The sequence below is a fragment of the Janthinobacterium sp. GMG1 genome (assembly GCF_034427795.1).
Lineage (GTDB): Bacteria > Pseudomonadota > Gammaproteobacteria > Burkholderiales > Burkholderiaceae_D > Janthinobacterium.
Map to the genome: position 1 here is coordinate 1 of NZ_JAXQNT010000005.1, position 229,095 is coordinate 229,095.

Genomic DNA, 229,095 nt, shown 5'->3' on the forward strand with positions numbered 1-229,095 from the left:
TGTGGAGTGCCCATTTTAATCGACTCTCGGTGACATACGGCAATTTCATGTCCTGCAGGCATGGCGCCCGCTCCGGTATCATGGCGCCTTTGCCCGCGAGATCTTCATGCTCAGTCCCGACCAGTTCCTGGCCTTCCTGGCCGCCGCCGTCCTCATTACCGCCAGTCCCGGCCCCGACAACCTGATGGTGCTGGGCGTGGGCATGTCGCGCGGGCGCCGCCAGGGCATGGCGTTCGGCCTGGGCTGCGCCCTTGGCTGCCTCACGCACACCGTGCTGGCGACCATCGGCGTGTCCGCCCTGCTGGCCGCCTCGCCCACCGCATTTACCGCGCTGAAAGTGGCTGGCGGGCTATATCTGGTGTGGCTGGGCATCGGCGCCTTGCGCAGCCGTGGCGGCGCCAGAGTCGATGGCGCGGCCGCCTTGCCGGACGAGTCCTTGCTGCGCCTGTTCGGCAAGGGCTTGTTTGCCAACAGTATCAATCCGAAAGTCGTGCTGTTTTTTCTCTCGTTCCTGCCGCAGTTCATCGTCGCGGGCCAGGGCAATGCCAGCTGGCAGACGGCGCAACTGGGCCTGGTCTTCACGGCGCAGGCTTGCGTGCTGTTCGGCCTGCTCGGCTATTTTTCCGGCGCCGTCGGCCTGTGGCTCAACCGCCGCCCGCGCGCCGGCCTGTGGCTGGACCGGGTGGCCGGCACCATTTTCATCGGCCTGGGCTTGCGCCTGATCCTGGCGCGCTGACCTCCTGCCGGGCGGTGATGCGAAATGCCAGTTCCATCTGATCCTGCACGGCCATGGCGCCGCCCAGGACGGCAAACGGCACGATGCCGAAGTCGCTCTGTTTCAGCAGCAGGCTGCCGCTGGCCTGCAGGCGGCGTCCATCGGCCGCTTGCTCGATCCGCACCGGCAGCTGCACCGTGCGCGTCACGCCATGCAGGGTGATGTCGGCGTCAAACACCTCCTTGTCGCCCGTGCGGCGCGCGTCGATGCTCACCCACGGATAGCGTTCCGCCTCGAGCACGCGCACCAGCATGTTGTGGCGCGTGCCAGCGATGGCGTCGGCCGACGGCGTCGTCGTCAGGCCTGCCGCCTGGCGCAGGCTTGCTTCATCCACACGCAGCTCGTCGAGCCGGAAGCGGAACTGCGCGCGTCCCAGCGCGGGCGCCACCACGCCTTGCAGGCTGCGGCTGGCCACCACGTGGTCATGCCCGAGCCGCGCCAGCGCGCCGCCGCGGCGCACGGTGATGGTCAGCAGGGATTCTTCGGGCGCGATGTGCAGCAGGTGCACGCCTTGCCGCTGCCACGCTGGCGCGGGGATGGTGGCAGGAGCGGCCGGTGCAGGGGTTGGTGTCTGCGGCAAGGGCGTGCAAGCGGCCAGCACGGCGCAGGCAAGCAGAAAAACGGTGCGAAGGTTCTGGCTGAACATGGGGCAGACGGGGCAAGGGCGATGGGGGAATAGTACGCGATCCGCACGGCGGCGCGCGTGCAATGTTAGAGCTGCGTCATAAGGCGGTCATATGGCGCTGTTATGATGCTTTTGTTGGCACACAGCATGCGGTGCGCAAATCACTACGTTCCGGGAGCGATAGGATGCAGGCATGACTCAACAGCTTAGCCGGTGAGCTCAACCATCGGCACCAGACAGGCTGGCGCGGCAGGAAATATTGCCACGCGGGCAAGCAAAGCGGGGAAAAACAGGAAACGGCCAGCGATTTAATGAAGTCCTAAGCCTGCCCGAGGGAAGGACTGGCATAGTGGATACATGGCGCACGGAAACCCCGGGCGCAAGGTTGCCGGACACCTCAATGACCGGCACGATTTCCACTTTTTCATGTGTTTTCCGTTTTATCCCTGCGCTCTGATACAGCGTTTCAACCGGCTACCGCACTTTGCGAAGCCGGTTTTTTTTGCCTGTGCTTTCTTCCTCCCGGCGCCAGGCGCCGGGAGGTTGGTTTGCTCCTCTCTTAGCCCGTTTGCTTGGCCAGCCACGCATCGACGGCCGGCAGGCGCTCGGCGCGCACCTTGATGCGGTACTTGATGCCGGCCACGGAACTGTCGGCGTCGCCGCGCGCGCTGGCCGGCAGGTTGGCCTGCGCATATGCTTCCAGCTTGGCGATCATGTCCGGCTGCGCCGAACCGGCCGCCAGGCGCGGGAAGTAGCGGCTGCGCGAACTGGCGTCGACGCGCGCATTGACTTGCTCCAGGTGCGCCAGCGCGAAGTCGAAGGCCAGTTCCGGATGCCTGCGCGATACGCGCGAGATCATGGCCGGGCTGTTGGTCACGCCTGGTTCATCCGTCAGCGCCAGCGCCAGTGCGCGCTGCGCCAGGGCCGCATCGTCGGTCGACGCCAGCAGGTCGTACAGCTGGTTCTTGACCAGCGGCGTCTTTTCCTGCTGCGCCTTGGCGTGCAGCTGCTCCCAGGTGGCGGCATCCGCATGCTGGGCCACGACGCCCAGGATGGTGCGGCGCAGCGGCGCGGGCATGGCGGAGGGATCCTGTTCGCTGGCCGCGTAGCGGCGGCGCGCTTCCGCGATCACGCCCGGTTCGCCCATGTCGCCAAGGATGGCAATCAGGCGCCCGCGCAGGGTCGCCACGCTGGACGCTTCGCCGGCACGCGCTTCCCAGCCCGTCTGCGCCATCATCGGTGCCAGGCGGGCCATGGCGAAGCGGCCAAAAGCCTGCTGGCGCGCAGGGTCGCCCGCGTACTGCTCATACAGGCCGTTCAGCGATGCGGCCACCCGGCCCAGCACTTGCGGGTCGGCCGACAGCGGCGTGGCCTTCACCAGTTCCAGGAAGCCGGCCGGGTCCTGCAAGCCCGCCATGCCCAGCGACTGGCTGTCCGCCAGCAAGCCCAGTTGGTCGATCGGCGCCAGGCGTGCGAAGCTGCCCGCCAGCGCGCGTGTGCCGGTGGGCGCATACAGGGTGCGGTAGTAGCCGCTCTGGCCCGCGTTCACCAGCAAGGCGCCGCAACCGGGCACGTTCAGGGTCGCCTTGCCATCCTTGAGCACCACCTTGGCCAGCTTGCCGTTGCCGACCGTCGAGGCGATCACCGGCACTTTCCACGACAGCGGCTTCTTGTCTGGCTGGTCCTTGGAAAACTCCGTCTGCGTCAAGGTCACGCGCGTACTGCCCTTGCTGCACACGGCGTCGCTCACGGTGACCATCGGCACGCCCGGCTGCAGGGTGAAATCATGGGCGATGGCGCTGACGGGCTTGCCGGCGGCCGCATCGACTTCGCGCCACAGGTCGTCCGACACCGTATTGCCATACGCATGCTTGCGCATGTAGCTGCGCACGGCCGTGCGCCACGTGTCGGCGCCCACATACGCTTCGAGCATGCGGATCACCGCTTCGCCCTTCTGGTAGGTGATGCCGTCGAAGGCCTGGCTAGCCTGTTCCACGGTGGCGATGCGCTGCACCACCGGGTGCGTGGTGCGCAGCGCATCCTGGCTCATGGCCGATTCGCGCCCGCCCACGTTGGACAGGGCCGTGTTCCATTCGGGGTGCAAACGCTCCGTCGTGCGGCTTTCCATCCACGACGCAAAGCCTTCGTTGAGCCACAGGTCGTCCCACCAGCGCATGGTGACCAGGTCGCCGAACCACTGGTGCGCCATTTCATGCGACAGGGTGGTGTAGATGTTTTCCTTGTCGGTCTGCGTCGAGATGGTCGGGTCGAGCAGCAGGCCGTATTCGAAGGTGAACACGGCGCCCCAGTTTTCCATGGCACCGAAGAACTGGCTGCGGCCCGGTGCGGCGATGTTGTCAAGCTTGGGCAGCGGATAGCGCACGCCGAAGTAATCGTTGTACTCGCGCAGCAGGGCTGCCGATTCGTCGAGCGCGAAGCGGCTTTGCGCCAGCGCACCCTTCTTCGTGATGACGCCCACTTCCGTGCCGTCGCTCATGGCCGTGGCGCGCTCGAAGTCGCCCAGGCCGAAGAACAGCAGATACGTCGACATGCGCGGCGTGGTGGCGAAGTACACGTGCTTCATGCCATTGCCCAGCTCTTCGCTGCTGGCGATCGGCATGTTACCGACGGCCATCTGGTTGCTCGGTACGATCACGTCCAGCGCGAAGGTCGCCTTGTAGTCCGGTTCATCCCACGACGGCAGCATGCTGCGCGCGTCCGAATTCTCGAACTGCGTGTACAGCGCGCGCTGGCGCCCTTGCGGCGTATCATAGTCGAGCGAAAACAGGCCCGTGGCCTGCGTGCCGATCTTGCCGGTGTAGTCGATGCGCAACAGGTATTCGCCCTTGGCCAGGGGCTCGGCAAAATGCACGGTGGCCGTCTGCTTGTCCGCATCGATATCGATCTTGCGCGTCACCTGCTTGCTGCCGCCTGCGCCTTCGATGGCGGCGGCGGCAAACGCCAGGTTCAAGGCATTGAAAGTGATGCTGCTGGTCGGCGCGTCGACGGCCACCTTGATGGCGGCTGCGCCCTTGAAGGTCGAGGCGGCAGCGTCCGGCGTGATCGACAGGATATAGTGCAAGGGCGTGACGCCGCGCGGCAACTGCGTGGTGGTGCCAAGGGCGTGGCTGGCCGACGCGTATTTGGCGGCGGGGGCGGCGTGGCCCGGGATGACGGCGGTGATGGCGGTCAGTGCCAGGACGGCGGCGGCCAGTTGGCTGCGGCGGAAACGCGGAGTCGGTGTGCGATGCATGGTATGCCCTTCGTTCATGGATAAAACGCCCGCCAGCCGGATAGGCTGCGGGCGTGGATGGCGGTAGCGGGACATCGCTGAACTGACAGCCAGCGTTCCCGTACATCAATCTAAGTGGAAACGGGGCCAAAGTCAACGCGCCAGGGATGCCGCACCATGGCGGTGCGCTGGTATGATGGGCGCCTGGCTGCATTGCCACAGGCTGGTGCCGCAGCCGATAGTCCAACACCATAACGAGACGAGACCCAAGCACATGAAACTGACCATCAGCCCCCGCACGCCCAATCCGCGCCGCGTTACCATGTTCATTGCCGAAAAAGGCATCACCGGCATCGAGGAAGTGGCGCTCGACCTGATGGCGGGCCAGCACCGCGATCCCGCCTTCCTGGCGAAAAACCCGCTGGGTCGCGTGCCCGTGCTGGAATTGGCGGACGGTCGCGTGCTGACCGAAACGCGCGCCATCTGTACTTACCTGGAAGGCTTGCAGCCGCAGCCGAACCTGATGGGCGAAGGATTCGAGGAACGCGCGTTCATTGAAATGGCAGACCGCCGCGTGGAACTGCATTTGTTCAGCGCCGCCGCCAACTGGGTGCGCCACGGCCATCCGGCCCTGGTGGCGCTGGAAAACCCGCAGTTTCCCGATTTCGCCACGGCGCAGGCGGGCAAGCTGCGCGAGACGGCGCAGTGGCTGGACCAGGTGCTGGCCCAGCAGCCGTACATCGCCGGCGAGCGTTTCACGATTGCCGACATCACGGCCTTCTGTGCGCTGGAATTCGCGCGTGGCCTGATGAAGTACCGTCCCGGCGCGGAAGGCTTGCTCAACCTGCAGGCTTACCGCGACCGCATTGCCGAACGCCCCAGCGCGCAGGCGAAGTAACCGGGTAGGTCGGATTGGCGGGATGCGTAATCCGACACCACCCCATTACTTCAGCTGCTCCAGCAGGAAGGTGTAGGTCAGCGCCCACATCAGCGCCTGCTGGTCGTTGTTGGCCGCGCCCGCGTGGCCGCCTTCCGTGTTTTCCCAGTACAGCACGTCGTGACCTTGCTCTTCCATCTTGGCCACCATCTTGCGCGCATGGCCAGGGTGGACCCGGTCGTCGCGCGTCGAAGTGGTAAACAGCACGCGCGGATATTTCTTGTCCCTGAAGACGTTCTGGTACGGCGAGTACTTGCTGATGTACGCCCATTGTTCCGGCACGTCCGGGTCGCCGTATTCTCCCATCCACGAGGCGCCCGCCAGCATCTTGTTATAGCGGCGCATGTCGAGCAGCGGTACCTGGCTGACGACGGCGTTGAACAGGTCGGGACGCTGCACCAGCACGGCACCCGTCAGCAGGCCGCCATTGCTGCCGCCCATGATGCCCAGGTGGCGCGGACTGGTGAGCTTGCGCTTGATCAAATCCTGTGCCACGGAGATGAAATCGTCATACGCACGCTGGCGGTTTTCCTTCAATGCCGCCTGGTGCCAGCGGGGGCCGAATTCGCCGCCGCCGCGGATATTCGCCAGCACGTACACGCCGCCCTTTTCCAGCCACGCCACGCCCGTGGTGCCGCTGTAGCTCGGTTTCAGCGACACTTCGAAGCCGCCGTAGCCATACAGCACGGTGGGATTGCTGCCGTCGAACTTGGTCTTCGTGCCCATGATGGCGAAATACGGCACCTTGGTACCATCCTTCGACGTCGATTCGAACTGCTCCACCTTGTATGGCGCCGCGTTATAGTAGGCCGGCAGCGACTTGATTTTCGTGCGCTTGTCGCTCTGCGCCGTGGCCAGGTACAGGGCGGTCGGGTTGAGGAAGTCGGTCACCTTCAGGAAGTACTGGTCCGAGTCGACGGGATCGAGCGCGCTGACGACCAGGGTGCCCAGCTTCGGCGCATCGACGGCGCGGCGCTGCCACTTGCCGTTCACGTGGCGCAGCTCCGTCAGGCGGTTCTTGACCTTGTCCAGGGTCGTCACGAGGATGGCCGATTTCGTCGCCGTGACATTGTCCAGCGAAGACGTGGCCGTGGGTGCGTACAGCACTTCCAGTTCCTGCTTGCCTTGCATGAAGGCCTTGAAATCCGTGGCCAGCAAGGAGCCTTGCGCATAGGTCTTGCCGTTGACTTTCCAGTCCGAGCGCAGGGTGATGACCAGCTGGTCGCGCACGGTGAAGGCCGTAGAGTCGTCCGGTTTCGGCACCTTTTTCAACTCGGCGCCGTCGCGCAGGAACATTTCGCCGCTGTAGAAATCGATTTGCCGCTCGATGAACTGGTGTTCGTGGCCGGGCGTGAAGTCCTTGTAGGCGCCGGCGCTCAAGTCGTCGGGTTTGGCTTCGTACAAGGTTTGCGCCTGTGCCAGCGGCGTGCCGCGCTGCCACTGCTTGATGATGCGCGGGTAGCCGGAGCTGGTCATCGAGCCAGGGCCGAAATCGGTGGAAACGAACAGGGTATCCTGGTCGATCCAGCTGGCGCTGCCCTTCGCTTCGGGCAGGGTGAAGCCGCCTTCGACAAAGGCGCGCTTGGCCACGTCGTATTCGCGTACCACCTTGGCGTCGCCGCCGCCGCGCGACAGGGAAATGAGGCACCGTTCGCCCTTCGGATACAGGCAGGAGGCGCCGCCCCAGACCCAGTTTTCACTCTCGCCGGCGGCCAGTTGGTCGAGGTCGATCACGGTTTCCCAAGTTGGCTCGGCCAGCTGGTATTGCGCCAGCGTGGTGCGTCGCCAGATGCCGCGCACGTGCTGGGCATCGCGCCAGAAGTTGTAGTAATACTCGCCTTCCTTGCTGACATCGGGAATGCGTTCCTTGGAATTGAGGATGGTTTTCAGGCGCGCCTGCAGGGCGGGGAAGCCGGGCTGGCCTTCCAGTTCCTTGGTGGCGACGGCATTGTGCTGCTTGACCCAGGCCAGCGGCTTGTCGCCGAGGACGTCTTCCAGCCACAGGTGGGGATCGGTGTTGGCGGCGGCGGGCGCGGGTGCTTGTGCATGGGCGATGCCCGCTGCGGCCAGGCCGAGCAGCATGCTGCCGGCGAGAGTGCGATATGACGACATAGTGGGTTCCTGGTTGGTCCGAGGGAGGCCGCGTTGCAGGCAAAACGGCGCAGCCATGGTGCCATGGATTGCTGTGAGGAACCAGTGTCTACGGATGACTATTTAAAAAATAACATGTTTTTCCAATATTGTTTGCTGGAAAAGAGCGAGACCGCAGAATCTGCGGCGTGTGGCGCGCTTCAGGATGCGTCAGATCCGCTCAGGGCGCTCACGGTAAGCCTCGTTTTTTCGACATCGCCGCCGTCGCAGTGATAAATCCACAATGCTTCGTTGTCGCGGCTGTCGATGAACAGGATGCGCGTGTTTTCCTCGCCGATGGACAGGCAATCCGCCAGCTCGGCAAGACTGAACGGTGCTGCCTGCTTCGAACCTGTTCCCGCCGCTTGCGCCAGGGTCTGCGCAAAGCCTGCCAGTTGCCGGACTGCCAGATACCGTATGCCATCGACCTCGACGTCTTGACACAGCGCGTCCAGGCTGTACAGCGTGAAGGGGTCTTCATCCGTGAAAATCGCCACGTCGGGACGCGACTTTCCGCTGCGGAGGTGAGCGAGATAGGCCTGGGGCAGGGCTACTTCTTTACTTGCCAGCAATTTCTCCAGCTGCTTGCCGCTTTTCTTCGCGACCTTGGGGGTGACGGCTTCGCAAGCCTGCGCTGTCCAGGCGACTGGATTGAACTGGAATATCCTTGAGCATGCGGGGCAGTGCAGGAACATGAAGGTCATGTTCTTGCCGATGGCCGATTTCAGAAAATCGCCATCGGCCGCATCGAGTGCGCTGCTGTCAAAATGATGGCCGCAGGCGTCGTGGTAGGGGCAAGTGATCTTTGTCATGGTTCAGATTGGTGTGGCATTGAAGTAGCGTTCCATACGCAAAGCGATCTCCTCTTTTTCTTGCGGATAAGATGCCTTGGGGTTTCTTTCCCAGTAGGCAATGCCTTCGTTCAAGGCCCACAAGGCTTTTTCCTGCTTGCCGGCCATCAGATAAAAATCGCAGGCCCTGGCATGCGAGTCGTGCGCTTCAACCAGGGCCAGGGCCGCATTTTCCCAGTTGGACCGGTGGTCGAGCCAGGGAATGGCCAACTCCAGCAGATTGTCCCGCAGGCAGACCATGACTGTTGCCCGATGGAGCGGATCGACCAGCTGGTGTTCTTTGTCCTCCTTGACATCGATGACAGGGAATTGCCAATTCGGGATATTCCAGTCCGCCACGCCGCCAACGATATTGTTGACAGGTTCACGGCCGTAGCGTGCCTTGTGCCATGTTGTATAGGATCTGGACGAGACCTGATAGTGGCTCCAGAATGCCACGCAGACATCCTCTTCATTATGGCGGTTGGCCTGGAAATGGATGGCCTGGACGAATTCGTCCTTTGCTCGCTTGAAGGTCAGCTGGCTTGGCGAGAACTTGAAGCCCGCTGCGGTCAGCGGCTGCAGCAAGAACGCTTCAATATTGGTGATGATCAGCTCTTTTGGTTTCATGCTGTTCCCTGGCATTGACGGTTGCGCCGCCTTGCTGTCAAAACGGCGCTGCCATGTTGCCATAGATCAGTGCGAACGCATCTTGCGGCGGGCAATCGTGCGAGGGAAAACCGGCTTTTTTACTATTGGCGGGGTGGCCGATCACGGCAACTGATTGACCCACACGGGTGCCGACCAGACGATGTTGCCATCGTCCTGCGTCAGCCGCGCGTAATAGAAATGGGGGCCGGGCGCGGGCGTGACGGTGAACTCGGCCTGGTCCGACACTGGCGTAACGGAACCATTGTTGCCCGGTACGCCGTGGAAAATGGCGACGGCGGCCGCTTGCCGCCCCGCGCTGTTGCTGAAATGGGTGGCCAGGTGCAAGGGGCCGTGGTTGTCGAAACGCTCGCCCATCAGCTTGCCATTGGCCGTAAACAGCAGTTGCGCGTGCTTGTCCATGGTGGCAAACACGCGGCGCGCGCGCAGCGCTTCGAGGAAGCCGTCGCGTGAAACGGGCGTGCCGGCGGCAGGGCTGGTTACCAGCACGGCCGTGCGGTTGCCATACGACGCCCCCCAGTTGGCGCAGTGATTGTCCTGGTTGCTGCTGAACGCAACGTGGTAGCCGGCCGCCAGCGCCCGGTTGCAAGCCGCTTCGTAATTGCTGCGCCGCGTCTCCGTTTCCTGGTCGTTGATGGAAAACGCGGAGGTGTTCATGACTTCGCACAGCACCATGGCCGCGTCGCCGTCCGGCGTGTAGCCCAGCGCCTGGTCGCCGACGAGGAACTGGCCCGTTTGGGCCGGGTGGTTGAACTGGCCGACCCAGCCCCGCTCGCGCATCAGCGTGTACAGGCCCGCGTAATCGCCCTTCGGCGTTTCCACGTCGGCCAGCAACTCGCCCAGGGCATTCCTTTCCCATCCCAGCAACTGTTCGCTATTGAAAATGTTCAGGTGGCCGCCCTTGTTGATGACGCCCCATTCCATGCCGTACAGGGCCAGGAAACCGGGGTGGGCGGCGGTATACGCGGCCGCTTCGGCCAGGCCCGTCTGGTACAGGGTTGTCGCTTCGGCAGCGGTGGCAGCTGGGTTGGTGCCGTCGGAACCGTCATACATATGGTTGTGCTCGGACGTCAGCAGGGCGTCGAGGCCGTGTTCTTGCGCATACTTGTAGGCATCGATGGGGCCGAAGGGCGCCGTTCGCGGGTCTTGCGCGCCATGGCAGGCATCGAGTGCCGCGCCGCCGTCGCTGTGGCGCGTCTGGCTGTGCAGGTTGGCGTAGACGAGGCGATAGTCGGACTGGCCTTCCAGACTGGGCAGTTGTTGCAGGCCGGTCTGGAAGGCGGGCACCCTGGGCGCCGTGCTGGCGCCCCGTTGCACCTGGACGTGCCATTGCTGTTCCATCTGCATCTCTTGAGGCGTGCCAGGATCGGCCTCGGCAAGCAGGCGCAACTGGTACAAGCCGTCCGGCGCCAGCACCCTCCGTTCGCGCGCATCGGCGTCGGCGCGGCCATCCCAGGGCACGGTAACGCTCTTGCCACCAGCCCCCACCTGCTCCGTGCCCGACCAGCGCCGCAGTACAGCGCCTTGCGGGCCGGGTCCGGACAAGGTCAAGCTCCAGCGCACCGCATGGGTGCGGCCTGCGTCGGGATAGGCGAGGCGAACAATAAATGTGCGTGACTGCGAGGTACGCGCCTGCGTCGTCCGTGCACCGGCCGTGGCGCGGAAGGGAGCGACGACGGTGGCATCGAGTTCGCTGTGTTCCTTCGGCTCTTGGGTGGCGGCAGTGTTGCTCCATGTAATGAGCAGCAACCCGGCCCACGCGCAAACCAGCCACGGCGGCCGCCAGCGGCGCAATGTCTTGACCATCGTGCTCTCCCGCGTCTGCTTCGAATGGTATTTAGACAAGGGTTGCCACTTGCTGGTTCCCGCATGCACCAGCAAGTGGCGCGTTTGCACCGTGATTGGCCATGATCTGGCGCAAACCTCGTATCGATAAGGGCGTCTGCCCGTGCGGCAAGCTGGCACGGCGCTTGCTAGACAAGAGATACGGATCAACGGCGATCCCCTGAATAAACGCACAACGGTCCAACGACGGACCACATGGACAACGGCGTCCGCCCAGGCTGATTTTTTTCATCGGCGGGGGCGGGCGCCGTTTTGTTTTATCAACGGGATACTTCGGGAACCTATATGGCCAGCCAAAAAGCAACGCGCATCGCGCTCTTCTCCCTCGCCACGCCGCCCATGCGCGCATTCCATCTGACGTGGATGGCATTTTTCGTGTGTTTCTTCGCCTGGTTCGCCTGCGCTCCCCTGATGCCTGTCATCAAGGGCGAGTTCGGCCTTTCCTTGGCGCAAGTGGCGAACATCAATATCGCGGCCGTCGCCATCACCATCCTCGTGCGCCTGATCGTGGGACCCTTGTGCGACCGCTACGGCCCGCGCAAGACGTACACGGGCTTGCTCTTGCTGGGCGCCATCCCCGTGCTGGGCGTGGCCGCTTCGCAAAGCTATGAAAGCTTTCTGTTCTTCCGCCTGGGCATCGGCGCCGTCGGCGCCAGCTTTGTCATCACGCAATATCACACCTCCGTGATGTTCGCCCCGCGTGTTGTCGGCACGGCCAACGCGGCCGCCGCCGGCTGGGGCAATGCGGGCGGCGGTGCGGCGCAGGCGTTGATGCCGCTGCTGCTGGGTGCCGTGGTGATGCTGGGCGTGTCCGAATCGCTGGGCTGGCGCGTGGCCCTGCTGGTGCCGGGCGTGCTGATGCTGGTGATGGCGGCCCTGTACTGGCGCTATACGCAAGATTGCCCTGAAGGTAATTACTCGGACTTGCGCGCCGCCGGTACGGCCATCGAGGGTGGTAAAAAGGGGGGCTGGGACAGCTTCAAGGCGGCCAGTTCCAACTACCGCGTCTGGCTGCTGTTCGTCACCTACGGCGCCTGCTTCGGCATCGAAATCTTCATCCACAACATCGCCGCCGTGTATTACGTCGACCATTTCGGCCTGTCCTTGAAATCGGCCGGCCTGGCCGCCGGCAGCTTCGGCTTGCTGGCCCTGTTTGCCCGCGCCTTGGGCGGCTGGATGTCGGACAAGCTGGCCCTGCGCGGCAACCTGAACAGCCGCGTCACCCTGCTGTTCATGCTGATGATCGGCGAAGGCGTGGGCCTGCTGTGGTTTGCGAAAGTCGACAGCGTCACCTATGCCGTCATCGCCATGCTGGTCTTCGGCCTGTTCACCCATATGGCGTGCGGCGCGACCTATGCACTGGTGCCCTTCATCGACAGCAAGGCGCTGGGCGGCGTGGCCGGCATCATCGGCGCCGGCGGCAACGTGGGCGCCGTGGCGGCCGGTTTCCTGATGAAGGGCACGGGCGACATCCGCCAGACCCTGATCATCCTCAGCGCGCTGGTGGTGATCTCGGCCCTGTGCGCCATCGCCGTGCGCTTTACCCGCGAAGCGGCCGAGCCGAACATGGCTGCGGCCTGAGGAGATAGCAATGAACCACCCCCTGAACATCGTCGTCCTTGGCCATGGCATGGTCGGACATAAATTTCTCGAACGGCTGGCGCTGGAGAACAACACGCGCCTGTCCGTGACGGTCTTGTGCGAAGAGCCGCGCCCCGCCTACGACAGGGTGCACCTGTCCGAATTTTTCAGCGGCAAATCTGCCGAGGACCTTTCCCTGGTGGCGCCCGGCTTTTTCGACAAGGACAACGTCGTGTTGAAACTCAATGCGCGCGCCGTGTCCATCGACCGCGTGGTGAAAACCGTCACCGTCAGCACGGGCGAAGTCTTGAGCTACGACAAACTGGTGTTCGCCACAGGCTCGACGCCGTTCGTGCCGCCGCTGCCGGGCAAGGAGAGGGATGGCTGCTTCGTCTACCGCACCATCGAAGACCTGGAAGCCATGCTGGCCTGGGGTGGAAAGTCAACAACTGGCGTGGTGATCGGCGGGGGATTGCTGGGCCTTGAATGCGCGAAAGCCTTGCGCGATTTGAAGCTGGACACTCACGTGGTGGAATTCGCGCCGCGCCTGATGGCCGTGCAGGTGGACGAGGGCGGTGCGCGCGTCCTGCGCCGCAAGATCGAGGAACTGGGCGTGACCGTGCACACGCAAAAGAACACCCTGGCCATCGTCGATGGCGAGGCGGCCACGCACCGCATGCAGTTTGCCGATGGCAGCCACCTGGAAGCGGACATGATCGTCTTTTCGGCCGGCATCCGCCCGCGCGACGAACTGGCGCGCGCCTGTGGCCTGGAGGTGGGGCCACGCGGCGGCATCGCCATCGACGACAGCTGCGTCACGTCCGATCCCGATATCTATGCGATCGGCGAATGCGCGCTGTGGGGCGGCCTGGTCTTCGGCCTGGTGGCGCCCGGCTACGAAATGGCCCGCATCGCAGCGCGCCATGTGTTGCAGGAAGAGGGCGAAGCCTCGTTCAAGGGCGCCGACATGAGCACCAAGCTCAAACTGATGGGCGTGGACGTGGCCAGCCTGGGCGACCCGCACGGCAATGCGCCGGGCAGCCGCTCCTACCAGTTCATGGACGAGCGCAAGCAGATCTACAAGAAAATCGTCGTTTCCGATTGCGGCAAATACCTGCTGGGCGGCGTGATGGTGGGCGACGCCAGCGAATACGGCACCTTGCTGCAAATGATGCTCAATAAAATCGAGCTGCCGGAATTCCCCGAGTTCCTGATCCTGCCGCAGGCGGATGGCCAGCAAAAGGTGGGACTGGGCGTGGACGCCTTGCCCGAGTCGGCGCAAATCTGTTCGTGCAACGACGTGTCAAAGGGCGCGCTGTGCGCGGCCGTCGCCGAGGGCGCCACGACCATCGGCTCCCTGAAAAGCTGTACGAAAGCGGGCACCGCGTGCGGCGGCTGCGTGCCGCTGGTGACGCAGATCATGAAGGCGGAAATGCAGAAGCAGGGCCTGGCCGTCAACAACCACGTCTGCGAACACTTTGCGTACTCGCGCCAGGAATTGCACCACCTGGTCCGCGTGGGCAAAATCCGCAGCTTCGGCGAACTCCTGGGCGCGCACGGCCAGGGCCTTGGTTGCGACGTGTGCAAGCCCGTGGCGGCGAATATCCTCGCCTCGTGCTGGAACGATTTCGTGCTGTCGCCCGTACACGCCAGCCTGCAGGACAGTAACGATTACTTCCTCGGCAATATCCAGAAGGATGGCACGTATTCCGTCGTGCCCCGCATGCCGGGCGGCGAAGTGACGGCCGACGGCTTGATCGCCGTGGGCATGGTGGCGAAAAAATACGGTCTGTACACAAAAATCACGGGCGGCCAGCGGGTCGACCTGTTCGGCGCAAGAGTCGACCAGTTGCCGGCCATCTGGGAAGAACTGATCGCGGCCGGTTTCGAGTCGGGCCACGCTTACGGCAAGTCGCTGCGCACGGTGAAATCGTGCGTCGGCTCCACCTGGTGCCGCTATGGCGTGGCCGACAGCGTGGGCTTTGCGATCCAGCTGGAAAACCGCTACAAGGGCTTGCGCACGCCGCACAAGATCAAGTTCGGCGTCTCCGGCTGCACGCGCGAATGCGCCGAGGCGCAGGGCAAGGACGTCGGCCTGATCGCCACGGAAAAGGGCTGGAACTTGTACGTGTGCGGCAATGGCGGCATGAAGCCGCGCCATGCGGAACTGATCGCCTCTGACCTCGATGAAGCCACCCTGGTGCGCTATGTCGACCGCTTCCTGATGTTTTACGTGCGCACGGCCGACCGCCTGCAGCGCACCAGCGTATGGCGTGACAACCTGGAAGGGGGCCTCGATTACCTGAAAGCCGTCGTCGTCGCCGACCGCCTGGGCATCGCCCACGAGCTGGAAGCGGACATGCAGCACGTGGTCGACACCTACGCCTGCGAGTGGAAGGAAGCCGTGTCCAACCCCGCCGTGCGCCAGCGCTTCCGCCATTTCGTCAACAGCGAGAAGAACGATGAAAACGTGGTGTTCGTCGAAGAGCGGGGCCAGATCCGGCCTGCCACCGAGATGGAACGCCGCAGCACCGTGATCCCCATCCATGCCGTGGAGGCTTGAGCCATGAATGCGATGAATGAACTTTCCGGCGCCACCGCCGACAACTGGGTCGCCATCTGCCCCTTGGCCGACATCGTGCCCGACACGGGCGTGTGCGCGCTGCTGAATGGCCGCCACGTGGCCGTCTTCCGCGTCGGCGATGCCGCGCCGCGCGTGTACGCCATCGATAATGTCGACCCGAACGCGGGCGCTTCCGTGCTCTCGCGCGGCCTCGTGGGCAGCATCGGCGAGCGCGTCGTGGTGGCGTCGCCCATCTACAAGCAGCACTTCGACCTGGCCAGCGGCGAGTGCATCGAAGCGCCTGAACACTCGGTTGCCGCCTGGCCCGCGCGCGTGTTTGCCGACATGGTGTGGGTGGCCATATGAACACCGCCGCGCGGCCGTCTTTAGTCGTGGTTGGCAACGGCATGGCCGGCATGCGCACGGTCGAGGAACTGTTGAAACTCGCGCCGGACCTGTACGACATCACCGTATTCGGCGCCGAACCGCACGGCAATTACAACCGCATCCTGCTGTCGCCCGTGCTGGCCGGCGAAAAGTCGGTGGACGACATCATGCTGCACACGCGCGACTGGTATGCGCACAACGGCATCACCCTGCACGCGGGCGACCCCGTGGTGCGCATCGACCGCAAGGCGCGCACCGTGCAAGCGCTGTCCGGCATCACGGTCGCCTATGACCGCCTGCTGCTGGCCACCGGCTCCACGCCCTTCATCGTGCCCGTGCCGGGCCATGCGCTGCCAGGCGTGATCGGTTTTCGCGATATCAGCGACGTCGACACCATGCTGCAGGCGGCGCGCACGCACCGCCACGCGGTGGTCATCGGCGGCGGTTTGCTGGGACTGGAAGCGGCCAACGGCTTGCAGCGCCAGGGCATGGACGTCACCGTCGTACACATGAGCGGCGCCCTGATGAACCAGCAGCTGGACGCACCCGCATCGATGCTGCTGAAATCGGCGCTGGAAGCGCGCGGCCTGCGATTTTTGATGCAGGCGCAAACGGCGGAAATCCTCGGCACCGACCGCGTGCAGGGCGTGCGCTTTGCCGATGGCACGTCGATCCCCGCCGACCTGGTGGTGATGACGGCCGGCGTGCGCCCCAACATCGCCTTGGCGCAAGCGGCCGGCTTGCACTGCGAACGGGCCATCGTCGTCGACGACTGCCTGCAAAGCTATGACCCGCGCGTGTACGCCGTGGGCGAATGCGTGCAGCACCGGCGCGCCACTTTCGGTCTGGTGGCACCCATCTGGGAGCAGGCGCGCGTGTGCGGCGCGCACCTGGCCGGCGCGGGGCACCGCCGCTACGTGCAGCAAGCCAGCGCCACCAAATTGAAAGTGACGGGCATCGACCTGTATTCGGCCGGCGACATCATCGGCGGCGAGGGCAGCGAAGACCTGGTGCTGCGCGATCCGCGCCGCGGCGTCTACAAGCGCCTGGTGGTGCAGGGCAACCGCCTGGCCGGCGCCGTGTTGTATGGCGACGTGCAGGACGGTCCCTGGTATTTCGACCTGATCCAGCAGCGCCGCGACATCAGCAAGCTGCGCGCCCATTTATTGTTTGGCCAGGCGCTGTGCGCCCAGGCCGCCTGACAGCGACCAACAGGATACTTTCATGACTAGCTGCACGCCCGTGAAAACCACTTGCCCGTATTGCGGCGTCGGCTGCGGCGTGGAAGCAATGCGCCTGCCCGACGGCGCCATCCGCATCGCCGGCGACGCCGCGCACCCGGCCAACCAGGGCCGCCTGTGCGTGAAAGGCTCGGCCCTGGGCGACACCCTGGACTTGGACAAGCGCCTGCTGCAGCCGCAGGTGCGCGTCGATGGCGTCCTGCGGCGCGCTTCCTGGGATGTCGCGCTGGACCAGGTGGCCGGCGGCTTGCGCGCCATCATCGCCGAACACGGCCCCGACGCCGTGGCCCTGTATGTCTCGGGCCAGTTGCTGACGGAAGATTATTACGTCGCCAACAAATTCATGAAGGGCTATGTCGGCAGCGCGAATATCGACACCAATTCGCGCCTGTGCATGTCGTCGGCCGTGGCGGGCCACAAGCGCGCGTTCGGCGAGGATATCGTGCCGGGCTGCTATGACGACCTGGAACTGGCGGACATGGTGGTGCTGGTGGGCTCGAACACGGCCTGGTGCCACCCGATCATGTTCCAGCGCATCACGCGTATCAAGGAAAGCCGGCCGCACATGAAACTGGTGGTGATCGACCCGCGCCGCACGGCCACCTGTGAGCTGGCCGACCTGCACCTGCCCGTGAAACCGGGCACCGACGTGTGGCTGTTCAACGGTTTGCTGTGCTATCTGGCGAAGGAGGGCGTGATCGCCGACGATTTCGTCACGCAGCACAGTTCGGGTCTCGACGAGACATTGGCAGCCGCCCACGTGGACTGCGGCGATCCCTTGCAGGTGGCGGCCATCTGCAAGGTCGATCCGCTTGCCTTGCTGGCGTTTTACCAGGCATTTGCTGCCACGCGCAAGGTGGTAACTGCTTTTTCGCAGGGTGTCAACCAGTCGTCCTCCGGCACGGACAAGGTCAACAGCATCATCAACTGCCATCTGGCGACGGGACGCATCGGCCAGCCCGGCATGGGACCGTTTTCCCTCACGGGCCAGCCGAACGCCATGGGCGGGCGTGAAGTGGGCGGCCTGGCCAATATGCTGGCGGCGCACCTCGATCTCGACAAGCCGGCGCATCGCGAGGCCGTGCAAACCTTCTGGGACTCGCCGCGTATCGCCGACAAGCCTGGCCTGAAGGCGGTGGACCTGTTCCAGGCCATCGAGGCGGGTAAAGTCAAGGCCGTGTGGATCATCGCCACCAATCCGCTGGTCAGCATGCCAGACGCCGACCAGGTGCGCCGCGCGCTCGATAAATGCGAGCTGGTGGTGGTGTCGGACATCAGCGCCGGGTCGGACACGAACGCGCATGCCGATGTGCTGCTGCCGGCCCTGGGCTGGGGCGAAAAGGATGGCACGGTGACCAATTCCGAGCGGCGCATCTCGCGCCAGCGGGCGTTTCTGCCGGCGCCCGGCGCAGCGCGCGCCGACTGGGACGTGCTGTGCGATGTGGCGCGGCGCATGGGCTTTGGCGGTTTTGACTTCACGTCGCCGCAGGCCATCTTCGATGAACATGCGCGCCTGTCCGCTTTCCGCAACGAGGCGGAAACGGCGCGCCTGTTCAACCTGGGCCACCTGGCCGGCCTGGATGCGGCGCGCTATGACGCTCTGGCGCCGCAGCAGTGGCCGCAGGGCCAGGCGAGGCTGTTCGGCGACGGCCGTTTCGCGCATGCGGACGGGCGCGCGCGCTTCATTCCCACGGCGCCGCGCGCGCCGCGTAACATGCCCGACGAAGACTATCCACTCATCCTGAATACGGGCCGGGTGCGCGACCAGTGGCATACGATGACGCGCACGGGCAAGGCGGCCAGGCTGTCGGGCCATATCGCCGAAGCCTTCATCGACCTCCACCCGCAGGATGCGCTGCTGTACAGCGTGCGCGAAGGCGAGCTGGCGCGCATTTCCAGCGCCTGGGGCGCGATGGTGGCGCGCGTCGTGCATGGCGGCGGCATCGCGCGCGGCCAGGTCTTCGTGCCGATCCACTGGAGCGACGCGAATGCGTCCGATGCGCGCGTGGGCGCCGTCGTCAACCCGGTCGTCGACCCTGTCTCGGGCGAACCGGAATTCAAGCATACCCCCGTGCGCATCGAGCAGTTCCGCGTGCACTGGCATGCGTTTGTCCTGAGCCGCACGCCCTTGGACCTGGACGGCGTGGCGCACTGGACGCGCATTCAGGGCGAGCAATTCCTGCGCTACGAACTGGCCGGCCGCCAGCGCATCGAAGACCTGGGCGCCTGGGCGCGCGCGCTGCTCGGCGTCACGGACGACAACGCCGACTGGCTCGATTATGCGGACGCCAGCGCCGGCGTGTACCGCGCCGTGCACCTGGACGAGGGGCGCATCGCGCAATGCGTGTATGTTTCGCCCCGTCCCGACCTGCCGTCGCGCAGCTGGCTGGCGGGCCTGTTCGCGCACGAGCAGCTCGATGCTGCCGACCGCGCAGGCGTGCTGCTGGGCCAGCCCATCGGCAAGGGCATGGATGCCGGCCCCACCGTGTGTTCGTGCTTTGGCGTGGGGCGCAACACCATTTGCGCGGCCATCGTGGAACAAAAGCTGACGACGACGGCGCAGGTGACGGCCTGCGTCAAGGCCGGCGGCAATTGCGGCTCCTGCGTGCCCGAGATACGACAATTGCTGCTGGAGGCGCGCAGCGCAGCCTGATAATCTGTCCTTTCCCGCGCGGCTTTGTTATATTGCCAGCTCTACAAGAGAGAGGCAGTGTAATGACAGCAGGACAACACGACACGGTCTGGCTGACGGGCTTGAGCGGCGCCGGCAAGACCAGTATCGCCCTGTCGCTGGCGCAGGCGCTCAAGGCGCAGGGCCGCGCCGTGACGGTGCTCGACGGCGACCAGCTGCGCCATGGCTTGAACCGCGACCTGGGTTTTACGCCCGGAGACCGGCATGAAAATATCCGCCGCACAGCCGAAGTGGCGCGCCTGATGAACGGGGCAGGCCTGACCGTCATCGCCGCCTTCATCTCCCCCTCCCGCGCCGACCGGGCCATGGCCGCCGCCATCATCGGTACGGCGCATTTCATCGAAGTCCACGTCAGCACGCCGCTGGCCGTGTGCGAGGAACGCGATGTCAAGGGCCTGTACGCGAAGGCGCGCGCGGGGCAGATCGCCGAATTCACGGGCGTGTCGGCCCCCTACGAAGCGCCGCTGGCGGCCGCGCTGACCCTGGATACGGGCACCCTGGCGCTGGAAGAGTCGGTCGAGCGTCTGTGCCGCCATTTGCAGCTGCGGCCGTGACGACCTGGCGCAAATGGCTGCGCCGGCACTTGCCCGCCAGTCTGAAGGCGCGCATGAGCGTCGTCGTCTTCCTGCTCGTGCTGGGCGCGGTCGCGTCGCTGGCGCTGGCCACCCTGGCCGTGGCCGAGCGCGGCATGCGCGACGTGACGGGGCGCCAGCAGTACGTCTCGCTGTCCAGCGCCGCCGTCTTCATCGATGAAGAACTTGACGCGAAGCGCAATGTGCTGCGCGCGATGGCAGACAGCCTGGCGGCCGGCGGCGCGCACGACGGCGCCAGCCTGCAGCGTTTCCTGGCCGCGCAAACGGTGCTGGGCAAGGAGTTTTATTCGGCCGGTGTGGTCGGCATCGACGGCGTCGTCCTGGCCAGCGTGAGTCCCTTCAAGCCGCAGGCGGGGCTGAACGTGAAGGGTCGTCCTTACTTTGAACAGACGCTGGCGACGCGGCGCTCGGTGATTTCCGCACCGCTCAACGGCAGCATTTCCGGCATGCCCATCGTCGTGGTGACGCAGCCCGTGTTCGACGCGCAGGGCGGCGTGCGCTATGTGCTGGCGGCCAGCGTGAACCTGCGCCAGCCCGATTTCCTGGGCCGTCTCGGCGCGCTCAAGCCGGGTCCGGGCGGCTATCTGTACATCATGACCAGCACAGGCGTGATCGTCGAGCATCCCGACAAGTCGCGCATCATGCAGCATATCGAAGCACATGGCCCCATCAGCGTACCCACGCGGCGCGCCATGCAGGGCTTCGAGGGCTGGCTGACGGGCACCACCACGCAAGGCGTCGATGCGCTGTTTGCCTACCACCGCATCGCCTCGACGGGCTGGATACTGGCGTCCGTCTATCCCATGAGCGACGCGTTCGCGCCGCTGCATGCCATCCGCAGCAAGATCCTGCTGGCCGCCGTGCTGCTGGCGGCGCTGGCGGGCCTGGCCGGCTGGCGCGTGGTGCTGCGCCTGTTGCAGCCTTTGGCGCGCTTGCGCCACCAGGTGCATGAGATTCGCCGTCATCGCCTGGGTATCGATGTGCTGCAAATCGAGCGGCGCGACGAGATCGGCGACTTGAGCCGCGACTTTTATTCGCTGGTGGCCGAGCGCGAAATCGCCGAGGCGCAGACGCGCGACGGCGAGCGGCGTTTGAAACTGCTGACGGACCATGTGCCCGTGGTGATCGTCTATATCGACCGCGAGCACCGCTACCAGTTCATCAACGCCACGTTCGAGAAATGGTTCGGCCGGTCGCAGCAGGAAAGCCTGATGCAGTCGATCCGCGAGGTGCTGGGCGAGGAAGCGTATCAAATGCGCGAAGCCTACCTGCGGCGCGCCTTTGCGGGCGAGGAGGTCGAATATGAATTCACCCTCGGCGGCGAGGGAGACACTGGCATGCGCGCCTTCCAGACCAGCTACGTGCCCGACGTGGGCGAGAGCGGCGCGGTGGAAGGCGTGTATGGCCTGATCCACGAAATCACCAAGACCAGGGCGGTGCACACGGCGCTGCAGTTTGCCGCCGCCACCGATACCCTGACGGGCATCGCCAACCGGCGCCGCTTCGACGAGCAGCTGGCGCAAAGCATGCAGCGCACGCGGACCGCGCGCGCGCCGATGGCGCTGGCCTATCTCGATATCGACCGTTTCAAGGCCATCAACGACAGCCTGGGACACAAGGCGGGCGACGAGGTGCTGAAGGAATTCGCCGCACGCATGGTGCGCAGCGTGCGCGCCAGCGATCTGGTGGCGCGCCTGGCCGGCGATGAATTCGTGATTATTCTGGAAGGCGTGAACAGCGCGGCCGAAGTGCGCCAGATCGGCGCCAAGATCATCGATGCCATCCGCCAGCCCTTCGACCTGGCCAGCGGCCCGCTGCCGGTGACGACCAGCATCGGCATCGCCATCTTCCGTGAAGGCGCGCTGACGCCGGCGCAGTTGCTGGACCTGGCCGACCAGGCCCTGTATGCCGCCAAGGGGCAGGGCCGCGACGGCGTGGCGCTGCTCGAGGCGGCGCCTTAGCTACGACAGGGTGGTGCTCCAGTGGTCGAGCTGCTGCGTGGTGGCGGTCACGCCGCCGCAGACGATGACGAGCACCTTGCGGTAGGACGCCAGTTCCGGCACCTTGCCGTAGACGGCCGCCAGCGCCGCGCCGCAGGCCGGCTCCACCACCAGGCGCTGGTCGGTGATAAAGCGCTGGCAGGCGACGACGGCGGCCCGGTCCGACACTACCACGCTGTGCAGCAGGCGCGTCTGGCTGATGGCAAACGCCTGCGCGCAGACCTGGCGCGCGGCCAGTGAGGTGGCGATGCTGCTCACGGCTGGCAGGGCCACGTGCTCGCGCGCGGCCACTGCGGCCGCCAGCGAGGCCGCGCCTTGCGTTTCCACGGCCACCAGCGCCACGTCATCCCAGCCATTGCGTTGCAAGCCTTCGGCCACGCCGGCCAGCAGGCCGCCGCCACCCACCGACAGCACCACGGCGTCCGGTTTCAGGCCCGCGCGCGCCACTTCATCGATCATGCCGGCGTGGCCCTGCCACAGCAGCGGGTCGTCGAACGGGTGCAAAAAGGCGTCTTGCGGCGTGAGCATGGACTGCGCCAGCGCGTTCGCTTCCTGCCACGCTGCGCCGTGCACGATGACTTCGGCGCCTTCCTGCGCGATCAGGGCCTTGGCCCGTTCGCTGGTGGTTTCCGGCACGACGACGATGACGGGAATGCCCAGCTGGCGGCCCGCATAGGCGACGGCGATGCCGGCATTGCCGCCGGAAGACGAGATGAAACGGCTGGCGCCGCGCCGCGCGTATTCTTCGCAGGCGAGGCCGATGCCGCGGATCTTGAAGGAGCCGGGCGGCTGCAAGGCTTCGAGCTTGAGCCAGATGGCGCGTTCGCTGTGCAGGCTCAGGGCGCGCGAGTTGAGCAAGGGAGTTTCGATGTGCAGTGCCATGCATGTTCCTGGTAAACAGTCAGGCCAACATCATAGCCGAAGCGCCCGTGGCTAGGCCCCACGCTTGCCGGCGTGGCGCTTAATCGAGGCGGTTGTCGGCTACGCGGTAGTGTGGGTCTTCCCGGTCGTTGACTTCCACCATGGGGCGTGCCTTGCCCAGGATCGCCAGGCAGTCGGGGCTCAGGTGGCGCAGGTGCAGCGTCTTGCCCGCCTGCTGGTAGCGCTGCGCCAGCGCGTCGATCGCCTCGATGGCGGAATGGTCGACCACGCGCGCTCCCGCGAAATCGATCACCACGTGCTGCGGATCTTCTCTTGGCGTGAACAGGGCCGTGAAACTGGCCGTCGAGGCGAAGAACAGCGAGCCTTCCAGCAGATACACCTTCCAGCCACGTTCATCGGTGCCGGTGCGCACGGCGATCTGCCTGGCATGCTGCCACGCGAAGACGAGGGCGGCAAACACCACGCCGGCCAGCACGGCCACCGCCAGGTCCGTCAGCACGGTGATGACGGTCACGCCGACCACGGTGATGGCGTCGGCGCGGGGGATCTTGCGCAGGGTTTGCAGGCTGCCCCAGGCGAAGGTCTTGGCGCAGACGACAAACATCAGGCCCACCAGCGCGGCCAGCGGAATTTTCTCTATCCATGGCGACAGGAACAGGATAAAGCCCAGCAGCAGTACGCCGGCCACGATGCCCGACAGGCGCGAACGGGCGCCGTTGCCGATGTTGATCATGCTCTGGCCTATCATGGCGCAGCCGCCCATCGAGGCGAAGAAGCCGCTGACGATGTTGGCGAGTCCTTGCGCCAGGCTTTCGCGGTTCGGCTTGCCGCGCGTGTCGGTGATGCTGTCGATCAGGTTGAGGGTCAGCAGTGTCTCCAGCAAACCGATGGTGGCGAGGATCAGCGCATACGGGCCGATGATGGTCAGCGTCTCCAGCGTCAGCGGCACTTGTGGGAGGTGAAAGCGCGGCAGGCCGCCCGCGATCGATCCCATGTCGCCCACGGTCTTCGTTTTCAATCCACAGGCCCAGACCAGGCCGGCCACCAGCAGGATGGCTGCCAGCGAGGACGGGATGACGGTGGTCAGGCGCGGCAGCAGATAGATGACCAGCATGGTCACGGCCACCAGGCCCAGCATCAGGTAGAGGGGTGCGCCGCTGAGCCAGCTGAGCGCGCCGCTGGCGTCCAGCGTCTTGAAGTGGCCGAACTGTGCCATGAAGACGACGATGGCCAGGCCGTTGACGAAGCCCAGCATGACGGGGTGGGGCACCATGCGTATCAGCTTGCCAAGGCGGCAGGCCGCAAACAGTATTTGTAGCAGCCCCATCAGCACGACGGTGGCAAAAAGGTATTCGGCGCCATGGCTGACGACGAGACTGACCATCACCACGGCCAGCGCGCCGGTGGCGCCGGAAATCATGCCGGGTCTGCCGCCCAGCGCGGCCGTGATCAGGCACATGAAAAAGGCCGCATACAGGCCGGTGAGGGCACTGACATGGGCCAGCAGGGCGAAAGCGATCGCTTCCGGTACGAGGGCGAGGGCGACAGTGGCGCCGCTCAGGACATTGACCTTGATGTCGGCCGGGCTGAGTGTGGACATGGACTTCCAATGACAAATGCGGCGCAGCGCGTGCGCGCAGGGATACGGGCGCTGGCCGAAGGCGGCGCCGGGAACGGAGTGTGACAGGCTGGACGAGGGAAACTACATCGGTATGGGCTGTGCGAGTGAGCGGCAAGCCCTATTATTGCACAGGCAAGCGGGGCCGGTCACGGGGCCCGGGCTCGCCTGTGGCGCACGGTGGCGCAGTTAATTCAGGGGCGCGCTCTTGAGCTGATGCGTGCGCGCCACTTCCTTCATTGCTTCGAGCAGGTCGTCGCGCAGCTGGCGCGGCAGCTTGCCGAAGAATTCCTCATCGTTCTGGTCTGCCATCCCGGCCAGCACGGGCACCAGCGCTTCGCCTTCCGTGGTCAGCTCGATCGAATGCTGGCGGCGGTCGGCCAGCAGGATCGACTTGCTGACCATGCCCTTGCTTTCCAGGCGGTCGATCAATTTCGAGACGGCGCCCTTGCTCATGCCGGACACTTGCGCCAGCACCGTGGGCGAGGTGCAGCCCAGGCGGAACATTTCGCGCAGCACCACCCATTCGGACACCGTCACGCCATTGGCTTCGGCTTTTTTCTGGAAGCTGTGGGAAACGTGGTTGGAAACGAATCGCAGCCAGTAACCGAGGTGGGCTTCCAGCTCGCTGACGGGGAGGCTGTTGGGGTGGGCGGCTTGCGGCATGGCGGCCGTTTCAAAATTATGGCTCATTTCTTTTCCTTCACTGGGCGGCGTTGCCGGCATGGTTAAGGCCTTCACGCTTGCTGTCGAGTGGTTTGTTTGGGAACAATCATCGTGCTTGAGGTAGTTTTAACACTGTTTTCACAGGAAATCACTTGCCGGCAAAGAGTTTTTCCTTTTTTCTTGCTCTGAATAGATAAAAAGCAATAACAAGCCAATAATCGTATTGCCGGAGAGGAAGATTAAAAAAATAACTCTTGTTGCATCAATGGTAACATCATTTTTGCCGAATTGATAAATATTTCATATCATTTCTGTGTGCTTGCCCACACATGACGTATTGCCCGCGCGACAGTGCGAGGTTTTCTTGCAGAAATGTGGCCCGCTCAGCCCAGCACCACCTTCACGCCCGCTTCGCGCAATACTTCGGCAAAGCGGGGCGGCGGCGGCGCATCCGTAAACAAGATGTCGACTTGCGCCAGGTCGGCCAGCCGCACCAGCGCCTTGCGGCCGAATTTATGCTGGTCGGCCACCAGCCACACTTCGCGCGACTGCTCGATGATGGCTTGCGCCACCTTCACTTCGCGCGCATCGAAGTCGCGCAGGCTGCCGTCTTCGTCGATGCTGGAAATGCCGATGATGCCGATGTCGACCTTGAACTGGCGGATGAAGTCGATGGTGGCTTCGCCGACGATGCCGCGGTCGCGCCCGCGCACCACGCCGCCGGCCACGATGACTTCGCAGGCGGCGTTGTCGGCCAGGATGGCGGCCACGTTCAGGTTGTTCGTCACTACGTGCAAGCCCGTGTGCCGGCCCAGCGCGCGCGCCACTTCCTCGGTCGTCGTGCCGATATTGATCAGCAGTGAACAGCCGTGCGGCACTTGCGCGGCGACGGCGGCGGCGATGCGCCGCTTGGCGTCGCTGTTGAACACTTGCCGCTGGCTGTAATCGATGTTTTCCACGGACGAAGGCAAGCCGACGCCGCCGTGGTAGCGGGCCAGCAGGCGCGCTTCTTCCATCTGCTTGACATCGCGGCGCACGGTTTGCGGCGTCACGTCCAGCTGCTGGGCCAGCTCTTCGACGGACATGGTGACCTTCTGGCGCACCACTTCGAGCAGGCGGCGCTGGCGGGGATTCAAAATCATGGGCTTGTCTCTTTAAAAATCACAAACGAACAAAAACGAACAAATAGTGATAAAAATATGTTGCTATCGATTCGCAATCTGGCGTATCTTATCCATATTGCATTCGAATTACATCTGTATTGATCTTAACGACAGTCGCCGGCGATGCCTAGTCTTTCCTCGCCAGCCTTTCCCCCGACAGACACGGAGTCCCGATGGCCGCAGCACAGCAAGGTGTGGAGACAGCGATGGCATGCGATGTGCTGGTGGTCGGTGGCGGCATCAATGGCGCCGGCATCGCGCGCGACGCGGCGGGCCGGGGCCTGTCCGTGCTGCTGTGCGAAAAGGATGACCTTGCCGCGCATACCTCGTCGGCCTCCACCAAGCTGATACACGGCGGCCTGCGCTACCTCGAATACTATGAATTCGGCCTCGTGCGCAAGGCGCTGATCGAGCGCGAAGTGCTGCTGCGCTCGGCGCCGCACATCATGTGGCCGCTGCGCTTCGTCATGCCGCACGCCAAGGGCCAGCGCCCGGCCTGGCTGATACGCGCCGGCCTGTTTCTCTATGACATGCTGGCGAAGCGGGAAATCCTGCCGGCCTCCAGCGGCATCGACCTGACCCGCCACGCGGCCGGACAACCGTTAAAACCCGAGTTCAAGCGCGGCTTCGTGTATTCCGACGGCTGGGTCGACGATGCGCGCCTGGTGGTGCTCAACGCCATCGACGCGGCGGACAAGGGCGCACACGTGCTGACGCAGACGCGCTGCACGATGCTGGCGCGCGAAGGTGACGCTTGGCTGGCGACCTTGCAGCACGCCAACGGCAGGCAGACGACCGTGCGGGCGCGCAGCGTCGTCAATGCGGCCGGGCCGTGGACGGCCGAGTTTCTGCAGCAGGCGGCGCCCGGTGGACAGGGCCGCCATTTGCGCCTGATCAAGGGCAGCCATATCGTCGTCAAGCGCCTGTTCGCGCATGATCACGCCTACATCTTCCAGCATCCGGACGGGCGCATCGTGTTTGCCATTCCGTATGAGCATGATTTCACCCTGATCGGCACCACCGACCTCGACTACCAAGGCGACCGTGGCAAGGTGGAAATCGACGACGAGGAAATTCGTTACTTGTGCGAGCTTTCCAGTTACTATTTCAGCAAGCCAATCTTGCCGGCCGACGTGGTGTGGACGTATGCGGGCGTGCGTCCGCTGGTGGAAGACGCGGCGGCCGACGCCAAGGCCGTCACGCGCGATTACCGCTTCGAACTGGACCAGGAAGGTGCGCCGCTGCTCAGTGTTTTCGGCGGCAAGATTACCACGTTTCGCAAGCTGGCCGAGGAAGCGATGGACATGCTGGCGCCCTTGCTGGGCAATACGCTGCCGGCCTGGACCGCCAGCGCCTGCCTGCCCGGCGGCGATGTGTACGGCAGCACGCCGCAGAACCGCTCCGTGCGCGAGTTCGGCCAGTTCGTGCAAGGCTTGCAGCGCGAATATGCGTGGCTGCCGGCAGCGCTGGTGGCGCGCTATGCACGCGCCTACGGCACGCGCATCCACGTGCTGCTCGCCGGGCGGACGGAGGTGGCGGCCATGGGCGAGGAAATCGCCGCCGGCCTGTACGCGGCGGAAGTCGATTATGTGCGGCGCCATGAATGGGCCGTCAGCGCGGCCGACATCCTGTGGCGGCGCTCCAAGCTGGGCCTGCACCTGCCGCGCGAGACGGCGGGCACGCTCGACGCCTGGCTGTTGCAGCACCCTTTGCCGTAAGCAGTACCCATTGCTGTAAGCACAAAACGTTGGCGACCGCGCCCCGCAGAGGGTGCGGCGAAGAATAAGAAACCATCACTGGAGGAGAAGCGCGTGCAACTGGTACTGGACAAGATCAGCAGGAAGCAGGGGGCTGACGACTTTTTATATCCGATGTCGCTGGCACTGGTGCCGGGCGCCATCAACGTCTTGCTGGGCACCACGCGTGCCGGCAAGACGACCCTGATGCGCGTGATGGCGGGCCTGGACAAGCCCAGCGGGGGCACGGTGACGGCCGATGGCGTCGATGTGACGGGCGTGCCCGTCAGCAAACGCAACCTGGCCATGGTGTACCAGCAATTCATCAACTATCCGGCCTTCACCGTCTACGACAATATCGCTTCGCCCTTGCGCTTGCGCAAGGAACCCGAGGAACAGATACGCACCAAGGTGCTGGCGCTGGCCGAGCGCCTGCACATCACGCCCTACCTGCAGCGCACTCCCGGAGAATTGTCCGGCGGACAGCAGCAGCGCACGGCGCTGGGGCGCGCGCTGATCAAGGATGCGTCCCTGCTGCTGCTCGACGAACCTTTGGTGAACCTCGACTATAAGCTGCGCGAGGAATTGCGCCGCGAATTGACGGAACTGTTTTCCAGCGGCAGCACGACGGTCGTGTATGCGACCACGGAACCGCTGGAAGCGCTGCAGCTGGGCGGCCACGTGGCCGTGCTGCACGAGGGACGATTGCTGCAGCAGGGGCCGACCCTGGACGTCTTCAACGCCCCCAACTCCATCGACGTGGCGCGCACCTTCAGCGACCCGCCCATCAACCTGATCCCCGCGCGCGTGGATGCGCACGGTGTGGCGCAGGCGGCCGACGGCCTGTCGATACACCTGAGCGGCGCGCAGCGCGCCCGCCTGGGCGACAGCACGGAGGTGATCCTCGGCGTGCGCGCACACAGCCTGCATCTGTCGCCGCAGTCCGATGGCGACGTGCCCATCGCGGCACAGGTGGACCTGGCGGAAATCAGCGGTTCGGAAACCTATGTGCATGCGCGCCGTGGCGACCTGGCGCTGGTGGCGCAGCTCGGTGGCGTGCACAACCTGGAAATCGGCAGCGCCTGCACCGTGTATTGCCAGCCGCACGCCTTGCTGATCTTCGCGCAAGACGGCGGGCTGCTGTTTGCTCCTGCGCAAGGAGGGGTGTGACATGGCGCGCATCGAACTGGTCGACCTGGCCCACGCCTACAAACCGAATCCCACGGCGCCAAGCGACTATGCGCTGCGGCCCATGAGCATGGAGTGGCATGACGGCGGCGCGTATGCCTTGCTGGGGCCGTCCGGCTGCGGCAAGACGACCTTGCTCAACATTATCTCCGGCCTGGTGAAACCGTCGCATGGCAAGGTGCTGTTCGACGGCAAGGATGTGACGCAGCTGCCCACGGAAGCACGCAATATCGCGCAAGTGTTCCAGTTTCCCGTCATTTACGACACCATGACCGTGCATGACAATCTGGCGTTTCCGCTGCGCAATCGCGGCTGGAAAGAGATCGAGGTGAAAAAGCGCGTGCAGCAGGTGGCGCAGATGCTGGAATTGACGGGCGACCTGAAACTGCGCGCCAGCGGTTTGTCCGTGGACGCCAAGCAAAAGATTTCGCTGGGCCGCGGCCTCGTGCGCCCGGACGTGGCGGCCGTGCTGTTCGACGAACCGCTGACGGTGATCGACCCGCATTTGAAATGGTTGCTACGCAGAAAATTGAAGGAAATCCACCACGAACTGAAATTGTCCTTGATCTACGTCACGCACGACCAGGTGGAAGCGCTGACCTTTGCCGACCAGGTGGTCGTCATGACCCAAGGCGAAGTGGTGCAGACGGGTAGTGCGCAAGCGCTGTTCGAGGAACCGGAACACACCTTTGTCGGCTATTTCATCGGCAATCCGGGCATGAACTTGCTCGATTGCACCCTGGACGATGGCGGCGTGCGTCTGGCGGGGCAGCTGCTCGCCGTGTCCGCTGCCGCCCGCGCGGCGCTGTCTGGCGCGCAAGGGAAAATCACGGTGGGCGTGCGGCCGGAATTCGTCGAATGCGTGCGGGCGGGCGAGGGTGGCGACCATGGCGACCATTGCCTGGACGCCACGGTCACGGCCGTGCGCAACATGGGCACGCATTACCTGGCGGAATTCCAGCTGGGTGGCGCGACGGTGGCGGCCAAGCTGCGCGCCGTCGATGCCGTCGCGGGAGATGCCGTGCGGCTGCGCTTTCCGCCGCAACGCACCTTGTTCTATGTCAACGATAAGCGGGTGGCCTGATGATACATAACGGTAAAACCGATAACAACCGCCGCGCCTGGCTATTGATCCTGCCCGTGCTGCTGTGCGTGGCCTTTTCCGCCATCCTGCCCCTGATGACGGTGGTGAACTATTCCGTGCAGGATATTCTGAGCCCCACGCAAAAGGTGTTCGTGGGTACCGAGTGGTTCCGCATGGTCATGCTGGACGGCGACTTGCACAGCGCCTTGCTGCGCCAGTTGCTGTTTTCCGGTTCCGTGCTGGCGATCCAGATTCCGCTGGGCATTTTGATTGCTCTGTGCATGCCGGCCGATGGCTGGAAGGCGTCCCTCGCCTTGGTGCTGATCGCGCTGCCCCTCTTGATTCCCTGGAACGTCGTGGGCACCATCTGGCAAATCTTTGGCCGCGGCGACATCGGCCTGATGGGCTACACCTTGAACCAGCTGGGCTTTGACTACAATTACAACGGCAATTCGCTCGATGCGTGGCTGACGGTGATGGTGATGGATATCTGGCACTGGACGCCCCTGGTTGTGCTGCTGTGCTATGCGGGCTTGCGCGCCATTCCCGACGCGTATTACCAGGCGGCCCGCATCGACGGCGCCTCGCGCCTGGCCGTGTTCCGCTACATCCAGCTGCCAAAACTGCGCAATGTGCTGATGATCGCGGTGTTGCTGCGCTTCATGGACAGTTTCATGATCTACACGGAACCGTTCGTGCTGACGGGCGGCGGGCCGGGCAATGCCACCACGTTCCTGTCGCAATACCTGACGCAAAAGGCCGTGGGCCAGTTCGACCTGGGGCCGGCGTCCGCGTTTTCCCTGATCTATTTCCTCATCATCCTGCTGTTCTGCTTTGTGCTGTACACGTGGATGCAGCGCGTCGGCACGGGAGACCAGAAATGATGCACAAGAAAATGAGCAGCGCCATCCTCGTCGTCTTCCTGCTGGGCTCGCTGTTGCCCATCTACTGGATGCTCAACATGTCGCTCAAGACCAACGAGGAAATCGTGGGCGTGCTGAGCCTGTGGCCCCAGCAATTGACGTTCGCCAACTATCACACGATTTTTACCGACCGGTCCTGGTACAGCGGCTACATCAATTCCATGATTTACGTGGCCTTGAATATGGTCATGTCGGTCACGGTCGCCTTGCCGGCCGCGTATGCTTTCTCGCGGTACAACTTTGTCGGCGATAAACACCTGTTCTTCTGGCTCTTGACCAACCGCATGACGCCGCCCGCCGTCTTCCTCGTGCCGTTCTTCCAGCTGTATTCCACCGTTGGTCTGATGGATACGCACCTGGCCGTGGCGCTGGCGCACATGGTCTTCAACGTGCCGCTGGCCGTGTGGATACTGGAAGGCTTCATGTCCGGCGTGCCGAAGGAAATCGACGAGACGGCGTATATCGACGGCTACAGTTTCCCCCGCTTCTTCATCCGCATTTTCTTGCCGATGATCAAGTCGGGCGTGGGCGTGACGGCGTTTTTCTGCTTCATGTTCAGCTGGGTGGAACTGTTATTGGCGCGCACCTTGACTTCCGTCAATGCCAAGCCGATTGCCGCCACCATGACGCGCACGGTGTCGGCGGCCGGCATGGACTGGGGCGTGCTGGCGGCAGCCGGGGTGCTGACCATTGTGCCCGGTGCGCTGGTGATCTGGTTCGTGCGGCATTACATTGCCAAAGGTTTCGCGATGGGGAGGGTGTGACATGGAAAATACCGATAGCACAGCCAGCCTGTTCGGCTGGATGGCCTGGACGCCGGAAGTGGCCATCTTCTTCATTTGCATCGGCTTGATGCTGGCCGGCATGACGGTGTGGCAAATCCGTTCGCCCAGCATTGAGCGCAAGGGCTTCCTGCCCATGCCGACTACGCGCGGCGACCGCCTGTTCATCGGCTTGCTGACGGCCGCGTATGTGAATCTGGCGTGGGCGGGGTTCACGGAAATGCAGCAGGCGATTGGTGCCGGCATCAGTTTTGTAGTGTTGTTAGTGGTAATGCGTTGGGGATAAGTCGTAGATGAGAACACTGGCCCGCTATCGCAGGCCAGATGACAACTAAAAAGGAGATTCACGATGAAATTGAAGTTCACGGTCTTCGCGGCTGCGGCCATGCTCGTGTCGAATGCGGCCCTGGCCGACGCCAAGCAGGCGCAAACCTGGATCGACAAGGAATTCCAGCCATCCAGCCTGAGCAAGCAGCAACAGCTTGCTGAAATGAAGTGGTTCATCGATGCGGCGGCCAAGCTGAAAGCCAAGGGCATCAAGGAAATTTCCGTGGTCTCGGAAACCATCGACACCCACGTCTACGAATCGAAGACGCTGGCCAAGGCCTTCGAGGAAATCACGGGCATCAAGGTGCGCCACGACATCATCCAGGAAGGCGACGTGGTGGAAAAGCTGCAGACCTCGATGCAGTCCGGCAAGAGCATCTATGACGGCTGGATTTCCGATTCCGATTTGATCGGCACGCATTACCGCTATGGCGCCGTCGAGCCGCTGTCCGACTACATGGCCGCCAAGGGCAAGGAATTCACCAATCCCGGCCTGGACCTGAAGGATTTCATCGGCATCAGCTTTACCACGGCGCCCGATGGCAAGGTGTACCAGCTGCCCGACCAGCAATTCGCCAACCTGTACTGGTTCCGCGCCGACTGGTTCGCGCGCAAGGATTTGCAAGCCAAGTTCAAGGCCAAGTATGGCTACGAGCTGGGCGTGCCGCAGAACTGGTCCGCCTATGAAGACATCGCCGACTTTTTTACCAATGACGTGAAGGAGCTGGACGGCAAGAAAGTCTATGGCCACATGGATTACGGCAAGAAAGATCCATCCTTGGGCTGGCGCTTCACGGATGCGTGGCTGTCGATGGCTGGCGCGGCCGACAAGGGCATTCCAAACGGCATGCCTGTCGACGAATGGGGCATCAAGGTGGCGGCCGACAAGTGCACGCCCGTGGGCGCCTCGATGTCGCGCGGCGGCGCCACCAATTCGCCGGCGGCCGTGTTTGCGCTGACGAAATACATCGACTGGATGAAGAAATACGCGCCGCCGCAGGCGAACGGCATGAATTTCTCGGAATCGGGCCCCGTGCCGGCGCAGGGTGAAATTGCCCAGCAAATCTTCTGGTACACGGCATTTACGGCCGGCATGACGAAACCGGGCTTGCCAGTGGTCAACAAGGACGGCACGCCGAAATGGCGCATGGCGCCGTCGCCGCACGGCCCGTACTGGAAAGAGGGCATGCAGAACGGCTACCAGGACGTCGGTTCCTGGTTCCTGTTCAAGTCCACGCCGGACGACCGCAAGGCCGCCGCCTGGCTGTACGCGCAATTCGTCACGTCGAAAACCGTGTCGCTGAAGAAATCGATCGTGGGCCTGACGTTTATCCGCGATTCGGACATCCGCCATGATTACTTCACGAAACACGCGAACGAATACGGCGGCTTGATCGAGTTCTACCGCAGCCCCGCCCGCGTGGCGTGGACGCCGACCGGCAACAACGTGCCCGACTATCCGAAGCTGGCGCAGCTGTGGTGGAAAAACGTGGCCACGGCGATTACGGCGGAAAAAACGCCGCAGGCCGCCATGGATAACCTGGCCGAGGAAATGGACCAGGTCATGGCGCGCTTGCAGCGGGCCGGCATGAAGGCGTGCGCACCCAAGCTCAATCCCAAGGTTGATCCGAACCAGTATCTGTCGGACCAGCACGCCCCATGGAAAAAGCTGGCGAATGAAAAACCGAAGGGTGAAACGATTGCCTACGATAAATTATTGCAGGCTTGGAAAGAAGGCAAGGTAAGGTAAACTGCCGCCGCTGTCCCGAGGCACGGAGCTTGATGGTTCCGTGCCTGTTTTTACCCGATGCTTGCATTACCAGACCATGACCAAATACATACTTGCTTTAGATCAGGGCACCACCAGTTCGCGCGCCATCCTGTTCGACCATGCGGGGCGGCCGCACGCCAGCGCGCAGCGCGAATTCCGCCAGATTTTCCCCCAGCCGGGCTGGGTCGAGCATGACGCGAACGAAATCTGGGCCTCGCAAGAGGGCGTGCTGCAGCAGGTGCTGCGCGACAGCGGCGTGGCCGCATCCGACGTGGCCGCTATCGGCGTGACCAACCAGCGCGAAACGACGGTCCTGTGGGACCGTGCCACGGGCAAACCCGTCGCTAACGCCATCGTCTGGCAAGACCGCAGAAACGCGGCTTATTGCGAGCAACTGGTCGAGCAGGGCAAGGCGGACTTGATCCAGCAAAAGACGGGCCTCGTGCTGGACGCCTATTTTTCCGCCACCAAATTGAAATGGCTGCTCGACAATGTTCCCGGCGCCCGCGCGCGCGCCGAGCGGAGCGAGCTGGCCTTCGGCACCGTCGACAGCTGGCTGATCTACAAGATGAGCGGCGCCCACTTGACGGACACGAGCAACGCGGCGCGCACCATGCTGTTCAATATCCACACCCTGCAATGGGACACGGATCTGCTGGCGCTGCTGGATATTCCCGCCTCCCTGCTGCCCGACGTCGTGCCATCGAGCGGCGTGGCCACGCACACGCACGCTGACCTGCTGGGCGTCTCCGTGCCGATCGCCGGCATCGCGGGCGACCAGCAGGCGGCCACGTTCGGCCAGGCATGCCTGAAGCCGGGCATGGCCAAGAATACCTACGGCACGGGCTGCTTCATGCTGATGAACGTGGGCAAGCGCCCATTGCCCTCGAAAAACCGGCTGTTGACGACGGTGGGCTGGAGCCTGGGTCCTGATGCAAATCAAACCGACTATTTGCTCGAAGGCAGCGCCTTTATCGCGGGCGCGGCCGTGCAATGGATGCGCGACGGCATCGGCATCATCCGCGACTCGTCCGAAGTGGAAGCGCTGGCCACCAGCGTGCCCGATTCGGGCGGCCTCGTCTTCGTGCCCGCGTTCGCGGGTCTGGGCGCGCCGTACTGGGACCCGTATGCACGGGGCACCCTGATCGGCATCACGCGCGGCACGGGCAAGGCGCATATCGCGCGCGCGGCACTGGAAGGCGTGGCGTATCAGAACGTCGATGTGTTGTCGGCCATGCAGGACGACGCGGGCATCGCGTTATCCGAACTACGCGTCGACGGCGGCGCGGCCCGCAACGACATGCTGATGCAGTTCCAGGCAGACATCTTGAATGTGCCCGTGGTGCGCCCCGTGGTGACGGAAACGACAGCCCTGGGCGCCGCCTACCTGGCGGGTCTGGCCGTGGGATTCTGGAAATCGCAGGAAGAAATCGCCGCCCAATGGCAGGTGGGACGCCGCTTCGAGCCGGCCATGGCGGCCGATGAACGCTTGACGCGGCTGCACAAGTGGCAGCGGGCCGTGGAGCGCTCGCGCGACTGGAGCGAGTGAACTGGTATCAATGGCGTATGAAATACACGGCGTAACCTACCGTTTCGCGCGGTACCGAGTACAGGTCGCGCAGCTCGAAGTAGGGCGCGTGCACCTGGCCGCTGACGGTGATGCCGGCCCGCTCCAAAGCCAGGCGGAAGCGCGGTACATGAAAATATTGCGTGGCGACCATGGCTGTCTTCCAGCCGTGCTGGTGCATGAGAAGTGCCGCGTTGCGGGCCGTGGCGTCCGTGGTCCAGCCTTGATTATCCTCAAGGATGGCGCTGGCGGGCACGCCGCGCGACTGCAGGTAGCGGGCCATGGACGCGGCCTCGTCAAAACCTTCCTTGCCCGTCGCCCCGCTGACGAGGATGCGCGGCGCCCTGCGCTCCTGAAACTGTTTCAGCGCCGCGTCGAGCCGCGCCTGCAGGCGGGGGCTGGGCGTGCCGTCAGGCAGGATCGTATTGCCGGGCACGACGATCACGTCGGCGGGAGCCGGTTTGTCGTTGAGTCCCGCCAGCACCAGGGCGGCGGTGGCCAGCAGGAACACGCCAACAGCGCTTGAACCGACCAGTGTTATTTTTCGCATCGTGCATCATCAAGTTGGGAATGGATGCATGATACCCGTCCATTCCCGCCGGCGTCAGTTCGCCTGCGCCTTGCGCGCGCGCTGGTTCGACAGATAAATATTGTCTATTTCCAGCGGCTTGCCCTCGCGCACGGCATCGAGCCAGTCCTGCGTGCTGGCGACGGCGGCGAAATTCGAATGGAAGACGGCGCTGAACACGCGGTGGATTTCCTCGGCGCTGGCCGTGCCGCCCGCGTTGGCGTAGGGCAGGGTGCCGGTGGCGTCTTGCAGGAACTCGACTTGCAAGCCGTCGTGCGCGGCGTGGTAGATGGTGGCCGCGTCGCAGTTGTGCGTCATGTAGCCGATCACCGTCAGGGTGTCGATGCCGTGGCTATCCAGCCAGGCGCGCAGATCCGTGTCCGCAAAGGCGCTGCCCATGCTCTTGTTGATGCGGTGGTCGGCGGCAAACGCTGCCACTTGCGGATGCAGCTGCCAGCCGTCGCTGCCCTTGGCGAAGATGGGCGAGGCTTCCGGCGCATCGTGCTGGACGACGATCACGGGCACGCCGGCGGCGCGGGCGGCAGCCATGGCGGTGACGATATTCGGCAGCGAGATGTCGACGGACGGATATTCGATGGGCATGTCGCCCGTAAAGTATTCATTTTGTACATCGATGACGAGCAGGGCGCGGCGTGGTGCGGTAGTGTTGGACATGCGTGACTCCTGAATGGTTGAAAGAGGAAGGACTTCCCCGATACAGCCATTGTCAAGCCGCGCGTTGCAAATAAAAAGTGGCCCGAAGGCCTGTATGCGATAAAATCGGGCCATGCCTGCTATTCCTGCCACCACCCTGATAATTGCCGTGATCGCCTTCGACGGCATGACGCCATTTCACTTGTCCGTGCCTTGCCTCGTGTTTGGCGCCCAGACGGACGAGGCCGATCTGCCGCCTTTCCACGTGCGCGTCTGCGCCGCCGACCCCGCGCCCTTGCGCACGGCGGCCGGCTTCGGCATCACGCCCGAGTTCGGCCTGGAAGGATTGGACGGGGCCGATATCGTCATCATGCCGGCCTGGCACGACGATTGTCGCGCTGCGGCGGCTGCCCTGGTCGCTGCGCTGCAGGCGGCCAGCCGGCGCGGGGCGCGCATGGTGGGGCTGTGCCTGGGCGCATTTCCCCTGGCACAGGCGGGCTTGTTGGATGGCAAGAGCGCAGCCACGCACTGGGGCATGGCGGAGAGGCTGGCGGCCCGCTATCCCAAGGTCAGGGTGGACCGCGAAGTGCTGTACGTGGACGATGGCGGAGTACTCACGTCGGCCGGCGTGGCGGCCGGCCTCGATTGCTGCCTGTACCTGCTGCGCCAGCTGGCGGGCGCCGAAGTGGCGAACCGGGTGGCGCGCCGCCTGCTGGTGGCGCCGCACCGCCAGGGCGGGCAGGCGCAATTCATCGCGCGTCCGTTGCCTGTGTCCGGCAGCGAAGGGCGCTTTGCCGACGTGCTGGCCAGCGTGACAGCCAGCCTGGGCCAGGCGCACAGCATCGACGCGCTGGCCGAACGGGCCGCCATGAGCCGGCGCAATTTTACGCGCCACTTTCGCCAGGCGACGGGTACGTCGTTCAAGCAATGGCTGCTGAACCAGCGCCTTGCGCATGCGCAAGGCATGCTGGAAAAAAGCGCGGCCTCGATCGATGTCGTGGCGCAAGAGGCCGGCTTCGGCACGGCATTGTCGCTGCGTCAGCATTTCCGGGCGAATCTGCAGACGTCGCCCTCGGCGTATCGCAAGCTGTTCCGGCAGCAGCTAGGCCAGGTCGTTGGACCATAGCGTGGCAGGGTCGCGGCTGCCCTGGGGCAGCATTGCGCTGACGGCGATTTGCCGCCCGATGAAAGCAGTGGCATCGAAGCCGTAGCGTTCCTGGAAGGACACGGTTTCTGCGCTCATCAATTCGGCATACGTTTGCATCAGGGTCGAGGCGCCAACATGGTTGTCTTGCGCCAGGTAGGTGGCGATGGCGGCCATTAGCACGGGGTAATCGGCATTGTCCTTGCTGCCGCCAAAGTGGAACGACAATTGCCCGCAGGCGCGCCAGATGGGGTCAATTTCCTCGTCCGGCACCGGCTGCGCGCGCAGCCATTGCAAGGCTTTCAGGGGCGGGCCGCCAAAGGACGGCGGCGAGATGATGGCCTGGATGGCCACCTTGACGGCGGCATCGATTCTTCCCGCGCGCACATACTGGCCATGCAGCAGCACCAGCGCGTCCGTATATTCGGGCACGATGGCCAGCGCCGCTTCCAGCAGGGCGATGGCCGCGTCCGGGTTGCGCTGGGCGATCTGTTCCTTGGCTGCCAGAAACGCGGCGCGCGGCGAGGCGGGGTCGTCGGCCAGCGATGGCGTGCCCACATACTCATCTTCCGCTGCCGCGTAGGCTTGCAGGAACGCCGCCAGGCTGGAAAAGTGCGGCTGGATACGCCACTCGTCGTGCCACGTCTCGACGACGATCGGCTCGGACGCTTCGCGGCCGATGGGCCAGTACAGGCCGAAAGTGTCACCATTACCCAGCGCGCCTTCGGAAAACGGGGTGAAGCCTAGCGGTGGATATGCTGTCGCGTGTTGCCAGTCTTGTTCCGCGGAAATATGGATGAGGTTTGCAGGTCGTTGCATGGAGGTAAGGGAGGATAAAACGCCAGTGTAGGGCAAGCGGGCGGCGCCGCGCGCACGTATCGCGCGGCCTGCAAGCAATGAGCGAACTGATAAAATAGGGGATTCTTCGCCCAGGCGGTCTCGCCATGTCCAGCACACCCCACTCTGCCATCGACCTCAGCTTTCGCAGCTATGCGGAAATCGGTGCGCCGAACCGGCATGATTTCGTGCAACTCGTGCTGCCCGTGCACGGCCAGCTGTTGCTGGAAATCGACGGCAGGGAGGGAAAAGTCGATACGCAGCTGGGCGTGGTGATCCCGGCGCACACTTGGCATGCCCAGCATAGCCGGGTGGCCAACCATTCCATCATCGTCGACGTGGACGCGGCCGCCGTGGCCACGGGCAGCTGGCAGCGCCTGCTGGAGCGTCCCTATACGGTGATCGGGCTGGGCGCCCGCAAGCTGATTGACTACCTGGGCGTCATGGCGCAGCAGCAGGCGCTGACGCCGGCCATCGTCACGGGCTGGACGCCGCTGCTGCTCGATACCTTGCTGCTGGGCGAGCCGCAAGCGCGTTCGCGCCTGGGTGCGTTGATTGCCCGCGTGCAAGCCGAACCGGGATTGCCGTGGTCGACGGCGTCGATGGCGCGCTTTGCCAGCCTCAGCGTCAGCCGCCTGCACGCGCTGTTCCGCGAGGAAATGGATATCAGTCCGCATGCCTGGCTGTTGCAGCAGCGCCTCGGACGCGCCTGCGACTTGCTTGCCGCCAGCGATGCCGGCCTTGCCGAAATCGCGCTGGCGGCCGGCTTTTCCGAGCAGAGCGCATTGACGCGCGCCATGCGCGACAGCATGGATGTCACGCCAGCGGTCTACCGGCGCGCATGTCGCGATAAATGGGAGAAATGGTCAACAAGGCAGTAGCTGGCGCCAAGATCGGACGCGGCAGACTTGCCACAATCTCCTTTTCAGGAGATTGACCATGCATCAAGAGAACAAGAGCTGGCTGGGCATGCTGGCCGGCATAGCCGCAGGCGCACTGTGGGGGCTGGTATTCCTGGCGCCGGCGCTGATCCCCGCCTTCCAGCCACTGGAACTGTCCGTGGGGCGCTACCTGGCGTACGGCCTGATCGCGGCCGTGCTGGTCGCGCCGTCGTGGCGGCGTCTGCTGCGCACCCTGACGTGGCGCGAATGGCGCGGGCTGATCTGGCTCAGCCTGGCAGGCAATATCGTGTATTACGTGCTGCTGGCCAGCGCCGTGCAGACGGGCGGCGTGGCCATGACGTCGATGGTGATCGGCTTGCTGCCGCTGGTCGTCACGCTGGTGGGCAGCCGCGACCGCCATGCCGTGCCCTTGCGCAAACTGATCCCTTCGCTGTTGCTGAGCGCGGGCGGGCTGGCCTGCATCAGCTGGCAGTCGCTGGCGCATCCGGGACACGCTTCCCTGCTGGGGCTGTTGTGCGCGCTGGCGGCGCTGCTGTCGTGGACGGTGTATGCGGTGGGCAACAGCCGCTGGCTGGGGCGGCTGCGCTTGGTCTCGGCGCAGGAGTGGAATTTGCTGACGGGCGTGGTCACGGGCGCTGCTGCGCTGCTGCTGGCCATTCCCGTCGCGCTTGCCGCACCGGCCCAGCATGGCGCCACGGCCTGGCTGCAGTTTGCCGGCGTCGTCACGGGTGTCGCGCTGCTGTGTTCCGTCGTCGGCAATGGCTTGTGGAACCACGCCAGCCGCGTCTTGCCATTGACCCTGATGGGGCAGATGATCGTCTTTGAATTCCTGTTTGCCTTGCTGTACGGCTACTTGTGGGAGCAGCGCTGGCCCACGCTGGCCGAGGCGGCTGCCACCCTGCTGTTGTTGGCAGGCGTGGCGGCATGCGCCGCGGCGCACCGGCCGCAGCGTGCAGCCAATGCGGCGACGGCTTGATCGGCAGGGGCAGGGGTTTTCAGTCGCGTTCCGGCACCGGCACGTTGAAGCCGTTCAAGGTGGTCGAGACCAGCGCGTACAGGCCCACCAGGTAGATCAGCTCGTTGGTGCCGTGCTGGCCAAAGGTGGTCAGCGCCAGCCGGTACAGCGGCTCCGGCAAGGTGCCGCCACCGCTGAGCGCGTAGGCCAGGTCGTAGGCGATGCTTTCGTGTTTGTCCAGGTCGACAGGCTTGACGTCGGCCACCAGCGTGGCCAGGCGCTCGGCCGGCATGCCTTCGCGCTCCGCGACGGCGATGTGGGCGTAGATTTCATAGGCGGCGTTGTAGCGCGCGCCGACCACCAGGATGGCAATCTGGCGCACGTTGTCGGGCAAGGTGGCGTTGGCTGTCATGGCCAGGGTCAGGTCCCAGATGGCCTTGCCGATGGCCGGTTCGTGCAGCCACGGATTCCATGGCCCCATCAGGGCGCCGTCTTCGCGCACGGCGATGAAATCGTTGAAATTGCTGCTGATGCCTTTGCGCATATCGTCATACAGCGGCTTCTGTTCTTGTGTCAGGTCTTGCGGAGCGATCAGGGGCAGGCGCATGCAAACTCCTTGCTGGGTGGCGGGTGGCGGGCGGCGGGACGCCGCAGCCAGCAGCCAGTATAGCCAGCATGGACGCTATTTGCGCGGCTCGTGTATCCGGAATTTCCGCACGATGCCTGCCTGGTCGAACATGACGGCCACCTCGCGCGTGCCTTTTTCTCCCAGCAGGGGGATCAGGCGCGTCATCTTGGGTGCTTGCAGCTGGTTCTTGTAGACCCAGACCTCATAGCCGGGATCGAAGCTGACGACGGTGGCGTTGCCCAGGGCCGCGTCGAGGTCGAGGCGGGTGGTCTTGCCCACCTTGATGTTTTGATAGATGGCGCCATTGTCCGGCGCGCGGTTGACCTTGTATTCACTGGCGGTGCACATGGCCACGGCCAGGCCCGCGAGGCAGGAAGCTGCCAGTTTTATCAATGTGTTCATACGGACTCCCAGTGTGCATCACTGCTTCCAATCTCAGAGGGGACGGGCGTGATGTCAGGACAGGAGTGTGCTTGCGTGGCCCCGAATGTGCTACAAGATTATACAAAGGCGCACAAGACGATGCCTTTGGTGCCGGCAGGCGGTACTTTTATCGGCTCTGCAATACGTCGGTCGACAGCGCCAGGGTTTCCTTGATTTCTTCCATCACCACATAGCTTTTCGATTGCGCGGCGCCGGGCAGCTGCAGCAGCATGTCGCCCAGCAGCTTGCGGTACTCGGCCATCTCATGGATGCGCGCCTTGATCAGGTAATCGAAGTCGCCCGATACCAGGTGGCATTCCTGCACTTCGGGAATTTGCAGCACTTCGCGGCGGAATTGCTCGAAGGCGGACGCGGATTTTTGATTCAGCGTAATCTCCACAAAGACGAGCAGTTTGGCGCCCAGCGCGGCCGGGTTCACCTTGGCGTGGTAGCCCGTGATGACGCCGTCGCGCTCCATGCGCTTGACCCGCTCGATGCAGGGAGTGATGGACAGTCCCACCTGTTCGCCCAGGTCTTTCATCGAGATGCGGCCATCCTGTTGCAGGATGCGCAGGATGTGGCGATCCAGCTTGTCGAGGCCACGTGCCGATTCTTTAAGGATTCTCATGATTTATTGCTGAATATCTCGATTTATACGTGAACAAATACTGGCTCTTTCCCAATATGATAGCGGTTAATCTGGCGTCAGCCTAAAAAAATATAATGAGGAAACTATGCGTATTGTGATTCTGGGTAGCGGCGTCATCGGCGTCACCAGTGCTTACTATCTGGCCAAGGCAGGACATGAGGTGACCGTCATCGACCGCCAGCCGGGCCCGGCACTGGAAACCAGCTTCGCGAATGCGGGGCAAATCTCGCCCGGCTACGCTTCGCCATGGGCTGCGCCCGGCATTCCCCTGAAAGCCGTGAAGTGGATGATGCAGCGCCACGCGCCTCTGGCCATCTCGCTCGACGGCAGCGCCGCCCAGCTCAAATGGATGTGGCAGATGTTGCGTAATTGCACACCGGAAGCGTATGCCGTGAACAAGGAACGCATGGTGCGCCTGGCCGAATACAGCCGCGACTGCTTCAAGGTGCTGCGCGCCGAGGCGGGCATCACGTATGAAGGCCGCCAGCAAGGCACGATGCAATTGTTCCGCACGGAAAAGCAATACAACGATGCCGCCAAGGATATCGAAGTATTGAAAGACGCGGGCGTACCGTATGAAGTGTTGCAGCGCGACGAGCTGTCGCGCGCCGAGCCGGCCCTCGAAGCGGTCAAGGATAAGCTGTTCGGCGGCTTGCGCCTGCCCAACGATGAAACGGGCGATTGCCAGCTGTTTACCACCCGCCTGTCCGAGATGGCCGAGGCGCTGGGCGTGAAGTTCCGCTACGGCGTGTCCATCGATGCCTTGCTGACCCAGGGCGACGAAATTGCCGCCGTGCAATGCGGCGCGGAAATCGTCAAGGCTGATTCCTATGTCGTGGCGCTCGGTTCCTATTCGACGGGCTTCATGAAGCCGCTGCTCGACATTCCAGTGTATCCGCTGAAGGGATACTCGATCACCGTGCCTATCGTCAACGCGGCCAAGGCGCCCGTGTCGACCATCCTCGATGAAACTTATAAAATTGCCGTGACGCGTTTTGACGACCGCATCCGCGTGGGCGGCATGGCGGAAATCGCCGGCTACAACCTGAACCTGAACCCGCGCCGCCGCGAAACCCTGGAAATGGTCGTCAACGACCTGTTCCCCGGCGGCGGCAACACGGCCGAAGCGACTTTCTGGACGGGTTTGCGCCCGATGACGCCGGACGGCACGCCGATCGTCGGCCGTACGCCGCTGCGCAACCTGTTCCTCAACACGGGCCACGGCACCCTGGGCTGGACCATGTCCTGCGGCTCGGCGCAATTGCTGGCCGACCTGATGTCGTCGAAACAGCCGGCGATTCTGGCCGACGACCTGTCCGTCAGCCGCTACAGCGGCGCGCAGGGCCAGGGCAAACTGCAACACGCGGTGGCTTGAGATGGGGGCCAGCATGCCTCCCAAGGAACGTAGCGGCGCCATCCTGACGGTGGACCTGGACGCCGTGCGCGCCAACTACTGCTTGCTGCGTGACAAGGCGCATCCGGCTGCCTGTTCGGCCGTCGTCAAATCCGACGCATATGGCCTGGGCGCCGCGCAAGTGGGCGCTGCCCTGTATGAAGAGGGGTGCCGCCATTTCTTCGTCGCCCACCTGGAAGAGGGCATCAGCCTGCGCCCGCACGTGGCGCCCGACGCGGCCATCTTCGTGCTGCACGGCCCGCCCGTCGGCACGGAAGGCGAGTTCACGGCCCACGACCTGATACCCGTGCTCAACAGCGAGCCGCAGGTGGCGGGCTGGCGCCTGCACGCCAAGGCGCTGGGCACCACCCTGGACGCCATCGTGCAGGTCGACACGGGCATGTCGCGCATGGGCTTGTCGCCGCAGGAAATCGACGCCTGGCTGCTGGACCCGCACTTTCTCGACGGCATCAAGGTGCGCTACCTGATGAGCCACCTGGCCTGCGCCGACGAGCGCAGCAACCCCATGAATGGCGAGCAGCTGGCCCGTTTCATCGCCATCCGCGCCCGCCTGCCGCAATACCGCGCCAGCCTGGCCAATTCCTCGGGCACTTTCCTGTCTCCCGACTACCACTTTGACCTGGTGCGCCCGGGCGCTGCCCTGTACGGCATCGGGCCGCAGGGCGGCGAGCCGAATCCCCTGCGCTCCGTGGTGCGCCTGCAAGGCAAGGTCATGCAGACGCGCACGATTGCTGCCGGTGACCATGTGGGCTACAGCCGCCGCTACACGGCCAGCGAGCCGCGCCAGGTGGCGACGGTGTCCGTCGGCTACGCCGATGGCTGGCTGCGCAGCATGAGCAACCAGGGCCTGGCCATCGTCGACGGCGTGAAAGTGCCGCAGATCGGCGCCATCTCGATGGATTCCATCACCCTCGACGTGAGCGCCATCGCCGGCGACCGCGTCGTGCCAGGCAGTCTGGTCGACCTGATCTGCGCCGACCACCCGGTCGACGCCGTGGCGGCCATGGCCAATACCATCGGCTATGAGGTGCTGACGAACCTGGGCGGACGCTATTACCGCGAGTATCAGGGTCTTGCCCAAGCCGCACGCTAAACAGCGCAAATCCGATGATTGTGTGGCAAGATAGCCCTGGTGTGAGCTTCACTCCAGGGCTTTCTTTTAACCGTTATCGGGGATTTATATGAGCCAATATCAAGTCGCAATCATCGTCGGCAGCCTGCGCAAGGATTCCTTCAACCGCAAGCTGGCCGACGCCATCATCAAGCTGGCGCCGCCCGAGTTTTCCTTCAAGCATATCGAGATTGGCGATTTGCCGCTGTACAACCAGGATGACGATGGCGCGCAGTCCGAGCAGGTGCTGCGTCTCAAATCCGACATTTCTGCATCGCAAGCCTTGCTGTTTCTCACCCCCGAATACAACCGCTCGATTCCCGGCGTGCTGAAAAACGCCCTCGACCACGGCTCGCGCCCGTATGGCCAGAGCGTGTGGGGCGGCAAGCCGGGCGCCGTGCTCGGCGTTTCCGTCGGCGCCACGGGCACGGCCCTGGCGCAGCAGCATTTGCGCAATATCCTGGCTTACCTGGACGTGCCGCTGCTGGGACAGCCTGAAATGTTTATCCAGGCCAAGGAAGGCCTGTTTGACGAGCATGGCGGCATCGGCCCGGCCAGCCTCGGTTTCTTCCAGGGCTGGATGCAGCGTTACACGGACTGGGTCCGCAAGCACGCCATCCACGCTTGAGGCAAATCAAGGCGGCAGCGCTCTGCGTTGCCGCTTGTACACATTCTTTGACCATTGATGCCAAGATTTCAATATTGGCATGGGTGTCTCGGTATAATGCGCTCTTTCTTTAGCGCAATACTTTTTCTTGTCGACCCCATGCGGACTAAACCTGTTCTGCGCATGAATTTGCGCCGCTTGATCGTGCTCGTGGCCTTTGCCAGCGCCCTGGTGTCCCTGGTCAATACGTTTTATGCCAGCTACAGCGTGCAGCGCCAGCTGTTGATCGACACCACGCTGGAAGCGAACCACGCGTATGCCAGCAAGCTGGCCAGCACGGCCGAGGACTTCCTGCAGTCGGCGCGCCAGCAGCTGGCCTACAGCGCCGGCAGCCTGGCCTCGCGCCTGGGCGACGAGCAATGGCTGACGGATGAGGCGCAGCGCCTGCGCCTGCAAACGAACAGCTTCAATTCCGTGCTCATCGTCGATGCCTGGGGCAAGGTGCTGGGCGTGTCGCCGGAAACGCTGGCCCTGAAAAACCGCACGCTCGATTCCGTCGGCGCCATCCAGGCGCTGCGCGAGCGGCGCCCGCTGGTGACGCAGCCGTACGTGTCGTCGGCCGGCAACCTGGTGGTCTTCATTTCGCATCCCATCCTGGGCAAGGATGGCCGCTACCTAGGCTACGTGGGCGGCAGCATTTACCTGAAACAGAAAAACATCCTGTACACCATGCTGGGCCAGCATTACTACCGCGACGGCTCCTACCTGTACGTGGTCGATCAGAACCGGCGCCTGTTGTACCACCCGGACCCCGAGCGCCTGGGCGACGTGGCCGGCAGCAATCACGTCATCGACGCCATCATCGCGCAGCAGGGGGGCGGCAACCGGCGCATGCACAACAGCCTGGGCGTGGACATGCTGGCCGGCTACGCCATCATGCCATCGACGGGCTGGGGCATCGTGGCGCAGCGCCCGACGGCCATGACCCTGGCCCCGCTGAACCAGCTGATGGCCAATACGGTATGGCATTCGCTGCCGATCGCCTTGCTGAGCCTGCCATTCATCTGGTGGCTGGCCAGCCTGATTTCGCGGCCCCTGGTACAACTGGCCGAGGGCGCGCGGCGCATGGATGCGCCAGGCACGGCCGAGCATATCGCCGCCATCCGCTCGTGGTATGTGGAGGCGGCGCAGATCAAGAAAGCCCTGCTGAAGGGCTTGGCATTGTTGCAGAACAAGATCGGCAAGCTGAAGACCGACGTGCAGACGGACCCGCTGACGGGCCTGTCGAACCGGCGCGGCATGGCGGCGGCGCTGGATGCGTGGCAGGCACAGGCGCGGCCGTTTTCCGTCATCGCCATCGACATCGACCATTTCAAGCAAGTCAACGACCGCTGGGGCCATGCCGTGGGCGATGAAGTCATCCTGCGCCTGGCCCAGCTGATGCGCGCCTGTTCGCGCGATGCCGACGTGCTGTGCCGCAATGGCGGCGATGAATTCATCATGCTGCTGCCCGATGCCGACCTGGACGTGGCCATGCAGGTGGCCGAGCGCTTGCGCGCCAAGGTGGCCGCCGCCGTGATTCCCGGTGCGGGCTTTGTCACGGTATCGCTGGGCGTCGTGTCGTCGGAACAGGAAGCGGGCAACACGGACGCCGTGCTGCGCGCCGCCGATGCGGCCCTGTACGTGGCCAAGGAAAACGGACGCAATTGCGTGGGCATCACGGAGCCTGCCTGATAAACTGATCCGTTGTTTTCTGTCGCATCTGAGCCTGTCCGGGGTGCCCGCCAGCGCTTACCATGTGGCACTGAAACGCATAACGAGGATAACAGGCATGGCAGGATTGGATATTGATGACGTTTGAGCAATCACCGGGCATCCGCTGCGAAGTCGATGGACAGCGGCACCCGCTGGCCTATCTGGGCTGCCGCGGACTCAACTATGGCCAGCACAGTGTGCTGCCGCTGCACCCGTTTCGCCTGAGCGTGCCGGAAACGGCGCTGGCGGGCCTGCTCGACGAGCCGTTCAACAGTTTTATCCAGACTTGCCGCGAGGATGACCTGCAGGACGAGGAAAGCGACTTGCCCGAACTGATGCAGGCCGGCTATCCCGACATCACGGCCATGCTGGCGGACCACCGGCCGCTGCTGGCCGACATGCTGTACGACTTCATGATCAGCGATTTGATGGACGCGATCGGGCGAGCCAGCGGCTACCGGAGCCAGGTTCCACGCTACTGGGGCGACGTGGAGGCGGCGGACAACCGCGCGTATTTCATCGTCAATAAAGTGGAGACAGTTTCCTTTGCCGACGGCCAGGTCATATTCGAAGGGCAGGGCTACTACGGCGTCTACGTCATCTGGCTGACGCACGGCTGCCGGCGCAAATAGGGGCTTGACCTTCCTCATGTGGGAAGGTTTATAGTTGTGTCATGAACCGTGCCTTTTCCCGCTTTCTCGCCCGCTCGCTGCTCTGGCTGCTGGCCGTCACGCTGCCCTTGCAGGGCTTTGCGTCGGCCATGCGCAGCTGCTGCGTGGACGAGCTGGCGGTGACGGTCACCGTGGTGGCAGCGCAGGCACCCCAGTGCCACGATATGGGCGACATGGCCGATATGCAGATGGCGGACCAGCCGATGAAAATGGCCATGGACGATGCCGGCGCCACGCATCACGGCCACGATTGCAGCAACCATGGCGCGTGTACCGTGGGCGCCACGGCGCCGCCCGGCATACCCGCCTTGCACGCCTTGACCCTGCGCGCGCCGCCTCCGGCGCTGGCGCCCGATTCCCTGTTCGCCGGGCATATCCCGCCTGGTCCCGAACGTCCCCCAAGAAGCACGCGCTCCGCCTGACCGCCCGTTGAACCTGGCGGTGCCCCCGTCGCACGTCCCCGCACGTTGCCGCGGCCGCGCCAGCGTTCCAGTCGCGCGCCCGCCGCGCCATACCCTGTTATTCAAGGAATACCATGAAATATCTGTTCAGCCTCGCGCTGGCTGTACTGCCGCTGGCCGCCGCAGCGCAGTCCCCGTCCGCCCCGCAAGAGGCGCAAGCATCCGTGCCGGCCACCACTTACCGTTCCGCCTTTGCCGGCTACCGTCCTGCCGCCGAGGAAGATGCCACGCCCGACCAGACCTGGCGCGCCGTCAACGACAAGGTTGGCAAGGCCGGCGGCCACATGGGCATGATGAAGATGGACGGCCACAAGATGCCGATGCAGCATGGCATGCCCAAGCCGGATGCGCAGCCGGCCGCCCAGCCCACCCCGCAACACCAGCAACATCAGCATGAAGGACACTGACATGGCCCGCTTCACAACATCAACTTGCCTGACGCCGCTGGCGCTGGCGGCCGCCTTGCTGCTCAGCGGCTGCGCCAGCTTCAGCCCCGATGGTGGCATGCAGGCGGTGTCCGCGCTGGCCGACGCCCGCACGGGCGCTCCCGCAGCGTTGGCCGACAAGGGCGGCGAGGAAAAACTGGCTGCCTTGCTGGCCCAGCCGCTGGACGCCGACAGCGCCGTGCGCATCGCCCTGATGAACAACCACGGCATGAAGGTGGCGCTGGCCGAACTGGGCGCGTCCGAAGCGGATTTGGTACAGGCGGGGCGCTTGCGCAATCCTGGCCTGTCATTCGGCCGCTCGCATGGCAGCCATGGCAATGAAATCGACCGGGGCGTCAGTTTCGACCTGGCCGGCTTGCTGACCATGCCGATGCGCGTCAATATCGAGCGGGGCCGTTTCGAGCAAGCCAAGCTGCAAGCCGCCAGCAGCGCCGTGCAGCTGGCGTCGGACACGCGCCGCGCCTATTTCAATGCCGTGGCCGCCGTGCAGACGGAAGCTTTCATGCAGCGCGCGCTGCTGTCGGCCGAGGCGGGCGCCGAACTGGCCACGCGCTTGCAACAGGCGGGCAACTGGAGCCGTCTCGACCAGGCGCGCCAGCAAGTGTTTTACGCGGACGCCGTCGGCGACCTGGCCCGTGCGCGCCACCAGGCCACTGCCACGCGCGAGCACCTGACGCGCCTGCTTGGCCTGTGGGGCAAGCAGACCAGCTTTACTTTGCCGTCGAGCTTGCCCGATTTGCCGGCCCAGGCGGCTGAGGCAGGCAATATCGAGGCGCAGGCGATGGAACAGCGGCTCGACGTGCAAAAAGCGAAACTCGACGCGCACGCCACGGCCAGCGCGCTGGGCTTGTCGAAGGTGACGGGTTTCATCAACGTGCTCGACGTGGGCTATAGCAACAAGAGCAGCAGCGAGGCGCCGCGCGAAAATGGCTATGAAGTGTCGCTGGAATTGCCCCTGTTCGACTGGGGTTCGGCGCGCAACGCCAAGGCGCAAGCGATGTACGAGCAGTCGCTGCAGCGCACGGCGGGCACGGCCGTGCGAGCCCGCTCGGAGGTGCGCGAGGCGTATTCGAGCTACCGCACAGCCTACGACCTGGCGCGCCACTACCGCGATGAAGTCGTGCCGCTGCGCAAGATGATCTCGCATGAAGTATTGCTGCGCTACAACGGCATGCTGGCCAGCGTGTTCGAACTGCTGGCCGATGCGCGCGAGCAAGTTGCCAGCGTGAACAGCGCCATCGAGACCCAGCGCGATTTCTGGATCGCCCAAACAACATTGCAGTCGGCCATCAATGGCAGCGGCCCAGCCGAGAAGGAATAATGATGATTACACGTAGAAACTTTTTCATGAATGCGGGCGCTGTGGCCCTGAGTGCGGCAGCCGTGAGTCGCGTGGGGGCGGCCTCGTTGCCGGAAGCCGCCAGCATGGCCGGTGCGGAGACGAAAGCGCCGCCACCGCCGCCGAACGGCCGTCCCTACAACCCCGTCGTCACCCTGAATGGCTGGTCCTTGCCCTGGCGCATGAACAACAACGTCAAGGAATTTCATCTGGTGGCCGAGCCCGTCGTGCGCGAACTGGCACCCGGCATGATGGCCAATCTGTGGGGCTACAACGGCCAGTCTCCGGGCCCGACCATCGAAGTGGTGGAGGGCGACCGCGTGCGCATCTTCGTCACGAACAAATTGCCGGAACACACGAGCGTGCACTGGCATGGCCAGCGCTTGCCCAACGGCATGGATGGCGTCACGGGCCTGACCCAGCCGGGCATTCCTCCCGGCAAGACTTTCGTCTATGAATTCGTCGCCAAGCGGCCCGGCACCTTCATGTATCACCCGCATGCGGATGAAATGACGCAAATGGCCATGGGCATGATGGGTTTCTGGGTGACGCACCCGAAAGACCCGAACTTCATGAAGGTGGACCGCGATTTCGTCTTCTTGCTGAGCAACTATGACATCGATCCCGGCAGCTACACGCCGAAGATCATGACCATGACGGATTTCAATCTGTTCACCTTCAACAGCCGCGTCTTCCCCGGCATCGACCCCATGGTCGTGCGCCAGGGCGACAAGGTGCGCGTGCGCGTGGGCAATCTGACGATGACGAACCACCCGATCCACATGCATGGCCATGAATTCGAGGTGACGGGCACGGATGGCGGCTGGACGCGCCCCGAATCGCGCTGGCCCGAAGTGACGACGGACGTGGCCGTGGGCCAGATGCGCGCCGTGGAATTCACGGCCACGGACCTGGGCGACTGGGCCTTCCACTGCCACAAGTCGCACCATACGATGAATGCCATGGGACATGACGTGCCGACCATGATCGGCGTCGACCACCAGGGCGTGGCGGCGAAGATCAACCAGCTCGTGCCCGGCTATATGGTGATGGGCGAGCGGGGCATGGCCGACATGGGCGACATGCAGATGCCGATTCCCGACAATACCTTGCCGATGATGGCCGGCGACGGCCCCTTCGGCGCCATCGGCATGGGTGGCATGTTTACCACGGTCAAGGTGCGCAAGGAGCAGAAGCCGGGCGACTACCGCGATCCGGGCTGGTACAAGCACCCGGCCGGCAGCGTGGCCTACGAATGGACGGGCGCCTTGCCGGAACCCGTGCGCGGCCAGGGTGCGGGCAAGCAAGTGGTGAAAGGTGGCGTCGAGATGACGGTGCGTAAACCTGGGGCTCACACGGGCCACTAATACACGCTGTCAAGCATGCTCCCGAACGGCTTGCCTAGCATGGCAAGCCGTTTTGCATGTTGCCATAAATCAAGGAATTGTTATTTGGTGACAATCCGAGCATTTTTTTCCGTGATTTTTCTTTATATTCAAGCCAGTACGCTCCAGTTACATCGAGTATCGGCCAGTCTTATGGGAGAAATCATGTTGAACCGGATGAAGGTGGGAACGCGCTTGCTGGCGGCTTTTTTTTGCGTGGCGCTGATGGGGGCCATCGTGGCCGGCATCGGCATCTTCAACATGGGCAAGATCGATACCATGGCGGGGCAGATGTACAACCACGAATTGCTGGGCTTGTCATACATCAAGGAAGCCAATATCGCCCTGATCAAGGTGGGCCGCGCGCGCAGCAATTTCCTGCTGGCCACGACCGCCGAAGAGCGCGCCACGCGCCAGGCCGACATCGCCAAATTCCTCGAGTTGAATAAAAGCTACCTGGCCAAGGCGGAACCGCTGTTCGTCACGTCAGCGGCCAAGGAACTGTTTGCCCGCTTCGCCGCCGTCGAAGCGGAGTACATTGCCACCATGCAGCAGGCGCTGACCCTGGCGGCGGCCGAACCGCTGGCCCAGCGCAGCGCGCAACTGGTCGAATTACTCAACAAGACGCGCCAGCATGCCGACGAACTCGATGGCGTGCTCGACAAATTGTCGCTGCAGAAGGAAGAGCGCGCCAAGGCGGCTTCCGAGCAGGCCTCGGGCGTGTACCAGGCCAGCCGCAGTTTCATGATCGCGCTGGTGCTGGGCAGCATGGCGGCCGGCCTGGCGCTGGGGGCGCTGATCACGCGCGGACTGACGCGCCAGCTCGGTGGCGAACCGTCGTATGCCGTCAGGATCGCCGGCGCCATCGCCGAGGGCGACCTCACCGTCGATATCCGCACGGCCAGCCACGACAGCGCCAGCTTGCTGTTTGCCATGAAAAGCATGCGTGACAAACTGGTGGGCATCGTCAGCCAGGTGCGTTCGGGCACGGACACCATCAACACGGCCTCGGGCGAAATCGCCCAGGGCAACCTCGACTTGTCGTCCCGCACGGAAGAGCAGGCCAGTTCGCTGGAAGAAACGGCGTCGTCGATGGAGCAGCTGACGTCGGCCGTGCGGCAGAATGCAGACAATGCGCGCCAGGCCAATGCGCTGGCCGGCGCCGCGTCCGACGTGGCCGGCAAGGGCGGCGCCGTGGTGGGGCAGGTGGTGCAGACGATGGAATCGATCAATGCCTCGTCGCGCAAGATCGTCGACATCATCAGCGTCATCGACAGCATCGCCTTCCAGACGAATATCCTCGCCTTGAACGCGGCCGTGGAAGCGGCCAGGGCGGGCGAGGAGGGGCGCGGTTTTGCCGTCGTGGCCTCCGAAGTGCGCAACCTGGCGCAACGCTCGGCCAGTGCCGCCAAGGAAATCAAGACCCTGATCGGCGACTCCGTCGAACAGGTGGAAATCGGTTCCAAGCTCGTGCATGACGCGGGCAAGACGATGGATGAAGTGGTCGCCAGCGTGCGCCAGGTGGCCGACATCATGCAGGAAATCACGGCTGCCAGCGCCGAGCAAAGCGCCGGCATCGAGCAAGTTAACCAGGCCGTGCTGCAGATGGACCAGGTGACGCAGCAAAACGCGGCCTTGGTGGAAGAGGCGGCCGCGGCGGCCGAATCGCTGCAGGACCAGGCGCAGACCCTGACGGAACTGGTGGGCGTGTTCCGCCTGCATGCCCAGGCGCAACAGATGGTCGTGCCGGCGTCCAGCAATGTCACGCCGCTGCGCCGGCCGGTGCCGGCCGCCAGACAGGGCGTGCGGCGCCTGGCCTGAAACGGGGCAGGCTCGGGCGCAATCGGCGCGGCGGTGGTAGGCTGTCGCTATTGCGCGTTTGCCACTTCCGGGTCTTTCATGTTATTTCCCCGCTTGCTTTGCTTATCCCTGCTGCTGTCCCTGGCGCCCCTGGCGCAAGCACAGCAGGGCGATCCCGTACTGCCTTACCGTCCTTCCGTGGCAAGCCCGGCCCAGTTGCCCGTGCCGGGCCAGCTGGAATTCGAGGCGGGCGGCCTGCTGTCGAAAACGGATGACACGCGCCGCGCCAGTCTGCCGTACACGTTCAAACTGGCGTTTACGCCCGAATGGGGCGTGTTGCTTGAAGGCGAGGGTTTTGTGCGCGCACGCGACGACACGGGCCGGCGCGACACGGGCGTGGGCGATACGACGGTCGTGCTCAAGCGCGCCTTTTTGCTCGACAGCGCCACCGCGCTGGGACTGGAACTGGGCTGGAAGTTGCCCACGGCCAAGGACAGCATCGGCAGCGGCAAGAGCGACGTGTCGCTGAACGGCATTTTCAGCCGCGACCTGGGCGCCGTGCACATGGACGCCAACCTGAACGCCACGCGCCTGGGGGCATCCGACCCGGTGACGGGCCGGCTGCAAACGGGCTGGGCGACCTCCTTTTCCACGCCCGTCAGCGACCGCTGGGGCGCCACGGCGGAGGTGTCGGGCACGCGCCTGCGCGGCGCGCCGGCCACGGCGCAATTGCTGCTGGCCGCCAGCTACAGCCCCACGCCGCGGCTGACCATCGATATCGGCATGGCGCGCGGCTTGACGGCGGCGTCGCCGGACTGGTCGCTGTTCAGCGGCCTGGTCGTGCCTTTGGGCAAGCTGTGGTGAGATTGCGACGGCCATCCTTATGTGTCCTTGCGAACAAACAGTTGGTTGCACAAGGTCTACAATGACGGCATAACTGATAAAAGGAGTGTCCCCATGAAAACCCTGATTCTTGCCGCCGTCTTGCTGTCGGCCGCTACCGCTGCCGTCGCCCAGGTTGGCGTCTCTGTTACCGTCGGCCAGCCAGGCTTTTACGGACGCATCGACATAGGCGACTATCCCGCGCCGCAATTGATTTATGCCCAGCCTGTCATCGTGCAGCGCCCGCAATATTATTCGGCCCGTCCCATCTATTTGCGCGTGCCGCCCGGCCATGCGAAAAACTGGTCCAAGCACTGCCGCAAGTATAATGCCTGTAACCAAGAGGTATATTTCGTCCAGGATAGTTGGTATAACAACCAATATGTGCCCCGTTACCGCCAGCAGCATGGCGACCATGCCCGTCCCGATTACGGTGACCGCGGCCGTCATGACAACAAGCATGACAAGCACTTTGACAAGCATGATGACAAGCGCGACAAGCATGACAACAAGCCGGGCAAGGGTCATGGCAATGGCCACGGCAACGGCAACGGGCACAGGGACTAAAAATTTAAGCAGGAGGATCTTTGCACAGTAAAATCGTTATCGTAGGGGGAGGAGCAGGCGGCCTGGAGCTGGCTTGCAAACTCAGCCGCAAGCTCGGCGCCGGCCAGGTCACCCTGGTCGACAGTCGCCTGTACCATATCTGGAAGCCGTCGCTGCATGAAGTGGCGGCCGGCACCCTGGATATTCATCAAGAGGGCCTGTCGTACCAGATGCTGGCGCATGACAATGGTTTTACCTATGTCTATGGTCCCCTGATCGCACTCGACGCCGCGTCGAACAGCCTCACCGTGGGCGCCATCGCCACGGACAAGGATGAGCAACTCTTGCCGCAGCGCACCGTCAGCTACGACCAGCTGGTGCTGGCCGTGGGCAGCACCTCGAATTACTTCGGCGTGCCCGGCGCCAAGGAAAACACGATTTCCCTGAATGCCACGGAAGACGCCGAACGTTTCCGTCTGACCTTGCTGAAACTGCTGGCCATGGCCGAGCAGCGCCAGGGCGACGCGGGCCATCCCGGTGTCGACATCGTCATCATCGGCGGCGGCGCCACGGGCGTGGAACTGGCGGCCGAATTGCGCGAAGCGAGCGGCGTGTATGCCGCGTATGGTTTCCAGAATCTCAACGCTATCAAGGATGTGCGCATCACCCTGCTCGAAGGGGCGCCGCGCATCCTGGCGCCGTTGCCCGAGCGCGTGTCGATTGCCGCCTCGAAATTGCTGCACCAGCATGGCATCAGCGTGGTGACCGATACGCGCGTCACCACGATCGAAGCCGACAAGGTGACGGTGGCCAGCGGCACCAGCTATGCGGCCGACATCTGCGTGTGGGCTGCCGGCATCCGCGCGCCGGAATTCCTGGCCACTTTGGGCTTGCCGACCAACCGCGCCGGCCAGCTGGAAGTGACGGGCATGCTCAATGTGCAGGGCCATGCGAATATCTTCGCGCTCGGCGATTGCGCCGCCTGCACGGGTCCCGACGGCAAGCTGGTGCCACCGCGCGCCCAGGCCGCCCACCAGCAAGCCGATTACCTGCTGAAAACATTCCTGCTGCAAGCCAAGGGCAAGCCGCCGCAAACGAAACCGTACGAATACCTGGACTACGGTTCGCTCGTGTCGTTCGGCCGCACCACTTCGGTGGGCACCCTGATGGGGTCGCTGAAGGGCCTGAGCTGGTTCGTCGAAGGCTTTGTCGCGCGCATGATGTATGTCAGCCTGCACCTGATGCACCACAATGCCGTGCTGGGCAGCGTGCGCACGGCTGTCATGGCCATGGGCCGTTTCCTGATCAAGCGCAGCACGCCGCAGGTCAAGCTGCACTAAGCCGTTGCTATTCCATCAAAAAGGGGCCGCGAGGCCCCTTTTCATTTGCTGCGCGTGACGGGTGTCGCTTCGCAGCGGCCCCGCGTCATGGGGAAATCGATGGTGGTGAGCTTGCCCTTCAAGGTGCCCGTAATGCTGGCATGCAAGATGCGCTCGCTGTCGTGGCGGTAAATGATGCGGCTGGGGAAGTCATTGTCCAGGTTGGCGAAGATGAATTCATTCGGCTTGTCCTGGCGCAACAGGTTGAAGATTACGGGCGGCTGGCCCGACGGCTGCACGATGTAGGCCAGCTGGCCCGGCTCGGTGAGGCGGATCTGCACGAATTCAAAGGCTGTCGTCTTGCCGCCCTTGACGGTGCGGCTGGTGCCGAGGAGGGTGCCGCCGGCAGCCGTGCTCCATTGTTCGCCGGAGCCGGGCTCGGCGCCGTCGACGTTCCAGCAGCCGGCCAGCCAGGCCAGCTTGTCCACGGTTTCCGGCGGCGGCACGGTCTTGTCGGCGGCCTGGACGCTGCCCAGGGTCAGCAGTGCAGCCAGCAGGGTGGGGATCAGTCGTTGCATGCGGTCTCCTTTCGTCGAATCGTGCTGCGGTTCGGGGTGCCCCGGCAGTGTTCTGGCCCGATGCAGCCTGGCAAGGACTATTCTTTCGGGCTAATACGCGGCAGGACGACGGTCAGGGCCGTGCCGCCTTGCGGATTGGCCGTCAGGCTCAGGCTGCCGCCCAGGTAGTGCACGCGCTCGCGCACGGAGCGCAGGCCGTGCTTGCTCATCTCGACGGGCTCGTTGGCTGGCAAGCCGCTGCCGTTATCCTTGACCGTCATCATCAGCGCCTCTTCATTGTCGTCGATGATGATGTCCACCTCTGTGGCGTGGGCGTGCGCGGCGATGTTGCCGAGCGCTTCTTCCAGGGTGCGCAGCAGGGCCACGCCCACGTTGCGCGGGCAAATCAGTTCATCTTCGGGCAGGCTGCAGCGCACGGTGATCTTGTGCTGTTCGGCAAATTGCGCGGCCAGCTCGCCCAGCGCCACATTCACGCCGAGAAACTCAAGCTTGTCGTTCCACAGCTTCATCTGCATCTGGCGGTTGGTTTCAATCACATTCAGCAGCAGTTGCTTCATGGTCGCCGCGCGGTCGAGCAGAGCCGCTTCCTGCGGCATCTTTTGCGTCAGCAGCGACAGGTGCATGGTCAGCGCCGTCAGCGAGGAGCCGAGGCTGTCGTGCAGCTGGCGCGACAGGGCGCGCCGTTCATTGTCCCAGCTGGTGTTGACATGGCCGAGCAACTCGCTGAGATCGGCGGCGCGTTCCGCATCGGCCTGGGCCGCTTCCTTGTTCGGATCTGTTTGTGCGGACATAGCGCCCCGTGAATGGTGAAAGGTGAGGACCAAATTCAAGTTGTGGATCATACATGAGGATTTCATCGCGGGGCGCATGGATGGAAAATTTCTGTCTTTTCGGCAATTTTAATCTCCTTCCATCATTTTTATATGATAGACAATATTATCGTTTGCGCCAGCAGGCATCGTTCCTGTCGTTACGTACGGCTGCGCACATACCGGGGCGCCCTACGCTGCCATAGTGGGGCTGTGCCTCCCCCATGCAGCACTGGCCCGCTTACCGAAACGAAAGGACATGCCATGAATATCGATACCATCGTCGACAAGGAATACCTCGACAAAAGCTTCCGCGACATCGTCAATGCGCCCATCAGCGCCCTGCGCGGCGTCAGCGCAAAAGACGCCAAGGCCTTGCAGCAAGCGTTTGGCGTGACCACCGTGCGCGAATTGTCCAACCTCAATTTCGTCAAATGGGCCAGCGCGCTGGCCATCCTGGCTGATGAAGAAGGCATGAGCGGCGAAGAGCGGGCCAAGGAAGAATTGCTCGACGACGCCGTGGAAATGACGTTCCCCGCCAGCGACCCGATCTCCGTCGATGCCGGCATCACGCGCATCGAAGTGCCGCCGGAAACCGTCAATGCGCAAACGGACCACCAGCATGCGGGCCAGCATGAAGTGACGGCTGGCAAGAAATAAAGTGTCTCTGCAATAAAAAAACCGGCTGGCCGCGAGGCTCGCCGGTTTTTTTACGTGCCGCGCGACGTCAACGTCAGGCGATCGACGGAATGCTGCTTTTCTGCATGTTGACCTGCGACGCGATCACTTCATGCGGCGTGCAGCAAAAGCGGTTCTTGCCGGCACGCTTGGCTTCATACAGGGCCGTGTCGGCCGCGCCCAGCAGGGATTCGACGGTGCTGGCGTCGTCCGGGTAGATGGCGATGCCGATGCTGGTCGACAGGCGCAGGGTCAGGTCGTTGATGAAATACGGTTCGGAAATGACTTCAATCAGCTTGGCGGCCGGTTCGCGCGCGTCGCCCTTGCCGGCCAGGTTGCCCAGCACGATGACGAATTCATCGCCGCCGATGCGCGCCACCGTGTCTTCCTTGCGCGAGGCGCCCACCAGGCGGGCCGCCACCATTTTCAGGATCTCATCGCCATAGCCGTGGCCGTAACTGTCGTTGATGGCCTTGAATCCATCCAGGTCGAGATACAGGATGGCCGACTTGCCGCGGCTGCGGGCCGATTGCTGCAGGGTATGCTCGATGCGGTCTTCCAGCAGGCGCCGGTTCGGCAAGCCCGTCAGCGGATCGTGCAGCGCCAGTTCCTGCTGCTGCTTGCTGTATTGCGCCAGTTCCTTGTACAGCAGGCGCACTTCCAGCATGTTGTGGATGCGCTTGTGCACTTCCATCAGGTCGAAGGGCTTGCTGATGAAGTCGCGCGCGCCCGCTTCCAAGGCGGCGATCTTGAAACTCGGTTGCGCCGTCAGGGCCAGCACGGGCAGGTAGCCGCCATGTTCGATTTCTTTCAAGCCTTTCATGACCTGGAAACCATTGAGTTCCGGCATTTGCAGATCCAGCAAGATCAAGTCGTAGCAATGCTCCTGATGCAAGGGGCAGACCTGTGCCGGACGCATGGTGGCCGTGACATTGGTGTAGCCGGCATCGCGCAGGATTTCCAGCATCAGGTCGACATTGTCGGGTGAATCGTCAACGACCAAAATTTTGGCTTTCAAAATCTCATCTTGGCTGGGCATGTAGGGTCTCGGTTATACGGTCTATGCAACACTGGCTTCTACCGCGGCCAAGGGCTGGCAGTGCGGCTGACGGTGGTCGGAATGATAGTAGCGCCTTGCAACAAGATAGGGCGCACAACAGCGCATGAACTCGCTTCTGCCATTCTCTCCGGCCAGGGTCGCCATTTCCAGCCTGCCGTGCAGGTGTGCTTCTGCATTTCAGTGTAGCAAACTTCAGCTTAGTTGCTTGTAGGACAGTGCCGCGTCTGAAAGTAGGAAGGCCAACCCATGGAAATAGACATTTTGTACTGCACTATGTATTTCTTTGCATCATCTTTTTAGGGCAGTGGTTTGCGCTCCGGTCCAGGGCGCGCAGCGGCCAGTTGCGCCACGGCCGCCACCAGTTCGGCCGGGTCGAGCGGCTTCGAGACCCAGGCCTGGAAGCCGCTGTCCAGCGCCCGCTGGCGATCCTGCGGTTGTGCAAACGCCGTCAGCGCCAGCGCGGGCAGGCGGGCCACATCAGGGGCGGCGTGTGCGCGCACCTGCGCCAGCAAGTCGAAGCCGTCGGCATCGGGCATGCCGATGTCGCTGACCAGCACATCCGGCTGCACCTGATCCAGCAGTTGCAGCGCTTGCGCCACGCTGCCGGCGCCGTGCACTTCGGCGTTGTTGTCGCGCAGGATGCGTTCCGTCAGTTCGCGCGCATCGGCTTCGTCATCGACCAGCAGCACCGTGACGCCGCGCAAGTCATGGCTGGCGGACGGGGCGGTGCCTGCCTGGCGCGCGGCGGCCGGCGTCCCCAGGGGCAGGCGCACGGTAAAGCTGGCGCCCTGCATGTCGCCGGCGCTGCTGACCGTGACCGTGCCGCCATGCTGTTCCACCAGGTGCTTGACGATCGCCAGTCCCAGCCCCAGGCCGCCATGCCGGCGCGTGGTGGAGGCGTCGGCCTGGCGGAAGCGGTCGAACACGTGGGGCAGGAAATCCTTCCGGATGCCGACGCCGTTGTCGGCTACCGTGATGGCCAGGCGGGTCGCCTCGCGGCGCACGCCGATATCGACCCGTCCCCCTTGTGGCGTGAACTTCAGGGCATTCGACAGCAGGTTCCAGATCACTTGCTGGATACGGCTGGGGTCGCCCGTGATGCGGCCCGCATCGCTGGCGATGTTGCAGTGGATGGCGATGTGCTTGGCGTCGGCCGCCGGGCGCAGGGTTTCGATGGCCGAGGCGATGACGCTGGCGGGCGCGAGGGTTTGCAGGTCGAGCAGCACCTTGTCGGAGGTGATGCGGCTCATGTCGAGCAAGTCCTCGATCAGCTGCGCCTGCGCGCGCGCATTGCGTTCGATGCTTTGCAGGCCGCGGTGCAGGTCGGCCTGGTCGCGCGTGCCGCGCCGCAGCACCTGCGCCCAGCCGAGGATGGCCGACAGCGGCGTGCGCAGTTCATGCGACAGGGTGGCAAGAAAATCGTCTTTCAGCTGGTTCGTGCGCTCGGCTTCGGCGCGCGCCTCGCGTTCGCTGTCGAGCAGTACCTTGCGCTCTTCGGCGGCGCGCGTGGCGGCCGCGTACAGGCGCGTATTGTCGAGCGCGACGGCGGCCTGGGCCGCGATGGCCGAAACGATGCGCTCGCTGCGCGCGCTGAACATGCCTGCTTGCGGATGGCCGAGCAGCAAGCGCCCCAGCGGCAAGCCGGCGCGCGAATTGACGGGCAGACTCAGGCAGCTGCGCAGCTGCGGCCCGTCGGCACCTCCGTCTGGCGCCGCCAGCAGGTCATTCTGGCGCGTGGCCGGGCCGAGGCGCAGCTCGGCGGCGATGGCGTCGGCTTGTTGCAGACTGATGCCGCTCACGGCGCGCGCCGCCGGCAGCGCGTCCGCATCGGGCACGGCCGCATCGTCATGGTAGAAGAAGGCGCCGAAACGCGCGCCGCTGATGCGCGTGGCCGCATCGACGGTTTCCTGCAGCAGCGCCGGCAAGTCCAGGGTGCCGGCCAGGGCCGCGCCCGTATTGTTGAGCAACTCGAGCACGCGCGTTTCATCACGCAAGGCTTCCTGCGCGCGCTTGACCTGGTCGACGTCGGTGCTCGTGCCAAACCAGCGCAGCAGCTGGCCGCCCCGGTCGCGCACGGGATTGGCGCGCGTCAGGAACCAGCGGTACTGGCCGTCGGCGCCGCGGATGGGGAACTCCATTTCAAAGGGCGTGCCATCACGCAAGGCAGCCTTCCACGCTTGCAGCATGGGTGGCAAATGCTGCGCGTCATAGGCGATGCTCCAGCCATCGCCCGCCATCTGCCCGGCGCTGGTGCCCGTGTAGTCGTGCCAGCGCTGGTTGTACCAGGCGATGGTGCCGTCGAAGCTGGCGATCCAGGCCAGTTGCGGGATGGAGTTGGCCAGCGCGCGCAAGTCTTCCTCGCTGTGGCGCAAGCTTTCCTCGGCCGCCTTGCGCTGGCTGATGTCCTGGATGTACGTGGTCAAGCCGTCGCTGGAAGGGAAAATGCGCACTTCCAGCCAGCGCCCCAGCGGCGGATACAGCAGTTCGAAACTGCAGCTGTGCTGCTGCGCCATGGCGCGCCGGTACTGCGTTTCCAGTTCCGTGCCCTGCAAATCGGGACAGGCTTGCCACAGATTGTTGCCTGCCAGGCTGGCGCCAGGCGGACGCTGCGGTACAAGCATGTCGGCGCCGCGCGTATTGATATAGCGGATGGTCCAGTCGCGGTCGAGCAGGCAGAAACCATCGGTGATGCTTTCCAGTAAGTTGGCCAGGCGCTCGTCGGAGAGGCTCAGCGGCGCTGATGGAGGCAGCAGATCTTGCGTGCGGTCAGGCTTGGCCATCGGAAATCCTGCAACAGTGAGTCTGCCGCACGGACTCTTGCCCCACCGGGCCGCCGCCGCTCAGCTCAGTTAAATGGGTCATGTTGGTCAATGCCCGCCGTGATGAATGAGGGGAGGCACAAGCGCCCCTGTCTGGCTGGTATTGTAGCCCCAAGCGGCGCAGCGCCTCCGCACGCTTGCGCGCCACTTGCAGATAGCACTGGACAGGCTGGAAAGCAGTCCCTATAATCCCGCTTCTTTCGAGACAGCAACTTCTCGATTCGCTGGAGGCTCCTGTGAAAGCAGAAGTGTCCATCGATAAAAAGGCGTGAGCTTTTTAGCAGTGAAAAGGTAGTCGATCATGCGGGGCGGTATTCTGCAAAATCAGCTAAGCGATTGAAAAATCGAACTTTTCAAAGCGAAATGAATACGCTATAATGTTTGCCTGCGCGGCTGTAGCTCAGCTGGATAGAGTACTTGGCTACGAACCAAGGGGTCGTGGGTTCAATTCCTGCCAGCCGCACCAGAATACTGAAAATCAGACTTTGCCTGGTTTTGTCGTACCAAGTTTCACCTCCATGTTGTTGATGGAATGTTGTAGAAGTTTTGCGGCTGTAGCTCAGCTGGATAGAGTACTTGGCTACGAACCAAGGGGTCGTGGGTTCAATTCCTGCCAGCCGCACCAGTATTGCCAAGATGGAGTTCGCTTCGTTTTGATGAAAGTTTCAAGCTTCGCGCCGTCCGGCGAAGTGTGTCAGAGTTTGCGGCTGTAGCTCAGCTGGATAGAGTACTTGGCTACGAACCAAGGGGTCGTGGGTTCAATTCCTGCCAGCCGCACCAGTATCAGCAGTAGTGAAAAAACCCGGAAAGTTCGCTTTCCGGGTTTTTTTTCGTCATCACGGCGGGAAGGCAGGGCCCATGTTGGCAGCCTGGGCAATTGTGAAATATCCGCACGGCGCCCTTTGCCATTCTGCAAAGCCCTGCTATAATCTTGTCTTAGGCGGCTGTAGCTCAGCTGGATAGAGTACTTGGCTACGAACCAAGGGGTCGTGGGTTCAATTCCTGCCAGCCGCACCAGAATATTGGGGGTCAGATTGTAAAATCTGATCCCCTTTTTCGTTTCCGAATGGATTTACGCTGCGCCTGTGGCGCCGCGCCGGTATTGCAGGCGAAACGCGCGCGGCGTGACATGCCTGGCGGCGCGGAACTGGCGGTTGAAATGCGCGAGATTGCGGTAGCCCGCCTCTTGCGCGATGACGGCGATGGCCAGATTGCTCTCGATCAGCTGTTGGCAGGCGCGGCCGATGCGCAGCCGCGCCAGGTACTCGCCCGGCGTGCAATGCGCGTGGCGCTTGAAGCAGCGGTGAAACGCGCCCAGCGACAGCGCCGCCCGCTGCGCCAGGGTTTCCAGTGCGATCTCTTCCCGGAAATGCGCGTGCATGTAGTCAAACACGATAGCCATGCGTTTTTGCTGCCCATCGGCATGCATCGGCGCCTGCGCTTCCGACGCCAGCGGCTGCGCACTGCCATCGCCCGCCAGGTCCAGCAGCACGTCGACCAGCAGCGGCAGGCGCTGCGGCACGGGCAGTTCATTGAGTTGCAGCAACCTGGCCGCGCTGCGCGCGCTCGTTGCCGGCGAAAAATGCAGGGCAGGGCCGGCGCGGCGCGCCAGTTGCCGCACGCTGTGCAATTCCGGAAAACAGGCCGCCAGCTGCTCCACCCATTCCAGCGAAAACCACACGACGACGGCCAGCATGGGCTGCGTGCTGTCGATGCGCTCGCTGGCCGACCACGTGTGCGGCAAATTCGGTCCCAGCAGCACCAGGTCGCCCGGTTCGAAGTCGCCCAGATGGTCGCCGATATAGCGTTGCCCCCGCGCATTGACCGTCAGGGTCAGCTCGAATTGCGGGTGGTAGTGCCAGAGGAAGGGAATCGCATCGAGTTCGCGCCACAACAAGCCCCAGGAGTGGCCCGTCGGAATCGTGACTTGTTCGAATAAAGGCGTCATCGTGACGTTTTGAGGTGGCGGATAGTCAGAATAGTATCAGTTTTGGTTGCTGCGCACGCATTTTACGCGGCACTGCCGAAGCACAATCTGTCTCACACCAACACAGGAGACAGCGATGCAAGAAGACCGATATCAGTACGGCGAAGACCGTCCCGGCAACCCGTCCGTGGCCTACACGGAACAGACCCAGTTGCGCGACATCCAGAAACAGCTGCCCCTGCGCGTGCTGTCCGACAGCGACTTTTTGCACTGGCAAACCTACGGTTACGTCATCGTCAAGGATGCCGTGTCGCCGGAACAGGTGCGCCGCACAACCGATTTCTTGTGGGAATTCCAGGGACTCGACCAGAACGACCCCGCCACCTGGAACCAGGACCAGTTGCGCGACCATGCGATGAAAGAACTCAACGGTTCCGGCATGGTCGAGGCCTATCACAACCAGGCCCTGTGGGATAACCGCCAGACTCAACGCGTGTACGATGCCTTTGTCGACATCTGGGACCGTCAGGATTTGTGGGTGACCATCGACCGGGCCAACCTGAACACGCCGAACAATGGCAAGCGCAAGTTTGGCGGCTTCATCCACTGGGATGCCGACACCACGCTCGACCCGCTGCCCGTCAACGTGCAGGGGGTGCTGGCCCTATCCGACACCTCGCCCGAGAGTGGCGGCTTTCAATGCTATCCGGAATTGTTCAACAACTTGCTGGCGTGGCGCAAGACCGTGCCGCTTGATCGCAACCCGTGGCAGCCGGACCTGGCGACGGTGCCGTACCCGATGGAATTCATCGCCATGAAGAAAGGGGAGTTATTGATCTTCAACAGCCTGCTGGCGCACGGCATCCGTCCGAACACGTCCACCGACCAGGTGCGTTTGGCGCAATACATTTCCTTTACGCCGGCCCAGGAAGACAATCAAACGCTGCGCGACTGGCGCGTGCAAAGCTGGCGCGAGCGCACCGCACCGCAGGGCTATGCGTTTCCCGGCGACCCCGAGGAAAAGGAAAAGCTGCGCTATCCGCAGGCGCAGTTGAGTGAACTGGGCGAGAAGATCCTCGGCGCGCGCAGTTGGTAAGTGTGGCGGCATTGCCTGCCGGATAGACAATTTCCGGTAAATGCACGATCATGGTTCGACTTGCCATCGACCGAGGAAACGCATGAGTATCATCACCTGCATCGAAGACTTGCGCGTGCTGGCCCAGAAACGGGTGCCGCGCATGTTTTACGACTACGCCGATTCCGGCTCCTGGACGGAATCGACATACCGCGCCAACAACAGCGATTTCGCCAGGATCAAATTCCGCCAGCGCGTGGCCGTCAACTTGGAAAACCGCAGCCTGGCGTCGACCATGGTGGGCCAGCACGTGTCGATGCCGGTGGCCCTGTCGCCCACGGGCTTGACGGGCATGCAGCATGCGGATGGCGAAATCCTCGCGGCCCAGGCGGCCGAGCGCTTCGGCGTGCCGTTCACCCTGTCGACCATGAGCATTTGCTCGATCGAGGACGTGGCGGCGAACACGACGAAACCGTTCTGGTTCCAGCTGTATGTGATGAAAGACCGTGAATTCATCAACCGCCTGATCGACCGCGCCAAGGCGGCCAAGTGCGGCGCGCTGGTATTGACGCTCGACTTGCAGGTGCTGGGCCAGCGCCACAAGGACTTGCGTAACGGCCTGTCGGCGCCGCCGAAACTGACGATTCCAAATATCCTCAACATGGCCACCAAGCCGCGCTGGGTGGCGGGCATGCTGGGCACGAAACGGCGCGGTTTCGGCAACATCGTCGGGCACGCCACGTCCGTGTCGGACATGTCGTCGCTGTCGGCCTGGACGCAGCAGCAGTTCGACCTGAGCCTGTCGTGGGCGGACGTGGAATGGATCAAGCAGCGCTGGGGCGGAAAACTCATCATCAAGGGCATCATGGACCCGGAAGACGCGCGCCTGGCCGTGGAAAGCGGCGCCGACGCGCTGATCGTCTCGAACCACGGCGGGCGCCAGCTCGATGGCGCGCAATCGTCGATCGAAGCCTTGCCGGCCATCGTCGACGCTGTCGGCAGCCAGATCGAAGTGCACATGGACGGCGGCATCCGCTCGGGCCAGGACGTGATCAAGGCCGTGGCGCTGGGCGCGAAAGGCGTGTACATCGGCCGCCCGTTTTTATACGGCCTGGGCGCCATGGGCGGGCCGGGCGTGACCAAATGCCTGGATATCATCCGCAACGAGCTGGACCTGACGATGGCCTTTTGCGGCTTGCGCGACTTGCAGCAGGTGGATAAAAAGATCCTGCTGCCGGGCACGTTTTAAGCGGAGGCTGGCGCCAGCTTTTCCCACGGCTCGCGGAATGTGGCCGCATCGAGCGGCCGCGCATGCGGGTCGTCGGGCTGGAACAGGCCGCCGATCAGCATATCCTGGATGGCGCCCGTGAAGCCGCCATACGCGGCGCGGCCCCACTGACGTTGGGTGCGGGCGAAGACGACGGCGTCTTGTTGCACGGCCAGTTGCGCCAGGGATAGGCGCAAGGCGGCGGCCGCATCGGGCCCCATGTCCGTGGCGATCGCGCACACCAGGCGCTGGCTGAATTGCAAGGTTTTGCCCGCCCGTCCCAGCAGCGATTCATTGGCCAGGGCGAGGAACAGATCGGGCGCCTGGTCGTCTTTTTCGCAGGTCGTCCACGATGGCGCCCAGGCTTCCAGGCTCATGAAGCGCGCTTCCGTCGTGGCCGCCGTATGCGTCCACTTGGCGTGCGATTTGCCGTTCCAGCCCAGGCGGCCAAAGGGAACCGGCTTGCCCTTGGGATTGTATTGATGGCTGCGCACGCCGGCCTTGCCCCGCGCGCTGGCTTGCGCCATGAGGCCATCGAGGCTGGCGGCAAACGGCGTCCATTGTTCCGCATCCCAGAGCGGCGCTGCATCGGGCGCGGCCAGCAGCAGGAATACCTCGTAATCACGTGAAAAAAACGCCATGCAGATTCCTTATGGTTGCAACAAGGCCGCCCGCTGGCTGGGGCGCAGCAGGTAGACGCCGTACAGGCACAAGGGCAGCACGGCCAGCAGGGCGATAGTCGGCAGGATCGATGCGCCGTCTTCGGCCGGGTTGGGCAAGGTGGCTGTCACCAGTGCGTAATCCCACAGTCCATGCACGAGCACCATGGGCCAGATGGAGCGGGTGCGCAGGCGGATGGCCGCGTAGCCGACGCCCTGCAGGGTGGCGGCCACGGCTTGCCACAAGGCGCCGCTGACGTCGCCCGTGGCCAGGCCGTTGGCGGTGTGGGCCAGGCCGAACAGCGCCGAGGACATCAGGACGGCTGGCCAGACGGCGTAGCGGTCCAGCATGCCCTGCAGCAAGATAGCGCGGAACATCAGCTCTTCCGAGATGGCCACCAGCGCCGCATTGCCAGCGACGATCAGCAGCACGCGCGGCTGCGGCCAGCCGCCGGCCCAGGCCAGCAGCAGCATCAGCAGCACATACAGCAGGGGCGGCGAGACGAGCCACACTGTTTTCCATGGCTGCGGCGCGCACAGGCCCGCTTCGCGGGGCCGGCTTGACGCCAGCAGCAGCGCCAGCGCGAACAGGGCGGCCAGCGCCCATGACAGGCCGATACGGCCGGTGACGGCTGTGCCTGGTAAGGCGTAGCCGGCGGCTTCCAGCCAGCGGCCGCCCATGCTCAAGCCCAGCCAGACGGCCAGTGCACTGAGGGTGACCGGCAAGGTGAGGGCGATTCTTTTCCTGGACATGGTCGGCCTCATGCTGCTGGCACGCTGCTGCTGACGCGGTTGCGGCCCGTGTTTTTCGACTGGTACAGCAAGGCGTCGGATTCGCGTATCAGCTCGCTGCTCTCCGTGCGCCGCTCCTGGCCCGGCTGCAGCGTGGCCGCGCCGAGGCTGACGGTCACGACGCCATTTGCGCTGGCCGCATGGGGAATCTGCAAGGCTTCCACCGCCGAGCGGATGGCTTCTGCGACTTCCAGCGCGCCTGCGGCATTGGTGCCAGGCATGATCACGGCGAACTCTTCGCCGCCGTAGCGGGCCGCCAGGTCTTCGGCCCGGCCGACGCTGCGCGCCACGGCGCCAGCAACGGCCTGCAGGCATGCGTCGCCCGCCACGTGGCCATACTGGTCGTTGAATTTCTTGAAGAAATCCACGTCGAGCATGATCAGCGATACCGCGTGCCCGCTGCGCTGGGCGCGCTTCAGTTCATGCGCCAGGGTCTCGTCGAAACAGCGGCGGTTGGCCAGTCCCGTCAAGCCGTCTTGCGACGCCCGCGCCGCGAGATCCGCGTTCGCGTGTCGTAGTTCCGTCGTGGCCTGGCGCAGGCTGGCCTCGATACGGTCGCGTACGGCAATCTGCCGCATCAGCCTGCGGAACAGGTAGAGCAGCGCCGCCCCCGCCGCCAGCGACGCCAGCACGATTTGCATGCTCAGCCGTTGCCATTCGGCAAAGATGTCTTGCTTCGACAAGCCTGCCGCCACGATGACGGGAAAGCGTTCCAGGTGGCGATAGCTGTACAGCCGCTCGATTTCGTCCACTTTGGCCGTCATCATGGCCGTGCCGACCGGCCCTTTTTCGCGGTAGGCGCGCAAGAGTGCGCCCGATGAAATATCCATGCCGATGACATCGGGCTGGAACGGCCGCCGGTAGATCAAGGTGCCGTCGTCGAGGGCAAAGAATGCCGTGCCCGTCTTGCCAAGGCTGAGGCTATCGTAGATGCGTTCGAACGAGGCGAGCCCCAGGGTGACCAGCACCACGCCGGCAAAGGAACCGTCCGCCGATTCCACCCGGCGCGACACGGGCAAGACCCATTGCCCCGTCGATTTGCTGCGCACGGGCGCGCTGATGCGGCTGCCCAGCTGCGCATGCGTCTTGTGATAGATAAAGTAGTCGCGCTCCGCGTTGTTGCCGTCCTGCCTGGTGCCGGACGAGGTGGCGAGCCAATCGCCCTCGCTGTCAAAAATGAAGACGCCGGCAATTTCCACGATATTCCTGGACAGTTGCACCAGATGGGATTCCAGCCGCTCGCCGGTCGCGTCATTATTGCCTTCGTTGCGGACGTGTTCGGCAATATCTTCCAGCATCGCATCGGCGATTTCCAGTTCCATGTAGGCTTGCGTCGCCAGGGCGCGCGCCATGTTTTCCGTCGCCGCGCTCGCTTCGCGCAGGCGGACCGCATGCGAAGACCAGACGATCCAGATGGTCATGCCAAGCAGCATGGCGCACATGCAGAAGAAGCCGATGCTGGCCCAGACGATCACTGGCCGCTTGTGCTTGCTCAAGACCTCGGGCTGCGCCGTGGCATCGATAACTGGTGCGTCCTTTACTGCGTGCATAGGCGAATCATGAAGTTGTATCAATGATATGGTGAAAAATATTGCCATAGTACATTAAAAGCAGCGCCACAAAATTGCCACATCGTTATAGTTGCATGGAATAATAAGTATCGTTCTTGAACCATCGATTGGAGTTGCATGGCTTATACCAAAACCATCACCACTGAGCGGCTGATCCTGCGCAAGCCGCAAGCATCGGATGAGGCGGCGCAATTCGCCATGCACTCCGATCCCGAAGTGATGCGCTATTTCAGCGAACCGCCCTGGGAGGATGCCAGCCGCGCCGCGCGCCAGATTGCCGAGGATATCGCCGCTTTCGAGAAAGAGGAATTCTTCCGCTTCGCCGTCGAGCTGAAGGCGACGGGCGAATACCTGGGCAGCTGCAGCCTGTTTTCCGAGCACCGCCAGAACCGCCGGGCCGAGATCGGCTACGCGCTGGGCCGTCCGTACTGGGGCAAGGGCTATATGCACGAAGCGCTGTCGGCACTGCTGGAATACGCGTTCATCGAGCGCGACCTGAACCGCCTGGAAGCCGATATCGACCCGCTCAACGCCGGTTCGGCCAGCGCGCTCGAACGCCAGGGTTTCAACAAGGAAGGTTTTCTGCCAGAGCGCTGGATCGTCGGCGGCCACGTCAGCGACTCGGCCCTGTACGGCTTGCTGCGCCGCGAGTGGGAAGCGCGGCGCAAGGGCGCTGCGTGAGTCAGCAGGAAGTCGAAGCGTTCGAGCGCTGGCTGGGCCACGCCTTGCCGGCGCACTACCTGCGCTTTCTCCAGGACGGGCAAGCAGGCATGCGCGGTGAGCAGGTAGTGCTGTATGGCGTGGAAAGCTTGCGGGAACGCAATGAAACGTATGAGACGCAGCAATTTTGCCCCGGCTACATGACCATTGGCGATGACAGCGGCGGCCGTGCCGTCATGCTGGCGCTCGATGGCGCTGAGCGCGCTGTCTACCTGGTGGGGCATGGCTCGATGCAGCGCGACGATTTCGAGCTGGCCGCCGATGATTTCGCCACCTGGCTGGCCGCCGATTGCCCGCTCGCCTGAGGAAGATGCAAAGCAATGAACGTTGTTGATTTACCCGCTTCTGACCATCCACTGGTGACCTTGCGCCACCTGGAGCGTAGCGACGCGCCCGCCTGGTATGCCTACCTGGCCGACCCTGCTGTCGTGGAACACACGAGCTGGAACTTGCGTTGCGTCGACGACCTGCAGGCCAATTTCGATGACTATGCGTCGTCTCATCCATCGTCGTCCATCCGCCTGGCCGTCGTGCTGCGCGAGGGTGGCCAACTGGTGGGCACGATCGGTTTCAATGCGATTTCCCCGCAGCATCGCACGGCGGAAATCGCCTATGACCTGGCGCCCGCCGTCTGGGGGCAGGGCGTGGCCACGTCCCTCGCCGCGTCGGTCGTGGACTGGGGCTTCCAGCACCTTGGCTTTCTGCGCATTCAGGCGACCGTGCTGGAAAGCAATGAACGTTCGATGCGCGTGCTGGAACGCTGCGCTTTCGAGCGGGAAGGCTATCTGCGCTGCTATCGGCAAATTCGCGGAAAATCCGGCAATTTCTGGCTATACGCACGCATCGCCGGCGTGTCATGAGCAAGCTTGCCTTGAGCATCCTGCTGGTGGAAGACCACCTGGCCATCGCGCGCCAGGTGCTCGACTTCCTCGACGGCCTGGGCTGGCAGACGGACCATGCGGGCACGGGCGCGCTGGCAGTGCAGCTGGCCACGCGCAACAGCTATGACGTGGTGCTGCTGGACCTGAACCTGCCTGACATGGATGGCTTGCAAGTGTGCCGCGCCATCAAGGCGGCTGCGCCCAGCAATGTGCCGATTTTGATGCTGACGGCGCGCGATGCGTATGAAGACAAGGCACGCGGTTTTCGCGACGGCGCCGACGACTATTTGACCAAGCCGTTCGACTTGCGCGAAGTGGCCTTGCGCTGCGAAGCGCTGGCGCGCCGGCAGCAGTTGCACGTGCACCAGGAAATGCGCGTGGGTCCCTTTACCTTGCAGACGCGCGAAGGGCGCGCGCTGGTCGGCGACGTGCCGCTGCAACTGACGCAGACGGGTTTTAAAATCTTGCTGCTGCTGTGCCGCGAGCATCCGCACGCCGTCTCGCGCTCGGCCTTGCTGCAACAGTTATGGGGCAGCCAGCCGCCCGACAGCGACGCCCTGAAATCGCATATCTACACGCTGCGCAAGCAACTGGAGTTGGTTGGCGGGGCTGGCGCGGCGGGTGTGCTGGTGACCATACCGCAGCTGGGCTACCGTCTTGTCTTCGATGCGGCGGCCAGCGATGGTTAAGTCGATCCGGCAGCGTCTGTTCGCCGCCCTGGCCGGCTTCGCTGTATTGCTGTGCCTGTGCTACACGGGCCTGGCGCTGGTGATCGCCTACGTGACGGAAGACATGCTGGTGCAGCGCCTGCTCGAGCGCGAAGCGGCGGCCGTCGGCATGCGCTGGCAGCAGCACGGCAAGCTTACGCCGTCTGGCAGCGACCTCATCACGGTTTATGGCAGCTACCTTGACTTGCCTCAAACGGTGCGAGACCACGTGCCACCGTCGGCCCCGCGCGGCGAAGTGTTTACCACGACGGGCCAGCATTATCATGTGCTGGCGCTCGAAATGGTTGCCGGCGGCAAGCCCCAGCGCAGCTATCTGCTGGCCGACGTGGCGTCCGTGCTGGTCGTCTCGCGCCTGACGCGGGAAGTGGGCAGTGTCGTCGCTGGCGTTGCCTTGGCGCTGATCGCCCTGGCCTTGCTGCTCGCGTACTGGCTGGCACGGCGCCTCGTGCTGCCCTTGCAGCGCCTGGCGCAGGAAGCGCGCCAGCTGGCACCCGGCAGCGCCGTGCATTTCAGCGAGCGCGACCGCCCAGACGAAATCGGTTTCCTGGCGCGCCGCCTGGAGACCACCTTTGCCGAACTGCAGGCGGTGTTGCAGCGCGAACAGGCATTCACCCGCGACGTCAGCCATGAATTGCGCACGCCGCTGACCTTGATGCACAACACCCTGGCACTGGCCCATGCGCAGCCCCTGGGCGGGCGCGAACAGGCCCAGCTGCAGCAATCCACGGACGAAATGCGCGCCACCATCGACGTGCTGTTCGCGTTGGCACGGGCCGAGCAACTGCCCGGCGAAATGGTGGAATTGCGCGGCTGCATCGAGCAATGCCTGTTGCGCCTGCTCGACGACCATCCCTGGGATACCAGCCTGCTGAGCCTGGACTTGCCCGAGCGGCTGGAAGTGGTTGGTAACCCGCAACTGGTCATGTTGCTCATTAATAATTGCCTGGCGAATGTGCTGTTCCATGGCGGCCCCGATTGCCGCATCAGCATTGCGTTTGTGCAAGGTTGCCTGAGCATCGACAATACCGTGCAGCCGGGACAGCCTCGGCGCGTCCACGGCTTCGCGCATGGCCAGAACCTGCTGCTGCGCCTGGCACAAGCGATGCACTGGGACATCGTTTTCCAGTCCGGCGTGACGCGCTACCGTGTCGCCATCGTTCCTGCTCCGGCGCAATAAAGTCAGCGGATTTCACCGCGATTTCACCTGCCCCTGCTTATGCTGGCTGCTCTTTTACTTGAAGGGAAGCCCATGAAAATCGCCATCAGCCTGTTGCTCCTGTCCTGCCTGTCCGCGCCCGTGCTGGCCCAGGTGCAATCGTTGCAGCACAAGGAAGACAAGCGCCGCTACATCGTCTACACGCCGCCGTCTTACCAAAGCCAGCCGCAGCAAGCCTTTCCCGTCGTCTTCAATTTCCATGGCGGCGGCATGAGCATGGCGGAACAAATGCTGTACACGCAGATGAACAGGACGGCCGAGCGGCACCAGTTCATCGTTGTGTATCCGCAAGGCATCAAGCAGGACTGGAACGTGGGCTTCGGCATGGATTACCTGGCGGGCACGGACGACGTCGGTTTTACGCAAGCGATATTGAGTAAACTCAAGCAGGATTACCGCATCGATGACAAGCGCGTGTATGCGACGGGCTTGTCGCGCGGCGGTTTCTTTGCCCTGCGCCTGGCGGCCGAGCTGCCGCAGCAATTCGCCGCCGTCGCCTCGGTGGGCGCGCCCATGCCGGAACCCGTGGTGCAGCATCACCAGAAAACGGACAAGGTCGGCATGCTGTTAATACAGGGCACGGCCGACAAGGTCGTGCTGCATGAAGGCAAGGCCGCCAGCTACCTGTCGGCCCAAGGCACCTTCGATTACTGGCGCAAGCACAACGGCATCGAAGGCGCCACGCCGCAGCCGCGCCTGATGCCTGGTCCTGCTGGCGACACTACGCAAGTGAACTGGCTGGAGCAGGGGAGTGGTGCTGGCAGCGCCAGCGTGGCCTTGATCAGTGTCAAGGACGGCGGCCACACGTGGCCGGGCGCCGATGCCTTCAATATCGGCCTGCCCATCGGCAAGACCACGCGCGCCATCGATGCGAATGAGGTGATGTGGGCGTTTTTCAGCCGCCATCGGCGTTGACGCCATGCTAGGATGGCGGCGCATGGCGTAACCATCAGGCAACAGGAAAGGCAGGCACAGTGGGATTATCAACAGCAGGTATCGCGGCCATGGCCGAGGCAATCTTCGCCAAGCCCGGCGCGGCCGTGGCAGAAGTGTATTCGGAGGCGGAACGGGAAACGCTGCATTTCCACTCGCCTGCCGAGCTGTGCGCGTATGCGGCCAGGCTGGAAGCGGAAGGGGCCAGCGACGTGCTCCTGGCCGTGCATTACCCGGACATGGCCGGGCACTTTGCCCCGCGCCGTATCGCCCTCGACCTGGCCCAGTGCGGTGGCCTCACGTATCGTTACGTCTGCGAAGGCTGGGGCGTCATCCGCGTGTACCTGCGTTTGTCCAGCGGCAAGGGGCTGGACTCGCATGTGAGCGTCAATTCGCAGAAGCGCGCGGAAAAATGGCAGCGCCATTACCCGGAATTCGGCCCGACCGACGCCTGGGATTGGGCCGCCGTGGGCCGCCATGAACGCCGGCTGATCCGTGTGCTGAAGAAGGTTGCCGCACAGGAGGGTTTGTCATGACGGACGCGATGCACATCAACCCCGCCGCCATCTTTTGCCGTTCCCTGGCGCAGCTTTCCGCCATGCTCGACAAGACGGGCACAGCGCCGCAACTGCTGGCGGCGCGTTTGCATCCGGACATGCTGCCATTCGCCCAGCAAGTGCGCGCGGCCGTGAGCTTTTCCCTGCGCGGCTGCTGCCCGCTGGCGGGGCTGGACGTGGCCGATTTCAGCGCTGCCGCCAGCTTGCAGGAGCAGATCGCGCACACCATGCGCTACCTCAAGGACATTCCCGTGGAGCGTTTTGACGGGCCGCCCGGGCGCATCTGCCGCGACCGGGCCGGTTTTGCCGACATTGCGCTGCCGGCCGATGAATACTTGAATTTGTATATTTTGCCGAATTTCTATTTTCACTTCAGCATGGCGTATGCGATTGCCCGCAGCCAGGGAGCCGCCATCGGCAAGGGCGATTTCGACGGCTATCACGCTTATGCGCCGGGATTTAGCTTTGAGCGGTCTGCCGCGCCGTAGTTCCTACAAGCCCGCTTCTTTCCATGAGGACAAACCGAGCCGCTTCAACAGCCGGCCCGACAGCCCGCAGCTCCAGCAGCTGATCTGGATTTGCTGCTGCCGCGCCTGGTCCGCATGCCAGGCTTGCCCGGCATAATCGAGCAGGGCGTCGCTGAGCGGGGAGGCGTCGGCTGTCGCAGGCAAGCGCGACATCAGTTCGAACACGCCGTAGTTGGCCTCCTTGATTTCCAGCAAACCGGCCAGCAGGGCGCGCAGCACGGCGCCGTCGATGGAACTGCACGCTTGTGTGTAGCGCTGCTGCCAGCTCAGGCCGCGCTGCTGCCACAGTTGCAGCAGCGCCGGCACGTCGGCTGTCCGTAGCTGCCCGATCAGCTCGTCCGCCTCGTGAAACAGGTCGAGGCGGTCGTATTCATCGTCGTCGCTGCACAGCAGTTCATCGAGTTCGTGCAATACGCTCATGCCACCACGTTCGTGGGCGCGCCCCGCTCGAATGCTTCCACGTTGCCGATCAGGATGTCCGCCAGTTTTTGCATGGCTTCGCCGCTGGCCCAGGCCGTGTGCGGCGTGAGGATGAAGTTGGGCAGGCGCAAATTCAACAGCGGGTTGTCGGGCAGCGGCGGCTCCTTCGATAGCACGTCGAAACCGGCGCCGGCGATCACGCCACGCGTCAATGCATCGGCCAGCGCCGCTTCATCGACGAGGCCGCCCCGCGCCGTGTTGATCAACAGCGATGTCGGCTGCATGCGCGCCAGTTCCTTTGCTCCGATGATGTTGCGCGTGGTGTCCGTCAAGGGCAGGTGCAGGCTGAGCACGTCGGAAGTGGCCAGCAAGTCCTCGAAGCTCACTTGCGTCACGCCGTCCTCATCGATAGGTGAACGGTTATGGACTTGCACCTGCATGCCGAAGGCGCGCCCCAGCTGGGCCACGGACTTGCCTAGCGCGCCGTAGCCGAGCAGGCCCAAACGGCTGCCGGCCAGGTCACGGATCGGGTGGCCGAACAGGCAGAAGCGTTCCGACGCCTGCCACAGGCCCGCTTCCACGTCTGCGCGGTAAGCCACCAGCTGGCGGCGCAGGGCCAGCATCAGGGCCAGCGTGTGTTCGGGCACGGTGGCGCGCGCATAGTCGCGGATATTCGCCACGACGATGCCCCGTTCGCGGCAGGCGGCCAGGTCGACAATATCCGTGCCGGTGGCGGCCACGGCGATCATTTTCAGGTCCGGCAATTGCGCCAGCTCGGCCGCGCGCAGCGGCACCTTGTTCGTGATGGCGATGCTGGCGCCTTGCAGGCGAGCCACTGTCTGTTCGCTGCCCCTGGTGTGCGCAAACTCTTCCCATCTGTGCTCGAAGGCGGGCGGGCGCACGCTGGCGATCAGGCTGTCGCGGTCGAGAAAGACGATGCGGTGCGGGTGCGGCGATGTGCTTGCTGCTGTCATGGCTGGGCCTCGGTCAGTGTGGCGCGCGCGCTCGCGGGACTGCTCTTGCCCTTGAGCTGCGTGGCCGGGTGGTTGGTAAACATGTCGGCGACCCATTCCACAAACACGCGCACCTTGGCGGACAGATGGCGGTTGGGCGGATAGATCACGTGGATGGGCAGCGGGTCGGATTCCCATTCGCCAAGCAATTCCACCATTTTGCCCTGTTCTATCAGCGGCGCAAGCATGAAATGCGTCATTTGCACGATGCCCAGGCCCGCCAGGCCAGCGGCCGTGTAGGCATTCGAGTCGTTCAGGGCGATATGGCTGGGCATGGCAACCTGGATGCGTTCGCCGGCGCGCGTGAAATCCCAGTCAAACGTTTTGCCGGTCTTGGCGGAGAAAAAATTCACGCCGCGGTGGCGCGGCAGGTCGTCCGGGTGCAGCGGCGTGCCGTGGTGCGCCAGGTAGCCGGGCGACGCGCACGTCATGAAGTGCAGCACGCCGACCCGGCGCGCGATCAGGTTCAGGTCGCCCAATTCGCCGCCGCGCACGGCGCAGTCGACGCCTTCCTCGATCAGGTCGACGGGGCGGTCGCTGCAACCGAGTTCCAGCGAGATATCGGGGTAGCGGGTAAAGAAGTCGGGCAGGGCAGGGATGATCAGTTCGCTGGCCAGGGCCGTGGGCGCATCCACGCGCAGGCGTCCGCTGGGGCTCAGGCGCGTGCGCGACAGCGATTCCTCGGCCTCGCGCACGTCAGACAGGATGCGCACGCAGCGTTCGTAATAGGCGGCGCCATCGGACGTGATGCTGACATGGCGCGTGGTGCGATTGAGCAATTTAACCGACAGGCTCGCTTCCAGCGACTGGATCAGGGTCGACACGGTGGCTTTCGGCAGCTGCATGTTTTCCGCCGCGCGCGTAAAGCCGCCCGCATCGACGACTTGGATGAAAACTTCCATGGCTTGCAGCTTGTTCACTTGAATTCCTATCACTTTATTCATGATTATTCAGAATCCTGAACAATCAATTCGTCATTGCACTCTTTATCAGATTGTAGATCAAGTCTATAGTTGTTGTACTGCAGCATAAATGTGATTGCCGCAGGAAGTTCACAGGAGAAATATCATGGGTCATCGGAATGGAAACTTTGCAGTATTCGCCCTCGTGGCGAGTGTACTGGCTTTGGCCGCGATGGTATCGACGGATGCGTATTCACTGGCGGCGCAAAGCGAAGCCAGCGGGTATAGCGCCCTGACCCATGAAGTCGGCGGCGTCGCCTTGTTGTGCCTGAACGACACGGTGCTCGATGTTGCGGTGCAGCCGGTGGTGGCGCAATGAGCTTTGCCGACACCGCGGCCGAGCTGGCTCCTGGCCAGGCGCTGAAGATACGCGACATCGAGGTGCAGGGCGCGCAGGATGCGCTCGCCGCGCGCGTCTACACGGCGGGCGTGCCCGGTGCCAGGCAATCGAGCCTGATCGTCTTCTTCCATGGCGGCGGCTTTGTCGACGGCGACCTGGACGATGCGGACGACTTCCTGCGCTGCCTCGTGCTGAGCAACCCCGACCATGTGGTGCTGGCCGCGAACTACACCTTGGCGAAGGTGCGTCCATTCCCCGCCGCCGTGGAAGACGCGCATGCCGTGCTGTTGTGGGCGAAAAAGAACAAGTCCAAGCTGGGCTGGACGGGCAAGCAGATGGTGGTGTCGGGCATCGAAGCGGGCGCCAACCTGGCCGCCGTGTGCGCCATGATGTCGCGCGACCGGGGCGGACCGCCCCTCGCGGGCCAGGTGCTGATCATGCCCATGCTCGATCCCGGCCTGTCGACCTGCTCGATGCGCCACTTGCCGAGCTGTCCCGACCTGGCGGAAGTGGCGGACCAGTGCGCCGCCGCCTACCGTGGTTACCTGCCGAATGCCGCTGACCGTACCCATCCGTACGCGTCGCCATTGCAGTCGAGCCGCCTGAAGAATCTGCCGCCAGCCTTGATATTGTCCAGCGAAGACGACCCATTGCGCGACGAGGCTGAACAATACGGCAGCAAACTGATCGCCTGCGGCATCAAGACCACTGTGCGGCGCATGGCCGCCGCGCCGCTGCAAGACGCGACCGCCCGTAATGAGTGCGCCTGCAAGGTGCAGGTATTGAGCGAAATCGCCAGCTTTGTCGCTGGACTGGGGCAGGAGCCCGAGTCATAAAGCCGCCGTGCGCGGCGCAGCAAATAAATTACACTAATCAGTTTACTTTTTGAGTTTCGGTTGCTACACTATGCAGTGTAGTTCCCATCTTGCCTGAGTTGTGCGTTCGCACAGCCAGCTTTGTCGTCCCCGTCCGCTTTTAAGCAGCTGGCGGCCTGTTTACCTTTGATCGAGCGCCGTCGGGCGCCATGGCACCACCATTCACTTTTTCAGTTGGGTTGCTTCCTGCCGCCCATACCATTAGAAATTTTCATAAAACAGGGAAATAAAATGAAAAACGTTCAACAATTTTCCACTCTGCTGAAGCCCCTGGCTGCCTCGCTCGCGCTGGCAGGACTGGTGGCCGTGAGCCTGGCCGGCTGCGATTCGGCCAACAGCAAGGTGCCCGACGCGCCAGCAGCCGGCGGCCCGCCCATCTCGGCCGCCGCCGTCATTGAAAAACAGATCACGGAAACGCAGGAATTTTCGGGCCGCCTGGAAGCGATCGAGCGCGTGGAAATCCGCTCGCGTGTGGGTGGCTTCATCACCGCCGTCAACTTCAAGCCGGGCAGCGAAGTGAAGAAGGGCGATGTGCTGTTCGTCATCGATCCGCGCCCATTCCAGGCTGAAGTGTCGCGCGCCGAAGGCACGGCTGCCTCGGCCCGCGCCAAGGCGGAACTGGCCAAGCTGGAACTGTCGCGCGCTGAAAAGCTGCTGGCCGAAAAAGCCATCGCCCAGCGCGAATTCGACGAAAAAGCGTCGGGCTTGAAAGAGCTGGACGCGAATGCACGCTCGGCGCAAGCCGCGTATGAAGCGGCCAAACTGAACCTGTCGTACACGCAGGTGCAGGCGCCGATCAGCGGCCGTGTCAGCAAGGCGGAAATCACCGTCGGCAATCTGATCGACGCTTCCGCCATCCTGACCTCGGTGGTGTCGACGGACCGCATCTACGCCAGCTTCGACGGCGATGAAGATACCTATCTGCGCGTGGCCGGCACGGCGCAAAAGGGCACGCCCGTCACCGTCAAGGTCGGCCTGGCCAACGAAACCGGCTTCCCGCACGAAGGCAAGCTGGAATTCGTCGACAACCAGCTCGATCCGGCCACGGGCAGCGTGCGCATGCGCGCCACCTTCGCCAACGCCGAGCGCCAGCTGGTGCCGGGCCTGTTCGCGCGCATCCAGCTCGACGGCGGCAATGGCCCGCAGGCGCAAAGCACGGCGCTGTTGATCAGCGACCGCGCCGTCGGCACGGATCAGAGCCGCAAATACGTCTACGTGGTGGGCGCTGACAACAAGGCCGAATACCGCGCCGTCAAGCTGGGCCCGACCTCGGACGGCTTGCGCGTGGTGCGCGAAGGCTTGAAGGCGGGCGAGAAGATCGTCGTCAACGGCTTGCAGCGCGTGCGCCCCGGCGCGCCCGTGACGCCGCAGATGGTGGCCATGGATTTCGATCCGACCGCGCCTGTCGCCCCCGCGAAACCTGAAGTAAAAGACGCCAAGATCGCCGCGAAAGCAGCATCGACTTCCAAGGAATAAACATGAACTTTTCCCGCTTTTTCATCGACAAGCCGATTTTCGCGGCGGTGCTGTCGATCGTCATATTCGTGGCCGGGCTGCTGTCGATTTTCGGCCTGCCCATCTCCGAATATCCCGACGTCGTGCCGCCATCCGTGGTGGTGCGCGCGCAGTACCCGGGCGCCAACCCGAAAGTGATCGCCGAAACCGTGGCCGCGCCGCTCGAAGAGCAGATCAACGGCGTCGAGAACATGCTCTACATGTCCTCGCAAAACACGTCCGATGGCGCGATGATGCTGACCGTGACCTTCAAGATCGGCACCAACGTCGAGCAGGCTGAAACGCAGGTGCAGAACCGCGTGCAGCGCGCCTTGCCGCGCCTGCCCGAGGAAGTGCGCCAGATCGGCGTGACGACCGTCAAGTCCTCGCCCAACCTGACCATGGTGGTGCACCTGGTTTCGCCAAACAAGCGCTATGACGATATGTACCTGCGTAACTACGCGGTGCTGAACGTCAAGGATCAACTGGCCCGCTTGCCTGGCATGGGCGACATCCAGATATTCGGCGCCGGCGACTACGCCATGCGCATCTGGCTCGATCCGCAAAAGGTAGCGGCGCGCGGCATGACGGCCAATGATGTCGTCGACGCGATCCGCGAGCAGAACGTGCAGGTGGCCGCCGGCGTGATCGGCGCCTCGCCAGCGAAGAACTCGGACTTCCAGCTGACCGTCAACACCCAGGGTCGTCTGCAGACGCCCGAGGAGTTTGGCGCCATCATCGTGCGCACGAATGCCGACGGCGCCGTGACGCACCTGAAGGACGTGGCGCGCGTGGAAATGGGCGCCAACAGCTACTCGCTGCGTTCGCTGCTGAACAATAATCCTGCCGTCGGCATGGGTATTTTCGAAGCGCCGAATGCCAACGCGCTGCAACTGTCTTCCGACGTGCGCTCCAAGATGGACGAACTGAAAAAAGACTTCCCGCAAGGCGTGGAATACCGCATCGAGTACGACCCCACGCAGTTCGTGCGTTCGTCCATCGAAGCCGTGATCCATACCCTGCTCGAAGCCATCGCCCTGGTGGTGCTGGTGGTGATCATCTTCCTGCAAACCTGGCGCGCCTCGATCATTCCGCTGCTGGCCGTTCCCGTCTCCATCGTCGGCACCTTTGCAGTGATGCTGGGCTTTGGCTTTTCGATCAACACCTTGTCGCTGTTCGGCCTCGTGCTGGCCATCGGTATCGTCGTCGATGACGCCATCGTGGTGGTGGAAAACGTCGAGCGCAATATCGAGGAAGGCTTGTCGCCGCGCGACGCCACCATCCAGGCCATGAAAGAGGTCAGCGGTCCTATCGTCGCCATCGCCCTGGTGCTGTGCGCCGTGTTCGTGCCGATCGCCTTCGTGCCCGGCCTGTCGGGCGAGTTCTATCGCCAGTTCGCACTGACCATCGCCATTTCGACCGTGATCTCCGCTTTCAGCTCGCTGACCCTGGCGCCAGCCCTGTCGGCCGCGCTGTTGAAACCGCACGATGCGCCGAAAGACGCGCTGACGCGCGGCATGGACATGGTCTTCGGCCGCTTCTTCGCCTGGTTCAACCGTTTCTTCGGCCGCGCTTCGCACCGCTATGAAGCTGGCGTAAAAGGCGTGCTGGGCCGCAAGAGCGCCTCGCTGGGCGTGTATGCGCTGCTGGTCGTTGCCGCCATCTTCACCTTCAAGTCCGTGCCGGCCGGTTTCGTGCCAGCGCAGGACAAGCAATACCTGGTGGGCTTTGCGCAATTGCCTGACGCCGCCTCGCTGGACCGCACGGAAGATGTCGTGCGCCGCATGTCCGACGTCATCAAGTCGGTGCCCGGCGTCGAATCGACCATCGCCTTCCCCGGCCTGTCGATCAACGATTTCACCAATGCGCCGAATGCCGGTATCGTGTTCGCCACGCTGAAGCCGTTCGACGAGCGCACCACCAAGGAATTGTCGGGCGGCGCCATCGCGGCCGAGATCAACAAGCGCCTGGGCGGTATCCAGGACGCCTTCATCATGGTCTTCCCGCCACCGCCGGTCAACGGCCTCGGTACCATCGGCGGCTTCAAGATGATGATCGAAGACCGTGGCAACCTCGGTTACGACGCGCTGTACAACGCCACCCAGGCACTGGCCGCGAAAGCGTACCAGACGCCGGAACTGGCAGGCGTGTTCTCGGGCTACCAGATCAACGTGCCGCAGCTCTTCGCCGACGTCGACCGCGTGAAAGCCAAGCAGATGGGCGTGCAGCTGCAAACGATTTACCAGACCTTGCAGATCAACCTCGGTTCGCTGTACGTGAATGACTTCAATCAGTTTGGCCGCACCTACCAGGTGCGCGTGCAAGCCGATGCGGCTTTCCGTTCGCATGCCCAGGATATCGCGCAGCTGAAGGTGCGCAATGACAAGGGCGAGATGATTCCGCTGTCGTCGTTGATGCGCGTCAAGGACAGCTATGGTCCTGACCGCGTGCAGCGCTACAACGCGTATGCCGCAGCCGACTTCAATGGCGGCGCCGCACCTGGCGTCTCGAGCGGCCAGGCGCAAGCCGCGCTGGAACGCATCGCCAAGGAAGTGCTGCCGCAGGGGATTGCGTATGAATGGACGGAGCTGACCTACCAGGACATTTTGTCTGGCAATACGATGATCTATGTCTTCCCGCTGTGCGTGCTGCTGGTATTCCTGGTGCTGGCCGCCCAGTACGAAAGCTGGACCCTGCCGCTGGCGGTGATCCTGATCGTGCCGATGTCGATCCTGTGCGCCTTGTTGGGCGTCAAATTGACCGGTGGCGACAACAACGTGTTTACCCAGATCGCGCTGTTCGTGCTGGTGGGGCTGGCGTCGAAGAATGCGATCCTGATCGTGGAATTTGCCCGTGAACTGGAAGAGCATGGCCGCACCGTCGTGCAAGCGGCGCTGGAAGCGTGCCGTCTGCGTCTGCGTCCGATTCTGATGACGTCGATCGCCTTCATCATGGGCGTGGTGCCCCTCGTGTTCTCGCACGGCGCCGGTTCGGAAATGCGCCATGCGATGGGCGTGGCGGTGTTCGCCGGCATGCTGGGCGTGACCTTCTTCGGCCTGTTCCTGACGCCCGTGTTCTACGTACTGCTGCGCACCCTGGCGCAGCGTTTTGAGAAAAAACCAGCCGCCGCTGCCGCCAAGCCTGTCGCCGCGCCAGCGCTGGACCTGGAAGGAGATATATATTGAAAACCAAGGAAATCATCTGGCGCGTCAAGCCCGTGCTGACCGCCATGGCAGCTGCCGTGCTGTTGGCGGCCTGCGCGGCGCCGGAGTTCAAGCAGCCGCAGATCGAGACGCCTGCCGCGTTCAAGGAAGCGCAAAGCTTGCCCGTCGTGCAGACGGCAGCCGATGGCACGCGCTGGAAACAGGGCGTGCCAGCCGAGCGCCAGGCGCGCGGCGAGTGGTGGCTGGCCTTCAATGATCCGGCCCTCACGAGCCTGATCAACGAAGCCACGCAGGCCAATGCCAACCTGGCCATCGCTGCCGCCCGCGTCAAGCAGGCGAGGGCGATTGCCGGCATCGCCGAAGCGGACCGCATTCCGCAGGTGGGCGTGAACGTGGGCGGCCAGCGCAACCGCGCTTCTGCCGTCTCGCTCGGCTTGCCGAATGGCGCGCCGGTGGCGGCCACCAACGTCTACCAGGCCAACCTGACGGCCAGCTATGAAGTCGATCTGTTCGGCAGAGTGGCAGCTAACGTCAGCGCCTCGCGCAGCGATGCGCTGGCCGTGGAAGCGACTTACCGCTCGGTGCTGCTGTCCTTGCAGGCGGACGTGGCGCAGACCTACTTCCAGCTGCGCGCCACGGATGCCGAACTGGCGACCCTGGAACAGACGGTGCGCCTGCGCGAGGAAAGCGTGCATGTGAACCAGCGCCGCTATGACCTGGGCGACATCGGCGAATTCGATCTGTCGCGTGCCCGCACGGAGCTGTCGACCACGCGCGCCGAAGCCATCGGCCTGCAGCGCCAGCGCGCCACCAGCGAGCATGCGCTGGCTGTCTTGCTGGGTAAACCTGCCGCCAGCTTCACGGCGACCGTCAACCCGCTGCAGGATAGCGGTTTCCTGCCTGTGATCCCGGCAGGCATGCCGTCGTCCTTGCTGGAACGCCGTCCCGACATCGCGTCGGCGCAGCGCACCATGGAAGCGTCGAATGCTCGCATCGGCGTGGCGAAGTCGGCCATGTTCCCGGCCTTGAGCCTGAACGCTTCCGGTGGCGGCGCGTCCGATACCTTCTCGGATATTTTCAAGTGGAGCAGCCGCTCCTGGCTGCTGGGCGCCCTGATGTCGATGCCGATCATCGACGGTGGCCGCAACAAGGCAGCCGTGAGCCGCAGCGAAGCGCAGCTGGAAGAGTCGGTGGCGACGTATCGCCAGAGCGTGCTGGTGGCCTTCGCCGAGGTGGAAGACAACCTGGCCGGCCTGCGCATCCTGTCGGGCCAGACGCAGCAGATCGACGAAGCCGTCGTCTCGGCGCGCCGCTCGGCCGACCTGGCGCAAAAGCTGTACGACGCGGGCCGTTCCAGCTATCTCGATCTGCTGGACGCCCAGCGCAACCTGGCGGCCATCGAGCGCAACGCCGTGCAATTGCGCGGCAACCGCGCCGTCACCACGGTGGCGCTGATCCGCGCCCTGGGCGGCGGCTGGGGCGAGACGGAGCCGCAGGTCGCGGCCAACTAGTTTCCGGCACCGCGGGCTGGCATTCCCGGCCCGCGGCGAGGAAAACATCGCGAAACGGCGTCGTGCGCTTGCACGGCGCCTTTTTTTTGTTTTCAGCCAGTTGAATCCGTTTGCGGCCAGGCCGCGTAAGTACTCCTGCAATCATGCAAACGCAGTCATCCAGGAGATATCATCATGCGCACCTTCGTTCCCGCAGCACTGTTCATTACGTCCATGCTGGCCGCCAGCGCCCCGTTTGCCGCCGACATGACGACCATGGTGGGTGGCCAGAGCATGTATCCGTCCAAGGATATCGTCGACAACGCCGTCAATTCGGCCGACCACACGACCCTGGTCGCTGCCGTCAAGGCGGCCGGCCTGGTCGATACGCTGAAAGGCAAGGGTCCGTTTACCGTGTTCGCGCCAACGAATGCGGCGTTTGGCAAGCTGCCGGCCGGCACCGTCGAGACCTTGGTGAAGCCGGAAACCAAGGCGACCCTGACGAAAATCCTCACCTACCACGTGCTGCCCGGCAAATACGACTTCAAGGCACTGGCCAAGGAAATCAAGATGCATGACGGCAAAGCCACCCTGCCCACGGCCAGCGGAGGCAAGCTGATGTTCGCCATGAACGGCATGCACAACATCGTGGTGATGGACGAGGGCGGCAATAGCGCCAACATCAGCACCTATGATGTGTATCAATCGAATGGCGTGATCAATGTCATCGACACGGTGCTGATGCCGAAATAAATACACGAAAAAGCGGACGAAAAAAAGACAGGGAAACCCTGTCTTTTTGTTTGGCGTCGCCTCGATTACTTGGCTGGCGCTGCTGCCGGTGCGGAAGCTGCTGGTGCGGCCGGAGTTGCTGGCGTTGCCGGTGCGGCTTTCTTTGCCTTGTGATGCTTGGCTTTCTTGTGCGTCGCTGGCTTGACGGCTGCTGCCGGCGCTTCGGCCTTGGCGACAGGGGCGACGACAGGAACCGGTGCCACTGGAGCGACTGGCGCGACGGCTGGCGTCTGGGCGAAAGCGGCGGTGGCGAACAGGCTGGCGATCAGGGTGGCGATAACTTTTTTCATTTTAGTATCCTTGGTATGGTGTGGTCAGTCAGGTGTGTCTGAATTACTTGGCAGGAGCTGGTGCTGGTGCAGCGGCGGTGGCCGATGCCAGCTTTTCGTCAGCCTTGGCCTTGGTTTTCTTGGCCTTGTGGTGTGCCTTGGCTTTCGTGGTGGCCGCTTCCGCCTTGGCGCTGGCGACGTCCGTTTTGGCGGCGACGACTGCTTTCGCTTCTTTGGCATCCGCTTTGACGACGGCTTGCGCTTCCTTGGCGTCCGCTTTCACGACGGCCTTGGTGTGGGCCGCTTCCACTTTGGCGGGTACCGACGCTGCCGCAGGTGCTGCCGGGGTTTGGGCGAAGGCTGCAGTTGCGAACAGGCCGGCGATCAGGGTAGCAATTACTTTTTTCATGGTGCAGTCCTCAGTGGTGGTTTGTCTGGTATGTCTGTTGGTGCCGGGATGATTCCCGTGTCACTGAGCATAAAACGCGCCCCCGGACGCATGCGTTGACGGTCATTACAAACGCTTACATCTGCGTTGCATCCGCCTTCAGGATGGCCTTCAGGATGTCTTCCGAACGGCGCTGTCCATAAGCCTTGCCGTACGCGCCAGATGCGATGCTGACCACCATGCGGCGCGCGGGTATCACATAGATCTTGTTGCCGCCATTGCCCGAAGCGAAATGCACGGTGATCTTTTGTCCTGCGATGTCCTGCGTCTTCGCATACCAGAAATAGCCGTAGCTGTCGGCATAGCGGTCCACGGCGCCGATGGCCACGCGCGGCGCCAGCGCGGCCTTGATCCAGGCGGCGTCGATCACCGTCTTGCCGTCAACTGCGCCGTCGTCGAGCACCAGCTGGCCAATTTTTGCCGTGTCGCGCGCGCGCAGCGACAGATTGCCCTGGCCTTTCGGGTGGTGTGCCACGTCGCGGCCCCAGCTCCAGCGCGTGATGCCCAGTGGCGCAAACAGCGCCTTGGCTGCGACATCTTCCAGGTCGGCGCCGCTGGCGTTTTCCACCACGCGCCCCGCGATGTACGAACCCAGCGAGTTGTACCGGTAGATGCTGCCCGGCGCCGCAGCGGCAGGCACGCCGCGCACGAAGGCGGCGGGGTCGGACGCTTCATCGAGCTTGTCTTCATTGCCTGGCGACTGTTCGTCTTCATCGAAGGCGGCCAGGCCCGAACGCATGGTCAGCAAGTCGTCGAGGACGACCTTGCCCGCCGGGCTGCCAGCGACTTCGGGCCAGTAGTCGCCCACTGTTTTTGTTGTCGCCAGCTGGCCGCGCGCCACGGCTGCGCCCACCAGCAGCGCGGTGATGCTCTTGCCGGCCGAGCGGATGTCGTGCAGGGTGTCGGCCGTCTCGCCGTTGTAATAGCGCTCGGCCACGACGGCCCCATCGCGCAGCACGACGACGGCGCGCAAGTCGCCATGGCTGTCGCCGTCCTGGGCTTGCAGGACTTGCGCGATGGTGGCGGGGGTGTCTTGGGTGCTGGCGGCGCAAGGCAGGCACAGGGCCGTAATCAGGAACAAGGGCAGGTGGCGCATGGGATAGGCTTCGCGGCGATGGTCGGAGTGCCAGTGTCCCTCATGTGCGTCGTTTTGTCGCGTGCAAGCTGGCCTGTTCGATGAAGTTTGCATGAAGGCGCGCAGGAAGCCATGTCATTTGTCGCCGCGCCATGCAAAAAGGACAGCCGAAGCTGTCCCTGGTAATCGGCGTAGCCACGCAAGCGCAGACCCGGCGGACGCGCTCCCGTGACGTCGTTCGCGCTTACTTCGCTGGCGCTGCCGGCACTGCGGGAACGGCTTCCGCCGCTTTGGCCGCATCCGCTTTCACTTTGGCTTTGCTGGCCTTGTGATGGGCCTTGGCCTTGGTGGCTTTGGCGTCGGCCTTGGCGCTGGCCACATCGGCTTTCGCATCGGCGGCGACGACCGCTTCCTTGGCATCGGCTTTCACGACGGCCTTGGTTTCCTTGGCTTCAGCCTTGGCCACGGCTTTCGTGTGGGCCGCCTCCGCCTTGGCGGGAACCGATGCTGCTGGAGCGGCAGGGGTTTGGGCGAAGGCTGCGGTAGCGAACAGGCCGGCGATCAGGGTAACAATTGCTTTTTTCATGGTGCAGTCCTCGGTGGTGGTTTGTCTGGTATGTCTGTTGGTGCAGGGATGATTCCCGTGTCACTGAGCATAAAACGCGCCCCGCAAGGTTACCGTTGACCTTGTTTACACTTTCTTACAATCGGGTGTTTTAAAGGACGTTGCTGCATGATGTGGTGGTGAAAATGAAAAAAGACAGCCGAAGCTGTCTTTTTGTCTGGCGCGGAAAACGCGCGGAACTGATTATTTGGCTGCTGCTGCGGTCGCTTCAGTTTTGGCTTCGTCAGCCTTGGCCTTGGCTTTGCTGGCTTTGTGATGGGCTTTGGCCTTGGTTGCTTTGGCGTCGGCCTTGGCGCTGGCGACATCGGCTTTGGCATCGGCGGCGACGGCGGCTTCTTTCGCATCGGCTTTCACGACGGCCTTGGTTTCCTTGGCTTCTGCTTTTGCCACTTCCTTGGTGTGCTTGGCTTCGGCCTTGGCAGGCACGGCTGGCGTTTGAGCAAAGGCTGCGGTAGCGAACAAGCCGGCGATCAGAGTAGCGATTACTTTTTTCATGGTGCAGTTCCTCTAGAAGTGGGGTTGTAGTTCAGGAGATGCATTTCCCCTGTCACTGAGCCAAAAACGCGCCGTACGGCAATAGCGTTGACAGCGATTCGATCTAATTACAAACACTTACATTTGCCGGGGCAGGCACTCTGTTAGCTGGCGTACCGCGCCAGGGACCGCAGCGGCCTAGACTCAAGGCCATCGTTACTGCATGGGTCCGCCATGAAAGCCGCCTTGAAAACCTATCAAGCCAAGCGCAATTTCGCCGTCACGCCCGAGCCTGCGGGGGGCGACGAGGAAGCGGGCGAGGCGCTCACCTTCGTCATCCAGAAGCACTGGGCCAGCCGCTTGCACTATGATTTTCGCCTGGAGCTGGACGGCACGATGAAAAGCTGGGCCGTGCCGAAAGGGCCCAGCTATGATCCGCGCGACAAGCGCATGGCGGTGCAGGTGGAAGACCATCCTGTCTCGTATGCCAGTTTTGAAGGCACGATTCCCGAAAAACAGTATGGCGCGGGCAAGGTCATCATCTGGGATAAAGGAATGTGGCAGCCCCAGCCGGCCACGCCCGATGCGCGCAAGGCGCTGGCGGCCGGCGAACTGAAATTTACCCTGTACGGCCACAAGATGCAGGGCAACTGGGTGCTGGTGCGCATGAAAGGCAAGGGAGACAAACGCAGCGAAAAGCAGCCCGCCTGGCTGCTGATCAAGGAAAAAGACGCCTATGCCCGGCCGGCACTGGAATTTTCTGTCGTGGACGAATTGCCCGACAGCGTCAAGCACAAGGCCATGCCCAAGCGCAAGAAGCGTGCGGCCCAGGCCGCTGCGCCAGCCGCCAGGCTGCCCGCCACCCTGTCGCCCCAGCTGGCCACCCTGGCCGATGCGCCGCCGCCAGATGCGCAAGACTGGCTGTTCGAAGTGAAATTTGACGGTTACCGCCTGCTTGCCCGTTGCGATGGCAAACAGGTCAGCTTGATGACGCGCAATGGCAATGACTGGACGGCGAAACTGCCGAAGTTGCGGCAGGCACTGGAGCAGCAGGGCTTGCCGCCAGGCTGGTATGACGGTGAAATCGTCGTCAACGACGCCAGCGGCCACCCGGATTTCGGCGCCTTGCAGCGCGCGTTTGATGCGGAAACGACCAGCGCCATCGTGTATTACCTGTTCGATGTGCCGTATTTCGATGGCCACGATCTGCGGGGCCAGCCCGTGGAAGCGCGCAGGGCGTTGCTGGAACAGCTGCTGCAGCGCTTGCCCGCGTCGCCCCTGGTGCGTTTCAGCGCCACGCTCGATGCTGCGCCGCAGCAGATCCTGGATCACGCCTGTCGCCTGGGGCTGGAAGGGGTGATCGGCAAGCGGCGCGGTTCGTCCTACGTCATGCGCCGCTCCGGCGACTGGATCAAGCTCAAATGCGGGCTGCGCCAGGAATTCGTCATCGGCGGCTATACGGCGCCGCAGGGCGCGCGCGAAGGGCTCGGGTCGCTGTTGCTGGGCGTGCATGATGCGCAGGGCAAGCTGCGCTATGCGGGCAATGTGGGCAGCGGCTTTGACGATGCCGCCTTGCGCGACTTGCGGCGGCGGCTCGATGCGCTGGCCATCGAAACGAGTCCGTTCGTCGGCAAGGCGGGCGGCGTGCGCCAGCCCATCTGGGTCAAGCCGCAACTGGTGGCCGAAGTCAGTTTTGCGCAATGGACCAGTGGCGGCGCCGTGCGCCATGCCGTGTTCCACGGCTTGCGCGAGGACAAACAACCGGCTGCCATCGTGCGCGAGCGGGCGCAGCACATCGACAGGGAGAAGACCATGCACAGCAAATCCATGCCGGACGGCGTCTTGCCGGCCAGTTTCAAGGTCAGCCATGCGGACAGGGTGATCGACAGGGACAGTGGCGCGACGAAGATCGACCTGGTGCGCTATTACGCGCTGGTGGGCAAGCTGATGCTGGTGCATTTGAAGGGGCGGCCCGTTTCTCTGGTGCGCGCGCCGGCGGGCGTGGGCGGCGAGCTGTTCTTCCAGAAGCATGCGGAGACATCGGCCATGCCCGGCGTCAAGCAGCTCGATGCGCGGCTCGATCCCGAGCATGCGCCCATGCTGGAAGTGGCCAGCCTGCAAGGTTTGTTATCGGCGGCGCAGTGGAATGTGGTGGAGTTTCACACGCAAAACGCGCTGGCCAGCGCCTACGACACGCCGAACCGGCTGGTGTTCGACCTGGACCCGGGCAAGGGCGTGGCCTGGCCCGCCATCTGCGAAGCGGCCGTGCTGCTGCGCGCCTTCCTGACGGAGCTGGGTTTGCCCGCCTGGCTGAAAACCAGCGGCGGCAAGGGCTTGCACGTGGTCGTGCCGATCCGCCCGAAACACGACTGGGATACGGTCAAGGCGTTTTCGCAAGCGATCGTGGCGCACATGGCGCAGCTTATTCCGCAGCGCTTTGTCTTGAAAAGCGGACCGGCTAACCGCGTCGGCAAGATATTCATCGATTATTTGCGCAATGGCAAGGGCGCCACCACCGTGTGTGCGTGGTCGGCCCGCACGCGGTCGGGGTTGGGCATTTCCGTGCCGCTGGCCTGGGAAGAGCTCGACAAGCTGAAGGCGGGCGATCAATGGAACGTAGGCAATGTCCACAGCCGCCTCGACGTGGGCAACGCGCCGTGGGATGGCTATGCGCGCAGCGCGAAAGGACTCGATGCGGCGATGAAAAAGCTGGCCTTTAGTCCTCCGGCTTGAACGGCAGGACGGCGCGCGCCAGCTGCAGCGCTTCCTCGATGGCAGTGTTGAGCTGGGGAATCTCGACGGGTTTGGTCAGGTAGCGGAAAAAGCCCGCAGCCAGGCCGTGCCGGATGTCGCCCTTCATGGCATTGGCCGTCAGGGCGATGACGGGGATGTGCGCCGTGCGCGTATCGTTGCGCAGGATGCGCTGCGCCTGGTTGCCATTCATGCCGGGCAGGTTGATATCCATCAGGATGACATCGGGGCGGCGTTCCAGCGCCAGCGCGATACCCTGGCGGGCGTCGGTGGCCGAGATCATGCGCAGGTGGGGCAGGAAACTGACGATGTCTTCCACCAGGCGCAGGCTGGCCGGATTGTCTTCCACGTACAGCAGCAGCGCCTGGCCACCTGCATCGTCCCCGGCGTCGCCGGCGGGCTCGGGCAGGTATTCCGTTTCCGCCTGCGCGGCGGGTGGCGCAGCCATCGTATCGAGTTCGATCCAGAACACGCTGCCCACGCCGATGCAGCTGTGTACACCCATGCTGCCGCCCATCAACTCGACCAGGCGCTTGGTGACGACCAGGCCGATGCCCGTGCCTTCCTCGCTGCCCGCCTCCTGTCCCAGGCGGTTAAACGGCTGGAACAGTTCCGCCAGCTGCGCCTCATCCAGGCCCTTGCCCGTGTCGCGGATGGCGATGCGCACGCGCTGCGCCCCGGGCTGCGAGATTTCCAGTTCCACCTTGCCGGCCGGGCGGTTGTACTTGATGGCGTTTGACAGCAGGTTCAGCAGCACTTGCTTGAGGCGCGTATGGTCGGCCCTCAGCGTCAGCGCCTCGCAGGCCGGGAAGACCAGGTGGATCTGGCGCTGCTGCGCCTGTTCCTCCACCATCACGCGGACTTCCTCGATCAGCGCGGGCAGCGTCACCGCCTCCATCGACAGGCTCAGGCTGCCTGATTCGATCTTCGCCAGGTCGAGGATTTCATTGATCAGGGTGAGCAGGTGGCGGCCCGAAGTGACGATGTTGTGCACGAAGGTGCGCTTTTGCAGCGCGGTCGCGGGCAAGGCTTCGTTGGCCAGCAGCTGGGCAAAGCCGAGGATGGCGTTCAGCGGCGTGCGCAATTCATGCGACATGCTGGTAAGAAAGCGGTCTTTCGCCTGACTGGCCCGTTCGAGTTCGATTTTCTGTTCGTTGAGCGTGCGCTCGATGCGCTTGCGCTCCGTGATGTCGCGGATGGCCGACGAGACCAGCACGCCTTCATCCGTTTCCAGCGGCGACAGGCTGATTTCGACGGGAAACTCGGTGCCATCGCGGCGCAAGCCGTACAGTTCCAGGCCCGCGCCCATGGAGCGGGCACGCGGCGCCGTGGAAAAGGACTGGCGGTGGTGCGGATGGTCAATCGCATAGCGGGCCGGGATCAGCACTTCCACATTGCGCCCAAGCAACTCCGCGCGCGAGTAGCCGAACAGGCGTTCCGCCTGCGAGTTGACGAGCACGATCTCGCCATCGCCGTTGACGATGACGATGGCGTCCGGCGCCGATTCGAGCAGGCCGCGGAACTTCTGCTCGGCCCGCCGGCGGTCGCTGACGTCGCGGATGGCGCTGATGACGAAGGTGCCGATCTCCGTCTGGATCGGCGACAGGCTGATTTCGACGGGGAATTCGACGTTGTCCTTGCGCAAGCCCAGCAATTCCAGGTCGGCGCCCATGGTGCGCGTGCGAGGCTGGTCGAAATAGCGCGCGCGGTGCCCCACGTGGGCATGGCGCAGGCGTTGCGGCAGCAGGCTATCGATTTGCCTGCCGCTCAATTCGCCTTCCGCATAGCCGAACAGGCGCTGCGCCTGCTGGTTGGCCAGCACGATGGCGCCCGTGGCATTGACCATGATGACGCTGTCCGGCGTCGATTCGAACAGCACGCGGTAGCGCACGTTGACGAACTGGGCGTCGCGCGCCGCCTTCAGCAAGGTCGTGTCCTTCATGGTGGAAATCAGGTAGCGGGGGCCGTCTGCCCCCGCCTGCGCGGCCTGGCATGCCACGTCGACGTAGATGAGTTCACCATCCTTGCGCCGCCGCAGCGATTCGCGGTCGTAGCTGCCGTGCAGGATCAGCTGCTCGTTGATCAGCGGATCCGCCTCGGCCTGTCCGGGCAGCGAGATCAGTTCCCACAGCGTGTGGCCCAGGGCTTCGTCGCTGGCATAGCCGAAAATGCGCTGCGCCCCGGCCGTCCAGCGCACGACGGCATGCTCTTCGTTCGTGATGACAACGCCGCCTGGGGCGCCACTGAGGATAAGCTGATCTAACTCGGCATCCATTTTTTCCGCACGCATGACAGGGCTTGCCGGGTGGCAGGCTGTGTGCATAACGTAGCGAGAAGCCTGGTCAAAGTCAATGCATTTATCTGATGACGGAGGCTGCCGGAGCGGGTGGGTGGTTCAGGACGCCTTACGCCTGGAAGGCGCCGGTTTGCCGGCTGTGGAAGAGGCCGCGCCCTTGCGGGCCGGCGTGGTGGGCGCTTTCTTGCCCAGGCTTTGCTGCAGCAGGGCGACCAGGTCGATGACGTTGCTGCCGTGCTCTTCTGCTGTATCGGGCGCGGGCGGCGTGATGGTCTTGGTCTGTTTCGCCTTGATTTTTTTCTTGACCAGCGCCAGCACGTCTTCGCGGTAGCTGTCGTGGTATTGCCCGGGTTCCCATGCTTCGCTCATGCCTTCCACCAGCGACAGGGCCATCTTGAGTTCCTTGTCGGAAATGCCCGCCGCCTTCAGGCCGCTGCCGGGCAAATCGAGGTCGTCCGTGGGACGGAGCTCGTCGGCGTAGCGCAGGGTGTTGAGCACGATGGCGTCGCCCACGCACACAAGCGCGCACAAATGCTGCTTGGTGCGCATGACCACGCTGGCGATGCCCACTTTATTGGCCTTGCGCAAGGTCTCGCGCAGCAGCGCATAGACTTTCTCGCCACCCTTGGCGGGCAGCAAGTAATACGGGTGCTCGTAAAAGGTCAGCGGCACCTCGACCGCATCGACAAAGGTCAAGATGTCGACGGTTTGCGTAGCCTTCACATTGGCTTGCCTCAAATCTTCCTCGGACAGCACCACGTACTCGTCCGTCTTGTATTCATAGCCCTTGATGATGTCGTCCCACTCGACTTCCTTGCCCGTCTTCTTGTTGTAGCGCTTGTAGCCGATGGGCGCAAAGTCGCGCCGGTCCAGCATGGACAAATCCAGTTCATGGTCGAGACTGGCAGAAATCAGTTCGACAGGGATATGTACGAGGCCGAAGCTGATGGCGCCTTTCCACAGTGCGCGCGCCATCGCCTAGCCCCCCACCGTGCCGGTGACGGGCAGGACGATGCCGCTGATATAGCTGGAACAGACGGGCGAAGCCAGGAAGACGTAGGCGGGCGATAGTTCTTCCGGCTGGGCCGGGCGGCGCATGTCCGTGTCCGCGCCGAATGTCTGGATATCCTCGGGCGACTTGTCAGCCGGGTTGAGCGGTGTCCACACGGGGCCGGGCGCGATGGCGTTGACGCGGATACCCTTGTCCAGCAAGTTGCCAGCCAGCGCCATGGTAAACGCATGGATGGCACCCTTGGTGGTGGAATAGTCGAGCAAGTGCTTCGAACCTTGCAAACCCGTCACGGAGCCCGTGTTGATGATGGACGCACCGCGCTGCAAGTGGGGCAGCACGGCCTTGGCCATATGAAAGTAGCCGTAGACATTGGTTTTCATGGTGAGGTCGAAGCGTTCCTCGCTTAGGTCGAGCAGCGATTCCGCGTGTTCCTGGAAGGCGGCGTTATTCACCAGCACGTCGATGTGCGTGAACTTGTCCAGCACCTGGCTGACGGCTTGCTGGCAAAAGCCCTGGTCGCGCACGTCGCCTGCAATCAACAGGCAGCTCTGGCCTTCCGCTTCCACGTAGCGCCTGGTTTCGTGGGCGTCCGCGTGTTCGTTCAGGTAAATGATGGCGATATCGGCCCCTTCGCGCGCGTACAGCACGGCCACGGCGCGGCCGATGCCCGAATCGCCGCCCGTGATGATGGCCACCATGCCGGCCAGCTTGCCGCTGCCGCAATAGTCGGGCGCCAGGAAGCGGGGTTGCAATTCCATTTGCGCTTCGATGCCGGGCTTGGCCAGGTGCTGGGCGGGCAGGGGAGGAGCTGGCTGGCTGCGGCTGCCCGTCTGCACGGGGGGCTTGCTGGCCCGTTTGTCTGGCTTGGCGGCATCACGGCCATCTTGCTCCTGCTGGATGGCGCGTTGCAAGTTGCCTGCGGACTGATCCTTGTTTTCGTTCATGCTGGCCTCCCTGAAAACGAAGATCCAGTATCGGCGCGGCGCCGGCATCAAACGGTGCGCTTGCTAACAGAGTGGCGCAAACAGGCGTAAAGTTATATGATGGTTGACATAAATGTGGGAGGCAGCATGAAAGTGAGCAGGGAGCAGGCGGCGCTGAACCGCGAGCGCATCGTGGAGGTGGCGGCCAAGTTGTTCCGTGAAAAGGGCTACGACGGCATCGGCGTGGCCGACCTGATGAAGAACGCGGGCCTTACGCATGGCGGCTTCTATGGGCATTTCGCGTCCAAGGAAGACTTGATGATCGAGGCATGCCAGCATGCGCTGGAGAAATCGCTGGAAGGCTGGCGGGCGAAGGTCGCCAGCGATCCGCAGCGGGCGCTGCCGGTGATCATCGACAACTATCTGACTACCCGGCACCGCGACCAGCCCGGCGACGGCTGCCCGGCGGCGGCCATGGGCGTCGATGCGGCGCGCATGTCGCCCGGTGCGCGTCCCGCGTTTACGAAAGCGACGCAGCAGCAGTTCTCGCTGCTGGAAGGCTTGCTGCCCGACGGTGCGCCGGAAGAACGGCGCCAGCAGGCCATTTCGACGTTTGCCGCCATGGTGGGCGCCATGGTGCTGGCCCGTTCCGTCGATGACGAAGCCTTGTCCGAGGAAATCCTCGATGCCGTGAAGGCGCAATTGTTGCAAGAGTGAGCATATCCCCCCTGTCAGCCGGTCGCGTCGCATGATAGGCTTCGGTTTTCAGATTTCGGGATCATCCATGCTGCTCTGGCTCAGGCAATACCGGCGTCCCCTGTTGGCCGGAGACATTACTGCCGGTATCGTTGTCGCCATGATGATGGTGCCGCAAGGCATGGCTTACGCGCTGGTGGCCGGCTTGCCGCCCGTGGTGGGCATCTACGCCAGCATCTTGCCGCCCGTGCTGTACGCCTTGTTCGGCAGCAGCATGACGCAATCGGTGGGCCCCATGGCCATCGTTTCCCTGATGACGGCGGCCGCCCTGGCGCCGCTGGCCGACCCCGGTTCCTCCCTGTATATCGTCCTGGCCGCCCAGCTGGCCTTCATCAGCGGCCTCGTCCTGCTGCTGTGCGGCGTGCTGCGCCTGGGTTTCATGGCCAGTTTCCTGTCGCGCCCCGTGATCAGCGGTTTCAGCAATGGCGCCGCGATCCTGATCATCTGGGGCCAGATCACGCCCTTGCTGGGCGCGACGCTTCCCCACTGGCACACGCCCAGCCTCGTACTCGGATTGTCCGGCCTGCTGTTTCTGTGGCTTGCCAAGCGCTATCTGTCGCGCCTGCTGCAGCGCTGTGGCTTGAACAAGGTGGCGGCCGACGTGGGCGCGCGCCTGGCGCCGATGGCGCTGGTGCTGGCCGGCATCGCGCTCGTCGCGTATGGCGGCCTGGACGCGATGGGCGTGCAGACGACGGGCCACGTGCCCAGCGGCTTGCCGGGCCTGAACCTGGCCACGTCCGGCGCCCATTGGCGCACTTTGTTGTCGCCGGCGCTGCTGATCGCCTTCATCATCTTCCTGATGAGCATGTCCGCCGCCCAGACCCTGGCGCAAAAACGCGGCGAAAAGCTGCATACCAACCGTGAACTGCTGGGCCTGGGCGCGGCCAACGTGGCCAGCGCGCTGTCGGGCGGCTTCCCCGTCACGGGCTCGATTTCGCGCTCGGCCGTCAATTTCCAGGCGGGCGCGAATACGCCGCTGGCCAGCATCATCACGGCGGGCCTGCTGGCGCTGGCGCTGGTGGCGCCCACGGGCTGGCTGGCCCTGCTCCCGCTGCCGGTCCTGGCGGCCACCATCATCTTTGCCGTCAGCAGCCTGCTGGACTGGGATACCTTGAAACTGTCGTGGCGCTACGACCGCAGCGATGCGCTGGCCCTGCTGGCGACCACGGCCGGCGTGCTGGTGCTGGGCGTGGAAGCGGGCGTGGTGATCGGCGTGCTGCTGTCGATGGGCACCCTGATCTGGCGCGCCAGCCGCCCGCACATCGCCGTGCTGGGGCGTATCCCGAATAGCGAGCACTTCCGCAACGTGGAGCGCTACGAGGCGCAAACCTTGCCGGACGTCTTGCTGCTGCGCATCGATGCGGGCCTGTTCTTCGGCAACGTCGAAGCCGTCACGGAGAGGGTGGAAGACGAGTTGCGCGGCCACCCGACGGCGCGCCACCTGGTGCTGGTGTTGTCGGCCGTCAACCAGATCGACATTACGGCCCTGCTGGGCTTGATCGAACTCAACAGCGCGCTGAGCAAGCGCGGTATCAGCCTGAACCTGGCCGAAGTGAAAGGGCCCGTAATGGACCGTTTGCGCCAGAGCAGCCTGCTGCAGGACCTGAGCGGCAAGCTGTACCTGAGCACGGCGCTGGCGACGGCCGATTTAAGTGGAGAAAACGCGTGAACATGGAACTGAATCTGCACGGCGAGCCGCGCGTGATTGATAGCATCAGCGTGCTGGAACAGGCGCTGCTCGAAGCGCGCGCCCTGGCGCAGTGCGAGCTGTGGCTGACCCAGGCAACCGAGGCGGAGCAGGGCCCGGCCCTGTGCATGCTGCGCAATGGCGGCAATGCCTGGCTGATGTATCTGTCGGGACAGGACGACCTGAGTTTTCACTCGCTGGGCGACGAGGAAGCGGACGGCGTCTGCAGCTATTTGCTGTCGAATGGCCAGGTGGACGAGTATCCGGAAGCATGGTGCGTGGACGTGGAACAATGTCAGCGCGCCTTCGTCGCGTTCTTCAAGACAGGCGGCGCGCGGCCGGCCGCCATCGCGTGGGAAGCGGATTGAGATGCTGCAAACCACGCAAACCATCACATGGCGACGGGCTGGTGCGGGCCGGAGTTACGGGTCTGGGACGGAGTAGGGGGAAACCGTGCATCCTGAAAAAATCAAACAGGTCATCCAGTTGCCGGCGCAGCAGCGCTACGACTATTGCGTGCGCAAGGTAGCCGATACGCAAGAAGTGTGGGGCTTGTACCATGATGGCTGGGCCACGGCGCAAGTCGGTGGCAAGGTCGCCATCCCGTTCTGGCCGGAAGCGGCATTCGCGCAGGCGTGCGCCAGCGGCGACTGGGAACATTTCCAGCCACGCGCCATCGCGCTTGGTGATTTCCTGAACAAGTGGCTGCCTGGCATGGCGAACAATGGCCAGTTGGCTTCCGTGTTTCCCGTGCCGCAAGGCAGCGCCAGCATCGCGGCGCCAGATGATTTACTGAGGGATTTGCAACATGAGTCAGAGCAATATGAATGAGGGCAAGGAACGCCTGGACGCCTGGTACGACGGCTCGGCCATCTGCCTGATCGCCGTCGGCGCGCAGGGCGACCCGCTGGACCTGGGCGGCGACGAAGTGCGCGCCCTGATCGCGAAACTGCAGCAATGCCTGGCCGAGTCCGAAGCGGCTGGGATGGACGACTGAAGGCTCAGGCGGCCGCCAGCGCCTTTTCCATGGCCACGCTGGCCAGGCTGATGCCGCTGGGGTGCGCATACGCTTCCTCGCGCAAGGCCGTAAAACCTGCGGCCCGGTAAAACGCCACGGCATTGAGCGACGCAGACAGGTGCAGCCGCGCAATGCTGCGCTCGCGCGCCAATTGCTCCAGCGCCGCCAGCAGGCGCTTGCCGATGCCGAGACCCGCGTGCGCGGGATCGACAAACACGGCATCGACTTCGTGTTTAACGACGTCCAGCATGGCGTAGCCGGCAATGGCCTCGTCCTGCATCGCCACGATGCCGCCACCCGCAGCCAGCATGGCGGCATACGCGGGCGGCACAGGCGAAGCCGTCCAGACAGTAATTTGCTCCGGCGCATAATGCGTGGCGCAACTGACGCGCACGGCCACCGTGCGCAGGGCCCACAGGGCGTCGATATCAAGGGGCAGGGCGGGGCGCAGGATGATGGCCATGGAAGCTTTCCGGGTAAAACGCCATGCTAGCGCAATGGCTGGCATGGCGCCAGCATGAGCTTATTCAGCTGTCACTGCGCTGGCTTGTCCGGATCGATGTAGTACGAACCCGGCGGCGCGCCCGGCACTTTCACCCGGAACTTCAGACCGGACAGGAGCTTGTCCCACAATGCGATCGCCTCCTCGTCGGTCAGAGACGATGCTTCGGCGGCGCCGACCATGTTGTGGGCGACTTTGGTGTACATCTTGACTTCCAGCACGGACGGATTCGCGACGTCTTTCGGTTTGCCTACCAATGCCCATTCAAAATCATGGACGCCATCGGTGCGTCGTATCAGCGACTCTTCGCCTTTCCAGTGCTGGACGGTGCGCTTGCCTTCGCGCAGCAAGGTGCGCTTGGGGTAGTCGCTACCCTGTATATCTTTTGCACTTTGTATACGGTTAAGCAAAGACAATTCTTCCCGTTCCTCTTTCTCAAACTGTTCGGGTGGGTAATCACCATATGCATCTTTGTTTGAACTGATGGAAAAACGTACATCAGGAAGGCCTGGAATATAAATACCTGCACTATCGATTTCTTGCGTCTTATACAACTGTTCCGCCAAAAAACCATGTTCGAGGCAAAGCCCGGGATACTCAGGAGTGTCATCTTCATCACGCAGTCGAATATTTTTGGCGAGAACATGCTGTCGCTTAGCCACATCCTCCTCTCTTTGCTTATTTGTCATCGCATCTCTTGCGATGAATGTGATATTTCCTTTAGTTATATATGTTTTAAAATAGAGAAGATTTAACTCCTTGGCTACGTCACTTTCATAATAGCGTAATTGCCAGCTATTTTCTATAGGTCCTTCTTTGTTGTACATGATGTTTGCGGTTTCACTTTTGAAATATATTTGTTCTATGTCTTCATTTATTCTGGCTGAAACTCTTTCTGGTGGGGTTTTAAATGTGTCAACACTCTGGCTCCCTATTATTAATTTTGTGTCGATGGGGACTGTCAATGCGTAGCGACCAAAACATAATATTTTTGTTTTTGAAAAAATGCCGCTCAGGCGATTATTTAATCTTATTGTTCCAGACACGACTTCCTCCTTGTTTGTGTAGCCTCGCGTGCAACTCATCATTGACGAAAAAATTATTGCCAATATGAGAATTTTTCCAAAAATAATTTTCATTCTTAGGTCCAATCTGCTTTTTTTGCGATCTGAACTATGGAGTAGAGCATTGATGCGAGAACTTTTTTGTCTGCGTAGCTATCCTGATGTTTATACCCTGTTCCTTCTTTCTCTCCGTGCTGAAAAAGGTTACCTTTAATATGGCGCGCAGAATGGGTTGCTGGAACAGTATCGTCTCCGGGAGCTGCCGCTTCTTGTAATTTTAACTTTAATATGCGCGATCCAGCTTGAACTGTTAATGTGCCTTTAGCATCGTCACTAACTAATTTCCATTGTTCTGAAGGTGGAATTTTATCTTTTTTTGAAAAATCAAATAATCCTCCATTCATTCCGTCAACAATTTTAAAAATTATTTCACCATAACTAAGATATTCTTTTGATTTGCAATAACTGGCATAGGTTATGTTGTGAAAAGAATTTTCTATTGATTTTAAAAAAACGGAAGCCTCTATTAATCTTTTTTTTACATTTTCCAATCCGCCGCCTCGGCCGTCAGCAATATTGGCGGGATTAATCCATAGTGGATTGATTAGTCGCCACCAATTATTTGCTGGCTGCAGATAAATGCTATTCAATGCGGTTTGTTTTTCAGAAGGCCAACTCCATAGCACTTGATCTTTTGAATCGACTACTTTGAGCCAGTTCGAACCATAGGCTGCGCCGGGCATCATTTCTAATGGAGCGGGTGCGTTCGCCAAAACGGCCGTGGCATGCCTGCCGTCAATGCCAAGAATTTTAGCTTCGATATCACTCTTAATGCCAAATTTTTCCTTGAATCCGAACCGCATGCGTTTATACGCGCCTGCTGCACCTGTCGATGGCATGACATTATGATAAATACCCAATATATTTACCTTTTTATCATTAATCATGTTCCCGTACTTTGGATGTATCAAGGCACGCGCTAATAACCCGCCCATACTATGCGTGACAATGATTACTTCTTTGCATTTAAATCCACATTTCTCATAACCTGCGACAAGACCACGTATTCGGTCAGCAATTACTTTTGCGGAGTCTGCGTTGCTCTTCAGGAAATTGTAACCCATAGCATGAACCGGGTACCAGCATGGAGCTACTATTTTAAGATCGACCTCGGTAATGGCCGTGCCAGAGGATGCCCCAAATTCCTGAGGATTTTTCATCAACAGCGTGCTAATTTCAGGATGTGAACTTCTTTCAACTTTTGATGATTTCTGTCGCCAGCTAGGTAATACTTCCCCTTTTTTTATTATGTTGTTCATGAAAAATTCTGTAGTTTTTAGCATCTCTCCATAGGCACCTGTAAAAAGTATTTCGCTCCAACCTCGCCATCTGGCAATTTGTGCAGGGGTTTCACGCACATCTGGAGGAAGGTAGGTGTCCAGTACGCCTGGTGACTTGTAGGATGCATTTTCGGCTCGTTTTTTCTTGCTGATTGTAATTAATGGAGGAACTTCAGGAAGATCATGCGGAATATTTTTATGCCGTGTATCAGAAGTAACGGTAATGCTTCCACTAGGCTCAAATCTCCCTTTGTTTTCGGTGTATATATAATATTCAACCTCGGTTTCATTTGGGTCAAGAGCCATTTGGCGCTGCGCCGGTGATGCGGTTTTAAACCACCCACCAATTCCATTGCCTTCGAATGCATTCATTTTTCCGGCGGCGTCCAACATGTCGTCTGGCCTCCAGGCGATATTGTCGGATTTATCCAGTTCTTTTTGGCGTACCTTACTCATGCGTAAATTACTACCCATAACCCCGGGTAAAAATATGATAGGAATTATTTTCTTAGGAGGAACAGTAACGTCATGACGGATCGTGTCGTTTATTTCTGTCATATTGACGGTGTATTCAGCCCATCCGCCAACACTCTGCCGAAACTCACCTTGGTGATTGCCGTGTTCATTCAAGTCGTTATCATCACTCATGGCAATTCTCCCTTATAACGTATCGTATAGCTGTCCATGCCATCTCCTTTTTGTAGTGGCGTTAGCCCGTCAACGCCGCTTTTTTCGCTAATAATATTGCCGTCGTCACGTATGAGTTCAAAGGCGATATCGGGTGCAGGTTTTCCGTCCACTTCCAGCAAGCGAACGGCCTGATCAAAACGGGTTACTGGCCTCTCATTGAATTCCTGCGACACGCTCTTCGGCGCCAAGGTTTCCAGGTTGCCGTTGAAGAGCACGGGGGAAGAGGTGAAGAACTGCACCTTGTCGCTGATTTCCAGCATGTGGTTGGCGCCGTGCAGGCGTACGCCTTTTTTGCCCTTGATGTTGACCCAGTCCGCTTCGCTGATCAGCGACAAGACTTTCTGGGCGAGGATTTCCACCTCGTCGCTGTGGGCCTGGATGGCCACCTTGCCGCTGGCGGCGATCAGTTTCATGCCGGCCTTGTGCACGAACAAGCTGAAGGTCTTGGCGATACTGGCAAACATGCTGTCGCCGCTGGCGAGTGAAATATGCTTGCTGCTGGTGAGCGCCACATGCTCGCCGGCGGCCAGGTGGATGGACTGGGCCGTGCTCAGCTCGATGCCGGCCGGACTGGCCAGCAGCAAATGCGCTTCGGACAGCTCCGGGAAATCGCCGCCGGCGCCCTTGATGGCGGCGTTTTGCCGCTGGATGGAGTCGGCGACGGCGCCCTGTTGTGTTGCACTGTCTTGCGCACCGGCATTAACGGCCATCACGGCCAGGCCTTGCTGCAGCTGGCGTGCTTGCGCCAGGCGGGCCTGTGTTTCGTCGAGTTGCTTGACGGAGCCGCCGCCTGTCGGCGTTTCCGTGGTGATCAGCATGCCTTTGGCTGCGCGCAAGGCGCCCCAGGCGTTGCTGGCCAATTCAAAACCGACGCCGCGCGCTTCCTTGCGACCGGCGTTGTCGTCGATGCGGGTGATGTTGCCCAATGACAGCCGGCTATCCTGGTGCTCGCTGCGCAGCTGTGCCTGGATCGCGCCCTTGGTATCGTCGAGCACCAGGTGGTTGGCGCTGCGGGCGCCCAGTTCGCGGCTGCGCAAGCCGGACAGGGCGCGCTGCTGTGGCAGCTGCCACGGCGGCGGATTGGCGCTGTTGTAGACCACGCCGATGACGATGGGATGGTCGATATTGCCGTCCTGGAATTGCACGACGACTTCCTGGCCCACGCGCGGCAAGGTGATCTGTCCCATTTGCGGCCCCGCCATCGGCATCATGACTCGTATCCATGGCGAGCTGCGCTCATCGAATTCACCCAGGCGGTCCCAGTGAAATTGCAGGCGGATGCGTCCCAGGGCATCGGTATGGATTTCCTCTCCGGCCGGTCCGACGACGAGTGCCGTCTGTACGCCGGCAACGATGCATGGCGTGCTGTTGTAGCCACGGCCCGGCCGCCAGCGGATGTCCCGGCGCAGGCACACCAGTTTATTCGCATAATGCGAGGGTGCGCTGGGGCCGGCCTGATAATTATTGCTGGCACTATGCTCGACTGACAGGATCAGGTATTCGCGTTCGGCGATGCTGTCAGGGCGCTCCTGGCCGGGCTGGTAGCGTTTTTCCTCGGCGCTGAAATGTCCATCAAGCCGGAAGCAATGGCCGGGCTGAGCACTGCGGTGATTGCCTGCCGCCTCGAAGTACTGGCGCAAATGGTCGCTTTCTTCCATGCGGCGCTGTGCCAGAGACTCCCCATCATCGACATTTTTATAACCGTAGGCGCCCGTGTTTTCATACAGTTCGTGGGCAAATACATCACCCTGGCGATTCAGGGAGTAGCCGCTGGCAAGGCGTGGCTGTGGATTCTTATAGTCGAAACTGGCCAGTGTCAGCTGCCCGGAGCCGATCCGGCGCACGGCTTGCCACTGTTGCAGGCCATCGTCTTCCATGGAGCCCGATTCGGAGTGAAAACGCATGGCGCCGTCACCCGACACCGTGGCGATCATGTCAGCCAGGGTGCTGTTGTCTGCGAGCCACAAGGTATGGCCATCGGCGCGGTGTTCGTACCAGTAATGCCAGCCCAGCGCCTCCCAGCGCCGGTGCAGGTGGTTGTAGTCGGTTTCATTGTGCTGGTTGGCGCAGGTGATCTGTGGGTCGTCGCCATGGATGCTGGTTTTCCAGTCGCGCTGTTCGTAGTGGGCAAAGGTTGCCTCGGTCAACTGCATCACGCTTTGACCATGGAATGAAACACTGTCCTGGCGCAGCCGGGCGAAGGCCAGCCATGGTTGCAGCACCATGCGGTACCACGCAAAGCCGCCATCGGCGCGCAGCAGGCAAAACTCGCCCACATAGCCATTGAAGTGGCGCAGCGTGCCATCGTCGCGCACCATGGAAATGGTCACCATGCGGCCCATCATGGCCTTGAGCGCAATATGCGCGTCATCGGACAGCAGTTCGACCTCGAAACGGAAGTCGCGCGACACCTCTTCCGTGCCGCTCAGCGAATTGACCAGCAGGATGGCGCCACCTGGTCCATCTGCATGTGGGAAATCGATTTTCAGCAGGCGCCGTTCTTGCGCGGCGAGGTCGAAGGCCGAAAGTTCCGCCTGGATGCTTGCATGCATGACCTGCCTCCGTTAAAGCGATGTGATCAGGTGGGCGCCACAGGCGGTGGCATCGCCGTCATAGGCGTACGGCTTGCCCATGTGTTTTGCGCCAGCGCCGTCCGGCGTGATGGCAAAGCTGCCCTTGCACTTGGGGCAGAAAGTGGTGTCATCGGCCAGCGCCGCCGTCTTCCCCATCACGGTGCTGCCGGATGATGCGCTGGTGACCTTGCCACCGTGATCGGTTGCGTCTCCAAGCCGGATGACGCCGCGTCCTGCATGTTTCATGCTTGCCTCGCTTTCCAGGGATGAACTGCTCAAGCCAGCTGCAGCAGATAACGCACTTCGGTGCCGCGCACCTTGCCTTGTGCTGTCTGCAAGAACGTCGTCCAGCCCAGGCGCCGTCTTTCTGACGGGTTGGCGCTCAGGAGCAGGGGGGTAATGCATGGCGGACTTAATATCAGCCGTACTTCATATTGCAAGTCCGGTACGCCAAACAGCGCCAGCATCTTTGCCAGTACCGCCGCGCCTGTGCTGCGCGGCAGGAAACGTTGCAGGCCAGCGGGATCGAGCGGACCGATATGCAGGCAGACGCGCATGTCCTGGCGCCACAGCCGCAGGCCAAGCGTTGCGCCGCGCGCCAGGCTAAAGTTGACACTGCCGAGCAGGCTGCGGCGGTTTCTTTCCAGATAGTCCCAGCCACCGACAAATTGCTGCACGGTGACGGGGACGCCGCAGTACTCGGCCAGCACGGGGCCAATCGCTTGCGCGGAGACGGGGCGGCAGCGCAGCAGACCAGCGTACCAGGCTGCGACGTCCTGCGTCACGGCATCAGGTTCGCCGTTCGACGGCAGCGCCGCGCGCCGCACGCCAGCCAGTGCCATCAGCAAAGGCAGTTGCACATCCGTGGCCTGGGTCTGCAGCGTGGATTCCAGTCGATACTTTTCCCACGCCTGGTAATACAGCGCGACCATGCGGTGCGAAAAGATATCGAGGAAGGCCGAGACGCCAGCGTCTTTGCTCGACAAGCGGTAGGCGGCGATGCGGTCCGAGTGGTGCAAGGGCAAGGTGCCGCCGACGCCCAGAAAACGCATGAACGTCGGTATCAAGGTCAGCTGTTCATTCTCGTCGAGCGAGAGCTGTTCGATTTCACTGGCGGGAAAACTCAAGGACACGCTGTTCTTGAAGCGCAACACCTGGCCGAAGGCTTGCGCATGGGATACGTTCTGCCGATGTAGCCAGCACAGCAGAATACGCACCGCCTGCACGAACTGGTAGCGGTAGGGCTCGGTCAGCAAGTGGTGTATTACACCAGATTCTGCAGGCCGCTTCTTGGTTTGCATCGGATCAGCTCCTCTCCGCTTTGCCCTGACAGCACCACCAGTTCGATGAAACTGTTGATTTGCACATACAGCCCAAGGAAGTGATCGATCACCTGCACAAACAGGTGCATGCTGGTGCCGACGAACGCTTCCTCGTCAAGCGTGATGCGCACCTCCACGCCATGCGCCAGCGAGGTGCCGCGCTTGTGCCGCAGCCATGTCGTGGTCGGCGAATGCGTCAGCGCGACGACGCCGCCGATCTGGCGTTGCGAGCTTGCTGATTGGGACAGGTCATACAGCGTCAGCATTTCGCGCAGCGCCGGCAGACCATCCTGGACCAGCGCGTGATGATTCAGCGCCAGGTGCGAAATCAGGCGCCAGTGCAGGCCCGCGCCCGGTGAAAAGCGCCGCGGTTGGCTGGGGCGCCGCAGCATGTGCAGTGCAGGTCCGCCGCCGTACGGTTGCAAGTCTCCTTGCGGCTGGCCGTACTTGAGCGACAGCGGAAGATCGCGGTTGCTGCATGTCAGCGACAGCGACAGGCTGGCCTTTTCATGGATTAAGGGATTGAAGTCGCTGTCGACCAGCGTGATTTTCTTTTCATGGCCAGGACTGTTGATGGCCAAAGCCATGTCGTGGCGTATGACCCAGTAGTGTCCTTGTTGCGCCGCACCCTCGCCATGGCGCAGGCTGTACAGCGGGCGAAATTCGGTTAGCGTGCTTTCGCCTCCGCGTTGGCGCAGCAAACGCACCGCATCGACAGTGACGACTTCGTAGCCATGGGCATGGGTCGCATGGGCCAGCACGGAGTAGTCCGTTTTCTGCCGGGTGACGGCAATCGGCACGCCTTCCTGGCGGAAGAGATTGACCGCAGGACTGCAGCCTAGCCTCAAGTTGTCGCTGGAAATGCTGGACAGCATGCGCGCCGCAGAGGAATCGGGCCGCAAACCGGCCATGCACAGATGCAGGGTAAAGCACTGGCATCCAGGCGGCAGAGCAGAACTCAGCGCCGCGATATCGATGTCGAAGAAATTGAATTTTTCAGGATATGCAAAATACTCGCTCAGGATGCGGTAGGCCGGCTGCGAACGGGCACCGAAAGGTATCACGCCCTCCGTGTCGCCGAAGCCGACGGGCGTCAATGGCAATGCGGGCAAGGTCATCCATTGCACCGCATCGATGGACACAAAAGCGCAGACTGTCTGCAGGAACAAGGCATCGCGCAATGCGGCGGAAAAAGAAGCTTCGCCATCGATGAACACGCGCAGTGATGCGGGTGCCGCGTCGAGATGCCGGATGCGGATGTTCAATGAGGAACTGGCTGATGCGGGCAGGCGCACGCCTGGCGGCGGCTTGATCATCGCATCGAAAACCGCGCTTTCCAGTACCGATGTACCTGTCGTCATGTCGTAGACCGTCTTGAAGCGGCAGCGCACGCCGCACACAGGCGTTGCGTCCATTTCACTGCCGGCCGGCAGGTGCACTACGCCCGCTCCAGCCGCTGGGGCGGACTGGTGAACGATGGTGCACGATGGAAAGGGACGCAGATAATGTGGGAACAGGGCTTCGAACAGGGCTTCGGTAAATTGCGGATAGTCGTCATCGAGCCGTTTCGAGATGCGCGCCGCCAGCATGGCCACCGATTCGATCAAGTGTTCGACGTGCGGATCTTCGCAAGACTCGCCGGACATGTGCAATTTGCCGGCGATTCTCGGATAGCGTTCGGAGAATTCACGGCAATGTCTCCGTAGCAGCACCAGCTCGCGTTCGAAATACGGCAGCAAGTCCTCCATCTCTCTTTTCCTGTGTTTGCGACGGAATGGCCAGTATCCGAGCGTTTGCTCCAAGGTAAATTGCGTTTGCGCAAATAATTGAACAGGGTTGCTGCGCAACATCAAGGACTACCAGGCTGGCGACATCAGACTGGCAAGGCAGCATGATTCCAACGGTCAACATGGAGAACGCCATGACATTGCCATCCAAATTACTGTGGTCCGAGGGCCTGGCCATCGGTCCCCAGCAATTCCAGCAGCTGGACCGCTACCATGAAGCGCGCCTGCAACGTCTGGCCTCATTAATCAATCCACATTTATGGGGCGTGCATGGCGTCAGCTGGAATGCGGATGCTCTGGCCAACAATAGCCTGCGGGCGGACGCCATGTCGCTCGTCTTCCAGGATGGGGAACTTTTTGAGGCGCCGCTTGGCGATGTATTACCCGGCGCCGTTGATCTGTCCAAGCTGCCTTCCAGCGAATATAGTTTTACTTTTTATGCCGCGTTGCCCGCGTTGCAGGCACACGGCGGCAATGTGAGTTCCGCAGGCGCGCGCTATGTCCAGGCGGATATCGAAACTCCGGATCTGTACAGCGAGGCAGTCAGCATAGACGTGGCTTACCTGAAGAAACGCGTGTACCTGCTGTCGCAACTGGATCCCCTGCATGATTATCTTGCCATCCCGGTGATCCGCTTATACCGCGCCGGCAACGGCGGCTTTGAAGTCGATACTTCCTTCATCCCGCCTGGCCTGACCGTCAGCGCCGAGCCTTCGCTGCAGAAAATGCTCGAGTCGCTGATTGACCGCATGGGGGCGAAAATTGAGGCACTGTACAGCCGCCACCGTCAGCCCGGTAAAAATACCGTTGAATTTCATGGCGGGGATGTTTCCTCGTTCTGGATGCTCAATACCTTGAGCACGGCCAGCGCCACGCTCAGTCATTGCGCCAGTTACCGGCGCCACCATCCCGTGTACTTATTTGAAAAAATGATGGCATTGGCCGGTGGCTTGATGACGTTTTCGAAAAAATACACATTAAGCGACTTGCCGGCGTATTGTCACGATGACGCGGCACCCGGTTTCGGCAAGCTCGACGGCATCATTCGCGACCTGATCGATACGGTGCTGCTGTCGCGTTACTTCCCGATTGCATTGTCCAACGACACGCAACAGAATACCCACTATCACGGTTTGCTCGATGCCAAGCGGATTGACCGTCAGACCGAACTCTGTCTTGCGGTAAACGCCGATATGCCGGCGCTGGAACTGGTTGCCACGGTGCCGTTGCAGTTCAAAATATCCTCTCCGGACAATATCGAACTATTACTGGGCCGGGCACTTCCAGGTGCCGAGTTGCGCCATATGGCCCAGGTTCCTGCAGAGGTGCCGGTGCGGCCCAATACGTATTACTTTTCGATCGACAACAAAGGCAGTATTTATGACAGCATGATCAAGGCCCAGGCGATTGCGATTTATGTGCCGTCTGGCATAAAAGGGTTGAAGCTGGAATTGTTCGGTATCAGCGGCACCGCCGCGTAACGATGCTTGGCGTGACGAGCGGGCGTCTTGTCAAAAGATTGCCCTAAGGAATAGACTTGCCCCTCCAGTTGACGTTATCATGTTTTTGTAAGTGTCGGTGGCTGAGCAGTCGGCGCATAGTTGAAACATGGTGACAGGCGGGGGCGAGCATGGGCATGGCGAATGATGCGTGAGGTGCCGGGCGGCTTGCGGCCTGGCGGCGGGATGGGCAGGGCAGCGGTGCGCCGCTGTGGCCGCGCATTGCTGCTGGCGTTCTGTGTTGCCGCAGCCCCTGCCGCCATGCCGGCTGCGACGCCGGCCGCTGCGGCGCTGCATCAGGGGCAGCGCGTGCTGTTCCTCAATGCTTACGATTACGGCCGCGCCGGCGTGGAATCGTACACGCGCACCTATGTGGCCGCCATGGCCGCCGCGGGCCTGGCCAGCGAAGACATCATGGTCGAGCACCTGAACCTGAATACCCAGGGCGACCCGGCGCTGCGCAACGAGATGCGTGATTTGTTGCTTTTAAGATACACACAGATGATGGGGCGCAAGGCCGACCTGATCATCGCCATGCAGCAACCGGCGCTCGATTTTCTGCTGTCCGACCTGGCGCCGCTGGCGCGCGGCGTGCCCGTGCTGGCGATTAATACCTCGGGCAAGGCCTTGCCGGCCGGCAGCCCGCTGGCCATCTGGCAGCAAAAGGCGAATGTCGATTTTCCCGGCACCCTGACGCAAGCCATGGCGCTGTTTCCGGAAACGAAAACCATCGTCATGGCCGTCGGCGCCAGCGAGGCCGACCAGGCCTTGAAGCGCAGCATGCAGCAGGCGGCGCAGGCGTGGCAGGGCAAGGTGGCCATGCGCTATCTCGATGACCTGACCCTGGAACAGATGCGCGTGGCCGTGGCGCACCTGCCCGCCGCTACGCTGCTGGTGGCGGGCAATGTCAACCGCGACGTGGACGGCGCCATCGCCACGCCGGTGCAGTTTGCCGGGGAACTGGCGCGGCTGGCAAATGTGCCCGCTTTCGGCATGTACAACACGAGCGTGGGCAAGGGTATTCTGGGCGGCTCCATCCTGCACATCGAAGGGGCCGCGCAGCAGGTGGCGCAGATGTCGCTGGCCGTGTTGGCCGGCAAGGCACCTGCCGCGCCGGGCGCCTTGCTGCCGCCGGTCCGCCCGGTGCCCATGTATGACTGGGAACAGCTGCAGCGCTGGGATGCGGACTTCAGCCGGCTGCCGCCGCACACCTTGTTCTTCAACCGCCCGCCGCAGCTGTGGCACGAACACCGCGTCGCCGTGCTGTCGACTGGCGCCGTGTTTCTCGCCATGGCGTGCATGCTGAGCGCCCTGCTGCTGCAGCGCCGCCGCCTGCGCCGCGCCGAGAGCGACGCGCGCGAAAGCGAGCAGCGCTTCCGCATCCTCGTCGAGCATGCGCCCGAAGCCATCGTCGTGTATGACCTGGACCTGGACCGTTTCATCGATGCCAACAGCAGCGCGCAGCGCATGCTGGGGATGTCGCGCGAAGCTCTGCTGGCACGTGGGCCGTTCGACCTGTACACCGGCGAGCAACCCGATGGCCTGCCGTTGGGACTGATGATGGAAGAGCATCTGCGCCGCGCCATGCTGGGTGAACCCATCCTGGTTGAACGCAATGTGCGGCGCGCCGACGGCAGCATCTTTCCGTGTGAAGTGCGGCTGGTGCGCTTGCCGATGGAAGGGCGGCGCCTGGTGCGCAGCGGCATCGTCGACATTTCCGAGCGCAAGCACAGCGAGCAGGAGCTGCTCGGTTACCGCGACCACCTGGAAGAACTGGTGCAGCAGCGCACGGCGGCCCTGTCGGTGGCCGTCACCGAGGCCGAATCGGCGAACCGCGCGAAAAGCGTCTTCCTGGCCAACATGAGCCACGAATTGCGCACGCCCTTGAATTCCGTGATCGGCTTTTCGCAGATGATGGCCGATTCGAGCAGCATGTTCGAGGAAGAAAAGCATAACCTGGCCATCATCAACCGCGCCGGCCATCATTTGCTGACCTTGATCAACGATATCCTTGAATTGTCGAAAATCGAGGCGGGCCGCATGCAGCTGCAAGCGGGTCCCGTGGACTTGAACGGCTTGCTCGACGAGGTGCTCGAAATGGTGCGCATGCGCTCCGGCGACCAGGGCATCGCGCTGCGGCTCGAGCGCTCCGGCGTGCCGCCGCTGGTGCGTCTCGATGGCGCCAAGCTGCGCCAGGTGCTGCTCAATTTGCTGTCAAACGCGCTCAAGTTCATCGAGCAGGGCAGCGTGACCCTGTCGCTGGCCTGCCAGGCTGGCGGCGATGGGCAAGTGGCGCTGGCGTTTGCCGTGCGCGATACGGGCAGCGGTATCGCGCAAGAGGACCTGGAACGCATCTTTGAGCCGTTCGTGCAGGCCGACAGCGCCGTGGCGCAGGCCGGCACGGGACTGGGGCTGACCATTTCGCGCGAATTCGTGCGCCTGATGGGCGGCGAGCTGCGCGTCGAATCGACTCTGGGCGCCGGCTCCGTGTTCCACTTCGACTTGCGCGCGCCGGTGCTGCAGCAACCGGCCATCGCGTCGCTGGCGCCGGGCCGCGTGGCGCGCCTGCCGGCGGGCCAGCGCGGGCGCACGGTGCTGCTGGTCGACGATGATGACAACTGCCGCAAGCTGCTGGCCGGCTTGCTGGCGCCGCTGGGCTTCCAGCTGCAGGAGGCGGCGGGCGGCGTGCAGGCGCAAGCCATGCTGGCGGCGCAGCGCTACGACATGGTGCTCAGCGACTGGCGCATGCCGGACATGGACGGCCTGGCGCTGACGCGCTGGCTGCGTGCGCAGCCGGCGCTGGTGCAGCCGCGCCTGGTGATCATGACCGCCTCCGCCTTCGAGGAAGAAAAGCAGGAGGCGCTGGCGGCCGGCGCCGACGGCTTCCTGCGCAAGCCGATCGAGCAGGAACACCTGTTCGCCATGCTGGAGCAGCAACTGGGTGTGCGCTTCCAGCGCACCGCCGCCGCGCCGCCGCGCGTGCCTGCGGCTCCCTTTGACTTGCAGCAGTCGCTGGGCCAGCTGGGCGCGGCCGAGCGGCAGGCGCTGCTAGAATCCGTGCAAGCCCTCGATTTGCGGCGCAGCGCCATCGTGCTGGCCGGCGTGGCGACCAGCCTGCCGCAGCTGGCCGCGCATGTCGGCGCCATGCTGGAACAGCATCAGTACCAACCGCTGTGCGCCTTGCTGGCGCAGCTGGCCAGCGAGCCGCAGGGCGAAGACGCATGACCAGGCACGCACCCAAAGATGCGCGCCTGGGCGGCGTGTCCATCGTGCTGGCCGTCAGCGTGACGCTGACTTTTGTCGTCACCGCGCTGCTGCTGGTGTTTGCCGTGCTGTTTTACCAGTCCGAACGCGAGCAGCGCTGGCAGCAGCTGCATCGCAGCCTGGCCGTAAGCGCCGACCAGCTGGCCGTGGCCATCGAGCTGCCCTTGTGGAATCTCGATGAAAAGCAGATGCAGGCTATCATGCGCAGCACCTTGGGCAAACGCGACCTGGTGGCCAGCGCCCTGACGCCGGGCATCGGCAAGGAAGCGCTGGTTCTGCGCCGCACGGCGGCCAACACCATCGACAGTTTCCCCTCGCTGTCCGCCGAACCCGGCTGGCTGGTGCAGCGGCGCCCCGTGACGATGGGCGGGCAAGTCATCGGCAACGTGGCCGTGTATGCGACGCCGGCCCTGCTGCACGCGCAGCTGCGGCAGCGCGCGCTGGGCATCGGTGCCATGATCGTGGCGCTCGACGTGATTCTGGTGGCCAGCATCTGGCTGCTCATGTGGTGTCTGATGCTCAAGCCCCTGAAGGCGATCGGCCAGTATGCGGCCGGCATCCAGGCGGGGCAGGGCGAAGCGTTTGGCACGCCGCCGAAAGCGTGGTTCCTGGGCGAGCTGCGCACGCTGTACCGTTCCATCCGCGACATGGTGGCGCTGCTCGACAGCCGCTATCGCGCCTTGCAGCGCAGCGAGGAACGCGTGCAGATGGCCACCGGCGCGGCCAGCATCGGCATCTGGGACTGGAATGTCAGCAGCGATGCCTTGCAGTGGGATGAACAGATGTATGCGCAGTTCAAGGCCGACGCGGACAGCACCATGGCGCCGGCGGCGATCTGGCGCGCGGCGCTGGTGCCGGACGACGTGCCGGCCGCCAAGGAGGCCTTGCGCGCCGCACTGGGCGCCGGCCAGGCCTTCACGCACGAGTACCGCATCCTGTGGCCCGATGGCGCCATCCGCTACATCAAGGCCGACGCCGTGATCTTCCGCGACGGGCAGGGCCGGCCCATGCGCCTGGTGGGCTCGAACTACGACATCACGGCGCACCGCGAGGCGGAACTGGAACTGCTGCGCCACCGCCATCACCTGGAAGAACTGGTGGCCGAGCGCACGAGCGCCCTGTCGGTCGCCGTCAGCCAGGCGCAGGCGGCGAACCGCGCCAAGAGCACCTTCCTGGCGAACATGAGCCATGAACTGCGCACGCCCCTCAATTCCGTGATCGGCTTTTCGCGCCTGATGGCCGCCTCGCCGAACATGCAGGACGATGAAAAGCGCAACCTGGCGATCATCCACCGCTCCGGCAATCATTTATTGACGTTGATCAATGAAATCCTCGAACTGTCGAAGGGCGAGGCGGGGCGCCTGCACGCGCAGGCGGCCGTGGTGGCGCTGGCGCCCCTGCTGCAGGAAGTGATGGACATGCTGGGCATGCGCGCCGAGCAGCAGGGGCTGGCCCTGCGCCTCGATTGCGCTGACGTGCCGGCGGCCGTGCTGCTCGATGCGACGCGCCTGCGCCAGGTGCTGCTGAACCTGATGTCGAACGCCGTCAAGTTTGCCGGCGGCGGCGAAGTCACCTTGCGCGTGCGCGGCGAATGGCGCGATGGCGGGCAATGGATGCTGTCGTTCGCCGTCAGCGACACGGGCATGGGCATCGCCCCGGAGGACCAGCAGCGCATTTTCGAACCCTTCGTGCAGGCCGACAGCGCGGGACCGAAGGATGGCACGGGCCTGGGCCTGGCCATCTCGCGCGAATTCGTGCAATTGATGAAAGGCGAACTGACGGTCGAATCGATGCCGGGGCAGGGCGCCACCTTCCGCTTCAGCATTCCCGCGCAGGCGGCCGAGGCGCCCGTGCAGGTGCCCGTGCCGCAGCCCGTGGCGCCGGCGCCCGAGGCGCCACCGGCACTGCGGGCGCAAGACTTGCTGCTGCTGGCCGGGGACGAGCGCGCGGCCTTGCTGGTGGCGCTGCGCGAATTGAACCTGGCCAGGGTAGCACTGCTGCTGGGCGCCTTGCCGGCGGCCGCCGCGCCCGTGCTGGCGCCGCTGCAGGCGATGCTTGACCAGCATCAATACCGCCAGCTGTGCGACTTGCTGGAGAATGAGGGCGCGCTGGCGCCCGCTTGAAAAGTGTGGGCTGACAACATCGGTTTCGCTGAAAAGACGGACTAAGTGGCGCCGATGGATGGTGCTAAATTGCAATAAAGATTATGATGATAGTACGTAGTTCATCGCAAAGAAATGTCTTGTCCAGCGCGGCAACTGATCGCCGCGCCTCATCCAAAGCTGAGAGAACTGCTACATGCACCGCGATTTTTCGGAAGTGAATTCGAAGGGCGAAGTACTGATCGTTGAAGATACGCCGGCTTCGCTGAAGCTGTTGAGCGATTTGCTGGGCGGCGCCGGCTATGCGGTGCGCCAGGCGCCGAACGGCGAACTGGCCCTGTGGACGGCCCAGGCGCGCCCGCCGGAGCTGATCCTGCTCGACGTGCGCATGCCGGGCCTCGACGGCTTTGAAGTGTGCCGGCGCCTGAAGGAGATACCGTCCCTGCGCCAGGTGCCGGTGATCTTCCTGTCGGCGCAGTACGATACGGACGACAAGGTGCGCGGCTTCGCGCTGGGCGCCGTCGATTTCATCGCCAAGCCCTTCCAGGCCGAGGAAATCCTGGCCCGCACGGACGCCCACGTGCGCCTGGCGCGGGCGCAGCTGCAACTGGCGCAGGAGCGCGCCAACCTTGAGCGGAGGGTGGCCGAACGCACGGCCGAACTGGAACAGGTGGCCAGCACCCTGGCGCGCGAAGTGCAGATCCGCCGCGCCAATGAAGAATTGCTGCGCCTGTCGGGCCAAGTCTTCGAAGCGACCCAGGACGCCATCCTGATCACGAATCCGGCCGGCGTCATCGTCACGGCCAATCCCGCCTTTACCCGCATCACCGGCTACGCGGCGCAGGAAGTGGTGGGCACGGACATCATGCGCCTGCATGCCGAACACACGGGCGAAGCGGTGCTGCTGGCCTTGCGCCAGGGCCTGCGCAGCAGCGGTTGCTGGTCGGGCGAGGTGCAGACGCGGCGCAAGAGCGGCGACACCTATCCCTGCCTGCTCAGCGCCTCCACCGTGCACGGGCCTGATGGCGCCGTCGTCAATTACATCGGCGTCTTCCTCGACATCAGCGAGCGCAAGGCCGAGCAGCATCTGATCGATTTCCTCTCCTACCACGACGCGCTGACGGGCTTGCCGAACCGCGTGCTGCTGCGCGAGCGCTTCGAGCAGGCGCGCGCGAACGCCCAGCGCGACAGCCAGCAAGTGGTGTTGATGTGCCTGGACCTGGACCGCTTCAAGAACATCAACGATTCGCACGGCCAGGCCGTGGGCGACAAGGCGCTGCAAGTGGTGGCGCGTTTCCTGTCCGGCTGCGTGCGCGAAGGCGACACGGTGGTGCGCCAGGGCGGTGACGAATTCCAGATACTGCTGCAGGACGATGCCCTGCTGGGGCGCACGCTTGCGCTGGCGCAAACCATCCTGGCCGGCTTGCGCGAAGAACTCAGCGTCGATGGCGAGCGCCTGGCGCTGACGACCAGTATCGGCATCGCCATGTGCCCGGCCGACGGCGACAGCCTCGACGACGTGCTGCGCCACGCCGACACGGCCCTGGTGCGCGCCAAGGAAATGGGGCGCGACCATTACGCCTTCTTCACGGAGCGCATGGGCAGCGATATCCGCGCCCGCCTTGCGATGCAGCAGCAGCTGCGCGGCGCCATCGGCCGCGATGAATTCGAAGTGCACTACCAGCCGCAGATGTGCTTGCGCACGGGCGCCTTGCTGGGCGCGGAAGCCTTGCTGCGCTGGGATAATCCGGTGCTGGGCAAGGTGCCGCCCGGCCTGTTCATCGCGCTGGCCGAGGAATACGGCTTGATCACGGCCATCGGCGAATGGGTGCTGGAAAGCGTGTGCGCGCAAATCCGCGCCTGGCACGATGCGGGCCTGGGCAGCGTCAAGGTGGCCGTCAACCTGTCCGGCAAACAGTTCGCGCAAGACCGCACGGTGCCGTTCGTCGAGGCGGTCTTGCGCAAGTACGGCATCGCACCCGCCTGCCTGGGCATTGAAATCACGGAAAGCACGGTGATGGGCGACCCGGACAAGGCCGTGGCGGCCCTCACGCGCCTGAAGGATATCGGCGTGGGCATTTCGCTCGACGATTTCGGCACCGGCTATTCCAGCCTGGGCTACCTGAAACGCTTTCCCATCGACGTGCTGAAAATCGACAAATCCTTCGTCGACGACGTCACCACCAGCAGCAGCGACGCGGCCATCGCCCGCTCCGTCATCTCGCTGGCGCACAACCTGGACATGCGCGTCATCGCCGAAGGCGTGGAAACGCGCGCACAGGTCGACTTCCTGACGGAACACGGCTGCGATGAAATGCAGGGCTATTACTTCAGCCGTCCCCTGGCTGCCGAAGCGTTCACGGCCTTGCTGCGCGAACGGCGCACCCTGGGCGTGGCGTAGGAGGCAAGCACTGCGGTGCGGCCAATGCACCATGCCGGTGCATCCGCTGCAGCGCGGTGCACGATTCTCACTTTTCCTTTCCCTGATGCTGGCACATATCCTGCTTAGGTAATCGCTTATTTACGCGATTGCTCCGCATGCCAGACAGTACCCGTCCAGTCACGCCGAATGAAGCCAGTGCGCACAGCGCCTGGCAGGCGCATTTGCGCCTGGGCTTTGCGCTGCACGATGGCGTCAGCCGCCTCGTCGAGCGCACGCACAGTGGCCCCCTGCGCGTGCAAAAGCCCCTGTATCCGGAAGGCGACGCCGTCTGCCACGCCATCATCATCCATCCACCGGGCGGCGTCGTGGGCGGCGACCAGCTGGCCGTCGACGCCACGGTGGGCGAGGGCGCGCGCGCCTTGCTCACGTCGCCGGGCGCCGCCAAGTGGTACCGCGCCAACGACCATGTCTCGGGCCAGCGCATCGTGCTGCGCGCCGGCAGCGGCGCGGCCATCGAGTGGCTGCCGCAGGAGAGCATCTTCTTCGACCAGGCCTGCGTGCGCCTGCGCCACGAGGTGGAGCTGGCGCCGGACGCCAGCTACATCGGCTGCGACATCGTCTGCCTGGGACGCAGCGCCTCGGGCGAAATTTTCAACACGGGCAGCATCGATCAGCAGGTGCAGATCCGCCGCGGCGGCAAGCTGCTGTGGTGGGAGCAGGGCGTGCTGGCCGCGGGCGGCGCACTGATGGCCAGCCCCCTGGGCCTGGGAGGACACACGGTGTGCGCCACCCTGATCGCCGTCGGCGTGCCTGTTTCTCCCGCCGTGCTGGCGGCCGTGCGCGAGATCGCCGTGCCGGCCGGCGCCGTGTTTGGCGCCACGCACATGAAATCGCTGGTGGCGGTGCGCCTGCTGTGCGGCGACAGCGAAGCGGCGCGCCGCGTCATGCTGGCCGCATGGCAGCTGCTGCGCCCCGCCATGCTGGGACGCGATGCCGTCGTGCCCCGCATCTGGAACACTTAATCAGGAAAGAAGCGCAAGGAAAAACATGGACCTGACTCCCCGAGAAAAAGACAAGCTGCTCATTTTTACGGCCGCGCTGCTGGCCGAACGGCGCCTGGCGCGCGGCTTGAAATTGAATTATCCGGAAGCGGTGGCCCTGATCAGCGCCGCCATCATGGAAGGCGCGCGCGATGGCAAGTCGGTGGCGCAGCTGATGTCGGACGGGACAAAAATTCTGTCGCGCGCCGACGTCATGGATGGCATCGCCGAGATGATCCCCGATATCCAGGTGGAAGCGACCTTCCCCGATGGCAGCAAGCTGGTGACCGTGCACCACCCGATACCGTAGTCTTTTGAGAAGGAGCTCCTCATGACCCCAGGCGAATACCAATTGGAAGAAGGCGAAATCAGCTTGAATGCCGGGCGCGCCACGGCCACCGTGGTGGTGGCCAACCGGGGCGATCGGCCGATCCAGGTAGGCTCGCACTTCCACTTTTTTGAAGTCAACCCGGCGCTGGCCTTCGAGCGCTGGCGCGCCTACGGCATGCGCCTGAACATCACGGCCGGCACGGCCGTGCGCTTCGAGCCGGGCCAGCAGCGCACGGTGGAACTGGTGGCGCTGGCGGGCGAGCGCAAGGTCTACGGCTTCAATGGCGCAGTGATGGGCGAACTGCAAGACACACCACCGGGAAAGGATTGAGATGGCCAGCATTCCCCGCAGCGCGTATGCCGAGATGTTCGGCCCCACCAGGGGCGACCGCATCCGCCTGGCCGACACGGAACTGTTCATCGAGATCGAGCATGACTACGCGATCTATGGCGAAGAAGTGAAATTCGGCGGCGGCAAGGTGATCCGCGACGGCATGGGCCAGTCGCAGCGTTGCGCGGCCGAGGTGATGGACACCGTCATCACGAATGCCGTCATCCTCGACCACTGGGGCATCGTCAAAGCCGACATCGGCTTGAAAAATGGGTTGATTTTCGGCATTGGCAAGGCGGGCAATCCGGATATCCAGCCCGGCGTGACCCTGGCCATCGGCGGCGCCACGGAGATCATCGCCGGCGAAGGCCTGATCGTCACGGCCGGCGGCGTCGACACCCACATTCACTTCATCTGCCCGCAGCAGATCGAGGAAGCCCTGATGAGCGGCGTGACCACCATGCTGGGCGGCGGCACGGGGCCGGCTGTGGGCACGGCCGCCACCACCTGCACGCCGGGGCCGTGGCACTTGCACGCCATGCTGGCGGCGGCCGACGCCTTCCCAATGAACCTGGGCTTCATGGGCAAGGGCAACGTCAGCCTGCCGCTGCCGCTGGAAGAGCAGGTGCGCGCGGGCGCCATCGGCCTGAAACTGCACGAAGACTGGGGCAGCACGCCAGCCGCCATCGACAATTGCCTGTCGGTGGCCGACCGCATGGATATCCAGGTGGCGCTGCACAGCGATACCCTCAACGAGGGCGGCTTCCTTGAGCACACCCTGGCCGCGTTCAAGGACCGCACCATCCACACGTTTCACACGGAAGGGGCGGGCGGCGGCCATGCGCCCGACATCATCGCCGCCGTGGGCCAGGCCAACGTGCTGCCCTCGTCGACGAATCCCACACGGCCCTTCACCGTCAACACGCTCGACGAACACCTGGACATGCTGATGGTGTGCCACCACCTGGACCCGGCGATTGCCGAAGACGTGGCCTTTGCCGAGTCGCGCATCCGCCGCGAAACCATCGCCGCGGAAGATATCCTGCACGACATCGGCGCCATCTCGATGATGTCGTCCGACTCGCAGGCGATGGGCAGAGTCGGCGAAGTGATCATGCGCACCTGGCAGACGGCGCACAAGATGAAGGTGCAGCGGGGACCGCTGGCGCCCGACACGGCGCGCAGCGACAACTTCCGCGCCAAGCGCTACATCGCCAAGTACACGATCAACCCGGCCATCACGCATGGCATTTCGCACGTGGTGGGCTCCATCGAGGCGGGCAAGATCGCCGACCTTGTGCTGTGGAAGCCGGCCTTCTTCGGCGTCAAGCCATCGATGATTCTGAAAGGCGGCATGATCGCCGCCGCGCAGATGGGCGACCCGAACGCCTCGATTCCCACGCCGCAGCCCGTGCACTACCGCATGATGTTCGGCGCCTTCGGCGGCGGCCTGAAAAAGTCGTTCACATTTGTGTCGCAGGCGGCTTACGACCTCGATATCGGCCACCAGTTGAAACTGAATAAATCCGTCATCGCCGTGAAGAACATGCGCGGCTTGCGCAAGCACGACATGATCCACAACAGCGCCACGCCGCACATGGAAGTGGACCCGGAAACCTACGCCGTGCGCGCCGACGGCCAGCTGCTCGTGTGCGAGGCGGCCGCCGTGCTGCCGATGGCGCAGCGCTATTTTCTATTTTAGGCAGGAGACATCATGCTCACATTGCATACCAAACTGGGAGCGGACGATGACCGCATCCCGTTCGCCCAACTCGTGCTGCCCTACGACCAGCGCGAAAAGTGCCGGCTGCGCGCCGTGCTGTCGAATGGCGACGACGTGGCCGTGTTCACCGTGCGCGGCACGGTGCTGCGCGATGGCGAGCGCATGACGGGGCCGGAAGGACAGGTGGTGCAGATCGTCGCCGCGCGCGAACCGACCTACCTGGTGCGCTGCCTTGATGCGCATACCCTGCTGCGCTGCGCTTTCCATCTGGGGAACCGCCACACGCAGGCGCAGGTGGGCGACGGCTTTTTGCGCATCCGCAAGGACGTGGTATTGAAGGAGATGCTGGAAGGTTTGCAGGCGAGCGTGACGGAAGAAAGCGCGCCGTTCGAGCCGGAGGCGGGCGCGTATGGCGGCGGCCATGGCCACCACGATGGCCACGGCCAGCACTTGCTGGCGCCCGTGCCGCTGCGGCAGAAAATCCACCGTCCCGGCGATGTGCCAGGCGCTGCATGATGCAGGCGTCGGCCCTGCTGCATTTGCTGCAGTTCGCCAGCCCGGCACTGCCCATCGGCGCCTACAGTTATTCGCAGGGGCTGGAAGCGGCGCTCGAATCCGGCCTGGTGCACGACGCGGCCACGGCGCGCGCGTGGATCGCCCAGCATCTGGCCCAGGTGGTGGCGCGCTGGGAAGCGCCCTTGTGCTGGCGCTTGATGCAGGCCTTTGAAGAACAGGATTTGTGCGCCGTGCAGCGCTGGAGCGAGCGCTTCATCGCTTCGCGCGACACGGCGGAGTTTCGCGCCGAAACCATCCAGATGGGCTATTCGCTGACCAAATTGCTGGCCGAGCTGGGCGTGGCCGACGGCGTCCTGATCGACATGCTGCAGAGCCAGCCGGAAGTGGCCTTGCCCACGGCCTATGCCTGCGCCGTGGCGGCGCTGGCCATTCCGCGTGAAGAGGCGCTGCTGGCCATGCTGTTTGCCTGGGCGGAAAACCAGGTGCTCGTCTGCGTGAAATCCGTGCCGCTGGGGCAGGTGGCGGGGCAGCGTTTGCTGCTGTCGCTGCGGCCGGAGCTGGAAGCGGCGGCCCTGACGGCGCAAACCTTACTAGATGACGAGATGGGCAACTGGGCGCCCGGCCTGTCGCTGCTGTCGATGCGGCACGAAGTGCAGTACAGCCGCCTGTACCGCTCCTGAACACTACCACGAGAGACTACAACATGACATCGATTACCTCAAACCCCCTGCGCGTAGGCATCGGCGGCCCCGTCGGCTCGGGCAAGACGGCCCTGTGCGAAATGCTGTGCAAGGGCATGCGCGAACGCTACGACATGGCCGTCATCACGAATGACATCTACACCAAGGAAGACATGGAAATCCTGCTGCGCGCGGATGCCTTGCCGGCCGAGCGCCTGATGGGCGTGGAAACGGGCGGCTGTCCGCACACGGCGATCCGCGAAGACGCGTCGATCAACCTGGAAGCCATCGCGCGCATGCAGGCAGATTTTCCCAACCTTGATTTGATCCTCGTCGAATCGGGCGGAGATAATTTGGCCGCCACCTTCAGTCCGGAATTGTCGGATCTGACGATTTACGTGATCGACGTGGCCGGTGGCGAAAAAATTCCGCGCAAGGGCGGGCCCGGCATCACGCGCTCCGACTTGTTGATCATTAACAAGACGGACCTGGCGCCGTATGTGGGCGCCAACCTGGACATCATGGCGCAGGACGCCAAGCGCATGCGCGGCGAGCGCCCGTTCGTATTTACGAACCTGCGCAGCGGCGACGGCGTGCAGATCGTCATCGATTTTATCCGCGAGCAAGGTTTGCTCGATCAACCAGGCAAGGAGCTGCAATGAGCGCAAGACTGATGAAGAAAACAGCCGCCGTGGCGGTGCTGTGCCTGCTGGCTTTACCGGCCATGGCCCACCCCGGCCATGGCGAGAGCGCCGGCTTCCTGGCCGGTTTCGCCCATCCGTTCACGGGTATCGACCATTTGCTGGCCATGCTGGGCGTGGGCATCTGGGGCGGCCAGCAGCGCCACAGTCTGGCTCAGCCCGCCACGTTTCTCGGCATGATGCTGCTTGGCGCGCTGGCCGGCATGGTCGGATTGACGCTGCCCGGGCTGGAAACGGGCATCGCCGCCACGGTGGCGCTGGTGGGACTGGCCATCGCGCTGGCGCTGGCCTTGCCGAACTGGCTGGGCATGGGACTGGTGGGCGTGTTCGCCTTGGCGCATGGCAATGCGCATGGCCAGGAATTGCCGGCCGCCTCGGCCGCCTGCGGCTTCATGCTGGCCTCGGCTGTTCTGCTGGGTGCGGGACGTTTCACGGGCCAGGTGCTGGCCGAGCGCATGTTGCGCGTGGCCGGCGTGGCCTTGACGGCCGCCGGCGTGGTGTTGATGGGACTTGCTTAATCGTTTAAGCGCCGGGGCGCTTGTCGGACAGCACGATGGGCGCCGCCTTTTCCGGGTGCAAGCCCTGGTGGCCCGCATACACGGCGGCAATGGCGGCCATGTCGGCGTCCTTGTCGCCCGTCAAGTACAAATGGTCGACGACGCCCAGTACCTTGTTCGGGTAGTCGATGTAGACCAGCAGCAAGGGCACCTTGGCAGCCACGGCCAGGTGATAAAAGCCGCTTTTCCAGTTCGGACGGTAGCTGCGCGTCGCTTCCGGCGTGATGGCCAGCCAGTACCAGTCGGCGGCCAGCATGCGTTCGGCCTGGCGCTGGATCGTGCCGCTGGTGGTGGTGCGGTCGACGGGCTCGCCACCGAGGTAGCGCAGCACCTTGCCCATCGGGCCGCGGAACAGGGAATCCTTGGCCAGCCAGCGGAACGGCAGCGACAGCGCCCATTTGCCGAACAGGCCCACCATGAAATCCCAGTTGGACGTGTGCGGGTAGACGACGGCGATGCCGCGCGGCCCTGGCAGGGGACGGAAGCGCATGCGCCAGCCAAACAGGTGCAGCACACGCAGCGCGCTACGCTGGTGCCAGGTCGGCAAGTCGCCCGCTTGTACAAATAAATCGTCCATTGATACCCTTCAGTGACACTGTTCTTAATGGGATGGCGCTGGTGGCCATTTTCCTTGAAGCAAAATTCTGCGCAGGCATTCTATACGGGGCTGGCGATGGCGACAAGCAGCCGAGGCCGCTATTCATGCGGTGTCGGGGCGGTTGCTACCGCTATTTTAACGATGCTTGACCTCTGTGTCGGGCACTAAATGCGCACAATGTGGTCAAAACTTGATGCAGTCTTGATCCACCCGACAGGGAGCCATGGCATGAAAAACAGTATCGACGAGGTCAATGGGGAGAAGGTGCGAACGGACAAAGTGATGGCCGAGCTCGTCGAGCGGGGCGTTGCTTTCCATCACGCCCTGGGACGGACGGTGGCGACAGCCTATTTGCGCGAGCATGCGGTACCGGTCGAGGTGATACGCCGTGTCTTCAGCAGCGTGCAGGCGCGTCGTCCGGCCCGGCCGGCACGGCGCCGATGGCGCTGACGGTGGGGAACGGCGGCGTATATAAGGCCAGATAAAGTAAGGCGGCGGTCGCTGTGATCGTCACGCAGTCAGTGCGTTGGTATCGTTGCGTCCGCCGCAAGGGGATGAGCAGTGCGGTGCCGCTCAGGAGGCTTTCAGCTTGCCGTTCAGGCTGCTGTTAAGCCCGTGCCGCCAGTGCGGGGTAGTCCGTGTAGCCGGTAGCGTCCGGTGCGTACAGCGTCTCCGGATTCAGCGGATTCAAGGGCGCGTCGCTGTGCAGGCGGGTGGGCAGGTCGGGATTGGCGATGAACCACAGGCCAAAGGCCACGGCGTCGGCTTCCCCCTTGGCTAGCAGGGTTGCGGCCGCTGCCTTGTCCATTTTCTCGTTGGCAATGTAGACGCCGCCAAATTCCTGCTTCAGGTACGGGCCCAGACGGTCTTCGCCCAGCGCTTCGCGTGCGCAGATGAAAGCGATGCCGCGCTTGCCCAGCTCGCGGGCCACATAGCCGAAGGTGGCGCGCGGGTCGGAGTCGCCCATGTCGTGCGCATCGCGGCGCGGCGCCAGGTGCATGCCGACCTTGTCCGCGCCCCACACGGCGATGCACGCGTCCGTCACTTCCAGCATCAAACGGGCGCGGTTTTCAATCGAGCCGCCGTAGTTGTCGGTGCGCAAGTTGGTGCTGTCTTGCAGGAACTGGTCGAGCAAATAGCCATTCGCGCCATGGATTTCCACGCCGTCGAAGCCCGCTTTTTTCGCATTTTCGGCGCCCAGGCGGTAGGCTGCCACGATGCCGGGAATTTCTTCCGTGTCCAGCGCGCGCGGCGTGACGAATTCCTGTTTCGGGCGCAGCAGGCTCACGTGGCCGGCCGGCTTGACGGCGCTGGGCGCCACGGGCAAGTCGCCATCGAGGAAGACGGGGGCGGAAATGCGGCCCACGTGCCACAGCTGCAGCACGATCAGGCCGCCCGCGTCATGCACGGCCTCGGTGATGTGTTTCCAGCCTTCCACCTGTTCCTCGGACCAGATGCCCGGCGTGTCGGCGTAGCCCACGCCCTGTGGCGTGACGGCCGTCGCTTCGGAGATGATCATGCCGGCCGAAGCGCGCTGCGTGTAGTACTCGGCCATCAGGGCGTTGGGTACGCGGCCCGGATTGCCGGCGCGCGAACGCGTCAGCGGCGCCATGATGATGCGGTTTTTCAGTTGCAGACTGCCAATGGTGATGGGGGCGAATAAAGTTGCCATGATTGTTGTCTTTCCTGTCGAGAGTGCCGCGCGCGGCGATGTGGATGCGGTTACAAACCTTGCTGCATGTGGTCGAGAAAGGCCTGAATGGTGGCTTCATTGCGGCTGAAGAAACTCCATTGGCCCACCTTGGTCGCGGAAATCAGGCCCGCCTTCTGCAGGCTGGCCAGGTGCGCCGACACCGTTGATTGCGACAGGTTCAGGCGGCGGTCGATCAAGCCGGCGCACACGCCCAGGTGCAGCGGGTGGTCCTGTTCCTGGAAATACTGTTCCGGCTCCTTCAGCCATTGCAAAATCTGCCGGCGCACCGGATTGGCCAGCGCCTTGTGGATGGCGTCGATATCCATGTTGTTTCTCCTCAATACACAATTCGCTTTTCAGCGATGTATATATCGTGTTTTCCAAATTCTTATATCGTCATATTACGATATAAATGAAAAGCGTGCTGGCGGAGCGCGTTTTTGGAGAGATTCAGGCGGGAAGGGGGTTGCGCTGTAGTACGGCCGGGCCTGTCAACACGATGCGCACCAGGTCCACCTGGCGCTGTGCGCCGGCCTTGGCGGTGGCGCTCTTGATCTGCGTGCGTGCCGTGTGGATGGAAATGCGCTGGCGTTCGGCATATTCCTGCAGGGAGTAGCCGTTGACGAGCGCTTCCGTCAGGCGCGCCTCGGCCACCGTCATGCCATAGAAATTACGCAGGGTGGCGGCCAGGGAGGTGATCAGGTCGCTGCTGTCGCTGAGGAAGACGGCGATGGCGCTGGCCGAACCGAACGGGCTGTGCCAGGAGGGCAGGGGCGTGACGCGCAGGCGCAGCTGTTCGCCCGTCAAGCCGTTCAGGTTGAGCACGCCGCCGGGGCCGCCTGCCGCCGTCGTACCCGTTTGGGCCGCCTCGTGCAGCATGCGCCGCAGCGCGCCGTTGTCCGCTTCGCGCGGGCAATACAGGGGTGCGCCTTCGCGCAGTTGCAGCAACCGCGTCGAAGCCGTCATGGCCAGCGCCCGCTCGTTGGCGTACAGCAATTGCGACGTGGCGTCGAGCAACAGCACGCCAAACGGCAGCAATTCCAGCACCTGGGTGGAACTCCGGGACAGCACTTCCAGCCGGCGCAGCTTGCGCTGCAGGGCAAAGGCTGTTTGCAAATGCGGCATCAGGCTGCGGATCAGCGCCAGCTCGCCCGCCTCGTAGGCGCCCGCCTGCTCGCGGCGCACCACGGTGACATTGGTGGAGCGCTCGGCGCGCAATTCGACGATGGCTGCCGCCGTATAAAAGATGTCTTGCGGGCGCAGCCAGTCCGCCCAGTACTCGGTTTTCTTCAGGCAATGGTCGGGAAACAGCATGGAACCGGTGACGACGGCGCCTTCGCGGTGCAGGGTGGCGTCTTCCAGCCACACATTGCGCGCGCCGTAATAGCTGGCAAAGCTGGCCATGGCGTCCGATTCGAAGCCATACGTGGCGGACAGGCCGCTGCCCGGCAGCTGGACGTCGACCGAGCGGTTGCTGAAATCATTGGCCCAGATCAAACCCGCGTGCGATTTCAGTTGTTGCGCGAAGGCGGCGAGGAATTGCGACCAGGCGCCATGCCGTGTGGCAGCTTCATAGATCAGGGTAATCAGTGCCTGGCTGGCGACGGCGAGCGATGGCGTCATGGGCGATCCTCATGCGGCAAGCGGTGGACAAGATCGCGGGCGGCGTTTGCTGCGGCCGCCCGGCTTCCTTAACGCGATTCCAGCCAGCTTTTGCCACCGGAGGTGCACGTGCTGAGGCTGGCATACTGGCTGATATAGTTATAACCGCTGCCGCAGCCGCCTTCGCCGGATTTGACGGGGCCGTAGCAAGCACCTTCATAGCTGAGCTTACCACTGACAGTGGTGCTTTTGACACAGAAATTGTAATTGCTGGCCGTGGTGTTGTTGGGCAAGGTGGGGCCATTGTTTTGCCCGCAACCGAGTTCCTTGCTCACGCTGCGCGCGTAGTCGACCATTTTCTGGTAAGTGCCGCTGTAGTAGGCATCGGCCTTGGCTTTTTCTCCCTGCTTGCAGGCGGCGACCACGCTGTCGTAGCCGGAATCGGCCTGGGCGTAGTTGCCCGAGACCTGGATGCCGCAGGCGCTGGCCTGTTTGCGTTCCGTATCGCTGATCAGATTGCTGTACTGGCAAGTGGACGAAGTGCCGCCGCTGGCACTGGTGGAGCCGCTGCCCGAGCCACTGTCGTCGCTGCCGCCCCCACCGCAGGCGGACAGCATGAGGCAGCCGAGCAAAGTGACGGCAAAGGTGGTTGGATGTGCTTGCATGATTTCCCCTGTGGACTGTGACTTGCCACCATGTGTCTGGTGGTATCTTTTTTATTGCTACAAGGAATTGTATCGGGCATGTTTTTTGGAAACATCACCCATTTGGGGTATGCGCAGGCAGCACGGAGTGGGGTAGGGCGGCCGGCTGGCCGCCCTGGCAGGGATCAGGCGAAGTGGAACAGCAGCAAGGCGATGACGGCAGGGAGGGTTTGCAGGTAGAGGATGCGCGTCATGACGGTGGCAGCGCCCCACACGCCGGCCACGGCGATGCACGCCAGGCCGAACACGGTAAATGCATGGGCGATGGCCGCGTCCGGATGGAAAAAGCCCAGCGCCAGCGCGGCGACGAGAAAGCCGTTGTAGCAACCCTGGTTCGACATGGCGGGACGCACGATCTCCGCCTTTTCCTTGGACAGGCCAAACACCTTGCGTCCGCGCACATCGAACAGCACGGTTTCCAGCAACACGATGTAGACGTGCAGCAGCAGGATGAGGGCGGTAAGAATCTGGGCCAGAAGTAGCATCATTATTCCCGAGAGTGAATGGATGCAGCAATTATGCTGCCATCAGCATGTTTTTTGGCAACTTTCGATTGGAGCGGCCCCGCTGGTAAAATGTGCTGACGGCAAGAGTTTTCACCCAATGGTATACTTTTCCCTTTGCTCCTGTGGGGACGACCCCGCTCGATGTGGGGGCTGCATGGCGGGGACGACCCTGCCGCCTCGGGAGAAAAGTATGGCGTGGATCATTCTGGTATTGGCGGGCTTGCTGGAAATCGGCTGGGCCATCGGCCTTAAATACAGTGCCGGTTTTACGCGTCTCGTGCCATCCGTACTGACCGCCATTTCCATGCTGGGCAGCGTGTTGATGCTGGGCCTGGCCTTGCGCACTTTGCCTCTGGGCACGGCCTACGCCATCTGGACGGGCATCGGTACCGTCGGCACGGCCATCTTCGGCATCATGGTGCTGGGTGAACCGGCCAGCGCCGCGCGCATCGCCTGCATCGCGCTGATCGTGTCGGGCATCCTGGGCTTGAAACTGCTCAGCCCACAATAAAGGATGCCAGCATGAGTCTCGCCATGACGTATTTTTACCTGGCCATCGCCATCATCGCCGAAGTGATCGCCACCAGCGCCTTGAAGGCGTCCGAGGGCTTCAGCCGCTTGTGGCCCAGTGTCATCACCGTGATTGGCTACAGCATCGCTTTCTGGTGCTTGTCGCTGACCTTGAAGGTCATTCCTACCGGCATCGTCTACGCCATCTGGTCGGGCGTGGGCATCGTGCTCATTTCCGCCGTCGGCTGGTTCTGGTTCAAGCAAAGCCTCGACACGCCGGCCCTGATCGGCCTGGGGCTGATCATTGCCGGCGTGCTCGTCATCAACCTGTTTTCCAAGTCGGTCGGTCACTGATCAAAAGCTGGCGGCGACCCTTGCCAGGTAATACCACTCGGCATTCGGCGCCGCATTCACGTCCGGGAACAGGATGTAGGCGTCGAATTCGGCCGTCACGGGCGTGCCGTCCGCGCGCACGCCGATCTGGTCGCCCTGTTGCACCTTGTCAAAGCTGGACCAGGTCTTGATGAAGCGGTCGCCCGCATCGAGCTTGTCATGCACGACAACCATGTTCAGCGCTTCCATGTCGGCGTCGGCGATCGGATTCGGTTGCGGCGCGTCAATGAAACCCAGGAAAGCCAGGGTGTTCATGATGGCGCGGTAGGCCACATCTGGCGCGGCCGGGTCCGCGTGCTGGCCGCATTCCAGGGTCAGTGCATAGCCGCCCGTCGAGCGCATGTATTCCGTCGTGCCCACGCCATAGCGCAACACCATGCCTACCTGGTCACTGCTGCCCAGGCGGCGCTGCACGCCGGCGCCATACGTTTGCAGCCAGCCATCGACGAAGCGGCGCACGCCCAGGCGGCGCGCCAGCGCGCGTTCCTTGTCTTCGTGCTTGAACGGTTGTAGCGGGCCATCGTTGTTACGTGGCCCCACCATGACGAAAGGCTGACTGTCCGCATTGAACGAGTGCAAGTCCAGCAGCACGTCATGCTGTCCCAGCAGGGGGCACAGCCAGTTGGCGATGCGATCTTCGAAATCCTGCGGATTGTCGTTTGGGAACAGGTTGCGGTTCAGGTTGCGGTCGCCGCTGCGCACGCCCTTGGCGTAAGCGAGCGGGTTGGTGATGGGTACGAACGTGACGCTGCCGGCCACGATGGAGAGGGCGCCGCTGTCGAGTTCAGCCATCACGCGTTGAATACCCTTGGTGCCGCAGGTTTCATTGCCGTGCACGGCGCCGGTGACGATCAGGCGCGGGCCGCTGCCCTGGCCCGTGTAGTTGATGGACTTGAAGTGGAGTGCGCTGCTCATGCTGGACATATCCTATGCTGTTGCGGGAAGGGAAAGCGGGGTCGGCATATTTTAGCGGGATTCGCCGCGGACGCCTGTAAAAATGTGGCCATGGCAGCGTGTGGCATGGCATGATCGGCGCCACCGTTGTTTTCCCTTGCGATTCCATGCCGTCTTCTTCATCTTCTTCCCGCCTGTATGGCCTCGACACCTTGCGCGCGCTGGCCATCGTGCTCGTCTTCATGAATCATTATTTGCTGTTCGTCAGCGACGGCGGGGCGTTTGGTTTCTGGGGCGAAATCGGCTGGGTGGGCGTGGACCTGTTCTTTGCCCTCAGCGGCTATCTGATCGGCAACCAGATATTCGCGGCCTTGCGCAGCGAGCATGGCTTTTCCTTGCCACGTTTCTATGCGCGGCGCTTCCTGCGCACCTTGCCCAGTTTTTATGCCGTGCTGGCCCTGTACTACCTGTGGCCCGCATTTCGCGGCGATAGCGCGCTGCTTCCCCTGTGGAAATTCCTGACCTTTACGCAAAACATCAACCTGACGCCGGGTACGGCGTTTTCCCATGCGTGGTCGCTGTGCGTGGAAGAGCAGTTCTACGTGCTGCTGCCGGCTGTGGCGCTGGTCATTGCCGCTTGCCGCAAGTCGCTGCTGTGGGCGTGGCTGGCCGTGGCCGCCAGCTTTATCGTCGGCATGCTGGTGCGCGCGTATCTGTGGGAGGAATATGTGCAAGTGCCGCGCGGCGGCCTCGGTTATTACAAGTATATTTATTACGCGTCGTGGTGCCGCTTCGACGAGCTGGTGGCGGGCGTGGCGCTGGCGCTGCTGAAAAACCACCATCCGGCAGCCTGGTCGCGCCTGACCTCCTACGGCAACCGCAGCTTGCTGGTGGGAATCGTTGCTACGGCGCTGATGTTTTATGTGTTTCTCACCGATCACTATGGCTATTGGGTGACGGTGTTCGGCTATCCGGCCCTGGCGGCCAGTTTTACCTTGTTGCTGATCGCGGCGCTCAGTCCCGCCAGTGTCTTATATCAACTGCGCGTGCCGGGCGCGGCCAGCCTGGCCCTGTGGTCGTATGCAATTTATTTGCTGCACAAGCAGCTGTGCATCCTGCTGCGTCCGATCTTGCTGGATATCGGTTACGGACCGGACAGCCTGAGTGCCATGCTGGTGATGATTATGTTGAGCATCGCCACGGGCTGGCTCCTATATAGATTGGTGGAAACGCCATTCATGCGCCTGCGGGCACGCTACGTTCCCGCCAATCACGTTTGATCTACATATCGATGACGTCGAGTCCACGCGGCGTGCCGACCAGTAACTCCAGGATGGCATGCACGCGCAGATTCGTCTCTTCATGTTCCGTGTTGTAGATCAGGGTGCGCAGGCCGGGCACGACTTCCGTGATGTGGTCGCTGGCGTAGGCATTGATCAATAACAAGACCAGATCCGTGGCGCCCGCGCCGGGCTGGCGCCGCAGACGGTCATGGATCACGTTCAGCAGTGCGCGCTGCATGCGCGGCGTGGGATTGGTGATGTAGGCGAAGACGCTTGGCGTGTTGGCGATGGCCGCGCAGATGCGCCGTTCGATCTCGTCGGGCTTCACGTCGGAGGCGATATCGAAATATGCGGCTTCCCAGCGCGTGCGCGCGTGCGGGTGGCCGGGCGGGAAGGAGTCGGCCGTTTCAAAACCGCAGATGCGGCTCAGGGTTTTCAGCCAGGCTAATAGGGTGGAGTTCATGCCGCGATTCTAGCGGCATTCCGCGTGCACCGGGCCGTGTCTATATAAAGGGTGCTGACGCCCGGAGAAATGATTAAAGTTTCCTGTAAAACAGCCCTTGTCATTCTGGGAAAGCCTCTCTATAATGCTGGTCTTCGGGGCGGTTAGTTCAGCTGGTTAGAATACTTGGTCGACATCCAAGGGGTCGGGGATTCGAATTCCTCACCGCCCACCAGAATTTAGCAGTAGATGGTTTTCAAGACGATTGCTGATGCAGTAATCGATAAAAAGTTTTACGGGCGGTTAGTTCAGCTGGTTAGAATACTTGGTCGACATCCAAGGGGTCGGGGATTCGAATTCCTCACCGCCCACCAGAATGCAGTTAGAGAGAAAGGGTAAACCGGTTATGACACCGCGAACTACTACCAAGCTTTGGGAGTGACGCTAGTCGAACGGGTTTCCTTTGTCTCAAGAAAGTGAAAAACGCGGCTAGTCCGCGTTTTTTTGCGTCTGCGTTTTCCTTTCAGTTATTTTACCCATCACATCGCAGTTTTACCTGGCGCCAGCGCCGATATGGAGATCAATATGCTTACAATCCGACTTCCCGATGGTTCCGCCCGTCAATTTGACGGCCCGGTCACCGTGGCCCAGGTTGCGGCCAATATTGGTGCCGGCCTGGCCAAGGCTGCCCTGGCCGGCAAGGTCGACGGTAAACTGGTCGACACCTCCTATCTGATCGAGCAAGACGCGGAACTGGCGATTGTGACGGACAAGGACGCCGATGGCCTGGAAGTGATCCGCCACTCGACGGCCCACTTGCTGGCGTATGCCGTCAAGGAATTATTCCCTGACGCGCAAGTGACCATCGGTCCCGTGATCGATAACGGCTTTTACTATGATTTCGCCTACAAGCGTCCGTTCACGCCCGAAGATTTGACGGCGATCGAAAAGAAAATGGCGGAACTGGCCAAGAAAGATGAGCAAGTCACGCGCAAGGTGGTCGCGCGCGACGAAGCCATCGAATACTTCAAGGGCATTGGCGAGGCGTACAAGGCGGAGCTGATCGGCTCGATCCCGGCCGACCAGGAAGTGTCGCTGTATTCCGAAGGCAAGTTCACGGACTTGTGCCGCGGCCCCCACGTGCCATCGACGGGCAAACTGAAAGTGTTCAAGCTGATGAAGCTGGCTGGCGCCTACTGGCGCGGCGACTCGAAAAACGAGATGTTGCAGCGCATCTATGGCACGGCCTGGGCCAAGAAGGAAGACCAGGAGCTGTACTTGCACAATCTGGAAGAGGCGGAAAAGCGCGATCACCGCAAATTGGGCAAGCAGCTCGATTTCTTCCATTTCCAGGAAGAAGCGCCAGGCCTGATCTTCTGGCATCCGAAAGGCTGGTCGATCTGGCAGCAAGTCGAGCAATACATGCGTAATGTGTACCAGGTCAACGGCTACCAGGAAGTCAAGGCGCCGCAAATTCTCGATCGTGGCCTGTGGGAAAAAACCGGTCACTGGGACAATTACCGTGAAAACATGTTCATCACGGAATCGGAAAACCGCGCCTATGCGCTGAAACCGATGAATTGCCCTGGCCATATCCAGATTTTCAACAATGGCATGCGCAGCTACCGTGACTTGCCACTGCGCTACGGCGAATTCGGCCAGTGCCACCGCAATGAGCCGTCGGGCGCCTTGCACGGCATGATGCGCGTGCGCGGCTTTACACAGGATGATGGCCACATTTTCTGCCTGGAAGAGCAGATTGCCGGCGAAGTGACGGCCTTCCACCAGCAGGCGATGGATGTGTACACGGCTTTCGGCTTCACGAATATCGATGTGAAACTGGCCTTGCGTCCGGATAACCGCATCGGCACGGAAGAGTCGTGGGATTTCGCCGAGGAATCCCTGCGTTCGGCCTTGCGCGCTTGTGGCGTGGAATGGACGGAATTGCCGGGCGAGGGTGCGTTCTACGGTCCGAAGATCGAGTATCACCTGAAGGACAGCCTGGGCCGCGCATGGCAAGTGGGTACCGTGCAGATCGACCCGTCGATGCCGGGCCGCCTGGGTGCCGAATACGTAGCCGTGGACAACACGCGCCAGGTGCCGATCATGCTGCACCGCGCGATCGTCGGTTCGCTGGAACGTTTCATTGGCATCCTGATCGAACACTATGCGGGTGCCATGCCCTTGTGGTTGTCGCCGGTGCAAGTGTCGGTGTTGAATATTTCCGACGCTCAAGCCGACTATGTACAGGAAGTTACAACAAAACTGCGCAAAGCGGGGCTGCGCGTACAGGCTGATTTGCGTAACGAGAAGATTACCTATAAAATACGTGAACATTCCGTACAAAAATTGCCTTACATCTTAGTAATTGGCGACAAAGAGCGGGATGCGAATACAGTGGCCGTGCGGGCGCGGGGCAATATCGATCTGGGCGTCATGTCCGTCGATGCCCTGATTGAGCGACTCAAACATGAAGTCGACACCAAGGCCTGACGAGGAAACTCGCTGCACGACCGTCTTACAAGATTTTTAAAGGAAATTACAATAGCTACTGACAAGTCACATCGCATCAATGGCGAAATCACTGCCCCTGAAATGCGTTTAAGCGGGGTCGATAACGAGCCACTCGGTATCGTAAGTTTGGCTGAAGCCTTCCGCCTGGCGGAAGAGGCAAACGTCGACCTGGTGGAAATTGCGCCTACCGCGCAGCCACCGGTGTGCCGTTTGATGGACTACGGCAAATTTAAGTATTCGGAGCAAAAGAAAGCTCACGAAGCCAAATTGAAGCAAAAGATCATCCTCGTGAAGGAAGTCAAATTCCGTCCGGGGACTGATGATGGTGACTACAATATCAAGTTGCGTAATCTCATCAAGTTCCTCGAAGATGGCGATAAAACCAAGATCACCTTGCGTTTCCGCGGTCGTGAGATGGCGCATCAGGATATTGGCTTCCGCATGCTGGAACGTCTGAAAGCCGATCTGGAGCCGTATGGCCAGGTCGAGCAGTTCCCGAAGATGGAAGGCCGCCAAATGATCATGGTTCTTTCGCCTAAGAAGAAGAAGTAAGCTACAATAGCGTTTTACTGTGGATCGACGTGGTTTGTGCCAGCATTGGTACGACACCAGATTCCAGGCAGAATTTTGCGCGGCCCGGTCAGTAATGCCCGGGCCGCGTGAACTGTAGTGGACTCGCATCCGCTGCACAACATGTGAAAGCAGGCATCTAAGCGCAGCGTCGTGTTGCCACCTGCAATCCTGTTATAAATGGAGCTGTCCGTAAGAGGACAGATTGCTATGCCTAAAATGAAGACCAAAAGCTCTGCGAAAAAACGTTTTCGCGTGCGTCCGGGTGGTACTGTTAAATGTGGTCATGCGTTCAAACGCCACATCTTGACCAAGAAAACCACCAAGCTGAAACGCGCTCTGCGCGGTACCACCAATGTCGCTGCGTCTGACGTGAAATCCGTCTACCGCATGATGCCGACTGCTTAATCTCACACTCAATATAAGGAGTTACTATGCCTAGAGTAAAACGTGGGGTTACAGCTCGTGCCCGTCATAAAAAGATTCTTGTTCAAGCTAAAGGCTACCGTGGTCGCCGCAGCCGTGTATACCGTGTTGCCAAGCAAGCAGTTATGCGCGCTGGCCAATACGCTTACCGCGATCGCCGCAACAAGAAGCGCGTTTTCCGCCGCCTGTGGATCGCCCGTATCAACGCCGCTTCCCGTGAGCATGGCGTAACGTACAGCGTATTCATGAACGGCTTGAAAAAAGCAAATATCGAACTGGACCGTAAAGTCCTGGCCGATATGGCTGTGATGGACAAGCCAGCATTCGCTGCGATTGTCAACGCAGTTAAAGCAAAAATCGCTGCGTAAGCATCGGTGATTGCACAACGTCATCCGTAGGGTGACGTTATAAAGAGCGGGGCAGGGGTGTGAACCTTATGCCCCGTTTCCGTTTTTGATTGTTGGGTTCTAGATTACTAAATCCAGGATTGATTTCCAAAACAGGAAAAGCCGCATGAACTCCCTAGAAGAACTCGTCGTCTCGGCCCAGGCTGACTTTATCGCCGCCGCAGACGCTGCCGCACTTGAAAACGCCAAAGCCCGCTACCTGGGCAAGACTGGCCAGATTACTGAAATGATGAAGGGCCTGGGCAAACTGGATCCGGACGCGCGCAAGGCGCAAGGCGCCCTGATCAACGCCGTCAAAGTGCAGATCGAAGACGCGCTGACGGCGCGCCGTGATGCATTGGCCGATGCCCAGATGCAAGGTCGTCTGAACGCCGAAGCGATCGACGTGACCCTGCCAGGCCGTGGCCGCATGCCCGGCGGCATCCATCCCGTGATGCGCACGTGGGAACGTGTCGAGGAAATCTTCCGTTCCATCGGTTTCGACGTGGCCGACGGCCCCGAAATCGAAAACGACTGGACCAACTTCACGGCGCTCAACAGCCCGGAAAACCACCCAGCCCGTTCCATGCAAGACACCTTCTACATCGATGGCAATGACACCGATGGCAAGCCCTTGCTGCTGCGTACGCACACGAGCCCGATGCAGGTGCGCTATGCACGCACGCACACGCCGCCGATCAAGGTCATCGCACCGGGCCGCACCTACCGCGTCGACAGCGACGCCACCCATTCGCCGATGTTCCACCAGGTCGAAGGCCTGTGGATCGCCGAAGACATCAGCTTTGCCGACCTGAAGGGCGTGTACCTGAATTTCGTCAAGGCCTTCTTTGAAACGGACGACCTGCAGGTGCGCTTCCGCCCGTCTTACTTCCCGTTCACGGAACCGTCGGCCGAGATCGACATCGCCTTTGGCTCCGGCCCCTTGAAAGGCCGTTGGCTGGAAGTGTCGGGCGCCGGCCAGGTGCATCCGACCGTGGTGAAAAACTTCGGCCTCGATCCCGAGAAATTCATCGGTTTTGCTTTCGGCTCCGGCCTGGAACGCTTGACGATGCTGCGCTACGGCATCAACGACCTGCGCCTGTTTTATGAAGGCGACTTGCGTTTCCTGAAGCAGTTCAACTAAGCATTGTTCCGTTTGATTCATGGCGCTTGAGCGCCTGTGCGCTCGCGCTGTGAGCTTTGACCCTTTGAAGGCTTGATTATGCAATTTTCCGAAAACTGGCTCCGTACCATGGTCGATCCGAAGATGACTTCGGACGAACTGGCCCATCTGCTGACCATGTCCGGTCTCGAAGTCGAGGACGTCGATCCTGTCGCCCCGCCGTTCTCGAACGTGGTGGTGGGCCTGGTCCTGGAGATGGAAAAACATCCGAATGCGGACCGCCTGAATGTGTGCCAGGTCGATGTCGGCACGGGCACCATGCTTAACATCGTTTGCGGCGCACCGAACGTGCGCCCGGGCTTGAAAGTCGTCTGCGCGATGGCGGGCGCCGTGCTGCCGCCTGGCGCCGATGGCAAGCCGTTTGAAATCAAGGTGGGCCAGCTGCGCGGCGTCGAGTCGCAAGGCATGCTGTGCTCCGCGCGCGAATTGAAATTGTCGGAAGAAAACGCCGGCCTGATGGAATTGCCGGACGACGCGCCGATCGGCCAGAATTTCCGCGATTACTTTGCGCTCAACGACTTGAAATTCACCATCAAGTTGACGCCGAACAAGGCGGACTGCCTGTCCGTGCTGGGTGTCGCGCGCGAAGTGTCGGCCTTGACGGGCGTGCCCCTGAATGTGCCGCAATTCCGTACCGTGCCGGTTTCCAGCGATGAAATCCTGCCCGTGAAAGTCAGCGCGCCGGACCTGTGCGGCCGTTTCACGGGCCGTGTCATCCGCGGCTTGAACGCCAAGGCAGCCACGCCGGACTGGATGAAGCAGCGCCTCGAGCGCAGCGGCCAGCGTCCGCTGTCGGCCCTGGTCGATATTTCCAACTATGTCATGCTGGAACTGGGCCGTCCTAGCCACGTGTTTGACCTGGCCAAGATTCACGGCAGCCTCGACGTGCGTTGGGGCAAGGCTGGCGAATCCGTCAAGCTGTTGAATGGCAACACCATCGCCGTCGACGAGTGGATCGGCGTCATTGCCGACGAGCAGGAAATCGAATCGCTGGCCGGTATCATGGGCGGCGACGCCAGCTCGGTGTCGGACGATACGGACAGCATCTACCTGGAAGCGGCCTTCTGGTGGCCGAACGCGATTCAAGGCCGCGCGCGCCGCTTGAATTTCTCGACCGATGCGGCGCACCGCTTCGAGCGCGGCGTCGATTTCGCCACCAACGTCGAGCACATCGAGCGCATCACGGCCCTGATCGTGGAAATCTGCGGCACGCCAGCGACCACCGTCGGCCCCGTCGACGACCACGTGGTGAACCTGCCGCAACGCCAGCCCGTGTCGATGCGCACGGCGCGCGCGCAGAAAGTCATCGGCGTGCCGCTCAATGATGAGCTGATCGCCGATATCTTCACGCGCCTGGCCCTGCCATTCACTTTGCTTGATGGCGTGTTTTCCGTGACGTCGCCCAGCTACCGTTTCGACATCGAGATCGAGGAAGACTTGATCGAGGAAGTGGCGCGCGTGTACGGTTTTGAAAACATCCCGACCTTGCCGCCCGTGGCAGCGAACGTGATGCAGATTGCACCAGAAAATACCCGCTCCTTGTTTGCGGTACGTCATGAGCTGGCCGACCTGGGCTTCCAGGAAGTGGTTAACATGAGCTTTGTCGATACGGCATGGGAGCGCGATTTCTCGGGCAACGCGAATCCGATCAAATTGCAGAACCCGATCGCCAGCCAGATGAGCGTGATGCGTTCCTCGCTGATCGGCAGCCTGATCGCCAATGTGCGCTATAACCTGAACCGCAAGACGAACCGCGTGCGTATCTTCGAAGTGGGCGCCATCTACCAGCGCGACGACAGCGTGGAAAACGGTCCCCTGTCGGTGGCTGGCTACGCCCAGCCGAAGCGCGTGGCCGCGATGGCCTACGGCGCGGTGGCCGACGAGCAGTGGGGCCAGGCTGCACGCACGGTCGACTTCTTCGACGTGAAGGCGGACCTGGAAGCGCTGTTCGCGCCGCTGGTCTTGCGTTTCACCAAGGCGGAACATCCGGCCCTGCATCCGGGCCGTTCGGCCAACGTGGAGCTTGATGGCAAGGTCATCGGTTTCATCGGCGAATTGCACCCGCGCTGGATGCAAAAGTACGACTTGCCGCTGGCGCCCGTGCTGTTCGAAGTCGACGCCGCTGCCCTGACGCAACGAGGCGTGCCGGTGTACCAGGAAATCTCGAAATTCCCTGGCGCCAGCCGCGATCTGGCCGTCGTCGTCAAGCAATCGGTAGCCGTGCAGGATCTGCTCGACAGCTTCCACGCCGCGGCCAAGTCGAGCCCGGCAGCGCGTATCGTGCAAGCCATTGTTTTATTTGATGAATATCGTGGAAAAGGGCTGGAAGCGGATGAAAAAAGCCTTGCTTTCCGGATTAGCTTGCAAGATACTCAAAACACCCTGCAAGACGATGTCGTCGATGGCCTGATGGCTGTCCTGATCGATGCCGCCAAGCAGGGCCACGACGCGAAACTGCGTTCGTAATTACCGGACTGGCCGTCGCCTAGCGTGACGGCCTTTCCGTCGTCAACCGTAGACGAGCCTGCCATGTGGCGGGTTCGGGCGCACAGAAAAGGCAGGGCAGGAAAATTAATAACAGCGACGTTGATTCCGCCGTACTGCAATCCGCACTGGCTGCCGATCTGCATCGGGCCATGCTGGTTGCCAAGGTGCGCCAGGAAGCGGAAAAAGATTTACCCACCTTGACCAAGGCAGAGCTGGCCGAACTGTTGTTCGAGCAAGTGGGCCTGAACAAGCGCGAAGCGAAGGATATGGTCGAGACCTTTTTCGACGAGATCCGCAACGCGCTCGAACGGGGCGAGGCCGTCAAGCTGTCCGGTTTCGGCAACTTCCAGTTGCGCGACAAGCCGCAACGGCCGGGCCGCAATCCGAAGACGGGCGAAGAGATTCCCATCACGGCACGCCGTGTCGTGACCTTTCATGCGAGCCAGAAGCTGAAAAGCATGGTCGAAGAGACCAGTCCGCTGGCACGTGCTGCCTGAGTGAGTGGCGATGAACGAGCGCATCAGTAAAACCGAGTTGATCGCCTTGCCGCCCATTCCGGCGAAACGCTATTTCACGATCGGCGAGGTGAGCGAGTTGTGCGGCGTCAAACCGCATGTATTGCGCTACTGGGAGCAGGAGTTTTCCCAGCTCAAGCCGGTCAAACGACGTGGTAACCGCCGCTATTATCAGCACCACGAGGTGCTGCTGATACGCCGCATCCGCGAATTGCTGTACGAGCAGGGCTTTACCATCAGCGGCGCGCGCAACAAGCTCGACAGCCGTGGCGCCTCGCATGCCATCGTTGACGAGCTGCCTGTGCTGCCGGCCATGCCTGTCGTGCCGCAGGAAGCGCCGCTGGACCGCGCGTGGATACGCAATGAATTAATTGCGATTTTAAACTTGCTAAAATAAGATTTGTACCAATATAGGTGGGGTTGTCCGGTACCGGTGACTATACTGCATGGGCTTGCTGCCTTGACGCAGCCGGTAACGTACGGCGCGCCATATTTTGAATATAATGTTAATGTTGCGTTTTTGTTAGTGACGCTGAACCGGAGCAGCGTTCAGGTTCCGGTAGTCTTTCCCAGGCCAGGAAAATTTAAGGGGAAACAATGATACGCGTTGCCATTTGTGATGATCACCAAATAGTAAGAGCTGGATTCAAACAGATTTTTTCGTCGTCAAGCGACTTCAGTGTGGTGGCGGAAGCCGGTACCGGGCGCGAAGCGCTCGATATCGCCCGCCGCGAAATATGTGACGTGTTGCTGCTCGATATCGCCATGCCCGATCAGAGCGGCATCGATACCTTGCGCACGATCCGCCAGGGCCAGCCGGAATTGCCCGTGCTGATCCTCAGCGGCTATCCTGCGCAGCAATACGCGCTGAACCTGTTCAAGATGGGCGCGAATGGCTATCTGAACAAGGAATGCGAAGCCGATGAGCTGATGACGGCCGTGCGCACCGTATTCCAGGGACGCCGCTATGTCAGTTCCACCGTCGGTGAATTGCTGGCGCAATCGTTCGACCGCGATACGAATGCCGCCCTGCATACGGAATTATCGGACCGCGAGTTCCAGGTCTTCCTGCGCCTGGCGCGCGGCGCCACCGTGTCCGATATCGGTGTCGCCTTGTCGCTGAGCATCAAGACGGTGAGTACTTACCGTACGCGCATCATGGAAAAAATGGGCTTGCAATCCAACAGCGACTTGACCTATTACGCAATGAAAAACAATTTGCTTGACTAGCGCTGCGGTGCGATCATGGAAACATGATCGCTCAGCCAGCCAGCCAGCACGACTTGTGCAGTGCAGCAGTTTGTGGCGAGGACTATAATTGGCCGGCGCCGGCGTTTTCTCCCGCGCCGAACCTTGCTAAGGATGCACATCAGGATGTATTTCACCGCTGAACCGGCCCCGAATCACCGCCTGCCCCTCTACAAGACGATCCTGTGCGTGACTTGCGCCTTGCTGCTTGTACTCAATGGTTTCAGTCTCTATCACAACCTGCAGTCGCTGAAGGGCACGAACGCCTTGCTCAGCCAGAGCGCCCGCGTGGCGGACCGCCTGCAGTATTTGAACGTGCTCGTGCTCGATGCGGAAAGCAGCTTGCGCGGCTATTTCATTTCCGGCTCCGAAACCTATCTGGGGCCGTCGAAGACGGCCACCACCGAAATTGAAAACGAATTCAACGAGCTGCAAACCTTGCTCGCGGGCAGTCCCACCCAGCTGAAAAACCTGGGCCAGCTGAAAAGCTTGATCCGCCGCAAGATGTCGATGTTGCAACAGTCGATCGACGTCTACAAGCAGGGCGGATTGGCCGAGATCGTCAATATTTCCCGCGTGACCGATGACCGCGCCACCATGGACGAGATCCGCCTGCAGGTGGTGATCATGACGCGCGAGCAGAATGAAGCGCTGTCGTCCGGCAGCGCCGCCTTTTATCATGAATACCAGAAAGCCGTGCTGCTCGGCATCGGCATCAATGCCCTGGCCATCCTCGTGCTGATCATGTTTTACCAGCTGGTGCGGCGCAGCTTCCAGAACCGCGCGGCCGTCGAGTATGCATTGCAAAATGCCAATGACAACCTGGAATCGACGGTCAGCAAGCGCACGGAGCAGTTATCCGTGCTGTCGCGCCATTTGATCAGCGTCAATGAAGTGGAAAAGGCGCGCCTGGCGCGCGAACTGCACGATGAGCTGGGCGCCAACCTGACTTCGATCAGCATGGATCTGGGCGCCGTCACCCAGCAACTGGCGCACACGCAGCCGGAACTGGCTGCGCAATTGCGCCGCGCCAAGGCGACCTTGCTGGAAACGGTGGAACTGAAGCGCCGCATCGTCGAAGACCTGCGCCCGAGCCTGCTGGACAATCTGGGCCTGTGTGCCGCCATCGAAAGCTATTGCGAGGATTTTGCGCGCATGAGTTCCGTGCGCTGCGAAACGGACGTGGCCATCAATATCGACAACCGCGAAGCCACCCTGACGATAGCCCTGTTCCGCATCGTGCAGGAATCGCTGACGAACATCCTGAAATATGCACGCGCCGGCATGGTCAGCGTGACCTTGAAACGCAACGAGCACGGCTTGGTGCTGCGCGTCATCGACGACGGCATCGGCATCACGGAAGATGCGCTGCAGAAACCCATGTCGCACGGTTTGCTGGGCATGCGCGAGCGGGCCTTGCTGCTGGGCGGCACCCTCACCGTGCGCCAGGGTCCGGAAGGCAAGGGGACGTGCGTGGAAGCCGTGATTCCGCTGCCGCTGACGCCGGAACCGGAAGACATCGATGCGGATGCCGAAGCGTAATTGTCGTTAAAGCAAAAAAAATGGCCGGGCATGCAGCCCGGCCATTTTTATTTGTCTTGCCTGATCAGCAGCGCGATACGTCGCGCAGCAAGCGGTCGTATTCCGTCTTGGCCACTTTGTAGCACTCGCCCGCATAGCATTCCAGGCCGGCGCGGTCCAGCACTGTGATATTGCCGCGGCGATAGTGGATCAAGCCTTCTTCCTGCAGCTTGCCGGCGGCGGCCGTGATGCTTTCGCGGCGCACGCCCAGCATGATGGAGATCAGCTCTTGCGTGACTTTCAATTCGTTCGATGGCGAACGGTCCAGGCGGTCCAGCAGCCAGCGGCACAGCTTTTGCTCGATCGAGCTGTGGCGGCCACCGACGGCGTTCTGCGCCATTTGCGCAAACAGGGCGTTGGTGTAGCGCATCAGCAGCTGGGGCAGGGCGCCGCCTTGATTGAAGGCATCGCGCAAGCTTTGCGTTTTCAGGCGGTAGCCATAGCCGGCGCTTTGCACGACAGCCGTGCACATGGCGCGTTCGCCTGCCAGCAGCGAGGCACCGGCCACGCCTTCATGGCCGACGACGGCGATTTCCGTCGTGGCGCCGTCTTCCATTACATACAGCAAGGAAATGATGGCGGTGGTGGGGAAATAGCTGTATTCCAGGTTGTTACCGTAGGCATACAATTCCTTGCCGAAAGGCAGTTCCACCAGTTCCAGGTCTTCGAACAGCGATTCGAGCGCGGCGCGCGGCAGGGCGGCCAGCAATTCATTCTGTTGGGCACTGCTGAGACTAACCCGCGACGCAAGCTTGATTTCCCGTCCGGCTGCCGGCATGGCGCGCGGCAGCAACTGGTTCTTCTGGACCGGGGCGATAAGTTGAGTATGGCTCATAGTATTCCTCACAGGCTTTTTACATCGGAGTGCGACTGCCGCGTTGCTGGTCAAAAAAAGTTGCCGCATCCATCTTGGAACAGCGTTTTTTTTCGACCGCGCGGTGCAGATCGCGATGTAGCTACTTTAAAAGCTTATGTAAGTGGCGAACATAAGATTAGCAGTCGCCACTTTGTAGTCTCTTTTGAGGCGAAATTGTAGTCCTTGTCCTACGTGCACACTTTTGACTAGCTAGCCTTGCGCCGTTCTGCGCGATTTTGTGATATGACGCGCGGCTTGTTGGCGCTCCACAGGCCGGCCGGACGCACGCTGGGCAAGCCGTCGCGCGTGGTCGCGGCCGCTGCCTGGCGCGGGTTTGGCGCCTCGTGTTCCCCCAGGCGGAAGCGGCTGACGGCTTGTGTCAGCGCCTCGCCTTCCTGGTGCAGGCGCTGCGAACCGGCGCGCGCTTCGTCGACCAGGCCCGCGTTCTGGCGCGTCATGTCGTCGATTTGCGCCAGTGCCTGGTTGATGCGGGCGATCTCGCCATTCTGCTCGGCGCCGGCGCTGCTGATGCGCCCGATGACGACGGACACCTGCTGCACCGCGTCGACGACTTGCCGCATGGTGCTGCCGGCTGCGTTGACCAGGTCGCCGCCTGCATCCACGGTGGCCACGGAATCGCCGATCAGGCGCTTGATTTGCTGCGCCGCCTCGCTGGAGCGCTGCGCCAGGCTGCGCACCTCGGATGCCACGACGGCAAAGCCGCGCCCCTGCTCGCCGGCTCTGGCCGCCTCGACGGCCGCGTTCAGGGCCAGGATATTCGTCTGGAAGGCGATGCCGTTGATGACGCCGATGATGTCGACGATCTTGTGCGAGCTGGCCTTGATCGAGGCCATGGTCTCGACCACGGCGCTGACGGTCTCGCCGCCGCGCAGGGCCACCTCGGCGGCCGATGCCACCAGGGTGCGCCCCTGTCCTACGTGGGCTTCGTTGCGGCCCACGGTGGCCGTCAGCTCGCGCATCGAATCGACGGTGGCGCCCAGCGCGTCCGCTTGCGTGGCCGTATGGCCGGACAGGGCGGCGTTGCCCTGCGCGATATCGGCGCCGGCGGCGGCAATGACGGCCGCGCCGCCGCGGATTTCCTGCACCAGGGTGGCCAGGCCATGCGTCATGGCGCCGAAGTCGCGCACCAGGTCGCCGATTTCATCGTGCGCCTGCGAGGTGATGCGCTGCGACAGGTCGCCCGCCGCCGCCGCGCCGACGGCCACGCGCAATTGCTTCACGTCGCGCGCGAACGCGGCATAAAAGCCTGCGCACAGGTAGGCGGCGGCCAGCAGCACCAGCAGCATGGCCGCCAGGATCAGGGCGCGGCGCGCCTCGTCGCGCGCGATGCGCTGCGCCAGCAAGCCGTCCAGGGCGGTGGCGGAGGCGCCCGAGAGCGCGTGCAGGGCATCGATGGCTTGCATGCCGGCCGCGTGGAATTGCGCGCCCGAGGTCTGGTCGTAGGAATTCGTCACTTCGTTTTTCGTGCGTTCGAGGAAGGCCAGCGCGGCCGGCACGGCTTTCAGGGCCGGCTGCAGGCTGGCGCGCAATGCCGGCTTGGCGGCGATGATTTCGTCGAAGCGGGCTGGCAGGCGTTCCAGTTCGTGGCGGGCGATCAGGGCGTTGGCGTTGACGAGTTGATCTTCATTCGCCTCGAACAGGCCCGTGTCGATGTAGGCGGCGCCGCGCCCGCCGATGTCGGACAGGCTCTCGGCCAGGTCGGGCAGGGTGGCGGTAAACACGGCGCTCAGGTGGTTGGCGCCCGCGTCCGGGTCCAGGCTCAGGTGTGAGCGGTCGGCCACCAGCTGGACCAGTTTGGCCGCCTGGCGCAGCAGCGCCGTGTGTGCCGCGTAGCTGTCGCGCGCCGCGAGGCCCGTCTGGCGGCCCAGCAGGGCTTGCCACTGCTTCGTCAGCTCGGCCGCCTGGGGCAGGCCGGCGCCCGCTGGCAAGCGCGCCAGGGCGGCCAGTGTGGCCGTGATGCGTGCATTCAGGGCCGTGTTGTCCATGCCCGCCTTGCCGCTCAGGCGCAAATGTTCCAGGCCGCGCCGCTGCTGCAGCAGGCGCGTGCCTTCCTGCAACTGGCGCACATAGGCGACGCCCCGCTGCGCATCCTGCGCCTGGGCCAGCGATTTGCCCAGCTCCGAGATCAGCAGGGTGGTCGCCAGCACCAGAGGCAGCAAAAAGACCAGGCAGACAAGCATGAATTTGGGCAGCAGGCGCAAGCGCTGCATGAGTCGGATGGCGGGGGTGAGGAGCATTTTCATCGGGTTTCCAGGGAAGAGTGGCAACATTTCTGCAGTGCAATGTTGCCTGCCGATTGTGACCCCTTGATGAAGTGGGCGATTTCGCTTGCCGCCAGAGTGAAGCAGTTCACACGGAAGGCCGATCCTTCTGTAAAATCGAGGGTTTTTTGCGAGGGCCATATTATGGTCACCAATATGGCCAACGAGAACGACATCAACACCCCCGATTCCAGCGACAATGCGGACATCGCCGCAGCGTCCGTCAGCAGCAAGGCGCCGGCCGTGATCGCGCGCGAAGTGCAGCGCCGCCGCACCTTCGGCATCATTTCCCACCCGGATGCCGGTAAGACCACCTTGACGGAAAAACTGCTGCTTTTCTCGGGCGCGATCCAGATGGCCGGTACCGTCAAGGCCCGCAAATCGGGCCGCCACGCGACGTCGGACTGGATGGAGATCGAGAAGCAGCGCGGCATTTCCGTCGCTTCCTCGGTGATGCAGTTCGAATTCCGCGACCACGTCGTCAACCTGCTCGACACCCCGGGCCACCAGGACTTCTCGGAAGATACCTACCGCGTGCTGACGGCGGTCGACTCGGCGCTGATGGTGATCGATGCGGCCAAGGGCGTGGAAGCGCAGACGATCAAGCTGCTGGCCGTGTGCCGCATGCGCAATACGCCCATCGTCACTTTCATGAACAAGATGGACCGCGAAACGCGCGATCCGCTGGATCTGCTCGACGAACTCGAATCGGTGCTGAAGATCCAGTGCGCGCCTGTCACCTGGCCTATCGGCATGGGCAAGAACTTCCGCGGCGTGTACCACCTGCTGAACGACGAGATCATGCTGTTCAAGGCCGGTGAAGAGAAGGCCGATGGCGCATTCGAAATCATCAAGGGCATCGACAACCCGCGCCTGCAGGAGATGTTCCCGCTGGAGATGGACCAGCTGCGCATGGAAGTGGAACTGGTGCACGGCGCGTCGAATCCGTTCAACCTGGAGGAATTCCTCTCCGGCGTACAGACGCCCGTGTTCTTCGGTTCGGCCATCAACAACTTCGGCGTGCGCGAGATTCTCTCCGCGCTGGTCGACTGGGCGCCGGCGCCGCGCGAGCGCGACGCCACCGTGCGTTCGGTGGCCCCGTCCGAGCAGCCATTTACCGGTTTCGTCTTCAAGATCCAGGCGAACATGGACCCGGCCCACCGCGACCGCATCGCCTTTTTGCGCGTGTGCTCGGGACGTTTCGAGCGCGGCATGAAGGTCAAGCACTTGCGCCTGGGGCGCGAGATCAAGGTGTCGAACGTGGTGACCTTCATGGCATCGTCGCGCGAACAGGTGGAAGAAGCATACGCTGGCGACATCATCGGCTTGCCGAACCACGGCAACATGCAGATCGGCGACAGTTTTTCCGAAGGCGAGATGCTGACGTTTACGGGCATCCCGTACTTCGCACCAGACTTCTTCCGCTCCGTGCGCATCCGTAATCCCTTGAAAATCAAGCAGCTGCACAAGGGTTTGCAGCAGCTGGGCGAAGAGGGCGCGGTGCAGGTCTTCAAGCCGGTGCAGGGCGGCGAACTGGTACTGGGCGCCGTCGGCGTGCTGCAGTTCGAGGTGGTGGCCAGCCGTTTGCTCAACGAATATGGCGTCGACGCCGTGTTCGAAGGCACCAGCATCAGCAGCGCCCGCTGGGTCAGCTGCGACGACAAGCGCATCCTGCAGGATTTCGAGAACGCGCTGGGCCACAACGTGGCCTACGATGCGGCCGGCAACATGGCTTACCTGGCCACGTCGGGCGTGAACCTGCGCCTGACGGAAGAGCGCTGGCCGAAGCTGACTTTCCACGCGACGCGCGAGCATTCGGCCAAGCTGGCCTGATGCATCCGGAGTAAGTAGCAGGGGCAGAACAGGCAGTTCTGCCCTTTTTTTATGCCGGCAGAATCGTGCGCGTGCTCCAGTCGCGCCGTTCCAGCAGCAATGCCGTCAACTGCGCTGCCGTCATCGGGCGCGCGAAGAAGAAGCCCTGGGCATTGTCGCAGCCGGCTTTTCTCAAAAACTCCACCTGCCGCAAGGTCTCCACCCCTTCGGCCACCACTTTCAGGTGCAGGCTGTGCGCCATGGCGATGATGGCCGTGACGATGGCTTCGCCCTCGCCGGGCAGGTCGTGCACGAAGCTGCGGTCGATTTTCAACTGGTCGATGGGCAGGCGCTTCAGGTACGACATCGATGAATAGCCGGTGCCGAAATCGTCGATCGACAGGTGGATGCCCGTTTCCTGCAGGCGCCGCATCAGTTCCACGTTGGCGTGGACATTGTCCATCAGGACGCCTTCCGTGATTTCCAGCTCCAGCAAGCCATGCGGCAGCTGCGTTTCATCCAGGATGGCGCGGATATCGTCCATCAGTCCCGCATCGCGCGCCTGGCAGGCCGACAGGTTGACGGCCACGTGTTCGAGCGAATCGAGCAGGCCCGCCTTGCACCACAGGGCGGCCTGGCGGCAGGCGCTTTGCAGCACCCAGCGTCCCAGGTCGACGATGATGCCGCTTTCCTCGGCCACGGGGATGAATTCGGCGGGGCTCAACTGGCCCATGTCGCGGCAATTCCAGCGTATCAGCGCTTCCACACCGACGATGCGCCCGCTGCGCAAGTCGATCTGCGGCTGGTAGTGCAAATACAGTTCCTCGTTCTGCAGTGCGCGGCGCAGGTTCGCTTCCATGCGCAGGCGGCGCTGCGCGCGCAATTCCATTTCCGCCTTGAAGACGGCGTAGCGGTTCTTGCCCTGGTGCTTGGCGTGGTACATGGCCGTATCGGCATTGCGCGTCAGGGTGGCCACATCCTGCGCGTCGAACGGATACAGGCTCACGCCGATGCTGGCGCTGACATACAGCTGGTGGCCTTCGAGATCGAATGGCGCGGCCAGCACGGCGAGGATCTTGCGCGCCACGCTGGCCATTTCCGAGGCGTCGTCGGCCGGTTCGACGATGACGACGAATTCGTCGCCGCCGATGCGGCAGATGATGTCGGTGCCGCGCAGGATGGCCACCAGGCGTTCGGACACGAGCTTGAGCAGCTGGTCGCCGCAGTGGTGGCCCAGCGTATCGTTGACGATCTTGAAGTTGTCCAGGTCCAGCAGCAGCAGGCCCACGCTGCTGTCCTGGCGGTCGGCGCGCGCCAGCGCGTAGGCCAGGGCATCGTTGAATTCATGGCGGTTCGGCAGTTGCGTGACCGGGTCGACATGGGCCAGGTAGTGCAAATGGCTTTCCGCATGCTGGGCGGCCGTGCGCGTGCGGCGCACCATCAGGTACGTCAGGCCGAACGCGCACAGGCAGACGAGCAGGGTAAAGGCGGCAAATTGCGCCAGGCTGGCGTACAGCGGCGCCAGGCTGGCGCGCAGGTACAGCGCGCCGCCGCCGGGCAAGGCCGTCAGGATGGCCGCGCTGCCGTCCAGGTAATCGAGGTGCAGGCCGTTGCGCGGCGCCATGGGCGCGGCATCGCTGCTGCTGCGCGTGTAGCGGGCAAACGGCGTGCCATAGGGACTGTAAAGTAGTGCTTGCCGGACATGCGGGGCGGCGGCGAGGGAAGCGAGGAGTTGTTGTGCCGCAAGACGATTGTCCTGGCGCATGGCCTGGGTGGCGGCGGGCGCCAGCATGTCGGCCTGGATGCGCAGGTTGCGCTGGAGGGATGCCTGGAGGGAAAACAACTGGAAGAGGACCAGCAGCAGGCTGGCCATGGCCAGCATGGCCGCCGCGGCCAGCAAGTTCAGCCTGGCAATCCGGTCGCCGCGCAATTGCGCCGACGGCAGCATCAATGGCGTCATCATGACGCTTTCTCCTGCCGGCCCCGCTTGCCGCCGCCCCGTGTCATCCCGCCTCGCCCTGCCATACTTTACGTTCCAGTCTGATGAAAACCGAAGTGAGCCGGAACTCTCAACGTGTTGCTAAGGCCGACATATTGTCATTTTGCAGCGTGAAAGTACAGGGCGCGCGGCAATTTTGTCTGCATGCCACAGGCCGGTGGCAGCAGGCAGGGCGACAAATCAGGCGGAAAAGGCAGGACGTGTTTTTCTAATAATAATCCACACTGAATTTTAATCCTTTTTTTGCCCGCCGGTTTTTTTCGCTAAAAACATGCTGACGGTAAACAAAATAGCATCAAGAATAACTTCAATGCCTGCAGTCATCCTGGTACGGATTAACTTTTGCTCCGTATCGTCCATTGCAAGTCATTGATTTTAATAAATTTTAATGAAGAATGCGAGAACGCTATGGCCTTGCTCCACGAGTTCGTCCATAATCCTCAGATGATGGACGTTCTGATGCTGTTTATTTTGTCTGCCGCGGCCAAGCAAGCTGCCGCCAGCAAAACCGGACGTCGCCCTAATGATCAATAGTGAGGATATCTTGGAAAAAAAACCAAAAATTATTTTGTCATCACAAGACCTGGAACGACTGGAAGCGTTGTTGTATGCCTTGGGTAATAATCTGTCGCCGGACAAGGCCGCCTTGCTCGACGAGCTGGGCCGCGCCGAGGTGCTCGAGCCGCAAGAGATTCCCCCGACCGTCGTGACGATGAATTCCACCGTGCGCTTCACGGTGGAAAACAAGGAAGAATTCTGCCTGACGCTCGTGTATCCGAAGGATGTGGAAGGCCAGGCCGACCGCATTTCCGTGCTGGCGCCCGTCGGCAGCGCGCTGCTGGGCTTGTCCGTCGGCGACAGCATCGCCTGGCCCATGCCGGGCGGCGTGGTGAAGGTGAAAATCGAGGAAATCGTTTACCAGCCTGAACGGGCCGGCGAATACCACCGCTAAGCGCGGCAAGCAGTGATGGCGGACGGCGCCTGCCGTTCGCCTGCCAGGCCGTGTTCCCAATAGTCAACTATTGCGTTGCACGCGCACCACCAGCCATCCCGCCACCACCGTGAACGTGACGATGATGGCGACGATGATCCAGAAGCCCTGCGGATGCTGGGCCAGCGGAATTCCCCCCACGTTCATGCCCAGCATGCCGGCGATGATATTGATCGGCAAGGCCAGCACGGTGACGATGGTCAGCACGAACAGGCTGCGGCTGTTTTCCTCGTTGACGCTGGCGGCAATCTCTTCCTGCAGTAATTTGATACGTTCCTGCAAGGACGACATATCGCTGAGCACCACCGAAAACTCCTCCGTCGACTGGCGCAATTCCAGACTGTCGAGCTCCGATACCCACGATGGCGGCCGTTGCAGAAGGCGGAACAGGGCGGCCGGTTCCGGCGCCAGCAGGCGCTGCAGCCGCACCAGCACGCGCCGCATGGCGCCCAGGTCTTCGCGTTTCGGCACCAGGCGCCCGGCCAGCAAGTGGTCCTCGATATCGTCGACCCGCGCCACTGCGTCGCGCACGATGTTGACCAGCACGTCGGCCTGGTCGCGCAGCAGATGAATCAGCAATTCCACCGACGAGCGGATCGGCTCGTGGTTCTTGATGACGGCCTGGCGCAGGCGCTCGATCGACTGCAGCGGCGCGCGGCGCGCCGTGATGACGAGGTTTTGCGCCACGCTGGCCCACATGGTGGAAATGTCGGACGCTTCGAACGAGAAATTGTGCACCACATCGTTGACCACCGCGATCAGGGTGTTTTCCGCCTGTTCGATGCGCGTCGAGCGGGAACCCTGGTGCAGGGTTTCATAGAATTCGTCGGCCAGTTGCGTGTGCGTCATCAGCCATTTTTCGCTGGCCGCATGCGACAAATTGAAATGCAGCCAGACGAATTCCTGCGCCGGCCTGGCCGCGCCATCGGCCAGCCAGGCCAGTGCGGCCGTCGAGTCGAGCGCCAGCGGCTGCGCCTCGCGGCCAAACAGGAAGCCCCAGACCAGGCCCGAGGTGTCCGAGCCGTAGGTAAAACCGGCAGTTTCCATCGCCATCGTGAATCTTTCTCGCGCAGTGTGATTGATCGTCGCGCGATTTTAATACACGGATGTGTCGGGAAAATGACAAGGCCACCGCGAACGGTGGCCTTGGTGGGTAACGCTTGCAGTAACGCTTGATAGAACCGCCGCGCAGCAGGTTTGGTCAGGTGTTACTAGTCGCGGCGCGGATTGTCGGGCCTGCGGTCGTCGCGGTTCGGAATCCCGTCGCCGTCGCGGTCGTGGCGGTTGCCATTGTCGCGGTCATAGCGGTTGGGGATGCCGTCGCGGTCGCGGTCACCGTTCGGCCCGCGTGGCGACCAGCGGCCTTGCTCCATCTGCCAGCGGCCATCGCGCTGGTTCCAGGCGGGCGGCGCATACACGTAACCGGGGCGTTCGGCGATCCATATGCCTGGCGTCCAGGCGTAGCGCTGGCCGCGCCATTCCCAGTGGCCGGGCGCCCAGACGTAGCCGTGGCGGGCGCGCGGGATGGCTTCGCGGCGCGGCGGTGGCGGGGCGATGCGGATCTCGTCATAGCGCACGGGCTGCACTTGCGCGGCGACCCAGCCGCCACGGTCCAGGCGCCAGCGGTTGTTTTCTTGTATCCAGGCGGCGCGGCGGTACTGGTTGCCACCCCGTTCGCGCAGCCATTCGCCGTTGTTCCAGACATGGCGCTGGCCATCCCAGTTCCAGTAGCCGGGCGCCCAGACATAGCCGGCGCGTGGCGCTGGCACGCTTTCAAACCGTGGCGGAGGCGGGGCGTTGCCGATGACAATGCTGACGCCGAGCTGATTCTGTGCCATGGCCTGCACGGGCAGGAAGGCCGCGGTGCTGATGGCAAGCATGGCTGCTGCGTAGAGTGTGATGGGTTTCATGGTGTGCTCCATTTCGGTGATTGCGTGAAATGGACTATAGGCGCTTGCCGGCGAGCGGATCGCTTTTGATTCAACTTATTACAATTGACACAATGCTGTGTGTCCGTGTATCCGTGGCGGATACAAATGGCGGCCTGGCGCGGAGGTATTCAAATTGGCGCCAGGCGGCGTGGTGTCAGCATCGGTGGCTCACAGGGTGCTGGCGGTGGCGTTGCCCAGCAAGGCTTGCCGTTCCTCGATCAGCGAGATTTTCTTTTCCTGTTCCGTCATGCGCTTGGCGCTGACGACGACGACGGGGATGGCACTCGCTTGTGCCACATCAGCCGCTTTGGCGGCCGATGGCTGCATGAAGCTGACGTAGCTGGCGCCGCAGGCGATGGCAACGGCGACGGTAAAGATGGCTTCCATGTTTTTTAACGTTTTCATGATGTTTCCTTTCGGGTGGCGGGTGGGTATGCATGCACTGTAGCCAGGCGCGGGCCGGCGCGCCATGCAGATGCGACCAGCCGTGGTTTTGGCGGGATGGCCTGCAAAAAAACGGCGCTGAAATGCCTGCGCGCGGCGCTGGCGGGCGACCGCATGAATTGAGGCCTAATTCGCCCTGTATCCGTGCATATGAATGCAATTGCCCTATGGCATTATCTGATGCTGCGCACTGCCGTGCCCATGCCGTGCGCGGCAAGTGAAGCCCGGCTATCCTGCTAGAATCGGCATGGCAGCCGTGTTGCGCGCACAATCATTCTCATCAGGAGTCACACATGTTCCAATTGTTTGGTTTTGGCGGCGCCCGCTGCCCGCGCTGCGAGCACAAGAACGGCGCTGCCGCCGGCTATTGCGCGCAATGCGGCTTGTCGCTGGGGGCACCCGACAGCGACGCGGTGCTGCATGCCAACCAATGGCATCTTGCTGAAGGGCAACTAGCCCTGTTCTTCGGCGTGCGTGAACTGTCCTCGTTGTTCGGCAGCGCCGCGCGCCGCCTGCAGGTGCCGGCCGAGTCGCGCGCCTGGATCGTGCAATCGGACGCTTTCACCTTGATACCGGCCGGCGACTACGACAGCGCCGCCTTCTTTGCGCGCCTGCCCGCGCTGCTGCCGGCGCGTCCGGCCGAAGTGCTGATCGCGCGCGCCGACGCCGTCAGCCTGGACTTCGACTTGCCTGGCCTGGCCAGCTCGGAACTGCTGAACGTTGCCGCGTCCCTGCGTGTCGATATCGGGCTGGGCCAGCCCGATGCGTTCGCGCGCCAGTTCATGCGCGCGCCGGGCGCCGTCACGCGGGCCCACCTGCACGCCTTGCTGCTGCCGTCCGTGCGCCAGATTGCGCTGGAATTCATCGGCAGCCGCGCGTTGGTCGAGATGGACGCGAATGCCGACCTGCGGCCCGAATTGAACGAACGCCTGCAATCGGCGCTGACGCAGCGACTGGCGCCCAGCGGCCTGGCCGTGGCGCGCGTGGAAACGCTGAGTTTGCGCCACGACAAACGCGAGGGCAATGGCGATGCCTCCATCGGTACCCTGTGGCTGGGCGGCTTGCCGGCGCAGGAACTCGAGCAACACAGTCTGGAACGCATGAAGCAGCTCGACCAGCTGTATGACGAGGAAGAGTGGCAGCGCATCCGCCGCGAGGAACTGGCAGCGCGCCACGCACACCGCCGCGCGGAATTGCAGCAGGATGCGACGCTGGAAAAGGCGGAACTGAACCACCAGGAAGCGGAGCGCCTGCAAGCGCTGCGCGGGCGCCAGATCGACCTGTATGGCCGCATCCTGGAAGCGAAATCGCGGCGCCAGGCGCTCGACCATGGCGCCGCGCTGGCGCTGGGCGAGCTGGAACAGGAACTGGCGCAGAAGGGCGCGCAGCACGCCGACGAAGCGGCCAACTGGGAACACGTGCGCGCGCTGGCCGCCATCAAGATGCGCAGCGAGCTGGAACTGTCGCAGCTGCATGGGCGCGAACAGATCCAGCTGGCGCAGCAGCGCTTTACGCATCAGGTGCACCTGCAGTCGATCGCGCAGCAAGTGGAAAGCGCGCTGCTGATCGACGACGAGACGGGTCGCCGCACCCAGCTGGCGCGCCTGCGTCAGGCGGAGGCGGATGCGGCCCAACGCGAGGCGCAGCTGGAGGCGGAGCAGCACCAGGCCGCCTGGCAGGGCCTGATGCTGGCCAACGCGGCGCGCAAGCGCGAGGCCGAGCGGGTACAGGAGTGGGAAGAGCAGATGCAGCTGGCGCGCCAGCGCGAACTGCTGCGCGCCGAGGCGCACAAGGATGAAGCGGCCCAGGTGCAGGCGACGGAAATCGCGGAAAAAGTCGCGGCGCTGCGGCGTGGCGGCGTGCGCGAAGACGCCATCGCGCAGCAGGAAAAGCTGCTGCGCACCATTGAGGCCGATGGCGTGCACGCGCGCCAGCTGCAGCAGCAAACGCAGCTGGCGCAGCTCGACGCGCTGGCCATCGAGGAGCAGCGCCAGCAGCTGCGCCAGCTGGAGCAGGAAGCGCAATGGCAGCGCGACTTGCTGGCCATGGCCCAGCAGCGCGAAAGCGATTATGCGCGCTGGAAGGGCGAATACGAAGCCCTGCTGGCGCAGCAGGCGCATGCGGCCGAACTGGCGCGCATCGACATCGACCGCATCGAGAAAATCGGCTCGCTGAGCGACACGGGCAAGGTGGCCATGGCCGCCGGGCAGAATGCGGTCGCGCTGGCGCAAGTGCTGAAAGTGCAGCTGCAGGCGGGCATGAGCGCCGAGCAGATTCACGCGCTGGCGGCGCTGGCAGCGGCCGAGAGCAGCGTCGCCCCGCTGGACGCCATGCGCATGGCGCAGGACAGCGTGGCGCAGGAGCGCAGCTACCTGGAAGGCCAGGCGGAACGCGAGCGGCGCCAGCAGCTCGATCTGATCAACCTGCAGAACGCGGCGCACGCGCATGGCTTGTCGGCGCAGGCGCAGCTGGGCGTGGCCGTGGCGCAGGCGCTGCAGCCTGGCGCCGCCTCTGCAGCGCCGGCCCGCTGCAAGAACGGCCACGCGCAGCGCGCGGGCCATCCGGAAGATAAATTCTGCGCCGCCTGCGGCGCCGCCCTGCAGCCTTGACGGAAGCGTTTCACTCCAGATGATGCAAAAAGCACGAGACAAGCTGCGGGAACTGCGCGCCCTCCACGACGACGGGCTGCTCAGCGAGCAGGAATTCGAACGCCGCAAGAACGCCATCCTCGACGCCGAGTACGCGCCGCCAGGCGCCGCACCTGTGGCCGCGCCGCTGCCCGTGCGCCAGGGCACGGAGCTGGGCTTCATGACGGGCCAGGAAATCGGTCCGCAAAACCGCCGCTACCGGCTCGAACGGCTGATCGGCACGGGCGGCATGGGGCAGGTGTGGCAAGCCACCGACCTGGCCACGCACGCGGAACTGGGCAGCAGCGAAATGGTGGCGCTGAAGATATTGCCGCCGCAGCTGACGCAAAGCGCCACGCACGCCAAGCTGCTGATCGAGGAAGCGACCCAGGCGAGAAAACTCGCGCATGAAAACATCGTGCGCGTCTACGAATGGGCGCAGGACCCGGCCACGGCCAGCTATTTCATCATCATGGAATGCCTCGATGGCGAAGACCTGGAACACTATCTGGGCCGCCAGGGTGCGCTGCCGCTGTCCACGGTGCAGGAACTGTTGCAGCCGGTGGCCGAAGCGCTGTCGTATGCCTGGGAAAAGCACAAGCTGGTGCACCGCGACATCAAGCCAGGCAATGTCTTCCTGACGGCGAAGGGCGACGTCAAGCTGCTCGACTACGGCATCGCCACGCGGGTGCGCAATGCGGACAGCAGCCTGGCGCTGGAGATGCCGAACGCGGGCACGCACGGCTACCGGGCGCCCGAAGCCGGCGCCAACCAGCGCCAGCCCAGCCCGCGCCTGGACGTGTATGCGGTGGCCGTGATGATCTACCAGATGCTGGAAGGGCGCATGCCGTTCGACGACATGCGCAGCGCCAGCCATTTGCCTTCGAAGCCGCAAGCGCTCAACGCGCAACAGTGGCAAGTGCTGCAGAACGGTTTTTCGCTGACGGCGGAATTGCGGCCGCAATCCGTGCAAGCCTTGCTGGAAGGGCTGGAACGCGCGGCCGGGCCATCGCCCGAAGAACTGGCGGAACAGGCGCGCCAGCAGCAGGCGCGCGCGGCGCAGCAGGCGCAGCAACAGCGGGAGGCGGCGCTGGCCGCCGAGCAGGCGCGCGAGGAAGAGATCAAGCGAGCCCGCATACGCCAGGAAGAACTGGATCAGCGCCGCAAGGCGGAAATCCAGGCCGCCGCGCTGGAAAAGCAGCGGCAGGACAAACTGCGCCGCGAACAGGAAGCGCAGCGCCATTTCGAGGCGGAAGAGGCGCGCAAGTTGCGCAAGGAAGCGCTGCGCGGCCAGCTGCGCGCGCGCCGCGAAGCCGATGCCGCCACGGCCTTGCAGGAACACCAGGAATTGCAGCGCAAGGCCATCGTCGCCAAGGCCGAGGCGGCATATCGGGCCGAGCAGGAGCGCGCGCGCAAGGAAGAGGCCAGCCGCGCCGCGACCGCATCTGTCCCTGTGCAGGCATCCGCGCCGGTGCCGGAAACGGAACACGCGGAACCGGTGGCCAATGCCGAAGGCATCTTGCGCGACGATTTTCTCGATGGCGCGGGACAGGGGCCGGAACTGGTGCTCATTCCCAGCGGCCGCTTCCAGATGGGCGCGCACGAGACGGAACACAAGGCGGCCATGCAGGCCGGCTCGCAAAAGACGTGGCTCGAACGCGAAATGCCGCAGCACTGGGTCGGCATCGAGCGCCCGTTCGCGCTGGCTCGCCACCCCGTCAGCGTGGGCGAATGGCGCGCCTTCGTCAAGGCGACCGGCTGGGCGGGCGGGTCGGAAACGGACTGGGATAATCCCGGCTTCGTGCAGAACGAGCAGCACCCGGTGGTGGGCGTGAGCTGGAATGACGCGCAGCTGTTCCTGGCGTGGATGAGCGAATGCACGGGCCGCCAGTACCGCTTGCCCAGCGAAGCGGAATGGGAATACGCGTGCCGTGCCGGCTCGCGCACGGCCTTCAACGTGGGCGACACCATCAGCACGGAGCAAGCCAATTACGACGGCCTGTATGTGTACAACGGCGGCCCGCGCGGCGTGTATCGGGGCGGCACCACGCCGCTGGGCACATTCGCGCCGAATTCCTGGGGCCTGTTCGACATGCATGGCAATGTGTGGGAATGGGTGCAGGATGTGGTGCACGACAATTACGAAGGCGCGCCCGTCGACGGCAGCGCATGGGAAGAGGGCAGCGACAGTAGCCGGCGCATCCTGCGCGGCGGCTCCTGGCTGTACCACCCGCGCTATTTGCGCTCGGCCCTGCGCAACGGCTTTTCCACCGTGCTGTCGAACGACATCGTGGGCTTCAGGGTGGCGCGCACGCTCGACTGACTCATTATCATATCGGTCATCTTGAGGGATACGGCATGCACCTTAACCGTGCTGGAGTGTCCATCGTCTTCGCCTGCCCACCGACCCCCTGTTCCGTATCAAATGACCAGGTAGCTGGGGAGCCGGCTGCGCAAAGCGGGCAAACGGTGTAAATTGTGGCTTTCCAAACGCACCAAGGAACGCCATGACCATCAAAGCCATCCGCGACCAGTCGCAAGCCATGCGCCACATCGTGCACGTGCGCGATCACATCATTTCCGCCGACGCCTCGGTGGCCGAAGGGGGCGGCGATGCCGGCCCGTCGCCGCACGACCTGTATGACGCGGCCCTGTCGGCCTGCAAGGCGCTCACCGTCGTCTGGTATGCCAAACACAAGGGCATCCCCCTGGAGCACGTGGAAGTGTCGACCGAACGCGATGCCAGCGAAGAGCGCAAGGGTGTGTACCGCCTGGCCGCCACCCTGCACCTGACGGGCGAGCTGACGGATGCGCAGCGCGAGGAATTGCTGGCCGCGGCCGGCAAATGCCCGCTGCATAAATTGATGACGGCCGTGACCACCGAAGTGACGACGGTGCTGGCATGAGCGCGGCCATCCTGAAAAGCCACGAAAAGGACCTGGGCGGCGGCTTCGTCGTGCGGCGCCTGTTGCCTTCCGCCGTCAAACAGGCCGTCGGCCCCTTCATTTTCTTTGACCATTTCGGCCCCATCGACGTGGCGCCCGACGCCAACCACGACGTGCGCCCCCATCCGCACATCGGCCTGGCTACCGTCACCTATCTGTTCGAGGGTGCGATCGACCACCGCGACAGCATCGGCTCGTACCAGCGCATCGAACCGGGCGCCATCAACTGGATGACGGCCGGGCGCGGCATCGTGCATTCGGAACGCACGCCGCAGGACCTGGCGGGCCAGCCGCACCGCACGCACGGCTTGCAGCTGTGGGCCGCGCTGCCCAAGGCGCACGAAGAAGATGAACCGAGTTTCACGCACACGCCGCAGGCCGACATTCCCGTCGTGGCGCTCGATGGCGCCGTCGTCAAGGTGTTGATCGGCACGGCGTTTGGCCAGACCTCGCCCGTGCGCACCTACATGCAGACGCTGTACCTGGACGTGGCGCTGCAGGCGGGGCGCGAGCTGCGCCTGGAAGGCTTGCCGGCGGAAGCGGCGGTGTATCCGATCAGCGGGGAGGTGCTGATCGATGGCGTGGCGCTGGTACCGCACACCATGGCCTTGCTGGAAGCTGGTGCCGCGCCCGTGGTGACGGCAGGCGGCGGCCCGGTGCAGTTCGTCGTGATCGGCGGCGAGCCGCTGGACGGCCACCGCTTCCTGTTCTGGAATTTCGTCTCGTCGAGCAAGGAGCGATTGTCGCAGGCGGCCGACGACTGGACCGCCCAGCGCATGGGCAGTGTGCCGGGCGAGACGGAATTCATCCCGCTGCCGAAGGCGCCATTGCGTCCTCCGGCATAAGCTGGATTAGAACCGCGCGCGCAAGGTCAGTTGCGCCTTGCGCGGCTCGCCATAGAAATTGCCCCACGCCGGCGCGCTCACCGTCTGGTAGTAGCGCTTGTCGAGCAAGTTCGTCACGGACAGCGACGCCGTCCAGTTGCGGTCGATCTGCCAGGCGGCGCGCGCGCTCCACAAGGCATACGCGCCTTGCGCCACCTTCACGTCGCGCGTCGTGCGCGAGCTCTCCGTCTGGAAGTTCACGCCGCCGCCCACGCTCCACTTCTGCAAGGCACCGGGCAGGCGGTAGTCGCTCCACGCGCGCAGCATGTGGCGCGGCGAGTAGGTACTGGCGAACATCACGCCTGCGTCCGACGTCTGCTCCAGGTATTTGAAGTTGTTCAGGGTGTAGCCGGCGAACAGCTGCCAGCCCGGCGTCACTTCGCCGCTGATTTCCGCATCGACGCCTTCGCTGCGCACCTTGCCGGTCGAGAAATAGCACTCCGTGCCGCTGGTGCAGATATTGACCAGATCTGCCTCGGCGCGGTTGCGCTGCTCGATGCGGAACAGCGCCAGCGAGGTATTGACCTTGCCATCGAACAGTTCACCTTTCACGCCCACTTCCAGGTTGCGCCCTTTCAGCGGCTCAAGCAGGGCGCCTTCGGCCGTGCGCTGGTTTTGCGGCTGGAAGATGTCGGACACGCTGGCGTAGCCGGACCAGCGCTTGTCGAATGCGTAAATGACGCCGCCATACGGCGTGACGACGCCGTTTTCGCGGTACGGGTCGATGTACACCTCGCCCGTGTCGCGGTACACGCTGCTCGATTTGTAGTTCGACACGCGCGCGCCCGCCACCACGGTGAGCGGGGCGCTGACGCTGAAGCGGGCCACGCCGTAGGCACCCGTCTGCGTCATGCTCGTCAGACTGTGGCCGCCGCCATACTGTTCCTTGCGTATCCAGGCATCGCTCGGTTCCGCCACGCCGTGATTGGGTTGCAGCGCGCTATTGGGCAGCTTCATCATGGCCAGGCTGTAATCGCTGTCGCTTTCCAGCCGGTTCGTGCTGACGCCGGCGCTGAAGCCGTGGCGTCGGCCGAAGGCGTTGAATTTGCCATCGAGCGAGAGGTCGAGTCCCTTGTTCGTGGTGCCGTAGTCGAACACGCCAGCGTACATCATCATGCCGGCCATGGTGGCGGGATTGAGCGCGCCCAGGTTGAACATGTATTTCACGTCATGCTGTTCGCGCGTGTAGTTGGCGCTGGCCTTGAGCGACCAGTCGGCATCGAAGCGGTGTTCGAATTCGGCGAAGGCGGCCGTCTGGCGGCTGTCCCAGCGATTCCAGTCCGCGCCCAGGTAGGTCGAGCGGGGCAGTTTCGGGTCGCTGCCATCGAGGTAGCGGGGCATGCCCGAGAAAAACGGCGTTGACTTCAGTTTTTCGTAGCTGGCGCCCGTCGTCAGCTTGCTGCCCGGCGCCAGGTCGAATTCCAGCACGCCGTACAGCACGTCCGTGCGGCTGTCGGCCACGTCATAAAAATAATCGCGCTGGTCGTGCGCGGCCACGACGCGGCCGCGGATGCTGCCCGCCTCGTTCAGGGGACCGGTGACGTCGACCTCGCCGCGCACGTCGTTCCAGCGGCCGGCGCTGAGCGCCAGCTGCACCTGTTTTTCCGCCAGCGGGCGCTTGCGCACCATGTTGATGGCGGCGCCCGGCGAACCGGTGCCCTGCAACAGGCCCGTGGCGCCGCGCACGATTTCGACGCGATCGAGCATGGCCGTGTTGCTGGTAAAACTGTTCGCCTGCGGGTAGAACATGGCGCGGTTGACGCCATCGAACTGGTAAGTGTCGACCATGAAGCCGCGCGAATACACATAACGCCCGCCCATGGGGCTGTCGTACATGGTGATGCCGGTGGTGTTGGCCAGCACGGCGTCGATGGTATTGAGGTTCTGGTCGTCCATCTTCTGGCGCGTGACGACGCTGACGGATAGCGGAATTTCGCGCAGGGTTTGCACGCCCTTGCCGACGGTGACGGCGCGCGCCGCATACGAGTTGCTGTGCTCACTGACGGGGTCGCGCTCCATGCTGGCGCTGACAGTCACGGGCGCCATGGTCTTTTCCACGCCGGCCGCCGCTGCGGACGCTGGCGCTGCCTGGCGCAGCACATAGGCGCCGTTCGGCAGCTGCACGGCTTCCAGGCCGCTGCCGGCCAGCACCTGGGCAAAACCCTGGCCGACATTGAAGCTGCCGCGCACGCCGGGCGAGCGCAGGCCCCGCGTCTGCGCGGGATCGGTCGACAGGCTGACGCCGGCGGCGACGGCAAAGTCGTTCAGGGCCGTGGCCAGCGGGCCGGCTGGCACGGCGTAGGCTTGCGGTGCTGCAGCGGTAGCCTGGCCTTGCGCCAGGACGGGTGCTGCGACAAAGGCGGCGGGGGCGGCGCAAGCCATGGCGATGACGGCCAGGCGGATGGCGCGCGCGGCGGGATGGAGGACGGGGGTGGTCAGCTGCATGCTCGGTCTTTCTGCTCTAAAGGGATAAGAATTGGCGTGTGAATCGGCTACGTGAATTGGCTACTTAACTAGGAAGCCGAAGCAGCGCAGCGAAACACCAACCCCTGGCGCAAAAAAACTGAAAATAATTACGTGGAGCGGGCCGCCACCGTGGCCCAGTAGCGCGTGAAGTACGTCACTTGCAGCCCGTGCGAGGCGCACAGGCTTTCCAGCACGGCGTCGATATCGTCGAGGCGGTAGGTGCCCGTGACGGGGCGGCGCGCCACTTTGGTGTCGCAGACGAGACGCCCGCGCCGGTAGCGCGCCAGTTCCGCAACCAGTTGTTGCAGCGGCCAGTCGGCCGCCACCAGCATGCCGCGCAGCCAGCTGTCCTGGTGCGCAGGCATGGTCTGCACGTCATCCGCGCCAGTTGCGCTGAAGCGTAGCTGCTGTCCAGCTTCCAGGCGCCGCACGGCATCCGGGCGCGCAGCGCAGCGCACTTCCACGGCATGTTCGTAGACGCTGACGGTGCTGCCATCGCCATCGCAGCGCACGCCGAAGCGCGTGCCCAGCGCGCGGATCACGCCGTGCGGCGTGTCGACGAGGAAGGGGCGCGGGTCGGGCGCCGTCGTGATCATGATTTCGCCATGATGCAGGCGGATGCGGCGGTGCGTGGCGCTGTAAGCGACATCCAGGGCGCTATCCGTATTCACTTCCAGGCGCCCGCCATCGGCCAGGGTGACGTGGCGGCGCTGGCCCGGCGCCGTGCGCAAGGACGCCGTCAGGGCTTGCCATGGGTCCGATTGCAGGCCCACCTGGCCCAGCGCGATGCCGCCGCCGGTTGCCACCAGCAGCGCGAGTATCTTGGCGGCCGCGCGCCGGCGCTGCTGCGCCGCCTGCAGGGCGGGAATCGCCAGTGCTGCCGGTATCGCGCCCAACTGGCCGTCCATACGCTGCAGCAGCTCCCAGGCCCGTTCATGTTCTGCGCTGGCGTCGCGCCATGCCTGCAGCGCTGCCGGGTCGGCGCCGCCGCACTGGAGCTCCACATGCCAGTGGGCGGCGGCGGCCAGCACCTTGCGGGGGATAGGCGACGAAGGGGAGGCGGATGCGGCGAACATCAGGCGGCCGCCAGCATCAGGCATTCCGTATAGGCGCGCACCAGGTGCTTTTTTACGGTGGGCAGGGAGACGCCGAGGCGCCGGCTGATGTCCACGTAGCTCAGTTCTTCGATCTGCGCCAGCAGGAAGATGGCCCGCGTGCGGGCACCCAGGCCGTCGAGCAGGCGGTCGATGGCGAGCAGGGTTTCGATAATGATGGCATGCGTTTCGGCGCACATCGATACAGGCTCGGCTTGCTGCGCCAGCGCTTCCAGGTAAGCTTGCTCCAGCGCCTGGCGCCGGTAGCGGTCGATCAGCAAGCCGCGCGCAATGGTCGCCAGGTAGCCGCGCGGCTCGCGCAGGGGCGCCAGCGGTGTCACCTCGCGCTTGCCCATCAGGCGCAAGAACGTATCCTGCGCCAGGTCGGCCGCCTCGGCGCGGTTGCCCAGCTTGCCGCGCAGCCAGCCATACAGCCAGCCGTGGTGCTCGCTGTACAGGGTTTTCAGGTGGACGGCATGGACGGCATGGACGGGACTGACGGTACTCACTGCGTTCTCCAGGCAAGGAAAGGGCTGGGCTGACGGAACGCGGGGTGCCGGCTGGCTGGGCTGTTTGAGAATGATACTCATTATCACATTGCCACGCTGCCGGCGTCAATTGGCGTCGCCGCCCAGGCGCCAGCGCAGCTGCCATTGTTGCAGATTTGCCCAAGCCGTCTGGAGTGCGCCAGCGGACCAGTGCAGCAGGCTATCGAACGCCAGGACGGTGCGCTGCCAGTGGATACCGTCGAAAAACACGTGGTCGGCCACGATGGTGGCGGCCAGCCAGGCGGCGATGATGACGATGATGTCGTGGCGGCCGCTTTTCCACCAGCGCAGCGAGTGGCGGCGGAAAATCCATGGCACACCCAGCGGATTGGGCCAGTCGGCCAGCAAATGCATGATGCCGCCGGCGGCAAAGCCGAACAGGGGCGGCGCCCACAGGTGGTGCGGCAATTGCAGGTAGGTGTAGACGAGCAGGGCGATCCACGCCAGGCCCCAGTGCGTCCATGTGCGGTGCGTGATCCATAGCCGGTGCGTGCGCGCCCACCAAGCCACTTCCAGCCAGTCCGGCGCCGTGCCGCCCAGCGCGCCCATGACAAAGGCGAGCATGCTCAGCACTTGATAGGGACCACCGGCGCCAGCGTGCGCGACCAGGGCCGCGGCGATCACGCCGGCAGCCCAACCGGTCGCATGATGCGCTTTGTTGGAAGCCATAGAAAATGTAAAACGCCATGCGTGGCGTTGTGTGAAATGCAGGGGATATTAACTGGATGAATATACAGTATGCAAGGGCTTGGAGGGGTGCTATTTGCAGAATATCGGCCGATAATTTGTTAAATTGTGTGTCGGGAGAGCTTGGCCAGCGGACTCGGCAAGTCATGCCGGGCGGTCAAGTGTGTTGTGCGGCTGATAATGCAATCGGCGCAGGGCGCGCTATGCTGAAAGCAGTCCTGTGTTTTGAAGAGGTGTCGCCATGAAAATCCCGCGCGAATTACAGATTCCCGCCATCGTATTTACGCTGGAAGCGGTGTTTATTTTTGGGCTGTCGATGATTTTCCTGGTACTGGTACCGCGCTAGCTAGTGTTTGAGAGCCGTTGTATCAGGCGGTTAGCACGCTGTCGCACAGCGCCGCGCCTTCGGTGCGGATGATCCAGCATTCGGGATACGGTTCGCTGGCGAAGCGGTTATGGCGCGCAAAGCCGCTGAGCTTGTCGAGCGCGGTGGCAGGGGCCAGCGCGGTTTCCTTGCCGCTGGCCGTGTCCAGGTGCCAGAAACCACCGTTGCGGTGGAAGAGCACGGGCAGGCAGCTGGCCTGCGGCGTGGCAAGGTGGTTTGCCGGCGTGGGCTGGGCTTCTGGCAGCAACAGGTAAAAACACTCGGCGCGGGCGCCGTGGTCGATGCGGTGCAAGATCACGCCGTGCGCGAGCAGGGCCGTGACGCTGAGCACGACGATGCCCTTGATGCTGGCAGATAATTCGATGCGCATGCCCAGGCGCAGGGCGACGGGCTTGTGCTTGCCGGGCCACACGCCGTCGAGCAGCACGCCATAGCGCGATACATCCTCGATTTCAAAGCCTTGCTGGCCGCGCCGGATGATGGCGTGGCGGCCCGACAGGCGGCGCGTCAAGCCATTGTTGTCCTGGCCGTCGGGACTGAAATGGCTGAGCAGCACATCGGCTTCCGGGTCGACCAGCTCAAAACGCCCCAGCATGCATTCTTCCAGCGCGAACAGGCGGATCTGGCGCTGCTCTCCCGCTTCCGGCGCCGCATTGACGAGGCAGGCGGCCTGGCTCGGGTGCGGATGGCAGTGGCTGGCGGCGGGCAGGTCGACCTCGATCAACTCTTCGTCCCAGGCGATGGTGGTAAAGCCCATGTCGATCTTGCCTTGTGGCGCAGACAGGTCCACGTGGGCAATGCCGGCATTGCGTGCCGTCACGTCAAGGTTGCAGCCGTCGCCGCCCGTGACGCGGGCAATCGACGCGTCGTCGGCCATCACGCGCACGTTCTTGTGGGTGCTGAGGAAGATCTGGTGGATCTCCGTCAGGGTGGCGTCGCGGCGTGGCACGAGGATGACAAACGTGCATACCCATTTCTGCGCCACGGCGCCATCGACGTGGCTGTGTACTTCGACTTCGATCTGGTATTGCCCGTGTTCCTTGTTGCGCGAGGAAAACTCGACAAATACGGGACGCCAGTCGCCGCGCGTGGTGCGCACGAAATCATGCTGCACGTGGCCGCGCGGGATCAGGTCCGAGCGCAGGCGCAAGGTCAGTTGCGGCGCGCAGGCGGCGCTCATGCCGCGCAATTCCATTTTTAAGGTTTGCCGTCCGCCTGCCGCGCGCGGATCGAAGCCGCTGATGTGCAGGTGGGCTTGCACGGGCTGGTAAGCAGGATGGGCGGCTGTGGCAACCGTGGCGACGGCGGCAGGCGAAGCCGCTGGCGTGGACGCCGGCATCGCCGTGGGAATGCGGCTGGGCAGCGCTGGCGCGACTATGCCCATCAGCGGTGCGGTAACGGCGTCAGCAGCAGGGGCGTGCGCATTCTCCGTTGCCGATGGCTCGGAACGGGCGCTGCGCAGTGCGGTCAACAGGTCGTAGCTGCTGGGGGCAGTCGTTGCTTGCGGGTGGTTGCCCGCGCAGACTGTTTCCCCAGGCAAGACCCAGAACGTACAGTGCGGGTGCTCCGGGTTGCTGCATTTTTTCATGACTTTCTGACTCGAATCGAGCGGGGACATTTTGCCCTCTGTTATACATGAGAGCTTACGCGCTTTTGCGCTTGCTTGGCAACTTTCACGACACCGGAATGCGCTCTTTTTACCCAAATTCATGCGCCTGATCACAGCTTGTCATGCCTGCCATGGAAACTATTGCTCAAAAACACATTTTATATCTTTCTAGATATGTAATTTGATATCGCATGGAATTTCTTTCCCACCGATGCGCGTGCGTGCCGGCTGGGCATTTTAGGCGCGCGATGCGAGCCTCGCGGCATTTTTGCATTATGCTGGTGCAACCGTTACCCCACACGCCGCCTGACGCCGAAAGACGACCATGCCTGTCCAACGTCCGTTCCAGCTTGCCATAGCCTATGGCGCCACCTTGTGCGTATTCCTGGCCATCGATGCCCTGTGGCTGGCGGTGCTGATGAAACCCGTGTACGCCGCGGCGCTGGGGCCGTTACTGGCGGAGTCTCCCCGCTGGGCGCCGGCCGTGCTGTTTTATTTGCTGTACGTGGCGGGATTGCTGGTCTTCGCCATCTTGCCCGGCCTGCGCGCGCGCCGCGGGCGCACGGCGGCAGCGCTGGGGGCGCTGCTCGGCCTGCTTGCCTACGGCACCTATGATTTGAGCAACTATGCGACCTTGCGCGACTGGCCGCTGGCCTTGACGGTGATCGACATGGCCTGGGGCGCCGTGCTGTCCTCCGTGTCGGCGTCGGCCGGTTATCTGGCTGCTAGCCGCCTGGGGCGGTGAATTCCGCATCGAAGCGCAGCGCCACCACGGTAATGTTGTCGCTATGCAAGCCTTTTGGCGGATGCGAGAGGAAATCGTCGAACAGGGCGCTGACGGCCTGTGCCGCAGTCTTGCCGGCACACAGGGCGGGCCAGCGGGCCGTGAGAGCTAGCGGATCCTCGCAAGCCCAGAAACCATCGCTGGCCAGCAGATAGTGGGCGCCGGGCCGCACGCGCAGCACGCGGCGGTCGCCCAGGTGCGCGAGGAAGGTTGGCAAGGTGGCTGCATCGAGGCTGCGCAGGGGCTTGTCGAGCTGCAAGCTGTCGCTGATGGCGTTACCTAAAATGAATGCCTGCGAGATTTGCGGATGGTGCTCGCCATGCACGGCGGCACGCCAGCGCGTCTCGTCGAGCGCGCCGCGCATGGCGTACACGGTGGCCGGCACGTGGTCCACGGTGAGGATGCTGGCCGTGCCGTCGGCGATTTCATACAGGCGCGAATCGCCCACGTGATACAGCAGCGGCGCTTCGCCGGGCGGCACTTCCAGCAAGGTCAGGGTGGTGCCGGGCGGTCGCGCCTGGGCTGGCGCGGCACTGGCGAAACTGTCCTGCAGCCGTGTGTGCAACTCGTCGAGCCTGGTCGCCAGGCTGACCGTGTCGAGGCAGGCGGGCATGGCCAGCAAGCCTTGCACGGCCGCTTCCGCCGCTTCGCGCCCGTGGCCGTGGCCGCCCATGCCGTCGAGCACGGCGGCGCGCACGTGGCCGCGCGGCCAGCCCGGCACCTGGCAGTGGAACGGCGCCTGCCGCGACAGGCAGACGGCGTGGCCGCTGGCGTCGATCAGCAGGAAGTTGTCCTGGTTTTCGCGGCGCGGCAGGGGGCCGGCACCTACGCTGGTGCCAGCGGCGGCATCGAGCCAGGCGCCGAAGTCGAGCTCGTCTTTGATTAAATGCATCGGTTGGTGCGGTCCAGGCGGCCAGCAATGTTGATCATAGGACACAGCTTAGCCGATATTGTGTGGGCGCGATACCTTGCTCATTTCGCAAAAAAACCTGCGGCAGCAGGCTGGCGCAGGTTTTTCATGGTGCAAGTGCAGGGCGGTGCTTAACGGCGATGGCCCCAGCCGTGACCACGGCCATGGTCGTGGTCATAATAGTCGCGGCGGCCATGGTCGCGGTAGTAGCCGCGGCCCGGTTGCACGTAGACGACAGCCGGCGGGCCGTAATAGCGTGGCGGCGGCGCGTAATACACTGGCTGCGGGGCAGGGGCGTAGTACACGGGCTGCGGCGCAGGCGCATAATAGGTTTCGCGGTAACCGCCGCGATAACCGCCACGGTCGTAATAACGGTCATTCGTGCTGATGCTGTTGCCGACGGCGGCGCCAAGCACGCCACCGACGATCGCGCCATTGCGGCCGCCGGTGCTGTTGCCAATGGCCGCTCCGACAACGGCGCCTGCAACGGTATTGAAGTCGCGGTCACCGGCGACTGCGGCCGAAGACACAGCCACTGCCGCTACCATTACCGCACCCAGGAGTTTCTTGTTCAACATGGCATTTCCTTCCATTCCGGCGAGATCACAATGATCTGCATGGAGTGGACTATATCTGCTGTCGCCAGCATGTTCCACGTCTAATACAACTTATTACAATCCTGCCCCGGCGGTAACAAGTCAGCGCAGGCGTGCCTGCCATTCGGGACGCAGCAGGCTGTACATTTTGACATCGCGCATCACGCCGTTGATGAAAAACGCCTGGCGCAGCAAGCCTTCCTGGGTAAAGCCGTTCTTTTGCGCGATGCGCTCGGAACCGATGTTCAGCGGGTCCATCAGCAGTTCCAGCCGGTGATACGGATAGGCGTTGAACAGGTAGTCGACCAACAGGCGCGTCGCTTCGCTGATGTAGCCGCGTCCGTCCCGCTGCCGGTCGAACAGGCGGTAGCCGATCTCGCGCGAGGCTGGCGTGCGGCTCTTGAAGTGCGTGATCGTGCCGATGATGTGCTGTGATTGGTCTTCGATGAGGAACAGTTCGCTGTCCTCTGTCACAAATCCCGTTTGCAGGAAGTCGCGCCGCATGGCCTCGGGCGACTTGAACTGCATCGAGAAAAACTCGCCGCGCGAAGGCAGGTCGTTGACGAGGGAAATATAGGTATTCAGGTCGGCGGCCTGCAAATGCCGGACGGTACAGAGTGTTCCCTTGAGCATGGCGGTTTCCGGTAGCGATCACGATCCTGATGGTAATCGACTCTTGGGGAAACAGGCAATCGATGCCGTAAAAGTTGCTGCAATGACAGAATAAATACGCTATCGTAGAAAAAGTCGCGCCTTGCCCATGGCCACGGCGTACCCGCTCCGACCTCGTAGACTGGATTTGAACACATGCATAGCATCCTGACTGGCGCGCCACTGCGCCGTTCCGCAGTATCCCTTGCCCTTGGCTGCATCGTCAGCGCCGGCGCCTTTGCCGCCGCGCCAGGCAATACGCCGCAAGCGCTGGCACAGGTGCGCGACACCGCGCTGCAAAGCGACTGGGCATATGCCCGCCTGGCCGACATGACGGATCTGATCGGCCCGCGCCTGTCCGGCTCCGCCGGCGCCGCCGCCGCCGTGCAGCAAGTGGCCGACACCATGCGCCAGCTGGGCGCCAAAGTCACCCTGCAGCCCGTGAAAGTGCCGCACTGGGTGCGCGGCGTGGAAACGGCGGAAATCGTCGACTACGCCGGCCGTCCGCAGGGCGTCAGCCAGCGCGTGGTGCTCACCGCTCTGGGCGGCTCCGGCGCCACGCCGGCCGCCGGCCTGACGGCGCCCGTGATCATCGTCAAAAGCCTGGAAGAACTCAAGGCCCGCGCGGCGGAAGTGAAGGGCGCTATCGTGCTGATCGACACGCCGTTCGACCAGGAGATGGCCGAACGGGGCCTGGCCGGCGTCACCTACGGCCAGGGTTCGCGCTCGCGCTTCCTCGGACCGAAGGCGGCGGCCGACCTGGGCGCGGCCGCCGCGCTGGTGCGCTCGGTCGGCGGCGCCGATTTCCGCATCCCGCACGCGGGCGCCACGGGTCTCGACGACAATAAACGCATTCCCGCCGCCGCCGTCACTGTGGAAGACGCCTTGCTGATGGGCCGCCTGGCCGCACGCGGCCCTCTGAAAATGCACCTGACCCTGACGCCGCAAAACCTGCCGGAAGCGGACAGCTACAACGTCATCGCCGACTGGCCGGGCACGGACAAGGCCGACGAAGTGGTGGTGGTTTCGGGCCACCTCGACTCCTGGGACCTGGCGACCGGTGCGCACGACGACGGCGCCGGCGTGGTGGCGGCCATGGGCGTGGTGGAGACCCTGAAAAAGCTCGACTACCGCCCGCGCCGCACCATCCGCGTGATCGCCTGGATGAACGAGGAAAATGGCGGCCGTGGCGGCCAGGCCTATTTCGAGGCCCACAAGCAGGCGCTCGGCAAGCAATATGCGGCCATCGAGATGGACAGCGGCGCCGGCCGCCCGTTCGGCATCCTCGCCAGCGTGGGGCCGAAGTCGGAAAAACTGTTCGCGCCCCTGCGCGCGGCGCTGCTGCCGATGGGCGCGCACGCGTTCACGCGCCGCGACGCGCTGGGCACGGGCGACTTGCACCGCCTGGAAACGGGCGGCGTGCCCAGCTTCGAGCCGCTGGTCGATAGCCACAGTTACTTCCACTACCACCACACGGCGGCCGACACCTTGGACAAGGTCGACCCGGATAACCTGAAGCGCAACGTGGCGCTGATGTCGTCGCTGGCCTGGTTCCTGGCCAATATCGACGGCGAGATTGGCCGCGCGCCGGAGCAGGGCGAGTAAGCGCCAGCAACGCGTGCTCAGGTAAAATCCATGTCGCTACCCGACCTGAACCTGTTGATCACCCTCGATGCGCTGCTGGCCGAAGGCAGCGTCACGCGCGCCGCGCGGCGCTTGCGTTTGAGTCCATCGGCCATGAGCCGCGCCCTGGCGCGCCTGCGCGAGACGACCGGCGATCCGCTGCTGGTGCGCGCCGGCCGTGAACTGGTGCCCACGCCGCGCGCGCTGGAGCTGCGCGCAAGAGTTGGCCCCCTGTTGAACGAGGTGCTGGGCGTGCTGGGGCCGGCGCAGCAGCTCGATCCGCGCCAGCTGGAGCAGACTTTCACGCTGCGTGCGAGCGACGGTTTCGTGGAAAATTTCGGTCCGGCGCTGCTCGCGCATATCGGCGCGCAAGCGCCGGGCGTGCGTTTGCGCTTCGTGCAAAAGCTAGACCGCGAAAGCGTGCAGCTGCGCGAGGGCAGCATCGACCTGGAAACGGGCGTGATCGGCAGTCTTACCAGCCCGGAAGTGCGCACGCGCAGGCTGTTCGGCGACCGTTTCGTGGGCGTGGTGCGCAGCGGCCATGCGCTGGCGCAAAGCGAGATCAGCGCCGAGCGCTATGCGGCCGGCCAGCATGTGCTGGTGGCGCGGCGCGACCAGGATACGGGGCCGATGGACGATGCGCTGGCCGCGCTGGGATTGCAGCGCACGATCGCCAGCATCGTCGGCGGCTTCACGGCGGCGCTGGCGCTGGCCGCCGGCTCGGACCTGATCGCCACCGTGCCGGAACGGCATACGGGCAATCTGCGCGCCGGCATGTTCAGCTTTGCGCTGCCGCTGCGCATACCGGAGCTGACCGTGTCGCTGATGTGGCATCCGCGCATGGATGCCGACCCGGCCCACCGCTGGCTGCGCGGCTGCGTGGTCGACGCCTGCGCCGGCCAGATCGGCGCCGTTTGACGCCGCCGGCGCCTGTCTTCTAGCGCTGCACCGGTCCGTCGAAGCCGCCCGCCATGGCCGTGTAGCCATGGGCCGTGGCGATGGCCACGTCGCGGTGGGCCGTCACCAGCTGCTCCTGCGTGGCCAGCGCGATGCGCTCTGCTTCGAGCACGCCGAGCAGGCTTTCCGCGCCTTCCTGGTAGCGCACCCTGGCCAGGCGCGCGCTGTCCTGCGCCAGCTGGTGCGCCTCGCGCAGTGCCGCATGGCGGCTGCGCAGCTGCACCCATTGCGCGATGGCGCTGTCGGTTTCTTCCAGCGCCAGCGCCAGTGCCTTGTCGAAGCTGGCCTGCGCGGCCAGCACGTCGGCGCCGGCCGCGCGGGCGCGGGCGCGGCGCGTGCCGCCATCGAACAGCGGCAGGGTAAAGGCGGCGCCCGCATGCCAGCGCGCCGCGTCGCCGCCATGCCAGTCGCCGGCCACTCCGGAGGCGCCGAACAGCGCGCCCAGGCTGATGCGCGGGAAGCGCTCGGCGATGGCGGCGCCTTCGCGCGCGCTGGCCGACGCCAGCGCGCGTTCGGCCGCGCGCACGTCGGGCCGGCGCAGCAGCAGGTGGGCCGGTTCATCCGTCAGCAGGGTCTGCGGCAGCGCCAGCGGCATCGGCTGGTCGAGCGCCGCCAGTTCCGGCGCATCGAGCCGCTGCCCCGTGAGGGTCGCCAGGCGGTTGCGCGCCGCGCGCTCATCAAAGTTCAGACTGGGAAGGCGGGCGCTGGCCAGGCGCATCTGCGCCTCGGCGCGCATGCGTTCGGCCGGCGCGGCCCGGCCCGCGCTTTCGCGCTCGCGCACCAGCCGCAAGGTGCCGGACTGGTTGGCTAATTGTTCTTCCAGGCTGGCGCGCATCTGCTGCGCGCCGCGCAGCGTCAGGTAGGCGTCCACCACCTGCGCCAGGATCAGGCGCCGCACGTCGTCGCGCACGGCAGCGCGTTCGTCCGCCGTGGCCTCGGCCGCGGCGATGCTGTGGCGCACGCGGCCGAACAGGTCGAGTTCCCAGCTGAAGACGGCGTTCCACTGTACCGGCGAAGCGATGTGCGGCTGGCCGTCGCGGCTCCCGATCGCCGCCAGACGCGCGCGCCCGGCCTGGACATCGAGGTCCGCCGCCGGCAGGCGGGCGCCGCGCGCCGCTTGCGCAAATTCGCTGGCGCTGGCCAGGCGCGCGGCGGCGATGCGCACGTCGTCATTGTCGTGCCAGGCGCGTTGCACTAATTGCTCCAGCCTGGCGTCGCCCAGTGCTTGCCACCACAGCGCTGGCGGTGCGCCGGCCTGCAGCTCCGGTGCGCCGGCTGCCGAGGGCAGGACCGGCAGCTGCGCAATATCGAGCGCCCGCGTCGCCGTGGGCGTGCCGACGCTGCAGCCGGCCAAGGCCAGCAGCGTGGCCGCCAGCAAAGGCGCCGCGCGGCGCCGGCTCAGCAAGGTGAAAAACAACGGTGTAAACAACAGGCCGGACACGGTCACGCCCAGCATGCCGGCAAAGACGGCCGTGCCCATCGACTGGCGCATTTCCGCGCCCGCGCCGGAAGACAGCATCAGCGGTATCGCGCCCAGCAAAAAGGCCAGCGACGTCATGAGGATGGGCCGCAGGCGCGTGCTGGCGGCGGCGATGGCCGCCTCGCGCGCATCGGCGCCGGCCGCCATCGCCTGGCGCGCGAATTCGACGATCAGGATGGCATTCTTGGCCGCCAGGCCGATCAGCACCACGATGCTGATCTGCGTCAGCACGTTGTTGTCCAGGCCGCGCCACGACACGCCGACCAGCGTGGCCAGCACGCAGCTGGGCACGATCAGCACGACGGACAGGGGCAGCAGCCAGCTTTCAAACAGGGCCGCCAGCAGCAAATATACGAGCAGCACGGCCAGGCCCAGCACCATGCCGGTGCTGCCGCTCGCGTGTTTTTCCTGCAGCGCCAGTTCCGTCCACTCGTAGTCGAAGCCGTCCGGCAGGCGCGCCTTGAGCAGTTCTTCCATCGCGGCGATGGTTTGCCCCGTCGAGTAGCCAGGCCTGGTGCTGCCCTGGATTTCGGCCGCGGGATACAGGTTGTAGCGCGGCACGCGGAATGGCGCCGTGCCTTCGCTGAAGGCGGCTACGCTGCCCAGCGGGACCATGTCGCCGTTGGCGGTGCGCGTCTTCAGGGCTGCCAGGTCGGCCACGCTGCGCCGGTAGGGCGCGTCCGCCTGGGCGGTGACGCGCCACACCCGGCCCATCAGGTTCATGTCGTTGACGAACACGGGCGCCATGTAGCTTTGCAGGGTTTCGTTGAGGCGCAGCAACGGCACGCCCAGGTATTCGGCCTTGGTGTGGTCCAGCTCGACCTTGATCTGCGGGCTCATGGCGTTGAACGGCGTGAAGGCGCCCGTTACCGAGGGCAGCTTGCCCGCTTCCTCGACGATGGCGCGCGCGGCCGTCTGCAAGGCTTGCGGTCCCTGGCCGCCCGTGTCGCGCAGCATCAGCTTGAAGCCGCCACCCGTGCCGATGCCGCGCACGGACGGCGGCGGTATCACCATCACGCGCGCCGTGCTGATGGGCGCCAGCCTGGCGCGCATGGCGGCCAGCATGGCCGGGCCGTCCAGGCCATCGCTGGCGCGCGCGCCGAAGTCCTTGAACATGGTGAAGATGACGGCCGTGTTGGGCGCGGACGTAAACGTGGCGCCATCGGTGCCGACGAAGGCGGCCGTGTGGGCCACGCCGGGGTGGCTCAACAGGCGGGCCGTGGCATCCTGCACCACTTCGCTGGTGCGCGCCAGGGTCGAACCGGCCGGCAGCTGGATCGAGACGATGGCGTAGCCGCGGTCCAGCTGCGGCACGAAACCATGCGGCGTCACGTCCAGGCGCCACAGGGTCAAGCCCGCCAGCAGCAGGTACACGGGCAGCATCAGCCAGCGCCGCGAGAGGATGCGCCCCGTCAGCCGCACGTAGCCGCCCGTCAGGCGGGAAAAGCCGCGGTTGAAAATGCGCATCCAGCGCGCGCCCAGGCTGTTGGCATCGTGCCGCGGCTTGAGCAGCAGCGCGGCCAGGGCCGGCGACAGCGTCAGCGACACCAGCGCCGAGATCACGGTGGAGGCGGCGATGGTGACGGCGAACTGGCGGTAGAACATGCCGGAGATGCCGTCGATGAAGGCCGTCGGCACGAAGACCGCCACCAGCACCAGCGCGATGGCGACCAGGGCAAAGCCCACTTCGTCCATGCTGCGCTGCGCCGCGGCGACGGGGCTCATGCCGTCCTCCATGTGCCGCTCGACGTTTTCCACCACCACGATGGCGTCATCGACGACGATGCCGATGGCCAGCACCAGGCCGAACAATGACAGGGTATTGAGGCTATAGCCCATCGCCGCCAGCACGCTGAAGGTGCCGACGAGGGACACGGGAATGGCCAGGATGGGAATGATGGCGGCGCGCCACGAGCCGAGGAACAGCAGCATGGCCAGGCACACCAGCAGGGCCGCCTCGAAGATGGTGTCGCGCACCTTGTCGATCGAGGAGCGGATGAATTCAGTCGGATTGTAATAGCTGTGGTAGGCGACGTCCTGCGGGAAATCGGCTTCCATCCTGGCCAGCAGGTCCAGCACGCGGTCGCCCGTGGCCAGCGCGTTCGAGCCGGGCAGCAGGCTGATGCTCAGCGCGATGGCCGTGCGGTTGTCGACGAAGCCGCTTTCCGTGTAATCCTGCGCGCCCATCTCGACGCGCGCCACGTCGCGCAGGCGCACCACGCCGCCGCCGGCATGGGCGGCCACGACGATGGCTTCGAATTCGGCCACGTCGCGCAGGCGGCTTTGCGCCTGCACCTGTACCTGGAAGGCGCCGTCGCTGCCGCCGGGCGGCTGGTTCAATACGCCGCCGGCGACCTGGGAATTAGCTTGCCGCACCGCCGCGATCACTTCCGGCGCCGTCAATCCCAGCGAGGCCACGCGCGCCGGGTCGAGCCAGATGCGCATCGAGAAGTCGCGCGCACCGCGCGTGTAGATGTCGCCCACGCCTTCGACGCGGGCCAGCTTGTCCTTGATGGCCGTGCCGATGAAGTTGGAAATGTATTGCTGGTCGCGCGTGCCTTTGGGCGAATCGAACAGCACCACCATCAGCTGGTCGGGCGATGCCTTCTTGACGGCCAGCCCCAGGCGCCGCACGGCATCGGGCAGGCGCGCCTCGGCCACCGCCACGCGGTTCTGCACCAGCGACTGGGCCTGTTCGACGTTGGTGCCCGCCTTGAACACCACGCTGATGGTCAGCTTGCCGTCGCCCACCGATTGCGAGGACAGGTAGAGCATGCCGTCGACGCCGTTGATTTCCTGTTCGATCGGCGCGGCGACGGTATCGGCGATTTCCTGCGCCGAGGCGCCAGGATAGTTGGCCTTCACGGTCACCGTGGGCGGCACGATCTCGGGAAACTCCGAGATCGGCAGGCGCATGGCCGATACTGCACCCACCAGGGTGATGAGGATGGACAGCACGATGGCAAACACGGGGCGGCGGATGAAAAATCGGGAAAAACGCATGCTCTCTCCTTATGCGCCGCTGGCGCGCGCAGCGGCCACCAGCACTTGGTCGCCCGGGCGCACCTTGGCCGCGCCGGAGACGATGACTTTATCGTGCGGTCCGAGGCCGGACAGCACGATCTGCTTGTCGCCCCGCAGGCCGCCCAGTGCCAGTTTGCGCGGCGCCACCTTGCCCGCCGCGTCCACGACGAACACCATCTTTTTGTTCTGGTCGCTGAGTATGGCGGCGTCGGGCACCAGCAGGCGCTCCTGCGCCGCGCCGACGGGGATGCGCACGCGCGCAAAGCTGCCCGGCATGATGGCGCGGTCGGCGTTGGCCAGGCTGGCGCGCAGGCGCACGGTGCCCGAGCGGGCGCTGATTTCGTTGTCGACAAAGTCCACGCTGGCATCCTGCGCGGGGCCGCCGCCGTCGAATGCCAGTTGCACCTTCGATGGCAGTTTGCTTTGCTGGCGCAGGCGCTGGAAATCCGCTTCCGACAGGTCGACCATGGCGCGCACGGGGCTGTGCGCGACGATGGTGGTCAGTATGCCGCTTTGCGCCGCGCCGCCGGCCACGTAGTTGCCGACATCGACGCGGCGGTCCGACACGGTGCCGGCGATGGGCGCGCGCATGGTGGTAAAAGACAGTTCCAGTTCGGCGCTGCGTAATTCCGCCTGGCTCAGCATGACGGCCGCCTGCGCGCCTTCCAGTTCGCCGCGCGCCCGTTCCAGCTCCTCGGTGCTGGCTGCGCCCGTTTGCTGCAGCCGGCTGCTGCGCTCGAACTGGGCCGTGGCCAGCTTGCTGCGTGCATTGGCCTGGGCCAGGCCGGCCCGGGCACGGTCGCGCGCCGCCGCGAAGGGGCGCGGGTCGATGACGAACAGCGCATCGCCGGCCTTGACCTGCTGGCCATCGCGAAAGGTGATCTGCTGCAAATAGCCCGACACGCGCGAGCGCACTTCCACGCGCTGCGACGGTTCGATGCGGCCCGTGTAGTCGAGGGTCGCCTGCACCATCGACGATTCGGGCAGCGCCACGGACACGGTGGGCTTGGGCGGCGGGCCGCCAGGCGCGGCCTGGGAACGGCCGCAGCCGGATAACGTGGCGTTGCAGGCCAGGGCCAGCAGCAGTAACAGCGGGACGGGCAGGGACGGGATCGGACGGTGGCGCATCATGCGGGGTCTCCAGAAGGCGTGGGTGGCTTGGCCAGGGCGCGGCCGAGCGCGAAAATGGCCAGCGCGGCGAGCACCAGCGCGCTGGCCACGCCAAAGGTGGCGTGCATGCCGCCGATCATGGCGGCTGGCGGAGCACTGGCGATATCGCTGATGCCGGCAGCGAAGACGGCGCCCATCACGGAGGCGCCCGTGACGAGGCCCAGATTGCGCGACAGATTGAGCATGCCGGAGATGACGCCGCGCAGCTCGGGAACGATATCGCCCATCACGGCCGTATTGTTGGCTGCCTGGAACAGTGCATAGCTGGCTGTGAGCAGCATGATCGGGACGACATAGCCGGCAATGCCCAGGCTGGCGGGCAGCAGGGCCAGTGCCAGGCAGGCGAAGGCCGCGCCGCACAGTCCCGCGCCGCCCATGCGCTGCGCGCCGTAGCGGTCCACCAGCCAGCCGGACGGCACGCCGCAGAACGCCGCCACCAGCGGTCCGGCTGCCAGTACCATGCCGGTGGCGGCCGTGCCCAGGTCCAGGCCGCGCGCCAGGTAGAAGGGGCCGACCACCAGGGTGGACATCATCACCGTCGAGACCAGCATGCTGGTCGCCAGGCCGGCGCTGAGCACGGGCGCGCGCAGCATGGCCAGGCGTATCAGCGGCGCCGGCGCCTTCAGTTCGACCCGGACAAACAGGATGGCGCCAACGCAGGCGGCCAGCAGCAGCGCCACGTTGCGCGCGCCGAAATGGCCGCGGCCCAGGGTCATGGCCAGCGCATAGGCGCCCAGGGTCAGCGCCAGCAGCACCGTGCCGCGGTGGTCGAAGACGGGCCGTTGGGCGTGCGCGCCGCGCTGGTCCGCCGGCAGGTAGCGCCAGGCCAGCAGCAGCGCCACGCCGGCCAGCGGCACGTTGACGAGGAAAATGGCTGGCCAGCCGAAGCGCGCGATCAGCAGGCCGCCCAGCGCGGGGCCAAGCGTGGTGCCGACGGCGGACATGGTGCCGAGCAGGCCCATGGCGCTGCCCGTCCTGGCCTTGGGCACGGTACTGCCGACGAAGGCCATGGTCAGCGCCATCATGACGGAGGCGCCCAGTCCCTGCAGGGCGCGCGCGGCAACCAGCAGCCACAAGGTGGGCGCCAGGGCACACAGGATGGAAGCAAGGGCAAACAGCGCGATGCCGGCCAGCAGCAGGCGGCGCCGGCCGACCATGTCGCCAAGGCGGCCCACGCTGACGATCAGGGCGGTGATGGCCAGCAGATACGCGAGCACAATCCATTGCACATCCTGGAACGGCGCCTGCAGTGCTCTCGCCATGTCGGGCAAGCCCACGTTGGCGATACTGGTGCCCAGCGCGGGCAACAGCATCGCCAGCGACAGGCAGGCAAGCGCGCCGCGCACGGGGCGCGTGGCGCTACCGGCTTCGGTGGCTTGCTGGTCGGGTAGCGCGGGTTTTGAAGGTGGTTGCATGGCGTGGCGGATCCTCGAATAGGGTCACCACATGGTACTGAGGGATCTGGCATGGCGGAAGACGCATCATTTGCATTGTGTTATTGCGTTTGACGCCATGTGAGGAGCATTGCCTTCGGACTTCAATCTGAGTAACCCTGCATATCGTCCGCCGTATCGTGACGGATGCCCCACCACGGCAAATACGCATGGTTTTCGCCGCGCGCGCGGAACCAAGGCTTGTCGTGATTGATGGGCCGTACCTTGTCCGGCGGCGACACCAGCACGCCCGTGACGCTGGCAGGATCGCTGGTGCCGGCCACCAGCACGGGTTTGCCGACGTGGTTCGCATGGGCGATGCCCAAGGCCACGTTGGTCAGCGCCGTGCCGGCGCCCATTTCACCCAGCAAGGCCGGCGTATTGAAAGTCTGCGGCAGGAAGTCGAAGTTGGGTATTTCCAGCGTCAGCGCCTGCGCCAGCTGGCCCAGGCGATCGGAGGAGGTGAGCAAGGTCTGGTTGGCGTCGTGGATGACGTAGCCAATATCGGTCTCCGTCTTGCCGCCCTGGCGCGCCGCTTCGGCAAATAGCGCCTGCCAGGCCTGCCAGGCCTGCACGGCGCGCGGCGGCTGGTCCTTGCTCAGTTCAAAATCGGCCACATTTTTCGTGGCCGGATAGCCTATCCACGCCAGCGCCGCCCGCTCCGTTTTGTAATCAGGGCCGGCCAGCACCAGCAGCGCCAGGTTTTCATTGATCTGCATGGTTTTCGGCCGGCTCGGCGCATCCCAGTTCATGACCCATACGGTTTGCTGCGGATGCGCTTCCAGGTAGGCCAGCGCGGCTTGCAGCGAGATGAAGCCTGCATTGTTGCCGCCCAGGGTGATGCGCACATCGGGTGGGGTGGCGCGGGTCCAGAGCGTGGGGAAGTGGGTGTTGCCGATGTCGAAGTTGCTGATAATTTCATCTTTTATTGTCTGATGAACTTCTGGCGGATCGAATTTCCCTTCAGGCAGGGCATACTCCACGCGGATGCCGGCCAGTTCGCGCCAGTTCTGTTTTTGATCCTTGGGGTAGACGTGGTAGAAGTAGGTGGGGCTGGAAAAATAGATATCGTGGAAATTGCTCATCAGTTCTTGTAAATACTTATGGTGGTAACCCTTGAACGTTTCCCTGCCATTGATATCGTGAGCAATGGGGGCGACGGCCTGCAAGGTGCTGAAGCCCCTGGGATCCGTCCTGACCATATCGTCATTTTCGTTGGGCTTGGCCAATCCCAACGTCCATAGCAGCTGCCACTCGGTCGGATAGTCGAGCCGCTGCAGCGGATTGAGCCACTGCAGGCCCACCACTTGCGCTCGGAAGGGAACGTGGGCCGTGCTTGCTGGGAGAGCGTCTTCTTTCTGCGCAGGCTGCACGGCGCAGGCCGTCAATAGCGTAAATAGGGAGAAAGCGGCGAGCACGGGTAGCGCAAGGAACTGTTTCATGAGTTCTCCAGGTGAATGGATAGTCTGGTGACCTGCATAGCTTGACCAGTTGAGCCAGAGCGCAAGGCAAATGACAATGAGAGATGCGGCGAGCGCCCAAGCCAGTCGCTGGCGCGGCGTGGCAATGAACTTACGCACCGTCGGTCCTCAGCGCAAAGTTGGTGGAAATGTCGGCAGGCCTGGCATTCTGGCGCTCGTCAACGATGCTTTCTGGTTTTTTGGCGGGGCTATCTTTATCATTTGCCCATTCAAATAGAGGTACTCCTTTAAATTTCCCCTTGTTGTAGTACTCGAAAAATTCTTTGTTTTTGTCGGTATTCTCCAGTCCTCTTAGTATTTGCCAATCCGCCGCGACCCTTAATTCGCGCAACGCCTCCTGCCTGATCGTGCACACCCCCACCGCCACGTCATACGCCAGTGCCTTTTGCGCATGCTCGGGATTGGTCATGATGGTCGAGTGATCGGTGGCGTGGGTGTCGATGTTGGCAGCCAGGTAGTTCTGAATTTCCTGCTTGCGCCAGGCATTGAATTCCTTGCTAGCCTCCTCCGGCTTGTCCACCGCCGTCACAGGCTTGCCTTTTTCGACCCAGCCGTCGCGCCTGGCCTGCATGCGCAGCATGGCGTTCTGTTCATAGCGCAGCGCCGCCTCGGTTTGCGCATCGCCCTTGCCCTGGGAACGGTAGGGCGCATACGCGCCATCGGCTTCGGCGGCGCGGTCTTTGTGCAGGGAGTCGGCCGGGGCATCGCAGCCTTCGTCAAACTGGTCGCTGATGTCGGCAAAGCGCTTCGAGTGCGGCAGGAATGCCTCGGGCAGCTTGGGCGCCTTCATCGGCAGCCGCCAGGACTTGGGCGGCAGGGCGTTGATGCGCGTGCCGGCTGCTTTGGGAAGCACGATGGCGATGGGCGCGAACAAAAAGGTCAGTATCTTGCGTCCGATGCCTTTGCCGGCCCGCATGCCCTTTTTGATCGAGTACTCGGCGACAAGTGAACGCGGGTGCCAGAAATCGAGGCTGTCCGGCGTCAATGGCTGGCCATTGCGCTGCCAGATATCGTAGTCCTTTTCATTTTCCTGGCCGACAAGGTGGTTTTGCGCAAACACGCGCTGGGTGAAGACGCCGTCGCCGCCCGTATTGGCAATTTCCTGTGCCGACAAGCCGCGCCAGCCTATGCCTTGCACGGGCGTGGCGGAAATCACCTGGTCGTGCGGATTGAAATACAGGGTGACCCTGCCATAGGTAGAGTCCTGCAAGCCATAGTCTGCGCGGTCGAACGCGGCCGTATAGCTATCCTTGCGTTCAGGCTTGCGATTGGCACTGCACTCGTCGACAAAGGCGGCATCCTGCTGCATTGCCGAGCGGGTGCGCAGGATGTTGAAAAACGTTTTCAAGGTTTGCGTGCGCGCCGCATACTTTTGCCGGCCCGTGTTGCCGTGCTCATCCGTCAAATGGCCGCTGACCCAGTTTTCCGTGAAATTGCTGTCGAGCAGGCTGTAGGGCGGGTTGCACAGTACGTAACAGTCGGCCACGGCGGAAGCGCCCAGCGTCTCGCCGAGAAAGGCGGCCGCCATAGCCACCATATTGCCCTGGCTATGACAGACGATGGTGACGGGCGCGTCGTGCTGGCACGTCCTGATCGATTGCACGAGCCGCGCCAGGCGCCAGGCGGCGAACACAAAATACGGGCGTGGCGGACAGGCATACACTTGCCGGTCATTCGTCGGGTTCATGTGCTGGATATGCATCCACAGGAACAGTTCTTCCGACAAACCTTTGCCCCACAGATCAGGCAGGGCGCTGCAGCCGTTGGCGAACGGTCCGCCGCCCCAGTAATTCTTTTCGTTGAGATAGATGCCGTCGCCAAACGCCTGTAATTCCTCACCGTTGGCCTTGTAGCCCCAGCGAAAGCGGATCACAGGCGAATTGGCGTCGTCCGCTTGCAGGAAGGTGGTGGCATTGCGCTTGGGATTGAGGAAGCCGTCATCCGTTAATTCGGGTGCGTAAGTGGCGGCCAGCATCTGCCCGGCGGCCGGGCCGGGGATTGCCAGGTCCTCATCGCGGCGTTTCAGGCGGGCATTCAGGCCTTCGCACAGGCCTTGTTCCGCCTGCTCATACCATTCACCGTTGGAATTGACGCCGTGCACGAAGATGATGATGCCGGGACGCGGCAAGCGCGTGACGGCCTTGAGCAGCGCATGGCTGAACAAGGTCGTGCCTTCGGCTTCGGCGAGCAGGATGCAATTGGTATCGAGCGTAGGGTCGGGCGACATGCGGGCGCTCCGTCAGCGTTAAGCAGGAAAAGGCGGCGCCCAAGCGAACTCAGGCAATCTGCACTATATGCGGATTGCCTGAGGTGGGACTTGCGTGGTATCAAGAAAGGAGGCGCGGCGGGCGGGGAATGCCGGGGAAATCAGATCGCGTTCAGCGGTATTTTGAGGTAGCGCACGCCGTTGTCTTCCGGCTCGGGCAGCTTGCCCGCATTGATGTTGACCTGGATGGCGGGCAGGATCAAGGTCGGCATGTCGAGGGTGGCATCGCGGCTGGTGCGCATGGCCACGAATTGGTCTTCCGTGATGCCGTCGCGCAAGTGGATGTTGCCTGCGCGCTGTTCCGCCACCGTCACTTCCCAGCGCGCCTCGCGGCCATTGGGCGGGTAGTCGTGGCACATGAACAGCCGCGTTTGCGGCGGCAGCGACAGCAAGCGCTGCGCGGAGCGGTACAGCAGGGCAGCGGAACCGCCGGGAAAATCGCAGCGGGCCGAGCCCACGTCCGGCATGAACAGGGTGTCGCCGACAAAGACGGCGTCGCCGATCTGGTACGCCAGGTCGGCCGGCGTGTGGCCGGGCACGTGCAGCGCGCGCACTTCCAGCTTGCCGATATGAAACACCTGGTCGGGCGCGAACAGCTGGTCGAATTGCGAGCCGTCGGCCCTGGCGTCATCCTGGTGGTAGACGGCCGCGAACGCCTGCTGCACCGTCTGGATGGCGGCGCCGATGGCCACGTCGCCGCCCAGCTGCTGCTGCAGGTAGGGCGCGGCGGAAAGGTGGTCGGCATGCGCATGGGTTTCCAGCAGCCAGCGGCACTGCAAGCCGTGTTCGCACACGAAGGCGATCACCTTGTCGGCCGAAGCGGTGGACGTGCGGCCCGCCTTGGGATCGTAGTCGAGCACGGAATCGATGATGGCGCAGTCGCGGCCATCGGCCTCATACACAACGTAGGTGACGGTGGCGGTGGCGGGGTCGAAGAAAGCTTGGATTTGTGGAGTCATCACGGCGGCAAGGGACGGGCAAGGGAAGGGCATTATATCGCCAGAGTTCGCTAAAAAAATGCTGAAAATGGACATTTAACATGCGAAAAACAGATAAGCGCCCGTCACAGTCGTGCGCACCCTGACGCTTGCTGCATGGTAACCTCATTCTTCCAAGGAGGAATTCATGAACGATATCACTGCACGCAGCGAACAGTACCGCGGTTTTACGATTTCCGTGACCCCGCAAAAGGATAACGACGATTTATGGGATTTTACCTACCGCCTGCAGCGTGAGGGCGAGCCGCAGGCGCAGGCGATCACGCGCAGCCGCACCCTGGGCGGTTACGCGGCCCCCGAGACGGCTTGCACGGCTGGCCTGGAAGTAGCGAAGACGGAAGTGGATAATCTGCTGCGCCCTTGAGCCAGCGTAAATCGTTTAGCCCGAAAGTGAGCGGACTACGGCTGGCGCGTGAAACACGTCGCTGCCAGCCGCGCTTCATGCTACGATTTCCACTATTGAGTCAGTCACGAAGGAGGCACCCCATGGATAGCAGTTCTAAAATTCACTATAAAGGCTGGGAAATCGTTCCCCTGGCCGTGCCCACCACCGATGGCAAATGGTCGGCCAGTTGCGATATCGAACGCGCCACCGCGGAAGGCCTGGAAGTATTCGAAGGCTCGACCATGCAATTCGTGCGCGACGACGAGGACGGCGCGATTGCCGCCGCCTGCGAAGAAGCCGTGCGCCAGATCGACAATATCATCGCCAATCCGCTGGTTAGGCTGGCCTAGTTTTACTTCGAAATATCACTCTCAGCCGGCGCTCGCCGGCTGTTTTTTTTATTCCCGCTCTTTTTCTGCCTGTTGCATGTTTCATTCAATGTTTCAAAATGAATTTCTTGAAACAATTATGAAACATTGTTGACGCCAAACGTGACATCGCTGTTCCCTCGCGTGACAGCCACGCTGCGTGGCCGCTACAGCCGTTTGCTCGCCTTTTCGCTCTGCAACAACGGGTTTTTCCTCTGGTCGAAGGGTCCTGGCACGGCATTTGCAATACCCATGCTCATAGCCACTCCGTGAAACATTCGGGACCATCCGAAACCCATAAGGTGAACACATGACTCAATACTCAGCAGGTGCCGCATTCCGCAAGGCCGTCCAGGAAGAATCCCCGTTGCAAGTCGTCGGCGCCATCAACGCCAACCACGCCTTGCTGGCCAAGCGTGCCGGCTACAAGGCTATCTACCTGTCCGGCGGCGGCGTCGCGGCCGGCTCGCTGGGTTTGCCCGACCTGGGCATTTCCAGCCTGGACGACGTGCTGACCGATATCCGCCGCATCACTGACGTGTGCGACCTGCCGCTGCTGGTCGACGCCGACACGGGCTTCGGTTCGTCCGCCTTCAACGTGGCGCGCACGGTGAAATCGATGATCAAGTTCGGCGCGGCCGGCCTGCATATTGAAGACCAGGTGGGCGCCAAGCGCTGCGGTCACCGTCCTGGCAAGGAAATCGTGAGCAAGGAAGAAATGGTCGACCGCATCAAGGCCGCCGTCGATGCGCGCACGGACCCGAATTTCGTCATCATGGCGCGCACCGATGCGCTGGCCGTCGATGGCCTGGAAGCGGCGTTGGAACGCGCCGTCGCCTGCGTCGAAGCGGGCGCCGACATGATCTTCCCGGAAGCCATCACGGATCTGGACATGTACGCCACCTTCGCCAAGGCCGTCAACGTGCCGATTTTGGCCAACATCACGGAATTCGGTTCCACGCCGCTGTTCACGCTGGACGAATTGCGCAGCGCGCACGTGGGCCTGGCCTTGTATCCGCTGTCCGCCTTCCGCGCCATGAACAAGGCGGCGGAAAACGTGTACCAGGCGCTGCGCCGCGACGGCACGCAAAAGAATGTCGTCGACACCATGCAGACGCGCATGGAGCTGTATGAATCGATCAATTACCACGACTTCGAGCAAAAGCTCGATGCGCTGTTCGCCGCGCAAAAGAAATAAGCAGAAATAAGCAAGAAGCAGGGGCCGCATGCCGGCCCCGCAGTGACGCAACCGAGACTAGTCAATTTTTGGAGAAATCAATGAACGCACCGCAAGCCGCCACTTTCAAGCCTAAAAAATCCGTCGCCCTGTCCGGCGTCACCGCCGGCAACACGGCGCTGTGCTCGGTCGGCAAGACCGGCAACGATTTGCATTACCGCGGCTATGACATCCTGGACGTGGCCGACAGCTGCGAGTTCGAGGAAATCGCCTATCTGCTGGTGCACGGCAAGCTGCCGACGTCCGCCGAACTGAAAGGCTACAAGGCCAAATTGAAATCGCTGCGCGGCTTGCCGTCGGCCGTGAAGCTGGCGCTGGAAGCGCTGCCGGCCGCCGCCCACCCGATGGACGTGATGCGCACGGGCGTGTCCGTGCTGGGCTGCACCCTGCCGGAAAAAGACGACCATAACGCGCCGGGCGCGCGCGACATCGCCGACCGCCTGATGGCGTCGTTCGGCTCCATGCTGCTGTACTGGTACCACTACAGCCATAACGGCAAGCGCATCGAAGTGGAAACGGACGACGACTCGATCGGCGGCCACTTCCTGCACCTGCTGCATGGCGAAAAACCGTCGGCGTCGTGGGAAAAGGCCATGCACACATCGCTGATCCTGTACGCGGAACACGAATTCAACGCCTCGACCTTCACCAGCCGCGTCATCGCCGGCACGGGTTCGGACATCCACTCGGCCATCACGGGCGCCATCGGCGCGCTGCGCGGCCCGAAACACGGCGGCGCAAACGAAGTGGCGCTGGATATCCAGAAACGCTATGACAACCCCGATGAAGCGGAAGCGGATATCCGCGAGCGCGTGGCCAACAAGGAAGTGGTGATCGGTTTCGGCCACCCCGTCTACACGATCTCCGACCCGCGCAACGTCGTCATCAAGGAAGTGGCGCGTTCGCTGTCGCAGGAAGCCGGCTCCACGAAAATGTTCGACATCGCCGAGCGCCTGGAATCGGTCATGTGGGAAATCAAGAACATGTTCCCGAACCTGGACTGGTTCTCGGCCGTGTCGTACCACATGATGGGCGTGCCGACGGCGATGTTCACGCCGCTGTTCGTCATTTCGCGCACTTCGGGCTGGGCTGCCCACATCATCGAGCAGCGCATCGACAACAAGATCATCCGCCCGAGCGCCAACTACGTGGGCCCGGAAGATCTGGAATTCGTGCCGATCAAGGACCGCAAATAATGAGTACTGCATTGACTACCCCGATGAATACCCTGCACCGCAAATCCTTGCCGGGCACCCAGCTAGACTACTTCGACACGCGCGCCGCCGTCGATGCGATCCAGCCAGGCGCCTACGCCACCTTGCCCTACACCTCGCGCGTGCTGGCCGAAAACCTCGTGCGCCGCTGTGACCCGGCGACATTGAATGCTTCGCTGAGCCAGTTCATCGAACGCCGGCGCGACCTCGATTTCCCATGGTTCCCCGCGCGCGTCGTCTGCCATGACATCCTGGGACAGACGGCCCTGGTCGACCTGGCCGGCTTGCGCGACGCCATCGCGGCCCAGGGCGGCGACCCGGCCCTGGTCAACCCGGTCGTGCCGACGCAACTGGTGGTCGACCACTCGCTGGCCGTCGAATGCGGCGGTTTCGACCCCGACGCCTTCGCCAAGAACCGCACCATCGAAGACCGCCGCAACGAAGACCGTTTCGACTTCATCGACTGGACCAAGAAAGCCTTTAAAAACGTTGACGTGATCCCGCCCGGCAACGGCATCCTGCACCAGATCAATCTTGAGCGCATGTCGCCCGTGATCCAGGTGCAGGATGGCGTGGCCTATCCCGACACCCTGGTGGGCACGGATTCGCATACGCCGATGGTCGACGCGCTGGGTGTGATCGCCATCGGCGTGGGCGGCCTGGAAGCGGAAAGCGTGATGCTGGGCCGCGCCTCGTGGATGCGCTTGCCCGACATCATCGGCGTCAAGCTGACGGGCAAGCCGCAGCCTGGCATCACGGCCACGGACACGGTGCTGGCGCTGACGGAATTCCTGCGCAAGCAGAAGGTCGTCTCGTCCTACCTGGAATTCTTTGGCGAAGGCGCGTCGCACCTGACCCTGGGCGACCGCGCCACGATTTCCAACATGGCGCCGGAATTTGGTGCCACGGCCGCCATGTTCTACATCGACGCGCAAACCATCAAATATCTGAAACTGACGGGCCGCGACGACGAACTGGTGAAACTGGTGGAGCTGTATGCCAAAGAAACGGGCCTGTGGGCCGACAGCCTGGTCGACGCGCAGTATGAGCGCGTATTGAGCTTTGACCTGTCGTCCGTCGTGCGCAATATCGCCGGTCCGTCGAATCCGCACAACCGCGTGCCGACGTCTGAACTGGCCGCGCGCGGCATTTCCGGCGTGGTGGAAAACGAGCCGGGCAAGATGCCGGACGGCGCCGTCATCATCGCGGCCATCACCAGCTGCACCAATACGAACAACCCGCGCAACATGATCGCCGCCGGTTTGATCGCGCGCAATGCGAACCGCCTTGGTTTGACCCGCAAGCCGTGGGTGAAATCCTCGCTGGCGCCCGGCTCGAAAACCGTGGAACTGTATCTGCAGGAAGCGGGCCTGATGCCGGAGCTCGAAACATTGGGCTTTGGCGTCGTGGCTTTCGCCTGCACCTCGTGCAACGGCATGTCGGGCGCGCTTGACCCCGTCATCCAGGAAGAAGTGGTGTCGCGCGACCTGTACGCCACGGCTGTCCTGTCGGGCAACCGCAACTTCGACGGCCGCATCCACCCGTACGCGAAGCAGGCTTTCCTTGCCTCGCCGCCGCTGGTGGTGGCCTACGCGATCGCCGGCACCATCCGTTTCGATATCGAGAAGGATGTGCTGGGCCATGACGCGGACGGCAAGCCGATTTTGCTGAAAGATATCTGGCCGTCGGACGAGGAAATCGACGCCATCGTCGCTTCCAGCGTCAAGCCGGAGCAGTTCCGCAAGGTGTACATTCCGATGTTCGCCGCGCAGGCGGACGACGGCGTCAAGGTCAGCCCCCTGTACGACTGGCGTCCGCAGACGACGTATATCCGCCGTCCGCCGTACTGGGAAGGCGCGCTGGCTGGCGCACGCCCCTTGAAAGGCATGCGTCCGCTGGCCGTCCTGGGCGACAACATCACGACCGACCACTTGTCGCCATCGAACGCCATCATGCTCGATAGCGCGGCCGGCGAATACCTGGCGAAAATGGGCTTACCGGAAGAAGATTTCAATTCCTACGCCACGCACCGGGGCGACCATTTGACGGCGCAGCGCGCCACGTTTGCCAATCCGACCCTGAAAAACGAGATGGTCATCGAGGATGGCAAGGTGAAGGCCGGTTCGCTCACGCGCATCGAGCCGGAAGGCACAATCTCGCGCATGTGGGAAGCCATCGAGGTGTACATGGAGCGCAAGCAGCCATTGATCATCATCGCCGGCGCCGACTACGGCCAGGGCTCCTCGCGCGACTGGGCCGCCAAGGGCGTGCGCCTGGCCGGCGTGGAAGCCATCGTGGCCGAAGGGTTCGAGCGCATCCACCGTACCAACCTGGTGGGCATGGGCGTCTTGCCGCTGGAATTCCTGCCTGGCGTGAACCGCAAGACGTTGGGCCTCGATGGCAGCGAAACCTATGATGTCGTAGGCGAGCGCACGCCGCGCTCCACCTTGACCCTCGTCATTCATCGCAAGGACGGCGAAACGCTCGAAGTGCCCGTTACCTGCCGCCTCGATACGGCGGAAGAGGTGTCGATTTACGAGGCCGGCGGCGTGCTGCAAAGGTTTGCCCAGGATTTCCTCGAGTCGTCCAAGGCCGCGTAAGCAGTTCGTCATTCACCGGGTGGCGTGCAGGCGCGCGCTGCCCGGCTTTTCAGGAAACTCCATGACCCAGACCCCTCAAATTAAAATTTCCGCCACCTACATGCGCGGCGGCACCAGCAAGGGCGTGTTCTTCCGCCTGCAGGATTTGCCCGCCAGCGCGCAAGTGCCGGGTGCGGCGCGCGATGCGCTCCTGCTGCGCGTGATCGGCAGCCCCGACCCGTACGGCAAGCAGATCGACGGCATGGGCGGCGCCACGTCGAGCACCAGCAAGACGGTGATCCTGGCGAAAAGCAGCAAGCCGGAACACGACGTCGACTACCTGTTCGGCCAGGTCTCCATCGACAAGCCGTTTGTCGACTGGAGCGGCAACTGCGGCAACCTGTCGGCCGCCGTCGGTTCGTTCGCCATTGCCAGCGGCCTGATTGACGTAGCTCGCGTGCCTGCAAACGGCATCGCCACGGTGCGCATCTGGCAAGCCAATATCGGCAAGACCATCATCGCCCATGTGCCCATGACGAATGGCGAAGTACAGGAAACCGGCGATTTCGAACTCGATGGCGTGACTTTCCCGGCCGCCGAAGTAAAACTGGAATTCCTCGATCCGGCCGCGGAGGAAGAGGGCGGCGGCGGTGCCATGTTCCCTACCGGTAACCTGGTTGATGACCTCGACGTGCCCGGCATCGGCGTGTTGAAAGTCACGATGATCAACGCCGGCATCCCGACGATTTTTGTCGACGCGGACGCCATCGGCTACACGGGCACGGAACTGCAGGACGCCATCAATGGCGATCCGGCCGCGCTGGCCCGTTTCGAGACCATCCGCGCGCATGGCGCGCTACGCATGGGCCTCATCGCACATCTTGACGAGGCGGCGAAGCGCCAGCACACGCCGAAAGTGGCGTTTGTCGCCAAGCCGGCCGGCTATGTCTCATCCAGCGGCAAGCAGGTGGCAGCGGGCGAGATCGACCTGCTGGTGCGCGCCCTGTCCATGGGCAAACTGCATCACGCCATGATGGGCACGGCCGCTGTCGCCATCGGCACGGCGGCGGCCATCCCCGGCACCCTGGTCAACCTGGCGGCCGGCGGCGGCCCCCGCAATTCGGTGCGCTTCGGCCACCCGTCCGGCACCCTGATGGTGGGCGCGGAAGCGGCGCTGGCCGATGGCGTGTGGAGCGTCACCAAGGCCATCATGAGCCGCAGCGCACGCGTGCTGATGGAAGGGACTGTGCGCGTTCCCGGCGACGCGTTTTAGGAAAAATACGCAGGCGGATGGCACGCAGGCGATGCACACAAGCGGTGGCCAGGCCAGTTCGGCCAGGCCCCGATACAAGAATGCACGCATACCGGAGGAGACATGGATTTCGCAGCATTTTATCAACGCTCGATCGACACGCCTGATGCTTTTTGGCGCGAGGAAGCGGACAAGATCGACTGGCATACCCCGTTTTCGCAAGTGCTCGATTATTCCCGCCCGCCGTTCGCCAAGTGGTTTGTCGGCGGCACCACCAATTTGTGCCACAACGCCGTGGACCGCTGGGTGGATAGCCAGGGCGATGCCGCCGCGCTGATCGCCATTTCCACCGAGACGAACACGGAGCGCAGCTACAGTTTTCGCGAACTGCAGCGCGAAGTGGAGCGCTGCGCCGCCATGTTGCTGTCGCTGGGCGTCGTCAAGGGCGACCGCGTACTGATCTACATGCCGATGATCGCCGAGGCGGCGTTCGCCATGCTCGCTTGCGCGCGCATCGGCGCCGTGCATTCCGTGGTGTTCGGCGGCTTTGCCGCCAACAGCCTGGCCAGCCGCATCGACGATGCGCAGCCCAAGCTGGTGTTTTCCGCCGATGCGGGTTCGCGCAATGGCAAGGCGATTGCCTACAAGCCGCTGCTCGACGAAGCCATCCGCATCGCCGCGCACAAGCCGCAGCAGGTACTGCTGGTCGACCGCCACCTGGTGCCGATGGAACTGACGCCGGGCCGCGACGTCGATTACGCGACACTGCGCGAGCAGCACCTGGACGCGCAGGTGCCCGTCACCTGGCTCGAAGCGAACGAGCCGTCGTATGTGCTGTACACCTCGGGCACGACGGGTAAACCAAAGGGCGTGCAGCGCGACGTGGGCGGCTACGCGGTGGCGCTGGCGTCGTCGATGCAATACACGTTTTGCGGCAAGCCCGGCGAAACCTTCTTTGCCACCTCGGATATCGGCTGGGTGGTGGGCCATTCCTACATCGTGTACGGCCCGCTGATCGCCGGCATGGCCACCATCCTGTACGAGGGCTTGCCCATCTGTCCCGATGCGGGCATCTGGTGGAGCATCGTCGAGAAATACAAGGTCACGCGCATGTTCTCGGCGCCGACGGCCATCCGCGTGCTGCGCAAGCATCCGGTGGAACTGATGCGCAAATACGACCTGTCGTCATTGAAGGCGCTGTACCTGGCGGGCGAACCGCTCGATGAAACCACGTCGCAATGGATCGCCGATGAGCTGAAAGTGGACATCATCGACAACTACTGGCAGACGGAGACGGGCTGGCCGATCCTCTCGGTGGCAAAAGGCGTGGCGGACACGCCGACGCGCCTGGGTAGTCCCGGCCTGGCCATGTACGGCTACCAGGTCAAGCTGCTCAACGAAGCGACGGGCGAGGAGTGCGGCACCAACGAGAAGGGCGTGCTGGTGCTGGAAGGCCCGCTGCCGCCGGGCTGCATGCAGACGGTCTACGGCGACGATGCGCGTTTCGTCGACACCTACTGGTCCACTTTCAGCGGCCGGCAAGTGTATTCCACGTTTGACTGGGGCCTGCGCGATGCGGATGGCTATTACTTTATTTTGGGCCGCACCGATGACGTGATCAACGTGGCCGGCCACCGCCTGGGCACGCGCGAAATCGAGGAAAGCATCACCAGCCATCCGAACGTGTCGGAAGTGGCCGTCGTGGGCGTGGAGGACAAGCTCAAAGGCCAGGTGGCGATGGCCTTCGTGATCCTGAAGGACCCGCAGGGCTTCGACAGCGTTGAAGCGAAAGCCATGCTGGAGCGCGAAGTGATGGCCGTCGTCGACCGCCAGCTGGGCGCCGTGGCGCGGCCCGCGCGCGTGCTGTTCGTGCCGCAGCTGCCGAAGACGCGTTCGGGCAAGCTGCTGCGCCGTTCGATCCAGGCTATCTGCGAAGGGCGCAGCCCGGGCGACCTGACGTCGATGGACGACCCGGCCGCGCTGCAGCAAATCCAGGCAGCGCTGGCGTAAACGTCCAATTGAAAGTGAAGTTTATCAATCGATAAATTTCGCTTTCAAATGCGGTCGCTTTCCTTGCGCACGACCCTGCCCACGATCAGGCATTCATTGCCGCGGCACAGCTTGCGGTGGTATTTGCGCTGGTCGGGGTTGTCCGACGTCAGCCACCATTCGCCGATATCGCGCGCCATGCGCTTGACCACCGGCTCGCCTTCGTAATTGATGGCAAACACAATGCCATCGGCCGGCCGGTTGTCGGCCGTATTGATGATCACCACGTCGTCCTCGTACAGGGCCGGCTCCATGCTCTCGCCCTTGACCTTGATCGCCACCAGTTTTTCTGGGTGGTAGCCATTGCGTTCGACCCAGCTGCGCGGCACGCTGATGGTGCTGCCGTCGTGCGTTTCCGGTTCGATGGCAAAGCCCGTGATGCCTGCCGACAGGCGCAGTTTCACCTTGCGGATCGGGTAGAAGCGTTCATCCTCGCCATCTTCTACCACCACGGCCTGCACGCCGGCCAGCGCGCGTGCCGCCAGCGCCGCCTGGTCGGGCGCCGCGCCCTGGTCGAAATACATGCTGCCCAGCTGCAAGTCCGCTTCCAGCTTGCGCGCGATCTTTTCGCTGAAGGCGCGTCCCTCGCGGTAGGTGGGCGAGAGGATTTGCGAGATGCGCGCCTCGCTCCAGCCACTGACGTCGGAAATTTTTTTGCGCGTGTTGTCGTAGTGTTCGCGGATCAGGGCCAGCAGGCGGTCGCGTCTGTATTGATACATATTCATCTCCACATTAAACCTGAAATTTACCGTTTGATAAATTACCAAATGCTTGACTTTAACATTAGCGATTGATAAAGTCCACTCGTTGCCTGTCGCAAACGCACTACAGCGTCTGCCGGTTGGCGACACCACGGGAGGTCAGGCAGATGTTGAACAGCAGTCAATTGGTGGAAAGCAGGACGGCGCCACGTCAGGGGCGCCAGTTACAGGGACGCAGCAAGAAGTCGCAGCTGCATATCGCCCGCATCGCGCAATACATCCGCGAGCAGGGCCAGGCCAGCGCGGCGCAGTTGTCCGCTTTGCTGGGACTCGATGCGGGCACCATGAGCCGCTATTTGCGCCACATGTGTGGGATGGGACAGATCCACCTGGCGCAGCGCCACTGCACGGAACCGGGGCGCCAGCGGCCCGCCCTGTACGCCTTGGGCGAGCAGGATGACGAGGTCGATGGCTGGGCCGAACTGCCGCCGCAAGTGCGCCGCACGGCCAGCTGGACACGCGGCACGGCGCGCCGCGATCCGCTGGTGGCGGCGCTGTTTGGCCCGGCACAGAACAACGATTAGTATCAACGAGGAGAAATCATGGGGTTTGCAGAAAAATTCATCGCATCGCTGTCGTCGCAGAACTTGCGCGACGATGCCGTCCACCACGACCTGGACGTGATCGCGGCCGCCGCACTGGTCGGCGACATGGGCGCCTTGCTGTGCCGCGTCAAATATGCGGACGGCACCGTCAGCCGCCTGTTTGAAGGCAATGCGGGCAACCTGGCGCAGTTGCTGCGCGCCTGGACGGCGGCCGTGACGCAGAAGGGCCGCGCGCGGCGCTGGGTCAAGGCGCACACTGCCTGGGATGCGCAGGCAGCCAATACCTTGTACCGCCGCGTGGCCGAAGCGTCGCTCGCGCATTGGCTCGACAGCAAATGCAAGGTTTGCCATGGTACGGGCGTCGTCGCTGCCATGCAGGCCGGCGCACCTGTCGTCTGCCAGGCTTGCCACGGCGGCGGCGAAGCGGCCATCAGCTGCTCCGGCGGCTTCGAACTCGAACGCATCAAGGACATGGTCAGCGAACTGGAAGGCATCTTCCAGTCGCACGGCGCCCGCGCCATGCGCCGCCTCGGTCACTAAAAAGTTTTTGCAATATGCCCGGCGATGAAAAAAAGCCCCCTAGAATAGAGTCTCGATCACGCAGCAACTGCAACACAGCGAATACCGCAGTACACCACATGCTTCTCCACTCGTAATAGACGCGCTTCCAGCGCGACACCGATAGGGGAACTCAGCGCAGCGAACGGCCTTCATGGTCCCTTCGCCCACCTTCCATCCGGCATGGCCCCACGCCATCCGGACGCCAGCCCGCCGCCTCACCGCGTGCGGGTTTTTCATATGTCTTCCCGATTATTCGCAGTTCCTTCACCAAGACCGCCGCTGGCGGTCTTTTTTTATCCCACGAAAGGTTTTACAACTATGGCATCGACAGCAAACGGCATCGACAGCTTGATCGTTATCAGCAAACAAAGCGCCGAAGGCAGCAAGGCCGCCGCCGGCGGCGGCCAGATTTATCCCCGCGTCACGGCCACCTTCGACACGGAAGCGGACAAATACGCGAGCGCCGAAATCGACGCCAGCCAGCAGCAGGGCGATACCCGCCTGGGCAACTTCCGCACCACGGGCGCCATCAAGGCCGAAGCAGCGTGCGGCACGTATGCGCCGCTGATGGCGGCGCTGCTGCGCCGCGACTTCACGGCGGGCGGCGTCGCTGCCGCGCAAACCACCATCGCGGCCGCTGCCTCCGGCCTGACCCGCAGCGCCGGCTCCTGGCTGGCGGAAGGTTTCCGCGCCGGCAGCGTTGTGCGCATCACCGGCATGACGGCGCCGGCAGCCGCCAACAACGCGAAGAACTTCTTCGTCACGTCGGTCACGGCCACCAACCTGAATGGCCAGTTCATGGACGGTACCGCCATGATCGTCAAGGCGGCCGGCGATTCGGTCGGCGTGGCGGCGGTCGGCAAACGCAGTTTTACCCCGTTGACCGGTCATACCACCGACTGGTTCACGGCCGAAGTGCAGGATCCGAAGATCGGCGTGCACCGCAGCTTCGTCGATCAATTGGTCAGCAAGATGGATATCGCCGTGCAGCCGAACGGCATCACCAGCCTGGACTTCACCCTGATGGGCAAGGCGGAAGGTCCGACCACGGCCGCGCCTTATTTCCCCACGCCGCTGGCCGCGCCGGGCACCGGCAAATTCTCGGGCGCCACGGCCATGCTGTCGGTGAACGGCATCCCGTCGCAGATCTGCACCGGCATGTCCGTCTCACTGGACGGCCAGGTCAAGGTCGATCCGGTGATCGGCTCGAAGTACGCCACGGCCGCATCGCGCGGCAAGGTGATGGGTTCGGGCCAGTTCACGGTGCTGCTGCAGGACGCTACCTATCTCGACTACTTCAAGTCCGAGACGGAAATCCCGCTGGCCTACGCCATGGCGTCGGGCACGGCGCCGACCGCTGACGTGCTGGCGCTGGCCATGGGCCGCATCAAGATCACCTCGGCCAAGATCGACGACGGCGAGAAAAACAAGATCGTCACCTGCGCCTTCGACGTCCTGCGCTACAAGGGCACGGACGCGCAGCATGAAGCGACCACCTTGACCATCCAGGACAGCGCGCTGTAAGCGGCTAGCGCCTGCACCGGGGCCGCCTTCGTGGCGGCCTTTTTTACCTTTAATTCATCCAGAAAGCAGCACATATGAACAACGCACAAAAAATCCAGGCAGGTTTCGACATCGGCAACATCCACGCGGCGGCTACTCCCGTCACCTTCGACGTGCCCGTCATTTTCGACGCGGATGGCGAAGCGGTGGCCGGCCTGACCATCGTCGGCAAGAACAGTGAGCAATATCGCGTCGCCAACAACGCCGTGCGCGCCGAAGGCTACAAGAAGTCGGCACGTCGCAAGACGGCCATCGACGCCTCCACCGACGAAGGCGCGGAACTGCTGGTGCAAGCCATTGACGGCAACCAGAAACGCCTGGCACTGGCCGTGGTCACGGGCTGGTATGGCTTCACGAGCAACGGCGCACCCGTGCCGCTCGATCCGGCGCTGCTGGAAGCGGCCTTTGAAAAATACCCGACCTGGCAGGAAAAAGTGACCACCGCGCTGGAAAACGAGTCGAATTTTTTGAAACTCTGACGGCCAGCCTGCTGCGCTACGCCGGGCACCAGTTCGAGCGCGGCGCGCGGGCGGCCGATGGCCATGCCAAGGGCGAGCATATCGACGCCGCCCGGCGCCATCCGCTGTACCGCGCACCGCCCGAGGAGGCGATGCCGCCGATGCCGTTCGAGCTGGCCCACGTGTGGGAATGGTTCGCGCAATTGAACCGCAAGCGGCAGAACGGCATGGCCGTCAACCCCATCGCCAGCACGGAAATCCTCGCCTGGCAGGCGCGCCACGCCATCGCCATCGAGCCGTTCGAGCACCAGTTGCTGGACCAGCTCGACGCGCTGTTTTTGTCGCACCAGCATGCGGCGGGCTGACCCGCATTTTCCAACCCGGCCGCCATGCGCGGCCTTTTTTATGGGCCAAACATGCCAGAGATAACAGAATTAAAACTTGTCATCGATTTGACGAAGGCAACGGATACGGTGCAAGTGCTGAAAGCAATCAGCGAGGCCAGCCTGGCTGCGGCCGAGAGCCTGAAGGTAGCCAATACTGAGACGGAATCGTCGGCGCTATTGTTGCGCGCTCAGGCGGAGCAGGCGCGTGAGGCCACCGCCGCGTCGAAGGCCCTCGGTGCATGGAATGCCGGCGAGGCGAAGTCGCTGGCCGATGTATTCAAGGTGGTCAACGGTCTGGGCAATGCCTATACGCGGCTGGCGGCTTTCCGCGCCGCAGGTAGCGCTGCCACAGCCGGCGCAGGCGCCAAATATGGCGCGTTTGCGTTTGAAGAGCAGCGCCAGGACAAGCTGGACACTGCGGGTAAAGAGGCTGCCGATGTCAAGGCAAAGGCGGTACCGGCGGCGCCCACGCGCAAATATAGCGAGGCGGAGTGGAAGGAGGCCGGTGAATTTGCCAAGACGTTCGCTGAAAAACTTGAGACGGCTTTTGGCAAGGTCGGCGACACCATCGGCAAAATGACCACTGCCTTGCTGGGATTCACGAAGGCGCAGGATGATATCGATTTTACTTTTTCCAAGGAGATGGGCGAGGCAAAGACCGACAAAGACAAGGACAAGGCACAAGACAAAAAACACATGTCGACGGTCAGGCAATACCGCGAAATGGCCACGGCGGCGAAAGGCTACTTCAAGGAGCACTCGGCTGGCTATGAAGTTATGGAAAAGGTGGAAAAGGGTTTTCGCGCCTATGAATTCGCCATGAATGCCAAGTCGCTGTTTGAAAAGCTGACGAATATCACCCTGATGACAACGGCGAAAACAGCAGCGACGACTGCGGAAGTTACCAGTACTGCTGCATCTGTCGCTCCGGTGGCTGCTGCGGAAGCGGCCAAGTCCAGCGCCTACGGAACGTCGGCCCTTGCCGCTTCGCTGGCTGCGCCATTTCCAGCCAATATCGGCGCATTCGCCATGGTGGCCGGCATGCTGATGGCCATCGGCGTCGCCGTTTCCGGCGGTGGTGGTGCCGATACTTCGGCCAAGGACCGGCAGGCGGCAACTGGCACGGGCACGGTATTGGGCGACAGCAGCGCAAAGAGTAATTCGATTGCGAATTCGCTGGAAATCATGGAGAAAAACTCCGGACTCGGGCTTGCGTACTCCGCCTCGATGGCTTACTCGCTGCGCCAGGTGGCAGCGGGCATTGGTGGCTTGGGCGGACTGTTGGTGCGCAATTCCGGCGTGACGGGCGCCATGGCGCCGGATAGCAAGGGCAGCGCGGCGACGTTTGGCTCTTCCGCACTTGGCGTTGCCATCACGGGCGGCGTCATTGGCTTGACACTCGATAAGCTGACGGGGGGCCTGGTAGGAAAAATCACGGGCGGAATCCTTGGCTCTATCTTCGGCGGTAAAACGACGACGATCGACACGGGCCTGATGTTGAACAAGGCTACGCTGGACAGCATTCAGGCGGGAGGCGTATCGGCCAGTCAGTACACGGATACCAAGACGTCGGGTGGCTGGTTTTCCAGTGATAAGAAACGTACGGCCTTGAGTAGCCTTGACCGCGAAGCAAACGATCAGTTCAGCAAAGTCATCCTCGGTCTGTCCGACACCGTCAAGGCGGCAGCCGGCATGCTGGGAATGGGCGGTGATGCATTCAACGCGCGGTTGAGGTCCTTCGTGGTCGATCTGGGAAAGATCTCGCTGAAGGACCTGAAGGGCGACGAGATTCAGAAAGCGCTGGAAGCCGCATTCTCCAAGCTGGGCGACGATATGGCCAAGTTTGGTATGGGCGGCCTGGAACAGTACCAGAAGGTCGGCGAGGGTTATCTGGAAACCTTGGCGCGCGTTGCGAATGACTACATGCAAGTGACGGATGTGCTGGCCGTACTGGGCAGATCGTTCAATACGACAGGCCTGGGCGCTGTGAAGTTGAGCGAACATCTGATCGACGCGGCTGGTGGCATCGACAAACTCACAAGTGGTACGGGGTTTTTCGTGGAAAACTTCCTGACCGAAGCGGAACGTCTGGCGCCGATTACCAAGTCGGTCAATGAGACCATGGGCAAACTGGGTCTGGCTGGAGTGACGACGATGGATGGCTTCAAGGCTGCAGTACTGTCGGCTGCCGATGGCGTGGCAACGGGCCGGAATGGGGCTGCAGAGCTGTACGCATCCTTGTTGGCCCTTGCTGAGCCGTTCAAGACCGCTGCCGATTATGCGGCCGACCTAGCCGCCGTTACCGGCGAGCTGGCCGAAGTGAGCAAGTCGGCCAGCGACATCGCCAGCGAACGCAAGGATATGCAGCAGCAGTTGAACGAACTGACGAAAACTGAAGCGCAGCTGCTGGCTGCTCAGCGCGCCAGCATCGCCGATAGTAATCGCGGATTGTTCGACCAGATCCAGGCTGTCAAGGCGGTGACCAGTGCAAAGGATGCGCTGGCCAAGGCTTATGAAACGGAATCTGCGGCGGCCAAGTCGGCGCTGGAGAAATCGAAATCGTGGGTGACGACCTTGAACGGGCTCAATGCCAGCATGGCGCTGGGCGCACAGTCGACGCTCACGCCGGAGCAAAAGTACGCCGAGGCGCGGGCGCAGTTCGAGAAGACCCTGGCTGCCGCGAATGCGGGCGATACCACGGCGCAATCGGGGCTGTCCGCCGCCGAGCAGGCATTTTTGACGGCGTCGCAAGTGGTCAACGCTTCCGACGCCCGCTATGCGGCCGATTATGCCCGCGTGGTGGAAGCGAACAAGGAAGCGTTGAAGTGGGCTGCCGCGCAGGTCGACGTGCAGCAGGCCAGCCTGGATGCGCTCAATGCCCAGGTATCGGGCTTGATCACCATCAACGACAGCGTGCTGACGGTGGCACAGGCCATTGCCGGCCTGCGGGCGGCGATGGGCGGTGCGGCGGACCTGGGCGTGAAACTGAATAATCCTCCCGTGGTGGTCGCGCTTGCCGCGATGACTTCTCCCGTGACAGCGGCGGTCTTCGACCCCGTGCGCTACTCGTCGGCGGCGAACGTCGGCTCCGACGTACTGATGGCCGAAATCCGTGGCCTGCGCGAAGACAACCAGGCCATGCGCGTGGAGCTGGAAGGCTTGCGCGCCGACCAGCGGGCGCAAACGGGCGCCACCATCCAGGCCACCTTTGAATCGAACGCCAATGCCGCCAGGACGGTGGTCGATGGCGTGGACAAATCGTCCCGGGCATCCGCCTGGGCCAATGCAGTGAAAGGAGAATACGCATGACCGATGCGCAATTTCAGGAATGGCTGCAAAGCCCGTCGGCCATCCGCATGGTGCTGATCGAGGCGCAGGTGAATGTGGCCGGCAGCGAGGTGACGCGGTATATCGCTTCGCGGCCCTACGTGACCGGGCCGCTTGAGGTGCCGGCGAATACCGCGTACCAGCCGCTGGCCAAGGGCGGCCTGGCCTTCACGGAACAGGTCAGCCTGTCCGGCGAGGCGGGGTTGTCGGGCGGCGATATCGAACTTGATAACGCCGACGGCGCGCTCGATGGCTGGCTGGACGACGTTTGGATGAACCGGCCGCTCAAGGCCTGGGCCGGCGATGCATCGTGGCCACGCGCCGACTTCCGGCTGGTCTTCGACGGCATCATCGCCGACGTGGCCAGTGCGGGGCGCGAGTCGGTCAACCTGGTACTGCGCGACAAGCTGCAGCGCCTGAATACGCCGATTTCCGAGGCGAAGCTGGGTGGCACGACGCCGAACAAGGACGCCATCCTGCCGATACCCTTCGGCGAGTGCCACAACGTGACGCCCTTGCTGACCAATCCCGCCACTTTGGAGTACGGTTTTCTTGGCGCGGTCGAATCGACGTTTGAAGTGCGCACCAACGGCAAGCCGATTGCTGTGGCCTTGAATAACCAGGCGGGTCGCTTCAACCTGACTACCGATCCGTTTTCCACCACGATCACGGCCAGCGTGCAGGGTGACAAGGGCGGCGGCTATGCGCCGCGCATCGCGCCGCTGGTGCAGCGCATCGCCACGGCCTATGGCAAGGCAGCCGACCGTTTTACCCTGGCTGACCTGGACTTGGACAACCTGACCGCTTTCGATGCGTCCCACCCGCAACCGGTGGGGTTGTATGTAGCGGATCGCACGAACCAGGCGCAGGCGATTCAGCAACTGGCGGCCAGCGTGGGCGCCCAGGCGATCATGTCGCGCACCGGCCAGTTGCGCCTGGTGCAGATCGCGTTGCCGGCCGCCGGCGTGCCTGTGGCGATCGGTCCGGAGCAGATGCGCGAACGCTCGCTGCGTCCCGCGCAGCGTCTTCCGGTGACGGCCGCCGTGAAGATCGGCTTCGACCGGAACTGGACGCTGCAAGCCGCCCTGACGACCAGCATTCCGCCCGCGCATGCGGATTTGTATGCCACGGAATGGCTGACGGAGACGGTGGTCGACGCGGCGGTGCGCACGCGTTACCGCCTCTCCGACGACCCGGTGCAGATCGATACGTGCCTGAAGACGCGGGCCGATGCCCGCGCGGAAGCGCAGCGGCGCCTGGCCTTGAGCAAGGTACCGCGCACCATTTACGAATTTGATGGAGAACCCGAGATGATGATGCTGGAACTGGGGCAGCCCGTGCAATTGCGCGCTGAACGCTTTGGCTTGCAGGACGGCGTGCCGGGCGTGGTGGTGATGCTGTCGCGTTTCTGGCTGACGGGCCGAGTGACGGTGGGGGTGCTGGCATGAGCGCGATAGTGGGGGAACGCGACAGGCTGATCATGAATACCGTGCCGCGCTTCGCACCGGCCAACGACCGCGTGCTGCTGCTGGCCGCCACAGCGCAGGCGTTCAAGGTGGCCGCCACGACAATTGCCGCTCCTGCCAGCATCGATTTCACGGCAGGCCTGGTGAATATGCAGGGCCAGGTGACATTCACCGCCAGCAACGCCAGCGTGCTGACGCGCGTCGGCAACGTGGCCACGCTGACATATGCCGGCATGGTGGGCGACAGCGTGACGGTCACGGCCAGCATCGTGGCCGACGGCCTGACTTACACGGCTAGCCAGACGGTCAGCAAGATTTTCGACGGCGTGACGGGAAACTCGGCACGGATCTGCTACAGCAAGACCAGTTTGCTGTCACTGGCCAGCGCGCCAGCGACGCTCAGCACGCAGGGCGCAACATCCTATCCGCCGATTGATACCTGGGGCGCCGGCACGGTGTGGGAAGGTTCGCCGCCGCTGTTTGGCGCCGGCGAATCGCTGTACCGTTCGGACGGAATTTTCAATCCGGCCAGCGGCACCACCAAGTGGTCGGCGCCGTATTTGAATGCGCTCAAGGTGGGGCAGTTGAGCGCGATCAGTGCTGATCTTGGCAAGGTGACGGCAGGCGATATCTACAGCGCGACGCTGCATGGCGGTAGTGGTTATCCCAATAATGCCTATGCATGGCCAAGCAATGGCGGTAGCGGCTTCCACCTGAGCGAGAACGGATTGCTGTTTGGCAATCCAGCGCTGGGAAAGTATGTGCAAATCGATGCGGCAGGAAATATCTACGCGCCAGGATTTTCCATCGTCAATGGCAGCGCCGTTTTTAGCGGCAACCTGGACGGCGTCAAGGGCACCTTCTCGGGAGAGTTAAAAGCGGCGAAGGGCAGTTTTGCCGGTGTGTTGGATGCAGCCAAAGGAAAATTTTCCGGTGAGCTGGACGCTGTGAAAGGTACATTCTCTGGCGACCTTTCATCTGCGCGCGTGTCTGTTGGCACTGCCTCCGCTGCAACGGCATTTTTTGAACCCGGTTATCCATCGATTTCCCTGCAGTCGTCCGCATCCGGAGTATTCATTGAGGCTTCGTCGCTCAATTCCGCGGCTGTATTTACGAATCTGGAAGTACTGTTCAAGCACAACGCTCCAGAGTGGCCTGCCGCGCTCCGTATCCGCTCTGGCACCGTTTTCTTTTCAATCGTTTGCACGGCGGTGGTCGACGATCAACTGAGCATCTGGTACCGCATCAATGGCGGGAACTGGCTCTGGATGAGCGGAGTCCAGGAGCGGCAGGGCGGCGATGGCCCTGCCGCAACCGTCTACGGACTTACCTTGGACATCAACGTGGGTGACACCGTCCAGTTCGGCGTTTCCGGCACCAATGCTTACCTTACCGCTGCAGACAGAGGCAAGCTCTATGTTAAACAATGTCAGGCGATTGTGATCGCAAGGAATTTTTAATGGAAACAATCATTGTCAACAGTGACGGCACTCAAACAAACGAGCGCACAGGAAGGACGATACAGCCCCAGCCCAGCGAGCATCACGAATACGATGCGAAGGCAGACATATGGATAGATGCAAGAACGCTGGATAGCGTCAAGGCTGCTACCTGGGAGCGCATCAAGCAGGTGCGCGCGCTTGCCGAGTCTGCGGATTTTGTTTGCTGTGGCGCCATGTATCAGGCTGACAAGGACCGCATCGTTGGAGCCGCGCAGCTGGCCCTGATGGCGCAGGCTGCCGGCCAGCCATATAGCATCGACTGGATCTTGTCTGATAACACCAACCTGACACTCGATGCGGCCGGAATGATCGCCGTCGGCGCCGCGCTGGGGGCGCACGTTGCCGAGGCGTTCGCGATTGCTCTTCAGTTGCGTGGACAGATCGCCGCCGCGACTTCCTTCGAAGAGCTTGATGCCATCGTTTGGCCAGTGCAGGGGGACGCATGAGCAACTTGCGCATCATTTACGACAACGCCGGTGATCGCGCGGTGTTGACGGCATCCAGCCAGGCTGGTGCATTGGGACCGAACAACCTGCAGCGCGAAGGTAAATCTTCAGTGCTGCGTTCGGTAGGTGCGACGCTGACCATCACGGCGATCTGGTTGATTCCAGAAATCGTCGGTGGCGCGGCCCTGCCGTTTTGCAACCTGACCTCAGGGGCTACCATCCGCGTGCGCGGCTACGTCGAGCCTGGCGACGTCGCGTCTGCATTCGATACGGGTGTCATGCCAGCATGTGAGTATGCGAGGCTGGGCATGTGGGATTGGGGGGCACTGCCGCTGGGCTTGAATGCCTATAGTTACGGCGGCGGTACCTACGCCCGTTGCTGGTTCCAGATGCGCAGCATCAGGAAACTGGTGATTGACCTGAGCGACCCCGACAACCCTGCCGGCTACATTGAGGCCGCGCGCCTGGTGGCGGGCGCCTACTGGCGGCCCGAACAGAACGCTTCGTATGGCGCGGGTGTCACGCCGGTCGATACCAGCAGCCAGTACCGCAATGGCGCTGGCGAACAAAGGGTGGAGCGGGGCGTGATGTATCGCAAGCTGTCGCTGGCGCTTGATCACATGACGCCATTGGACCGGGCCGAGTTGTGGCGCATCGTGCGCGGCAACGGCTTGTCGCGTCCGCTTTTCATCAGCCTGTTTCCCGACAGCGACGATGTCGAGCTGGAGCAGGCGCATCAGGTGTATGGCCGCCTGGCCAATCTGGCCGCCATCACCACGCCATCTTTACAGGCATATGCCACTAACATCGAAATAGAGGAGTTGTAATGAGCGATTTTTTTTACTATGGCCAGAAGGATACTATCCAGCGTTTGAACGAGCTGGCGGGGCGCGGCGCTGTGGTGGCGTCGTATGCGCCGAAGGTGGGCATGTCGCCGGTGGGCGGGCCGAATGGATTCATGAATCCGGTGTGGCTTGATCCGAACATCCCAATTGCAACAAATTCTCCTGTGGCGGTGGGCGTTACCAATAAATATGGATACAGCTACATTGGACAAAACCCCCCGACAGACCTCTGGTATCGGATTGCCACATTTGCCATGGATAGCAGCTCCAATGCACAGCATCTGCGCATTGACGGGGTATTGAATGATAGCTGGGCAGCAAACGCCAGTTCCCCCTTCGTCCTCATGCTGGGTGTCCGGGGTGGCTTTTACTACGATTCGACGTTTAATGGCACCATTTCGATAAACGCGCGGATACAGGTTTTTCAGCAAGTGAACGGAACTTTTGAGGTGTACTTGAATTTCCGAGCCGGGACGTTTGGTTCTGCGTCATTTAGTCTGCAGGGCTTTACCGCCACAACATACGCACAGCCAGTATCAGTGACAGCGACGCCCGCTGGAACAATGGTGTATGACTCGGGAAATACTGCGGCCTATCCGCCAAGATACAGGGGGGTTGCACCTGCGGAGACTAATACATCTACTGCAGCCACTATGTTCAGGTCTACCGTATTTGTTGGAAACGGTGGCACCAGCACATCATTCCTTAACTCGGGCAGCGAAGAAAATACAATGGCCGGTGGCGCATATCGGAATATGCTGACACTGGGTATAGGCGGTATAGCTGGCCTTGCGTATCCGGGAACATTTCATTGGGATGTTTCTGCCGGTAACAACGTACCATACTATCAGGGCTATCGTATGCGCCTCAAGGCCTTCGATGCTGGTTCTGGAAATCACTCTGGAACATTGCTTTCCATCTCAGGAGATGGGCAAATCTATATACCGCGACTTCGGGCGGGTACTCCGACTGAAGTAGCCGCGACTTATTCCCATACCATAGCGCAGGATGGAGTGCAGGGCGCTGATATTTTGGTTGTGTCTAATTCGGCTGGGTTCCGAAGGTGCGATGGGGACTGGGGTAACACAGCGAACGCAGCAATGATCGTAATGGCTAATACTGTCACTGGACGCAGCAGTAATAACAAAGGCACGGTCAATACGATGGGTAATGACTATGCTGAATATATTTTCAAAAGCCCGATGTGCGGCATCGTAGCTCCAGGCCAGATTGTCGGTATCACTGCGGGAAATAAGGTCACCGATCTGTGGGCCGATGCCGTTATGTTCTCGATCAAATCGACCGCACCCTCGTTTGTTGGTGGTGATTCCTGGGCGAATGACGTAGGGCAGCGCCCAGCGCCCCAGGCAGGGCCTGTGCCGACTCAACCCCTCCGCAGTAAAGATGTGGTCGCGCAGCAGGCAGTACCTGGCACCAACCCACCCGAATACGAGGACGTGGTAACCGAGCCGGGCGACAGCGACGACGAATGGGCGGTAAAGCAGGCCACCTATGGTGCTGCACTGGCCACCCACAACGTCGCCGTGCAGCAGGACGCCGAAGCCATGGCCGCATTCGACGCCGCCCTGGAAGTCGCGCGCCAAAAGGTCGACCGCATCGCCATCGCCGGCCGCGTGCCGGTGAACGTGCTGGGCGCCCAGCCGGGCGACTACATCGTGCCGGTCCAGGACGGCGCCGGCATCATGGGTATTCCCGTCTGCAAGGCAGACCTCACGCATTCGCAGTACCTCGATGCCGTCGGTCGCGTGATATCGATTGAACCCGACGGCCGGGCCTATGTGATGGTCAAGGTCGTGTAGCAAAACAGCAGTCACCACAAACCCGCTTCGGCGGGTTTTTTCATTTCCACCACCTGAAAGGCAACCATGGCCCTCGAAACTAGCGCCGACGGCGCGTTGAGTTTCCGCTCGCATCTTGTGTAGCAAATGGGGTTGTCATGACGATCCCGCCGCTGATCCCGCCTGTCGTGATGGGCTGCCCAACCTCCGACCCGTCATACGATCCCAGCGGCGGCACCAATCGCTGGCGCGCCGAGTTCTATCGGAGTATGTGGCGCCACACGTCCGGTACCGAGATAGTCGAGGTGATGGTGCCGAGGCAGCGCTGTTGATATACCGCCACCGAGCCTATCGGCGTTACCACTGGGTTGATTTCACCAACCACTTACCTCATCCTGGAAGGGGCAATGCTGCCATGAGAAATCTTCGCATCATCCACGACAATGCCGCTGATCGCGCGGTGTTGACTGCATTAAGTCAAACCGGCGAACTGGGCCCGGCCAACCTACAGCGCGACAGCAAGAATGCCGTGCTGCGCGCCGTCGGCACGGCGCAGACCATTTCAGCTATATGGCCGACACAGGAGTCCATCGCCTGCGTGGCGCTGATTTCCACCAATATGACCAGTAGCGCGCGCATGCGCGTGCGCGGTTATGCCCGGCCGGGCGACGCCGTGCCGGTATTCGACACAGGCAGCATCTTCCCGTGTCCAGCTGCTGTGCATGGATCCTATCCTTGGGGTGTGCTGCCGCTCGGCTGGAACGCTTACCAGTGGGGCGGTGTGAACACCTGGCCGCGCGGCGGCGGCTCTGACGGCGTGACATGGTTCGCGCCGGTGCGCGTGCGCCAGATAGTGATCGACGTGTCTGCGCCACAAAGCCCGGAAGGCTACCTGGAAATCTCGCGTCTGGTGGTGGGCAACTACTGGTCACCGCAATATAACGCCGATTACGGCGCCCAGTTGCAGACGCAGGATAGCAGTGAAAATTACCGAACGGGTGCAGGCAACCTGAAAACCGCGCTGGGCACGACTAGCGACAAGCTGAGCATCAATCTGACGCACCTGACACCGATGGACCGCGCCCGCTTCATGCGCATCCTGCGCGAGAACGGCAAGGGCAAGCCGATGCTGTTCAGCCTGTTCCCGGAAAATCCGGATCCGTTGGGAGAACAGGACTACATGCTGTATGGCAAGGTCAGCAATATCGATGCTGTGGCTACGCCGTACTTTGACACTTATTCTGCCGCACTACAAATTGAAGGAATTTAAATGGCTGATAAATTTTATGACGGTATGCCTAACGTCAACGAGAAATTGAACGAAATGGATCGGGCATTTGCGGCGGGACCGTACAATGCGCTGCCACTGACGGGCGGCAATTTATCTGGGCCGATCGTCAGCTTCAGCAGTCTTGCATTTGTGACTCCTGGCGCCCCGGCCCCCGGGGACGCGCCCACGATGCTGCGTGGTGCGGCGCATCAGGGAGGCACATCGCCATCGCTGGTGGCGGCGCTAGGGGTCGGGGGGACAAATGGTTTATCGTATCAGGGGCAGTTCAGGTGGTACACGTCATCTGGTCGGCCCACATCTAATGGCACGTACACCTGCGTGTCATACGACCTGCGCCTGCGTGCAATTGATGTCAAGAGCAACTTGGAAAGTGCTGATCTGATGGTCATCAGCGGGGCAGGAGATTTAGCAGTTCGAGGCACCCTGTCTTCATCGGCACGGATCGTTTCCAGTGCGATACAAGTCGGCCCCATTTCAGCGATGGAGAGCGAAAGTATCATAGGAGGAGGGGACCAGTCGCAGGGGAAGATTAACCTCAGGATCCCAAACTGCACGACGTTCTATGTTTCGTCAGGGGCAATGGGTTCCGCTTCGGCGTGTAGCGCGTCTATAAATGCGAGCACCATCACGGGGCGTAGCATTAACGTCAGCGGGACGATCAACGCTGGCGGCGCCGACTATGCAGAGTACATGTTCAAGGCACCTGACTGTACAGTCATCGTACCAGGTCAGTTGATCGGCATCGGCGCGAATGGCAAGCTTACCGATCGCTGGGCCGAGGCCATCTCGTTTGTCGTGAAATCCACCGATCCCTGCATGGTAGGCGGCGACAAATGGTCGCAGCGGCTCGGCCCCCGTCCGCCATCCGTGACGCGTACCCCCGGTAGCGTCGAATCGCAGCTGGTCAGCGAGGCGCAACCAGCTGTCGAGGCCGTCTACGATGGCCTCACCCTGATCACGCCGGCGATTCCCGCCAAGGCTGCCGTGTATCGCGAAGTGCCGCTCGCGGGCGATACCGATGAAGAGTGGGCAGCGCGGCAGGCTCCCGGACTTGCCTTCGACGCGGCACTCGAAGCGCTGCGCCAGATGGTGGACCGTATCGCTTTCGCCGGCCAGGTGCCATGCAATATCCAGGGGGCAGTTCCAGGCCAGTTCATCGTGCCGGTACAGCATGGTGATGGCATCGCAGGCACTGCTATCAATGAGGAGGACTTGACACTCCAGCAATACATGCGCGCCATCGGCAAGGTCATCGCAATCGAAGACGATGGGCGCGCCCGTGTAATCGTGAAGGTGGCATAAAGATTGTGCTTGCAACATCCAAACCCGCTTCGGCGGGTTTTTTCATTTCCACCACCTGAAAGGCAACCATGGCCCTCGAAACCACCGCCGCCGGCGGCGCATTGATCAAACTGTTTGGCGTGCCCGTGCTGGCCGGCGCCGCCGCCACGTCGCTGGGCTTCATGTTCATGTGGCCCCAGTCCACCAAGGAGGCATTTATTCGTTTTTGTTCCAGCATTATCATTTCCACCTTTCTCGGTCCCGTGCTCGTGGCCGCCGTGCTGTCGTGGTGGCCCAGCCTGTTCGACAGTGCAAAGACCGTGGCGGGCCTGTACGGCGGCGACCCGGCCACGGGGTTTTTGTTCATCGCCGCGCCGCTGATGGTGGCGGCAGGCTTGCCCGCTTGGTGGGTGCTGGGCGCCTGCGTGCGCTGGTTCGACAAGCGGCGTGGCAAGGATATCGGCGAACTGGCGGCTGATGCGGCCGCTGCAGTCAAGGATGTGCGGGGCATGCTGTGACAGGCGCGCAATTGATGCAGATCATGCCCTTGGCCGGCCGCCGCGCTACGCTGTTCCTGGCGCCTTTGAATGCGGCGATGGCCGAGTTCGATATTGATACGCCGCTGCGCCAGGCGTCGTTCCTGGCGCAGGTGGGCCACGAATCGGGACAGTTGCGCTATGTGCGCGAGCTTGCCAGTGGCGCGGCCTATGAAGGGCGGGCGGACTTGGGCAATGTGATTGCTGGCGATGGCGTGCGCTTCAAGGGACGCGGCTTGCTGCAGGTGACGGGGCGCGCCAACTATGCGGCGTGCGGCGTGGCGCTGGGCCTGGACTTGCTGGCCGCGCCGCAGTTGCTGGAGCAAACGACTGCCGCTTGCCGCTCGGCGGGCTGGTTCTGGCAATCGCGCGGCTTGAACCGGCTGGCCGACGCGGGCGACCAGGCGCGCGTTACGCGCCGCATCAACGGTGGCGTGAACGGCCTGGCCGAGCGCCTGGCTTTGTATGCAGCAGCACGCAAGGTGCTGGCATGAAGCCGCCCTTGCTTGTGCTGGCCATGCTGCTGTTGCTGGGGGCCGCCGTGTTTTGCGCCCAGCGCTGGGGGCATGAGGCGGGCCGTGCCGCATGCGCGGCGCAGGTGCTGGAGGTGCAAGCCGTGTTGAAGCGCCAGACCCAGGCCCTGAATGCGATGCGGGAGGAAGGAGTACGGCGGTCGACACGGGCCCGGCAGGCCTTGGACAATGCGCAGGCTGGGCAGGCAGACGCCCAGGCGGCAGCGGCGCGCATCCTGGCATTGCCGCCGGATGGCGACGCTTGCCGCACGGCCGAGGCGCTGATCGCCAGTGAAATGGCTGGAAGACCCGCTGGCGGGACGCCATGAGGGCAGCAATGACGAGTGCGCCGGCGCTGCTGCGGGTCTGGGGCTACTTGCAGGCTTGTTCGCGGGCTGGCGCGCGGGCTTGCTCACCAGCCTGTTCACTGACCTGCTCACTGCCCCATTCCCTGACCTGTTCATGGGCCTGTGTATTGGTCTGCGTGCTTGCTGGGCTGCTGGGTGGCTGCGCGGCAGGTGGGGCAAAGCTGGAAGCCGCGGCGGAAAGGCTGCCCATCGGCGTGCCCTGTATCGCCGTTCGTCCTGCGGCACCCGTCTTGCCAGCCGTGCCGCAGCATGGCATTTTTGAACAAGTGCAAGCCTTGCTGGCGCGCGAACACTTGCGCGCGGCCTATGTGCGGCAGCTGGAAGCGCTGATGGATGGCTGTGCCGGCAGCTAGCGTCGACCGCTGCGCAACGACGTCGGCGGCTGCTCTACGGCTGGTCTGCGGCTGTTCGCAGTTGGCTTGCCGCTTGGTTGCGCCGCCGCGCGTAATCCCCTAGGGTCGCCGCCTGGCGCCACTCGCCATGCCAGAGTCCCAGAGTCCCAGAGTCCCAGACATTGATACTGCTTCGTCGTGCCAGGTCTTGACGCCGCATCCGATGCTGCCTTCTGGTGCGGCTGCGTGCCGGCGTGCCAGAAAACAGTGCACGGCAGTACGTCCAGCCCGCGATTTTTGCGGCCGCGATGCTATTTCGGCACAATTTCTGTATACAATCTAGCTGGCACGATGCGTGCATGGCATACCTTGATCATCCCATCCAAGGAGCTTCGCATGCCTCATCCGCCGCCACTGTGTTCCTGTCGTCCCGTTTCTCTCTTGCTTTTCCCTTTCACCTGCGCCCGTCCGGGCCGTGGTAACCCAGGAAATGGAGCGTAAATGGCCTCTCCCCGCTTGAAATCCATTCACCGCAGCGCTCCCGGCACCGTACCCGCTGCCCCGTCCCCTGTCGATGAAGTGCTGCCTGCCGGCAAGCTGTTCACCCTGGGCTTGCAGCACGTGCTCGTCATGTATGCGGGCGCCATCGCCGTGCCGCTGATCGTCGGCCGCGCCCTCAAGCTGCCGCCCGAGCAGGTGGCGGCATTGATCAGTGCCGACCTGTTCTGCTGCGGCCTCGTGACCCTGATCCAGTCCCTGGGCATAGGCAAGTACTTCGGCATCCGCCTGCCCGTCATGATGGGGGTGACCTTTGCCGCCGTCAGTCCAATGTTGGCCATGGCGAACAATCCGGCCCTGGGCATCACCGGCATCTTTGGCGCCGTGATCGGCGCCGGCGTCGTTTCCATGCTGATCGCTCCCTTCATCAGCCGGCTGCTGGCCCTGTTTCCGCCCGTGGTCACGGGCAGCATCATTGCCGTGATCGGCGTGTCGCTGATGCGCGTGGGCGTGAACTGGGCCATGGGCGGGCCGCCTGCCATGGCGCAGATTGCCGATCCGGCCTTCCTCAAGATGGCCGCTGCCGCCACGGCGGCGGGCTTGCCGGCGCCGCCCGGCCCCGTGCCCCTGATCGCCAATCCAGGCTACGGCGCGCTGGATAACATGGGCATCGCCTTCTTCGTGCTGGCCGTCATTTTGCTGGTGGCCAAGTATGGTCGCGGTTTCCTGTCGAATATTGCGGTATTGATCGGCATCATCGCCGGCACGGCCCTGTCGTTTTCGCTGGGCAAGGCCGATTTCGCCAAGGTGGCCAGCGCCAAGGCCTTTGCCATCGTCACGCCGTTCCAGTTCGGCATGCCGACCTTCGACGTGGTCGCCATCGTCACCATGAGCCTGGTGATGATCGTCGTCATGATCGAGTCGCTGGGCATGTTTCTGGCGCTGGGAGAGATGACGGACAAGTGCATCACGCAGGCCGATATCAGCCGCGGCTTGCGCGTCGATGGCCTGGGCACCCTGATCGGCGGCATCTTCAACACCTTCCCGTACACCTCGTTTTCGCAAAACGTGGGCCTGGTGGGCGTGACGGGCGTGCGCAGCCGATGGGTCTGCGTGGCGGCAGGCCTTATATTGCTCGTCATGGGCGTGATCCCGAAGATCGCGCAGACGGCCGAAGCCGTGCCGGCGTTCGTGCTGGGCGGGGCAGGGCTGGTGATGTTCGGCATGGTCGCCGCCACCGGCATCCGCATCCTGGCTGGCGTCGATTACAAGAGCAACCGCAACAACCTGTTTATCGTGGCCCTGTCGATCGGCTTCGGCATGCTGCCGCTGGTGGCGGAACAGTACGCGCAGCACATGCCCAAGGCCCTGTCACCGTTGCTGCACAGCGGTATCCTGCTGGCCGCCATCGTCGCCGTGCTGCTCAACCTGTTCTTCAATGGCCTGGCATCGCAGGAAAAGGCGCGGGAGCAGGCGCGCGAGAACACCCATGGCAGCGAGTGAGGCGCCGCCCGGTGCCATGAATGCGGGTTAGCCGGGCGGCAGAGTCCTCAGCACCACGCAATTGCGCCCCGCATCCTTGGCCTGGTACAGCGCGGCATCGGCCAGGCGCAACAGGGCGTCCGGATCGGCGGTACCCGGCGCCGACTGGACCGCGATGCCGACGCTGATCGTCACCTGCTGCGCTTCCGTACTCGCGTGGACGATGTCCATGTCTTCGATGGCGCGCCGCAGCGCTTCGCCGATCTGGCGCGCTTCGTCCGTGCCCGTGTTTGGCAGCACGATCGAAAATTCCTCTCCGCCGTAGCGTGCCGTCAGGTCGCCTGCGCGCCGCATGCCGGCCGCCAGCGCCTGCGCGACCCGGATCAGGCATGCGTCGCCGGCCTGGTGGCCGTGACGGTCGTTGAATAGCTTGAAGTAGTCGACGTCGAGCATGACGACGGCAAGCGGCTGGCCGACGCGCGTGGCACGCGCGCATTCGGCGCGCAGCACGTCGTCGAAATGGCGCCGGTTCGACAGGCCCGTCAGGCCATCGGTGATGGACAGGGTCGCCAGCTTGCGGTTGGCGTCTTCCAGCTGCCCGGTGCGTTCGGCAACGCGCCTTTCGAGGGTGTCATGCAGCCTGGCGCTGGAAATCGAGATCATCGCCTGCGCGCCGAGCATGCGCAGGAACGCCACGCGTTCTTCCGTAAACGAGGCGTCGGCCAGCCGATTCTCGAAGTACAGGATGCCCTCGATCTGGCCGCCGTGCCGGATCGGCAGGCACATGACGGCGCGCGGCAGGTGCGACTGCACGTACGGGTCGGCGGCAAAGCGCGAGGCGCCCGCGATGCAGTCTTCGATCACCTCCGCGCCAGTGCGGATGACGTAGCGCAGCAGCGACAGGGGGAATTGCGGGTCGCTGGCGGCGTTCAGGTCGAGCTGGCGCGCTTGCAGGACGGTGACGCCATCGTCATCGATATTGGCCTCCAGCCGGTAGCTGCCTTCGGACAGCAGCAGCAGGCGCGCTACCTGCCCGCCGGCGTTTTCGCACACGATGGCAATGAGGCGTGTCAGCACGTTGCGCAGGCCGACTTCGTTCGACAGGATTTGAGCTGCCTTCAGCAGTGACACCAGGTCGAGCGCGGAACTGCCGTGCGTGTGGGAGACAGAGTGCCGCTGCGTGCCGCGGCCCTCTATCCTTGACAGCAGCGCAGCATGACGCTCCCGCAGCTGCGCCACCTTGCCGTCCGCGCCCCACTGGCCGTAATGCGCGATGGCGTCCCGGATGAAGACGGCGGCCACGCGCGGCTGTCCCTGGTCGCACCAGCATTCGCCGCACAGCTCATTGCCCAGCGCTTGCATGTTGACGTAGCCGGCCACGCCGGCTGCGTCGATCGCCTGCTGGTAAAGGCGCGTGGCCAGCTGCAGGTCGTCCCGGTAGCGTGCCAGCTCGGCCATCACCAGCAGGTGCTTGGCGGCGCTATTGTCCGAGCCTTGGCTGGCCCATGTGGCGAGATTCGCCTGCAGCGTGCCGATCACGGTCAGCACGGCGCCCGCGTCGGGACGCCCAGGAGCGCGCCGCACCGCGCGGATCAGGATCAGCGCGGCGTAGAAGCTGCACTCGGCCACCTTGGCCTGGCCGCGCATGATCTGCGTGACCATGCCGAGCTGGCCGGCCAGCGGTTCGGCGTCGGCGCCGTCGAACAGGTAGGCGTTGCGGATTTTCCCCTGCAAGAAGTAGGCGCGGTACAGCTGCGAGTCGCCATATTGTGCGAGGAAGCCTGCCTCGCTGAAGGTCGCATCGTCGTAGCTGTCATGACGGGGCAGGAGGCCCGTCAGGCACTTGATCGGCTGGATAGCGGCGGCGACACAGCAATCGGCCATTGCCTGCTGGCCGTTGGCGCGCATCAGCGCCAGGTCGTGCTCGATGTCGTGCATCAGGTGCGGCAGGTAGTCGCCGAGGATGATCCGGTCGGTGGCGCGCACGGCCGCCACCACGCCGACCTGCACGAAGTCGGCGATTTCCAGCGCCCAGCCAAACGCTTCCTCGTACAGGGCGTCGGAGCTGCGCAGCGGCTGCGTCCAGTGGTTGCTGAGCGCGCCGAACATCAGGCCCGTGAGCGTGCGGGTCTGCAGATTGGCACGGCGCCTGGCCAGCGCCATCGCCATCGCGCCGAAGTCGTAGCCACGCGCGATGTCGCCGCTGTACAGCGCCAGCATCATCGCGTAGCCGACATAGGCGACGGCGCTGAAATCGCTGTTCCCCCGCTGCATGGACAGGCGCGTCATCGACACCACCATCAGCGCGCTGAGATCCTGCTGGCCGGCGTAGTAGCTGGCCATCCACAGTCCCTGCATCATCTGCATCGCGGCCACCGCGTCCGGTTCGCACATGTCGGCCGCCGCCAGCAAGGTGTCGGGCGCCTGCGCGCCAGGCTGCCGCCCGATGTCGGCGAGGATATCGGCGAAGCGCGCCTTCATGTGCGCTACCTCATGCGGAATGTCGATGTCCAGCTGCGCCAGGCCGTCGCGCTGCACGGCGATGGCGTCGAGCAGGCGGCCCTGTAGTTGATACTGGTGCGCCTGGATGGCTATGCAGCGTACCTGCAGCAAGGGGTTCATGGTACGGGCGCGCACCAGTGGGTAGATCGCCTCGGCGGCATCGAACTGGCCACACAGGTAGGCCGCTTCGGCGGCGCCGAGCTGCAGTTCGAGCCAGAGGCCGGCGTGGGCATTCCAGGCGTCCGCCGGCAGCAGGCCGAGACCGATTCGCATGTGCTCCAGGGTGGACTGGAACGCGGCGGAACGCCGTGCCTTGACGCCCGCCTGGAGATTGAGCGTTGCCAGCTGCACGCGCTCGCCCGCATCGTCGATCAGCGCGCGGCCGGCGTTGAGCTGCTCGACGATGTCAAACAGCGCCTCGTCCTGGCGTTCCGGCGGCGTATGCCGCAGCAGCAAGCGGCCGAGGAGAAGATGGTTGGCCGCGCGCGCACCGGCATCGGCGACCAGGTAGGCGGCCTGCTGCACCCGGTCGTGCAGGAAGCGGTAACTGACGCCGCTGCTGCCGGCGGGGGTGTCGCCATTGACGTATTTATAGCGCTCGTCGAGCGGCTGGATCAGGCCCGCCCTGAGCGCGGGCCACAGGTCTTGCTGCGTTTGCCGGGGTGCGCGGTCTACTGCCAGCGCGAGCGTGTCGAGCGTGAAGCGGTTGCCGCTGGAGGCGGCCAGCTGCAGCAGGTGCTGCGTCACGCTGGGCAGGCGGCGGATTTTTTCCAGCAGCACCTCGACCACGTTGTCGGCGTATCCGGCCTGTTGTATCGCGGGCAGGTCCCAGTCCCAGTAATCGTCGGCGGGCCGGTAGCGCAGGTGGCCCGTCTCGTTGAGCGCAGCGAGGAACTGGTTGAGGAAAAAGGGATTGCCAGCCGTCTTGCGGTAGCAAATGCTGGTCAGTGGCGCGCAGTAAGGCGCCGCCACGCGCACGGTGGCCGAGACCATTTGCGCAACCTGCGGCTCGGTCAGTGCGTTCAGTACCAGCGTCGACAGGCGTACCTCACGGGCGATCAGCTTGTCGCGCAGCGCGATGAGCGGATGCGCGGGGCCCACTTCGTTGTCGCGGTATGCGCCGATGAACAGCATGCAGCTCTTGTCGCAGGAGACCATGAGCAGCTCGATCATCCTCAGCGTGGCAGCATCGGCCCATTGCAGGTCGTCGAGGAACAGCACCAGCGGATGCCCGGTGCAGGCGAAGACTTCGACGAAGCGGGGGAAGAGGCGGTCCAGGCGCCACTGAACCTGTGCCGGCGCCGACGCGGGCAGCGGCTCGGTGGGACCGACGATCAGGGCCAGCTGGGGAATCAGTTCGACAATCACGCCCACGCCGCTGCCCAGGGCCTCGTGCAGTTTTGCGGACCAGTGCCGCAGCGTTTCTTCCGGCTGGTCCAGCAACTGGCGCACCAGCCCCTGGAAGGCCTGGATCAGCGAGGCATACGGCACATCGCGCTGGAGCTGGTCAAATTTGCCCGACAGGAAGCGGCCGCGCCGGGCGATGATGGGCTTTTGCACTTCGTTGACGACCGCCGACTTGCCGATGCCCGAATGGCCGGCCACCAGCAGCATCTCGCAGGTGCCGGCGGCACTGCGTTCAAACGCCGCCAGCAGCACGGCGATGGCATCCTCGCGCCCGTGCAGCGTCTGTGGCACGAGGAAGCGGCCGTTGTGGTCGGACAGTTTGAGCGCCTGCGCCGGCTTTTTTGCGCGGCACGCTTCGAGGTCGCTGCGCAAGCCTTGCAGGCTCTGGTAGCGCTGATCGGCATTTTTTTCCAGCAGCCGCTGGATGATCGGCAGCAGCTGGCCGGGCAAGTCTGCCAGCGCCGGGTGCGACCAGTCGGGACTACGCGCAATGTGGCAATGCACGAGTTCCATCTCGTCGCCCGCCTCGAACGGCGTGTGGCCGGTCAGCAATTCGTACAAGGTGGCGCCGAGCGCATAGAAATCGGCGCGCCAATCAACGCGCCGGTTCATGCGCCCGGTCTGTTCCGGCGCCATGTAGCGCAGCGTGCCTTCCAGGGTCTGGAGATGGGCGATGCCGTGGCTTTCGTAGGGCAGTTCACAGGCGATGCCGAAATCGATCAGCTGCAGCAGGCGCTGCTCGTCATTCCACACCAGATTGGATGGATTGATGTCCTTGTGGATCACGCCGTGATGATGGACCTCGTCCAGCGCCGCGCACAGTTGCAGCGCGATGTCGAAAAAATCATCCAGCGCCAGTGCAGGCTGCGACGGCGTCCTGCGCGCCGCCACCTGCGCGCGCAATAGCTGGTCGAGCGCCAGGCCGCCGGTATCTTCCTGGATCATCGTCCAGTGCCCGCCGTGCAGCTGCAGCGCCAGCGGATGCGCCACGCCAGGATGGCGGCAGCGGCGCGCGATCGCATACTCGCGCTTGAATTGTGCCAGTTGCTGAAAGGAGGGGAACTGCTGATTCGGCATCTTGACGATCAGCGCCGTGCCATCGGCAGTCCGGGCGCGGTAAACCCGCGAGCGGGTGCCGCTGTGCAGCTGTTTGATGATCTCGTGGTCGAAAAGGGAGCGCATGGGCTGGGCTTGGCGGTACACAGACGGTTGCGGGAGCCTTGAGGCGCACATTTCGGAGCATTAGTTGATTGTTAGTATTATATCAGTAGGGAGTCGCGGGGGAGGGAGCGGGGCGATGGGCGCTGTTGTAAAAACGTCAGCGGGGGGCAGGCGAGTGCGGGAAGGGCGCGAGATGACAGCAGGGAGCTGCGGCGCATCGGGTGGACCGTGCGCCGCAGCCTTATCAAGTCAGGACCAGTTTTTGAGTTATGCACGTCCCAGGGTTGGGTCGCTTACGGAATCCTTGCCATTCTCGATTCGCCCTGCGACGCGGCGCCGGAAAGTCTTCTGAGTATTGCAGGTGACCGAGAAGTCATACCAGTTGCCGCTGTCGGCCAACGACCAGTGAAAGGATCCCACCTCACCGGCGGCTACCTCGATGGTCCAGCTCTCCATGCATATCATTGCTGCGTCCTGCCTGGAAGTTTATTCGTGCTGTAATCGATAATATTGATTAAAAGCAGCTTTTCAGCATAGAAATCATCTTATCCCTGGACCCGGACAAGCTGCGCCAGGTCATGCGCGAAAGCAAGGGGCCGGGCAACGTTCGCAAGCTGTTCATGTGTGCGCCGAATGGCAAGAGGGATGGTATCCAGACCCCCGCCACACCTGCCTTCTATACAGCAGGGCTCTTTGGACTCAAATTTGCGTGATGGTCGAAGGCGCATGAGGACTGATGGTTTTAGCCTATGTCTTGGTGTCTGTACTCCAAGCATCATTTATCTTCACACTCTTGCATCATTGCCGGGTATTGCGACCTCAGGACATGGCCCGACCTTGTGACGCTAGTGCATGCTCTTCATCAACACCAGCACGAGGAACACGCCAAGCACGAGGTTGGCCGCCAGCAGCAACATGCAAGTGCGCCACAGCGCGCCCCATTTGCCCAGGTTGTAGGTGCCGCGTAGCTGCAGAAACATGTGCAGGGGCGGCGCCAGGCACACCAGCAATGCGATCAGCCAGCCCTGGTTGAGCATCGCTAGCGGTATCAGCACGGTAAACAGCAAGGACATGAAGCACAGCGAGTACAGCACGAACACCGCATGGTCGTACATGGCCACGCCAGGCTTCCAGAAAAACATCAGCCACACGAAGGGCAGCGAGATCGGGATCAGCAGGAATGAGAACTTGTAGGCCGTGTTCTTGAACTTGTAAAACGCCAGCTCGGGATTCTCTGCGGCGTGATGAACGCTTTTTTCAAACTCCGGAAACATGGCGTTGGGATTCGGCGGGCTGGCCGCGATTTTGGAGGCAGTCTTGTCGAACCAGCCGGGTTCTCTCAGCTCAAGTGCCTCCTCACTGGTCGCTTTTTCGGGTGACACGACGTGCAGCAGGCGTTGCTCGGCTTCGTGGTGCAGCTTGCGCGAAACGGCCAGCGCCTTCTCGACACCAGCGACGCCGACATCGGCCTTGCGGGCCGCCTCCAACGCCAGCTCATTGCGCTCGACCTTGAGCTTTGCAGACGCGGCGTGATTGGTCAGCGAGGCGATATTGGCATCGCGGGTGAGAAGCTGGCCGCCGCCGAACGAGGTAGCGAAAAAGGTCAGGAACACCATGAACAGGAATAGCGCTAGCGGCGAAACATAGTTCTTGCGCTGGCCATCGATGTAGCGGCGCGTCAGGCGGCCAGGAAAGGCCACCAGCAGCGGGATCGTCTTCCAGCCCTTGGCGTCGAAGTGCAGGATGCCGTGCACGACTTCTTCGGCCAGGTGCAGCAACGAATGGTGGACGTGGGCCGACTGGCCGCAGGCCTGGCAAAACGCGCCGCCCAGCGGCGCCTGGCAGTTGGCGCAGTTCGCAACGTGCGCGGCACTGGCCGGCTGCGGCGTTTTATCGTCCTCAACCTTGCTGGCCGGCATACCTGCCATCGCCAGGGCGCCGACCGCTTTCAGCTCACTCATCGTGCAACTCCCACCAGGAAAATGGCTGATTGTGCAACAAGGCGCCTGTATGTTCAAGTAATACTGGTAAAAACGGCAATCGGTACGCTGCCGGACAGTGCCGCAGCGGCACCGCCAAGGCCATCGAGCATGCCTTCAAGCGCTGGCCGGGGCTGCAGCCCGAGCGAGGGGCAGGTCCGACAATCGCTGGCCTTGATCGGACAAAGGCGAAGAGGGGGCACGCGATTTGACGCACTTTGAGCGGCTTTTCGTGTGCTTAGTTCCACGTGCTGTGAATGATGACTTTCATGCCATGAGCCACTCTATGTCATGGCACATGCGCCACCAATTTATAGTGGCCACTATATTGATCCGACCTGTAAATGCCGGCTGTAATTGTAGAGAGCTGCTGGATTTTTAATGCAGATATTTTTTTGGTGGCCGCCACATAAAAACGCAGCCACCGCATCATTGAACTAAACGGTTACGCCAGTGTTGCAGCCGATATAAATCCATGCATTATTAGTCGCGTTCACACCCAACAAAGCTGCGGAGTAACCAGTACCCCAGTTTTGCCCCGAATTCCAGGAGCCGGCGGCTGAGTTGGTTATCTCTGTCGCACTTAACCATGCTCCCGGATTACTTGGCGGATTGCCACTGTATATGGCAACGGCAAGTCTTACCATGCCTGGAAAGTTTTCTGACCAGTTAATGTACGCCTTGCCTTGATATTCGTGAAGAGTAATGCTGAAGCCGGCTGAAATGCCAGCAGACACAGGATTTATGTTACTTGCTTCTACCTGTTTTAAATCGAAAGATTGGTCGCTCATTTTTTATGCCTCTAATGTTAAATTGATTGGATATGAAATAAATATCAAAGGCCTATGCTGCATGGCCGATCAGAAAACATATTAAAAACATCTACATCTACATCTACATCTACATCTACATCTACATCTACATATGAAAATGAAGAAAAATTCAAAAGAGACCGCAATGTAATATTTTATGTTTAATGTTGGCTAATAGCTGATGAAATATTTCATGGGAGTTGCTATCGATTTTGTACTTGCTCTATGAAAGTTTTTTGGGATGAATAAATTATTGATTCATGTTATCAGTATAAAATCTATGAAATTACACACATTTACACAAATAAGAAAATATTTTTAATTAAGTACGGAGGCCGGAATCAAAGATTTTTGCATGCCCTGAAAGACCTACCGTGAGCCACTCTAAATTGTTGGAACTCTTGCATCTATCCTCTATCGAAAACCGTCACGATGATGGCATCCTTGGGGCGTTAGGATGCATGACATGAACACTAGGATCTACGTAAACAATCTCACCTCAAGGAAGTTGCGTACCAGGTTGATCATCCACTTATCTCATCGCAGAATGGGAGCGAGGTGAAACACGCCGGGCGACGGCGGGCAGACGGCTCGACCACGGCGCTATACCAATTGCATAATTGGCTAGCGGTGTATTCGCCAAGGCATGGGGCCACGGGTACCGATCGAATGCGTCGCCGCAGTTTTTCCCGACGACCATGCCACTGTCGGCGCCGCGCCGGACTTCGGTCTCGCGTTCCGACGCCCAGGCCTCGGCCTCGGTACTGAATGTTTTACATTCCCGTGTGCGGAGGATGGCGACTACTGCCCGCCAACCGCCAACCCGTTTCCTGAATGAAGCCATGCATCCCGCTCATTGAGGCGTAATCAGGCGTAAATTTGGCGTAATCGCTGCTGGTTTTTGTCGGGTTTAATATGGGGTAACAGGAATCTCGGGACGTAAAAAAAGCCATTAATCCCTGGGGTTTAATGGCTTTTTCAATGTTTCTGAATTCTGTGCGCTGGTGCCCGGAGCCGGAATCGAACCGGCACGCCCTTACAGGCGGGAGATTTTAAGTCTCCAGTGTCTACCAGTTTCACCATCCGGGCAGCGCGGCGAGATTCTAGCACAGGTGATGCGCATCACGCCATCCTGCGCCTGAGCCGTGCAGTCCGGTTTTATCTACCCGCCATCAGAACGTCGCCTTGAACTGCACCCCATACGTGCGTGGTTCGTTGATGATGCCTGTCAGGTTATCAAAATCGATGGCGCCCAGCGACTGGATCTGGTTGGTGATGTTGCGACCGTACGCGGAGAGTTCATAGCGATCCCATTTGTAGCCGACGCGCAAGCCGCCTTCCAGCAGTTCCTTGGCCTTGTATTCCTTCGCTTCGTACAGGAAGAAGTTGTAGCTGGTGCGATAGGCCCAGTCCGTGTAGGCGTAGAACTCGCCATTGGCGAGGGGAATGCTGTACTTCAAGGTGAAGTTGGTTTGCCATTCCGGCGCGCGCGGCAGCGGGTTGCCGTCGATGTAGGCCGTGCCCTTGAAAGGGCCCAGCGGATCGGTGACGGTGCAGCCGCTGGCCGGGTTGTTTTGCGCGTTGCCGCAGCTTTGCACGAACAGCTTCTTGTCCTGGATTTCCGTGTGGTTGTAGCTGCCGCCCAGGGTCATGCTGAGCGAATCGCTGAGGTTAGCCTGGAAATCGAGTTCCACGCCACGGCCCGTGGCCTTGTCGGCGTTGATCAGCTGGTTCATGTTGACCGCGCCGCTGCCGGCCGTCAGTTGCTTGTCCTTGACGCGGTACTGGAACACGGCCACGCTCAGGCGCGCGCGCTTGTCGAACAAGTCCTGCTTGATGCCGGCCTCGACGGACAGCGCTTTCTCGGCGCCCGCAAACGAGGGGCGGTCGGCCAGGCCGTTCAGGCGGCCCTGCATCGACGGTGCGCGGTAGCCGGTGGCGATGCGCGCGTAGGCGTTCGTTTCCGGCGTCAGCACATAGGTGCCGCTCAAGTCCCAGCTGATGTTGTGCGAGGTGTCGTTCAGGTTGAAGGGGCCGGCCGTGGTCGCTTCCACGCGCTTGGCCGAGAAGTCCTTCTTGTCCGTCGTGTAGCGCAGGCCGGCGCGCAGTTTCAGCGCGTCCGAGACCGTGTAGTTGAGCGAGCCGAAGGCCGCGTACGACTTCGAGCTCTGGTTTTGCGTAGCGTAGGCGCTGTTTTGCGGATTGCCGGGCGCCAGGCTGTCAAAGCTGATGCTGTCGATCTGGATATCTTCCTTGAAGTAGAACAGGCCGGCTATCCATTGCAGCGGGCCGCGGGCAGATGATTCGGCGCGGAATTCCTGCGAAATCTGCTTGTGGTTGGGAATCACGTCGGCCGTTTCCACGACGAAGGGGATGAAGCCCGGGCCCATCGGTGGCGCATAGACGGCGCCATAGCCGCCGTCGACGTCGGCGCGGCTGAAGAAATCGAGTTTTTCGTAGCCGGTGATCGAATGCAGGGTGACGCCGGGCAAGTCCCATTTCAGGCGCATGCTGCCGCCCTTGGTTTTCAGGTGCTGGCGGTTGATGCCGTCGGTCGGGTAGTTATCGTAATCAAAGCCGTCGACCAGGTCATTCGTGCCCTGTTTCAGGATGTTGGCACGGAACAAGGTGGCCGTGCCGTCGAGGTTGCGCGCATGCACGTTGAACAGGGCGCTGAAGTCGCGCGTGGGCTTGACCAGTACCTGCAGGCGGGCGGCGCTGTCTTCATAGCCTTCGAAGTCGCGCGTGCCGGTCGGGCGCGGGTTGTGCACGCGGTCGTCGCGGCGCTGCGTCTGGCCGGAAAAGCGCAGGGCGACCGTGTCGCTGACGGGCACGTTGAAGGCGCCTTCCAGGTTCTTCATGCCATCCTTGCCGAAGCCGCCGCTCAGGTAGCCTTCCGTCTTGAAGACGGGTTTGGCGGAATCGAACTTGATCACGCCGGCCGGCGAGTTACGGCCGAACAAGGTGCCTTGCGGGCCGCGCAGCACCTCGACCTGATCGACGTCAAACACGGGAAAACCTTTCAGCATGGCGTTTTCCTGCACCACGTCGTCCATCACCAGGCCCACGGGCTGCGAGGCGTTCAGGTCGAAGTCGGTATTGCCCAGGCCGCGAATGTAGAAGCGGGGAAAGGTGCGGCCGTAATCCGATTCGACGGAGACGCTGGGCGAGCGGCTGTTGAGGAAGCGGATATCGGCGCCGCCGGCCGTCAGGGTGTCGAGCTTGTCGCCTTTCAGGGTGGCGATCGACATGGGCACGTCCTTGATGTTTTCCGCGCGCCGCTGCGCCGTCACGATCACCGTTTCCAGCTGGCCGGGACCAGCCTGCGCCGCCGGAGCGGCAGGCGCCGGGACGCTGTCCTGTGCCTGCGCCATCGCCTGCAGGGGAAAGGCGGCAGTGATTGCCAGGGTAATCAGGGTGTGGCGTACGGTGCTGGCATGCGGTGTCATCATGAAACGGCTCCTGTCGGTCAAGGTTGTTCGTAAGGTCCAGGCAGGCGCAAGTCCGCTAGACGAAAAATCATGCTAGCACGGAAAGTTTTGGTATTCATGCCATTTTCCAGTGACAACTATTCATATCCATTTCGACTGAATACGCGAATAAAATCGTATTTGTCGTCAATATCGGGCGGGTGCATAGTGGGATGCCGCCAGGCTTGTGCCAGTAGAAAGGACACCGAGATTGCCAGGCGCACTCCCTGCGGAGGCACAAAATCAGGGCTGATGCGGTGATGCCAATCGTGTCCGGATGTGGGAAATACAACAGGGGAGTGCTGCCTTTTTTCGCGAGTGCCTTGTTGCCGGAATGCGACAAGGTTTCCTGGCTGGCTGGCATGCTGCGCTGAGCCAGTATTGCCTTTCATGCATCGCCACCTATATTCGCAGCAGCGGGCGCCTGGCGGCTTGTGTCAGGCAGCCGCACATTGAGCGGACAGGTCAAATGGGGAACGCACCCGCGCCAGATACATTCAGGCAGGCGACCTTGTCGCTGGAAAAATACTTGATTTGTCCCAGGCCGATGGCGTAGCAGCCGTCGCTGAGCGGGGAAATGGGGCCGGTGAGTTTTTCACCACTGATCAGGGTCACTACCCAGGGCGTGGTGGCCGGTTTGCCCGCGTGGGCCAGTGCGTGTTGTACCAAGTCTGACATGCTGCCTCCGATGAAAATCAAAGCTTGATGATAGCAGTGCTGGAGCAGCCTATCCTTGTGTGCACGGGCCTGTAGCACGGGTACGACAGAGGCAATCCTGGGCATCATAAAATATTTGCAATTATTATGTTCATAATTGCAATGCTTTGGTATAGTTGATAATTACTCGAGGAAAGAAATCCTGCGAGAAATAATATATTTCTTATATCTTTTCTGTTGCAAGGTGTGCATTTCAGCGGCCACCAGGCACAGTCTCCCTGAAAGCCGCACCATGTCCAGCCAGTATCATGACGCACCGCCCCGCTTTTCCATGCCACCGCCGCCGGTTACCAATACGCCGCTGGAATTCATGCCCACGCACGATCTGTCCTTCTGGGACAGCGATGTGACGCCAGGCTGCACGGTGTCGCTCGATGCCGCCGTGTCGTTCAAGGATGGCTACCCCTCCTTGCGCATCGACCTGCCTGCCGGATTGCCTGCCGGTACTGTCGTCAAAGTGGGAACGACAGGCGCTGCCGGCAAGGGACAGCCGCGCATCCCGTTCAACTGGGACTTGCAACGCTTTTCCTTCGCCCTGCGCTCGACGAATGCCGCCATCATGCAGACGGGTGGCATGATTTACCTGGGGAACAGCGATTACAGCAGTTTCTGGTCCGGCTTCCTGAATGCCTTGCATTACGGCGGTTCCGCCGCCGCTGACACATTGATGTTCGTCGACAATGCGTGGTGGGTGCCCAAGCTGGCCACGCCGCTCGATTGCGAGGGCACGCCCACGGCACAAAACCTGTCGCGCGGGAAATTTACCGTGCAGCTGACGGCAGCCACGACGCAGCCGGAAACAATCTGGCTGGGCATGCTTGCGGCGTTGCCGAAGCGTAAATTGCCCACTGTCATCTTGTCCTTTGACGATGGTTATGCCTCCTGGGATACGTATCTGATGGAGCGGCTGAAATATTATGACTTGCCCGCTTCGTTTGCCATCGTCACGTCGCTGCTGGGGCAATCCGATTACATGTCGGCCGAGCGCATGAAGGCGCGTTTCGACGATCCGTCGCGCCTGTTCGACTTTACCCTGCACCAGAGCGTGCACGACAATGTGGCGGTACAGGGTTCTGCACAGTACGTCACCGCACTGCAGGTGGGGCGCGACCAGATGCGCGCGGCCGGTATCGGCGGCGACGGACCATCGCACCACGCGTGGGTCGAATCGTTGTGGACCAATACGGCCATCGACGCCATGCGCGCCGCCGGCTTCCTGTCGGCGCGCGGCGCCGGCTATACGGCAGAGCGCGGCTTTGACCAGGTGTTTTTCTCTGGCAATGACAAGGATGCGTACATCCTCAATACGTCCCTGGTCAACCTGACAAACGACGCCAGCTTTGCGCAAGTCCAGGCGGCGATCCAGACGGCGGTGGACGACGGCAGCTTTGTGTTTGTCAACGGCCACGATATCGTCAGGACGCCAACGTCCGACTACCAGACTTCGTATGCTGTCATCGATGAGCTGCTGGCATGGCTGGCGGGGCAGGTGGCTGCCGGCGCGCTGCAAGTGGTGTCGCATAGCCGCTGGTTTGCCGATACGACGGGCAGGGTGACGGACCGGCGCTGACCGCCTCGGGAAGAAGGCTGCGCCGGCGCCTTACGCGTCGGCCAGCAAGTTCTTCGGCAGGGCCACCGACACCAGTTTCCAGCGCCACAGGCCGTCGCGCGTCAGGGTCAGTTCGCCGATATGGCTTTTGCTGTGGGCGCGCTGCACCACGACGCTGTCCCAGGAGGTGTAGCGCAGTTTGTAGTCGGGCTTGGTGTTGCGCTTGCGGCCGCTGATGTCGCTGACCTTGGCGATCGGTTTTTCGTAGCGGTCATTGAGCTTCATCAAGGCGACGATGCCTTCGGGCATCAGCATGGTGTCGAGCAAAGGGTCGATGACGTCGGGACTGATGTCGTCGGCCACTTCGGGTGCCGAAAACAGGGCGTGCAGTTGCTGTCCCAGGCTGCCGCGTAGCTGGAGCAGGTCGATATGCGCAGCCAGGGCCTGTGTATCCTCGTCCATGGTCGCCGCGCGAATCTTGTTCATGGTGAAATACGGGCTGCCATAGAAGACGCCGGCCAGCGCGACCAGTGCCACTACAGCGAGAAGCATCATTCTTTTCATCGTGCGATCTCTCGGATGCCTGGCGACCCGGTGCGCCTGAAGTGTTGGCATTCTACATAATATTTCCCAAAGTCAACATAGCGGTTTAGGTAAGTGTTGTTTTAGATCAAGTTTCGTCAGAGTAATTCTGGCGGCAAGGTAATGTCCGTCAGTTTCCAGTCCCAGATGCCATGGCGGCGCAGCAAAAACTGGCTGGCGGCGGGACCTGCGCCGCTGCGCCGCAGCACCACTTCGTTCCACGAGCGGTACGCCATGCCGAAGTCGTGGCGCTTGCCGTCCGCCCCCTGCTTGCCGTGCAAGATCAGTACCGTGATGCCGGGCGGCGAGACGATGGTGTCGAGCATTTCCTTGAAATCGTCTTCGCTGGCCGTTTCGCCGGCCGCCCGCAACTGGCGCGCCACGCTGGCGCGCACGGCGGGCAGGTCCGCCTGCTGCGCCAGGTTTTCCAGGCGCACGGATTTCGCCGCGATGCTGATGCGGTACATGGCGATGTAGGGGCTGACCCAGGTGAAGCCGATGGCGGCGACGCTAAAAATGATCGCGGTGGCGTACTTTCTTTTCATGGTCCGTGTTTTTGTATGAGCTGTGCCGCCGTGATTTTACCCGGCCAGGGGCGGTGGATGGTGTAGCATTCGTGCCGGCGCGGACCATCGCGCCGTAATATTGAGGACAACCATGAATATCACTATCAATCAGGTGCTGCAGTCGTATATCGACCCGCTCACCGCCAGCGAGTACGCGGCGCTCGAGCGCAGCCTGCTGGCCGAAGGCTGCCGCGACGCGCTGGTGTTGTGGAACGACGTGCTGATCGACGGGCATAACCGCTACGCCATCTGCCGCCAGCACGGCATCGAATTCAAGACCATCCAGAACACCAGCTTTACCTCGCTCGACGACGTCATGCTGTGGATGATCGACAATCACCTGGCGCGCCGCAGCGTGTCGGACTTCCAGCGCGGCGTGCTGGCCCTGCGCAAGAAGGAAATCGTCGCCGCGCGCAGCCCGGCGCCCGTCAGCGCCCAGGATGCGCCGGAAGGTGAAAGCGCGCCCAAGCTACCCATGAGCACGCGCGAAGAAGTGGCCAAGGCGGCGCGGTTGAGCAGCAACCAGATCAGCCAGATCGAGAAAATCCAGAAGGCGGCATCGCCGGAACTGGTGGAAGCCGTCCGTTCGGGCACGATCTCCATCAACGCGGCGGCCACCGTGGCGTCGCTGTCGCCGGAAGAGCAGGTGGCGGCCGTCGCCGGCGGCAAAAAATTATTACGCCAGGCGGCCAAGGAAATCCGCGAACAGCGCGCCGCCACGCGCACGCCGCGCGAGCCGAAGGCACCCCACGTGTCGCAGGACACGCCGGAGACGGGCAACGAGCCGTGGGCGGACAACGCCGCGCAGGCGCCGTCCGAAGCGGAGCGCCTGCGTGGCGAGATCGCCAGCCTGAAACAGCGGGTGGCGCAACTGCAGGCGGAAAATGTGGAGTTGAACCAGCGCATCGCCGCTTTAATCGACGCATCCTGACTATTGGAGTAGTGCATGCCAGCTCGCCGTGCCTTGTTCGCCGCCATCGCCTGCGGCGTCGCCGCCGCTCCCCTGGTGCTGGCGGCGCCCGCCATTTCTGTCACGGACATGGCGCGCTGGCAGGCGCAGGCGGCCAATGTCAGCATCGCGCGCGATACGTGGGGCATTCCCCACGTGACGGGCAAGAGCGATGCCGATGCCGTCTTTGGCCTGATGTATGCGCAGGCCGAGGATGATTTTCCCCGCGTGGAATTGAACTATATCAACGCCATGGGCCGACTGGCGGAAGTGGATGGCGAACAGGAGCTGTACCGCGACCTGCGCATGAAGCTCTTCATCGACCCACTTGAGCTGCAGGCGCAGTACCGCGCCAGCCTGCCGTGGCTGCGCAAATTGATGGATGCCTTTGCCGATGGCCTGAATTTTTACCTGGCCACGCATCCGCAGGTGAAACCGCGGCTGATCACGCATTTCGAGCCGTGGATGGCCCTGAGTTTCAGCGAGGGCAGCATCGGCGGCG

200 protein-coding genes and 7 tRNA genes (1 of these 207 only partly in view) are annotated in these 229,095 nt (G+C 63.0%); 125 read left to right on the forward strand and 82 right to left on the reverse strand.

Annotated elements, in window-relative coordinates; translation table 11 throughout:
• Nucleotides 1-106 precede the first annotated feature (106 nt).
• Nucleotides 107-736 (forward strand): LysE family translocator, encoded by a 630-nt coding sequence (locus tag SJI03_RS14830; RefSeq protein ID WP_034754929.1) that lies wholly within the window; start codon nt 107-109, stop codon nt 734-736.
• On the opposite strand, the gene SJI03_RS14835 is transcribed toward SJI03_RS14830, so the two are convergent.
• Complete coding sequence (locus SJI03_RS14835) at nt 699-1,421, reverse strand: YceI family protein (protein ID WP_322427686.1); 723 nt, start codon at nt 1,419-1,421, stop codon at nt 699-701. The two genes, SJI03_RS14830 and SJI03_RS14835, sit on opposite strands and share 38 nt — an antisense overlap.
• 538 nt (nt 1,422-1,959) lie before the next feature.
• A complete protein-coding gene (locus SJI03_RS14840; protein WP_322427687.1) occupies nt 1,960-4,653 on the reverse strand; it encodes a M1 family metallopeptidase in 2,694 nt (897 codons plus the stop codon).
• A 253-nt stretch (nt 4,654-4,906) separates the two neighbouring features.
• On the opposite strand from SJI03_RS14840, the gene SJI03_RS14845 reads away from it, so the two are divergent.
• Nucleotides 4,907-5,530: a glutathione S-transferase family protein gene (locus SJI03_RS14845; protein ID WP_099378646.1), complete on the forward strand. Its 624-nt coding sequence runs from the start codon at nt 4,907-4,909 to the stop codon at nt 5,528-5,530.
• 45 nt (nt 5,531-5,575) lie between these two features.
• Here SJI03_RS14845 and SJI03_RS14850 read toward each other — a convergent pair whose 3' ends face one another.
• The 4 genes from SJI03_RS14850 to SJI03_RS14865 all read right to left on the reverse strand — a co-directional run bounded on the left by SJI03_RS14850 (nt 5,576) and on the right by SJI03_RS14865 (nt 11,004).
• Nucleotides 5,576-7,681: a prolyl oligopeptidase family serine peptidase gene (locus SJI03_RS14850; protein ID WP_322427688.1), complete on the reverse strand. Its 2,106-nt coding sequence runs from the start codon at nt 7,679-7,681 to the stop codon at nt 5,576-5,578.
• A gap of 179 nt (nt 7,682-7,860) precedes the next feature.
• Nucleotides 7,861-8,511, reverse strand: coding sequence for a hypothetical protein (locus tag SJI03_RS14855; protein WP_322427689.1), 651 nt, complete (start codon nt 8,509-8,511; stop codon nt 7,861-7,863).
• Between the two features lie 3 nt (nt 8,512-8,514).
• The gene (locus SJI03_RS14860; RefSeq protein WP_322427690.1) at nt 8,515-9,159 is read right to left on the reverse strand and encodes a DUF4304 domain-containing protein; all 645 of its coding nucleotides are present in this window, start codon (nt 9,157-9,159) and stop codon (nt 8,515-8,517) included.
• 141 nt (nt 9,160-9,300) lie between these two features.
• A complete protein-coding gene (locus SJI03_RS14865; RefSeq protein ID WP_322427691.1) occupies nt 9,301-11,004 on the reverse strand; it encodes a CehA/McbA family metallohydrolase in 1,704 nt (567 codons plus the stop codon).
• Between the two features lie 324 nt (nt 11,005-11,328).
• Here SJI03_RS14865 and SJI03_RS14870 point away from each other — a divergent pair, with 324 nt between their 5' ends.
• The 7 genes from SJI03_RS14870 (at nt 11,329) to SJI03_RS14900 (ending at nt 22,061) form a co-directional block, all read left to right on the forward strand.
• Nucleotides 11,329-12,624, forward strand: a complete 1,296-nt coding sequence (locus SJI03_RS14870; protein ID WP_322427692.1) for an MFS transporter — start codon at nt 11,329-11,331, stop codon at nt 12,622-12,624.
• Between the two features lie 10 nt (nt 12,625-12,634).
• Nucleotides 12,635-15,187: a nitrite reductase large subunit NirB gene (nirB, locus tag SJI03_RS14875; protein WP_322427693.1), complete on the forward strand. Its 2,553-nt coding sequence runs from the start codon at nt 12,635-12,637 to the stop codon at nt 15,185-15,187.
• A 12-nt stretch (nt 15,188-15,199) separates the two neighbouring features.
• Entirely contained in the window at nt 15,200-15,553 is a 354-nt protein-coding gene (nirD, locus tag SJI03_RS14880; RefSeq protein WP_099378652.1) for a nitrite reductase small subunit NirD, read from the forward strand.
• Entirely contained in the window at nt 15,550-16,776 is a 1,227-nt protein-coding gene (locus SJI03_RS14885) for an NAD(P)/FAD-dependent oxidoreductase (RefSeq protein WP_322427694.1), read from the forward strand. Before nirD ends, SJI03_RS14885 begins: the two co-directional genes overlap by 4 nt.
• 22 nt (nt 16,777-16,798) lie before the next feature.
• Nucleotides 16,799-19,468, forward strand: coding sequence for a molybdopterin-dependent oxidoreductase (locus tag SJI03_RS14890; RefSeq protein ID WP_322427695.1), 2,670 nt, complete (start codon nt 16,799-16,801; stop codon nt 19,466-19,468).
• Between the two features lie 62 nt (nt 19,469-19,530).
• Nucleotides 19,531-20,061: an adenylyl-sulfate kinase gene (cysC, locus tag SJI03_RS14895; protein WP_322427696.1), complete on the forward strand. Its 531-nt coding sequence runs from the start codon at nt 19,531-19,533 to the stop codon at nt 20,059-20,061.
• Complete coding sequence (locus SJI03_RS14900) at nt 20,034-22,061, forward strand: diguanylate cyclase domain-containing protein (RefSeq protein ID WP_322427697.1); 2,028 nt, start codon at nt 20,034-20,036, stop codon at nt 22,059-22,061. The genes cysC and SJI03_RS14900 overlap by 28 nt, the downstream gene beginning before the upstream one ends.
• On the opposite strand, the gene SJI03_RS14905 is transcribed toward SJI03_RS14900, so the two are convergent.
• The 4 genes from SJI03_RS14905 to SJI03_RS14920 form a co-directional block, all read right to left on the reverse strand.
• Nucleotides 22,062-22,982 carry a pyridoxal-phosphate dependent enzyme gene (locus tag SJI03_RS14905; RefSeq protein ID WP_322427698.1) on the reverse strand — a complete coding sequence of 307 codons (921 nt, stop codon included), beginning with the start codon at nt 22,980-22,982 and terminating at the stop codon, nt 22,062-22,064.
• A gap of 79 nt (nt 22,983-23,061) precedes the next feature.
• The gene (locus tag SJI03_RS14910) at nt 23,062-24,582 is read right to left on the reverse strand and encodes a SulP family inorganic anion transporter (protein ID WP_322427699.1); all 1,521 of its coding nucleotides are present in this window, start codon (nt 24,580-24,582) and stop codon (nt 23,062-23,064) included.
• A 207-nt stretch (nt 24,583-24,789) separates the two neighbouring features.
• Nucleotides 24,790-25,293 (reverse strand): MarR family winged helix-turn-helix transcriptional regulator, encoded by a 504-nt coding sequence (locus SJI03_RS14915; RefSeq protein WP_099378659.1) that lies wholly within the window; start codon nt 25,291-25,293, stop codon nt 24,790-24,792.
• A gap of 356 nt (nt 25,294-25,649) precedes the next feature.
• On the reverse strand, nt 25,650-26,408 hold the full coding sequence (locus tag SJI03_RS14920) for a DeoR/GlpR family DNA-binding transcription regulator (RefSeq protein ID WP_185982124.1): 759 nt from the start codon (nt 26,406-26,408) through the stop codon (nt 25,650-25,652).
• 227 nt (nt 26,409-26,635) lie between these two features.
• Between SJI03_RS14920 and glpD the strand changes: the two genes are divergently transcribed.
• The 8 genes from glpD to glpK all read left to right on the forward strand — a co-directional run bounded on the left by glpD (nt 26,636) and on the right by glpK (nt 35,789).
• Nucleotides 26,636-28,147, forward strand: coding sequence for a glycerol-3-phosphate dehydrogenase (gene glpD / locus SJI03_RS14925; RefSeq protein WP_322427700.1), 1,512 nt, complete (start codon nt 26,636-26,638; stop codon nt 28,145-28,147).
• 93 nt (nt 28,148-28,240) lie between these two features.
• Nucleotides 28,241-29,335: an ABC transporter ATP-binding protein gene (locus SJI03_RS14930; protein WP_322427701.1), complete on the forward strand. Its 1,095-nt coding sequence runs from the start codon at nt 28,241-28,243 to the stop codon at nt 29,333-29,335.
• Nucleotide 29,336: 1 nt separating this feature from the next.
• Nucleotides 29,337-30,437: an ABC transporter ATP-binding protein gene (locus SJI03_RS14935; RefSeq protein WP_322427702.1), complete on the forward strand. Its 1,101-nt coding sequence runs from the start codon at nt 29,337-29,339 to the stop codon at nt 30,435-30,437.
• Nucleotides 30,437-31,321 carry a carbohydrate ABC transporter permease gene (locus SJI03_RS14940; protein WP_034754965.1) on the forward strand — a complete coding sequence of 295 codons (885 nt, stop codon included), beginning with the start codon at nt 30,437-30,439 and terminating at the stop codon, nt 31,319-31,321. Before SJI03_RS14935 ends, SJI03_RS14940 begins: the two co-directional genes overlap by 1 nt.
• Nucleotides 31,318-32,124 carry a carbohydrate ABC transporter permease gene (locus tag SJI03_RS14945; RefSeq protein ID WP_099378663.1) on the forward strand — a complete coding sequence of 269 codons (807 nt, stop codon included), beginning with the start codon at nt 31,318-31,320 and terminating at the stop codon, nt 32,122-32,124. Before SJI03_RS14940 ends, SJI03_RS14945 begins: the two co-directional genes overlap by 4 nt.
• A gap of 1 nt (nt 32,125) precedes the next feature.
• Entirely contained in the window at nt 32,126-32,428 is a 303-nt protein-coding gene (locus SJI03_RS14950; RefSeq protein WP_369811512.1) for a DUF2160 domain-containing protein, read from the forward strand.
• Nucleotides 32,429-32,491: 63 nt separating this feature from the next.
• Nucleotides 32,492-34,219 carry an ABC transporter substrate-binding protein gene (locus SJI03_RS14955; protein WP_034779106.1) on the forward strand — a complete coding sequence of 576 codons (1,728 nt, stop codon included), beginning with the start codon at nt 32,492-32,494 and terminating at the stop codon, nt 34,217-34,219.
• Between the two features lie 76 nt (nt 34,220-34,295).
• Entirely contained in the window at nt 34,296-35,789 is a 1,494-nt protein-coding gene (gene glpK / locus SJI03_RS14960) for a glycerol kinase GlpK (protein WP_322427703.1), read from the forward strand.
• Between the two features lie 7 nt (nt 35,790-35,796).
• On the opposite strand, the gene SJI03_RS14965 is transcribed toward glpK, so the two are convergent.
• Together SJI03_RS14965 and SJI03_RS14970 are read right to left on the reverse strand one after the other, a co-directional pair.
• Nucleotides 35,797-36,357, reverse strand: coding sequence for a YdcF family protein (locus SJI03_RS14965; protein ID WP_322427704.1), 561 nt, complete (start codon nt 36,355-36,357; stop codon nt 35,797-35,799).
• 54 nt (nt 36,358-36,411) lie between these two features.
• Nucleotides 36,412-37,050: a cysteine hydrolase family protein gene (locus SJI03_RS14970; protein WP_322427705.1), complete on the reverse strand. Its 639-nt coding sequence runs from the start codon at nt 37,048-37,050 to the stop codon at nt 36,412-36,414.
• Nucleotides 37,051-37,162: 112 nt separating this feature from the next.
• Here SJI03_RS14970 and SJI03_RS14975 point away from each other — a divergent pair, with 112 nt between their 5' ends.
• Nucleotides 37,163-38,155, forward strand: a complete 993-nt coding sequence (locus SJI03_RS14975; protein ID WP_322427706.1) for a GlxA family transcriptional regulator — start codon at nt 37,163-37,165, stop codon at nt 38,153-38,155.
• On the opposite strand, the gene SJI03_RS14980 is transcribed toward SJI03_RS14975, so the two are convergent.
• Nucleotides 38,132-38,992 carry a tetratricopeptide repeat protein gene (locus tag SJI03_RS14980; RefSeq protein ID WP_322427707.1) on the reverse strand — a complete coding sequence of 287 codons (861 nt, stop codon included), beginning with the start codon at nt 38,990-38,992 and terminating at the stop codon, nt 38,132-38,134. The two genes, SJI03_RS14975 and SJI03_RS14980, sit on opposite strands and share 24 nt — an antisense overlap.
• Nucleotides 38,993-39,117: 125 nt before the next feature.
• Between SJI03_RS14980 and SJI03_RS14985 the strand changes: the two genes are divergently transcribed.
• Nucleotides 39,118-39,891, forward strand: coding sequence for an AraC family transcriptional regulator (locus tag SJI03_RS14985; RefSeq protein WP_322427708.1), 774 nt, complete (start codon nt 39,118-39,120; stop codon nt 39,889-39,891).
• Nucleotides 39,892-39,949: 58 nt separating this feature from the next.
• Complete coding sequence (locus SJI03_RS14990; protein ID WP_322427709.1) at nt 39,950-40,888, forward strand: DMT family transporter; 939 nt, start codon at nt 39,950-39,952, stop codon at nt 40,886-40,888.
• 19 nt (nt 40,889-40,907) lie between these two features.
• On the opposite strand, the gene SJI03_RS14995 is transcribed toward SJI03_RS14990, so the two are convergent.
• The 3 genes from SJI03_RS14995 to SJI03_RS15005 all read right to left on the reverse strand — a co-directional run bounded on the left by SJI03_RS14995 (nt 40,908) and on the right by SJI03_RS15005 (nt 42,546).
• Nucleotides 40,908-41,474 carry a carboxymuconolactone decarboxylase family protein gene (locus SJI03_RS14995; protein WP_322427710.1) on the reverse strand — a complete coding sequence of 189 codons (567 nt, stop codon included), beginning with the start codon at nt 41,472-41,474 and terminating at the stop codon, nt 40,908-40,910.
• Between the two features lie 75 nt (nt 41,475-41,549).
• Nucleotides 41,550-41,897, reverse strand: coding sequence for a hypothetical protein (locus tag SJI03_RS15000; RefSeq protein WP_099378671.1), 348 nt, complete (start codon nt 41,895-41,897; stop codon nt 41,550-41,552).
• A 148-nt stretch (nt 41,898-42,045) separates the two neighbouring features.
• Nucleotides 42,046-42,546, reverse strand: a complete 501-nt coding sequence (locus SJI03_RS15005) for an Lrp/AsnC ligand binding domain-containing protein (protein ID WP_034754979.1) — start codon at nt 42,544-42,546, stop codon at nt 42,046-42,048.
• A 106-nt stretch (nt 42,547-42,652) separates the two neighbouring features.
• Between SJI03_RS15005 and SJI03_RS15010 the strand changes: the two genes are divergently transcribed.
• From SJI03_RS15010 to SJI03_RS15070, 13 genes are all read left to right on the forward strand, one after another.
• The gene (locus tag SJI03_RS15010) at nt 42,653-43,942 is read left to right on the forward strand and encodes a D-amino acid dehydrogenase (RefSeq protein WP_322427711.1); all 1,290 of its coding nucleotides are present in this window, start codon (nt 42,653-42,655) and stop codon (nt 43,940-43,942) included.
• Between the two features lie 13 nt (nt 43,943-43,955).
• Complete coding sequence (alr, locus tag SJI03_RS15015) at nt 43,956-45,074, forward strand: alanine racemase (protein WP_322427712.1); 1,119 nt, start codon at nt 43,956-43,958, stop codon at nt 45,072-45,074.
• Nucleotides 45,075-45,162: 88 nt separating this feature from the next.
• Nucleotides 45,163-45,720: an NADPH-dependent FMN reductase gene (locus SJI03_RS15020; RefSeq protein WP_099378674.1), complete on the forward strand. Its 558-nt coding sequence runs from the start codon at nt 45,163-45,165 to the stop codon at nt 45,718-45,720.
• A gap of 162 nt (nt 45,721-45,882) precedes the next feature.
• Nucleotides 45,883-47,433, forward strand: a complete 1,551-nt coding sequence (locus SJI03_RS15025; RefSeq protein ID WP_322427713.1) for a sensor domain-containing diguanylate cyclase — start codon at nt 45,883-45,885, stop codon at nt 47,431-47,433.
• Nucleotides 47,434-47,549: 116 nt separating this feature from the next.
• Nucleotides 47,550-48,086: a hypothetical protein gene (locus SJI03_RS15030; RefSeq protein WP_322427714.1), complete on the forward strand. Its 537-nt coding sequence runs from the start codon at nt 47,550-47,552 to the stop codon at nt 48,084-48,086.
• 41 nt (nt 48,087-48,127) lie between these two features.
• On the forward strand, nt 48,128-48,547 hold the full coding sequence (locus SJI03_RS15035; protein WP_322427715.1) for a hypothetical protein: 420 nt from the start codon (nt 48,128-48,130) through the stop codon (nt 48,545-48,547).
• 113 nt (nt 48,548-48,660) lie between these two features.
• Nucleotides 48,661-48,993, forward strand: a complete 333-nt coding sequence (locus tag SJI03_RS15040; protein ID WP_322427716.1) for a hypothetical protein — start codon at nt 48,661-48,663, stop codon at nt 48,991-48,993.
• 1 nt (nt 48,994) lies between these two features.
• Nucleotides 48,995-50,353, forward strand: a complete 1,359-nt coding sequence (locus SJI03_RS15045) for a TolC family protein (protein ID WP_322427717.1) — start codon at nt 48,995-48,997, stop codon at nt 50,351-50,353.
• A gap of 2 nt (nt 50,354-50,355) precedes the next feature.
• A complete protein-coding gene (locus tag SJI03_RS15050; RefSeq protein WP_322427718.1) occupies nt 50,356-51,738 on the forward strand; it encodes a copper oxidase in 1,383 nt (460 codons plus the stop codon).
• A gap of 183 nt (nt 51,739-51,921) precedes the next feature.
• Nucleotides 51,922-53,577, forward strand: coding sequence for a methyl-accepting chemotaxis protein (locus tag SJI03_RS15055; RefSeq protein WP_322427719.1), 1,656 nt, complete (start codon nt 51,922-51,924; stop codon nt 53,575-53,577).
• 78 nt (nt 53,578-53,655) lie between these two features.
• Nucleotides 53,656-54,420, forward strand: coding sequence for a transporter (locus SJI03_RS15060; protein WP_322427720.1), 765 nt, complete (start codon nt 53,656-53,658; stop codon nt 54,418-54,420).
• Nucleotides 54,421-54,513: 93 nt separating this feature from the next.
• Nucleotides 54,514-55,005, forward strand: coding sequence for a hypothetical protein (locus SJI03_RS15065; protein ID WP_322427721.1), 492 nt, complete (start codon nt 54,514-54,516; stop codon nt 55,003-55,005).
• A gap of 20 nt (nt 55,006-55,025) precedes the next feature.
• On the forward strand, nt 55,026-56,324 hold the full coding sequence (locus tag SJI03_RS15070; RefSeq protein WP_035820065.1) for an NAD(P)/FAD-dependent oxidoreductase: 1,299 nt from the start codon (nt 55,026-55,028) through the stop codon (nt 56,322-56,324).
• Nucleotides 56,325-56,365: 41 nt separating this feature from the next.
• Here the strand turns inward: SJI03_RS15070 and SJI03_RS15075 are convergent, their stop codons facing one another.
• A complete protein-coding gene (locus SJI03_RS15075; RefSeq protein WP_322427722.1) occupies nt 56,366-56,881 on the reverse strand; it encodes a DUF6265 family protein in 516 nt (171 codons plus the stop codon).
• Between the two features lie 77 nt (nt 56,882-56,958).
• Entirely contained in the window at nt 56,959-57,672 is a 714-nt protein-coding gene (locus tag SJI03_RS15080) for a sensor histidine kinase (protein ID WP_099378683.1), read from the reverse strand.
• Nucleotides 57,673-57,954: 282 nt separating this feature from the next.
• Here SJI03_RS15080 and SJI03_RS15085 point away from each other — a divergent pair, with 282 nt between their 5' ends.
• The gene (locus SJI03_RS15085) at nt 57,955-58,350 is read left to right on the forward strand and encodes a hypothetical protein (protein ID WP_099378684.1); all 396 of its coding nucleotides are present in this window, start codon (nt 57,955-57,957) and stop codon (nt 58,348-58,350) included.
• Nucleotides 58,351-58,423: 73 nt separating this feature from the next.
• Here SJI03_RS15085 and SJI03_RS15090 read toward each other — a convergent pair whose 3' ends face one another.
• Both SJI03_RS15090 and SJI03_RS15095 read right to left on the reverse strand, forming a co-directional pair.
• Nucleotides 58,424-59,407, reverse strand: a complete 984-nt coding sequence (locus SJI03_RS15090; protein ID WP_099378685.1) for a diguanylate cyclase domain-containing protein — start codon at nt 59,405-59,407, stop codon at nt 58,424-58,426.
• Nucleotides 59,408-59,724: 317 nt separating this feature from the next.
• The gene (locus tag SJI03_RS15095; RefSeq protein WP_322427723.1) at nt 59,725-62,208 is read right to left on the reverse strand and encodes an ATP-binding protein; all 2,484 of its coding nucleotides are present in this window, start codon (nt 62,206-62,208) and stop codon (nt 59,725-59,727) included.
• Nucleotides 62,209-62,636: 428 nt separating this feature from the next.
• Here SJI03_RS15095 and SJI03_RS15100 point away from each other — a divergent pair.
• From SJI03_RS15100 to SJI03_RS15115, 4 genes are all read left to right on the forward strand, one after another.
• Nucleotides 62,637-62,713, forward strand: a tRNA-Arg gene (locus SJI03_RS15100).
• Nucleotides 62,714-62,795: 82 nt separating this feature from the next.
• A tRNA-Arg gene (locus SJI03_RS15105) sits at nt 62,796-62,872 on the forward strand.
• Nucleotides 62,873-62,950: 78 nt separating this feature from the next.
• Nucleotides 62,951-63,027 (forward strand) — tRNA-Arg (locus SJI03_RS15110).
• Between the two features lie 160 nt (nt 63,028-63,187).
• Nucleotides 63,188-63,264: transfer RNA gene (locus tag SJI03_RS15115), tRNA-Arg, on the forward strand.
• Between the two features lie 55 nt (nt 63,265-63,319).
• On the opposite strand, the gene SJI03_RS15120 is transcribed toward SJI03_RS15115, so the two are convergent.
• Nucleotides 63,320-64,195, reverse strand: a complete 876-nt coding sequence (locus SJI03_RS15120; RefSeq protein ID WP_322427724.1) for an AraC family transcriptional regulator — start codon at nt 64,193-64,195, stop codon at nt 63,320-63,322.
• A 115-nt stretch (nt 64,196-64,310) separates the two neighbouring features.
• Between SJI03_RS15120 and SJI03_RS15125 the strand changes: the two genes are divergently transcribed.
• Complete coding sequence (locus SJI03_RS15125) at nt 64,311-65,270, forward strand: phytanoyl-CoA dioxygenase family protein (RefSeq protein ID WP_322427725.1); 960 nt, start codon at nt 64,311-64,313, stop codon at nt 65,268-65,270.
• A gap of 82 nt (nt 65,271-65,352) precedes the next feature.
• Nucleotides 65,353-66,498, forward strand: a complete 1,146-nt coding sequence (locus SJI03_RS15130) for an alpha-hydroxy acid oxidase (RefSeq protein WP_099378689.1) — start codon at nt 65,353-65,355, stop codon at nt 66,496-66,498.
• Here the strand turns inward: SJI03_RS15130 and SJI03_RS15135 are convergent.
• The 3 genes from SJI03_RS15135 to SJI03_RS15145 are packed head-to-tail and all read right to left on the reverse strand — an operon-like array spanning nt 66,495 to nt 69,517.
• Entirely contained in the window at nt 66,495-67,157 is a 663-nt protein-coding gene (locus tag SJI03_RS15135) for a hypothetical protein (RefSeq protein WP_322427726.1), read from the reverse strand. The two genes, SJI03_RS15130 and SJI03_RS15135, sit on opposite strands and share 4 nt — an antisense overlap.
• 9 nt (nt 67,158-67,166) lie before the next feature.
• Nucleotides 67,167-67,928, reverse strand: a complete 762-nt coding sequence (locus SJI03_RS15140) for a CPBP family intramembrane glutamic endopeptidase (RefSeq protein ID WP_322427727.1) — start codon at nt 67,926-67,928, stop codon at nt 67,167-67,169.
• Between the two features lie 8 nt (nt 67,929-67,936).
• Nucleotides 67,937-69,517: a sensor domain-containing diguanylate cyclase gene (locus SJI03_RS15145; protein WP_322427728.1), complete on the reverse strand. Its 1,581-nt coding sequence runs from the start codon at nt 69,515-69,517 to the stop codon at nt 67,937-67,939.
• Between the two features lie 138 nt (nt 69,518-69,655).
• On the opposite strand from SJI03_RS15145, the gene SJI03_RS15150 reads away from it, so the two are divergent.
• From SJI03_RS15150 to SJI03_RS15185, 8 genes are all read left to right on the forward strand, one after another.
• The gene (locus SJI03_RS15150; RefSeq protein ID WP_322427729.1) at nt 69,656-70,219 is read left to right on the forward strand and encodes a GNAT family N-acetyltransferase; all 564 of its coding nucleotides are present in this window, start codon (nt 69,656-69,658) and stop codon (nt 70,217-70,219) included.
• Nucleotides 70,216-70,563, forward strand: a complete 348-nt coding sequence (locus SJI03_RS15155; protein WP_322427730.1) for an SMI1/KNR4 family protein — start codon at nt 70,216-70,218, stop codon at nt 70,561-70,563. Before SJI03_RS15150 ends, SJI03_RS15155 begins: the two co-directional genes overlap by 4 nt.
• Nucleotides 70,564-70,578: 15 nt before the next feature.
• Entirely contained in the window at nt 70,579-71,118 is a 540-nt protein-coding gene (locus SJI03_RS15160) for a GNAT family N-acetyltransferase (protein ID WP_322427731.1), read from the forward strand.
• Complete coding sequence (locus SJI03_RS15165; RefSeq protein WP_322427732.1) at nt 71,115-71,828, forward strand: response regulator transcription factor; 714 nt, start codon at nt 71,115-71,117, stop codon at nt 71,826-71,828. Before SJI03_RS15160 ends, SJI03_RS15165 begins: the two co-directional genes overlap by 4 nt.
• The gene (locus SJI03_RS15170) at nt 71,821-73,044 is read left to right on the forward strand and encodes a HAMP domain-containing sensor histidine kinase (protein ID WP_322427733.1); all 1,224 of its coding nucleotides are present in this window, start codon (nt 71,821-71,823) and stop codon (nt 73,042-73,044) included. Before SJI03_RS15165 ends, SJI03_RS15170 begins: the two co-directional genes overlap by 8 nt.
• Before the next feature lie 72 nt (nt 73,045-73,116).
• Nucleotides 73,117-73,998 (forward strand): alpha/beta hydrolase family esterase, encoded by an 882-nt coding sequence (locus SJI03_RS15175; RefSeq protein WP_322427734.1) that lies wholly within the window; start codon nt 73,117-73,119, stop codon nt 73,996-73,998.
• Between the two features lie 89 nt (nt 73,999-74,087).
• Nucleotides 74,088-74,552 (forward strand): hypothetical protein, encoded by a 465-nt coding sequence (locus tag SJI03_RS15180; RefSeq protein ID WP_322427735.1) that lies wholly within the window; start codon nt 74,088-74,090, stop codon nt 74,550-74,552.
• Nucleotides 74,549-75,061 (forward strand): DUF1993 domain-containing protein, encoded by a 513-nt coding sequence (locus tag SJI03_RS15185; RefSeq protein ID WP_322427736.1) that lies wholly within the window; start codon nt 74,549-74,551, stop codon nt 75,059-75,061. The genes SJI03_RS15180 and SJI03_RS15185 overlap by 4 nt, the downstream gene beginning before the upstream one ends.
• A gap of 3 nt (nt 75,062-75,064) precedes the next feature.
• On the opposite strand, the gene SJI03_RS15190 is transcribed toward SJI03_RS15185, so the two are convergent.
• Genes SJI03_RS15190 through SJI03_RS15200 form a run of 3 tightly spaced genes read right to left on the reverse strand, consistent with a single transcriptional unit; the run spans nt 75,065 to nt 77,453 of the window.
• Entirely contained in the window at nt 75,065-75,520 is a 456-nt protein-coding gene (locus SJI03_RS15190; protein WP_322427737.1) for a hypothetical protein, read from the reverse strand.
• Nucleotides 75,517-76,494, reverse strand: a complete 978-nt coding sequence (locus SJI03_RS15195) for a D-2-hydroxyacid dehydrogenase (protein WP_322427738.1) — start codon at nt 76,492-76,494, stop codon at nt 75,517-75,519. The genes SJI03_RS15190 and SJI03_RS15195 overlap by 4 nt, the downstream gene beginning before the upstream one ends.
• Nucleotides 76,491-77,453: a LysR family transcriptional regulator gene (locus tag SJI03_RS15200; RefSeq protein WP_322427739.1), complete on the reverse strand. Its 963-nt coding sequence runs from the start codon at nt 77,451-77,453 to the stop codon at nt 76,491-76,493. Before SJI03_RS15200 ends, SJI03_RS15195 begins: the two co-directional genes overlap by 4 nt.
• 148 nt (nt 77,454-77,601) lie before the next feature.
• On the opposite strand from SJI03_RS15200, the gene SJI03_RS15205 reads away from it, so the two are divergent.
• The 6 genes from SJI03_RS15205 to SJI03_RS15230 all read left to right on the forward strand — a co-directional run bounded on the left by SJI03_RS15205 (nt 77,602) and on the right by SJI03_RS15230 (nt 85,611).
• Nucleotides 77,602-77,814, forward strand: coding sequence for a hypothetical protein (locus tag SJI03_RS15205; RefSeq protein ID WP_158301236.1), 213 nt, complete (start codon nt 77,602-77,604; stop codon nt 77,812-77,814).
• Nucleotides 77,811-78,671 carry an alpha/beta hydrolase gene (locus SJI03_RS15210; protein WP_099378703.1) on the forward strand — a complete coding sequence of 287 codons (861 nt, stop codon included), beginning with the start codon at nt 77,811-77,813 and terminating at the stop codon, nt 78,669-78,671. The genes SJI03_RS15205 and SJI03_RS15210 overlap by 4 nt, the downstream gene beginning before the upstream one ends.
• A 270-nt stretch (nt 78,672-78,941) precedes the next feature.
• A complete protein-coding gene (locus SJI03_RS15215) occupies nt 78,942-80,186 on the forward strand; it encodes an efflux RND transporter periplasmic adaptor subunit (protein ID WP_322427740.1) in 1,245 nt (414 codons plus the stop codon).
• Nucleotides 80,187-80,188: 2 nt separating this feature from the next.
• Nucleotides 80,189-83,389, forward strand: a complete 3,201-nt coding sequence (locus SJI03_RS15220) for an efflux RND transporter permease subunit (protein WP_322427741.1) — start codon at nt 80,189-80,191, stop codon at nt 83,387-83,389.
• Nucleotides 83,390-83,433: 44 nt separating this feature from the next.
• Complete coding sequence (locus SJI03_RS15225) at nt 83,434-84,879, forward strand: efflux transporter outer membrane subunit (RefSeq protein WP_099378827.1); 1,446 nt, start codon at nt 83,434-83,436, stop codon at nt 84,877-84,879.
• Between the two features lie 174 nt (nt 84,880-85,053).
• Nucleotides 85,054-85,611, forward strand: a complete 558-nt coding sequence (locus SJI03_RS15230; RefSeq protein ID WP_416208750.1) for a fasciclin domain-containing protein — start codon at nt 85,054-85,056, stop codon at nt 85,609-85,611.
• A 65-nt stretch (nt 85,612-85,676) separates the two neighbouring features.
• On the opposite strand, the gene SJI03_RS15235 is transcribed toward SJI03_RS15230, so the two are convergent.
• From SJI03_RS15235 to SJI03_RS15255, 5 genes are all read right to left on the reverse strand, one after another.
• Nucleotides 85,677-85,940, reverse strand: coding sequence for a hypothetical protein (locus SJI03_RS15235; RefSeq protein WP_099378707.1), 264 nt, complete (start codon nt 85,938-85,940; stop codon nt 85,677-85,679).
• 43 nt (nt 85,941-85,983) lie between these two features.
• The gene (locus SJI03_RS15240) at nt 85,984-86,328 is read right to left on the reverse strand and encodes a hypothetical protein (RefSeq protein ID WP_099378708.1); all 345 of its coding nucleotides are present in this window, start codon (nt 86,326-86,328) and stop codon (nt 85,984-85,986) included.
• Nucleotides 86,329-86,443: 115 nt separating this feature from the next.
• On the reverse strand, nt 86,444-87,463 hold the full coding sequence (locus SJI03_RS15245; protein ID WP_322427742.1) for a serine hydrolase: 1,020 nt from the start codon (nt 87,461-87,463) through the stop codon (nt 86,444-86,446).
• A gap of 223 nt (nt 87,464-87,686) precedes the next feature.
• On the reverse strand, nt 87,687-88,028 hold the full coding sequence (locus tag SJI03_RS15250; RefSeq protein WP_307778610.1) for a hypothetical protein: 342 nt from the start codon (nt 88,026-88,028) through the stop codon (nt 87,687-87,689).
• A gap of 222 nt (nt 88,029-88,250) precedes the next feature.
• The gene (locus SJI03_RS15255) at nt 88,251-88,562 is read right to left on the reverse strand and encodes a hypothetical protein (protein WP_099378712.1); all 312 of its coding nucleotides are present in this window, start codon (nt 88,560-88,562) and stop codon (nt 88,251-88,253) included.
• A 213-nt stretch (nt 88,563-88,775) separates the two neighbouring features.
• Between SJI03_RS15255 and ligD the strand changes: the two genes are divergently transcribed.
• Nucleotides 88,776-91,274 (forward strand): DNA ligase D, encoded by a 2,499-nt coding sequence (gene ligD / locus SJI03_RS15260; protein WP_322427743.1) that lies wholly within the window; start codon nt 88,776-88,778, stop codon nt 91,272-91,274.
• On the opposite strand, the gene SJI03_RS15265 is transcribed toward ligD, so the two are convergent.
• The 3 genes from SJI03_RS15265 to SJI03_RS15275 form a co-directional block, all read right to left on the reverse strand.
• Nucleotides 91,258-93,582, reverse strand: a complete 2,325-nt coding sequence (locus tag SJI03_RS15265) for a PAS domain S-box protein (protein WP_322427744.1) — start codon at nt 93,580-93,582, stop codon at nt 91,258-91,260. The two genes, ligD and SJI03_RS15265, sit on opposite strands and share 17 nt — an antisense overlap.
• Nucleotides 93,583-93,687: 105 nt before the next feature.
• Nucleotides 93,688-94,563 (reverse strand): Ku protein, encoded by an 876-nt coding sequence (locus SJI03_RS15270; RefSeq protein WP_322427745.1) that lies wholly within the window; start codon nt 94,561-94,563, stop codon nt 93,688-93,690.
• A 3-nt stretch (nt 94,564-94,566) separates the two neighbouring features.
• Entirely contained in the window at nt 94,567-95,544 is a 978-nt protein-coding gene (locus SJI03_RS15275; RefSeq protein WP_099378716.1) for an SDR family oxidoreductase, read from the reverse strand.
• Nucleotides 95,545-95,670: 126 nt separating this feature from the next.
• On the opposite strand from SJI03_RS15275, the gene SJI03_RS15280 reads away from it, so the two are divergent.
• The 5 genes from SJI03_RS15280 (at nt 95,671) to SJI03_RS15300 (ending at nt 98,963) form a co-directional block, all read left to right on the forward strand.
• Entirely contained in the window at nt 95,671-96,240 is a 570-nt protein-coding gene (locus SJI03_RS15280) for a TetR/AcrR family transcriptional regulator (RefSeq protein WP_322427746.1), read from the forward strand.
• 67 nt (nt 96,241-96,307) lie between these two features.
• Nucleotides 96,308-97,948, forward strand: coding sequence for a SulP family inorganic anion transporter (locus SJI03_RS15285; RefSeq protein WP_322427747.1), 1,641 nt, complete (start codon nt 96,308-96,310; stop codon nt 97,946-97,948).
• 2 nt (nt 97,949-97,950) lie between these two features.
• Nucleotides 97,951-98,334 carry an Imm1 family immunity protein gene (locus SJI03_RS15290; protein WP_099378719.1) on the forward strand — a complete coding sequence of 128 codons (384 nt, stop codon included), beginning with the start codon at nt 97,951-97,953 and terminating at the stop codon, nt 98,332-98,334.
• An 85-nt stretch (nt 98,335-98,419) separates the two neighbouring features.
• Complete coding sequence (locus SJI03_RS15295) at nt 98,420-98,797, forward strand: DUF2750 domain-containing protein (protein ID WP_322427748.1); 378 nt, start codon at nt 98,420-98,422, stop codon at nt 98,795-98,797.
• Nucleotides 98,775-98,963, forward strand: a complete 189-nt coding sequence (locus SJI03_RS15300) for a hypothetical protein (RefSeq protein ID WP_322427749.1) — start codon at nt 98,775-98,777, stop codon at nt 98,961-98,963. The genes SJI03_RS15295 and SJI03_RS15300 overlap by 23 nt, the downstream gene beginning before the upstream one ends.
• A 4-nt stretch (nt 98,964-98,967) precedes the next feature.
• Here SJI03_RS15300 and SJI03_RS15305 read toward each other — a convergent pair whose 3' ends face one another.
• From SJI03_RS15305 to tssF, 7 genes are all read right to left on the reverse strand, one after another.
• Complete coding sequence (locus SJI03_RS15305; RefSeq protein ID WP_322427750.1) at nt 98,968-99,447, reverse strand: GNAT family N-acetyltransferase; 480 nt, start codon at nt 99,445-99,447, stop codon at nt 98,968-98,970.
• Between the two features lie 71 nt (nt 99,448-99,518).
• Complete coding sequence (locus SJI03_RS15310; RefSeq protein WP_322427751.1) at nt 99,519-100,625, reverse strand: T6SS immunity protein Tli4 family protein; 1,107 nt, start codon at nt 100,623-100,625, stop codon at nt 99,519-99,521.
• Between the two features lie 2 nt (nt 100,626-100,627).
• A complete protein-coding gene (locus tag SJI03_RS15315) occupies nt 100,628-102,538 on the reverse strand; it encodes a hypothetical protein (RefSeq protein WP_322427752.1) in 1,911 nt (636 codons plus the stop codon).
• Nucleotides 102,535-105,132, reverse strand: coding sequence for a type VI secretion system Vgr family protein (locus tag SJI03_RS15320; RefSeq protein WP_322427753.1), 2,598 nt, complete (start codon nt 105,130-105,132; stop codon nt 102,535-102,537). Before SJI03_RS15320 ends, SJI03_RS15315 begins: the two co-directional genes overlap by 4 nt.
• Before the next feature lie 12 nt (nt 105,133-105,144).
• A complete protein-coding gene (locus SJI03_RS15325; protein ID WP_416208751.1) occupies nt 105,145-105,432 on the reverse strand; it encodes a PAAR domain-containing protein in 288 nt (95 codons plus the stop codon).
• On the reverse strand, nt 105,429-106,454 hold the full coding sequence (gene tssG, locus SJI03_RS15330; protein ID WP_322427754.1) for a type VI secretion system baseplate subunit TssG: 1,026 nt from the start codon (nt 106,452-106,454) through the stop codon (nt 105,429-105,431). The genes SJI03_RS15325 and tssG overlap by 4 nt, the downstream gene beginning before the upstream one ends.
• Nucleotides 106,418-108,223, reverse strand: coding sequence for a type VI secretion system baseplate subunit TssF (gene tssF / locus SJI03_RS15335; RefSeq protein WP_322427755.1), 1,806 nt, complete (start codon nt 108,221-108,223; stop codon nt 106,418-106,420). The genes tssG and tssF overlap by 37 nt, the downstream gene beginning before the upstream one ends.
• A 173-nt stretch (nt 108,224-108,396) precedes the next feature.
• Between tssF and tssK the strand changes: the two genes are divergently transcribed.
• The 12 genes from tssK to SJI03_RS15395 all read left to right on the forward strand — a co-directional run bounded on the left by tssK (nt 108,397) and on the right by SJI03_RS15395 (nt 123,349).
• Nucleotides 108,397-109,743, forward strand: coding sequence for a type VI secretion system baseplate subunit TssK (gene tssK / locus SJI03_RS15340; RefSeq protein WP_099378829.1), 1,347 nt, complete (start codon nt 108,397-108,399; stop codon nt 109,741-109,743).
• Between the two features lie 162 nt (nt 109,744-109,905).
• On the forward strand, nt 109,906-112,986 hold the full coding sequence (locus SJI03_RS15345) for an ATP-binding protein (protein WP_322427756.1): 3,081 nt from the start codon (nt 109,906-109,908) through the stop codon (nt 112,984-112,986).
• The gene (locus tag SJI03_RS15350) at nt 112,983-115,148 is read left to right on the forward strand and encodes a sensor histidine kinase (RefSeq protein WP_322427757.1); all 2,166 of its coding nucleotides are present in this window, start codon (nt 112,983-112,985) and stop codon (nt 115,146-115,148) included. Before SJI03_RS15345 ends, SJI03_RS15350 begins: the two co-directional genes overlap by 4 nt.
• Before the next feature lie 175 nt (nt 115,149-115,323).
• On the forward strand, nt 115,324-117,528 hold the full coding sequence (locus tag SJI03_RS15355; RefSeq protein ID WP_322427758.1) for an EAL domain-containing protein: 2,205 nt from the start codon (nt 115,324-115,326) through the stop codon (nt 117,526-117,528).
• Nucleotides 117,529-117,665: 137 nt separating this feature from the next.
• A complete protein-coding gene (locus tag SJI03_RS15360; protein WP_322427759.1) occupies nt 117,666-118,532 on the forward strand; it encodes an urease accessory protein UreD in 867 nt (288 codons plus the stop codon).
• A 25-nt stretch (nt 118,533-118,557) separates the two neighbouring features.
• Nucleotides 118,558-118,860, forward strand: coding sequence for an urease subunit gamma (locus SJI03_RS15365; protein ID WP_034751936.1), 303 nt, complete (start codon nt 118,558-118,560; stop codon nt 118,858-118,860).
• Between the two features lie 21 nt (nt 118,861-118,881).
• Nucleotides 118,882-119,211: an urease subunit beta gene (locus tag SJI03_RS15370; RefSeq protein ID WP_035819980.1), complete on the forward strand. Its 330-nt coding sequence runs from the start codon at nt 118,882-118,884 to the stop codon at nt 119,209-119,211.
• Between the two features lies 1 nt (nt 119,212).
• A complete protein-coding gene (gene ureC, locus SJI03_RS15375) occupies nt 119,213-120,913 on the forward strand; it encodes an urease subunit alpha (protein WP_322427760.1) in 1,701 nt (566 codons plus the stop codon).
• A 12-nt stretch (nt 120,914-120,925) separates the two neighbouring features.
• Nucleotides 120,926-121,450 (forward strand): urease accessory protein UreE, encoded by a 525-nt coding sequence (gene ureE / locus SJI03_RS15380; protein ID WP_322427761.1) that lies wholly within the window; start codon nt 120,926-120,928, stop codon nt 121,448-121,450.
• A complete protein-coding gene (locus SJI03_RS15385; protein ID WP_099378830.1) occupies nt 121,450-122,130 on the forward strand; it encodes an urease accessory protein UreF in 681 nt (226 codons plus the stop codon). Before ureE ends, SJI03_RS15385 begins: the two co-directional genes overlap by 1 nt.
• A 23-nt stretch (nt 122,131-122,153) precedes the next feature.
• Nucleotides 122,154-122,792 carry an urease accessory protein UreG gene (ureG, locus tag SJI03_RS15390; RefSeq protein ID WP_070258073.1) on the forward strand — a complete coding sequence of 213 codons (639 nt, stop codon included), beginning with the start codon at nt 122,154-122,156 and terminating at the stop codon, nt 122,790-122,792.
• On the forward strand, nt 122,789-123,349 hold the full coding sequence (locus tag SJI03_RS15395) for a HupE/UreJ family protein (RefSeq protein ID WP_233516194.1): 561 nt from the start codon (nt 122,789-122,791) through the stop codon (nt 123,347-123,349). Before ureG ends, SJI03_RS15395 begins: the two co-directional genes overlap by 4 nt.
• A gap of 4 nt (nt 123,350-123,353) precedes the next feature.
• Here the strand turns inward: SJI03_RS15395 and SJI03_RS15400 are convergent, their stop codons facing one another.
• Nucleotides 123,354-123,965, reverse strand: a complete 612-nt coding sequence (locus SJI03_RS15400) for a 1-acyl-sn-glycerol-3-phosphate acyltransferase (protein ID WP_322427763.1) — start codon at nt 123,963-123,965, stop codon at nt 123,354-123,356.
• Nucleotides 123,966-124,214: 249 nt separating this feature from the next.
• On the opposite strand from SJI03_RS15400, the gene SJI03_RS15405 reads away from it, so the two are divergent.
• Nucleotides 124,215-124,436, forward strand: coding sequence for a hypothetical protein (locus SJI03_RS15405; protein WP_099378736.1), 222 nt, complete (start codon nt 124,215-124,217; stop codon nt 124,434-124,436).
• A 157-nt stretch (nt 124,437-124,593) separates the two neighbouring features.
• Here SJI03_RS15405 and SJI03_RS15410 read toward each other — a convergent pair whose 3' ends face one another.
• The 5 genes from SJI03_RS15410 to SJI03_RS15430 form a co-directional block, all read right to left on the reverse strand.
• Nucleotides 124,594-125,658 carry an alkene reductase gene (locus SJI03_RS15410; RefSeq protein WP_322427765.1) on the reverse strand — a complete coding sequence of 355 codons (1,065 nt, stop codon included), beginning with the start codon at nt 125,656-125,658 and terminating at the stop codon, nt 124,594-124,596.
• A gap of 50 nt (nt 125,659-125,708) precedes the next feature.
• Nucleotides 125,709-126,005, reverse strand: a complete 297-nt coding sequence (locus SJI03_RS15415; protein ID WP_034751927.1) for an ArsR/SmtB family transcription factor — start codon at nt 126,003-126,005, stop codon at nt 125,709-125,711.
• A gap of 124 nt (nt 126,006-126,129) precedes the next feature.
• Entirely contained in the window at nt 126,130-127,302 is a 1,173-nt protein-coding gene (locus SJI03_RS15420) for a helix-turn-helix transcriptional regulator (protein ID WP_035819963.1), read from the reverse strand.
• Between the two features lie 68 nt (nt 127,303-127,370).
• Nucleotides 127,371-127,946: a hypothetical protein gene (locus tag SJI03_RS15425; protein ID WP_278316333.1), complete on the reverse strand. Its 576-nt coding sequence runs from the start codon at nt 127,944-127,946 to the stop codon at nt 127,371-127,373.
• Between the two features lie 164 nt (nt 127,947-128,110).
• Entirely contained in the window at nt 128,111-128,473 is a 363-nt protein-coding gene (locus tag SJI03_RS15430) for a DUF1304 domain-containing protein (protein WP_416208752.1), read from the reverse strand.
• A 208-nt stretch (nt 128,474-128,681) separates the two neighbouring features.
• On the opposite strand from SJI03_RS15430, the gene sugE reads away from it, so the two are divergent.
• Both sugE and SJI03_RS15440 read left to right on the forward strand, forming a co-directional pair.
• Nucleotides 128,682-129,002, forward strand: coding sequence for a quaternary ammonium compound efflux SMR transporter SugE (gene sugE / locus SJI03_RS15435; RefSeq protein ID WP_099378740.1), 321 nt, complete (start codon nt 128,682-128,684; stop codon nt 129,000-129,002).
• Between the two features lie 23 nt (nt 129,003-129,025).
• Nucleotides 129,026-129,355: an SMR family transporter gene (locus tag SJI03_RS15440; protein WP_070280339.1), complete on the forward strand. Its 330-nt coding sequence runs from the start codon at nt 129,026-129,028 to the stop codon at nt 129,353-129,355.
• On the opposite strand, the gene SJI03_RS15445 is transcribed toward SJI03_RS15440, so the two are convergent.
• Nucleotides 129,356-130,318 (reverse strand): succinylglutamate desuccinylase/aspartoacylase domain-containing protein, encoded by a 963-nt coding sequence (locus SJI03_RS15445; protein ID WP_099378741.1) that lies wholly within the window; start codon nt 130,316-130,318, stop codon nt 129,356-129,358.
• A gap of 101 nt (nt 130,319-130,419) precedes the next feature.
• On the opposite strand from SJI03_RS15445, the gene SJI03_RS15450 reads away from it, so the two are divergent.
• A complete protein-coding gene (locus SJI03_RS15450; protein ID WP_322427767.1) occupies nt 130,420-131,568 on the forward strand; it encodes an acyltransferase in 1,149 nt (382 codons plus the stop codon).
• A 1-nt stretch (nt 131,569) separates the two neighbouring features.
• Here SJI03_RS15450 and SJI03_RS15455 read toward each other — a convergent pair whose 3' ends face one another.
• Nucleotides 131,570-132,034 (reverse strand): hypothetical protein, encoded by a 465-nt coding sequence (locus SJI03_RS15455; protein WP_099378743.1) that lies wholly within the window; start codon nt 132,032-132,034, stop codon nt 131,570-131,572.
• A gap of 137 nt (nt 132,035-132,171) precedes the next feature.
• Here SJI03_RS15455 and SJI03_RS15460 point away from each other — a divergent pair.
• The 12 genes from SJI03_RS15460 to SJI03_RS15515 all read left to right on the forward strand — a co-directional run bounded on the left by SJI03_RS15460 (nt 132,172) and on the right by SJI03_RS15515 (nt 142,884).
• Nucleotides 132,172-132,248: transfer RNA gene (locus tag SJI03_RS15460), tRNA-Val, on the forward strand.
• A 62-nt stretch (nt 132,249-132,310) separates the two neighbouring features.
• A tRNA-Val gene (locus tag SJI03_RS15465) sits at nt 132,311-132,387 on the forward strand.
• A gap of 211 nt (nt 132,388-132,598) precedes the next feature.
• Complete coding sequence (gene thrS / locus SJI03_RS15470; RefSeq protein WP_322427768.1) at nt 132,599-134,506, forward strand: threonine--tRNA ligase; 1,908 nt, start codon at nt 132,599-132,601, stop codon at nt 134,504-134,506.
• Nucleotides 134,507-134,518: 12 nt separating this feature from the next.
• Nucleotides 134,519-135,079, forward strand: coding sequence for a translation initiation factor IF-3 (gene infC / locus SJI03_RS15475; protein ID WP_205711303.1), 561 nt, complete (start codon nt 134,519-134,521; stop codon nt 135,077-135,079).
• Between the two features lie 228 nt (nt 135,080-135,307).
• On the forward strand, nt 135,308-135,505 hold the full coding sequence (rpmI, locus tag SJI03_RS15480; RefSeq protein WP_010399216.1) for a 50S ribosomal protein L35: 198 nt from the start codon (nt 135,308-135,310) through the stop codon (nt 135,503-135,505).
• 26 nt (nt 135,506-135,531) lie between these two features.
• On the forward strand, nt 135,532-135,891 hold the full coding sequence (rplT, locus tag SJI03_RS15485; RefSeq protein WP_010399214.1) for a 50S ribosomal protein L20: 360 nt from the start codon (nt 135,532-135,534) through the stop codon (nt 135,889-135,891).
• A gap of 145 nt (nt 135,892-136,036) precedes the next feature.
• Entirely contained in the window at nt 136,037-137,053 is a 1,017-nt protein-coding gene (pheS, locus tag SJI03_RS15490; protein ID WP_034751917.1) for a phenylalanine--tRNA ligase subunit alpha, read from the forward strand.
• Nucleotides 137,054-137,131: 78 nt separating this feature from the next.
• Nucleotides 137,132-139,558, forward strand: a complete 2,427-nt coding sequence (gene pheT / locus SJI03_RS15495; RefSeq protein WP_322427771.1) for a phenylalanine--tRNA ligase subunit beta — start codon at nt 137,132-137,134, stop codon at nt 139,556-139,558.
• Between the two features lie 170 nt (nt 139,559-139,728).
• A complete protein-coding gene (locus SJI03_RS15500; RefSeq protein ID WP_010399205.1) occupies nt 139,729-140,076 on the forward strand; it encodes an integration host factor subunit alpha in 348 nt (115 codons plus the stop codon).
• Between the two features lie 10 nt (nt 140,077-140,086).
• Nucleotides 140,087-140,491 (forward strand): MerR family transcriptional regulator, encoded by a 405-nt coding sequence (locus SJI03_RS15505; protein ID WP_099378745.1) that lies wholly within the window; start codon nt 140,087-140,089, stop codon nt 140,489-140,491.
• A 200-nt stretch (nt 140,492-140,691) separates the two neighbouring features.
• Nucleotides 140,692-141,324, forward strand: a complete 633-nt coding sequence (locus tag SJI03_RS15510; protein ID WP_034783185.1) for a response regulator transcription factor — start codon at nt 140,692-140,694, stop codon at nt 141,322-141,324.
• Between the two features lie 144 nt (nt 141,325-141,468).
• Entirely contained in the window at nt 141,469-142,884 is a 1,416-nt protein-coding gene (locus tag SJI03_RS15515; protein ID WP_099378746.1) for a CHASE3 domain-containing protein, read from the forward strand.
• A gap of 64 nt (nt 142,885-142,948) precedes the next feature.
• Here the strand turns inward: SJI03_RS15515 and SJI03_RS15520 are convergent, their stop codons facing one another.
• Complete coding sequence (locus SJI03_RS15520) at nt 142,949-143,758, reverse strand: Crp/Fnr family transcriptional regulator (RefSeq protein WP_034783188.1); 810 nt, start codon at nt 143,756-143,758, stop codon at nt 142,949-142,951.
• Nucleotides 143,759-143,985: 227 nt separating this feature from the next.
• The gene (locus SJI03_RS15525; protein WP_322427774.1) at nt 143,986-146,043 is read right to left on the reverse strand and encodes a methyl-accepting chemotaxis protein; all 2,058 of its coding nucleotides are present in this window, start codon (nt 146,041-146,043) and stop codon (nt 143,986-143,988) included.
• A gap of 162 nt (nt 146,044-146,205) precedes the next feature.
• On the opposite strand from SJI03_RS15525, the gene SJI03_RS15530 reads away from it, so the two are divergent.
• The gene (locus SJI03_RS15530) at nt 146,206-147,894 is read left to right on the forward strand and encodes a peptide chain release factor 3 (RefSeq protein ID WP_416208753.1); all 1,689 of its coding nucleotides are present in this window, start codon (nt 146,206-146,208) and stop codon (nt 147,892-147,894) included.
• A gap of 49 nt (nt 147,895-147,943) precedes the next feature.
• Here the strand turns inward: SJI03_RS15530 and SJI03_RS15535 are convergent, their stop codons facing one another.
• Nucleotides 147,944-149,836 carry a putative bifunctional diguanylate cyclase/phosphodiesterase gene (locus SJI03_RS15535; protein WP_322427776.1) on the reverse strand — a complete coding sequence of 631 codons (1,893 nt, stop codon included), beginning with the start codon at nt 149,834-149,836 and terminating at the stop codon, nt 147,944-147,946.
• Nucleotides 149,837-150,103: 267 nt separating this feature from the next.
• Complete coding sequence (locus SJI03_RS15540) at nt 150,104-150,232, reverse strand: hypothetical protein (protein WP_267891657.1); 129 nt, start codon at nt 150,230-150,232, stop codon at nt 150,104-150,106.
• 184 nt (nt 150,233-150,416) lie between these two features.
• Here SJI03_RS15540 and rnk point away from each other — a divergent pair, with 184 nt between their 5' ends.
• Nucleotides 150,417-150,824 (forward strand): nucleoside diphosphate kinase regulator, encoded by a 408-nt coding sequence (gene rnk, locus SJI03_RS15545; protein WP_162835757.1) that lies wholly within the window; start codon nt 150,417-150,419, stop codon nt 150,822-150,824.
• 63 nt (nt 150,825-150,887) lie between these two features.
• On the opposite strand, the gene SJI03_RS15550 is transcribed toward rnk, so the two are convergent.
• The 3 genes from SJI03_RS15550 to SJI03_RS15560 all read right to left on the reverse strand — a co-directional run bounded on the left by SJI03_RS15550 (nt 150,888) and on the right by SJI03_RS15560 (nt 153,199).
• The gene (locus SJI03_RS15550) at nt 150,888-151,916 is read right to left on the reverse strand and encodes a transporter (protein ID WP_322427778.1); all 1,029 of its coding nucleotides are present in this window, start codon (nt 151,914-151,916) and stop codon (nt 150,888-150,890) included.
• Nucleotides 151,917-152,074: 158 nt separating this feature from the next.
• Nucleotides 152,075-152,773 (reverse strand): YXWGXW repeat-containing protein, encoded by a 699-nt coding sequence (locus SJI03_RS15555; RefSeq protein ID WP_099378749.1) that lies wholly within the window; start codon nt 152,771-152,773, stop codon nt 152,075-152,077.
• A 189-nt stretch (nt 152,774-152,962) separates the two neighbouring features.
• A complete protein-coding gene (locus tag SJI03_RS15560) occupies nt 152,963-153,199 on the reverse strand; it encodes a hypothetical protein (protein ID WP_099378750.1) in 237 nt (78 codons plus the stop codon).
• A 332-nt stretch (nt 153,200-153,531) separates the two neighbouring features.
• Here SJI03_RS15560 and SJI03_RS15565 point away from each other — a divergent pair, with 332 nt between their 5' ends.
• The 4 genes from SJI03_RS15565 (at nt 153,532) to SJI03_RS15580 (ending at nt 159,655) form a co-directional block, all read left to right on the forward strand.
• Nucleotides 153,532-155,847, forward strand: coding sequence for a hypothetical protein (locus SJI03_RS15565; protein WP_322427779.1), 2,316 nt, complete (start codon nt 153,532-153,534; stop codon nt 155,845-155,847).
• A 19-nt stretch (nt 155,848-155,866) separates the two neighbouring features.
• Nucleotides 155,867-158,188 carry an SUMF1/EgtB/PvdO family nonheme iron enzyme gene (locus SJI03_RS15570; RefSeq protein ID WP_322427781.1) on the forward strand — a complete coding sequence of 774 codons (2,322 nt, stop codon included), beginning with the start codon at nt 155,867-155,869 and terminating at the stop codon, nt 158,186-158,188.
• Between the two features lie 184 nt (nt 158,189-158,372).
• Nucleotides 158,373-158,771: an OsmC family protein gene (locus SJI03_RS15575; protein ID WP_322427782.1), complete on the forward strand. Its 399-nt coding sequence runs from the start codon at nt 158,373-158,375 to the stop codon at nt 158,769-158,771.
• Nucleotides 158,768-159,655, forward strand: coding sequence for a pirin family protein (locus SJI03_RS15580; protein WP_322427783.1), 888 nt, complete (start codon nt 158,768-158,770; stop codon nt 159,653-159,655). Before SJI03_RS15575 ends, SJI03_RS15580 begins: the two co-directional genes overlap by 4 nt.
• Before the next feature lie 6 nt (nt 159,656-159,661).
• Here SJI03_RS15580 and SJI03_RS15585 read toward each other — a convergent pair whose 3' ends face one another.
• The 5 genes from SJI03_RS15585 to SJI03_RS15605 all read right to left on the reverse strand — a co-directional run bounded on the left by SJI03_RS15585 (nt 159,662) and on the right by SJI03_RS15605 (nt 166,462).
• Nucleotides 159,662-162,139, reverse strand: a complete 2,478-nt coding sequence (locus SJI03_RS15585) for a TonB-dependent siderophore receptor (RefSeq protein ID WP_322427784.1) — start codon at nt 162,137-162,139, stop codon at nt 159,662-159,664.
• 128 nt (nt 162,140-162,267) lie between these two features.
• Nucleotides 162,268-163,236, reverse strand: a complete 969-nt coding sequence (locus SJI03_RS15590) for a FecR domain-containing protein (RefSeq protein WP_322427785.1) — start codon at nt 163,234-163,236, stop codon at nt 162,268-162,270.
• Nucleotides 163,236-163,763 carry a sigma-70 family RNA polymerase sigma factor gene (locus tag SJI03_RS15595; RefSeq protein WP_322427787.1) on the reverse strand — a complete coding sequence of 176 codons (528 nt, stop codon included), beginning with the start codon at nt 163,761-163,763 and terminating at the stop codon, nt 163,236-163,238. The genes SJI03_RS15590 and SJI03_RS15595 overlap by 1 nt, the downstream gene beginning before the upstream one ends.
• Before the next feature lie 105 nt (nt 163,764-163,868).
• Nucleotides 163,869-164,471 (reverse strand): metal-dependent hydrolase, encoded by a 603-nt coding sequence (locus SJI03_RS15600; protein ID WP_322427788.1) that lies wholly within the window; start codon nt 164,469-164,471, stop codon nt 163,869-163,871.
• A gap of 386 nt (nt 164,472-164,857) precedes the next feature.
• The gene (locus SJI03_RS15605; protein WP_322427789.1) at nt 164,858-166,462 is read right to left on the reverse strand and encodes an FHA domain-containing protein; all 1,605 of its coding nucleotides are present in this window, start codon (nt 166,460-166,462) and stop codon (nt 164,858-164,860) included.
• Between the two features lie 346 nt (nt 166,463-166,808).
• Between SJI03_RS15605 and SJI03_RS15610 the strand changes: the two genes are divergently transcribed.
• Nucleotides 166,809-167,228: a DUF2177 family protein gene (locus tag SJI03_RS15610; RefSeq protein ID WP_322427790.1), complete on the forward strand. Its 420-nt coding sequence runs from the start codon at nt 166,809-166,811 to the stop codon at nt 167,226-167,228.
• On the opposite strand, the gene SJI03_RS15615 is transcribed toward SJI03_RS15610, so the two are convergent.
• From SJI03_RS15615 to SJI03_RS15625, 3 genes are all read right to left on the reverse strand, one after another.
• Nucleotides 167,209-168,159, reverse strand: a complete 951-nt coding sequence (locus tag SJI03_RS15615) for a PP2C family protein-serine/threonine phosphatase (protein WP_322427791.1) — start codon at nt 168,157-168,159, stop codon at nt 167,209-167,211. The genes SJI03_RS15610 and SJI03_RS15615 overlap by 20 nt on opposite strands.
• Nucleotides 168,160-168,308: 149 nt before the next feature.
• Nucleotides 168,309-168,755, reverse strand: a complete 447-nt coding sequence (locus SJI03_RS15620; protein ID WP_099378761.1) for a glycine zipper 2TM domain-containing protein — start codon at nt 168,753-168,755, stop codon at nt 168,309-168,311.
• Nucleotides 168,756-168,875: 120 nt separating this feature from the next.
• Nucleotides 168,876-169,406, reverse strand: coding sequence for a GNAT family protein (locus SJI03_RS15625; RefSeq protein ID WP_322427792.1), 531 nt, complete (start codon nt 169,404-169,406; stop codon nt 168,876-168,878).
• Nucleotides 169,407-169,580: 174 nt separating this feature from the next.
• Here SJI03_RS15625 and SJI03_RS15630 point away from each other — a divergent pair, with 174 nt between their 5' ends.
• Nucleotides 169,581-171,029, forward strand: a complete 1,449-nt coding sequence (locus SJI03_RS15630; protein WP_322427793.1) for a M20/M25/M40 family metallo-hydrolase — start codon at nt 169,581-169,583, stop codon at nt 171,027-171,029.
• 30 nt (nt 171,030-171,059) lie between these two features.
• The gene (locus SJI03_RS15635) at nt 171,060-171,965 is read left to right on the forward strand and encodes a LysR family transcriptional regulator (RefSeq protein WP_322427794.1); all 906 of its coding nucleotides are present in this window, start codon (nt 171,060-171,062) and stop codon (nt 171,963-171,965) included.
• Between the two features lie 19 nt (nt 171,966-171,984).
• Here the strand turns inward: SJI03_RS15635 and SJI03_RS15640 are convergent, their stop codons facing one another.
• From SJI03_RS15640 to SJI03_RS15665, 6 genes are all read right to left on the reverse strand, one after another.
• Nucleotides 171,985-176,487, reverse strand: a complete 4,503-nt coding sequence (locus SJI03_RS15640; protein ID WP_322427795.1) for an efflux RND transporter permease subunit — start codon at nt 176,485-176,487, stop codon at nt 171,985-171,987.
• Between the two features lie 9 nt (nt 176,488-176,496).
• A complete protein-coding gene (locus SJI03_RS15645) occupies nt 176,497-177,639 on the reverse strand; it encodes an efflux RND transporter periplasmic adaptor subunit (RefSeq protein WP_322427796.1) in 1,143 nt (380 codons plus the stop codon).
• Nucleotides 177,636-179,093 (reverse strand): MFS transporter, encoded by a 1,458-nt coding sequence (locus SJI03_RS15650; RefSeq protein ID WP_322427797.1) that lies wholly within the window; start codon nt 179,091-179,093, stop codon nt 177,636-177,638. The genes SJI03_RS15645 and SJI03_RS15650 overlap by 4 nt, the downstream gene beginning before the upstream one ends.
• Before the next feature lie 122 nt (nt 179,094-179,215).
• On the reverse strand, nt 179,216-180,553 hold the full coding sequence (locus SJI03_RS15655) for a virulence factor (protein WP_322427798.1): 1,338 nt from the start codon (nt 180,551-180,553) through the stop codon (nt 179,216-179,218).
• Between the two features lie 130 nt (nt 180,554-180,683).
• Complete coding sequence (locus tag SJI03_RS15660) at nt 180,684-182,819, reverse strand: effector protein Tle3 domain-containing protein (RefSeq protein WP_322427799.1); 2,136 nt, start codon at nt 182,817-182,819, stop codon at nt 180,684-180,686.
• A 140-nt stretch (nt 182,820-182,959) separates the two neighbouring features.
• On the reverse strand, nt 182,960-183,817 hold the full coding sequence (locus tag SJI03_RS15665) for an MBL fold metallo-hydrolase (protein ID WP_322427801.1): 858 nt from the start codon (nt 183,815-183,817) through the stop codon (nt 182,960-182,962).
• A 166-nt stretch (nt 183,818-183,983) separates the two neighbouring features.
• Here SJI03_RS15665 and SJI03_RS15670 point away from each other — a divergent pair, with 166 nt between their 5' ends.
• From SJI03_RS15670 to SJI03_RS15700, 7 genes are all read left to right on the forward strand, one after another.
• The gene (locus SJI03_RS15670) at nt 183,984-184,220 is read left to right on the forward strand and encodes a hypothetical protein (protein WP_099378769.1); all 237 of its coding nucleotides are present in this window, start codon (nt 183,984-183,986) and stop codon (nt 184,218-184,220) included.
• A gap of 122 nt (nt 184,221-184,342) precedes the next feature.
• Nucleotides 184,343-184,591, forward strand: a complete 249-nt coding sequence (locus tag SJI03_RS15675; protein WP_100873472.1) for a hypothetical protein — start codon at nt 184,343-184,345, stop codon at nt 184,589-184,591.
• Between the two features lie 328 nt (nt 184,592-184,919).
• Complete coding sequence (gene prpB / locus SJI03_RS15680; RefSeq protein WP_034783951.1) at nt 184,920-185,807, forward strand: methylisocitrate lyase; 888 nt, start codon at nt 184,920-184,922, stop codon at nt 185,805-185,807.
• Nucleotides 185,808-185,887: 80 nt separating this feature from the next.
• Nucleotides 185,888-187,042: a 2-methylcitrate synthase gene (prpC, locus tag SJI03_RS15685; RefSeq protein WP_100873471.1), complete on the forward strand. Its 1,155-nt coding sequence runs from the start codon at nt 185,888-185,890 to the stop codon at nt 187,040-187,042.
• Between the two features lie 23 nt (nt 187,043-187,065).
• The gene (acnD, locus tag SJI03_RS15690) at nt 187,066-189,660 is read left to right on the forward strand and encodes a Fe/S-dependent 2-methylisocitrate dehydratase AcnD (RefSeq protein WP_322427926.1); all 2,595 of its coding nucleotides are present in this window, start codon (nt 187,066-187,068) and stop codon (nt 189,658-189,660) included.
• 61 nt (nt 189,661-189,721) lie between these two features.
• Nucleotides 189,722-190,912, forward strand: a complete 1,191-nt coding sequence (gene prpF, locus SJI03_RS15695; protein WP_322427802.1) for a 2-methylaconitate cis-trans isomerase PrpF — start codon at nt 189,722-189,724, stop codon at nt 190,910-190,912.
• 102 nt (nt 190,913-191,014) lie between these two features.
• Nucleotides 191,015-192,901 carry a propionate--CoA ligase gene (locus SJI03_RS15700; protein ID WP_322427803.1) on the forward strand — a complete coding sequence of 629 codons (1,887 nt, stop codon included), beginning with the start codon at nt 191,015-191,017 and terminating at the stop codon, nt 192,899-192,901.
• 44 nt (nt 192,902-192,945) lie between these two features.
• On the opposite strand, the gene SJI03_RS15705 is transcribed toward SJI03_RS15700, so the two are convergent.
• Nucleotides 192,946-193,659 carry a S24 family peptidase gene (locus SJI03_RS15705; RefSeq protein ID WP_099378773.1) on the reverse strand — a complete coding sequence of 238 codons (714 nt, stop codon included), beginning with the start codon at nt 193,657-193,659 and terminating at the stop codon, nt 192,946-192,948.
• Nucleotides 193,660-193,808: 149 nt separating this feature from the next.
• On the opposite strand from SJI03_RS15705, the gene SJI03_RS15710 reads away from it, so the two are divergent.
• The 18 genes from SJI03_RS15710 (at nt 193,809) to SJI03_RS15795 (ending at nt 212,920) form a co-directional block, all read left to right on the forward strand.
• Complete coding sequence (locus SJI03_RS15710; protein ID WP_099378774.1) at nt 193,809-194,225, forward strand: FeoC-like transcriptional regulator; 417 nt, start codon at nt 193,809-193,811, stop codon at nt 194,223-194,225.
• Nucleotides 194,226-194,243: 18 nt separating this feature from the next.
• Nucleotides 194,244-194,786, forward strand: coding sequence for a hypothetical protein (locus SJI03_RS15715; RefSeq protein WP_322427804.1), 543 nt, complete (start codon nt 194,244-194,246; stop codon nt 194,784-194,786).
• Between the two features lie 339 nt (nt 194,787-195,125).
• A complete protein-coding gene (locus tag SJI03_RS15720; protein ID WP_099378776.1) occupies nt 195,126-196,331 on the forward strand; it encodes a phage tail tube protein in 1,206 nt (401 codons plus the stop codon).
• 74 nt (nt 196,332-196,405) lie between these two features.
• Complete coding sequence (locus SJI03_RS15725) at nt 196,406-196,849, forward strand: hypothetical protein (RefSeq protein ID WP_034751875.1); 444 nt, start codon at nt 196,406-196,408, stop codon at nt 196,847-196,849.
• A gap of 131 nt (nt 196,850-196,980) precedes the next feature.
• Complete coding sequence (locus SJI03_RS15730) at nt 196,981-197,193, forward strand: hypothetical protein (protein ID WP_158301243.1); 213 nt, start codon at nt 196,981-196,983, stop codon at nt 197,191-197,193.
• A 51-nt stretch (nt 197,194-197,244) separates the two neighbouring features.
• Complete coding sequence (locus SJI03_RS15735; RefSeq protein ID WP_322427805.1) at nt 197,245-200,523, forward strand: hypothetical protein; 3,279 nt, start codon at nt 197,245-197,247, stop codon at nt 200,521-200,523.
• On the forward strand, nt 200,520-201,989 hold the full coding sequence (locus SJI03_RS15740) for a hypothetical protein (protein ID WP_322427806.1): 1,470 nt from the start codon (nt 200,520-200,522) through the stop codon (nt 201,987-201,989). Before SJI03_RS15735 ends, SJI03_RS15740 begins: the two co-directional genes overlap by 4 nt.
• Nucleotides 201,986-203,467, forward strand: coding sequence for a hypothetical protein (locus tag SJI03_RS15745; protein WP_322427807.1), 1,482 nt, complete (start codon nt 201,986-201,988; stop codon nt 203,465-203,467). The genes SJI03_RS15740 and SJI03_RS15745 overlap by 4 nt, the downstream gene beginning before the upstream one ends.
• Nucleotides 203,467-203,955 carry a DUF4376 domain-containing protein gene (locus SJI03_RS15750; RefSeq protein ID WP_322427808.1) on the forward strand — a complete coding sequence of 163 codons (489 nt, stop codon included), beginning with the start codon at nt 203,467-203,469 and terminating at the stop codon, nt 203,953-203,955. The genes SJI03_RS15745 and SJI03_RS15750 overlap by 1 nt, the downstream gene beginning before the upstream one ends.
• Nucleotides 203,952-204,782, forward strand: a complete 831-nt coding sequence (locus tag SJI03_RS15755; protein ID WP_322427809.1) for a hypothetical protein — start codon at nt 203,952-203,954, stop codon at nt 204,780-204,782. Before SJI03_RS15750 ends, SJI03_RS15755 begins: the two co-directional genes overlap by 4 nt.
• Complete coding sequence (locus SJI03_RS15760) at nt 204,782-206,620, forward strand: hypothetical protein (RefSeq protein WP_322427810.1); 1,839 nt, start codon at nt 204,782-204,784, stop codon at nt 206,618-206,620. Before SJI03_RS15755 ends, SJI03_RS15760 begins: the two co-directional genes overlap by 1 nt.
• Before the next feature lie 394 nt (nt 206,621-207,014).
• Nucleotides 207,015-207,869, forward strand: a complete 855-nt coding sequence (locus SJI03_RS15765) for a hypothetical protein (RefSeq protein ID WP_322427811.1) — start codon at nt 207,015-207,017, stop codon at nt 207,867-207,869.
• Nucleotides 207,870-209,192, forward strand: coding sequence for a hypothetical protein (locus tag SJI03_RS15770; protein WP_322427812.1), 1,323 nt, complete (start codon nt 207,870-207,872; stop codon nt 209,190-209,192).
• 68 nt (nt 209,193-209,260) lie between these two features.
• Nucleotides 209,261-209,689, forward strand: a complete 429-nt coding sequence (locus SJI03_RS15775) for a hypothetical protein (protein ID WP_034785835.1) — start codon at nt 209,261-209,263, stop codon at nt 209,687-209,689.
• Nucleotides 209,690-209,703: 14 nt separating this feature from the next.
• The gene (locus SJI03_RS15780; RefSeq protein ID WP_322427813.1) at nt 209,704-210,201 is read left to right on the forward strand and encodes a glycoside hydrolase family 19 protein; all 498 of its coding nucleotides are present in this window, start codon (nt 209,704-209,706) and stop codon (nt 210,199-210,201) included.
• Entirely contained in the window at nt 210,198-210,548 is a 351-nt protein-coding gene (locus tag SJI03_RS15785) for a hypothetical protein (protein ID WP_322427814.1), read from the forward strand. The genes SJI03_RS15780 and SJI03_RS15785 overlap by 4 nt, the downstream gene beginning before the upstream one ends.
• 155 nt (nt 210,549-210,703) lie before the next feature.
• Nucleotides 210,704-210,940, forward strand: coding sequence for a hypothetical protein (locus SJI03_RS15790; RefSeq protein ID WP_322427815.1), 237 nt, complete (start codon nt 210,704-210,706; stop codon nt 210,938-210,940).
• A gap of 480 nt (nt 210,941-211,420) precedes the next feature.
• On the forward strand, nt 211,421-212,920 hold the full coding sequence (locus tag SJI03_RS15795; RefSeq protein WP_322427816.1) for a nucleobase:cation symporter-2 family protein: 1,500 nt from the start codon (nt 211,421-211,423) through the stop codon (nt 212,918-212,920).
• Nucleotides 212,921-212,947: 27 nt separating this feature from the next.
• On the opposite strand, the gene SJI03_RS15800 is transcribed toward SJI03_RS15795, so the two are convergent.
• From SJI03_RS15800 to SJI03_RS15840, 8 genes are all read right to left on the reverse strand, one after another.
• Entirely contained in the window at nt 212,948-217,990 is a 5,043-nt protein-coding gene (locus SJI03_RS15800) for a diguanylate cyclase domain-containing protein (protein ID WP_322427817.1), read from the reverse strand.
• Nucleotides 217,991-218,236: 246 nt separating this feature from the next.
• On the reverse strand, nt 218,237-218,434 hold the full coding sequence (locus SJI03_RS15805) for a phospholipase domain-containing protein (RefSeq protein WP_416208754.1): 198 nt from the start codon (nt 218,432-218,434) through the stop codon (nt 218,237-218,239).
• Nucleotides 218,435-218,814: 380 nt separating this feature from the next.
• Complete coding sequence (locus SJI03_RS15815) at nt 218,815-219,930, reverse strand: DUF3667 domain-containing protein (RefSeq protein WP_322427819.1); 1,116 nt, start codon at nt 219,928-219,930, stop codon at nt 218,815-218,817.
• 455 nt (nt 219,931-220,385) lie between these two features.
• On the reverse strand, nt 220,386-220,739 hold the full coding sequence (locus tag SJI03_RS15820) for a hypothetical protein (protein ID WP_322427820.1): 354 nt from the start codon (nt 220,737-220,739) through the stop codon (nt 220,386-220,388).
• Between the two features lie 1,023 nt (nt 220,740-221,762).
• A tRNA-Leu gene (locus tag SJI03_RS15825) sits at nt 221,763-221,849 on the reverse strand.
• Nucleotides 221,850-221,932: 83 nt separating this feature from the next.
• Nucleotides 221,933-224,209 (reverse strand): TonB-dependent receptor, encoded by a 2,277-nt coding sequence (locus SJI03_RS15830; RefSeq protein ID WP_099378840.1) that lies wholly within the window; start codon nt 224,207-224,209, stop codon nt 221,933-221,935.
• A 119-nt stretch (nt 224,210-224,328) separates the two neighbouring features.
• Nucleotides 224,329-224,622, reverse strand: a complete 294-nt coding sequence (locus tag SJI03_RS15835) for a hypothetical protein (RefSeq protein ID WP_322427821.1) — start codon at nt 224,620-224,622, stop codon at nt 224,329-224,331.
• A gap of 73 nt (nt 224,623-224,695) precedes the next feature.
• Complete coding sequence (locus SJI03_RS15840) at nt 224,696-224,908, reverse strand: hypothetical protein (protein WP_010399127.1); 213 nt, start codon at nt 224,906-224,908, stop codon at nt 224,696-224,698.
• 271 nt (nt 224,909-225,179) lie between these two features.
• On the opposite strand from SJI03_RS15840, the gene SJI03_RS15845 reads away from it, so the two are divergent.
• Entirely contained in the window at nt 225,180-226,517 is a 1,338-nt protein-coding gene (locus SJI03_RS15845) for a polysaccharide deacetylase family protein (RefSeq protein WP_099378791.1), read from the forward strand.
• 30 nt (nt 226,518-226,547) lie between these two features.
• Here SJI03_RS15845 and SJI03_RS15850 read toward each other — a convergent pair whose 3' ends face one another.
• A complete protein-coding gene (locus SJI03_RS15850; RefSeq protein WP_322427822.1) occupies nt 226,548-227,051 on the reverse strand; it encodes a DUF2939 domain-containing protein in 504 nt (167 codons plus the stop codon).
• A gap of 125 nt (nt 227,052-227,176) precedes the next feature.
• A complete protein-coding gene (locus SJI03_RS15855) occupies nt 227,177-227,623 on the reverse strand; it encodes a DUF2939 domain-containing protein (protein WP_322427823.1) in 447 nt (148 codons plus the stop codon).
• Nucleotides 227,624-227,735: 112 nt separating this feature from the next.
• Here SJI03_RS15855 and SJI03_RS15860 point away from each other — a divergent pair, with 112 nt between their 5' ends.
• Together SJI03_RS15860 and SJI03_RS15865 are read left to right on the forward strand one after the other, a co-directional pair.
• Entirely contained in the window at nt 227,736-228,575 is an 840-nt protein-coding gene (locus SJI03_RS15860; RefSeq protein ID WP_322427824.1) for a hypothetical protein, read from the forward strand.
• Between the two features lie 15 nt (nt 228,576-228,590).
• Nucleotides 228,591-229,095, forward strand: partial view of a penicillin acylase family protein gene (locus SJI03_RS15865; protein WP_322427825.1) — the start only. It continues 1,703 nt past the right edge of the window; 505 of the gene's 2,208 nt are visible here — the first part of the coding sequence; its start codon is at nt 228,591-228,593; its stop codon lies off the right edge, out of view.

Excerpts from the sequence above, each read along its gene's own strand:
- SJI03_RS14830 (WP_034754929.1), top strand. The coding sequence starts at position 107 with ATGCTCAGTCCCGACCAGTTCCTGGCCTTCCTGGCCGCCGCCGTCCTC.
- SJI03_RS14835 (WP_322427686.1), bottom strand. The coding sequence starts at position 1,421 with ATGTTCAGCCAGAACCTTCGCACCGTTTTTCTGCTTGCCTGCGCCGTG.
- SJI03_RS14840 (WP_322427687.1), bottom strand. The coding sequence starts at position 4,653 with ATGCATCGCACACCGACTCCGCGTTTCCGCCGCAGCCAACTGGCCGCC.
- SJI03_RS14845 (WP_099378646.1), top strand. The coding sequence starts at position 4,907 with ATGAAACTGACCATCAGCCCCCGCACGCCCAATCCGCGCCGCGTTACC.
- SJI03_RS14850 (WP_322427688.1), bottom strand. The coding sequence starts at position 7,681 with ATGTCGTCATATCGCACTCTCGCCGGCAGCATGCTGCTCGGCCTGGCC.
- SJI03_RS14855 (WP_322427689.1), bottom strand. The coding sequence starts at position 8,511 with ATGACAAAGATCACTTGCCCCTACCACGACGCCTGCGGCCATCATTTT.
- SJI03_RS14860 (WP_322427690.1), bottom strand. The coding sequence starts at position 9,159 with ATGAAACCAAAAGAGCTGATCATCACCAATATTGAAGCGTTCTTGCTG.
- SJI03_RS14865 (WP_322427691.1), bottom strand. The coding sequence starts at position 11,004 with ATGGTCAAGACATTGCGCCGCTGGCGGCCGCCGTGGCTGGTTTGCGCG.
- SJI03_RS14870 (WP_322427692.1), top strand. The coding sequence starts at position 11,329 with ATGGCCAGCCAAAAAGCAACGCGCATCGCGCTCTTCTCCCTCGCCACG.
- nirB (WP_322427693.1), top strand. The coding sequence starts at position 12,635 with ATGAACCACCCCCTGAACATCGTCGTCCTTGGCCATGGCATGGTCGGA.
- nirD (WP_099378652.1), top strand. The coding sequence starts at position 15,200 with ATGAATGAACTTTCCGGCGCCACCGCCGACAACTGGGTCGCCATCTGC.
- SJI03_RS14885 (WP_322427694.1), top strand. The coding sequence starts at position 15,550 with ATGAACACCGCCGCGCGGCCGTCTTTAGTCGTGGTTGGCAACGGCATG.
- SJI03_RS14890 (WP_322427695.1), top strand. The coding sequence starts at position 16,799 with ATGACTAGCTGCACGCCCGTGAAAACCACTTGCCCGTATTGCGGCGTC.
- cysC (WP_322427696.1), top strand. The coding sequence starts at position 19,531 with ATGACAGCAGGACAACACGACACGGTCTGGCTGACGGGCTTGAGCGGC.
- SJI03_RS14905 (WP_322427698.1), bottom strand. The coding sequence starts at position 22,982 with ATGGCACTGCACATCGAAACTCCCTTGCTCAACTCGCGCGCCCTGAGC.
- SJI03_RS14910 (WP_322427699.1), bottom strand. The coding sequence starts at position 24,582 with ATGTCCACACTCAGCCCGGCCGACATCAAGGTCAATGTCCTGAGCGGC.
- SJI03_RS14915 (WP_099378659.1), bottom strand. The coding sequence starts at position 25,293 with ATGAGCCATAATTTTGAAACGGCCGCCATGCCGCAAGCCGCCCACCCC.
- SJI03_RS14920 (WP_185982124.1), bottom strand. The coding sequence starts at position 26,408 with ATGATTTTGAATCCCCGCCAGCGCCGCCTGCTCGAAGTGGTGCGCCAG.
- glpD (WP_322427700.1), top strand. The coding sequence starts at position 26,636 with ATGGCATGCGATGTGCTGGTGGTCGGTGGCGGCATCAATGGCGCCGGC.
- SJI03_RS14935 (WP_322427702.1), top strand. The coding sequence starts at position 29,337 with ATGGCGCGCATCGAACTGGTCGACCTGGCCCACGCCTACAAACCGAAT.
- SJI03_RS14940 (WP_034754965.1), top strand. The coding sequence starts at position 30,437 with ATGATACATAACGGTAAAACCGATAACAACCGCCGCGCCTGGCTATTG.
- SJI03_RS14945 (WP_099378663.1), top strand. The coding sequence starts at position 31,318 with ATGATGCACAAGAAAATGAGCAGCGCCATCCTCGTCGTCTTCCTGCTG.
- SJI03_RS14950 (WP_369811512.1), top strand. The coding sequence starts at position 32,126 with ATGGAAAATACCGATAGCACAGCCAGCCTGTTCGGCTGGATGGCCTGG.
- SJI03_RS14955 (WP_034779106.1), top strand. The coding sequence starts at position 32,492 with ATGAAATTGAAGTTCACGGTCTTCGCGGCTGCGGCCATGCTCGTGTCG.
- glpK (WP_322427703.1), top strand. The coding sequence starts at position 34,296 with ATGACCAAATACATACTTGCTTTAGATCAGGGCACCACCAGTTCGCGC.
- SJI03_RS14965 (WP_322427704.1), bottom strand. The coding sequence starts at position 36,357 with ATGCGAAAAATAACACTGGTCGGTTCAAGCGCTGTTGGCGTGTTCCTG.
- SJI03_RS14970 (WP_322427705.1), bottom strand. The coding sequence starts at position 37,050 with ATGTCCAACACTACCGCACCACGCCGCGCCCTGCTCGTCATCGATGTA.
- SJI03_RS14975 (WP_322427706.1), top strand. The coding sequence starts at position 37,163 with ATGCCTGCTATTCCTGCCACCACCCTGATAATTGCCGTGATCGCCTTC.
- SJI03_RS14980 (WP_322427707.1), bottom strand. The coding sequence starts at position 38,992 with ATGCAACGACCTGCAAACCTCATCCATATTTCCGCGGAACAAGACTGG.
- SJI03_RS14985 (WP_322427708.1), top strand. The coding sequence starts at position 39,118 with ATGTCCAGCACACCCCACTCTGCCATCGACCTCAGCTTTCGCAGCTAT.
- SJI03_RS14990 (WP_322427709.1), top strand. The coding sequence starts at position 39,950 with ATGCATCAAGAGAACAAGAGCTGGCTGGGCATGCTGGCCGGCATAGCC.
- SJI03_RS14995 (WP_322427710.1), bottom strand. The coding sequence starts at position 41,474 with ATGCGCCTGCCCCTGATCGCTCCGCAAGACCTGACACAAGAACAGAAG.
- SJI03_RS15000 (WP_099378671.1), bottom strand. The coding sequence starts at position 41,897 with ATGAACACATTGATAAAACTGGCAGCTTCCTGCCTCGCGGGCCTGGCC.
- SJI03_RS15005 (WP_034754979.1), bottom strand. The coding sequence starts at position 42,546 with ATGAGAATCCTTAAAGAATCGGCACGTGGCCTCGACAAGCTGGATCGC.
- SJI03_RS15010 (WP_322427711.1), top strand. The coding sequence starts at position 42,653 with ATGCGTATTGTGATTCTGGGTAGCGGCGTCATCGGCGTCACCAGTGCT.
- alr (WP_322427712.1), top strand. The coding sequence starts at position 43,956 with ATGCCTCCCAAGGAACGTAGCGGCGCCATCCTGACGGTGGACCTGGAC.
- SJI03_RS15020 (WP_099378674.1), top strand. The coding sequence starts at position 45,163 with ATGAGCCAATATCAAGTCGCAATCATCGTCGGCAGCCTGCGCAAGGAT.
- SJI03_RS15025 (WP_322427713.1), top strand. The coding sequence starts at position 45,883 with ATGAATTTGCGCCGCTTGATCGTGCTCGTGGCCTTTGCCAGCGCCCTG.
- SJI03_RS15030 (WP_322427714.1), top strand. The coding sequence starts at position 47,550 with ATGACGTTTGAGCAATCACCGGGCATCCGCTGCGAAGTCGATGGACAG.
- SJI03_RS15035 (WP_322427715.1), top strand. The coding sequence starts at position 48,128 with ATGAACCGTGCCTTTTCCCGCTTTCTCGCCCGCTCGCTGCTCTGGCTG.
- SJI03_RS15040 (WP_322427716.1), top strand. The coding sequence starts at position 48,661 with ATGAAATATCTGTTCAGCCTCGCGCTGGCTGTACTGCCGCTGGCCGCC.
- SJI03_RS15045 (WP_322427717.1), top strand. The coding sequence starts at position 48,995 with ATGGCCCGCTTCACAACATCAACTTGCCTGACGCCGCTGGCGCTGGCG.
- SJI03_RS15050 (WP_322427718.1), top strand. The coding sequence starts at position 50,356 with ATGATTACACGTAGAAACTTTTTCATGAATGCGGGCGCTGTGGCCCTG.
- SJI03_RS15055 (WP_322427719.1), top strand. The coding sequence starts at position 51,922 with ATGTTGAACCGGATGAAGGTGGGAACGCGCTTGCTGGCGGCTTTTTTT.
- SJI03_RS15060 (WP_322427720.1), top strand. The coding sequence starts at position 53,656 with ATGTTATTTCCCCGCTTGCTTTGCTTATCCCTGCTGCTGTCCCTGGCG.
- SJI03_RS15065 (WP_322427721.1), top strand. The coding sequence starts at position 54,514 with ATGAAAACCCTGATTCTTGCCGCCGTCTTGCTGTCGGCCGCTACCGCT.
- SJI03_RS15075 (WP_322427722.1), bottom strand. The coding sequence starts at position 56,881 with ATGCAACGACTGATCCCCACCCTGCTGGCTGCACTGCTGACCCTGGGC.
- SJI03_RS15080 (WP_099378683.1), bottom strand. The coding sequence starts at position 57,672 with ATGTCCGCACAAACAGATCCGAACAAGGAAGCGGCCCAGGCCGATGCG.
- SJI03_RS15085 (WP_099378684.1), top strand. The coding sequence starts at position 57,955 with ATGAATATCGATACCATCGTCGACAAGGAATACCTCGACAAAAGCTTC.
- SJI03_RS15090 (WP_099378685.1), bottom strand. The coding sequence starts at position 59,407 with ATGCCCAGCCAAGATGAGATTTTGAAAGCCAAAATTTTGGTCGTTGAC.
- SJI03_RS15095 (WP_322427723.1), bottom strand. The coding sequence starts at position 62,208 with ATGGCCAAGCCTGACCGCACGCAAGATCTGCTGCCTCCATCAGCGCCG.
- SJI03_RS15120 (WP_322427724.1), bottom strand. The coding sequence starts at position 64,195 with ATGACGCCTTTATTCGAACAAGTCACGATTCCGACGGGCCACTCCTGG.
- SJI03_RS15125 (WP_322427725.1), top strand. The coding sequence starts at position 64,311 with ATGCAAGAAGACCGATATCAGTACGGCGAAGACCGTCCCGGCAACCCG.
- SJI03_RS15130 (WP_099378689.1), top strand. The coding sequence starts at position 65,353 with ATGAGTATCATCACCTGCATCGAAGACTTGCGCGTGCTGGCCCAGAAA.
- SJI03_RS15135 (WP_322427726.1), bottom strand. The coding sequence starts at position 67,157 with ATGGCGTTTTTTTCACGTGATTACGAGGTATTCCTGCTGCTGGCCGCG.
- SJI03_RS15140 (WP_322427727.1), bottom strand. The coding sequence starts at position 67,928 with ATGTCCAGGAAAAGAATCGCCCTCACCTTGCCGGTCACCCTCAGTGCA.
- SJI03_RS15145 (WP_322427728.1), bottom strand. The coding sequence starts at position 69,517 with ATGCACGCAGTAAAGGACGCACCAGTTATCGATGCCACGGCGCAGCCC.
- SJI03_RS15150 (WP_322427729.1), top strand. The coding sequence starts at position 69,656 with ATGGCTTATACCAAAACCATCACCACTGAGCGGCTGATCCTGCGCAAG.
- SJI03_RS15160 (WP_322427731.1), top strand. The coding sequence starts at position 70,579 with ATGAACGTTGTTGATTTACCCGCTTCTGACCATCCACTGGTGACCTTG.
- SJI03_RS15165 (WP_322427732.1), top strand. The coding sequence starts at position 71,115 with ATGAGCAAGCTTGCCTTGAGCATCCTGCTGGTGGAAGACCACCTGGCC.
- SJI03_RS15170 (WP_322427733.1), top strand. The coding sequence starts at position 71,821 with ATGGTTAAGTCGATCCGGCAGCGTCTGTTCGCCGCCCTGGCCGGCTTC.
- SJI03_RS15175 (WP_322427734.1), top strand. The coding sequence starts at position 73,117 with ATGAAAATCGCCATCAGCCTGTTGCTCCTGTCCTGCCTGTCCGCGCCC.
- SJI03_RS15180 (WP_322427735.1), top strand. The coding sequence starts at position 74,088 with ATGGCCGAGGCAATCTTCGCCAAGCCCGGCGCGGCCGTGGCAGAAGTG.
- SJI03_RS15185 (WP_322427736.1), top strand. The coding sequence starts at position 74,549 with ATGACGGACGCGATGCACATCAACCCCGCCGCCATCTTTTGCCGTTCC.
- SJI03_RS15190 (WP_322427737.1), bottom strand. The coding sequence starts at position 75,520 with ATGAGCGTATTGCACGAACTCGATGAACTGCTGTGCAGCGACGACGAT.
- SJI03_RS15195 (WP_322427738.1), bottom strand. The coding sequence starts at position 76,494 with ATGACAGCAGCAAGCACATCGCCGCACCCGCACCGCATCGTCTTTCTC.
- SJI03_RS15205 (WP_158301236.1), top strand. The coding sequence starts at position 77,602 with ATGGGTCATCGGAATGGAAACTTTGCAGTATTCGCCCTCGTGGCGAGT.
- SJI03_RS15210 (WP_099378703.1), top strand. The coding sequence starts at position 77,811 with ATGAGCTTTGCCGACACCGCGGCCGAGCTGGCTCCTGGCCAGGCGCTG.
- SJI03_RS15215 (WP_322427740.1), top strand. The coding sequence starts at position 78,942 with ATGAAAAACGTTCAACAATTTTCCACTCTGCTGAAGCCCCTGGCTGCC.
- SJI03_RS15220 (WP_322427741.1), top strand. The coding sequence starts at position 80,189 with ATGAACTTTTCCCGCTTTTTCATCGACAAGCCGATTTTCGCGGCGGTG.
- SJI03_RS15225 (WP_099378827.1), top strand. The coding sequence starts at position 83,434 with ATGGCAGCTGCCGTGCTGTTGGCGGCCTGCGCGGCGCCGGAGTTCAAG.
- SJI03_RS15230 (WP_416208750.1), top strand. The coding sequence starts at position 85,054 with ATGCGCACCTTCGTTCCCGCAGCACTGTTCATTACGTCCATGCTGGCC.
- SJI03_RS15235 (WP_099378707.1), bottom strand. The coding sequence starts at position 85,940 with ATGAAAAAAGTTATCGCCACCCTGATCGCCAGCCTGTTCGCCACCGCC.
- SJI03_RS15240 (WP_099378708.1), bottom strand. The coding sequence starts at position 86,328 with ATGAAAAAAGTAATTGCTACCCTGATCGCCGGCCTGTTCGCAACTGCA.
- SJI03_RS15245 (WP_322427742.1), bottom strand. The coding sequence starts at position 87,463 with ATGCGCCACCTGCCCTTGTTCCTGATTACGGCCCTGTGCCTGCCTTGC.
- SJI03_RS15250 (WP_307778610.1), bottom strand. The coding sequence starts at position 88,028 with ATGAAAAAAGCAATTGTTACCCTGATCGCCGGCCTGTTCGCTACCGCA.
- SJI03_RS15255 (WP_099378712.1), bottom strand. The coding sequence starts at position 88,562 with ATGAAAAAAGTAATCGCTACTCTGATCGCCGGCTTGTTCGCTACCGCA.
- ligD (WP_322427743.1), top strand. The coding sequence starts at position 88,776 with ATGAAAGCCGCCTTGAAAACCTATCAAGCCAAGCGCAATTTCGCCGTC.
- SJI03_RS15265 (WP_322427744.1), bottom strand. The coding sequence starts at position 93,582 with ATGCGTGCGGAAAAAATGGATGCCGAGTTAGATCAGCTTATCCTCAGT.
- SJI03_RS15270 (WP_322427745.1), bottom strand. The coding sequence starts at position 94,563 with ATGGCGCGCGCACTGTGGAAAGGCGCCATCAGCTTCGGCCTCGTACAT.
- SJI03_RS15275 (WP_099378716.1), bottom strand. The coding sequence starts at position 95,544 with ATGAACGAAAACAAGGATCAGTCCGCAGGCAACTTGCAACGCGCCATC.
- SJI03_RS15280 (WP_322427746.1), top strand. The coding sequence starts at position 95,671 with ATGAAAGTGAGCAGGGAGCAGGCGGCGCTGAACCGCGAGCGCATCGTG.
- SJI03_RS15285 (WP_322427747.1), top strand. The coding sequence starts at position 96,308 with ATGCTGCTCTGGCTCAGGCAATACCGGCGTCCCCTGTTGGCCGGAGAC.
- SJI03_RS15290 (WP_099378719.1), top strand. The coding sequence starts at position 97,951 with ATGGAACTGAATCTGCACGGCGAGCCGCGCGTGATTGATAGCATCAGC.
- SJI03_RS15300 (WP_322427749.1), top strand. The coding sequence starts at position 98,775 with ATGAGTCAGAGCAATATGAATGAGGGCAAGGAACGCCTGGACGCCTGG.
- SJI03_RS15305 (WP_322427750.1), bottom strand. The coding sequence starts at position 99,447 with ATGGCCATCATCCTGCGCCCCGCCCTGCCCCTTGATATCGACGCCCTG.
- SJI03_RS15310 (WP_322427751.1), bottom strand. The coding sequence starts at position 100,625 with ATGAAAATTATTTTTGGAAAAATTCTCATATTGGCAATAATTTTTTCG.
- SJI03_RS15315 (WP_322427752.1), bottom strand. The coding sequence starts at position 102,538 with ATGAGTGATGATAACGACTTGAATGAACACGGCAATCACCAAGGTGAG.
- SJI03_RS15320 (WP_322427753.1), bottom strand. The coding sequence starts at position 105,132 with ATGCATGCAAGCATCCAGGCGGAACTTTCGGCCTTCGACCTCGCCGCG.
- tssG (WP_322427754.1), bottom strand. The coding sequence starts at position 106,454 with ATGCAAACCAAGAAGCGGCCTGCAGAATCTGGTGTAATACACCACTTG.
- tssF (WP_322427755.1), bottom strand. The coding sequence starts at position 108,223 with ATGGAGGACTTGCTGCCGTATTTCGAACGCGAGCTGGTGCTGCTACGG.
- tssK (WP_099378829.1), top strand. The coding sequence starts at position 108,397 with ATGACATTGCCATCCAAATTACTGTGGTCCGAGGGCCTGGCCATCGGT.
- SJI03_RS15345 (WP_322427756.1), top strand. The coding sequence starts at position 109,906 with ATGATGCGTGAGGTGCCGGGCGGCTTGCGGCCTGGCGGCGGGATGGGC.
- SJI03_RS15350 (WP_322427757.1), top strand. The coding sequence starts at position 112,983 with ATGACCAGGCACGCACCCAAAGATGCGCGCCTGGGCGGCGTGTCCATC.
- SJI03_RS15355 (WP_322427758.1), top strand. The coding sequence starts at position 115,324 with ATGCACCGCGATTTTTCGGAAGTGAATTCGAAGGGCGAAGTACTGATC.
- SJI03_RS15360 (WP_322427759.1), top strand. The coding sequence starts at position 117,666 with ATGCCAGACAGTACCCGTCCAGTCACGCCGAATGAAGCCAGTGCGCAC.
- SJI03_RS15365 (WP_034751936.1), top strand. The coding sequence starts at position 118,558 with ATGGACCTGACTCCCCGAGAAAAAGACAAGCTGCTCATTTTTACGGCC.
- SJI03_RS15370 (WP_035819980.1), top strand. The coding sequence starts at position 118,882 with ATGACCCCAGGCGAATACCAATTGGAAGAAGGCGAAATCAGCTTGAAT.
- ureC (WP_322427760.1), top strand. The coding sequence starts at position 119,213 with ATGGCCAGCATTCCCCGCAGCGCGTATGCCGAGATGTTCGGCCCCACC.
- ureE (WP_322427761.1), top strand. The coding sequence starts at position 120,926 with ATGCTCACATTGCATACCAAACTGGGAGCGGACGATGACCGCATCCCG.
- SJI03_RS15385 (WP_099378830.1), top strand. The coding sequence starts at position 121,450 with ATGCAGGCGTCGGCCCTGCTGCATTTGCTGCAGTTCGCCAGCCCGGCA.
- ureG (WP_070258073.1), top strand. The coding sequence starts at position 122,154 with ATGACATCGATTACCTCAAACCCCCTGCGCGTAGGCATCGGCGGCCCC.
- SJI03_RS15395 (WP_233516194.1), top strand. The coding sequence starts at position 122,789 with ATGAGCGCAAGACTGATGAAGAAAACAGCCGCCGTGGCGGTGCTGTGC.
- SJI03_RS15400 (WP_322427763.1), bottom strand. The coding sequence starts at position 123,965 with ATGGACGATTTATTTGTACAAGCGGGCGACTTGCCGACCTGGCACCAG.
- SJI03_RS15405 (WP_099378736.1), top strand. The coding sequence starts at position 124,215 with ATGAAAAACAGTATCGACGAGGTCAATGGGGAGAAGGTGCGAACGGAC.
- SJI03_RS15410 (WP_322427765.1), bottom strand. The coding sequence starts at position 125,658 with ATGGCAACTTTATTCGCCCCCATCACCATTGGCAGTCTGCAACTGAAA.
- SJI03_RS15415 (WP_034751927.1), bottom strand. The coding sequence starts at position 126,005 with ATGGATATCGACGCCATCCACAAGGCGCTGGCCAATCCGGTGCGCCGG.
- SJI03_RS15420 (WP_035819963.1), bottom strand. The coding sequence starts at position 127,302 with ATGACGCCATCGCTCGCCGTCGCCAGCCAGGCACTGATTACCCTGATC.
- SJI03_RS15425 (WP_278316333.1), bottom strand. The coding sequence starts at position 127,946 with ATGCAAGCACATCCAACCACCTTTGCCGTCACTTTGCTCGGCTGCCTC.
- SJI03_RS15430 (WP_416208752.1), bottom strand. The coding sequence starts at position 128,473 with ATGATGCTACTTCTGGCCCAGATTCTTACCGCCCTCATCCTGCTGCTG.
- sugE (WP_099378740.1), top strand. The coding sequence starts at position 128,682 with ATGGCGTGGATCATTCTGGTATTGGCGGGCTTGCTGGAAATCGGCTGG.
- SJI03_RS15440 (WP_070280339.1), top strand. The coding sequence starts at position 129,026 with ATGACGTATTTTTACCTGGCCATCGCCATCATCGCCGAAGTGATCGCC.
- SJI03_RS15445 (WP_099378741.1), bottom strand. The coding sequence starts at position 130,318 with ATGTCCAGCATGAGCAGCGCACTCCACTTCAAGTCCATCAACTACACG.
- SJI03_RS15450 (WP_322427767.1), top strand. The coding sequence starts at position 130,420 with ATGATCGGCGCCACCGTTGTTTTCCCTTGCGATTCCATGCCGTCTTCT.
- SJI03_RS15455 (WP_099378743.1), bottom strand. The coding sequence starts at position 132,034 with ATGAACTCCACCCTATTAGCCTGGCTGAAAACCCTGAGCCGCATCTGC.
- thrS (WP_322427768.1), top strand. The coding sequence starts at position 132,599 with ATGCTTACAATCCGACTTCCCGATGGTTCCGCCCGTCAATTTGACGGC.
- rpmI (WP_010399216.1), top strand. The coding sequence starts at position 135,308 with ATGCCTAAAATGAAGACCAAAAGCTCTGCGAAAAAACGTTTTCGCGTG.
- rplT (WP_010399214.1), top strand. The coding sequence starts at position 135,532 with ATGCCTAGAGTAAAACGTGGGGTTACAGCTCGTGCCCGTCATAAAAAG.
- pheS (WP_034751917.1), top strand. The coding sequence starts at position 136,037 with ATGAACTCCCTAGAAGAACTCGTCGTCTCGGCCCAGGCTGACTTTATC.
- pheT (WP_322427771.1), top strand. The coding sequence starts at position 137,132 with ATGCAATTTTCCGAAAACTGGCTCCGTACCATGGTCGATCCGAAGATG.
- SJI03_RS15500 (WP_010399205.1), top strand. The coding sequence starts at position 139,729 with ATGCTGGTTGCCAAGGTGCGCCAGGAAGCGGAAAAAGATTTACCCACC.
- SJI03_RS15505 (WP_099378745.1), top strand. The coding sequence starts at position 140,087 with ATGAACGAGCGCATCAGTAAAACCGAGTTGATCGCCTTGCCGCCCATT.
- SJI03_RS15510 (WP_034783185.1), top strand. The coding sequence starts at position 140,692 with ATGATACGCGTTGCCATTTGTGATGATCACCAAATAGTAAGAGCTGGA.
- SJI03_RS15515 (WP_099378746.1), top strand. The coding sequence starts at position 141,469 with ATGTATTTCACCGCTGAACCGGCCCCGAATCACCGCCTGCCCCTCTAC.
- SJI03_RS15520 (WP_034783188.1), bottom strand. The coding sequence starts at position 143,758 with ATGAGCCATACTCAACTTATCGCCCCGGTCCAGAAGAACCAGTTGCTG.
- SJI03_RS15525 (WP_322427774.1), bottom strand. The coding sequence starts at position 146,043 with ATGAAAATGCTCCTCACCCCCGCCATCCGACTCATGCAGCGCTTGCGC.
- SJI03_RS15530 (WP_416208753.1), top strand. The coding sequence starts at position 146,206 with ATGGTCACCAATATGGCCAACGAGAACGACATCAACACCCCCGATTCC.
- SJI03_RS15535 (WP_322427776.1), bottom strand. The coding sequence starts at position 149,836 with ATGATGACGCCATTGATGCTGCCGTCGGCGCAATTGCGCGGCGACCGG.
- SJI03_RS15540 (WP_267891657.1), bottom strand. The coding sequence starts at position 150,232 with ATGGACGATACGGAGCAAAAGTTAATCCGTACCAGGATGACTGCAGGC.
- SJI03_RS15550 (WP_322427778.1), bottom strand. The coding sequence starts at position 151,916 with ATGGCGATGGAAACTGCCGGTTTTACCTACGGCTCGGACACCTCGGGC.
- SJI03_RS15555 (WP_099378749.1), bottom strand. The coding sequence starts at position 152,773 with ATGAAACCCATCACACTCTACGCAGCAGCCATGCTTGCCATCAGCACC.
- SJI03_RS15560 (WP_099378750.1), bottom strand. The coding sequence starts at position 153,199 with ATGAAAACGTTAAAAAACATGGAAGCCATCTTTACCGTCGCCGTTGCC.
- SJI03_RS15565 (WP_322427779.1), top strand. The coding sequence starts at position 153,532 with ATGTTCCAATTGTTTGGTTTTGGCGGCGCCCGCTGCCCGCGCTGCGAG.
- SJI03_RS15570 (WP_322427781.1), top strand. The coding sequence starts at position 155,867 with ATGATGCAAAAAGCACGAGACAAGCTGCGGGAACTGCGCGCCCTCCAC.
- SJI03_RS15575 (WP_322427782.1), top strand. The coding sequence starts at position 158,373 with ATGACCATCAAAGCCATCCGCGACCAGTCGCAAGCCATGCGCCACATC.
- SJI03_RS15580 (WP_322427783.1), top strand. The coding sequence starts at position 158,768 with ATGAGCGCGGCCATCCTGAAAAGCCACGAAAAGGACCTGGGCGGCGGC.
- SJI03_RS15585 (WP_322427784.1), bottom strand. The coding sequence starts at position 162,139 with ATGCAGCTGACCACCCCCGTCCTCCATCCCGCCGCGCGCGCCATCCGC.
- SJI03_RS15590 (WP_322427785.1), bottom strand. The coding sequence starts at position 163,236 with ATGTTCGCCGCATCCGCCTCCCCTTCGTCGCCTATCCCCCGCAAGGTG.
- SJI03_RS15600 (WP_322427788.1), bottom strand. The coding sequence starts at position 164,471 with ATGGCTTCCAACAAAGCGCATCATGCGACCGGTTGGGCTGCCGGCGTG.
- SJI03_RS15605 (WP_322427789.1), bottom strand. The coding sequence starts at position 166,462 with ATGAAAAAATGCAGCAACCCGGAGCACCCGCACTGTACGTTCTGGGTC.
- SJI03_RS15610 (WP_322427790.1), top strand. The coding sequence starts at position 166,809 with ATGCCTGTCCAACGTCCGTTCCAGCTTGCCATAGCCTATGGCGCCACC.
- SJI03_RS15615 (WP_322427791.1), bottom strand. The coding sequence starts at position 168,159 with ATGCATTTAATCAAAGACGAGCTCGACTTCGGCGCCTGGCTCGATGCC.
- SJI03_RS15620 (WP_099378761.1), bottom strand. The coding sequence starts at position 168,755 with ATGTTGAACAAGAAACTCCTGGGTGCGGTAATGGTAGCGGCAGTGGCT.
- SJI03_RS15625 (WP_322427792.1), bottom strand. The coding sequence starts at position 169,406 with ATGCTCAAGGGAACACTCTGTACCGTCCGGCATTTGCAGGCCGCCGAC.
- SJI03_RS15630 (WP_322427793.1), top strand. The coding sequence starts at position 169,581 with ATGCATAGCATCCTGACTGGCGCGCCACTGCGCCGTTCCGCAGTATCC.
- SJI03_RS15635 (WP_322427794.1), top strand. The coding sequence starts at position 171,060 with ATGTCGCTACCCGACCTGAACCTGTTGATCACCCTCGATGCGCTGCTG.
- SJI03_RS15640 (WP_322427795.1), bottom strand. The coding sequence starts at position 176,487 with ATGCGTTTTTCCCGATTTTTCATCCGCCGCCCCGTGTTTGCCATCGTG.
- SJI03_RS15645 (WP_322427796.1), bottom strand. The coding sequence starts at position 177,639 with ATGATGCGCCACCGTCCGATCCCGTCCCTGCCCGTCCCGCTGTTACTG.
- SJI03_RS15650 (WP_322427797.1), bottom strand. The coding sequence starts at position 179,093 with ATGCAACCACCTTCAAAACCCGCGCTACCCGACCAGCAAGCCACCGAA.
- SJI03_RS15655 (WP_322427798.1), bottom strand. The coding sequence starts at position 180,553 with ATGAAACAGTTCCTTGCGCTACCCGTGCTCGCCGCTTTCTCCCTATTT.
- SJI03_RS15660 (WP_322427799.1), bottom strand. The coding sequence starts at position 182,819 with ATGTCGCCCGACCCTACGCTCGATACCAATTGCATCCTGCTCGCCGAA.
- SJI03_RS15665 (WP_322427801.1), bottom strand. The coding sequence starts at position 183,817 with ATGACTCCACAAATCCAAGCTTTCTTCGACCCCGCCACCGCCACCGTC.
- SJI03_RS15670 (WP_099378769.1), top strand. The coding sequence starts at position 183,984 with ATGAACGATATCACTGCACGCAGCGAACAGTACCGCGGTTTTACGATT.
- SJI03_RS15675 (WP_100873472.1), top strand. The coding sequence starts at position 184,343 with ATGGATAGCAGTTCTAAAATTCACTATAAAGGCTGGGAAATCGTTCCC.
- prpB (WP_034783951.1), top strand. The coding sequence starts at position 184,920 with ATGACTCAATACTCAGCAGGTGCCGCATTCCGCAAGGCCGTCCAGGAA.
- prpC (WP_100873471.1), top strand. The coding sequence starts at position 185,888 with ATGAACGCACCGCAAGCCGCCACTTTCAAGCCTAAAAAATCCGTCGCC.
- acnD (WP_322427926.1), top strand. The coding sequence starts at position 187,066 with ATGAATACCCTGCACCGCAAATCCTTGCCGGGCACCCAGCTAGACTAC.
- prpF (WP_322427802.1), top strand. The coding sequence starts at position 189,722 with ATGACCCAGACCCCTCAAATTAAAATTTCCGCCACCTACATGCGCGGC.
- SJI03_RS15700 (WP_322427803.1), top strand. The coding sequence starts at position 191,015 with ATGGATTTCGCAGCATTTTATCAACGCTCGATCGACACGCCTGATGCT.
- SJI03_RS15705 (WP_099378773.1), bottom strand. The coding sequence starts at position 193,659 with ATGTATCAATACAGACGCGACCGCCTGCTGGCCCTGATCCGCGAACAC.
- SJI03_RS15710 (WP_099378774.1), top strand. The coding sequence starts at position 193,809 with ATGTTGAACAGCAGTCAATTGGTGGAAAGCAGGACGGCGCCACGTCAG.
- SJI03_RS15715 (WP_322427804.1), top strand. The coding sequence starts at position 194,244 with ATGGGGTTTGCAGAAAAATTCATCGCATCGCTGTCGTCGCAGAACTTG.
- SJI03_RS15720 (WP_099378776.1), top strand. The coding sequence starts at position 195,126 with ATGGCATCGACAGCAAACGGCATCGACAGCTTGATCGTTATCAGCAAA.
- SJI03_RS15725 (WP_034751875.1), top strand. The coding sequence starts at position 196,406 with ATGAACAACGCACAAAAAATCCAGGCAGGTTTCGACATCGGCAACATC.
- SJI03_RS15730 (WP_158301243.1), top strand. The coding sequence starts at position 196,981 with ATGCCGCCGATGCCGTTCGAGCTGGCCCACGTGTGGGAATGGTTCGCG.
- SJI03_RS15735 (WP_322427805.1), top strand. The coding sequence starts at position 197,245 with ATGCCAGAGATAACAGAATTAAAACTTGTCATCGATTTGACGAAGGCA.
- SJI03_RS15740 (WP_322427806.1), top strand. The coding sequence starts at position 200,520 with ATGACCGATGCGCAATTTCAGGAATGGCTGCAAAGCCCGTCGGCCATC.
- SJI03_RS15745 (WP_322427807.1), top strand. The coding sequence starts at position 201,986 with ATGAGCGCGATAGTGGGGGAACGCGACAGGCTGATCATGAATACCGTG.
- SJI03_RS15750 (WP_322427808.1), top strand. The coding sequence starts at position 203,467 with ATGGAAACAATCATTGTCAACAGTGACGGCACTCAAACAAACGAGCGC.
- SJI03_RS15755 (WP_322427809.1), top strand. The coding sequence starts at position 203,952 with ATGAGCAACTTGCGCATCATTTACGACAACGCCGGTGATCGCGCGGTG.
- SJI03_RS15760 (WP_322427810.1), top strand. The coding sequence starts at position 204,782 with ATGAGCGATTTTTTTTACTATGGCCAGAAGGATACTATCCAGCGTTTG.
- SJI03_RS15765 (WP_322427811.1), top strand. The coding sequence starts at position 207,015 with ATGAGAAATCTTCGCATCATCCACGACAATGCCGCTGATCGCGCGGTG.
- SJI03_RS15770 (WP_322427812.1), top strand. The coding sequence starts at position 207,870 with ATGGCTGATAAATTTTATGACGGTATGCCTAACGTCAACGAGAAATTG.
- SJI03_RS15775 (WP_034785835.1), top strand. The coding sequence starts at position 209,261 with ATGGCCCTCGAAACCACCGCCGCCGGCGGCGCATTGATCAAACTGTTT.
- SJI03_RS15780 (WP_322427813.1), top strand. The coding sequence starts at position 209,704 with ATGCAGATCATGCCCTTGGCCGGCCGCCGCGCTACGCTGTTCCTGGCG.
- SJI03_RS15785 (WP_322427814.1), top strand. The coding sequence starts at position 210,198 with ATGAAGCCGCCCTTGCTTGTGCTGGCCATGCTGCTGTTGCTGGGGGCC.
- SJI03_RS15795 (WP_322427816.1), top strand. The coding sequence starts at position 211,421 with ATGGCCTCTCCCCGCTTGAAATCCATTCACCGCAGCGCTCCCGGCACC.
- SJI03_RS15800 (WP_322427817.1), bottom strand. The coding sequence starts at position 217,990 with ATGCGCTCCCTTTTCGACCACGAGATCATCAAACAGCTGCACAGCGGC.
- SJI03_RS15805 (WP_416208754.1), bottom strand. The coding sequence starts at position 218,434 with ATGATATGCATGGAGAGCTGGACCATCGAGGTAGCCGCCGGTGAGGTG.
- SJI03_RS15815 (WP_322427819.1), bottom strand. The coding sequence starts at position 219,930 with ATGAGTGAGCTGAAAGCGGTCGGCGCCCTGGCGATGGCAGGTATGCCG.
- SJI03_RS15820 (WP_322427820.1), bottom strand. The coding sequence starts at position 220,739 with ATGAGCGACCAATCTTTCGATTTAAAACAGGTAGAAGCAAGTAACATA.
- SJI03_RS15830 (WP_099378840.1), bottom strand. The coding sequence starts at position 224,209 with ATGACACCGCATGCCAGCACCGTACGCCACACCCTGATTACCCTGGCA.
- SJI03_RS15835 (WP_322427821.1), bottom strand. The coding sequence starts at position 224,622 with ATGAAAGGCAATACTGGCTCAGCGCAGCATGCCAGCCAGCCAGGAAAC.
- SJI03_RS15840 (WP_010399127.1), bottom strand. The coding sequence starts at position 224,908 with ATGTCAGACTTGGTACAACACGCACTGGCCCACGCGGGCAAACCGGCC.
- SJI03_RS15845 (WP_099378791.1), top strand. The coding sequence starts at position 225,180 with ATGTCCAGCCAGTATCATGACGCACCGCCCCGCTTTTCCATGCCACCG.
- SJI03_RS15850 (WP_322427822.1), bottom strand. The coding sequence starts at position 227,051 with ATGATGCTTCTCGCTGTAGTGGCACTGGTCGCGCTGGCCGGCGTCTTC.
- SJI03_RS15855 (WP_322427823.1), bottom strand. The coding sequence starts at position 227,623 with ATGAAAAGAAAGTACGCCACCGCGATCATTTTTAGCGTCGCCGCCATC.
- SJI03_RS15860 (WP_322427824.1), top strand. The coding sequence starts at position 227,736 with ATGAATATCACTATCAATCAGGTGCTGCAGTCGTATATCGACCCGCTC.